Source organism: Alicycliphilus denitrificans (genome assembly GCF_044792555.1).
GTDB classification, from domain to species: Bacteria; Pseudomonadota; Gammaproteobacteria; order Burkholderiales; family Burkholderiaceae_C; genus Alicycliphilus; species Alicycliphilus denitrificans_A.
Window position 1 is genome coordinate 614,081 of sequence record NZ_CP126238.1, and the last position, 230,686, is coordinate 844,766.

Sequence of the window (230,686 nt, forward strand, 5' to 3'; positions counted from 1 at the left end):
TGCGGCGCGATGACCTCGTTGCTGATGAGCAGGTTGCGTACGCCGCCGGTGGCAAGGGCCTCGGCCTCGGAGGTTTTCTGCACGCAGTGGCCGCAGGCGCCGGCCTGTTCCAGCAGCAGGGCGATGGCGGCGCTCTTGTGCATCTTGGCGTGCGGGCGCCAGCGCATCTGGTGCCGGCGTGCGAAGTCGGCCATGCGGGCGATGTTGCGCTCCATGGCGTCCAGGTCGATGCAGGCGGCAGGGGTGTCTATGCACGCCACGCCCTGCCCGATGAGTGCATCAGGAGTGGATCTCATCGCGGCTGCTGTGCTCCAGGTGCTGCGTATCGGCCCAGCCCACCAGCGTCAGGCCGTTGTCGCCCGTCCACAGCAGGCGGTTGATGGCGGCGTTGGTCAGCTGCCAGGTGCGCGGCGCCTGCAGGTCCAGGCGCGTGGCCAGGCGGTAGAGCACGTCCATCACGCCGCCATGGGCCACCAGCACGATCTGCTGGCCGCGGTGGCGTGCGGCGATCTCGTCGACGGTGCAGGCGATGCGCTCGCGCAGCATGACGAGCGACTCGCCGCCGCCGTCGGGCACGAAGTGCGGGTCGCGCTTGCGCCAGCGCAGGGCCTGCTCGGGCGACTCGTCTTCGATCTGGCGGAAGGTGCGGCCCTGGAAGCTGCCGAAGCTGCGCTCGCGCAGGCCGCGCGCCGGGCTCAGGGGCGCGCCCGTGGTGCTGGACACGGCCTGGGCCGTGGCATAGGCGCGCTGCAGGTCGCTGCTGTAGATCGCGGCCACGGGCTCGTCGGCCAGGGCCTGGCCCAGCCGGCGCGCCTGCCACAGGCCGGTGTCGTTGAGCGGTATGTCCAGATGGCCCTGGATACGCGTGTCCACGTTCCAGGCGGTCTCGCCGTGGCGCACGGCGATGATGCGGGTGGCTTGCATGGTTAGAGTAGGGACTTGGCGTTGTCGAGCACGTAGTCGCAGGCCTTTTCCTTGAGGTCGCCCTTGACCTTGTCGAGGTTGAAGCTCTTGCCGCCCGAGCCCGTCACCATGCCCGACAGGCCGCTCAAGTAGCCTTCGTCCTTGGGCTCTTCCTTCTGGCCCAGGCCCATCTTGCCGAGCAGCTGGCTCTTGACCTGTGCTGCCTTGTCGGCGTTCAGGTAGTTGTTCTTCATGCAGTAGGTGATCACGCCGGCGGCGTTGCTGGGCGTGGCCGAGCCGGTCAGGCCCATGGCGGACAGGGCGGACATGTCGGCGCCGCCGCCCAGCGCGCCGCCCAGGGCCGACGCACCACCGCCCGTGCCCAGCTTGCCGCTCAGGGCGTCGCCCAGGCCGGCCGCCTGCGCGCTCAGGCCTAGACCGCACAGGCCGGCCAGCAATAGGGCCGAGAGGGGGAGGTTCTTCATGGTGATTCCTTCCAGCAGGGTGTTGTGCGCCCCGCAAGGGGGGGCAGAAAAACACCTTATCACGGCATGGCGCACGTGACTGTTCAGGTTTGCAAACTACCGGGTGGGCGCTGCCGCGGGCTGCGGCTGCGCCGTGGCGGGCAGCATTTCCGTGCGCACGGTGCGCTGGCCCCGCGGCGGCTGCGGAAAGCCGGTGAGCGCCTGATCGAACAGCACGCCGTAGATGGCAGGGTCGCGCGTCCATACGTCCTCGTACACGGCCGAGGTTTCATACACCACCTGTCCGCTGGCGGCGTCGCGCAGCATCAGGCTGACTTTGCGGTGGTAGAGCGTGGGCGGGGCGTCCATCATCCAGCTCGCGCTCATGCCCCAGCGCCCGCCGTAGCCCAGGCCCCAGCCCCAGCGGCCGTAGAACGGGTCGGGCCCGTAGTAGGGCCAGTTGCGCGGCGCGGCATAGCCGCCCTCGGCGCCCAGCAGTGCGATCAGGCGCGGCTGGGTGTCGTCGCGGCGCAGGCCGACGCGGGCCAGCGCGGCCTCGGCCTGCGCCTCGATGGCGGCATAGGCGGCCGCATGGGCCTGTTGCGAGGGCAGGCGCTCGAAGCGGTAGGTGGGCGGGCTGGGCAGCGCGGTGAGGCTGGAGTAGCTGCTGACATCGCTCTCCACCAGGCGCGGGCCGGCGCAGCCTGCCAGCAGTGCGGCCGCGGCGCACAGAATCAGGGCATGAACGTGGCGCATGGATGCCATGGCGGAGTCTCCTTGAAGCCTAGTGCAGTGTTCGACGCTATCTGGAACATAAAACCGCGTCTTTTCGGCCTGAGCGGCGTTGCAAATCCTCGCGATAGCTACGGTTATCGCTGTGGTTTGCGCCTTGCTCAGACCAAAAATCCATCGGTTTTATTTGTTCCATCAAGCATCAAACACTGCACTAGTGCCCGCAATGGTACGGCGTGGCTCAGCCGATCTGCACCACCTGCATGCCTGGCAGTGACGGCGCCATGGGGAATTCCTCATGGTCGAAGGCCGTGTCGCCGTCGGGGTCGGCAATGCCCGTGGCCCGGGCGTTCCTGAAGTCGTGCAGTCTGGGGTCCATCAGGTGCGTGGTGACGACATGGCCCATGGCGCGCAGCATGCTCTCGATGCGGCCGGGGAATTTCTTGTCCCACTCGCGCATCATTTCATTCACGGCGACGCGCTGCAGGCCGTCCTGGCTGCCGCACAGGTTGCAGGGAATGATGGGGAACTGCTGGTACTGCGCCCAGCGCGCCGTGTCCTTCTCGGGCACGTAGCACAGTGGGCGGATCACCACATGCTTGCCGTCGTCGCTGACCAGCTTCGGGGGCATGCCCTTCATGCGGCCGCCGTAGAACAGGTTCAGCAGCAGCGTGGCGACGATGTCGTCGCGGTGGTGGCCCAGGGCCAGCTTGGTGCACTTGAGTTCATCGGCCACCTTGTAGAGGATGGCGCGGCGCAGGCGGCTGCACAGGCTGCAGGTGGTCTTGCCCTCGGGCACGACGCGCTTGACGACGCTGTAGGTGTCCTGGTTCTCGATGTGGTATTCGATGCCTATGCTCTTGAAGTAGTCGGGCAGCACATGCTCGGGAAAGCCGGGCTGCTTCTGGTCCAGGTTCACGGCGACGATGTCGAACTTGACCGGGGCGCGCTTTTGCAGCTTGCGCAAGATGTCCAGCAGCGTGTAGCTGTCCTTGCCGCCGGACATGCAGACCATGATGCGGTCGCCCTCCTCGATCATGTTGAAGTCGGTGATGGCGCGGCCGACCTCGCGGCACAGGCGCTTTTCCAGCTTGACCTGCTCGCGCTCGATCTTGCGGTTGTCGGTGGCGGATTCTTCGACTGTCCAGTCGGGGGCATTCAAGGTTGCGTTCATGGGTTTGTTACCACTGTCCGGTTTCGACGCGAATGGCGACTTCGCAGTCATCAAAAATTTCCAGCTTGGCGATCTTCACGCGCACGCCCTGCACGCCGGGCAGCTGCAGCAGCCGCTGCGCCAGCTTGCCGATCAGGCTTTCCAGCAGGTTCACATGCTCGGCCGTGCACTCGTCGATGATGATCTGGCGCACCTTGCGGTAGTCCAGCACATGGCGGATGTCGTCGTCGCGTGGCGCCAGGGGCTGGGGGCCGAGGTTGAGCTCGGCGTCCACCTGGATCGGCTGCGGCGCGGCCTTCTCGTGGTCGAGGATGCCCAGGTTGGCGTCAAAGCGCAGGCCGGTGAGCGTGAGCGCCTGTTGGCCTTCGCCGGGTCGCGAATGATAAGAAGTTTCGGTCACGGCTTCACCAGGGCTTGATGCATACCCGCTCCACGCCAATGGATGCGCTGTCGGGGTAGATGTCGGGCTTGCGCGTGGCCACGCGCACGGCGTGCACCGCATCGCGCTGCAGCAGGGCCGCGGCAATGGCGTCGCACAGGGACTCCTGCAGCTCGTGGTGCTGGCTGCCGACTTCGCGCGCTATGGTGTCGCGGACGAAGTCGTAGTCCAGCGTCTCCGAGATATGGTCGCGGGCCGCGGGCGCTTGGATTAGCTTGACGCACAGATCCACGTCGAACCACATGCGCTGCGCCGCCTGGCGCTCGTGCGCGTGCACACCTATGCGTACGGGCACCTCGTGGCGGCGCAGGCTGAGTGCCCGGCAGTGCGTGGCCAGGCGCGCGTCCAGGGCGCCGAAGGCAAGCAAGATGGAGTTCATGGGCGCGGATTGTCCGCTATGGCAAACATCACATCCCGCTCCAACGGCACCAGATGCTGGCCGTTGTCGGCGCGCAGCGTGCAGCCGTTCAGGCTGGCGTTGCCGGCGATGAACAGGGCGCAGCGCGCCACGTCGGCCGGCGCTATCGGCTGGCGCAGCAGGTTCACTTGGGCCGCGCGCTCGAAGTTGTCCTGGGTCTGCGGGCCGCTCAGGTAGATCAGCCCCGGCGACAGTCCGCACACGCGCACATGGGGCGCCAGAGCCTGGGCCTGCAGCTGCACGCTGCGCTCCAGCGCCAGCTTGCTCACGGTGTAGGAGAAGTAATCGGGGTTCAGGTTGTGCACCTTCTGGTCCAGCACATGCACCACGCTGTAGGCGCCCGTGGAGGGGCGCCCCTGGGCGCACAGCCAGGCGTGCAGCGCGTTGGCCAGCAGCAGGGGGGTGGCGGTGTTGGTCAGGAAATGGCGCAGCAGCGCCTGGGCGCTGGCCGTGCGCGCGTCGTCGGCCTCGAAGATCGAGGCGTTGTTGACGATGCAGCGCGGTGCTGTGCCCGTGAGCGCCACGCATTGCGCGAGCAGCTGCGTGCCGGCCTCGGGCTGGGCCAGGTCGGCCTGCACCAGCAGGCAGTCGCGCCCCAGAGCCTGCACGTCCGCCTGGGTGGCCTGGGCGCCGGCCAGCGAGGCGCGGTAGTGGCACAGCACGTTCCAGCCCGCCGCGGCAAAGGCCAGGCAGATCTCGCGCCCCAGGCGGTGGGCTGCGCCGGTGACCAGCACCCAGTCCGTGTTGTTCATGCGGTGGTTCCTCAAGTGGCTGAGAAATACAATGCCCGCCACTTTGGCGCGCAAAGCCACGAATTATGACCACCCCCACCGACGCGCTTTCCCCCCATATCCACGCGCAGATCGCCGCCGCCGGCGGCTGGATCGGCTTTGACCGCTTCATGCAGCTGGCGCTGTATACGCCCGGCCTGGGCTACTACGCGGGCGGGCTGCGCAAGCTTGGCAGCATGCCGGCGGACGGCAGCGACTTCGTCACCGCGCCCGAGCTCTCGCCCGTGTTCGGTCAGGTGCTAGCCGCCCAGGTGCGCGAGGCGCTCGATGCCACGGACACCGATGAGGTCTGGGAGTTCGGCGCCGGCAGCGGCTCCCTGGCCGAGCAGCTGCTCGGCGCCCTGGGCGAGCGCGTGCGCCGCTACACCATCGTGGACTTGTCGGGCGACCTGCGCGCGCGCCAGCAGCAGCGTCTGGCCGCGTATGGCGCGCGCGTGGCCTGGGTCGACAGCCTGCCCGAGTCCATCGAGGGCGTGGTCGTGGGCAATGAGCTGCTCGACGCCATGCCGGTGCAGCTGCTGCACCGCGTGCAGGGCGTCTGGCACGAGCGCGGCGTGACCGCGGGCCAGGACGGCGCTTTTGCCTGGAGCGACCGGCCCACTGACCTGCGCCCGCCCGTGGAGATCGCCGGAGAGCACGACTACCTGACCGAGATCCACGCCCAGGGCGAGGCCTTCATGCGCACCTTGGCGGCGCACCTCAGGCGCGGCGCGGCCCTGCTCATCGACTACGGCTTTGGCGAGGACGAGTACTACCACCCACAGCGCCACATGGGCACGGTGATGTGCCACCGCGCCCACCGCGCCGACGACGACCCGCTGGCCGACGTAGGCGCCAAGGACATCACCGCCCACGTGAACTTCACCGCCATGGCCCTGGCGGCGCAGGACGCGGGCCTGAACGTGCTCGGCTACACCAGCCAGGCGCGCTTTCTGCTGAACTGTGGTTTGCTCCAAAAAGTGGAGCTGCTGACGCTTACCCAGAGGGCGCCAGCGGCCAAATTGATGCTGGAACACGAAATGGGCGAACTGTTCAAGGTGCTGGCCGTAGGGCCGGGCCAGCCGTGGATGCCCATGGGCTTTGCGCAGGGCGACCGCACGCACCGGCTGTGACCGGGCTGCAGCGCAGCACAATGGGCAGCGTTTTTTTGTTACGGAGCCCGCCATGAGCCTGAAGATCGACCGTTTCGACCATATCGTCCTCAACGTTGCGGATGTGGAGGCCAGCGCCGCCTGGTATGCGCGCGTGCTGGGCATGGAGCGCGAGGAGTTCGCCGCGCGCACCGGCACGCGCGTGGCGCTCAAGTTCGGCCGCCAGAAGATCAACCTGCGCCCCATGGGCACCGACACGGTGGCCTGGTTTACCGGCGTGCACCCCACGCCCGGCAGTGACGACCTGTGCTTCGTCACCGGGCAGTCCGTGCACGAGGTGCTGGCGCATTTCAAGGCCGTGGGCGTCGTGCCCGAGGTGGGGCCGGTGGAGCGCAGCGGGGCGCTCGGCCCCATGACCTCGGTCTATTGCCGCGACCCGGACGGCAACCTGATCGAAGTCGCCAGCTACGGCGATTGACCCATGCTGCGCTGGCTCGTCGTCGTCTTTCTGGCCCTGGTGCTCATCAACGGGCTCACGCCCTGGCTCAAGCGCCTGGGGCTGGGCCGGCTGCCGGGGGATTTTCAGTTTCGCCTGTTCGGGCGCGACTGGTTCATTCCGCTGGCCAGCACGCTGCTGCTGAGCTTTCTGCTCAGCCTGGCGGTGAAGTGGCTGTGACTTGAGGCTATGAGTTGAAATCGGCGCCCGCGGCCGCAGCTACGGTCGGTCAACACGCTACAAGACCCCGCCGCCATGACCAGCACCGAAGCGCCGCACATCGTCTGCCCCCACTGCCATACCACCAACCGCGTGCAGGCCGCGCAGCTGGCCAGCGCGCCCGACTGCGGCAGCTGCCACCGGCCGCTGTTCACCGGCGCGCCCCTGGCGCTGGACGGGAGCAGTTTCGACAAGCACCTGGCGCGCAACCATATCCCCGTGGTGGTCGACTTCTGGGCGCCCTGGTGCGGGCCGTGCCGGCAGATGGCGCCGGCCTTCGCCCAGGCGGCGCGCCAGCTTGAGCCCCAGGTGCGCCTGGCCAAGCTCGATACCGAGGCGTACCCGCAGATCGCCGGGCGCTACGCCATCCGCAGCATTCCGACGATGATCCTGTTCAAGGGCGGGCAGGAGGCGGCGCGCATCTCGGGCGCGCTCGGCGCGGCCGACATCGCGCGCTGGGTGCAGTCGGTGCGCGCCTGATGCAAGGTCAGCGCCAGCCCAGCACGCGGTCCAGCGATAGCGGCCCCGCGCCGCGCCCCGCCAGATAGGCCAGCAGCGCGACCCATGACAGGTGCGTGGGCCAGGCATCGGGGTAGACGAAGACCTGGATCACCAGCGTCATGCCCAGCAGCGCCAGCGCCGACAGCCGGGTTGCCAGGCCCAGCACCAGCAGCAGCGGGAACAGGTGCTCGGCCGTGGCCGCCAGCGGCGCCGCGATCTCGGGCGCAATCAGCGGCAGCCGGTATTCCTCGCGGAACAGCGCCACGGCGCCGTCCGTGACCGAGAACCAGCCCTCGACCTTGGTGCGGCCCGACAGGAAAAAAATGGCGGCAATGGCCAGGCGCGCCGCGAGCGCCAGCAGCGCATGCGGCGTGAGCGCTTCGAGTCGCTCGGCCAGGCGGGCCAGGACGCTGTGCAGCCAGGATGCGTGCGCCTCCTTTGAGGCTTGGGGCAGGGCGGACATGGTGATCTCCTCAGGCGGATGTGAAATCGGGTGACAGCGCGCCCGCCTGCAGCAGCCGCGCCAGCAGGGTGCCAAGTTCGGCGCCGGGGTGGGCCTGCAGCGCGGCGGCGGCGGCCTCGCCCAGCGGCAGGCCGAGTGCGCAGTACTCAAGCAGCGTGCAGCCCGCGGCGTCGAGCGCGCACCAGCGCACGGTGGCCGCAGGCCGCGTGAGCAGCGCGCCCTCGCCCTGCCAGGACAGCGGCGCATCCAGTGGCAGCGCCTCGCGGTGGCGCTGCCAGAGCGTGTAGGCGGGATGTGCGCTGCACCAGAGCCAGCGCGCCGCGGGGTGGGGACGCAGATGCAGCGCGCCCAGCATTTCGGGCGCGAGCGCGGCGAGCCGGGTCGGATCGGCCCGGGGAGCGTCGGCGGCGGTGTGGCTCTCGCTCCAGAGCCGATCCAGCCGCGCCACGTCCGCCAGATAAGGCAGCTCGGCGGCGGGCTGCCAGTGGGTCAGGTAATCGGCCAAGCCGGCGCCATAGAGCATCAGGCGCCCGTCCACGGGCGGGTCGTGGCGCACGAAGTCCAGCGCCATGGCGTCGAAGCAATCGGCCCCCAGGAGCTGGCACACCGTGGGGTAGTTGGCGCGCAGCGCGTCCAGGCAGCCCTGGGCCACGGTGTTGCGGTAGACGGCAAAGCCCGGCTGGGCTACCAGGGCGGCAAGCCAGGCAGGCGGCTCCCCGCCCTGGCCCCCGGGGCGCAGCGCGGCGGCTAGGCCGTCCTGGAAGAGGGTCAGGCGCGGGTACATGGCGTGGCCTCGGGTGTCTGCGTGGCCGCGAGCAGGGCGTGGGCGCGCGCGCGCTCGGCCATGAGATCGGCCAGCGGCGGGATTTCGGCGTCACGCTCAATCAGCGTGGGAATGGCGCGGCCCGCGTGCGCGAGCACGCGTTCGTACAACGCCCACACGGGCTCGGCCACGGGGGCGTCGTGGCTGTCGATGAGCAGCATCTCTCCCCAGTGCGGGTCGGCATGGTGGCCGGCGAGGTGGATCTCGGCCACGGCGTGCAGGGGAAAGGCGTCGAGGTAGTTCTCGGCGTAGTCCTCGGTGCTGGTGCCGAGATTGCGCGCGCTCACGTAGACGTTGTTCACGTCCAGCAGCAGCGCGCAGCCCGTGCGGCGCACGAGTTCGGCGAGGAAATCGGGCTCGCCCCAGTCGTGGCCCGCCAGGTGCAGGTAATGCGCGGGGTTCTCTATGGCGAGGCGGCGCGCGAGCCGCTCCTGCACGCGGGCGATGTTGTTCGCGATGCGCGCCAGCGCCTCGCTGCTGCGCGCAAACGGCAGCAGGTCGGGCAGGTAGTGGCCACGCCAGGAGGACCAGGCCAGGTGCTCGGAAACCAGCGCCGGTTGCAGGCGTTCCGTGAGCCGTGCCAGCCGCTCCAGCGCCACCGGATCGGGCGGGGCATCGGCCGCGAGCGAGAGCGATACGCCGTGCAGCGACAGCGGGTGGCGCGCGCGCATGGCCTCCAGCCAGGCCAGGCGCGGGCCGCCGTCCACGGCGTAGTTCTCGGGATGCACCTCCCACCACAGGCCGCTGGCCTGCTGCGCGAGGGCGTCCTCGAAGTGCTGGGGCTTGAGCCCCAGGCCGGCGCCGAGCGGTGGTGCGGTGGTCATGCTGCGCGGACTCTCAGGACTTGATAGCCGTGAGCGAGCCCATGCCCTTGGGCGTCTTGATGCTGGTGCAGGTGCCGGCGGGAACGTATTTCCAGGCGTTGCCCTGGTAGTCCACCTTGGCAGTGCCCGCGCAGGTGGTGCCGGGGCCGGCGGCGCAGTCGTTCTTGCCGGCCATGGAGACGCCGTAGCACTTCTCCATGGCGGGCTTGTCCATGGGGGCGGGCTTCTTCATGTCGTCGGCCTGTGCCAGGGCGGCGCCGGAGGCCAGGGCAGCGAGCGCGAGGGCGCCGAGGGAGAGGGAGGCGTTCATGGTGGACTCCAATCGTTGAACACGGTGTGTGGCCGGCGGATATCGCGCGGCCCGAACGTTATTTCGCGCCGGGCGCGGAGCGGGTTACAGCGCGGGCGCATGTTTATTTCTGCGCGCCGCTGTAACCTTTTGGTTTGTCGCGACGAATGATTGATGGAAATCTATGGAGACCGAGGAACGGCTGCGAACCTGGTTGCTTCAGGGCCTGGCGGGCGATGCCGAGGCCTATCAGTGCTTTCTCAAGGCGCTGGGCGCCCATGTGCGTGGCTTTCTGCGCCGACGTCTCGCGCAGCGCCCCGACGATGTGGAGGATCTTGTGCAAGAAACCCTGCTGGCCGTGCACCACCAGCGCCATACCTACCGCCCCGAGCTGCCGCTGACGGCCTGGGTGCATGCGATCGCGCGCTACAAGCTCGTGGACTGGCTGCGTGCGCGGGCTTCCAAGGAGGCGCTCACGGAGCCGTTCGAGGACGGGGCCGATGAGTTCTTCGCGGGCGCAGACGACGAGGCCGCCACTGCCCGGCGCGACCTGGGCCAGCTGCTGCAGGCGCTGCCCGAGCGCCAGCGCCTGCCCATCGTGCACATGAAGCTCGAGGGCCTGTCCGTGGTCGAAACCGCGCGGCTCACGGGCATGTCGGAATCGGCGGTCAAGGTCGGCGTGCACCGGGGCCTCAAGGCCCTGGCGGCGCTGGTCAGAAGGAGTGCACCATGAACACCGAGGAACTCATACGCCTGCTGGCGGCCGACGCGCGGCCCGTGCCCGCGCATGGCCTGGAGCGGCGCTTTGCTCTGGCCGTGGCGCTGGGGCTGGCGGGGGCGGCGCTGCTCATGCTCGGCGTCTTCGGCCTGCGCCAGGATTGGGGCGCGGTGCTGGTGCTGCCCATGTTCTGGGGCAAGTTCGCCCTGGGTGGGGCGCTGGCCGTGCTGGGGCTGACCGTGGTGCTGCGCCTGGCACGGCCGGGCATGCCATGGGGGCGCGCCGCGTTGTGGCTGGCCCTGCCGCCCGCCGTGATGTGGCTGCTGGCGGGCATGGTGCTGGCCGACGCGGAGCCGCCCGAGCGGCTGGCGCTGCTGCTGGGCAGCACCTGGCGCGACTGCCCGTTCAACATCGCGCTGCTGTCGCTGCCCGCGCTTGCGACGCTGCTGTGGGCGCTGCGCGGCGCGGCGCCCACGCGCCCGGCCTGGGCCGGCGCCGGCGCGGGCCTGCTCGCGGGCGCCTTGGGCGTGCTCGCGTATGCGCTGCATTGCCCCGAGATGGCGGCACCGTTTGTCGCGCTGTGGTACCTGGCGGGCATGGCGCTGCCCACGGCGCTTGGCGCTGCACTGGGGCCGCGCCTGCTGCGCTGGTGAGCGTTCAGGGGGCCAGGGTCTCGGCCACGGCCCGTACGCGTGCCTGGTGGATTAGCTCGCCGATCTTTGGCCCCATGAGCCCGCGCGCCGCCGCCTGTGTGGCGATGGGGGCCGTGGCCACACCCAGGGCCGCATCCAGGGCCGCCAGCAGGCGCGGGCGTTGCGGATAGGGCGATTCTTCAAACCCCAGCCGCCCGCGTGCATCGCATTCGCAGGCCAGCAGGATGTCGTCCAGCCGCGCCGGCTTGCGGATGGCGTCGCAGCGCTCCAGCAGCCGCACCAACGCGGCGGCGCCCAGTTCGCTGCTGCGGTGGATGTTGCCGTGCTCGCGCGCCACCACCTCGGCCAGCTCGCGGCAGTCCACGGGCACGCGCAGGCGTTCGCACAAATTCTGGAGCAGCCTGGCGCTGCGCTGCTCGTGGCCGATATGGCGCGGCAGCATGTCGGCCGGCGTCGTGCCCTTGCCCAGGTCATGCACCAGGCAGGCAAAGCGCACGGCCAGCGGGGCCGCGAGGCGTGCGGCCATGCCCAGCACCATCATCACATGCACGCCGGTGTCCACCTCGGGGTGGTATTCGGCGCGCTGGGGCACGCCCCACAGCCGGTCGAGCTCGGGCAGCACCACGGCCAGCGCACCGCAGTCACGCAGCACCTCGAACATGCGCGCGGGCGCGGGCTCCATCAGGCCGCGCGCCAGCTCTTGCCAGACGCGTTCGGCCACCAGGTGGTCGGCCTCGCCGTGCGCCACCATCTCGCGCATCAGCGCCATGGTTTCGGGTGCCACCGAGAAGTCGGCAAAGCGCGCCGCGAAGCGCGCCACGCGCAGGATGCGCACCGGGTCCTCGCGGAAGGCTTCGGTCACATGGCGCAGCACGCGCCGCTGCAGGTCACGCGCGCCGTGATAGGGGTCAAAAATGGCTTCAGCGCCCGCATCATCTGCGCTGATAGCTATTGCATTGATAGTGAGATCGCGGCGTGACAGGTCTTCCTCCAGCGTCACGTCCGGCGAGGTCTGCACGACGAAGCCGCGGTAGCCGCGTCCGCTCTTGCGCTCGGTGCGCGCCAGCGCGTATTCCTCCCGCGTCTCGGGGTGCAGGAAAACGGGAAAGTCGCGCCCCACGGGCAGAAAGCCGCGCGCCACCATGTCCCCGGGCGTGGCGCCCACGACGACCCAGTCGTGGTCATTGACCGGGCGGCCCAACAGCCGGTCGCGCACCGCGCCGCCCACCATGTAGATTTGCATGGCGGCGAGTGTAAATTCACGGCCCTTGCCCCGGAGTGAAGTCCATGCCGTCCAGCCTCATCACCATCGCCCAGCCCAACCCTGATGGCAGCCTGCCCATCCCCGCGCCCCCCGAGTCCAGCGCCACTGAGCAGGTGCAGGCACAGCTGCAGCAGCAGACCCAGGCCTTGCAGCAGCGGCTGCAGGACTTGCAGGCGCTGCTCGACAAGCCCCTGAGCGCCATCCTGGCCGAGCACGACAAGGCGCTGGAGGCGGCCGCTGCCTGGGATGCCTTTGGCGCCCAATGGCTGCTGGCCCAGCGCGCCATGCGCCGCGTGGCGCTGGACCTGGCGGCCGCGCAGGGCCTGGACGAGGCCACGGTGGTGGCTCGTGCCATGGCGCACGCCAACGCGGTCTTGAACAGCGAGGACGAAGACCTGGGCGGCTCCATCGCTCCTGCGCAGTTGGCGCACATCGCGCGCCACAAGGCCTATTTGCGCAAGCAGTTCCGCCAGGGTTGACGGGCGGGTGCTTGCAGCCCGCTTCGCGCTGGCTGCGGGACTACGGAATTTCCACCACCAGCCGCGCATCGAACAGCGGGTTCTCGTTCACCCCCTCCTTGGCGTAGCCGCGCGGGTTGCACAGCACGCGCGTGGCGTTCACCTGGTAGTCGAAGCTGTCGTGCGTGTGGCCGTGGATCCAGAGGCGGGCGCCGCTGGCGGCGACCAGGGCTTCGGCGTCGGAGACGAAGATGGCGTTCAGCGGCGAGCCGGCAAAGCGCGGGTGGATGCTGCGCGGCGAGGGCGCGTGGTGCGTGATGACCACCGTGGGCCCGTCGAAGGGCTGGGCCAGCATGCGGGCGAGCCACTGCACGTTGGTGTCGTACAGCGCGGCCGCATCCTGGGGGCTGAACAGCGGGGCGTCGGCCTGTTCCGTGGTGCGTATGCGCTGGAAGTCGCGCACGAGGCGCTGCGCCTCTTGCATGGCATCGGTGCGTGCCTGGCCCGCGCCGGCGATGCGAAAGTCGCTCCACAGCGTGCTGCCGATGAAGCGCACGCCCTGCAGCACCAGGCTGCGGTTGTCCAGCAGCTGCACCGGGCCGTCCGCGCACAGCGCCTGCAGCGTGCGCGGCGTCTGCTGCAGGCTGGCGCCATAGAACTCGTGGTTGCCCGGCACGTACAGCACCGGCTTGGCAAAGCCCCGGGCCCAGGCGACGGCCTGCTCGGGCCGGGCGATGTCGCCGGCCAGCACGACCAGGTCGGCGTCGGTGTCAGGGTGTTCCATGCCCTGCACGCCCAGGTGCAGGTCAGACAGGATGTGCAGCTTCATGGTGGTATGTCCCGAGGGCAGTGTAGGCCGCTCAATCGAGTGTCTGGCGGTAGCGCGCCAGCGCCAGGCCGCCGGCCACGGCCAGAAAGGCCAGCATGGGCCAGAGCTCGGGCGCCAGCTCGGCAAAGCCGCTGCCCTTGAGCAGGATGCCGCGCACGATGCGCAGGAAATGCGTCAGCGGCAGCAGCTCGCCGAGCAGCTGCGCCCAGTGCGGCATGCCTCGGAACGGGAACATGAAGCCCGACAGCAGCAGCGATGGCAGGAAGAAGAAGAACGTCATCTGCATGGCCTGCAGCTGGTTGCGTGCCAGCGTGGAGAAGGTGAAGCCCACCGCCAGGTTGGCCAGGATGAACACGCCGATCATGGCCATGAGCAGCGCGAAGCTGCCGGCCATGGGCACCTCGAACAGCACCCAGGCCGCCGCGAGGATCACGCCCAGCTGCAGGTAGCCGATGAGCACATAGGGCAGGATCTTGCCGGCCATGACCTCCAGCGGGCGCACGGGCGTGGCCAGCAGGTTCTCCATGGTGCCGCGCTCGCGCTCGCGCGTCATGGCCAGCGCGGTCAGCATGACCATGGTCATCGTGAGGATGGTGCCCACCAGCCCCGGCACGATGTTGTAGCGCGACAGCCCCTCGGGGTTGTAGCGCCGGTGGATGCGCAGCTCGTAGGGCGGCGCGCGCGGCTGCAGCGCGGCGAGCGGACCCGTGAGGTCATGCGCCAGCGCCTGGCTTGCCACCAGGTTCAGTGCCGCCAGCGCATTGCCCGAGGCCGCGGGATCGGTCGCGTCCACGGCCACGTACAGCGCGGGCTGCTCGCCGCGCATGAGGCGCCGCTCGAACTGCGGCGGCACCACCACCATGAACTGCACGCGGCCCTGCGCCATGAGCGCGTCGCCCTCGGCCTCGCTCGCGGGCTGGGCCGTGATGTGGAAGTAGCCCGTGTTCTGCAGCGCCGCGAGCAGGCTGCGCGTGAGCGGCCCGCTCTCGGCGGCGACCACGGCTGTGGGCAGGCCCTTGGGGTCGGTGTTGATGGCGTAGCCGAACAGAATGAGCTGTAGCACCGGAATGCCCACGGCCATGGCGAAGGTGAGCCGGTCGCGCAGCATCTGCTGGAATTCCTTGAGGAACACGGCGGCCATGCGTGTGGCCGAAAAGCCTGTCATGACGCGGACTCCGTGGCGAAGTTGTCCTGCGCATCGTGGATCAGGTGGATGAACACATCCTCCAGCGTCGGCGCCACGCCCCGCACGCGCAGGCCGGCGCGCGCCTGCAGCGGCGCCACGGCCCGGGCCAGCAGCGCGGCGTCGGTGCCGGCCACGTGCACGGCGTTGCCGAAGGCGGCGACGCTCTGCACGCCGGGCGCATCTTCGAGCGGCGCGATCAGCGCGGCCGCCCCCTCGCCCTCGATGCGCCACACGGTCAGCTGCGCTGCGGCGATGATGGCCTGCTGCGTGCCGCGCGCCAGCACGCGGCCGTAGGCCAGGTAGATGAGCTCGTGGCAGCGCTCGGCCTCGTCCATGTAATGCGTGGACACCAGCACCGTGATGCCCTCGGCCGCCAGGCGATGGATCTCGTCCCAGAAGTCGCGCCGCGCCTTGGGGTCCACGCCGGCCGTGGGCTCGTCGAGCAGCAGCAGGCGCGGCCGGTGGATCAGGCAGGCGGCCAGCGCCAGGCGCTGCTTCCAGCCGCCCGAGAGCGCGCCGGCCAGCTGGTGCTGGCGGTCCACCAGGCCCAGGCGCGCCAGCGCCGCGTCCACGGCCGCGCGGCGCTCGGGCAGCGCGAACAGGCGCGCGACGAAGTCCAGGTTCTGGCGGATCGACAGGTCCTCGTACCAGCCGAAGCGCTGCGTCATATAGCCCACCTGGCATTTGATGGCGGCGGCCTCGCGCCGGATGTCCAGCCCCAGGCAGTGGCCCTGGCCCGCGTCGGGCCTGAGCAGGCCGCAGAGCATGCGGATGGTGGTGGTCTTGCCGCTGCCGTTGGGCCCGAGAAAGCCGCAGATGCGCCCCGGCGCCACCTGCAGCGACACGCCATCGACCACGGCGCGGCCGCCGTAGCGCTTGGTCAGGCCCTGCACGTCTATGGCCCAGCCCGTCGGGTCGGCGCTCATGGCGTGGGTGCGCGCCGCACGTCCAGCGGCTGGCCCGGGCGCAGGCGCGGCGCGTCCTGGGGGGCGGGGCGCGCCTCGACGAGGAAGACGAGTTTGGCGCGCTGCGCGTTCGAATAGATCACGGGCGGCGTGTACTCGGCCTGGGTGGCGATGCGGCTGATGCGCGCGGCAATCGGCGCGCCGCAGCCGTCGCAGGCCAGCCGCACGGCGTCGCCCGGTGCCAGCGTGGCGACCTGGTCCTCGGGCACGAAGAAGCGCGCCTTGATGTTGGCGGGCGGCAGCAAGGCCAGCACGGGCTGGCCCGCGTTCACGTACTCGCCGGCGCGAAAGTAGGTGTCGGCCACCTGGGCGGCGGCGGGCGCGCTCTGCTGCTTCTGGCGCCGGCTCCAGTCCGAATGGCGCAGCGCCTCGCTCGCGGCCAGGGCCTGGGCCCGGGCGGCCGCGCGTTCCTCGGGGCGGCCCGGCAGGCGCGCCACGCGCAGCGCGGCCTCCAGTTCGCTCATGCGGCCCTGGGCCTGGCGTGCGCTGCTCTCCAGGCCGTCGAGCGTGGCGGCCGAGATGAAGCCCTGGTCCACGAGCCGGCGCTGGCGCGCCAGGTTGCTCTGCGCCAGCTGCGCGGCGGCGCGCGCCTGGGCCAGCTGGGCCTGGATCTGGGCGATCTCGTCGGGGCGCCTGCCGCTGGCCAGGTTCGCGGCCTGGGCCTGGGCGGCGGCCAGGCTGGCCCGGGCCTGGCCCTCCTGCGCGCGCTCGGGCTCGCTGTCCAGCGTGAACAGCGGCGCGCCCAGGTCCACCTGCTGGCCGGCCTGCACGGCCAGCGTCGTTATCCGGCCCGGCAGGGTGGGCGCGATGTAGAGGTAGTCGCCCTCGGCATAGCCCGACCAGCCGGGCGCGGCGCGTTCCTGGCAACCGGCCAGCGCCAGGGCCAGTGCGACGACAGTGCGGCGGAGGATCGGTGCGGCCATGGCGGATGGCGTAGGGGGTCAGCGCGTGGGGGCGAGCCGGTAGGGTTCCTCGAACTCGCGGAAGTCGTGCTCGGCCAGCGCGCCGTCTATCCAGGCCTTGACGCCCGGCAGCTGCTGCACGCGCTGCACATAGGCGGCGATGGCCTCGGGCACGGGCAGGCCGTAGGTGGACAGGCGCATGCACACCGGGGCGTAGAACGCGTCGGCGATGCTGAACTGGCCGAACAGCATCGGGCCGCCGTACTTGGCGAGCAGCTCGCCCCACATCTCCACCAGGCGCTGCACGTCGGCGCGCACGCCGGCCTGGTCGCGCCAAAGGATGGCGCCGACCTCGGGCAGGCGCGCCTCGATGTTCATGCTGCAGTGGCTGCGCAGCGCGCTGAAGCCGCTGTGCATCTCGGCCGTCACGCAGCGGGCATGGGCGCGCGCGGCGCGGTCCTCGGGCCACAGCCGCTTGTCGGGGTGTGTCTCGGCCAGGTACTCGGCGATGGCCAGGCTGTCCCAGATGGTGAGGCTGCCATCCACCAGCACCGGCACCTTGCCCGCGGGGCTCACGGCCTTCAGCCGGCGCTTGAACTGCGAGTTGGCGTCGAAGCCGTCGAAACGCACCGGCACCTCCTCGAAGGCGATGCCGGCCTGGCGCAGCAGCACCCAGGGGCGCATGGACCAGGAGGAGTAGTTCTTGTTGCCGATGTAGAGCTGGAGCATGGCGTTATTCCTTTCAGTTTGCTGCAGAAATATGAGCTGCTTGCGCTTTACCGCATTGCGTTTGAGCCGGTTTTTGCTTAAACAGGCCAGACGACGCCGTTGTCGTTGAGGATGGCGTCCAGCGGCATGTCGTGCGCCTCGGGCTCGAAGTCGTCCAGGTAGCCCTGGGTGAAGCCCAGGCCCACCGTGGCGGGCCGCGGCCGCAGCGTGGCCAGGGTGCGGTCGTAGAAGCCGCCGCCATAGCCCAGGCGGTAGCCGCCCGGGCCGTAGCCCACGCAGGGCACGAACAGCAGCGTGGGGTGGATGGGCTCGGTGTCCTTGGGCTTGGGGATGCCGTAGGCGTCCTCCTCCATGGGGCAGCCGGGGTACCAGGCATGGAAGCTGAGGGTCTTGTGCGCCTTGTCCACCACCGGCAGGCCGATGCGCCGCAGCTGCGGCTGGTCCAGCAGTTCGCCGTCCTCCTTCCAGCGGTGCAGCGCGGGCAGGGGATCGAACTCGCCTTTGATGGGCCAGTAGGCGCCGATGACGGTGTCGGGCCGGTCCACCAGCCAGATACGCATCACGCGCTGCAGCTGGTCTGCGCGCTGCAGGCGGTTGGGAAGATTCAGGCGTTGTTCTATCAGGGCGCGGCGCAGGGCTGCTTTGTCCATTACATAATCCCCCAATGCATTGGCTCAAGATTTTGACACCGCTGGTCGCGGGGGCCGCATTGGCCACTGCCGCGCCGTGGGCCGCGGCCCAGAATCGTGGCGACGATACCCTGCTGGAGATGCAGCAGGCCTTTCGCAAGGGCGACAAGTCAAGACTGACCGCGCTGCTGCCGGCGGCGCGCGGCCACCTGCTGGAGCCCTGGGCCGCCTACTGGGAGCTGCGCGCGCGCCTGGACCAGGCTCAGCCCGATGAAGTGAAGGCCTTCCTGCAGCGTTATGCCGGCAGCTACCAGGAGGACCGCCTGCGTAACGACTGGCTGCTGCTGCTGGGCCAGCGCCGCAACTGGGACCAGTTTGCCGAGCTGCACCCGCACTACCGCATGGGCGACGACCGCGAGGTGCGCTGCTACGCGCTGGCCATCGACCAGATCAAGGGCCAGGCCGGCGAGGATGCCGGCGCCGAGGTGCTGCGCCACTGGTACGCGCAGCGCGAGCTGGACGACGGCTGCGCCAACGCCGCCGCCGAGATGCTGGCGGCCAAGCGCATCAAACCCCTGGACCTGTGGCGCAAGGCGCGCCTGGCCGCCGAGGCGGGCCGCCTGCGCGTGGCGCGCAAGGCGGTGGAGATCGTCGCGCCCGAGGCCCTGGGGCAGCTGCGCGAGGCGCTGGACGCCCCCGCCAAATACCTCAAGGGCCAGGCCACTGCGCGTGGCAAGGAGCGGCAGGAACTCGTGGTGCTGGCCCTGGTGCGCATGGCCATGAGCGATGCCGGCGCCGCCGCCGGCCTGCTGGAGAACAAATGGGGCGTGCACCTCTCGGCGGAGGAGCGCAATTGGCTCTGGGGCCTGATCGGCAAGCAGGCGGCGCTGTCGCTGTCGCCCGATGCGCTCGCCTACTTCGGCAACGTGGGCCGCGACGCCGACCTGAGCGACGACATGCTGGCCTGGAAGGTGCGCGCCGCGCTGCGCGCCGGCCAGTGGAAGCAGGCGGGCCGCGCCATCGACGCCATGAGCCCCGGCGCGCGCCAGGACAGCACCTGGGTGTACTGGAAGGCCCGCTCCCTCACCGCCGGGCGCGCCAGCGAAGATGACCGCGCCCAGGCGCGCCAGCTGTACGAGCGCATTGCCGGCAGCTCGGGCTTCTATGAGCAGCTGGCGCTGGAGGAGCTGGGCACGCGCGTCACGGCGCCGCCCGCGCCTGAGCCCCTGACCGACGCCGAAAAGGCCGCGGCGCGCGCCAACCCGGGCCTGAACCGGGCGCTGCATGCCATCGCCATCGGCCTGCGCAGCGAGGGCGTGCGCGAGTGGAACTACAGCACCAACCTGCATCAGAGCGGTGGCATGCCCGAGCGCGAGCTGCTGGCCGCGGCCGACCTGGCCTGCGAACGCCATGTGTGGGACCGCTGCATCAACACCAGCGAGCGCACCAAGACCGTGATCGACGCCGGCCAGCGCTTCCCCATGCCGTTTCAAGGCGCCGTGGTGCAGCGCGCCCAGGGAATTGGCCTGGACCCGGCCTATGTCTACGGCCTGATCCGCCAGGAAAGCCGCTTCATCATGGACGCGCGCTCGGGCGTGGGCGCCTCGGGCCTGATGCAGGTCATGCCGGCTACGGCGCGCTGGACGGCGAAGAAGATCGGCCTGACCGGCTTCACGCCCCAGCAGATCAACGACCGCGACACCAACATCACCATAGGCACGGCCTACCTCAAGCTGGCGCTGGACGATTTCGACGGCTCCATGGCCCTGGCCGCCGCCGCCTACAACGCCGGCCCGGGCCGCCCGCGCAACTGGCGCAACGGCCCGGTGCTGGACGCCGCCATCTGGGCCGAGAACGTGCCCTTCAGCGAGACGCGCGACTATGTCAAGAAGGTGCTGGCCAACACCGTGAACTACGCCGCCATCCTGACCGGCCAGCCGCAGTCGCTCAAGAGCCGCTTGGGGCAAGTGGGCCCGCGCGGGGCGGGTGAGCCGGAGCCGAACAAGGACCTGCCCTGATACGTTGACGCTTATGCAGGAAGCGCTGGCCGCCGATCGGCTGCCAGCCTCAGCGCCTGGCTGGCACCACGGGCAGCACCACCTGCGAAGAATGCTGCGCAGACATGTGGATACGGTTGTGTGCCACCTGCCGTGGCCCCGCGCTGCCCTCGGCTGCTCCAGTATTCGGGTTGACATCGAAGCGCGGGAAGTTGCTGCTGGAGATGTCCAACCGGATACGGTGTCCCTTGCGGAACAAGTTGGAAGTAGGCATGGGCTCGATCGTTATCTCTGCTATCTCGCCTGGCGCCATCAACTGCGGCGCCTCCCAGGAGCGCCGGTAGCGGCAGCGAAGGATGCCGTCCGTGAGATTCATGGCATAGCCCTGCGGGTAGTCTGCACTGGGTGGATATTGGTCGATGAGCTTGGCCGTGAAGTCGGTGTCGGTTGCGCTCGACGAGACCCATAGCCGGATGGTCACCGGTCCGGTGATTTCCAGGTCTTCCTGCAGTTCGGGGGATTGGAACACCAGCACATCGCCGCGCGCGGCCAGCGGGCCGTATGGAGCCTGTGCGCCGAAGATGCCCTCATGCGTGCGCTGGTCGTAGGCCCCCGCCATCATGAGCGGCTCGCCCGATGTGATGGACCCGCCGATGGTCGGCACCGGCTGGGTCGGATCAAAGCGGTAGGCCAGCGCTGCCTCGCCATCGGCCGGTTGTGGTGCCAAGCTGCCGTTGGCGTGGAGATACCAGGGCGTGAACTGCGTGCCGGGCAGTGGCCAGTCGGCGGCGCTGTGCCAGCCCCCGCCGTGCTCCAAGCGACCGGCCGACGTGCGCCGGCCCGAGCCGCCGCCCATGCGGAAATAGCGGACGGTGCCGTCCTGCCCCTGAGGCAGGGGGCGGCCCTTGAGCCAATGGTCAAACCAGGCCAGGCGCATGTGCACATAGTCCTCGGCGAGCGCGCCATCGAGCGTGGCTGTGGGGCCGAAGTCCACGTCGCCCGCGTGGCAGACACTGCGTTCGCCATGCGTCCACGGACCCAGCACCATGCGTACCTGGCCGCTTGCTCGCTTGGAGAGGCCCAGGTAGTTGTCGGTGCTGGTCTGGGCATAAGGATCCCACCAGCCGCACAGCAGCATCACGGCCACGCCGTTGAAGGCCTCGTAGTGCCCGGCCGCATAGAGTTCGGGTTGGCGCCAGTAGTCGTCGAAGGTGCCGCGCTCCCACTGCTCGAACAGGTAGTCCTCGTACTCGGGCGCCCACTGCAGCGGCGAGTCGCCGCGCGTCCAGGGTAGTCGCAGGAACCAGGCTCCAATGTCGGCCTGCGCCAGTGCCTGCTGTGCGGCGGGGTCGTCGCGGTTGATGCCATTCTGGGCATTGCGAAATGCCCAGGTCGCCTGTTTGAGTTCGAACGCACCGCCATGGCGGATGCCGCCGCGATAGGCGTTTGCAAAGCCGCCGCATTCCAGGAACATGGCCTTCAGCCCTCGGGGGCGCTGGCTGGCCAGTGCGGTCTGGGTATGCGCGGCATAAGACAGTCCATAGGTGCCTACGCTGCCATTGCACCAGGATTGGCTGGTAATCCATGCCATGGTGTCGGCACCATCATTCGCCTCGCCCAGGTATTTTGTGAACTGGCCTTCGGAGTCGAACCGTCCACGGCAGTCCTGCACCACCACGGCATAGCCTTCGCTAGCGAAACGCGCGGCTACCTTGCCGCGTCGCATGGGCCGTGGGTCGGCGGCACTGCGCTCGCGCCGGGTTTCTGCGTCCTTGCCATAGGGGGTGCGTTCCAGCAGTACCGGCCAAGGGCCCGGAGTGCCCACCGGCAGATACAGATCCGTGGCGAGGCGCACGCCGTCACGCATGGCCACCCGATGGGTGGATCGGACGACGGTGTCGTCCTGGTTGATCGCTCCTTCGTTCATGGTGCCTCGCTCAGTCCAGCTTGAGGTTGCGTTCCTTGACGAGCTTGGACCAGCGCGCCGTATCGTTCTGCATAAAGCGCGCGAGCTCTTGCGAGGTGGTGGGCGCAGGCTCCGCTCCCTGGACGAAGAGCTGTTGAGCCACCTCGGGATCGGCCAGCGCGCGGCGCAGCGTGGCGCTGGCGTTTTCCACGATCTCGGCCGGCGTGCCTGTGGGGGCGAAGAGTGCGTACCAGATGTCGTACTCGAAGTCCTTCACCCCCGCCTCGGCCATGGTGGGCACATTGGGCAGCGCGCGCGAGCGCTTGGCGCTGGCCACGGCCAGCGGAATGAGCTGGCCGGCCTTGATTTGACTCAGTACGCTGGGCACGGCGTTGATGCCCAGTTGCACATGGCCGCCCACCAGCTCGTTCACGGCGGGTGCTCCGCCCTTGTAAGGAATCTGCAGCATCTGCGTGCCGGTGGCCGCCTGGAACATTTCCATCGACAGATGGCCCGGGCTGCCGTTGCCGCTGGTGCTGTAGTTGAGCGTGCCGGGGTTCTTGCGCGCCAGCGCTATCAGCTCCTGCAGCGTGCTGGTGTGCAGGCCGGGGTGTGTGGTCAGGACGGGCACATTGATCAGCACACGCCCCACGGGCACGAAGTCGCGCGATGGGTTGTAGGTGAGCTTGCTGGACAGCAGCGGTGCCGTGACCATGAGCGAGCCAGCGCCCACCATGAGCGTGTAGCCGTCGGCCCGCGCGCTGGCACCGGACTGCATGCCGGCCGCACCGGCGCGGTTTTCGATCACGACGGGCTGGCGCCAGATCTCCGACATCTTGCGACCGACCACGCGCATGGCCGTGTCGGCGGCAGCGCCCGCGGGGAAGGGCACGATGATGCGCACGGGTTTCTCGGGATAGCCTGCTGCGTGAGCGATGGGCAGGGCCGCAGCCAGCAGCAGGGCGAAAAGGTTTTTGCGACGATTCATTGCACAGTCCTATTAAAAATCATGGCGAATACCCGCGCCTACGGCGCGCACGCTCACGTTGCTGCGGCTGGAGTCGATGCCGTCGTGATCCACAAAGGCTTGTAGTTGGGTGCGCTTGGACAGCGCGTAGGTGTATGCCAGCTGCTGGCGCTTGCGCGCTGCAAGCAGATTGGTCTGCACATCGCGCCGCATCACGTTGAGCACCACGGCATGCGGCCCGGCCGTGAATTTGGCGCCGACCAGCCAGTAGTCCACATCGGCGCGCGTAGCGCCGGGGGTGTTTTTGTAGCGGTCACGACCCCACAGCACATAGGGCTCGATGGCCCCGAAGTCGTAGCGTACGCCGGCCTGCCATTTGCTTGAAAACTCATTGGCCAGCAAACCGCCGGGGCGCGTGTCCTTGGCGAAGCCTATGCCTGTCTTCCAGGGGCCGTTGGTGTAGTTCAGCCCCAGGTCGAGCGACTTGGCGCCGTTTTCCTGATCGGGTGTCTTGGGATCTCCGCGCAGGTAGTAGCGGGCGCGCAGGTTGACGCCGCTCCAGGTGGGGCTTTGGTAGCCGATGGAGTTGGAGGTGCGGTTGCGTGCATTGAGCATGGTCGTGCCGATGGCCGTGGCACCCGCATCGTTGGCGGCGAACGAGGTGATGCCTGTCACCTGCGAATACAACGGCGAGCCGGTTGGGTTGGCCGAATCGAGGCGGCCCAGCGCCAGCGTGCCGTAGTCGCCGCGCAGCGCCACATAGCTGTTGCGAAACGCAGGTGTGGTGAGCGTGCCGGTGTCGGCGTTGCTGCCCATCTCCAGCCCGAACATCGCCGAGCGCCCCTCGCCCAGATCCTCCTGGCCCCGAAAGCCCAGGCGCGATGCGTTGTCGCGCTCCTCCATGACGGAGCCGGCGTTGCCGGTTTTGACGTTGTTCACCGTGAGTCGGATCTGTCCATAGACCTGTACGTTTTGTGCTGCTGACGGTGATGACGCCAGGACGAGCAGGCCGCTGAATAAGGCTGCGGCGGGAAGCATGGCTTTCATGAAGGCTATCTCCTTGTGTAGTCGGTGCTTTGAGGCAGCGGATTCTCTGGAGCGGCCGAATTCCCGGCAACGGTATGACGGACTCGTATGACCCTATGTGATTTGTGGTGCGCTTGCGCAGGCGCGGTGCGGCTGTGAAGATCAGCCGTTACATCGCACCATCACCGTTGGCCCTCCTATGAATTTCAAGCAGCTAGAAGCGTTCCAGGCCATCATGGCCAGCGGCTCTGCCACCGGCGCAGCCGAGCGCCTGGGGCTGTCGCAGCCGGCCATCAGCCGGCTGCTGGCCCAGTTCGAGGAAGACCTGGGTTTGCGCCTGTTCGTGCGCGAGAAGGGCAGATTGCTGCCCACGCGTGAGGCGGAGGCCCTGCTGCAGGATGCCCAAGGCTTGGTGGACTCGGTTCAGTGCTTTCGCAGGCATTCCGAACAACTGCGCCTGGGCGGTTTCAAGCGGCGCCTGCTCAAAGTGGCGGTGCCCAGCACGCTCGCGACGGCGCTCATGCCTGCGATCGCGCAGCGCTTCATGCAGGCGCATCCTGACGTGGTGCTCGAGGTGCTTTCAGGCTCCTACAGCGATGCGGAGCGTGCCCTGTTGGGCCGCGCCGCGGACATTGCCCTGGTGCGCCTGCCGACCGAGATGCAGGGCTTGCACGCCAGTGCTGGCCTTGAGTCGGATGCCGTGTGCATCATGCCCAAGGGCCATGTGCTGGAGCAGCAGAGCGAGGTGCACCCCATCGACTTGGCGGAAACCCCGCTGATCCTGCTGGGGCGCCAACGCCAGATCCGCCACGAGATCGACATGGCGTTTCGCCAGGCGCGTGTGCTGCCGCGCGTGATCATGGAGGTGCATTCCGTCAGTGTGGCTTGCAGCCATGTGGCGCAGGGACTGGGGGTGTCGATCGTGAATGCACTGCTGGCAAGTTACTGCCAACCGGAGACTTTCTCCATCCGATCGTTCCGCCCACGCATTAGCTACCAACTCGGCGTGGCCACGCTTGAAGGCGCGGCACAGTCGCCACTGAACGTCGGATTCGCACAGATGCTTATGGATGCGATCCTCGCGGCTGCGGGGCCGGCCACGCACACACGCCTTGTTTGAGGCTGCGGCATGCTCGATCCATGCATCGGTGTGCAGCAGGTAGGTACCTCAACTGGGTGGATCGGCTTGGTGCGAGGGCTTGGGTTGCATGAAAAATCTTTCATGCCACATCGTCGCCCACAGGCGGAGCCTTCTCGCCCGTGACCATGGCGCGCACCAGGTTCTCGCGGTGCTGGCGACTGGTCCACAGCATGCCGCCTACATGCAGGGCCACCATGGCCAGCAGCGCCCAGGCCAGCGCCTGGTGCAGCCGGGCCAGCCAGCCATAGCCCCAGAACAGGTCGGTGGTATAGAGCCAGCCGGTGGCGCACAGCAGGCCCAGGTTGGCCAGCAGCGCCAGCACCATGGCGCCGCCCAGCGGGTTGTGGCCGACATGGCGCGGTGCGCGGCCGGCCAGTGCCGCGCGGGCATAGGCCAGCGTGGCGCGCGGGCCGCGCACGAACTGGGCAAAGCGCGCGTAGCGGCCGCCGCAGAAGCCCCAGGCCAGGCGCGTGAGCAGCAGGGCGATGACTACGTAGCCTGTGTACTCATGAAGCGACCCTGTGTCGTGCTTGCTCCACCATAGCAGGGCCACGGCTGCCGCCTGGCCCCAGTGCAGCAGGCGCACCGGCAGGTCCCAGACTCGCATCAGTCCTCGACGCGTTCCAGCGTCTTGGGGTCGAAAAAGGCCTCCACGCGCTTGCCGTCGGGGGTCTTGGCGTAGACCTCGTAGCAGGTCTCGGTCTTTTCCATGCGGCGGATGGTCCAGCCCTCCTTGACGAGCTTTTGCTCCAGCTCGGTATGCGGGCGCCATTCGGCCTTGGGATATTCCTTGCATTGCACCTTGCCGTGGGCGAAGGCGGCGCCCGCGCTGGCGGCGAGGGCGAGGGCGGCAATGCGGGTGATGATCCAGTGCATGGTGTTTCCTTTCCTCAGGGCTTGGCCCAGCGGCGCAGCAGGTTGTGATAGACGCTGGTGAGCTGCACCAAGCGCATGTCGTCGGGCGCTACCAGCGGCGTGAGCTGCTGGATCGACTGGTCCAGGTCGAACAGCAGCGTGCGCTCGCCCTCGTCCTGCACCAGGCTTTCGATCCAGAAGAACGAGGCCACGCGCGCGCCGCGCGTGACGGGTGTCACGCGGTGCAGGCTGCTGGAGGGGTAGAGCACCATGTCGCCCGCTGCCAGCTTCACGGTCTGCACGCCGAACGGGCCTTCCACCTCCAGCTCGCCGCCCTCGTATTCCTCGGGCTCGGCCAGGAACAGCGTGGCCGACAGGTCGGTGCGCATCTGCTGGCTGCTGCCGGGCAGGTACATCAGGGCGCTGTCCACATGCGCGCCGTACGTGCCCCCGCCGGCGTAGCGGTTGAACTTCGGCGGGTAGATGGTGCGCGGCAGCGCGGCGCTGACGAACAGCGGCGTGGCCGCCAGGCGGCGCAGGATCTGCTGGCCCAGGCGCACGGCCAGGTCGCTGCCGTCGGCGATCTGCTGGTTGCGCTTGACGGCCTTGGCCAGCGTGCCGGCGGTGGCGGCGCCGTCGTCCCATGGGGCGGCATCGAGCTCGGCGCGGAACTGGTGCACCTGCTCCTTGGTGAGAACCTGGTCTATGGAGATCAGCATGATGGTGTCAGTGTGTCGTGGGTGATGTCGGATAGCTGGGCGCAGCCGGCCTGCGCCATGCAGGCGTGCAGCTCCTCGGTGAGCAGCTGCAGCATGTGCGCCACGCCCAGGGCGCCGGCCACGGCCAGGGCGTAGACCTGGAGACGGCCGATGAGCACCGCGTCGGCGCCCAGGGCCAGGGCCTTGAAGGCGTCGCTGCCGCTCCTCACGCCGCCGTCGAGCAGCACGGGGTAGCCCGCGCCCACTGCGGCGCGCAGGGCGGGCAGCATCTGCAGGCTGGCGGGGGCGCCGTCCAGGCTGCGCCCGCCGTGGTTGGAGACGATGAGGCCGGCGCAGCCGGCGGCCTGGAGCTGGCGCGCATCCTCGGGGTGCAGCACGCCCTTGACCCAGACCGGCAGGCGCGTGTGGGCCAGCAGCCAGTGCAGATCGTCCCACAGCGGGGCGTGGCGCATGGCGCCCTGGAAGATGCGGCTTTCGCCTGCGGACAGCGGCGCGGCGGGCGCTGGCGCGTAGTCCCGCAGATTGGCGGCCACGCAGTCGGGCGGCAGGCTGAAGCCCGCCTGCAGCGCGCTGCGGCTGGCCAGCTGGATGCTGGCGTCCAGCGTGAGCACGATGGCGCGGTAGCCGGCGGCCTCGGCACGACGCAGGAGGTGCAGGCTGTGCGCGCGATCGGGCTGCAGGTAGAGCTGGAACCAGCGTGCCGGGCCGCTGGCCGCGGCTATTGTTTCAAGCGTGCAGGACGACAGCGTGCTTGCCACCAGGCAGCTGCCCGTGGCCTGGGCGGCGCGGGCGGTGGCGACTTCCGCATCCGGGTGCGCCAGCCTCTGGTACGCCACCGGCGCCAGCAGCAGCGGGTGGGGTAGTTCCATGCCGGCCAGTTGCAGGCGCGTGTGACCCGCGCGCACGTCGCGCAGCAGGCGCGGCAGCACGGCCCAGCCGGCGAAGGCGGCGCGGTTGGCGGCCACCGTCGCATCCCAGCCGCAGCCGCCGGCCACGTAGGCGTGGTGGCCCGCATCCATGGCCTGGGAGGCCAGGCGCTCGTAGTCGATGGCGTTCCAGACGCCGGGGGGGATGCGGTTGGCAGAGTTCATTAAAAATAATAGCTGCTGACGCCCATCCGGTAAGCGTCAGCGGCCATTTTGCTTCACAAGTCCAGGTTCAGCGTCAGGCGCACTGCGCGGCCGTCGCCCTTGTACAGGAAGGCGCCCGAGCGGTACACGGCCGTGTAGTAGTCCTTGTCGGTCACGTTCAGCACGTTCAGGCGCAGGTCGGCATGCTTGTTGATGCGGTAGCTGGCGAACAGGTCGTACACGCTGAACGAGGGCACGGGCTGCGAGCACATGCCGTTGGCGTAGCCGGCGCCCGTGTCGGGCTGGCCGCCGCAGCGGTCGCTCTCGTAGCGTGCGGTGGCGCCGAACGAGAAGTTGCGCGTGAGCTGGTACTTGCCCTGCACGGCGAAGGCGCGGTCGGCGAAGTTGGACAGCGGGTTGCCGATGTTGGCGGGGTTCACCGAGCCCAGCACCTTGGACTTCATGAAGGCCATGCCGGCCTGCACCTGCAGTTGCTTGGTCACGTTGCCGGCCAGCCCGAACTCGATGCCCTGCACGCGGTTCTTGCCGGTGTTGAACATGCCGACGGAGTCATAGCCGGTGTTGCCCGGTGCGGCTTCCATCACGTCCTTCTTGGTCGTGCGGAAGGCGGCGGCCGTAAGCAGCAGTTTGTCGTCCAGCAGGTTCCACTTGGTGCCGATCTCGAAGTTCTGCGAGGTTTCCGGCTTGGCGTTGGCGTTGCCGAACCTGTCCACCACCAGGCCGCCGTAGCCTGCGCTGGTGCCCACGTCGGACTCACCGCCGTTGATGTCCTGCGCGGTGCCGTAGCTGGCGTAGACCATGCCCATGGGGTTGATCTTGTAGCTCACGCCCAGGTGGCCGTTGAGCAGCGTGTCGTTATAGCCGTAGTCGGCGGTCTGCGCGCCGGTGCCGGCGTTGTAGGTGGACAGGCTCAGGTCGCTGTGGTCGGCGCGCAGGCCGCCGAACAGCGTCCACTTGTCCGTCAGGTCCACCGTGTCCATGACCGACAGCGCGAGGGTCTTCACATGCCAGTCGCGGCTTATGGCGTTGCGGTCGTAGCTGCGGCCGGCCAGGTCGCCCAGGTTGGGCAGGAAGTTGCCGTTCGCGTCGGTCATGCAGAAGCCGTTGTTGCTGGTGGCCGTGGCGTTGGTGCGGCAGTTGGGCGTGCCGGCGGAGGTGACGCGGTAGTTGCCGGACTTGACGCGGTGATTGGTGTACTCGAAGCCAAAGATGAACTCGTGCTTCAGGCCGCCGATCTCCTTGTCCCAGCGCAGGTTGTCCTGGTGGGCGAAGTACTTCACGTCCTGCCAGCCGGTGTGGCCGTTGTCGATGGCAGGGCGCTGCGCGGTGGCGTTGAACGAGGCGCCGGTGGTGGCGTAGCCGTTGTCCGACTGGCCGTAGCGCGTCAGACTGGTGAGCCTCACGTTGGGCGCGAAGCGGTAGTTGATGCGCGCGGTGGCCGTGTCCACGTCGGACTGCAGGAAGTCGTTGCCCTGCGCGTAGACCGGCACGCCCGTGGCCGGGCGGCGGTTGGGCACCGTGCCCATCAGGAAGCCGCCCAGGTCGGGGTGCTTGTCCTTGGCGCGCAGGCCGTAGTAGTCCAGCGTGACCGACAGGTCGCTGTTCACCTCCCACAGGCCCGACAGCGCCAGGCCGTCGCGGCGGCGGCGCGAGGGGCTGCGGTCCGGCACGTCCTCGCCCGCGGTCAGGGCATTGGCGCGCAGCGCGAACGTGTCGCCAAAGGCCTTGTTCATGTCCATGGTCAGGCGGTGGTGGCTGTCCGTGCCCACACCGGCGGAGACGCGCGTGAAGTCATAGTCCAGCGTGGCCTGCTTGGTGATGGCATTGATGGCGCCGCCAGCGCTGCCGCGGCCAGCGAAGCTGGAGTTGGGGCCCTTGGTGATTTCGAGCTGCTCGACGGCGAAGCTCTCGCGCGTGGTCATGCCGGGGTCGCGCAGGCCGTCCACGAACACGTCGGAGCGCGCCTCCTGGCCGCGGATGATGTAGCGGTCGCCGAAGGCATTGCCGTTCTCGCCCGTACCCAGCGTGATGCCGGGCTGGGCCGCCAGGATCTGCTTCAGGTCGGTGGCGCCGGAGTCGTCAATGGCCGCCTTGGTCACCACCTGGATGGTCTGGGGCGTCTCGGCCAGCGGGCGCGTGTGGCGCGTGTCGGCCGAGGTCTTGGCCTTGTAGGGCGCGCCGACCTCGGCGTTGGGGTTGGGGTCGATGGCCTGTTCCTGCACGGTCACGGCGGGCAGGGTGTGAGGCGCAGGCGTGGACGGCACCTGGGCCATGGCGCTGAGCGGCAGCAGGGCGGCGGCCATGCGCAGGCTCTTGGGCTTTTTGATGGATGAAAAGGACGGCATCTTGCTCTCGACGGTAGTTGGATTTCGCGAGCAATTATTGTTGCAAATCAATCGCATTTAAAAAAATGAATGCGAAAAATTTGCATTTGCATGTCGAGGGCGTGGCAGGGAGGCCGGTTTGTTGCCATATGGCAACGGATACGCCGCGCGGCCGCGGATTTCAGGCGTTGTGCAGCACCTCGCCCTCGCGCCGGGCGGCGCCGCCGTCCACGAGTTCCTGGATCAGCTCGGCCATCCATTGGCCGGCGCTGCGGTCGGCGAAGTAGCGGCCGTGCAGCCGCGCGTAGTACGGCGTGGCCGCCAGCCAGGCCTGCACCTGCGCCAGCGGCGCCTGCTGCCATTCGAGCAGCTTGTACTTGAGCAGCACCTTGGCCGCGTGGCGCGCGTGCTTGACCGGGTCGGCCTCGAAACCGCCTAAGCGCCGGCGCGCGCGCGCCAGGGCTTGCGGCAGGTCGCCAAACACGCTGCCGTGGCCGGGAATGACGGTGAGCGGGGACAGCCGCTCGATCAGGTCCAGCGTGGCGCCCACCTCGGCAAAGGCCTGCGCGCCGTCGAGCTCGGGGAAGACCACGCCAAAGCCGTTCTCCCACAGCGCGTCGCCCGAGATCAAGAGGCGCGAGCGCGGCTCGAACAGCAGCACGGCATGGTTGTCGTGTCCCGGCGCGGCATGCACCTGCCAGGCGCGCCCGCCCAGCTCCACCTCGCTGCCGGGCATGAGACGCGCATCGGCGCGAAAGCGCGGGCAGTCCTGGCCCGTGGGCGCATAGCTCAGCGCCACCGGGTCCCAGTCCTGCACCTGGGCCCATTGGCCTGGGGGGATGTGCGTGGCAAGGCGTGGCCAGCGCGCCTGCAGCGCCGCGTTGCCGCCGCAGTGGTCGCTGTGCAAATGGGTGTTGAGCAGCAGGTCCAGCGGCCGCCCATGCAGGCCCGACTCCACCAGCGCCACGGTCTGGGCCGCATTGCTGCAATAGCCGCTGTCCACCAGCGCCGTGGCATCGCGCCCCAGGAACAGCACGTTGTTGGCCGAGAGCCAGCCGCGTTCAAGAACCGTGATTTCGGGCGGAAGGGCAGGTGTGGTGTGCGGCATCAGCTATCAAAAAGTAATTGCGACTAGGCGTGGGCGCGCAACTCGCGCCGCAGTATCTTGCCCACATTGGTCTTGGGCAGCTCGTCGCGGAACTCGATGTATTTTGGCCGCTTGTAGCCCGTCAACTGTGCGTGGCAGTGGCGCGCCACATCGTCCTCGGTGAGCGCGGGGTCGCTGCGCACCACGAAGACCTTGATGGCCTCGCCCTGGTGCTCGTCGGTCACGCCCACGGCCGCGCATTCGAGCACGCCGGGGCATTGTGCGATCACTTGCTCCAGCTCGTTCGGATAGACATTGAAGCCGCTCGCCAGGATCATGTCCTTCTTGCGGTCCACGATGCGCGTGTAGCCCTGGTCGTCCATGATGCCGATGTCGCCCGTGCGCATGAAGCCGTCCGGCGTGAAGCTGCGCGCGTTCTCCTCGGGCTGGTTCCAGTAGCCGGGCATGACGTTGGGGCCGCGGATGCAGATCTCACCCGGCTCGCCCGGCGCCAGGCTGGCGCCCGCATCGTCCTTGATGGCGATGTCTATGCCCGGCAGCGGCAGGCCGATGCTGCCGCTGAAGCTGTCGGCGTTGACCGGGTTGTTGGTGCCTATGGCGCAGGTCTCGCTCATGCCCCAGCCCTCGATCATGGTGCTGCCGGTGAGCCTCTGCCACTGCCGTGCCGTGGCCTCGCTGGCGGCCATGCCGCCGGCCTGGGACACGCACAGCGGCGCAAAATCAAGCGTGCGGAACTGCGCGTTCTGCAAGAGCGCATTGAACAGCGTGTTCACCGCCGGCAGCAGGTGGAAGGGGCGTTTCTTCAGCACCTGCACGAACTTAGGTATGTCGCGCGGGTTGGGAATCAGCGTCAGGCGCGAGCCCTGGCGGATCGCCAGCAGACACAGCGTGAGCGCGAAGATGTGGTACAGCGGCAGGGCCGCAATGCTGTTGATGCGGCTGGCGTCGCCCAGCCGGGCCAGCGCGGGGGCGAACCAGGCCTCGGCCTGCAGCGTGGCGGCGACGATGTTGCGCTGCGTCAGCACCGCGCCCTTGGACAGCCCCGTGGTGCCGCCCGTGTACTGCAAAAAGGCCGGCTGGTCGGGCGTCACCTGCGGCGGGTTCAGGCGCCGGCGCGCGCCCAGCGCCAGCGCGCGCTTGAACGGCAGCACCTGGCGCCCGCCGGCCAGCGGCAGCGCGTAGGCCGGCACCATCTTCGCCAGGTGGCGCACGGCAAAGCTGAGCCAGCGCCCGCGCCAGGGCCCAAGCAGGTCGCCCAGTGAGGCGATCACCACATGCTGCACGGCCGTGCCGTCGATCACCTCGGCCAGCGTGTGGGCGAAGTTCTCCAGGATCACGATGGCCGAGGCGCCCGAGTCCCTGAGCTGGTGCGCGAGCTCGCGCGCCGTGTACAGCGGGTTCACGTTCACGCAGGTGTAGCCGGCGCGCAGCACGGCCGCCATGCTCACCGCGAACTGCGGCACATTCGGTAGCATGATGGCCACGCGCGCACCGGGCGCCAGCCCCTGGCCCTGCAGCCAGGCGCCGAGCTGGGCCGACAGCCGGTCGAGCTCGCCATAGTGCATCCAGTGGTCCATGCACACGGAGAACGGCTTGTCGGCATGGCGGCGAAACGACTCCTCCAGCATCTGCGCCACGGATGGGTAGGCGTCGGCATCCACGTCATGGGGCACGCCCGGGGGGTAGTTCTTGAGCCAGATTCTGTCCATGGGGGAGGCCTTGTGAAGATCGCCCAGATTGTGAAAGCCGCCCCGCGCGGGCCGCACCGGGGTTGTCCCGGGGCCGTGCGCCGCCGTGGTCACGCAGGGGACAGTGCATGACGAATGCGCGCTGGCAGCGCTGGCTGGTGGCCCTGCACGGGCTGTGCATCGCGGCCTGGGTGCTGGGTTTCTGGCCGCGCTCGCCGGCCCTGGCGCTGGCCGGCCTGGTGGTGGTGCCGCTGCTGTCGCGCCTGGCCATGCTGCCGCAGTTCCTGCTCATGGCCTGGGTCTGCCGCCATGGCGATCCGCCGCGTCCCTCACCCATGCGGCTTTTGCGCGCCTGGTGGGCCGAGTCGCGCTGGGCCGCCCTGGTGTTCGGCTGGTGGCAGCCGTTTCGCGCGCGCGCCGTGCCCGACTGGCTGCCGCCGCGCCCGCCCGATCGGCCCGCGCCGCGCGGCGTGGTGCTGGTGCATGGTTTTCTGTGCAACCGCGCCTTCTGGACACCGTGGTTCGCGCCGCTGCGCGCGCGCGGCCATGCCTTCGCGGCCGTGACGCTGGAGCCGGCCTTCGGCTCCATCGACGACTATTGCGACACCATAGACGCCGCCGTGCGCCGCGTCACCGAGGCCACGGGCCGCGCGCCGCTCATCGTGGGCCACAGCATGGGCGGCCTGGCCATACGCGCCTGGCTGCGCGCCCGGCCGGACGCAGAGACGCGCGTGCAGCGCGTCGTCACCGTAGGCGCCCCGCACGACGGCACCTGGCCGGCGCGGCATGCGCGCAGCGTTGCCGGGCAGCAGATGCGGCTGCATGGCTCCTGGGTGCGGCAGCTGCGTGCCCAGGAGCCTGCGGGCCGTGCGGCCCTGTTCCGGTGTTGGTATTCGAATGGCGACAACGTGGTCTACCCGCCCGCTGCCGCCATGCTTCATGGGGCGGACAACCGGTTTCTTGACGGCCTGGCGCATGTGGAGATGGCGTTTGATCCGCGGGTGGTGCGGGATTGCCTGGGGTTGCTGGAGGGGGCTTGAGGTCTTTGTGTTGTGGGGTGGTTATGTGTGGCTGGCCGGGATATGCGCCCGGCGGCGCACTCACTTTCTTTGCTTCGCTGAAGCAAAGAAAAGTGCCTCGCCCGCCGGGGCGAGACCCGGCCAGCCACCCTCAAAAAAAATAGCTACAAGCGCATGCTAGACAAAGGAAATTTCAAACTACGCGCTCATCTGCCGCATATTCAGGCAGGCCGCGCAGCCGCGCATACAGCGGCTCGAAGTCCTGCGCCGTGAGCTGGAACAGCTGCTCGAAGCTGTCGATGACGAAGTAGGTCTGCTGGTAGCTGTCGATCTTGTAGCGCGTGCGCATGGTGCGCTCCAGCTGCAGCGGCAGGCGCTGCGGCACGGGGCTTTGCACGCTGTAGGGCAGCTCGCCGTGCGAGCTCAGGATGCCGGCGCCGTAGGCGCGCAGGCCGGCAGGCTCGCGGATCAGGCCGAATTCGATGGTGTACCAGTACAGGCGCGCCAGCATCTCGCAGGCGCCCAGGCGCGCCGCCTTCAGGCCGCCCTCGCCGTAGCGCTGCATGTAGTCGGCCAGCACCGGGTTGAACAAGAGCGGCACATGGCCGAACAGGTCGTGGAACACGTCGGGCTCGACGATGTACTCGAACTCCTCGGGTCGGCGTATCCAGTCCGTCACCGGGAACTTGCGGTGCGCCAGCAGGGTGAAGAACGGCACCTCGGGGATCAGCCCCGGCACCGCCACCAGTTGCCAGCGCGTGGCACGGTACAGGCGTTCGTTGACGTCGTCAAAGCGCGGTATGCGCTCCTTGGCGCCCAGATGGGGCAGGGCGTCAATGAAGGCCTCGCTCGCCAGGCCCGGCAGCTGCTCGCATTGGCGCAGGTACAGGCGGTGGTAGGTGTCGTGATCCTGTGCGCTGTAGCCGGCCCAGTCCTGCGCGCAGGTGTAGTCATCCTGGGCGCGCGTGTAGTCGCCGCGCGGGGGGCGCTCGCTGGCGCCGTAGACGGCGGGCTGCACGGCCATGTCAGCCTCCCTTGGCCTGGGTGTCGATGACGCCGCGCTGGATCTGGTCGCGCTCCAGCGACTCGAACAAGGCCTTGAAGTTGCCCTCGCCAAAGCCCTCGCGGTAGTCGCCGCGGCGCTCGATGAATTCGAAGAACACCGGCCCCAGCATGGGCGTGGAGAAGATCTGCAGCAGCAGGCGCGGCGTGCCGCCCTCGGTGCTGCCGTCCAGCAGGATGCCGCGCGCCTGCAGGTCGGCCACGTTCTGGCCGTGGCCGGGCAGGCGGCGCTCCAGCATCTGGTAATAGACATCGTTGGGCGCGGGCGCCAGCGGCACGCCGGCCAGGCCCAGCCTGTCCACCACCTCGACCAGGCTGTCGCAGATCAGCGCGATGTGCTGGATGCCCTCGCCGTTGAACTGCATCAGGAATTCCTCGATCTGGCCGCCGCCCTGGCGCGCCTCCTCGTTCAGCGGGATACGGATCTTGCCGTCGGGCGCCGTCATGGCCTTGGAGGTCAGGCCGGTGTACTCGCCCTGGATGTCGAAATAGCGCAGCTCGCGGAAGTTGAACAGCCTCTCGTAGAAGCCGGACCAGAACTCCATGCGCCCGCGGTAGACGTTGTGCGTCAGGTGGTCGATCTCGTTCAGGCCATGGCCCGCCGGGCGCTGGTCCACGCCGGGCAGCCACTCGAAGTCGATGTCGTAGATGGACTTGCCGTCCTCGAAGCGGTCGATCAGGTACAGCGGCGCGCCGCCAATGCCCTTGATGGCCGGCAGGCGCAGCTCCATCGGGCCGGTGGGAATCTCGATCGGCTGGGCGCCCAGCTCCAGCGCGCGCCGGTAGGCCCGGTGCGCGTCCTGCACGCGGAACGCCAGGCCACAGGCCGAGGGGCCGTGCTCGGCGCCGAAGTAGGCGGCCTGGCTGTGCGGCTCGCGGTTCAGGATGAAGTTGATCTGGTTCTGGCGGTACAGCAGCACGTCCTTGGAGCGGTGCCTGGCCACCAGCGTGAAGCCGAGCTTGTCGAACACCGCCTCGACCACGCCGGGGGTGGGCGAGGTGAATTCGACGAATTCGAAGCCCATCAGGCCCATGGGGTTCTCCCAGGCGGTGGTGTCGCGGGTGGTCTGGGCGGGCAGGGCGGCGGTCATGTCGGTTGTCTCCAGTGTTGTATGGACTTTGCACTGTAGGGTGTGGGCGACACATGTTTCTGGCGAATGCATACCGCTTTGACTTCCGGTGCGCAGGAATGTTGCGCAACGTCAATGCAATGTGCAGCCATTTGGCGTTAGCTGATTAGAATTTGCCGTCATGAGCGAACGCCTTGCTGCCCTGGACAAACTCGACCGCGCCATCCTGCGCCGCCTGCAGGACAACGGCCGCGAGACCTACGACCTGATCGGCGAGCAGGTGGGCCTGTCGCCCAGCGCCGTGCTGCGCCGCGCCAAGCGGCTGGAGGAAGAGGGTGTGATCGACCGCTACGTGGCCCTGGTACGGCCCGAGCGCGTGGGCCTGGGGCTGACCGCCTACCTGAACGTGCGCCTGGAAAAGCACACCGAGAACCACAAGCGCAATCCCATGGACCTGTTCCGTGCCAGCGTGCAGACCTGGCCCGAGGTGGTGGAATGCGCGGCGCTGACCGGCGAGATGGACTACCTGCTGCGCGTGGTGGTGGCCGACATGGCGCACTACAGCCGCTTCATCATGGACACGCTGCTCAAGCACCCCAGCGTGCAGGACTGCAAGACCAGCTTCGTGCTGGACCGGGTCAAGGCCACCACGGCGCTGCCGGTGTGACTTTCATAATGAGAGCTTCAGCCGCTTATTTGACGGGCCTTATGGCCTTTTTCTATCCAAAAACCAAAAGCCCTGATTTTTTTGTTGCATTGCAGCAAATGTGCAGCGGAAACCTAGGGAAAACCCTAGAATCCACTGCATCATGCTTCCAACCAACAACTGGCTCCGCGCCTGCCTGGATTCCGGGCGGCATATGCTGCGCCCCGCCGCGCGGCCTGTTCACCGAGGTTTTGCCATGAGCACCGTGATGGTTCCCGTACGCGCGCTGGGCGCGCAACACCGCGAGCGCATTGCCACGCATCTGCTGGCCCTGGGCGAGCGCGACCGTTACCTGCGCTTTGGCTACACCGCCAGCGACGAGCAGGTGCGCCGCTACGTGGAGCTGCTGGACTTCGAGCGCGACGAGGTGTTCGGCATCTTCAACCGCCGCCTGCAGCTCATCGCCATGGCCCATGTGGCCTTTGCCCCGACCGATGACTACCACAGCTGCGCCGAGTTCGGCGTCTCGGTGCTGGCGAGCGCGCGCGGGCGCGGCTATGGCGGACGGCTGTTCGAGCGCGCCGTGATGCTGGCGCGCAACCGCGGCGTGCGCATGATGTTCATCCACGCGCTGACCGAGAACACGGCCATGCTCAGGATCGCGCGCAGCGCTGGTGCCAGGGTGCGCCAGGAGGGCTCGGAGTCCGAAGCCTATCTGCAGCTGCCGCCCGCCGGCCTGGACACGCGCGTGTCCGAGATCGTGGCCGAGCAGTTCGCCGAGGTGGACTACCAGCTCAAGAAGCAGGCACGCCAGTTCTGGAGCCTGCTGGCCGACATGCAGGAGATCCGCCAGGGCGTGCGCGACGGGCGCCACCAGGCGGCCGAGTAGGCGGCGCCCAGCGCCGGCGCGGATCTCGGCCGGGGCGATCCGCTATCCTTGGGGCCTGCTCAACCACCGCAAGTCCTGCAACCGCCCCGTGTCCGACCCCTATCCTGCGCGCCCGCCTGCCAGGCAAGACAAGCGTACGCTGTTGCAGCGCCTTGTCGAGTTCATCAACCCGGGGCCGGACTCCACCGCCGAGCTCATCGCCACGCTGGCCGAGGCCGAGGACAACCAGGTCATCAACAACGACGCGCGCGTGATGCTCGAGCGCGTGCTGCGCATGGCCGAGATGACGGCGGCCGACGTGCTGGTGCCCGCGCCGCGCATGGACATGCTGGACATCGACGCGCCGCTGGACGCCCTCATGCACCAGGTGCTGCGCACGGCGCACTCGCGCTTTCCGGTGTACCAGGGCGAGCGCGAGCACATCATCGGCATCCTGCTGGCCAAGGACCTGCTCAAGCTCTGGCGCTCGCCCGAGCTGAGCATACGCACCCTGGTGCGCCCCGCGCTGTTCGTGCCCGAGAGCAAGGGCCTGCACGCGCTCGAGCGCGAGTTCCGCAGCACGCGCAACCACATGGCCATCGTCATCGACGAGTTCGGCCGCATCGCCGGCCTGGTGACCTTCGAGGACGTGATCGAGCAGATCGTGGGCGAGATCGAGGACGAATTCGACATTCATGAGGACGAGGGCGACATCTTCGGCCTGGCCGACCACAGCTACCGCGTGAGCGGCGACACCCCCTTGGAGCGCGTGGCCGAGGCCTTCGAGGTGCAGCTGCACGCCAGCGACCCGGATGAGCATTTCGACACCATAGGCGGCCTGATCACGCACGAGTTGGGCCGCATGCCGCGCAAGGGCGAGGCCGTGGTGCTGGGCGGCCTCAGGTTCGTGGTGCTGCACACCAAGGGCGGTACGGTGCGCTGGTTCAAGGTCACGCCGGCAGAGGCGGACGCGGCGCCAGCCGAATCTTGATGAGCGCCTTTTTTTCTGAGGCCCCGGCGCCAAGCCACGGGCCGCGGCCCTGGCTGCTGGCCCTGGCGGCGGGACTGGCGCAGGCCGCGTCCCTGGCCTGGCCCTGGGGCGGGCAGCCGCTGTGGTGGCTGCAGATCCTGTCGTTGGCGCTGCTGGGGCATGTGCTGCTGGGCGCGGGCGGCGCGCGCCGCGCGGCCGCCCTGGGCTGGTTGTTTGCCACGGCCTGGCTGGCCGGCACCTTCTGGTGGCTGTTCATCTCCATGCATACCTACGGCGGCCTGGCAGCGCCGCTGGCGGTGCTGGCGGTGCTGGCGCTGGCCGCCTTCCTGGGCAGTTACTATGCAGCTGTTTCAGCATATTTCTGGCTTGTAAGGCCCTCCGGTAAAGCGTTAACAGCTATTCTTTTTGCATTTTTGTGGCTGCTGGCGGAGCTGGCGCGCGGGCAATGGTGGACGGGCTTTCCCTGGGGCGCGGGCGGCTACGCCCATGTCGAAGGGCCGCTGGCCGTGCTGGCGCGCAGCGTGGGCGTGTATGGCGTGGGCTGTGTGGCGGCGGCTCTGGCCATGGGCCTGGCGCAGTGGCGCGCCCGTGACCTGCGCCGCCGCAGCTGCTGGGCGCTGCTGGCGCTGCTGGCGGCGGCGTGGGCCGGCCTGGCGGTGCAGCGCCACTGCGCCATCGAGGGTTGCGGGGCGCCCGCGCCCGCGCCCGTGCACGCGCCGCTGTCCCTGGCCCTGCTGCAGGGCAACATCCCGCAGGACGAAAAATTCCAGCCCGGCAGCGGCGTACCCATGGCGCTGCAGTGGTACCACGACCAGCTGCGCTCGGCCGAGGCCGCGCTGGTCGTGGCGCCCGAGACGGCCATACCGCTCTTGCCCCAGCAGCTCTCGCCCGGCTACCTGGACGCCGTTGCCGAGCGCTATACCAGGGCCAAAGGCACGCAGGCGCTGCTGCTGGGCATGCCGCTGGGCAGCCTGGAGCTGGGCTACACCAACTCGGTGCTGGGTTTTGCGCCGGCTGAGCAGCAGCCCTACCGCTACGACAAGCACCACCTGGTGCCGTTCGGCGAATTCATACCGCCGCTGTTCCGCTGGTTCACCGAGATGATGAACATTCCCCTGGGCGACTTCAACCGCGGTGCGGTGGGCCAGCCCTCGCTGGTTTGGGGCGGCGAGCGCATCGCCCCCAACATCTGCTACGAGGACTTGTTCGGCGAGGAGCTGGGTGCGCGCTTTCGCGACGCGGCAAGCAGCCCGACCATCATGGTCAACCTGAGCAACATCGGCTGGTTTGGCGACACCGTGGCCATCGACCAGCACCTGGCCATCAGCCGCCTGCGCGCGCTGGAGTTCGAGCGCCCCATGCTGCGCGCCACCAACACCGGCGCCACGGCCGTCATCGACCACCGCGGCCGGGTCACGCACCGCCTGCCCGCCTACCAGCGCGGCGTGCTGCGCGCCCAGGTGCAGGGGCGGGGCGGCGCCGTCACGCCCTATGCCTGGTGGGTGGCGCGCCTGGGGCTGGCGCCGCTGTGGGCGCTGGGCCTGGCCGTGGCCGCCGCCGCCTGGCTCTTGCGCCGCAGGCGGTAAAGGGCGATCCCTTGACCCGGGTTCTGCGGCCGGGCGCGCAGGACACTGGATAATGAGCGCTTTCGCGGCGGCGGCGATGTCCGGCCGATTTACAACCAGCAAACTAGACAATGGCTGATTCCTTTTCCTACGAACAACTGATAGCTTCCGGCGAGGGCCGGTTGTTCACCCCCGACAGCGGGCGCCTGCCCCTGCCGCCCATGCTGATGTTCGACCGCATTACGCATATCGACGCCGACGGCGGCGCGCATGGGCTCGGAAAGATCGTGGCCGAGCTGGATGTCAGGCCCGACCTATGGTTCTTCGCCTGCCATTTCCAGGGCGACCCGGTCATGCCCGGCTGCCTGGGGCTCGATGCCATGTGGCAGCTGATCGGCTTCTACCTGACCTGGCTGCGCCTGCCGGGCCGGGGCCGCGCTCTTGGAGCCGGCGAGGTCAAGTTCACCGGCGAGGTCGGCCCGGATGTCAAGCTGGTGCGCTACGAGATCGACATTAAGCGCGTCATCAAGCGCAAGCTGAACATGGCCATCGGCGATGCGCGCCTCTTGGCCGACGGCAAGGAAATCTACGTGGCCAACGACCTGCGCGTGGGGCTGTTCCTGCGCGAGGAAGGGGCAAAGGAAGCAGCATGAGCAAGAAGCGCGTCGTCATCACGGGCGCAGGCATCGTGTCCTGCATCGGCAACGACCTGGATGCGGTCGAGGCCTCGCTGCGCCAGGGCAAGAGCGGCATCCGCGCGGTGGAAAAATTCACCGAGCTGGGCCTGCGCAGCCAGGTCGGCGGCTGGCCCGAGATCGACATCGAGGCGCGCATCGACCGCAAGCAGCTGCGCTTCATGGGCGACGCCGCGGCCTATGCGCAGATCGCGCTGGAAGATGCCATCCGGCAGGCCGGCCTCACGCCAAGCCAAGTCAGCCATCCGCGCACCGGCCTGATCATGGGTTCGGGCGGCGGCTCGCCGGCGAACCAGATCGAGGCCGCCGACACCCTGCGCGAGAAGGGCATCCGCCGCGTCGGCCCGTACCAGGTCACACGCTGCATGAGCAGCACGGTGTCGGCCTGCCTGGCGACCAACTTCAAGGTCAAGGGCATCAACTACTCCATCACCTCGGCCTGCTCCACCTCCGCGCACTGCATAGGCGCGGCGGCGCAGCAGATCGCCTGGGGCCTGCAGGACGTGATGTTCGCCGGCGGCGGCGAAGAGCTGTCCTGGGGCATGGCCCTGCTGTTCGACGGCATGGGGGCGATGTCCAGCAAGTACAACGCCACGCCCGAGAAGGCCTCGCGCGCCTACGACGCCAACCGCGACGGCTTCGTCATCGGCGGCGGCGGCGGCGCCGTGGTGCTGGAGAGCCTGGAGCACGCTTTGGGACGAGGCGCGACCATCCTGGCCGAGGTGGTCGGCTTTGGCGCCACCAGCGACGGCGAGGACATGGTCGCACCCTCGGGCGACGGCGCCATTGCCTGCATGCGGCAGGCCATGGAAGGCTTGGCCGGCCCCATCGACTACATCAACACCCACGGCACCTCCACCCCCGTGGGCGACATGCAGGAAGTGCGCGCCATGCAGGCGGTGTTCGGCGACCAGGTGCCACCGTTCTCCAGCACCAAGTCGCTCACCGGCCACTCGCTGGGCGCCACCGGCGTGCAGGAGGCGATCTACTGCCTGATCATGCTGCAAAAGGGCTTCATCGCCGGCTCGGTGAACGTCGAGACGCCGGACCCGCTGCTGGGCGACATGCCCCTGGTCACCACGAGCCGCGACGCCGAGCTGACCCAGGTGCTGTCCAACAGCTTCGGCTTTGGCGGCACCAATGCTTCGCTGGTGCTGCGCCGCTGGCAGGGCCATTGATCCCCGGGTTATCCCGGTAAAAAGCAGGGGCCCTCGCGGCCCCTCTGCGTTTTAGAATCCACGGCAGCGCCTCGGCGCTCCAGGGACAGGGCGCCATGATCTGGCGCCCTGTCCTGTTCCTAACTATGCGTCCGACACAATCTGGCGCAAGGAGATCGTGGATGACCCCGCACACAGCCTTACGGCTGCATGTGCCCGAGCCTACTGGCAGGCCGGGCTGCAGCACCGACTTCTCGTACCTCAGCATCTCCCCTGCAGGCAGCGTACGCAAACCCCCCACCGACACCGCTCCCGGCGACACCGCAGACCTGGCGACCAGCCTGGTGCGCGTGCTCGACGATGAGGGCAGGGCCTGCGGCCCCTGGGCCCCGGCCATGCATCCCGAGCGCCTGCGCCGCGGCCTGCGCGCGATGATGAAGACGCGCATCTTCGATGCCCGCATGCTGCTCGCGCAGCGCCAGAAAAAGCTGTCGTTCTACATGCAATGCCTGGGTGAGGAGGCGATCGCCGTGGCCCATTCCATGGCGCTGCAGGACGGCGACATGTGCTTTCCCACCTACCGCCAGCAGGGCCTGCTGCTGGCGCGCGACGACATCTCGCTGGTGGAGATGATCTGCCAGCTCATGAGCAACCAGCGCGACCCGATCAAGGGGCGCCAGCTGCCGGTGATGTACTCGTACAAGCGCGCCGGCTTCTTCTCCATCTCCGGCAACCTGGCCACCCAGGTGCCCCAGGCCGTGGGCTGGGCCATGGCCTCCGCCATCAAGGGCGATACGAAGATCGCCTCCGCCTGGATCGGCGACGGCTCCACGGCCGAGAGCGACTTCCATACCGCGCTGACCTTCGCCCATGTGTACCGCGCGCCGGTGATCATCAACGTGGTCAACAACCAGTGGGCCATCTCCACCTTCCAGGCCATTGCCGGCGGCGAGGGCACGACCTTTGCCCAGCGCGGCGTGGGCGTGGGCATTGCGTCGCTGCGCGTCGATGGCAACGACTTCCTGGCCGTCTATGCCGCCTCGCAATGGGCGGCCGAGCGCGCGCGCAGCAACTGCGGCCCCACGCTGATCGAGTGGGAGACCTACCGCGCCGGGCCGCACTCCACCTCGGACGACCCCTCCAAATACCGCCCGGCCGACGATTGGCAGCGCTTCCCTCTGGGCGACCCGATAGAGCGCCTGAAGAAGCACCTGATCGCCATCGGCGAGTGGAGCGAGGCGCAGCACGAGGCCGCCCAGAGGGAGCTGGAGGCCGAGGTCGTCGCCGCGCAGAAGGAGGCCGAGCGCCACGGCTCGCTGCTCGATGGCCGCGTGCCCAGCGCCGCGACCATGTTCGACGATGTGTACAAGGACATGCCGGAGCACCTGCGCCGGCAGCGTCAGCAGATGGGGGTGTAAGCCATGGCAGAACAGAGCAAAGACCAGGGCAGCGTCCCCATGACCATGATCGCCGCGCTGCGTTCGGGCCTGGATGTGATGATGGGCCGCGACGACAACGTCATCGTCTACGGCGAGGACGTGGGCTACTTCGGCGGCGTGTTCCGTGTCACCGAAGGGCTGCAGGCCAAGTACGGCAAGACGCGCTGCTTCGACGCGCCGATCAGCGAATCGGGCATCGTCGGCACGGCCATCGGCATGGCGGCCTATGGCTTGAAGCCCGTGGTGGAGATCCAGTTCGCCGACTACTTCTACCCCGCCACCGACCAGATCGTCTCCGAGGCGGCGCGCCTGCGCCACCGCTCGGCCGGGGATTTTTCCGCCCCGATGGTGATCCGCATGCCCTGCGGCGGCGGCATCTACGGCGGGCAGACGCACAGCCAGAGCCCCGAGGCCTTCTTCACCCATGTCTGTGGCCTGCGCACCGTCATGCCCAGCAACCCGTATGACGCCAAGGGCCTGCTGATCTCGTCTATCGAGTGCGAGGACCCGGTGATCTTCCTGGAGCCCAAGCGCCTGTACAACGGCCCGTTCGACGGCCACCACGACAAGCCGGTCGTGCCCTGGTCCAAGCACGACATGGGCCGCGTGCCCGAGGGCTACTACCGGGTGCCGCTGGACAAGGCGGCCATCTTCCGCACCGGCAAGGCGGTGACGGTGCTGACCTACGGCACCATGGTCTGGGTCAGCGATGCGGCCGCGCGCGAGGCCGGCGTGGACGCCGAGATCATCGACCTGCGCAGCCTCTGGCCGCTGGACCTGGACACCATTCTCGAGTCGGTGAAGAAAACCGGCCGCTGCGTGGTGGTGCACGAGGCCACGCGCACCAGCGGCTTCGGTGCCGAGCTCGCCGCGCTGGTGCAGGAGCATTGCTTCTACCACCTGGAGGCCCCCATCGAACGCGTGACGGGCTGGGACACCCCCTATCCGCACGCCCAGGAATGGGCCTATTTCCCCGGGCCGGCGCGTGTTGCCGAAGCCCTGAAACGCGCAGTGGAGGGCTGAAGCCATGGGTATTTATGTGATCCGCGTGCCCGACATTGGCGAGGGCATTGCCGAAGTGGAACTGGTGACCTGGAACGTGCAGCCGGGCGACAGCGTGGCCGAAGACCAGCACCTGGCCGACGTCATGACCGACAAGGCCACGGTCGAGGTGCCTTCGCCCATCGCGGGCAAGGTGATCGCGCTGGGCGGCGCCGTGGGCCAGGTCATGGCCGTGGGTGCCGAGCTGGTGCGCCTGGAGGTCGAGGGCGAAGGAAATTTGAAAGAAAATTCGGCTCCAGCGCCCGCCAGCCAAGCGGTAAAAGCTACTGTTTCAATAGCTGTAACGGCGCCTGCCCCGGTGGCGCCCGCACCCAAGGCCGCCCCCGCGCCCGTGCACAGCAGCGCCGCAGCCCCGCGCGCGGCCGCCGCCCTGCGCAAGGAGGGCGAGCGCCCGCTGGCCTCGCCGTCGGTGCGCCGGCGTGCGCTGGACTTAGGGCTAGACCTGCGCCTGGTCCACGGCAGCGGCCCGGCCGGCCGCATCGCGCACCACGACCTGGACGCCTTTGCCGCCGGCGGTGGCCAGGCCCAGGCCGCGGGCGGCGCGCAGTATGTCGAGCGCCATGGCGAGGAGCAGATCCCCGTCATCGGCCTGCGCCGCAAGATCGCGCAGAAGATGCAGGAGGCCAAGCGCCGCATTCCGCATTTCAGCTACGTGGAAGAGGTGGACGTGACCGAGCTGGAGGCCCTGCGCCAGCGCCTCAACCAGATCCACGGCGTGACGCGCGGCAAGCTCACGCTGCTGCCCTTCCTGGCGCGCGCCATGGTGCTGGCCCTGCGCGATTTCCCGCAGATCAACGCCCGCTACGACGACGAGGCGGGCCATGTCACGCGCTACGAGGCCGTGCACCTGGGCGTGGCCACGCAGACCGACGCCGGCCTGATGGTGCCCGTGCTGCGCCACGCCGAAAGCCTGGACCTGTGGGCCTGCGCCGCCGGCATCGCGCGCGTGGCCGAGGGCGCGCGCACGGGCAAGGCCCCGCGCGAGGAGCTGACGGGCTCGACCATCACCCTGACCAGCCTGGGCCCCCTGGGCGGCATCGTCAGCACCCCGGTGATCAACCACCCCGAGGTGGCCATCGTGGGCGTGAACCGCATGGTCGAGCGCCCCATGCTGCGGGGTGGCCAGGTGGTGGCGCGCCAGCTCATGAACCTGTCGTCCTCGTTCGACCACCGCGTGGTCGACGGCATGGACGCGGCGCGGTTCATCCAGGCCATGCGCGCCCTGCTGGAAACCCCGGCGCTGCTGTTTGTCGAGTGAGGTGGGAGAACTGAACATGAAAGAAGTGACAACCAAGCTGCTGGTCATAGGCGGCGGCCCCGGCGGCTATGTGGCGGCGATACGCGCCGGCCAGCTGGGCGTTCCCACCATGCTGGTCGAGGGCGCGAGCCTGGGCGGCACCTGCCTGAACATTGGCTGCATCCCGTCCAAGGCCCTCATCCACGCGGCCGAGGCGTTCGAGCGCGCGCGCCACCAGGCGGCGGGCTCGCCGCTGGGCATACGCGTCGCCGACCCGCAGATCGACATCGCGCAGACCGTGCGCTGGAAGGACGGCATCGTCACGCGCCTCACCGGCGGCGTGGGTGCGCTCTTGCGCAAGGCGGGCGTGCAGGTCGTCAAGGGCTGGGCGCAGGTCGAGGACGGCAAGACCGTCACCGTCAAGCCGCATGAGGGCGAGCCGCTGCGCATACGCTGCGAGCATCTGCTGCTGGCCACGGGCTCCACGCCCGTGGAGCTGCCCAGCATGCCGTTCGGCGGCGCGATCTGGTCCTCCACCGATGCGCTCTCGCCCGACCTGCTGCCCAAACGCCTGGTGGTCGTCGGCGCAGGCTACATCGGCCTGGAGCTGGGCATCGCCTACCGCAAGCTGGGCGTGGAGGTGACGGTGGTCGAGGCCGCGCAGCGCGTGCTGCCCAGCTACGACGAAGAGCTGACCCAGCCCGTGCTCGAAGCCCTGCGCAAGAGCGGCATCGTGCTGCACCTGGGCTGCAGCGTGCAGGGCTGGGACGCCGAGCATGGCGTGCATGTGCGCAACGACGCCCGCGCCGAGGACTTCGCGCTGCCGGCCGAGCGCGTGCTCGTCGCCGTGGGCCGCAGGCCGCACACCGCGGGCTTCGGGCTCGAATCACTGCAGCTGGACATGGCCGGGCGCCATGTGGCCATCGATATGCATTGCCGCACCTCCATGCGCAATGTCTGGGCCATTGGCGACGTGACCGGCGAGCCCATGCTAGCGCACCGCGCCATGGCGCAGGGCGAATGCGTGGCCGAGCAGATCGCGGGCCGGAACCGGCGCTTCGAGCCCATGGCCATTCCCGCCGTGTGCTTCACCGACCCCGAGGTGGTGGTGGTGGGCAAGACGCCGGGCGAGGCGCGCGCCGCGGGCATCGACTGCATAGACGCCGCCTTCCCCTTCGCCGCCAACGGCCGCGCCATGACGCTGGAGGCCACCGGCGGCTTCGTGCGCGTGGTGGCGCGCAAGGATAACCACCTGATCCTCGGCTGGCAGGCCGTGGGCCAGGGCGTGGCCGAGCTGGCCGCGGCCTTCGGCCAGTCCATGGAAATGGGCGCGCGGCTCGAAGACGTGGGCCATACCATCCACGCCCACCCCACGTTGGGCGAGGCGGTGCAGGAGGCAGCGCTCAAGGCGCTGGGGCAGGCGCTGCACATCTGAGCTGAGTGCCTGGGGCCGCAACCGCAGCACCCGGATGCGGCCCTTTCTGTCCGGCCTTCGCCGGCGCCGGCGGGAACGCGAAAACCTGCGGCTCCATCCAATGCAGGCCAGGGCGGTGCCATGCCGCAGCGCCCTGGCTTTTGCACTGGCCTATGCATCAAGGAGCCAACATGCGCCAACCTCATCTCACCGGAAAACTTCGTGCCCGGCGTGCCATCTGCGCACCCTTGCTCTCGGGAACTCTTGTGGCTACGGCCGTCGGGCTGGCGGCCTGTGGTGGCGGTGGCGGACATCCCGACGACACGCTGGTCAGCGTGCCGCAAGATCCGGCACTGGTCGCCAAGGGCCAGGAAATCTTTCGCTACGAGACCTTTGGCGATGAGGCCAAGTGGACCGACCAGCTGCAGATGCACAAGGTCGTCGCCACGATAGACCCGCTGACGGCCGCCGGCGTGGGGCTGAAGATCGACGCCGACGCACTGCCGGCGCAGGTCGTCCAGGGCGTTGTGGACGGCAGCATCCGGCTCGACGATCCGCAGACCACGCTGGCGCTGCTCAGCCTCAATGCCGTCGTTGGCGCCAAGGGCGAGGTCGTCAAGAACGCCGAGGGCAGGCTGGAGCTCAAGCGCTTCGGCATCACCTGCGCGCTGTGCCACTCCACGGTCTCCAAGGACGTGCATGTGCTGGCGGGTGGCAAGACCGATCTGGCGGGCATCGTCGGCCGCCGGCTCGACGGCTGGCCCAACCGCGAGCTGAACCCGGGGGCCATCATTGCGCTGTCTCCCGTGCTGGACGAGGCCAGCGTCAAGCTGCTCAACAGCTGGGGGCCGGGCAAATACGACGCGCGCTGGAACTTTGACGGCAAGAGCAACCCCACGGTGATCCCGCCCGCCTATGGCCTGTCCGCGCTCAAGAAGGCCATCTTCACGGGCGACGGCGATGTGGAGCATGAACCCGCGGGCCCCGTGGCCTACTGGAACCGCTACGTGAGCGTGACGCAGATGGGGGGCCAGGGCATGTTCTCCGACGCGCGCCTGCCCTGGGCCGTGGACAACACCCACGGCGGCAAGCTGCCCGACCTGGTGAGCGACAAGCTGCCCGCGCTGCAGGCCTACCAATACTCGCTGCAGGCGCCCGCCGCGCCCGCCGGGTCTTTTGATGTGGCGATGGCGCAACGCGGCAAGGCCTTGTTCAACGGCGCGGCCCGCTGCGCGAGCTGCCACACGGGCGCGCTGTTCACCGACGCCACGCGGGGCACGCTGCACGACAGAAGCGCGTCGGCGGCGCGGGACCTGGCGTATCTGGAACGCTCGGCCACCAAGCAGTGGCGCGTTTCGCCGCTGCGCGGCATCTGGCAGCACGCACCCTACTTTCACGATGGTTCGGCGGCGACGCTGGCCGATGTGGTCAACGCCTACGACAGCAAGGACGGGCTGGGCCTGTCGCAGGCCCAGAAGGTCGATCTGGTGGAATACTTGAAATCGCTCTGATCCTCCTTTGCGCGGGCAGCCATCGGCCCCGTCGGCCGGTGGCCAAGAGCCGCATGCAAGGCGGCGCCCTGTGGGCGCCTAAAATGCCCGGTTCGTGTGCGCCCCGCGGGCGCCACCTACCGGACATCCCCCGCCATGCTGACATTCCAACAAATCATCCTCACCCTGCAGAACTACTGGGCCGACCAGGGTTGCGCGCTCTTGCAACCCTATGACATGGAAGTGGGCGCAGGCACGTCGCATACAGCTACTTTTTTAAGAGCGATTGGCCCGGAACCCTGGAAGGCCGCCTACGTGCAGCCCAGCCGCCGCCCCAAGGATGGGCGCTACGGCGACAACCCCAACCGCCTGCAGCACTACTACCAGTACCAGGTGGTCCTGAAGCCCGCGCCGGCCAACATCCTGGAGCTGTACCTGGGCAGCCTCCAAGCGCTGGGCTTCGACCTGAAGAAGAACGACATCCGCTTTGTCGAGGACGATTGGGAGAACCCCACGCTGGGTGCCTGGGGTCTGGGCTGGGAGGTGTGGTTGAACGGCATGGAGGTGACCCAGTTCACCTACTTCCAGCAGGTCGCCGGCATCGACTGCAAGCCCGCCACGGGCGAGATCACCTACGGCCTGGAGCGCCTGGCCATGTACCTGCAGGGCGTGGACAACGTCTACAACCTGACCTGGACGGATGGTTTGAGCTACGGCGACGTGTACCACCAGAACGAGGTCGAGCAGTCCACCTACAACTTCGAGCATGCGGACGCCGAGTTCCTGTTCACCGCCTTTGGCGCGCACGAGAAACAGGCCCAGCACCTGATGGGCGAACGGCTGGCGCTGCCGGCCTACGAGCAGGTGCTCAAGGCCGCCCACACCTTCAACCTGCTGGATGCGCGCGGCGCCATCAGCGTGACCGAGCGCGCCGCCTACATCGCCCGCATCCGCAACCTGGCGCGCGCCGTGGGCAAGAGCTACCTGGACAGCCGCGCGCGCTTAGGGTTCCCCATGGCACCCCGGGCGCATGCCGACGAGGTGCTGGCCGAGCTGGCCAAGGCCGCCGAGCAGCAGCAGAAAAAGGCGGCGTGAGCCAGACTGCGCCCCGGTATTGCTCCCTCCCCCGCTGGGGGAGGGTAGGGGTGGGGGCCAGCGTCGCGTACCCTGCCCGCCAGCCCCCATCCCTGCCTTCCCCCAGAGGGGGAAGGAGGAAAACCAATAAAAAGGCCGCTAGCTAGTATCAGTCAAGCGCCAAAAGCTATCAAAGTTGCTATGAACACCGCCCCCCTGCTCGTTGAACTCTTCGTCGAAGAACTCCCCCCGAAGGCCCTGCAAAAACTCGGCGACGCCTTTGCCGGCGTGCTGCGCGAGCAGCTCGTCGCCCAGGGCCTGGCCGCACCCGATGCGCCGCTCACCGCCTACGCCTCGCCGCGCCGCCTGGCCGCGCATATCGGCGCCGTGCTGGCCCAGGCACCCGACAAGGCCCAGTCGCAAAAGCTCATGCCCGTGGCCGTGGGCCTGGCGGCCGACGGCCAGGCCACGCCCGCGCTGCTGAAAAAACTCGCCGCCCTCGGTGCCGATGCCGGCGCCGTGGCCGGCTTGAAGCGCGTGCATGACGGCAAGGCCGAGTTGCTGTACTACGAGAGCATCGCCCAGGGCGCGACGCTGGCCCAGGGCCTGCAGAAGGCGCTGGACGAGGCTATTCGCCTGCTGCCCATCCCCAAGGTCATGCGCTACCAGCTCGAAGACGGCTGGAGCAGCGTTAACTTCGTGCGCCCGGCGCATGGCCTGGTGGCGCTGCATGGCAGCCGCGTGGTGCCGGTGACGGCGCTCGGCCTCACCGCAGGCAACGCCACCCAGGGCCACCGCTTCGAGGCCGCCGTGCAGCCCGTGGTGATCCGCGATGCCGACGGCTACGCCGCGCAGCTGCGCGCAGAGGGCGCCGTGATCGCCGGCTTTGGCGAGCGCCGCGCCGAGATCGCGCGCCAGCTGCAGGCGGCGGCCGAAAAGATCGGCGGCGGCGTGCGCCCCATTGACGACGCGGCGCTGCTGGACGAGGTGACGGCCCTGGTGGAGCGCCCCAATGTGCTGGTCTGCGAGTTTGAAAAGGAGTTCCTGGCCGTGCCGCAGGAATGCCTGATCCTGACCATGAAGGCCAACCAGAAGTACTTTCCGCTGCTCGATGCCGACGGCAAGCTGACCCACCAGTTCCTCATCGTCAGCAACATCACGCCGCAGGACGCCGGCGCCGTGATCCAGGGCAACGAGCGCGTGGTGCGCCCGCGTCTGGCCGATGCCAAGTTCTTCTTCGACCAGGACCGCAAGAAAACCCTGGCCAGCCGCGTGCCCCAGCTGGCCAAGGTGGTCTATCACAACCAGCTCGGCACCCAGGGCGAGCGCGTGGAGCGCGTGCGCGCCATCGCCCAGGCCATCGGCGCGCAGCTGTTCGCCGCCCTGGCCGAGCGCCACGCCATCGACGGCACGCAGGACGCCGAGGTGGCGCAGGACTATCTGATGACCTGCGTGGACAACGCCGCCCTGCTGGCCAAGACCGACCTGGTGACCGACATGGTGGGCGAGTTCCCCGAGCTGCAGGGCATCATGGGCGGCTATTACGCCGTCAACGACGGCCTGCCCGACGATGTGGCCCAAGCCATCGAGGACCACTACAAGCCGCGCTTTGCCGGCGACAGCCTGCCGCGCCAGAACGTGGGCCTGGTGGTGGCCCTGGCGGACAAGCTGGAGACCCTGGTGGGCATGTTCGGCATCGGCAACCTGCCCACCGGCGACCGTGACCCGTTTGCGCTGCGCCGCCACGCGCTGGGCGTGATCCGCATGCTGGCCGAGCGCGACCTGCCGCTGTCCCTGCCGGCCCTGCTGGCTGCCGCCGTGCCGGCCTTTGGCGGCAAGATCGAGGACGCCAGCGCCCAGCTGCAGGACTTCCTCTACGAGCGCCTGGCCGGCTCCCTGCGCGAGCAGGGCTACAGCGCCCAGGAGGTCGATGCCGTGCTGGCCCTGCGCCCGCAGCGGCTGGGCCTGGTCGGCAGGCAGCTGGAGGCCGTGCGCGCCTTTGCCCGGCTGCCCGAGGCCCCGGCCCTGGCGGCGGCGAACAAGCGCGTCACGAATATCCTGAAAAAAGCCGACGCGGTGGACGCCCATGTCAACGCAGGCCTGCTGCAGGAGCAGGCCGAGCAGGATCTGTACGCCGCACTGCAGCGCTTCGTGCCCGAGGCGAATGCGCAGTTTGACGCGGGTGACTACACCGCCAGCCTGCAGACCCTGGCCGTGCTGCGTGCGCCGGTGGACGCCTTCTTTGACGACGTCATGGTCAACGCCGAGCAGCTGGACCTGCGCCTGAACCGCCATGGCCTGCTCAAGAGCCTGCACGAGGCCATGAACCGCGTGGCCGACCTGTCGCGCCTGGCGGTCTGAGTATGTGCCGGCGATGAGCACGCCCCCACCCCAGCCGCAGCGCGCGGCCTGGCTGGGATTCGCGCCCGTGGCCGCCTGGGTCGCCCTGCGCTGGGTGCTGTCCTGGCTGGACGAGCGCCAGCCCCCGCCAGCCGCCTGGGCGCTGGCGCCCTTTACCGGCACGCAAGACCCCTGGGCCTGGTTGCGCCCGCTGGGCGGCGTCATGGCCGCGCTGCTGGTGCTGGCGCTGCTGGCGCGCCGGCTGCAGCGGCGCCATGGCGCGGGGCTGCTCGGCCGCATGCTGGCCGTGGCCTGGGTGGCGCTGTGGCTCGTGGCCTGCGCGGCCCAGCTCATGGCCTGGCAGAACCGGCGCCAGCTTGCGCCGCAGCCGCCGCTGCTCGCCGAGCCCATCGGCCGGCACGCACAGCCGCCCTCGCTGCGCTCGCTGGGCGGCACGCTGTGGGTGCTGCGCGTGGCCGGCCAGGCCGATCTGCAGCAGGTGCTGGTGCCCGATGGCACGGGCGCCACGCCGCTGCAGCTGCACCAGCCACTGCGCCTGCACTGGGCGCGCGGGCGCTGGCATGGGCGCTACGTCACCGGCTGGGATATGCTGCAGCCAGCTCCTTGAGAGGCTGAGAAAAAATCCCCCATGCCCGCTTTGCACGCCATAACACCCCCACTCATCGTTGCAAATACTCGCCATAGCCCGAGCCATGGCTGCGTTTTGCGCCTCGATTGGGTGCGTTTTGGCGCGCCTCTCGGGCACGGTCAATTTATTCTCAGCCTCTGACCGCACCATGAAACTCGCCATCCTCGACCGCGACGGAACCCTCAACGCCCTGGGCGACGGCTTCATCGCCTCGCCCGACGACTGGACGCCGCTGCCCGGCGCGCTGGAGGCCGTGGCACGCCTGAACCATGCCGGCTGGCATGTGGTGCTGGCCACCAACCAGCCCGGCCTGGGCCGCGGCCTGTTCGACGCCCAGACCCTGGTGGCCATCCACGCCAAGATGCACCGCCAGCTCGCCGCCCTGGGCGGGCGCATTGACGCGGTGTTCTACTGCCCGCACGCCGAGGGCGATGCCTGCAGCTGCCGCAAGCCCGCGCCCGGCCTGATGCAGCAGATCAGCGAGCGCTACGGCGTGGAGGGCGACGAGATCCTGGCGGTCGGCAGCTGCCCGGCCCATCTGCAGGCCGCCGCCGCCCTGGGCGCGCAGCTGCACATGGTGTGCACCGGCCGCTCGGCCGATCTGGACCCGCGCCAGAGCCTGCCGCCGGGCTGGCCTGCCGGCACCCGCGCCCATGCCAGCCTGGGGGCGCTGGTGGACTCCATTGCACCGCAGGAGGGCACCGGTGCGCCGGCTGCCGTTTGAACCAACCGCGGGAATCAACCCCTGAATTGATAGCTGCCTGCGCTTGTACTATGGGCGCCAGAGGCGAAAAACACTGAAATATCCTGCACATGGCACTGATACGCTCCCTGGTCCACCTGCTGGTGATGATCGTCACCGTCATTCCCTACACCAGCGTCATCCTGCTGGTGCGCCTGCTCGGCGGCAGCCCCGCGGCGCGCTATCGCGTGGCGCGCGCCTGGCTGGCGCTGTGCGTGGACTCGGCGCGCTGGATCCTGGGCATGCGCACGCGCATCACCGGCATGGAGCATCTGCCGCAGGGCGCCGGACAGGGCGCGGTGCTGCTGGTCAAGCACCAGTCCGCGTTCGAGACCTTCCTCATGCCGGCCATCATGCCCCACCCCCTGGCCTATGTGTTCAAGAAGGAGCTGCTGCGCATCCCGTTCTTCGGCTGGTCCATCGGCAGCCTGGACATGATCCACATCGACCGCAGCCAGCGCTCGCGCGCCCTGGTGCATGTCATGAAGCGCGGCCGGCAGCTGCTCTCCCGGGGCACCTGGGTCATCATGTTCCCCGAGGGCACGCGCATGGCGCGCGGTGAAAAGGGCACTTACCAGGCCAGCGGCGCGCGCCTGGCCATCGAGGCCGGCGTGCCCGTCGTGCCCGTGGCCGTGACCTCGGCCAAATGCTGGCCGCGCAAGGCCTTCGTCAAGACGCCCGGCGTGGTCGATGTCTCCATTGGCCGGCCCATACCCACCCAGGGGCGCAAGTCCGACGAGCTGATGCGCGAGGTCGAGGACTGGATCGAGGCCGAGATGCGCCGCCTCGACCCCGAGGCCTATCGCTGAACATGGCTGGCTGGATGCAGCAGGTGCTGGACTGGCTGGATGCGCCCCAGCCCGACACGGTCGCGCCCGCCACCGTGCCGCGCAGCCGCCGCTTGGCGCCGCCGGCCGGCGAGTCACCACAGGCGGGCGCCTTCAGCCATCCCCAGGCCAGCCGCGAACTGCTGCTGGACGGCGTGCGCGTGGCCTATCGCCTGCAGCGCGCCCGGCGGCGCAGCATAGGCTTTATCGTGGGCCAGGACGGCCTGGCGGTGCGCGCGCCTGCCTGGGTCACGCTGGCGGCGGTGGATGCGGCGCTGCGGGACAAATCCGGCTGGATCCTGCGCAAGCTCGGCGAGGCCCAGGCGCGCCAGCGCCAGCAGCAAGACGCGCGCATCGCCTGGGGCGACGGCGCGCTGCTGCCTTATCTGGGCGACACGCTGGCGCTGCGCATCGACCCCTCGCAGCGGCGCAGCGGCCAGTGCCTGGCCGACGCCCAGGGCCGGGTGCAGCTGTACCTGGGCCTGCCCCGGGACGCGCAGGCGGCGCAGGTGCGCGATGCCGCCCAGGCCTGGTTCATGCGCCAGGCGCGCGCGCATTTCACCGAACGGCTGGACCACTTTGCGCCCCGGCTGGGCGTGCAGTACCGCAGCCTGCGCCTGTCCAGCGCCGCCACGCGCTGGGGCAGCGCCCGCAGCGACGGCTCCATCCGCCTGAACTGGCGTCTGCTGCACTACCGCGAATCCGTCATCGACTACGTGGTGGCGCACGAACTGGCGCACCTGCGCGTCATGGACCACAGTCCGCGCTTCTGGGACGTGGTGCACAGCGTGGTGCCCGACTACGCCGCGCTGCGCCAGCAACTGCGCGCCCAGCCCGCACCTCCATGGGATTAGCATGAACCAGACCCCAACGCTCCCCTCGCCCGACCAGCCCCGCCCCGCCGAGGGCTATGCCGGCGACATCAGTCCGCGGCTCGCCTGGCAATGGGTGAGCGCCGGCCAGGCCGTCCTGGTGGACGTGCGCAGCGATGCCGAGCGCGACTGGGTGGGCTATGTGCCCGGCGCCCTGGCCGTCGCCTGGAAGCAGTGGCCCGGCATGCGGCTCAACCCTGACTTTGACGCGCAGATATGCGCCGCCGTGCCGCCCGGCAGCACGGCCTTGCTGCTGTGCCGCAGCGGCGTGCGCTCGATAGCGGCCGCGCGGCGCGCCACCGAGCTGGGCCTGACGGCCTACAACATCCTGGAAGGCTTCGAGGGCGACCCCGACGAGAACGGCCAGCGCAACCGCAGGGGCGGCTGGCGCTTCCATGGCCTGCCCTGGCAGCAGGGCTAGGAGGCTGTCGGACTTGGAGCGTCGAAAGCGAAAATCGGCCCCAGCAAGTACAGTTTTTGCCGGATTTGCAGCCCCATAGCCCAGCTATGGGGCAAAAAGACGGTGAAAAATGGACTGCTGCGGCCGATTTGCAGCCGACGATTTCCAAGTCCGACAGCCTCCTGGATCAACAATTTCTTGCAATTGCCCGGGCGCAGCGGCACAGGTGGCAAAACTTTTGGATAATCCGGCCCCATGACTTTTCTGGCCATCGACGTGGGTAACTCCCGCCTGAAGTGGGCGCTGTACGACGCGGCGCGGCCCGGTGCCGTGATGCACGCCCATGGCGTGGAGTTCCTGGACCATATCGAACGACTGGCCGAAGGTGCCTGGGCAAACCTGCCCGCGCCCACGCACATGCTCGGTTGCGTGGTGGCGGGCGATCCGGTCAAGCGCCGCGTGGCCGAGCAGATGGAGCTGTGGGACGTGCCGGCGCGCTGGGTCGTGCCTTCGCAGGAGGAGGCCGGCGTGGTCAATGGCTACGACCATCCGACGCGCCTGGGCTCCGACCGCTGGGTGGCCATGATTGGCGCGCGCCACCGCCTGCTGGCCCAGGGCCCCGCGCGGCCCTTGATTCTGGCCATGGTGGGTACGGCCGTGACGGTGGAGGCGCTGGACGCCGACGGCCGCTTTCTCGGCGGCCTGATCGTGCCGGGCCACGGCATCATGTTGCGCGCGCTGGAGGCCGGCACCGCCGGCCTGCATGTGCCCACGGGCGAGGTGCGCCTGTTCCCCACCAACACCAGCGACGCGCTCACCAGTGGCGGCACCTACGCCATTGCCGGAGCCGTGGAGCGCCTGTACCAGCACCTGCAGCAGCACTGCGGCCAGGAGCCCTTGTGCATGATGACCGGCGGCGCAGGCTGGAAGATGGCGCCCAGCATGGCGCGCCCCTTCGAGCTGGTGGAAAACCTGATCTTCGACGGCCTGCTGGAGATCGCCTCGCGCCGCTTCGCCTGAGCGACGCCCTTCCTTGGGCTATGCCCATGCCCATGCACATGGCGCACGGCGTGCGCCTCGGCCAGCAGCCGCAGGGCCTCATATCCGGGCCAGGGGCCACGGCGGGCCTGGCGCGCAGGGGCAATGGGATAATCCCCGGCTTTGCCCCAGTGGCATCCCCTGCGAGAACCACCCATGATCCTGGTCACCGGCGGCGCCGGCTTCATAGGCGCCAACTTCGTGCTCGACTGGCTGGCCCACGGCGACGAGCCGGTGGTCAACCTGGACAAGCTCACCTATGCGGGCAACCTGCACAACCTGCAGAGCGTACAGGGCGACACGCGCCATCTCTTCGTGCAGGGCGACATCGGTGACACCGCCCTGGTCGAGCGCCTGCTGGCCGAGCACCGCCCGCGCGCCATCGTCAACTTCGCCGCCGAATCCCATGTGGACCGCTCCATTCACGGCCCCGAGGACTTCATCCAGACGAACGTGGTCGGCACCTTCAGGCTTTTGGAGGCTGCAAGGCACTACTGGCAAGCGCTGCCAGCTACAGATAAAGAAGCATTCCGTTTCCTGCACGTGAGCACTGACGAGGTTTATGGCACGCTCGCGCCCAGCGACCCTGCCTTCACCGAAGCCCACAACTACGAGCCCAACAGCCCGTACAGCGCCAGCAAGGCCGCCAGCGACCACCTGGTGCGCGCCTGGCACCACACCTACGGCCTGCCCGTGCTGACGACGAACTGCAGCAACAACTACGGCCCGCTGCATTTCCCCGAAAAGCTCATTCCGCTGATGATCGTCAACGCCCTGGCCGGCAAGAGCCTGCCCGTCTACGGCGACGGCATGCAGGTGCGCGACTGGCTCTACGTCAAGGACCATTGCAGCGCCATCCGCCGCGTGCTGCAGGCCGGCAGGGTGGGCCAGACCTACAACGTCGGCGGCTGGAACGAGAAGCCCAACATCGACATCGTCAAGACCGTCTGCGCGCTGCTCGACGAACTGCGCCCGCGCAGCGACGGCCACAGCTACGCCCAGCAAATCACCTACGTGCAAGACCGCCCCGGCCATGACCGGCGCTACGCCATCGACGCACGCAAGATCGAGCGCGAACTGGGCTGGACGCCGGCGGAAACCTTCGACACCGGCATCCGCAAGACCGTGCAGTGGTACCTGGACAACCCCGGCTGGGTCGCCAACGTGCAGACCGGCGCCTACCGCGACTGGGTGGCCAAGCAATACGAGGCCGCATGAACATCCTGCTTCTGGGCAAGAACGGCCAGGTCGGCTGGGAGCTGCAGCGCAGCCTGAGCGTGCTCGGCCGGGTCACGGCGCTGGGCCATGACGAGGCCGATTTCACCAACCCCCAGGCCGTGGCCGACACCGTGCGCGCCCTGCGCCCCGAGGTCATCGTCAACGCCGCCGCCCACACCGGCGTCGACAAGGCCGAGAGCGAGCCCGGCCACGCCCGCCTGCTCAACGCCACCACGCCCGGCCTGCTGGCAGAAGAGGCCGCCCAATTGGGCGCCTGGCTGGTGCACTACAGCACCGACTACGTTTTTGACGGCAGCGGCAGCCGCCCCTGGCTGGAAACGGACATGCCCGCGCCCTTGTCCGTCTATGGCGCCACCAAGCTCGAAGGCGAGCGGCTCATCCAGCAATCGGGCTGCCAGCACCTGATCTTGCGCACCAGCTGGGTCTACGCGGCGCGCGGCGGCAACTTTGCCAAGACCATGCTGCGCTTGGCCCAGGAGCGCGAGCGCCTCACGGTCATCGACGACCAATGGGGCGCCCCCACCGGCGCCGAACTGCTGGCCGACGTGACCGCCCACGCCATCCGCCACCTGCAAAAACAACCCCAGGACGGCGGCCTGTACCACTGCGTGGCGGGCGGTGAGACCACCTGGCATTCCTATGCAAAATACGTCCTAGCCCATGCTGGAAAAGCGCGTGAAGCTATCAAAATAAAAGCAACTGAGGTCGCGCCCGTGCCCACCAGCGCCTTTCCCACCCCGGCGGCGCGCCCGCTCAACTCGCGCCTGGACACCCGCAAGCTGCAAACCACCTTCGGTCTGGCGCTGCCCGACTGGCAGCAGGGCGTGGCGCGCATGCTCACCGAAATCCTCTGAACCGCACCACCATGACTACAGCACGCAAGGGCATCATCCTCGCCGGCGGCTCCGGCACGCGCCTGCACCCGGCCACGCTGGCCATCAGCAAGCAACTGCTGCCGGTGTACGACAAGCCCATGATCTATTACCCGCTCAGCACCTTGATGCTGGCGGGCATACGCGAGATCCTCGTCATCAGCACGCCGCAGGACACGCCGCGCTTCGCGCAGCTGCTGGGTGACGGCAGCCAGTGGGGCCTCAGCCTGCAATACGCGGTGCAGGAGAGCCCGGACGGCCTGGCCCAGGCGTTCCTGATCGGCGAGCAGTTCCTGGCTGGCAGCCCCAGCGCCCTGGTGCTGGGCGACAACATCTTCTACGGCCACGACTTCCATGAGCTGCTGGAGAGTGCCGGTGCACGCGACGCGGGCGCCAGCGTCTTCGCCTATCACGTGCACGACCCCGAGCGCTATGGCGTGGCCGAGTTCGACGCCCAGGGCAGGGTGCTGTCGCTGGAGGAAAAGCCCAAGGCGCCCAAGTCCAACTACGCCGTCACCGGCCTGTACTTCTACGACCCGCAGGTGGTGGAGCTGGCGAAAGGCCTCAAGCCCTCGGCGCGCGGCGAGCTGGAGATCACCGACCTCAATCGCCTGTACCTGCAGCAGGGGCGCCTGAATGTGGAAATCATGGGGCGCGGCTACGCCTGGCTCGATACCGGCACGCACGAGAGCCTGCTCGAGGCCGGCCAGTTCATCGCCACGCTGGAGCACCGCCAGGGCCTGAAGATCGCCTGCCCCGAGGAAATCGCCTGGCGCCGTGGCTGGATAGCCGCCGCCCAGCTGGAAAAGCTGGCCCAGCCCCTGGCCAAGAACGGCTACGGCCAGTACCTGCAGCGGCTGCTCAAGGAAAAGGTGTACTGATGAAGGCCACCCGCCTGTCCATCCCCGATGTCGTGCTGATCGAGCCCAAGGTGTTCGGTGACGCGCGCGGCTTCTTCTTCGAGAGCTTCAACCAGCAGGCCTTCGACGAGGCCACCGGCACCCGGCACCAGTTCGTGCAGGACAACCACAGCCGCTCGACCAAGGGCGTGCTGCGCGGACTGCACTACCAGCTGCCGCCCCACGCCCAGGGCAAGCTGGTGCGCGTGGTGCGCGGCGCGGTGTGGGATGTGGCCGTGGACATCCGCAAAAGCTCGCCCACCTTCGGCCAATGGGTGGGGGCGGAGCTGTCCGAGGACAACCAGCACCAGCTCTGGGTGCCGCCGGGCTTCGCGCATGGCTTCGTGGTGCTGAGCGAGACGGCGGATTTTCTCTACAAGACCACCGACTACTATGCGCCGCAGCATGAGCGCTGCATATTGTGGTGCGATCGTGATTTGGATATTCGCTGGCCGGGCAGCGTAGAAAATTATATGCTGTCTGAAAAGGATGGATTGGGAGTGGTGTTGGCAGCGGCAGATGTTTTTCTATGATATTGATGTCAGATGTTATTTTGACAGCATTGTCCCCCATCCGGGTTGGTGAGTATATGGTGGTTTATTTTATTGCGGCAATGGAACTGCTTTGAAGTATCTTGATATTTCTGTTGTTACCTATAATTCAGAAAAATGGGTGAAACCTTTTTTTGAAAGTCTTCTTCGGCAAAATTTCCCTTGTAGCTGCATAAGGTTGTATTTCCGTGATAACGGCTCGGTCGATGGGACGTTGTCCTTGTTGAAGGAGCTTGCGAATAAATTTTCCAGTCAATTCTTATTGATCCATATAGATTGTGGAGGTAATGTTGGATTTGGAGAAGGACATAATTCCAATCTGCGCCGTGTCGAAAGCGATTTCTTTCTCGTCAGCAATATAGATCTTGAATTTGAAGCCTCTTCGTTGGAAGTATTGCTTAAGACCGCTGAAGAGGATGCCCCGGAAGTCGCAGCTTGGGAGTGCCGGCAAAAACCATTTGAGCATCCCAAACACTATGACCCGGTGACGAGTGAGACGCTGTGGTGTTCTAGTGCATGTGTGCTTTTCCGTACGGCTGCAATTCGCAAGATCGGGGGCTATGAAAAACGCATCTTCATGTACGGAGAAGATGTCGAGCTTTCATACCGGTTGCGTGATCATGGGTACCAATTACGGTATGTGCCAAAGTCTGTAGTGTGGCACCATAGCTATGAAGAACCGAATCAAATAAAGCCGCTCCAATTTTTGGGCAGCACGCAGGCGAACGTCCTTCTCAGGTGCCGCTATGGGCGTTGGGATGAGGTGTTTCTGGGTTTCTGCATGTATTTGGGATTATTTTTGGTTCCCAGTCAATTCCCTCGGCAAAGGCGGCAATTATTTTTTGGATTTTTCCATATTATCCGGAGGGCACCGTTTTTCTTGCTGACAAGAAAAAAAAGCCGTCGAAAGTTTGGGTTCAGGCTTTGGGATTATGAAATGACGCGCGAAGGGGCGTTTTATGAGCATTCGCCATATAAACAAGATGCCCCACTTGTCTCTATTATTGTTAGAACAACGCCTGGTCGCTCAGGGAGATTGCGCGAAGCGTTGACCTCAGTAGATGCGCAAACATATCGTCGCATTGAGTTGGTTGTTGCGGAGGATGGTGGGGATTCGGCACGTCAAATGGTCATGAATCATGCGGGCTGCGGAAGATTTGAGGGTGTCATTTATTTGCCGCAGGCTAAAGTGGGGCGTTGTATTGCAGGAAATGCAGCGTTGGCAGTGGCTACGGGTGAATTGATTTGTTTTTTGGATGACGATGATCTTTTTTATGCAGATCATGTCGAAATTCTGGTTGGTGAATGGCTCAAGAATAAAAAATTGGGCGCTGTATATGGTTTGGCTTTTGAGGTAAAGACAAAAATAAAAACTTACGAGCCATGGGTTTATAGCAACGAAGTTTATAGCGTTGTTTATAGGCAAAAATTCAATCGCGCCTTGATTTGGCATCATAATTATCTTCCAATACAAACCGTTCTTTTTCGTCGCGATTTGTATTTGAAGCACGGTGGTTTTGATGCGCAGTTGGATAATCTGGAGGATTGGAATCTTTGGGTTAGATACTCACTGCACGATGATTTTTTGATGGTGCCAAAGGTGACATCCTTGTATCGGGTTCCATGTGCCAGCACGCAAGCAGTTGAGCGCCAGAAGGTGCTTGATGACTATTACTCAAAAGCACAAGAAAAACATTCTGAATTGCGAGTGGAGCTCAGTCCAACCGATGTTCTGAAAATGGCGGAAGATCTTTCGCGAGAGCTGTATCTGGTCAACGTCCCAGCGCATCCCCTGCGGGCATTGGCACTGCGAACACCGGGCATACGCAGCCTTTATCATCCTCTGCGCCATATGTACCACCTGTTGCGCAAGGCCAGAGGTCGGTCGAGGAGCTGATCATGGAGCAATGGTTCGCACCGGTAAATCCCTCCACGCTTCCTGATGTTTCGAGGGTGCTGGTGGTGGCGCCACATCCAGATGATGAAGTATTTGGATGTGGTGGATTATTGGCCTTGTACCGTAAGGCCGGTGCGATGATTCAGGTGCAAATACTGACCGATGGTGCCGGGTATCATCAGCTTCCTGATCGAGAGGCAATATATAAAACCAGAATGGCCGAATCGAACAAGGCCTTGGAGACGTTGGGCGTTGCTCCCGCTGATTTCTCAGGTTTTGCTGATCGTAGCCTCGTGGCTCGCCCTGATCTCTCCCGGTTGATACGCAGCCGTATCATTTCTCATCAATCAGAGTTGGTTCTTGTCCCATCATTGTGGGAAGTTCATCCCGATCACCTTGCTGCGGCTCGCGCGGCCCTGGATGCCGTAGCGGAATTGGTGAGAGCTGGAGAAAATGCCCCCATCTTGATGTTCTATGAGATTGGTGCGCCTCAGAGGGTTGACTTCTTTCTGGATATAACCAGTGTATGGTCATTGAAATTGCAGGCTATGCAGGTTTTTGTTTCGCAAAACTCCATGCAAGACTACCCCAGGCTTATCGAGGCATTGAATGCCTATAGAACATACACTCTTCCATCAACAGTACGTTATGCAGAGGGTTATGCGCTGGTCTCGCCACAGATGATAGCCAATATCATGGCATGCGGCGGGGATTTGCCTGTCCAAATACTTGACCGATGGAAAGAGAGCGCGCTTTCCGCGGCAACTGCCTGCGTAGAGCAACTGCAAATGAACGTTGCGGCAACTCAAAGAAGTATTGGCGAATTACAACAGCATGCTGCATTCCTGGAGCAGCAGGTTGCTGCCATGGGCTTGGAGATTGGATGGCTGCAGCGTGAAAGGAAGGAAATACTTGAATCCACATCTTGGCGCATAACGGCACCCTTACGCAGGCTTCGGGGTTTCCTTCGTTCCAAAATAAGGAATTAGGAGAATTCGTGTTTTTTGGTGCAAGAAGGTTGAGGTATGCGTGAATTTCTACGAGAGTACATGAGTGGTTGCCCCTTCGCATGAGCCATTTATAGGTCCTAGGCGGGCATAAATCGGCCCCGTGCCAAGACGCTGCATCAGGATAGATGGAAGCTGTGCCCGAGGGCCCTTTCCGATGTGGCCAATGGCTGGTATTAATAATGGAGAAGGGCTTACCTCCAGCAGCCACTGTGATTGCAAAGAAATTGGGACTTCAAGTTCCATTGTTCCAGGCTCCAGGGTAGTCGCATTCAGTGGGTTGCTAAATGGTGGGCGTGCGGCAATAATTGCATTCATTCGGGCTTCCCATTGTGTGGATTTTCTGAAATGCTTGTCGAGATAAGATTTTTTTGATTTTTCCATCAGTATGGATTTATTTTGTGAATTAATCCATTCGTGGACTATCGCTGCATCGGTCGCCAAGCCTAACGCCCATCCTGCCTGTTTCAGCCGTAAACAGAGGTCTGAGTCTTCATAATACATAAAAAAAGCAGGATCGAACAACTCCTCGGCGGGCGGAAGGGCTGCTCTACGCAGCATTAAAGCTCCGCCAGATAATGCGCGTTGCCTAATATGGCCTGTGCCATTCGTCCATGCCTGAATGGCAAGTTTGCGAAAAGCCATGGACAAATCCCAAGCCCTGCGTCCACTTCTATAGGCCGCCTCCATTGTCGACATACCAGGGCCTGTGGGCAACCAGGCGGGGGGCAGTAGCCATTGTCCTTCTGAGTCCCACCACTGCATCGGACTGACTGCTGCCAGCTCACTGCTGCCTTCCAGGCATGCGTGCAACCGAGCCAAACAACCGGGTACAACATAAGCATCCGGGTTGAGTAGGAAGACATAGTCCGTCTGACTCCTTTGCACTCCCAGATTGCAGGCTGCACCAAAGCCTATATTTCTGGAACTTTCTAAAATTTTAACTCCAGGGTGGGGTAGGCGCGCGCGTAATACCGCCAACTCTCTGCTGTCAATGCTGTTATCCACCACAATAATGGCAGCGTCCGGCATGTCACGCAGGAGACTTTCCACTGCCCTGATCGTCATGCTTGCGCAATGGAAATTTACGATAATAGAGGTGATCATTTTTCTAGTAGCGAGCATTCAAGCTTGATACCAAGATGAAAAAACACATGGCTGCAAAGAGGGTGACGAGCAGATACTGTATGCCCAAGAGGGCGGATCTTGTTGTTGTCAAATGCGTACGGCCTTGGGCGGGATTTTTTTTGCTATTAATGCCATGGAGCGCGATGCAAAATAAGATTGCTGGGATGATAAAATATCGTCCCTGTACTCCTGCAATGGTTTCTGTCGGATGAGGAGTCCATGTGATAAGCAGGGCAAAAAAAATCAGGAGTGTGGATGCTATTGAAATAAATAGCATTGTGGATCGGAAGGCCATATCCTTCATCGAGCGTGGCGGGGATATTGTAAAGAGTATGCAGAGCAGCAGGCCACCGCTAATCCAGATATAGTGGGTTTTCAATAGTGGGGCATCCAGCCACCCGAGTATCCCGATGAATGAGTGCCAGTAAAATTCTCGCATATCAGTGCTGGACAATGTTTTCCAAAGCACAATAAAAAATTCCCAGGGGGCGATGGAATAATGTTTCAAAAGCTCCGAGGTGGTATGCATCCGGGGAATGCGGGTGTCAACGGTCTGGGTCAGGGCAAGGATCATCCATGCCGCTGCAATCACCGCCACTCCAGTACCCCAAACTGCATCGCTGAATTTGCGGCGCCGCCAGCTGGATACAAAGGGAAGCAATAGCATGGGCAAAAGATGAATCCGGCTTGTCACCACCAGCAGAAGACATGCACTTGCAAAAAAGCTCGAAATAATTGTGTCGTCCGAGTCGGTCGCGTTTTGGAAGCCTCGAGCAAAAAGTGCCACGACCATGAGGCTGAGTGCTGTAGTGAAGCCGTCGATGGTTGGGAGCAGCATCTGAAATAGTGTCATCGGAAGCAATAGCATCGCCAAAACACCAGGGCCAGGGTTGAATATGGAAAGTGCCCAGAGTATCAGCCCCATGGAGGCTCCAAGAACAAGGAGGCGAGTAACCTGGTATGAATGATGAATGGATAGATCCAGTGCCTCGCTGACGCGCAGGCCTAGTGCATGGGGCAGATAGACCAGGGGAAGATAGTATCCCGTGCCTGGCATTTCAAAATACTTTTTCGAAGATGCGCTTTGCCATGCAATTTGGTGAATATACGCTCTTTCTGGTTCTGTGAATTTGAATCCTGGCTTGCCTGCCAAGAACATGTTCAGCTGAATATATTCTTCCAGGCCTGCGTCTATCATGCCGCCTGACATTTTCCCTGGGGCTGTCTGGAGGCCCCACCCGCCTTGTCCCAGCAGGTATGCCCGGGCGATATGATGATTTTCATCGGGCGACTGCATGGGTGGAACCCATTGTGAAAGGTACCAACCGCTTGCGGTCAATAGCAGCCATAGCACAATGCGATTCCATAATGAGCCATGCCAGATTTCTCGTAATTGCGATTTGATTTTCACTTTGACTCAATACTTGGGTGCTGAAGGCATTGCCGTTTCCGAGGCAGGTGAATCTGGCAGATCGGGGTGAATCGCTCGGCGTGGTACGTTTGCCACATCAAATGAAATGAAGGACAGCAATAGCTGCAAGCCTACCAGCGCTGGCAGCGCTGCCAGCATGACTGTGCCTGTCGAAGCGGGAACGCCCGTTACCGCTGACTGTATCCAGTGGATTGAACCAAATATGACTCCAAAGCAGAAAAGCACTGTGCCTGCAACGAGCTCCAATGAGGCCACCGTCATGTCGCGCAAGAAATAATTGTAGAAAATACGTTTTGCAAAATTGCGCAAGTGCTTGATTCCAAATTCCAGAAGAATCCTGTCAATTTTGAGATTGCTACGCTCATCACCGTAAACGGCATCCATCGGAATATCCACGGTGACGGCGCGGATGGTATTCAGCCGAAACAGCATGTCGGTTTCAAAAAAATACCGGTTGCTGATTTTTTCCAAAGGCAGGCGCTGAAGCACTTTTGCGTGGCAGGCGGTGTATCCATTGGTCACATCAAAGATATTCCAATAGCCCGAAGAAAGCTTGGCAGCCAGCGACAGCATGGCATTGCCGATCAGGCGCAGGCCGGGCATGCGCCGGATATGCTCCAGGTTATAAAACCGATTCCCCTTGGTGTAGTCTGCCTGGCCGTCCAGGATCGGGTGGATGAAGTGGGGAATAAGGCGCGGATCCATCTGTCCGTCACCATCCACCTTCACCACGACGTCTGCGCCGTCGCGCAATGCTTGCAGGTAGCCAGTCTTGACGGCCCCGCCCACGCCTCGGTTTTCTGCATGGCGCAGCACCGTCACCCGCGCATCGTGGCAATGGGTCTGTACTACATGCCCTGAATCTTCAGGGCAGGCGTCGTCCACCACATACACCTGCGTCACCTCGGGGCCCAGGCTTGCAATCACCCCCAGAATATGCGCCTTCACCCGATAGCACGGGATGACAACGGCAACTTTGCAACTCATGCACCCCCCGCTTGCACGGGCATGGCGGGGAGCAAATCGCTGGCCCACCAGCCGCCCGGATGCGCAGCAATCTGCGCACTGAAAAAATGGTAAATACGCGCTATCGTTGCCGGATCCTGCGATGGACCGGGCTCGCACATTACAAGCCGATAGCGCCCAGTGCCATCGGGCACGCAGACAAATCCGCCTATGTCGCTGCCCGTGCGCTGGGCCATGCGCAGACCACCACCCGCCATCCTGCGTGGGCCTCCCAGAAAATCCACTGTCATTGATGCCCCCTGGGGCAGCACGGGGGCATCGCCGAGCACCACCAGGGTTTCGCGCCGGTTCAGCATGGCATAGAACGGGCGCAGGCCCATTTCCATATCGAGCACCTGGCCGCCGTTCAGGTAGTGCTCCAGGCCCCGGTACTTCCGCTCAAAGTGCGTCCGCACCGCCGGATCCACGCGCGGGTCATGGGTCACTGCGGACGACATCAGGTTGATCACCGCGCCACATCGCCCCAAAAAACCCACACCGGCAAAAAAGCTCTCGAAATGCAGGGTCAACAAAACCAGGCCACGCTCTCGTTGCTGGCAATGCCTCAGGGCGTCGCCGGGAAGAAATTCACAACCGAGCTCCTGCAGCCGGCCCGCAGCGATCAGCCGGGCTTCGTACTCATCGTGTGCCTCCGAGATGAATCGACCGCGCCTCCAGGCGTTCAACTGGGCCGTACTCGCGGACGGCTGCAACAGCGCATACCCAGCCAGGCTCTGGCGATGAATATGCCGAAACCCCAGGCCCATGGAGCGCCAGTCTCGGCCCGTCAGGGCGTTGATGCGGCCACGCACTCTGGCCAGGGCGTAACCCAGCGGAAGCGGCAGCCGCGCAAGGCGCGGCAAGAACAGCGCAAAGTCCAGGTGATGCAGCCGTGCGGCGCAACGCCAAAGCCACCGCCTCAAGCGGCCATTCATGGTTTTTCCTCCGTGGCAATGCGGTCCACAAAGGCCGACACATCCCCGGGGCGATGAATGGCGAAGCACGGCGTTTGCACAGGCAAGCGATGCGCCCATTTAGCCTCAAAGGCCTGCCCATTGGACTTCACGCGGCTGATGAGTTGGGCGGGCATGGCCCCGCTTGCCGGCGTGTCCGACCAGTGCTCGCAGTACGCATCCAGGGCCGCGGCACAGAGCCCGGCCTGCTGGGCCTGCAATACCAGATCGGTGGCATAGAAATCAAAGCCCATGGCTTCATCCATCCGCAGCCCCGACGACACGCGCACGGCAACAAGCAACTCATCCAGGCTGTCCACCAGGCAGGGCAGGGGGGCGGGTTCGCGCAGCAGTTGGCCGCGATCGAGCACATGCCCTGCACGCCTTGCCTGTGCCCCTGCGCCTTGCACGCCATACACCCCCGCCACCGCGAGGTGAGGCCAGCGGGCCACGGCCTGCGACAGGGCATGCCGAAATTGTCGGTCCCAGCCTTCCGGCAGAAAAACATCCTGGTGGACCCACACCAGCCAGTCCACCGAGTCGCAGGCGCGCAGTTCCTGATTGAAAGCCTGTGCCGCGCTGGAACAGTTGAAATGCGCCGTCCAGGGCAGCCCGCCCTTTTGCAGGCAGGGCGACAGCGCCAGGCGCTGAGTCAGCACATCCAGCCGGCTGACGCAGGTGACGAGTCCAAGACGAAGCCCATTGGGCGATGAAAGCTGCATCAAGAGCCCCTTATTTCCAGCGCATGGCAGGCTTCTCGATCGCATGCCACGAAAGACCTGCCAACACCAGCGTCAGGAGCGTGCTGAGCGCCACAAACCATCCAACCCCCCACTGATGGCCACCCGCATAGGCCAGCGCTTGCTGCACCGGAAACCCATAAAGATACATACCATAAGACCAATCACCCCATCGCTGCGCAATGACGGGCAGCCACTTGCCATACAAGGCCAGCCACAGAACCGACACACTCAAGCCCACAACCCACAAGGCAACTTGAAGAGGGGCATGGGGTGCAAAGGGCGCGCAAAGCACCAGCGCCAACCCCGCCCACAAGGACGGGCGCAGAGTGTCTTTCCACGCAGCAAACACCGCGCCCACGGCAAACGACAGGCCCAGCTTGCTGTCGTAAAAATCCAATCCGGCAAAGGAATCAAACAGCCCCAGGCCCGGTGCCGCGGGCCTGAAAAGCAGCGACAGCAGCAGTATGCCGAATGCCGCCAGGCTCTTGAACCTGAGGGAGCCCGGCAGCAAACCCAGCACGGCCAATGCCACATAGCATTTGATTTCGTAGGGCAGCGACCACAAGGATCCGTTGATGGCATTGGCAAGAGGGTTGCCGGCGAACACCCCCGGCAACGTGAACTTGATACTGAATGCCGTAGCCGTCTTCAGGTAATTCCAGGTTTCCCGCTCACGAAAATAGACATCCAGCGGCAACTGGGTCACCACAGGCCCCAGCACCAGCACGCACAACAGGCAGGTTACCGCCAGGGCCGGATAAATCCGCACTACGCGGCGCCGCGCAAAAACCCACAGGCTTGGACTGCGCAAGAGCGAGAGGCTGACAAGATAACCGCTCAAGACAAAAAAAATCGTGACCCCCACGCCGCCCAGCGTATCCAGCCCCAGCGTGCTTGCCAGCGGCTCGCGCGCGGGCTGTCCGCCCAGCGGAAAGCCGTGACTCAGCAGCACCAGCCAGGCGGCGAACAGGCGCAAAAAATCAAAACGGTTGTCATGCTGCGCCGCCAGCGGCGCAACCGGGGAAGCAGTCATAGAAAATCCGTATCTCCGCCCGACCACCAGCAGCCGAGCGCGGCAACGTCCGAAATGGCAAGCGTCGAGGCCGTAGGCACGCCGACACTTGCCACGGGGCCCATTGGCACGGGCCGGGTGGGCGCCAGCGCTGCGGCAACGGCCGCACTGGCCCAGCAGCTCAGGCCGGTAGCGCCATCGCGGCGCGCCTGCCACATGGCCATGGCCCAGGCCGCCGGAAGCAAGTCCCGCGGCCCCACCCAGTCCAGCCAAGGCAGGTGCTCTGCGGCGCCCACGGGTTGGGCCAGCACGGCAATGCCCAGTGGCTCCGATTGCCAGCGGCGGCGCAGCGCCATGAATCGGTAACCCTTGTCCGGCCGCTCCACAAACCGCCAGCGCACATAGCTGGCGTCACGCACACCGATCGCGCCTTGATGCCCGCCGGCGCGCATCCGCTCCCAGCAGCGATCCACGGCGGTATCGAAGGTGCTCGATCCGGGGTCCAAGGATTCGAAGCGCCATTGCCAGCGCGACCAGAACGGCGGAGCCCCCCTGTCACCCTGCCATTGCAGGCCGCCCACCTCGCCCGCGTCATGGCTCAGCCCCGACTTCACCGCCAGGCGCAAATGCCGCGGGTTGGGAAAGCCAAACCCGGCCGAAAAATCCCTGCCGCACCCCAGCCGGCTGCGATAAAAGCGCTCGCTCACACGAAAAAACGGACTCTTGCGCGTGAACAGGCCGCGCCATGCGGGAGAGACCATGACATCGCCAATCTGCAGCCAGCGCGCAGGCACACCCCTGTGCAGCACCTGCCGGGGCGTGCCGCCGCAAAAGGCAATCAGCTGCGCATCACGCCACAGCCCCACCCCCTCGCCTTGCCCGGCCACATATTTCCAGTGAAACCACCGTGCATCCACGCAGGAGCCGAAGACCTCCCGGTGCAGCTCCAGAACATCCGCCATGTCCTCTGGCGCCAGATCGCGCAAGCTAAAGCGCTGGCCCGCAATGTCCAGCGACTCAGGTGCAAGAACCATCTTCATGGGGCTGAGCGGCTGACGCGCCACTCATGCGGCAGGCTCACCACACCCTGCTCCAGGCCCGTCTGCGTCACATTGAGCCGCAGGCAATGGGTAACCTGGTCGTAGGGGTGGACGCCATCCTCGGTACTCAGAAAGCAGGTCACCCAATACGAGCCCTTGAGCAGCGGCAGCCTCTTGAACACGATGCTGACCTGCCCCCGCCCCTGGGCATCGGTGGACAGCAGCACGCCGTCGTTCACCGATGTGGCGCTGGCAATCGTCATGCCATTGGCATCCGAAAGCCCCACGGCCACCCCCGGGGTGGGCAAGGCGGGATCGATCTCGAACGCCAGTTCCAACTCCACATCGGTGCTGCCCGACAACACCTGCACCTCGCTGCCCACCTCGGTGGGTGTGCGTGCCACGGCCCGCACGATGCGGCCCGTGCCAGAGCCTGGGCGCACGGCGCCTGAAGCCGTTGCCAACGCGTTCATCCTGGGCTGCGTAGCGCCCTCGTGCAGGCTGGCGGCATACGCCGTCGTCACATCGGCGGCCGGGCCATCCATGCGCATGCGCCCATGCTCCAGCCAGATGGCGCGCGTGCACAGCGCCTCCACCTGGTACATCGAGTGCGAGCAAAACAAAATAGTCTTTCCCGCCTCCTTGAGCTGCATGATGCGATCGAACGATTTACGGGCAAACGCCCCATCGCCTACCGATAGCGCCTCATCAATAATCAATATGTCGGGCTCGATACTGGTGGCCACCGCAAATGCCAGGCGCACAAACATGCCGCTGGAGTAGGTCTTGACCGGCCTGTGGACAAAATCTCCAATATCGGCAAAAGCCAGAATACTATCGAGCCGCTCTTCAATCTCCTGGCGTTTCATTCCCAGAATGGCGCCATTCATGAATACATTTTCTACGCCAGTGAAATCAGGGTTGAAGCCAGCCCCCAGCTCCAGCAAGGCCGCCACACGGCCATGCACCTGCAGCCGGCCCGAAGAAGGCGGCAAGGTGCCGCACAGCAATTGCAGCAAGGTGGACTTGCCCGCGCCGTTGCGCCCCACCAGGCCCACCACCTGCCCGCGGGGCACCTGCAGGTCGATATCCCGCAAGGCCCAAAACGACTGCTCCTCGCCCGACCTGCGCCCCCACAGCAACTGCATCAGCCGCTGCGAGGGGCGGCCGTACGCCGCATAGCGCTTGCACAGCGCCTGTGCATCAATGGCCAGGTCAGAGGACATCGGCAAACCCCTGGCGCAAACGGTGAAACACGGCTGCCCCCAGCAAAGCCAGCGCAGAGCAGCCAAGCAGACTCAGCCCCCACTGCGACCAGTCGGGCCACACGCCCTGCAGCAGCACGGCACGCGTCTGCGTCATGATCGGCGCCAGCGGATTCAGCCACATCCACTGCTGCACCTTGCCCGGCAGGGCCTCGATGGGAAAAAAAACCGGGCTGATGAACACCAGCGCGCCCACCACCATGCCCACGACATGGCCGATATCGCGGATATACACCCCGACGGCCGCCAGCAGCCATCCCCCACCCAGGCACAACGGCAGCAAGGGCAGCCACACCAAGGGCAAGGCTAGTGCGCTGACCGGCGGCGCCCCCAGGCCCAGCACATGCAGCACCAGCAAAATGGCGCCGCCCAGCAGGAGTTGCACGCCGGCTGCCAGCACGCAGGACCAGGGCAATATCTGCAGCGGAAACACCACCTTCTTGATCAGGTGCGGCTGCTCCAGCATCAGATGCGGCGCCCGGTTCATGCACTCGGCAAAAAAATTGAACACCACCAGGCCCGTATAAAGGCGCAGGGCAAACGCAATATTGCCCTCATCGGGGGGCGCCCATCGCACCTGGAACACATGCCTGAAGACCAGGGTGTAAATCACCAGCATGAACAGCGGGGCCAGCACCAGCCACGCCATGCCTAGCCAGGACTGGCGAAATCTTGCCTGAATATCACGGCTGGCAAATTGCCGGATCAAACCCGCCTGGGACCAGGGAAGCAGATAGGAAGAAAAAAAATTCAAAATAGCAACGGGTGAATGTATTCAAGCCTTGGGGGCGGCAATGCGGCCTTGGGCAATATCCTGGATATACGGCAAATTCATGATGTGCAGAGAATCGCCATCGCGTACCAGCACACGTTGGGCAAACAGCTGTTGAAAGGCGCGAGTCACCGTCTCACGGCTGGCATTGATCATCATGGCCAGCTCCTGGTGTGTGGGCACCGGCTCAATCGTCGTCAGGTTGTCGAGCGGTTGCGCCGGCAATTGTAAAAGCAGGCCGCACAGGCGCTGGAAAGGCGTTGGCAGGCTCAGCAAGGTGCGCTGTGCCGTGATCAGGCGAATGCGCCGTGCCAGACGCATCATGACCGCCCGCGCCAGTTCCTGATGCCCCAGGATCACCTGGCGGGCAATCGAGGTGTCCACAAACGCCACCGTGGACTTCATGGTCGCCATGATGAATTCCGCGGGCGCCTGCCCATCCACCATGGTCAACTCTCCGAAGTAATCGCCCGGATCGACAAAGTACAGGCCGACGCTGCGGCCATCCACCGTAAAATCCAGCCCCTGCAGCCGGCCCTCCACGAGAAAACCCAGCTCATGCAGCGAATCATTTTTGGACAGCACCATGGCCTTGCGTGCAAAAGAGCGCAGATGCATATGGCCCGACAGATTTTCCAGCTCCCCTCGCGCCAGTGATTGCAGCAAGGGAAATTCCTCCAGAAGATGAACCGAAACGGACATGGAGCGCGAGTGTATCTGGCAAACTGCGGCCCCTTGGTGCCAGGCGGTCGCCTCAATTGGTGCCGGATGTGACGGGGGGCACAGCGTTGTAGACAGATACCGTGCCACACTGATCAGGTTAATCAATGCCTCTTCGGCAAACTCGTGTGGTTCTGTGCAAGCGCCACCGGATCACGCCCGCAGTGCGCTGTAACCGTCTGGGATAAAGGTGAAGAAACATGTTGCCCAAAACAATACGCACAATAAGTGAGCGGATCGCCATCGCCGCCCTGCTGGCAGCCGTCCCCGGGGTGCAGGCATCTCCTTCGGACGCCGTGGTCGCCCAGGCCACGCTGGTCATAGGGCAGGCGCGCATCGTGCATGCCGACGGGCGCAGCTCCTGGGTCGAGCGCGGCAGCACCATCCGGGTGGGCGATGCCATCCACACCGAACTCGGCGGGCATGTGCACCTGCGCTTTGTCGACGGTGCGCTCGTCAGCGTGCGACCCTCTAGCCGCATGCAGATACAAAGCTACGCCTATTCTGCCGATCAGCCCCAGGCTGGCGCCATCAAGTTCAAGCTTGAAGAAGGCGTGATGCGTTCCATCACCGGGCAATGGGGCGGGGCGGCGCGCGAGCGCTTCCGCCTGAACACCCCCCTGGCCGCCATCGGCGTCAAGGGAACCGACTTCGTGGTCAAGGCCAACGACCACAGCACCGCCGCCGCCGTGTTCACCGGCGCCATCACCGTCGCTTCCCTGCAGGGCGAATGTGGCCGCGGCCTGGGCTCCTGCCAGGACGGGCGCCTGCTCTCCGCCGACATGAAAGGGCAGATGATCGAAATGCTGCGGCTGCAAGGCATGCCGCAACTGGCGCCGGCAGAGGACTTCATGGTCGCCTCGCTGCCCCAGGCTGTCGCGCGGACCGGGGTTGACCACCGGGCTCGGCCGCTGGGCGATGCCGCCACGCTGGCCGCCGCCGCCGACAAGCCGCTGCTGAGCGAATCGCGCCTGGCCGGCGCCGTCACCAGCGCCCTGGCCGAAACACAGGCCTCCGATGCCGGCACCCTGCACTGGGGGCGGTATGCCTGGGCCCAGCCGCTGAGCGGCGACAGCTTCAGCCAGCAGGTGGACGCCGCCATGCTCAGCGCCCACGAACGCCTGGCCGGCAACGGCGCTTACACCTTGCTGCGCAAGATGGAAGGCAGCCAGCCAATCGCCTACGCTCCGGGGGCGGGCGTGGCGCAATTCCAGCTCACCGGCGCCGCCGCCAGCGTGGTGCGCCCCGCAGACCAGCCGCTGGAGCCCGTCAGCATCAGCGCAGCCACCCTGAAGGTCGATTTCGACAAAAGCCGCTTCGACACCCGCCTGCAGGTCCAAGGGCCACAGCTGGGCCAGGACGTGGTGCAGGCCGCGGGCAGTATCGACGCCCTGGGGCAAATGCGTGCCGCCAGCGGCAACGTCAGCGTGCAAGGCGGCCTGAGCGGCAACGGGCGCGAAGCCGGCTACCTGTTCCAGAAGGCCGTGCCGTCAGGAATGCTCCAAGGCATGACCCTGTGGGGGCGCTGATTGCCGCCTCGCAAACCCCTCCTGTGGCAGACGCTACGACACCACTGGATCCCCGCGACCGCCTGGCTGGCCGGGGGGGTGCTCTGGGCCGTGCTGGCTCTGCTCATCCCTGGCACCGTCCAGCCCTTGCAAGAGCGCGTCTCCGACTGGATCTGGCGCGCCGGTAGCACGCAGGCGCCAGAGCGCCGGCTCATCCTGCTCGACATCGACGAGCGCAGCCTCCAGGAGCTCGGCCCCTGGCCCTGGGAGCGCACACGCACCGCCCAGCTGATGCAGCAGCTCGCGGCCCACGGCGTGGCCCTGCAAATCTGGGACGTCGTGTTCCCCGACGCGCGCCCCGGCGACGACGCCATGCGCAGCCAGATCGCCCAGCGCTCGCCCGTGCTCTCCCAGGTCTTCGCACTGCCTGGCCAGGGCGACGACGTCCAGGCTGGCCAACTCGCCGGCGCCTGGGACTGGAGCGTCTGCCCCGTGCCCTTCGCCAACGCCAGCGGATATTTGGGCAACGATGGGGCACTCCTGCCGCAGGGCGCCCACGTCGGCCACATCACCCCCCGGCTCTCCGGCGACGGCGTCGTGCGTGGGCAACCCGCCGTGCTGTGCTACCAGGACCGCGCCTATGGCGCCCTCGCCCTGGTCGCGCTCATGCAGGCCAGCGGCGAAAGCCACGTCAGCCTCGCGCGCGGCAACGGCTGGCTGCAACCCAGCTGGCAGCTGCGCAGTGCCAACAATGGCTTTGCCGCCGTACCCCTGCAAAGCAACGGCGACATCCTGCTGCCCTGGCGCCTGCAACCCGAAAGCTTCGTCAGCATCTCCGCCGCCGACCTCCTGGCCGGCCGCGTGCCCGCCGCACTGCTGCACAACGCCTGGGTACTCGTGGGCAGCAGCGCATTCGGCATGAACGACCGCATCGCCACTCCGCTGAGCAGTGCCGCAGCCGGCATGCAGGCCCACGCCCAGCTGCTCACCGCCGCCATGGACGGGCGGCTGCCCTACACCCCCCAGGGCCACCTGCTGTTGCAAGGCGGCGCCGTGCTTGCCGGGCTCGCCCTCATGACCCTGCTGCAGCGGCGCCGGATCGCCGCGCCCGGGGCCGCCGGGCAACCGCAAGCCTGGCCCGTATTCCCCGTGCAATGGCTTCCCCTGGTGGCGCTGGGCTGGCTGCTGCTGCTGCTGCTCGCCCATGCCTGGCTGCTGCTGCGCCAAGACCTGTGGGTCGGCTGGCTCGCGCCCGCGGTCGCCCTGGCCGGCGCCGCGCTGCTGTGGGCCGCGCTGGAGCACGCGCGCAGCCGCCGCGACCGCGACCGCCTCTACACCCACCTGTCCAGCTACCTGCCCCGGCCCGTCGCCGCGGCACTGGCGCTGCAGCCGCCCTCCAGCGCCATCAAGGCCAGCGTGCAGCAGGTCTGCGTCATGTTCGCCGACATCCGCAACTTCTCCGCCTACTGCGAAGAACGCCCGCCACAAGAGGCCGCCGCCGTGCTGCACGCCTTCTTCTCCACCGCCACCGACATCGTCGCCGCCGAAGGCGGGGTGCTCGAAGCCTTCCAGGGCGACGCCATCCTCGCCGTCTGGTACGGCGGCAACCCCGCCGAAGCCAGCGGCGACAACGCACGCAGCGCCCTGCGCGCCGCCGTGCGCCTGAACACCGCCATGCAGGCCGTGCTGCCCGACCCCGCCCCCGCAGGGCTCGAACCCCTGGCCCTGGGCATAGGCCTCGAAAGCGGCCCCGCCATGGCCGGCTCCTTCGGGCAGGCCAGCCGGCGCACCCACATGGTCATGGGGCGCACCGTCACCATCGCCAGCCGCCTGGTCCACATGACCGCCGACCTGTCCCACCCCATCCTGGTAGGCGAAGGCCTGGCCGCTCAGATCGAAACCTCCGAACTCGAATCCCTGGGCATGTTCTTCCTGGACGGCCTGCGCGTGCCGCACCACATCTATGCCTACCCGCTGAGCGCCGGCCCTGCAGACGAGCGTGGGCATGGCTGAGCATGTCCATGATGCAGCGGCCACTCACCCCCCGCTGGTGGATGCGTCTCTTGCCTTCTCCCCCTTTTCGGGGCGCGCCTTTGGTTCCCTCCCCCTTTGGGGGAGGGTGGGGGAGGGGGCCAGCGGCGGTTGCTCCATCAGCCTGTGCGCCCACCGCCAGCCGGCCCCCATCCCCGCCTTCCCCCAGAGGGGGAAGGAGCAAGAGCCGCTGCATGGCAGGCTATTGGCTGCCATCAAAGCCACCGCCTCCCTGGCGCTGCTGCTGTGCGCGGGCGTTGCCCAGGGCGCCGGCAACACCCCCAAGCCCGCCGCCTGCGAACCCGGCCCCCAGGCGCGCGCCGCCACTACCCCCGCGCAACTGCAGGCCGCGCTGCCGGACGAACTGGCGCGCCTGCCGCAATGCCAGGACGACAGCGCCTGGCTCGCCTGGGCCGGCTGGGCGCTGAACCAGCTCGGCCGCTACACCGAAGCCGCCCAGTACCTGGAGCGCGCCCTGCTGCTCGAACCCAGCCCCTGGGCCACCCAGATGGAATACGCCATCGCCCTGGCTGGCAGCGGCGACGGGCTGGCCGCCGTCGAACTCATGCACAGCCTGCACCAGCAGGCCCAGCTGCCGCCGCAGCTGCGCCAAGCCATCAGCCAGCAGCTGGCGCGCTGGAGCGCCGCGCCGGTGCAGGCCGGCTGGCGCCAGCACTGGCAGCTGAGCGCCCGGGCCGGCTACGACAGCAACCTGCTGGGCGCACCCGACATCGCCAGCCTCACCCTCACCCTGCCCGGCTACAGCGTGCAGCTGCCGCTCGATGCCAGCTACGCGCGCCAGGGTGGCAGCTACGGGCGCACCGAACTGGGCTGGAGCGCCGAGCGCGGCCCCTGGCAGCTTGCCGCCAGCGTGGGCGGCCGTGCCGGCGCCAACCACCAGGCGGGACTGGCCCACGCCCAGTGGTCCGTGCAGTACCAGGGCGAAAGCCACTACGCCGGCGCCAGCATCGGGCGGCTGCACAGCAACGCCGGCACCCGCTTTGGCGTTGCCGGCCTGAGCGCCGGCTGGCAGCTGCCGCGCTGGCGCGCGGGCTGCGCTAGCCGCCTCGGGGGCGAATGGCAGCAGCGCCGGCTCTACAGCAACCCCGCACTCTCGGGCCACTACGGCGGCCTGCTGCTGCAGCACACCTGCGAAGCCAGCCCGGCCCAAGGCCCGCAGCCCCTGGGCCTGCAGGCCTGGCAGGCCGGCCTGCGCTGGGGCGTGGACCAGCCTGAAGACCCCGGCCGCGCCGGCGGGCGCCAGCAGCAGGCCTCGGTGCGGCTGATCGCCGTCGGCCAGGGCGCTGGCGCGCGCCAGCAATGGCTGCTGGACGCCGAGGCCTACGCCCAGGCCGACGCCAGCGGCTACAACAGCCTGCTGCAGAACAACGCCCGGCGCCACATCCAGCGCCTGGCCCTGCGCGCCGAATACAGCTGGCCCCTGGCCTCCCTGGCAGAGGGCTGGCACATCGCCCTGGGGCTGGAGTGGCAGCGCCAGCACGCCAGCCTGGTGTTGTTCCAGCAAAAAAGCCAGGGCGCCTACCTGGCCCTGCGCAGCGCCTGGTGAGGGGCGCCGGTTTTTCACTCCCTCCCCCTCTGGGGGAGGGTGGGGGTGGAGGCCAGCGGCGGTTGTTCCATCAGCCTGTGCGCCCACCGCCAGCCGGCCCCCATCCCTGCCTTCCCCCAGCGGGGGAAGGAGCAAAACCCGCCCCTTGGCCAAGGGCTGGGGACTGCCAAAAGCTGTGTCCCTGCACAAGCGCCAGTAGTAAAGGGAAAACACCTGATTAGGCGCATGCCTCAGATCACCGTCATTCCGGCGAAAGCCGGAATCCAGGAGCCTCGCAGCACTCGAACCGCTGGATTCCGGCTTTCGCCGGAATGACGTGGCGTTTGTTGACCGAGTGCTGTCTGAGATATGTCGCTAATCAGGGAAAACAGCCGCCAAGCAGCGCCAACGCTGCGGAGATTGCTATATAAAATGCGAACCAAGTAGCGAATTCTGTTGAAGAGTAAACCGCCGTCATCCCCGCGAAGGCGGGGATCCCAGAGCCACCCGAGCCGTTGCTTCGTCACCGCTGCTGTGGATCCCCGCTGTCGCGGGGATGACGGGTGGGTAGACATTGCACGTCGTGCCCCGGCAACTCAATAGCTGCCGCAACTTGCGCTGTTGCAAAAAAGCACCAAGCTGCGGCAAAGCGCCAAAAGCTGTGATCCCCGTCACCAGCCTCTGCGCACAAGGCCGCTAGACTGGCGCTCAAGTTTGATCGGAGGGCTTGCCCGGCTGGTTGCCTCGCGCACCCGTCATGCATAATCGCCGGCGAACTTGTCAAGCCGGGTGGGTACTGCCTGCTCTGTGATCAACGAGTTTCAATTTTTCAACATCCCGATAAGGAAGACTCACATGCCTCAACAAGTATTTGGCGCAGACGCAGTGGTTAGCATGGTCAACCGTGCCCTGGCCAACACCTCGCCCTCGCACAGCGTGTACGTGAACCAGGTCGCCACCGCCGGCACCACCGCCGCATCGCAGCTGGCCTTTGCCCAGACCGTGGGCGCACAGTACGCCGTGGGCAAGACCGCGGCCGACCTGTCGGCCCTGCTGCTGGGCAACATGGGCGTGTCCAACGCCATCCTGGAATCGGCCCTGACCGACTACATCGCCGCCAACGGCCCCAAGAACATCGGCATCATCGCCCTGCAGCTGGGCCAGATCCTGTCCGGCCTGGAAGGCGACGTCACCTTCGGCGCTGCGGCCGCCAAGTGGAACCAGGAAGTCACCAACGCCTACCAGTATTCCAGCAGCCCGAACAACAACACGCCCCAGCAGGGTGACGACGCTTCGGGCGTCACCAGCCTGACGCGCTTCACCGACGTGGTGAGCGGCCATGAAATCCGCGGTTACCTGGACTACAACCAGTTCACCGGCCTCGATGAGCAGACCCTGACCACCTCCGATCGCCTGACCGGCACTGCCGCTGCCGACGACATCCTGTTCGCGCAGCAGGTTGGTGGCTCGCGCCCCACGCTGAACGGTATCGAAATCGTTTCCATCGATGCCAAGGGCGCAGCTCCTGTGCTGGATATGAGCGATGCCAACGGCGTCAAGACCGTGATCAACGCCGGCTCCGCCGAAGCCGCTGTCCTGCGCTTCTCCAATCTGAAGAACCTGGTGGACGTGGTGGTGCGCAACACCAATGCCGATACCCGCGTGGACTTCAACGCCACTGTCGTGGCTGGTGCCGCCGACGCGCTGAACCTGACCGTGGACGGCGCCGGCGTGCGTGCCGACCGTGCCACCTTTACGGCCAATGGCATCGAAACCCTGAACATCACCGCCTCGGGCGCTGCCAGCGTGCTGGGCAACGTGGTGTCGGCCAACGTTTCCAAGGTCACGGTTTCCGGCGATCAGAACCTGAGCGTGGGTACCAAGGGCAACGGTGATGGCAACCCCGGCCAAGGCTTTAACAGCAACTTGATCACCACCGTTGATGCCTCGGCCGCCACTGGCAACCTGTTCCTGGGCGTGGCAGCCGCCGGCGGCCGCGACCAGACTATCACCACCGGCTCCGGCAACGACACCGTGGTCATGTCCGGCCTGACCGCTGCCGATACCGTGGATCTGGGCGCGGGCACCAACCGCGTCGTGCTGACGGACGCCGGCAGCAACCAGGCTGCTAAGTTGACCAACGTGCAGCAGGTCGAGGCGCGCGTGGCTGCCACCAACCTGAATCTGGTCAACGCCCCCAGCGTGAACCTGATCGCCGTCGCCGAGACATTGAATGCGGGCGTTGCTGCTTCCATCGCCAACGTGACCTCGGTGAAGTCCGGCACCACCTTCGCCTTCGAGGGCGAGGGCGCGGCCAACGTCATCGGCAACCCCGAGCAGGCCACCTTCGGCAACGTGCAGTTCAACCTGTCTAACGCCACCGGTTCCACCGACGTGATCAACGTCACCTACGGCAACGCCGGCTCCATGCTGGGTGCCAATGGCGTGGTGACCATCGGTGTGCTGAATAACAGCGGCAACAACGTCGAAACCATGAACCTGACGTTCTCGGACGTGGGCGCGGACGACGCCGTGAACGTTCAGGACATTATGGTGGGGAACGCACTGCGCACTCTGAACGTGACTTCCGACAGCCGCGTGGCTCTGGGTACGCTGGGTGCTGACCTGACCGATCTGACGGGCCTGACTTCGGTGGATGCCTCGGGTGTCAAGGGTGCCTTCACGGCTACGTTCGGTCTGTTGGCCGACGCCGCCAGCGCTACGGTGAAGACCGGTGGCGCCGGCAACAACAACGTGACCGTGGCCAAGGGCGATGGTGACGGCGCTACCGGCACGACGCTGACGGTGGATGCCTCGGCTGGCACCGGCGCTCAGACCTTCACGGTCAACAACACCGATACTGACATTACCGGCACCACGCCCAGCTTCGTGTTCGTGGGCGGCGCGGGTAATGACACGCTGACGCTGACTTCTGCTGCTGCTCTTGCGCTGAACAACATCAGTGGCGGCAAGGGTGCTGACACCATCAACCTGGCCGGATCCAATGGGGTGGATCGCTTGGTGTTCAACGTGGGCGATTCCCAGCAAGGCGCCATGGACGTGATCACCGGCTTCAAGGCTGCTGGCGCTGACGTGATCGACCTGCGCAGCTTCGGCTTTGACACGCAGCTGCAAAACGTCACGGCCGCTGCTGCTGCGCTGAATGGTGGGGCCGGCCAGTTCGGTGGCAACGCTGTTGCAGCCTTCTCGGCTGGCGGCAATACCACGTTGTATGTGGACGTGAACGGCGACGACAGGCTGGACGCTAACGACTTGGTCGTGAGCTTCGTGGGCACGGCTGCCATCGTGGGTGGTGACATCCTGTGGGCCTAATCGCCGCGGGCCGGGTGGTCTGACCGCCCGGTGACCGGTGAATGCCAAGCCGCCGCGCCGCAAGGCCCGGCGGCTTTTCCACGTCTGTGTATGGACTCACATGTAATGAATAAAAGGAGAATAAATGCCTAAACCATAAAAAGGACACCCACTTCTCATATAAAAAGGACACCCACTTTAATTGCCTAAATAATCAGCACTCCCTAAACTCGCGCCCATGACCCGTCCCCGCTCATCCCTGAATAAAAAGGACACCCACTTTAGTTGCCTAAATAATCAGCGCCCCCTAAACTCGCGCCCATGACCCGTCCCCGCTCATCCCTCATTTCGCTGGCCGACACGCCCTGGTACCACGTCGTCAACCGCTGCGTGCGCCGGGCTTTCCTGTGCGGTCACGATGCCCATTCCGGCCAGTGTTTTGACCACCGCCGGGGCTGGATTGAAACGCGCATTCGTGGGAATAAAAAGGACACCCACTTTCTTTAATAAAAGGACACCCACTTTAATTGCCTAAATAATCAGCACCCCCTAAACTCGCGCCCATGACCCGTCCCCGCTCATCCCTCATTTCGCTGGCCGACACGCCCTGGTACCACGTCGTCAACCGCTGCGTGCGCCGCGCTTTTTTGTGCGGCTACGATGCCACCACTGGCTGCGACTTTGAGCACCGCCGGGGCTGGATCGAAACCCGCATCCGTGAGCTGGCCTCGGTCTTCACCATCGACGTGGCGGCCTATGCCGTCATGAGCAACCACTATCACGCAGTGCTACGCGTGGACGCGGCGCGTGCCGAGACGCTGAGCGACGATGAAGTACTGCGCCGCTGGACGCAGCTGTTTGCCGGCCCGGTGCTGGTGCGGCGTTACTTGGGTGGCGCTACCGATTCGCTGGGCCAGGCCGAGTTGGACAAGGTGGGCGAGTTTGCCGCGCAGTACCGGCAACGGCTGGCCGATGTGTCGTGGTTCATGCGGGTGCTGAACGAGACCATTGCCCGCCAGGCCAATGCCGAGGATGGTTGCACTGGGCGTTTTTGGGAAGGGCGCTTCAAGAGCCAAGCATTGCTGGATGAGCCAGCCCTGCTGGCCGCCATGGCCTATGTGGATTTGAACCCCATCCGTGCCGGCATCGCAGAGAGCTTGCCGGACAGTGCCCACACTTCGATTGCCGCACGCCTGGCCGAGTTGCAGGGCCAGGGTTTTGTGCCGGTACTGGCGCCTGTGGTGTTGGCTGACAACCCGCCCAGTTTTTCTGATAAAAGCCCGCAAGCCCCAGGGGCACTGCCTAGTCTGCTACCAGAAGCAGAGCTTGCCGCGCTGCCAGAAGCGCCGCTGATGCCCTTTGATGCGACCGGTCGCTTTGAGCAGTCCATTCCTTTTGGTTTGCAAGAGTACATTGAGTTGGTGGACTCCATGGGCCGCGCTGTAAACCCGGCTAAGCGCGGCGCCATCCCCGCTACGACCCCACCCATCCTGGCCCGTTTGGGCATGGATTCTGAAGGCTTCATCCACGCCGCCGACCATTTCTTCAAAGACTTTGCCAGCGCCGTAGGCACGCCGGCCAAGCTGATAGAAATCGCTGCCCGGCGACAGCAGCGCGCACTGCGCGGCCTGGCTGCTGCCCGGCGGGTGTTTGAAGCCCGCGCGGCATGATGGCGTGATGGAGCTTAATTCCCGTTGACCTGCTCGGCCAGGGCATTTGGGTAGCAGTCGTAGCCGTCGGTCATGGAGCATTTCATGCCGTGCTGGCGGCGCAGCTCTTGGTACGCATGGGCGCAATACTGGGCCTCGGTCGCAGTGATGCACCAGCACCTGCTGCGTTGCACGGCCCCGTAGCGCCATCTTCAGCGCTTGCGCCACCGCCTCGGTTTGCAGGCTCGCATGCCCAAGCCAGCCGACGATCTTGCGCGAGTGCGCGTCGGTGACCAGGCTCAGGTACACGCATTGCCCTGTCGTGGGCAGGTAGGTGATGTCGGCCACCCACAACTGCTCGCTGCCCGTCACCTGGTGCTTGTCCGGCCCCATTTTGACCAGGTTGGGGTGGCGCCAGAAGCGGTGGTGGCTGTCGGTGGTTTTGTGGTAAGTCCGCTGTCGCGGCACCAGCAGCCGTGCGTTGCGCAGCCCTCGGGGGCGTCGCGATCTTGACACGGTCTCCACGCAGTGCAGGAGTTCGCTGACCGTGTCGTGACTGGCCAAAGCCACGAAGCGCTTGCCCTGCCAAGCCTCACGCAGTCAAGCGAACCTGCCTCGCGAGAACATCAAAGCCGAGACGATGGCGTACGAGCGCGATGAGTAATTTTTTTGTTACTTTTAGTGATCTAAAGTTAGAATTATTACTGGTGTTAATTTTTATCGGTCTAATGCAATTTTAGGATTTGTCTATGAACTGGTCTGGCAGCAGCTCTGCAAACGCTCGTGAAATCGCCTTCGTGCTCGACAACATCGGTGACCCGCAAGGCTTGGCCGTGGGCCTGCCCAGCCATGTGCGCGTGCACGTGCTGGACGCCGCGGGCGACGTGCTGGGCCAGATCATCAATCTGCTGGAAGGCCAGGCCGGCCTGGATGCAATCCACCTGTTCAGCCATGGCAGTGCCGGTAGTCTGAACCTGGGCAAGACGAGCCTGAACGCCAGCACCCTGCCGGGTTTCCAGGACGCGCTGGCGCGCATTGGCGCGGCGCTGTCGAACGACGGCGACATCCTGCTCTACGGCTGCGACGTGGCCCAGGGCACGGCGGGCGCCGACCTGATCGGCCGCCTGGCCCAGGCCACGGGCGCCGACATCGCCGCCTCCACCGACACCACGGGCGCCAGCGCCCTGGGCGGCAACTGGGTGCTGGAAGCCGCCAGCGGCACGGTGGACGTGGCCACGCTGCAGGTGGCGGGCTACGCGGGCACTCTGGCCGCACCAGCCCTGTCGGGCCTCGATCCGGTGACCTTCGTCGAGGGTTCGTCCTCGCCCGTGCTGATCGACTCCAACATCAACTTCACCGGTGGCGACAACTACGGCGGCGGCTACATTCGTTATGCGATCAGCGATCCCAGCACGGGCGATCAATTGACGCTGAGCAGCTCTGCCACTCCCAATGCGCTGGGCGCGATCTCGTTCGACGCCGGTGTCGTCTACCGGGGCGCGGGTGGCAGCAAGATACCACTGGGCGTGATCGACGCTGTGGATAATGGCCAGAACGGCAAGCCACTCAAAATCAACTTCGTGGCCAATTTCCAGAACCCGGGCTTCGAATCGGTGACGGGTGGCGGAGCCGTCACGGGCTGGACCATCGGCACCGAGCGCGTCATCCTGGGGACTACGGTCATCAATGGCAAAACCGCACCGGCCGATACCACCTGGCCCGCCAACTCTGGCAACTCGGACGCCGATCCCGCCACGATGACCTTCAGCAGCGAGTTGTCGACTGCCGAAAAAACCGAAGGCAATGCCTCACTGCGCCTGTACAACAACGGCACTACACAAAACGGCTTTGACGTGGTGCACGGACCGTATGCCTACTCGAACACCTTTGCGGCCAATGCCAATGACGTGTTGTTTTTCGACTGGCAGGCCAAAGCAGGCAGTGACGCCTACGATGCCTTCGGCTATCTGATGAATGCCGACACCGGCGCCTACCAGATCGTGCTGAACGAAACCGGTGCCAGTTACACCGGCGTCAAGCCCTGGACCACGACCAGCGTCACCGTGCCCTCGACCGGCAACTGGTTCTTCGTCTTCGTTTCCGGCACCTATGACTTCACAGGCGGCAGGGCCGTTGGCGGCTCGCTGTTCATCGACAATTTCAAGGTCTCCAGCAACAGCGTCACCACGGCCGACCTGCAGGCCATCGCGCAGCAAATCGATTTCCAGAACACAGCGAAGGATACGAAAGAGGTTCGCGACCTGACGCTGACCGTTGCGGACGGCAGCAACAACCAGGCCAGCACGCAAACCACGCTCACCATCACCCAGGCCAATAACGCGCCGGAACTGAGCGGCCCTTCCACCACGCTTTCGTTCGCGGAAGACGCCAACCCCGCAGTAACGGGGAAGTCCGTCGCCAGCCTGTTCAACCCCCTGTATGCCGATCCGGACAATGTCATCGGTAATCCTGACCCTCTGAGCGGCATCATCGTGGTCGGCGACACCAGCGATGCCTCGGGCGCCTGGCAGTACTCCCTGGACAACGGTACCACCTGGCAAGCCATCGGCACCGTGAGTGATGCCGCGGGCTTGTGGCTGCCCAGCACGGCTCTGCTGAACTTCGTACTGGCCAGCCCGGAAAACTGGCGTGGCACGGCTGCGCCCGAACTGTCCGTGCACCTGGTGGACAGCAGCACCGGCGCCCCCACCGCGGGCCCCGTCGATGTCACCAGCTACAAGGGCGTGGCGGACTCGCGTCACCCCGTTTCTGCCGGGACCTATACCGTGAAGGCGGTCGTGACTGCCTCCAATGACGCACCGGTCTATGTGGCCGGCGGCACCTCCGCTCTGCCCACCGTGTCCGAAGATGTCACCACGGCAGATAACACGGGCGCGCTGGTCAGCACGCTGGTGACAGGCACCGTCACCGATGTCGACACCGCGGCAGGGGGGCCGCTGGCAGGTGAATTTGCCGATGGCGGTATCGCCATCTACGCGACTTCGTCCACCGCCGGTGCGGGCAAGTTCCAGTACTCGACCAATGGCGGCACCACCTGGGTGGATGCGCCGGCGCTCTCCACCACCTCGGCCCTGTTGCTGCGCAGTACCGACAAGCTGCGCTTCCAGCCCGATGCGGCCAAGGGCGGTACGGGCAGCTTCAGCTTCTACATCTGGGACGGCGCCACCGGCACGGCGGGCAGCACGGCCGACGTGACCGCGCGCGGCGGCCAGACGGCGTTTTCACAAGCGGGTGAAACCGGCTCCTTCACCGTGACGGATGTCCCAGACGCACCGGTGGCCTTGGGCATCAGCAACACCACCACCACCGGCAAGGGCGTGCACAGCTATGCCACGGGCAGCCGTTTCACCGACCTCGATGGAGACGCCTTCACGTACAGCTATACGGCCACCGATGGCGGCAACCCGGTCACGCTCGACTGGCTGAGCATCGACCCGGCCACCGGCACCCTGTCGGGCAACCCGCCCACGCCAGCCGGCGGCAAGACCTATGCCATCACCGTCACGGCCAAGGACCCCAGCAACCTGTCGGTTTCCAGTACCTTCAACTGGACCTTCACCAATACCACGGACCCGCTTCCGGTCGCCAACTCGCTCGGCATGACGCCGGCTACCGACAGTGGCACCAATACCAGCGACAACATCACGAACAACGGCTTGCCTGTGCTGACCTTCACGGGTGAGCCAGGCCTGGCGCCTACCCTGAAGGGGCCCGATGGCACCACGCTGACGCTGGGCCAGCACTACCGCATCGACTACAACGCCGGAACCCAGACCCATACCGTGGTGCTGCTGGATGCCCAGCCGGGTGGAAGCGCCAACCCCTTTGGTTCGTTCCATGGCTCCATCGCCTCCGGCAACCCTGCGTCCACGGCGGACGGTCAATACGAGCTGACCGTGAGCAATAGCGACGGCAGCGTGGTCGTGGGCCGGTTCGAGATCGACACCACGGCTCCCGCACTACCCGCCATCACCCTGCAAACGGTCGACACCGACCAACCGGTCATCACCGGCACGGTGGGTGCAGGCGCACTGCCTGCGGGCGGAACCCTGGCCGTGACCATCAACGGCGCCATCTACGACAACGTGACGGTGGCTGGCGACGGAAGCTGGAGCGTGAACACCGCCACAGCCATACCCAAGGCTGGTACTGCGCTGGGCGCCTTTGTCGCAGGCCAGGCCTACGACGTGACCGCCGTGGTCACCGACGCGGCAGGCAACACCAGCACCGACAACACCGGTGGCGAATTCCGCAAAACAGCCCCTCCCACCAAAGCTGGCGAAGGCCTCTTCACCTACACCGTTCCGGACGGCACCTTTGGTGGTGGCGGAGGCCTCACCTATACCGCGGCTCTTCCGCCGGCGGTTGGCGGCACGCCGGCTCCGCTGCCCGGCTGGCTGACGTTTGACCCCACCACGCAGACCTTGAGCGGCAACCCGCCCGCCAACGCCACATCGCCTCTGGTGGTGCGCGTGACGGCGGACGATGGTAACGGCAATATCCGTCACACCGACCTGACGCTTACCTTCTCGAACACCAACGATATACCCACCATCACGGGCATGCCCTCCGAACCTGGGACGGCAACATATGGTTTAGTCAGTGCCTTGCCAGACTACAAAGTCTTTGATGGAGACAGTGATTCCCTGACCGTGACCATTGCCACGACCAATGTCTTTTTCACCAACGTGGTGGATGCAGACCCGCTGACTCCCGGTGTACAGATCACGGGCCGCGCAGACGACATCAATGCGGCACTGGCCGCCATGCAATTCGTCCCCAGCGCGCTGGGCCTCACCACCATTCAGTTGTCCGTGACCGATGGTGTCATCGTCAGCCCCATAGCAGCAACCCATCAATTCAACGTCGTGCAGGGATTTGTCGGGGGCGGTGGCAGCGGCAATGGCGGTGGCAACGGTGGTGGAGCTACACCACCTGCCGACCAAGACAACGATGGCATTCCTCCTGCGACCGAGGCCGAAGCCCCAGCACTGGTGGTGGACGGCAAGCCCGCGCAAAAGGGCGATGGCAACGGCGATGGCATCGCGGACAACATGCAGTCCAGCGTCTCGTCCGCGCCCTTCTTCAAGACCGACAAGGCCGTTAGCAATCCGGGCAATGCACCGCAAACCTTCATTACGCTGGTCGCCAACTCGGATCAGGGGCGTGTGGGCAACGAGGGGACGGCACAGATCACCTCGCTCACCCAGCAAGACCACAATCCCCAGCTCCCGAGCTCCATGGTGTCGTCCCTCGGCAGCATTGTCTCCACCATCGCCATCACCGGCCATCCGACGGAGACCTTCAGCATCTATGTGGACGGCTCGCTGCCCGCCAACGGCTTCTGGGTCCAGGATAACCAAGGGGGCTGGGCCAACCTGGCCAGCGCTGCCTACGGCGGCCGCGTGGTCGCGGAAGGCAACAAGCTGCGCCTGGATTTCCAGATTGCCGACGGCGGCGCCTTCGACCGCGACGGCAAAGCCGATGGCGTCATCACCCTGCAGGGCGAGATCGGCCAAATGCCTCTCACCATCGTGGGCTACATCCCCGAGACGACACAAGGCGGCTTCTGGTTCTGAGCCCCTTGACAACACCGCTGGACGACATTTGCATAAACACACTATGAAGACACCTTACATCCTGAGCGCATCAGTCCTGGCCCTGGCCCTTGCGGCTTGCGGCGGCGGCAGTGGCAGTGCCGATAACGGCCCCGGCAACGGCAACGGCAACGGCAACGGCAACGGCAACAACAATGGCGGTGGCGGCAGCGCCACACTGCCCACATCCCTGCTCCAGGGCTTGTGGCAAAGCCCTGCCGGCGCGAGTCCCGCTGTCTCTGCCATCGTGCTGCCGGACGGCAAGATGTGGGCCGCTGTCACGACTGGAAGCAGCGTACGCGTGCTCAAGGCTGGCCTGAGTGGCCAAGCCGCCAGCTTCTCGGGCCGGGGCAAGAGCTACCTGCTCGGTACCAGCACCGTGACGGACGGCAGCATCACGGCCAGTGTGGTGGCAAAGAGCAGCCTGACCGGCACGATCATCCCTGATGGTGGCACAGGGGAGCCCTTCAGCCTCGCCTATCAGGCGCGCTATGACACTGCTGCGACGCTGGCTCAGTTCGCAGGCGCCTGGCGCGACGTGCAAGGTCCGGGCGCGCAGAACTGGAACATCACCGCCAGCGGTGCCCTCACTGGTACGCGCACCACTGGCTGTACCTATGTCGGCCAGTTGACGGAGCGCCCGGAACGCACGGCGGTGGTGGACGTGAGCATGACCGAGGACTGCGCGGGCACCCGCGTGAACCTGCAAGGGGTGGCCACGCTGAACGCGGCCAACGGGATCAGCATGGTGATGACCACGGCCAATGACTCCGCTGCGGTAGCTCTGACCCTTTCGCGCTGAGCCCCTGTCGCGATTCCACTCATGGATTGATACAAGAAAATAGCCGGAATCCCCTCCGGGACGCGATAAATTCACTCGCACCTGGGCTGCATGGGCAGCCCATGGCTTTTTTGAGTGAATGAGGGCTATGCGTATTCTTTTCGTGCACCCGGGGGTCCCGGCACAGTTTCGCCATTTGGCACAGGCGTTGGTTCAGCAGGGGCACGAGGTGCGGGCGCTGTGCCAGCAGTCCCCGGAAGGCACAGTCCCCGAATTCGACGTGCCCGGCGTGCAGGTGCTGGCCTATGGCCTGCCGCGCGGCGCCACGCCGGGGGCGCAGGGCTGGGTGGCCGACCTGGAAATGCGGGCGATCCGCGGCGAGGCGGCGCTGCAGGCCGCGCTGGCGCTGCGCGATGAGCATGGGTTTGCGCCCGACGTGGTCCTGGCCCAGGTCGGCATGGGCGACAGCCTGTTTGTGAAGGCCGTGTGGCCCGGTGCCCGGCTGGGCCTGTGGGGCGATCACTACCACGACGCGGCCAGCGCGCGGCATGCGGACCATGACCCGGGCTTGAGCGCGTTGACTGCCTTGGACGATACCGCCCGCGCGCGTGCCCAGGCGCTGCTGCAGGCCCAGTTGCGCATGCGCAATGCCCCGCTGGACCTGCACCTGCGCGAGGCGGATGGGCTGCTGGTGCCCACCGACTGGCAGGCGGCGCGGTTCCCCGCGCCGTGGCGCGAGCGGCTGTGGGTGGCGCATGACGGCATCGACTGCGAGGCGCTGGCGCCGAACGACCAGGTGCGCGCGACGCTGCCCGGCGATGTGGCGCTGGCGCATGGCGACGAGATCGTGAGCTTCGTGGCCCGCAGCCTGGAGCCGCGGCGCGGCCTGCAGGTGCTGCTGCGTGCCTTGCCGCGGCTGCTGGCCCGGCGCCCTGCGGCGCGGGTGCTGATCGTGGGGGCGCAAGGCCCGGTGCCGGCGGACGGGCCCGGCTGGAAGCAGCGCCTCATCGACGAGCTGCGCCCGCAGATGCCGGAGGCTGACTGGCAGCGCGTGCATTTCCTGGGGCCTTTGCCCCATGCCCATGTGGTGGCGGTGCTGCAGTTGTCGGCGGTGCATGTGCATTGGGCCTACCCGCTGGCGCTGTCGCGCAGCCTGCTGGAGGCCATGGGCATCGGCTGCGCCGTGGTGGCCAGCGACACCGAGCCGGTGCGCGAGGTGCTGGTGCATGGCGAGACCGGCCGGCTGCTGGATTTCTTCGATGCCGAGGGCCTGGCGGACGAGGTGGCGCGCCTGCTGCAGGAGCCGGCCGAACGGCAGCGCCTGGGCGCGCAGGCGCGGCGCTTCGTGCAGGAGCGGTTCGACCTGCGCGCCGTCTGCCTGCCGCGCCAGCTGCAATGGCTGCAGGCGCTGGCCGACGGCACCGGGGTGCAGGACGCGGCCCAGGCCCTGCGTGCCGAGCTGGCCCAGGCCGAGCTGGCGCGCGACCAGGCGCAGCAGGCCGCGCAGTTGGCCCAGGCCCAGCTGGAACAGGCGGGCCGCGCCCGCGAGAGCGCCGAGGCCGGGCGGCTGGCTGCCGATGCGCTGCTGCAGGAGGCGGTGCAGGCGCTGGCGGGCGTGCGGCAGCTGCTGGAGTCGGAGGCGGGGGCGATGGAGGCCGCGCCGCCTCTGGATTGAAGCCAAATTGGCCTGATGAGCGACATATCTCAGACAGCACTCGGTCAACAAACGCCACGTCATTCCGGCGAAAGCCGGAATCCAGCGGTTTGAGTGCTGCGAGGCTCCTGGATTCCGGCTTTCGCCGGAATGACGGTGATCTGAGGTATGTACCTAATCAGGCAAATCGGTTGATTGCGCCTACCAGGTAAGCGCAGGTAGCTATCGTTTTTGAATTGCAAGCCCGGCCTGCGAGACGCTGAGGTGTTCAGCCCCGGCGTATGGCTTTCACGCTCCCCAGAGCGTCGACAGCGGCGCCGCCCAGATGCCGTCTCCCAGCGGCATCGTCTCGGTGCCGTCGTACAGCAACACGCCCATCTTGAATGGGCTGCCTGCCAGGCTGGCCAGCTTCCTCAAGCCACGCAGGTCGCTTTCCTTGACGGTGGCTGCGGCTTTCACCTCGACGCCCACCAGTTGTCCTGCGGCATTCTCGATCACGAAATCGACCTCGAATTTGTCGGCATCCCGGTAATACATCGGGCGATAGTCGCCATCTGCCGTGCTCATGTGCTTGAGCAGTTCTCCGAAAACGAAGCTCTCCAGTACGTTGCCGAACCGTGTGCGATCCTGCTGTACTTCCTCGGCGCTCAGGTCAAGCAGCGCAGCCAACAGGCCGGAATCGATGAACTGCAGCTTCGGCGTCTTGACCACGCGGTTGAGGCGGTTGCGGGCCCAGACGTCGATGCGCTTGAGCAGGTACATCTGCTCGAAGACGGCGACGTAGCGCGAGGCCGTCTTGCCATCCAGCCCCACCTGGCTGCCGAGCTGGGTGTAGTTGCACATCTGGCCCGCCGTCTGCGCCAGGGCGCGCAGGAACCGCGGCAACTGGTCGAGCTTCTCGATGCCTGCCACATCCCGCACATCTCGCTGGATGATGGCGTCGATGTACTGCCGCGCCCAGGTCACACGGCGCCTGGGCGTGGCACGCGCAATCGCCTCGGGGTAGCCGCCGCGCAGCACGCGCTCGACCAGTTCGCTGCCCAGTGAGGGCTGGTCCGCCATGAGAATCCGGCCCGAGAAAGCGCTGTCGATCCAGTTGGCCGAACGCGCCTGCATTTCGCCCTGCGACAAGGGCAGCAACGACAGCGTTTCCATCCGGCCCGCCAGCGAGTCGGCCACGGTCGGCAGCGCCATCAGATTGGCCGAGCCGGTGAGCAGAAAGCGTCCGGGCCGCCGGTCTTCGTCCACGCTTTTCTTGATGGCCAGCAGCAACTGCGGTGCGCGCTGGATTTCGTCGATCACGACCCGGTCCAGGCTGCGAATCATCCCGATGGGGTCTTCCCTGGCCGAGAGCAGCGTCAGCTCATCGTCCATGGTCAGATAGCGCAGCCCCTGCCGGTCTGCGATCTGCTTCACCAGGGTTGTCTTACCGGCCTGGCGCGGGCCTGCGAGCAACACGACCGGCGTGTCCAGCAAGGCTTCAGCGATGCGCGGCTCGATCCGGCGCGGGTAAAGAGAGGTCGTGCTCATGCGCCCATGGTGTCGTAAATTCCGGAATCAAGCAACGTAAATTACGGAATGTAGAGTCGATTTTTCCGGAATGTGGTCGCGTGAATTTCGGAGCGAAGATGGCACGGATGGGCAATTTGCCACCTGGGCGAGACGGCCCTGGCTTCGGGTGGATTGATGCAAAATAGGCCGATAACGCTTTCCAGGTAAGCGTTAGCAGCTCTTTTTTTGAGAGCTAAGGCGGCTATTCCTAATGCAGCATGGCCCGGGCCGCGGGTACGGCCGGGCCGGCGGCTTCCGCCAGCCATCGCGGCCAGTCCTGCATGGGCCATTCAGCCTCGTGGTACTGCTGCTGCAGTATTGACAGCCATTGGCGCAGGGGCTGGGCGGCCAGCGTCAGGCCGACCGGGGCGGTGGCGTCGGCGCCCGGGGCGCCGCTGAAGCGCAGCTCCACGCCCGATGCGCTGGCCGAGAGCTGGATGCCGTGCACCAGCCATTGCGGGCTGCGCTCGTGCGGGGTGACTGGCGGCTGCGGCGGGAGCTGCGCGCGCGCGGCCTGCTGGGCAAAGCCCTGCAGGGCGTCGCTGCGGTGGCTGGGAAGGTGGGCGGACTGCACCAGCGTGCCCGTGGCGTCGTGCCGCTCCAGCCATTGCCACAGCGCCGGCAGCAGGCGTGCGAGCAGGCGCTGGGTGAGCCACAGCGTCAGCGTGCTGCCGTCGGCGCGTTCGCCGGCCAGGCGCATGCGGTCCTGCTCGGGGTCGTAGGCCGTGGTGATGCGCTGCAGCATCGGGCTTGCCGGCGGCGCGGCCTCGGGCAGGGCGGTCACAGCGCGCCGAGTTGCAGCGTGCCGCCCTGGTTCAGGAACTCCAGGTCGAGGTCACGCGCCGGCGCGGGGGTGGGCGCCTGCCTGGCCTTGGCATGCAGGGCCGCGAGCTGGCCCAGGCTGGCCAGGTGCTGCATGGACAGCAGCTGGCAGTAGGCCAGCTGCAGGGCGCCGCTGCGCTGCAGGGCCTCGAGCGTTGCGCCGGAGAGCTGGTTCAGCGCGGCTTCGTCGATGCGCAGCAGGCCGCCCAGCTCCTGCGCGCCGGCATCGGTTTGCAGGCGCACCGGCCAGGGCTGGATCAACCCGTGCTGCTGCAGCAGGGTGCAGGCGGCAGAGGTGTGCTGGCGGTTGCCTTCGAGCTGCTGGAAGAACTGCAGCACCTGGGCGGTGGCCGGGGCCAGTTGGCCCTGGTCGTCGAAGAAGGGTTGGCCTTCGCTGGCGCTCACGAGTCCGCTGTCTGAGTGGATGCACAGCACCTGCTGGCCGCTCTCGGTGCGGGCCAGGCGGAAGGGGTGGCTGCGGTAGGGCGCGGGGATGTAGCCGGCCAGCCAGCGGCCGTCCGGCGCCACATAGAGGTTGCTGCCGGCTTGCAGGCCCTGGATGGCGACGAGCAGGAACTGATCTTGCTGAGCGATGAAGCCTATGGGCAGGGCCATGACGGCCTTGGGCAGCTCCTGCAGCACCAGGGGGCAGAGGTTGTCGTGGCCGGCAAAGCCGTAGTCGGCCGGGCTGCGCCAGCGCAGCTGGCCGTGCTGCTGGAGCGACAGTGGCGTCACATGGGGGGTGGTCGGGGTGGAGGTGGTGTCGGTCATGTCTTGTGGGGGCAGGGATGTGCGGCGCAGCATAACGCCGCGTCGGCTGTGCCCGGGTCTGTGTCCGGTATTGTGCGCATGGCGCGCAGGGCGGCCTTGCTTCACATGGGGTGGCGGGGAGGGCGGGTTATGCAGCCGTCCCCGCGGCATGCGGTGCCGCATGCGTTGTTTTTTGGCTTTTGCGGTCTCTTATATGAAGTTCATATAAGAGTTTTGTTAGACTCCGCAGTCTGCCATGGACGCCATTCTCCGCATTCCCCTGAACGCTTCGCCCGAGCAGGCCCAGCGCCTGCAGGCTCTGCAGCAGGGCTTTGCGCGGCTGTGCAATGCGCTGGCGCCGCTGGTGCAGTCCACGCGGGTGTGGAACCGGGTGGCGCTGCACCACCTGGCCTACCGCCAGCTGCGCGAGCAGTTCCCCGACATGGGCTCGCAGATGGTGTGCAATGCGATTTATTCGGTGTCGCGTACCTGCCGGCTCGTGTTCCAGCATCCGGGCAGCCCCTTGCATCTAGAGCGCCTGGGTGCTGGGCCCCTGCCCTTGCTGCGTTTTTCCGAGCGCTGCCCGGTGTATTTCGACCGGCATACGCTGAGTGTGAAGGCAGGGCAGCTATCGATGTTCACGCTGGATGGGCGCATGCGCTTTCAGCTGTCGCTGGACAGCGAGGTGGAGGCGCGTTTTCAGTCGCAGAAGCTGCGCGAGGTGGTGCTGTCGCGCCGTGCCGATGGTGTGTTTGTGTTGTCTTTCCTGCTGCTCGACCAGGTTCAGCCTGCGGCTGGCGCGCCCGATGGGGTGTTGCCCGTGCCCGAAACCGGCGAGCTGCCCGAGTATGTGATGGTTGAAGAGGTGGTATGAGTTCCAACCCGGTTCCCTCGGAGTTACGCAAGGCGGTGGCCGATCTGCGTCCTTTCTATGTGCGCGCCGCCTGGTTCAGCCTGTGCGCCAGCCTGCTGGTGCTGGCGCCTTCGGGCTATATGCTGGAGGTGTATGAGCGGGTAGTGAACAGCCGCAGCCATGCCACGCTTTTTTGGCTGACGGTGCTGGTGCTGGGCGCGTTCGTGCTCATGGAGGTGCTGGAGTGGGCGCGCAGCGAGGTGATGCGCGGCGCGGCCGAGGTGCTTGATGAGCGGCTGCACATGCGCGTGTTCCGCGCCATGTTCGAGGCCAATGTGCGCCGCGTACCGGGCGGGCATGTGCAGACGCTGCAGGATTTCAGGAAAGTGTGCGAATTCCTGTATTCGCCGGCGCTGCTGGCCATCATGGAGGCGCCGGTGGCGCTGGTGATGATGGTGCTGCTGTTCCTGATCAGCCCGGCGCTGGGCTGGTCGGCGGTGGCGTTTGGCTTGCTGCAGGTGGGCATCACCTGGCTCAATGAGCGGCGCACCAAGCCGCCGCTGATGGAGGCCAACCGCTGCGCGATTGCGGCGCAGCGCTATGCTGACGATACGCTGCGCAATGCCGAGGTGATCGAGGCCATGGGCATGCTGAAGAACACGCATCGCCGCTGGGTGGCCAAGCAGCGCGAGTTTCTGGGCCTGCAGGCACTGGCTTCGGATGCGGCGGGGGGCTTTCAGGCCTTGAGCAAGCTGGTGCAGAACGTGCTGAGTTCCCTGCTGTTGGGCCTGTCGTGCTGGCTGCTGCTGCACGATGAGCTGCGCGGGGGCGGCGGCATGCTGGTGGTGAGTTCGATTCTGGGCGGGCGCATGCTGGCGCCGCTGGTGCAGGTGGTGGGGCAGTGGCAGTCGGTGGTGAATGTGCGCGATGCCTGGACGCGTCTGGAGGCCTTGCTGTCGGCGGTGCCCGCCGAGTCTGCGGCGATGGAGTTGCCGGCCCCGCGTGGCGTGGTGCAGGTGGAGCAACTGGTGGCGGGCGCACCGGGCAGCAGCAGTTCCATTTTGCGCGGCATTTCATTTGTGTTGCAGCCGGGCGATGTGCTGGCGGTGGTGGGGCCTTCGGCTTCGGGCAAGACGACGCTGGCGCGCCTGTTGGTGGGGCTGTGGCCGGCGGCGATGGGCAAGGTGCGCCTGGACGGCGCGGATGTGCAGGCCTGGAGCAAGCGGGAGCTGGGGCCGCATGTGGGCTATTTGCCCCAGGGGGTGGCGTTGTTCGAGGGCTCGCTGGCCGAGAACATGGCGCGTTTTGGGCCGGTGGATATGCCGCAAGTGGAGGCAGTGGCGCGCGCCGTGGGCCTGCATGAGTGGATCATGTCGCTGCCGCAGGGTTATGAGACGCAGGTGGGGCCGGGGGCCATGCGGCTGTCTGGCGGGCAGCGCCAGCGTGTGGGGCTGGCGCGCGCGCTGTATGGCGACCCGGTGTATGTGGTGCTCGACGAGCCCAATTCGAGCCTGGATGAGCAGGGCGATGCAGCCTTGGCCGCGGCCTTGGCGCAGGCAAGTGCGCGCGGGGCGGTGGTGGTGGTGATCACGCACCGCACCAGCGTGCTGGGCGTGGCCAACAAGATGCTGGTGCTGCGCGATGGGCAGCAGCAGGCGTTCGGCGCGCGCGATGAGGTGCTGGCGGCATTGAACCAGGCGGCGCGTCAGGCGGCTGCACAGGCGGCGCCCGCACAGGCGCCCATGGCGTTGGGCCAGGCAGTGGCCTGAGCAGGTCGAAGCGATTGAGATGTCACAGGTCGAATGATGGCGATTTCTGGTTTTTGGGGGCGCAGCGAGTTGACGCGGGCGCTGTGGGCCTTCCGGCGCGAGTTTCTGGTGGTGGCGGTGTTCAGCGTGGTGGCCAATGTGCTGTTGCTGGTGCCCACGCTGTATATGCTGCAGGTCTATGACCGGGTCATGGTGAGCCGCAGCGAGCTGACGCTGCTGGTGGTGTCGCTGATTGCGCTGTTCTTGTTTCTGGTGGCGGCGTTTTCGGAGTGGATGCGCTCGCGTGTGCTGGTGCGTGCGGGAGCGCGCCTGGATGCGGTGTTGAGCACCCGGGTGTTCAATGCCAGTTTCGAGTCGAACCTGAAGCAGTTCGGCACCAGCACGGCCAAGGCCTTTGGTGACCTGGTCCAGTTGCGCCAGTTCTTGACCGGCAATGGCATTTTTGCGCTGTTCGATGCGCCCTGGGCGCTGGTGTATCTGGCGGTGGTGTTTTTCCTACACCCCATGCTGGGGTATCTGGCGCTGTTTTTCGCGGCCTTGCAGGCGGCCTTGATGTGGTGGGGGCATTGGCAGACGAGCGCGCTGGCGCAGCAGGCGCAGCAGGCGGCAGCAGCCGAGACCCAGGATTTGCAGGGCAAGCTGCTGCAGTTGGAAACCCTGGAGCCCATGGGTATGGTGCATCACCTGGCACGGCGCTGGCAGGCGGTGCACAGGCGGGTGGCGGATGTACAGGGCCGTTCGCAGGCGCGCAGCCACAGGGTGGCTGCGTGGAGCAAGTTTTTGCGTTATTCGCAGCAGTCCCTGGCACTGGGGGCCGGCGGCTTGCTGGTGATCGATGGGCAGTTGTCCGCCGGGGCGATGATTGCCGCGAATGTGCTGATGACGCGCACCTTGACGCCCATTGACGTGCTGGCCGGGACCTGGCGCAGTTTTGCGGTGGCGCATGCGGCGTTCGGCCGCCTGGAGGCCTTGCTGGCGGAAAACCCCGAGCGTGATTCGGCCTTGACCCGTGTGTCTCCAACCGGGGCCTTGCAGTTGCGCGATGTGGTGGCGGTGGCACCGGGGCGTGCCGAACCCATCCTCAAGGGGGTGAGCCTGCAGGCGCTGCCGGGTTCGGTGACCGTGGTGCTGGGGCCTTCGGGCTCGGGAAAGTCCACGCTGGCGCGCTGCATGATTGGCATTTGGCCGCACATGACGGGCGAGGTGCTGCTCGATGAGCGGCCTTTGGCCGGCTGGAGCCGTGAGGAACTGGGGCCTTGCCTGGGCTATCTGCCCCAGGATATCGAGCTGTTCGAGGGCTCGATTGCCGAGAACATTGCACGTTTTGGCGAGGTGGATGCGCAGAAGGTGATCGAGGCGGCGCGCAGTGCCGGCCTGCACGAGATGATCCTGCGCTTCCCCAAGGGGTATGACACGTCGATTGGCGAGGCGGGCGGGTTGCTGTCGGGCGGGCAGCGTCAGCGTATCGGCTTGGCTCGTGCGGTGTATGGCAATCCCAGGCTGGTGGTGCTCGACGAGCCGAATGCCAATCTGGACGATGTGGGCGAGGCCGCCCTGGTGCGGGCGGTGCAGATTCTCAAGGCCCAGGGCAGCACGGTGGTGCTGGTGACGCACAGGCCTGGCATTTTGGCGGTGGCCGACCGGGTGATGGTGCTGAGCAATGGCGTACTGCAGGCGGATGGGCCGCGCGATGCGGTGCTGACCGCGTTGCGTGCGGCGCAGGCACCGGTGGCGCTGTCCTGATAGCGGTGGCTTGCTCTTTTGATCAAGGGGTGCCAACGGGCACGCCTGTTGTTTTTGTCGGGTTTTGACATGGCTGAATCCTTTTCTTCTATTTCTGACAACGCTTTGCCTGCGGGGGCGATGCAGGCGCTTGTGTCGGCCGCCGGCGCCAAGGCTGCGCCCAATGATCTGGGGCGCGCGGGGCGCTGGGGCCTGTGGGCCCTGGGTCTGGGTTTTGGCGGTTTTTTGCTGTGGGCGGCGCTGGCGCCATTGGATGAGGGGGTGCCGGGCCAGGGGGTGGTGGCGCTGGATACCAAGCGCAAGGCGGTGCAGCATCTGACGGGCGGGATCGTGGAGCAGGTGCTGGTTGGCGAGGGCGAAGAGGTGCGCCAGGGGCAGTTGCTGATCAAGCTGGACCCCGCCATGGTGCGCGCCAATTACCAGTCGGCACGGCAGAATTACCTGGGTTTGCTGGCGATGCAGGGGCGGCTCGAGGCCGAGAAGCTGGGAAAGACCGGCATTGCCTGGCCCGCCGATTTGCAGGCGGCGGCAAAGGATCCGCAGATTCAGCAGCACATGTTTAATCAGGAGCAGCTGTTCCAGACGCGGCGCATTCTTTTGCGCTCGGACCTGCAGTCGATCGAGGAGAACATCCGCGGCCAGGAGGGTTTGCTGGCATCGTATGCGGGGATGTCGGCTAACCGGAAGAATCAGCTGGGCCTGCTCAATGACGAGCTGGGCCATCTGCGGGGCCTGGTGCAGGAGGGCTACGCACCGCGCAATCGCCAGCTGGAGCTGGAGCGCATGGTGGCGGATGTGCATACGTCAATGGCCGATCTGCAGGGCAATATCTTGCGTGCGCGCGCCGCCGTTGCCGACTTCCGCCAGCGCGCCATTTCGCGCCAGCAGGAGTACCGCAAGGAGGTGGAGACGCAGCTGGCAGACGTGGGGCGCCAGGTGCTGGTGGAGGGCGAGAAATACCGCGCCCTGAGCGAGGAGCTGGGGCGCACGGAGATCCGCTCGCCCGCCGAGGGCCAGGTCGTGGGCCTGATGGCGCAGACGGTGGGCGGTGTGATCCAGCCGGGGCAGAAGCTGATGGATGTCGTGCCCAAGGGGGCGCCATTGATGCTGGAGGCCAGGGTGGCGCCGCACATGATAGACCGCGTGAAGTCGGGTATGCCGGTGGACGTGCGCTTCTCTTCGTTTGCCAATACGCCGCAGCTGGTGGTGCAGGGCGAGGTCGACTCGGTGTCTGGCGATTTGCTGACGGAGCCCCAGTCGAGCATGAGTTACTACCTTGCGCGCGTGAAGGTGACGGCCGATGGCATGAAGACATTGGGGCGGCGCCAGCTGCACCCGGGGATGCCGGTGGAAGTGATTTTCAGGGGCGGCGAGCGCAGCATGCTGACCTATTTGCTGCATCCGCTGACCAAGCGTCTGGCGGCCTCGATGACGGAGGAGTGACGTTATGCAGCAGTGGCAGGATGGGCAGGGCGCCGTAGCCCATGGGTGGGCACGCATGCGGGGTGCCCGGATATGTACGGTCTTGGCGGCTTGCATGGTGCTGGCGCCGGCCTGGGCTCTGGATTTGCGCCAGGCTTATGAGGCAGCGGAGAAGAATGATGCGAACATCCGCGCGTCGCGCGCGGCCGCAGAGGCTGTGCGCGAGCGATTGCCGCAGGCGCAGGCGCAGCGTTTGCCGAATGTCTCTTTCAGCGCGGGGGCCAACCGCAACCATCTGAAAAGCAGTGCGCAGACGGCTCTGGGGCCACGGTCTGCCACCAGCAGCTATGACAGCAGCAATCAGGCATTGCAACTGCGCCAGCCGATTTATCGACCCTATATCGGCGCCCTGGTGGAGCAGGCGCGGGCGCAGGTCAAGGATGCCGATGCTTCGCTGGAACGCGATGAGCAGGCCTTGGTGGTGCGGCTGTCGGAGGCGTATTTTGATGCGCTGCTGGCCCGTGTTCACCACGATTTGATTGCGGCGCAGAGTGCAGCGTATGCGGCGCAGCTGGATGCCGCGCACAAGCGCTTCAAGGCCGGGGCCGCAGTGCTGACGGATATCGATGAGGCCCAGGCGCGCGTGGATATGTCGAGCGCCCAGGAGCTGGAGGCGATGCAGAACCTGGAGTTCACGCGCCGGCGCCTGCAGGTGCTGGTGGGCCAGCCGATCGACGCCCTGGCGGATCTGGATGTGGCGGGCTTCAAGCCCGTACCTCCTGAGCCGGCGCGGCTCGAGGATTGGATGGCTCTGGCCGAGGAGGTCAGCCCGCAGTTGCGTTCGCTGCGCGCGCAGCTTGAAACGTCGCAGATGGAGATCGAGAAGGCCAAGGCCGGCCACAAGCCCACGCTGGACGCGGTGGCGGGCTGGTCGCGCCAGGACAGCGATTCGGTGACCAGCGTCAACAATGTTTACAACCAGAAGTTTGTTGGTTTGCAGTTGACCGTACCTTTGTACGCGGGCGGCTATGTCAGCTCCACGGTGCGCCAGGCGGTTGCCGACAGCGAGCGTGCGCGTGAGGCGCTGGAGGCCGCGCGGCTGGACCTGGGCACCAAGGTGCATGAGCAGTACCGCGCCATGACCGAGGGGGTGCTGCGCATCGCCGCGCTGGAGCAGGCAGTGCGGTCGGCCGAGCAGGCGCTGCAGTCCAGCCGCAAGTCTTTCCTCGCGGGCGTACGCACATCGGTAGACGTGCTCAATGCCGAGCAGCAGCGCACGATGGCCATGCGGGATCTGGCGCAGGCACGCTACATGTATTTGCTGTCGCGCATCCGCCTGCAGGCCTTGGCCGGCCAGGACCGCTGGGCCAGCGTGGATCAGGCCAATGCCAGCCTGATGCGGTAAGACGGTGAACACGCTCTAAACGGCCATGCATGCGGGCATGGTGGTGTCTATCGTGAGCCATGGCCATGGGGCCCTGGTGCAGCGGTTGTTGCATCAGTTGGCTGGCGCAAGTGCCGCCAGCATCACCCGCGTGGTGGTGACGCACAACGTGCCCGAGCCCGAGCTGCAGGTGCCGGCCGGGGGCTGGCCCTTCGTATTGGAAATAGTCTGTAATGCCGCGCCGCGCGGCTTTGGTGCCAACCATAATCACGCCCTGCGCGGGGCCGTCGAGCCGTTCGTGTGCGTGCTCAACCCCGATGTCGAGTTGCTGGCGGTGCAGGAGCCTTTTGCGGCCCTGGTGCGGACGGCGTCGGAGCCGGGCGTGGGTTGCGCCTATCCGCTGCAGCTCGATGCCGCGGGGCGGGTGCAGGATTGCGAGCGTGAGACGCCATCGCCGCTGGCCCTGTGGCGCCGCCGCGTGCTGCGTCGGCACGAGCAGGAGGTGGACTGGGTGAATGCGGCATGTTTGGTGCTGCCCCTGGCGGCCTGGCAGGCCGTGCGGGGGTTCGATGAGTCCTACTTCATGTATTGCGAGGACGTCGATCTGTGCCTGCGCCTGCGCCTTGGCGGGCTGCGGCTGCAGCGGGCGCCGGCGCGCGTGGTGCATGCGGGCCAGCGGGCCAGCGGCAGGCATTGGCGCCATCTGATATGGCATGTGCGCAGCCTGCTGCGGCTTTGGTGCTCGGATGTCTATCGCCGGGCCCGGAGCTTGCCCGCTGCATCCCGAGGCGGGGTTCGTCTGGACTAGGAGTTGCATGATCTGGCTGTCGGTGGTGGCGTTCTTGGTGGCACTGGCCATGGGTGCGGCGGTGTTGCGCTGGGCGCGCCGCCATGGAGTGGTGTACGGCGAGGACATGCCGCAGCGCATCCATGTGGGCGAGGTGCCGCGGCTGGGCGGGGTGGCTCTGCTGGCCGGGCTGCTGGCGAGCTGGGGCGCGGGTGTCTTCAGCAGCAGCCTGTTGGGTGATCCGTCGGCGCTGCGCCTGGGCGTCTGGTCGCTGTGGTGGGCCGTGGCCCTGCTGCCGGCGACGCTGGGTGGCGTGGCCGAGGACCTGACCCAGCGCCTGGCGGTGCGCTATCGCCTGGCCTTGACGCTGCTGTCCGGCTTGTTGGCTACGGCACTGCTGGGGCTGGCAGTGCCGCGCCTGGGCCTGCCCTGGGTGGATGGCTGGATGCTCCTGAACCCCTGGATGGGCGTGGCCTTGGCCCTGTTGGCAATCACGGGCCTGCCCCATGCATTCAACATCATCGATGGCTGCAATGGCCTGGCCGGCATGGTGGCGCTGATCGTCTGCCTGGCGCTGGCCCATGTGGCGTTGCAGGTGGGCGACCGCGCCCTGGCGGCCATGTTGGTGACTTCGGCAGCGGCCACGGCCGGGTTCCTGGCGTGGAACTATCCACGCGGCATGTTGTTCGCGGGTGACGGTGGTGCCTATCTGTGGGGGGCGGTGATCGCCTTCGGCAGCATTGCGCTGGTGCAGCGCCACGCCGAGGTGTCGCCCTGGTTTCCGATGCTGCTGCTGATCTACCCGGTGTGGGAAACGGTGTTTTCCATGTATCGCAAGTGGGTGCGCGGCGTGTCACCGGGCATGGCCGATGCGCTGCACCTGCACCAGCTGGTGTACCGGCGCATTGTGTGGGGGGTGTTCCACGACGATGAGTCGCGGCAGATGCTGATGCGCAACAATCGCACCTCGCCCTATCTGTGGGCCTTCACCATGCTGTCGGTGGTTCCCGCGGTGCTGTTCTGGCGCAATTCCTGGGTCTTGGTGGCTTTTTGCCTGCTGTTCATCGTGTGCTACGTGGGTGCTTATCTGGCCATCGTGCGCTTCAAGGTGCCAGGGTGGCTGCAGAACTGATTAAATTATTCTTGTCCAGGGATCCATGTCGTTGCCTTTGATGCTGCTCACGGTTGTATGCGTTGTCGGTATTGCCCTGGGGCAATTGCTGTTCAAGAAGGCCGCCATGGCCTTGCCCCCGAATGCAGGCTGGATGGACTGGGCTTTCAACGGCTGGCTGCTGGCGGCGCTGGTGCTTTACGGCGTGACCACGCTGCTGTGGGTTTGGGTCCTTCGGAGTGCATCATTGCATCTTGCCTATCCCTTTATGGGGCTGGCCTTTGTGCTGGTGCCTGCGCTTGGCTGGCTGCTGCTGGGCGAGCCGTTGCACTGGCAGACCTTGGTGGGTGGAGTGCTGATTCTTGCGGGCGTCGCCTTGGCCGCGCAGGTGCCGTCATGAATGCCCGGCACGTGCAGGGGGTGCGACGCGCGGCACAATCCGGGTTTTGATTTTTCAACCAAGTACACCACGCCTCACGGCTTAGCCCACATGACCGATCTTTCCTCCATTGCCCCGCGCGACAAGGCCGAAATCCTGGCCCAGGCGCTGCCCTACATCCGCAAGTTCCATGGCAAGACCATGGTCATCAAGTACGGCGGCAACGCCATGACCGACCCGGAGCTGCAGCAGGACTTTGCCGAGGACGTGGTGCTGCTGAAGCTGGTGGGCATCAACCCGGTGGTGGTGCATGGCGGCGGTCCGCAGATCGAGCAGGCGCTGAACCGCCTGGGCAAGAAGGGCGAGTTCATCCAGGGCATGCGCGTCACCGATGCCGAGACCATGGAGGTGGTTGAGTGGGTGCTGGCCGGCGAGGTGCAGCAGGACATCGTGGGCCTGATCCATCATGCGGGCGGCAAGGCCGTGGGCCTGACGGGGCGCGACGGCGGCATGATCCGCGCCAAGAAGCTGAAGATGCTGGACCACAAGGACCCGAGCATCGAGTACGACGTGGGCCAGGTGGGCGACATCGTGGCCATCGACCCGAGCGTGGTGAAGGCGCTGCAGGACGATGCCTTCATTCCCGTCATCAGCCCGATCGGCTTTGGCGAGGAGAACGAGAGCTACAACATCAACGCCGATGTGGTGGCCAGCCGGCTGGCGACGGTGCTGCAGGCGGAGAAGCTGGTGATGCTGACGAACATCCCGGGCGTGCTGGACAAGCAGGGCCAGCTGTTGCCTGAGCTCACGCCGCAGCAGATCGACGCGCTGATTGCCGACGGTACCATCTCCGGCGGCATGCTGCCCAAGCTCGCCGGCGCTATCGATGCGGCCAAGGCGGGCGTGCAGGCGGTGCATGTGGTCGACGGCCGGGTGCCGCATTCCATGCTGCTGGAGATACTGACGGACCAGGCCTACGGCACCATGATCCGCAGCCATTGAATTAATTCAAATAGTGCCTTGAGGTCCATCTGGCAAGCGCAAACAGCTATCTTTTTTGAGTTTGACTGTGCCTCTGCCACGGGTGTCGGTTCCCCTATAGGCGTAATGTTTTGCTGTGCGAGAATCAATTGCACACATTTGTTACGCCATGTCTGAACCCACGCCCCATATCCCCGACGATTTTTTGCCTGGCGACGTGCCGGCGCGGCGTACCCGCCTGCGGCCCGGTGAGCGGCGCGAGCAGATCCTGCGCGCGCTGGCCGCCATGCTGGAGCGGCCGGGCGCCGAGCGCATCACCACGGCGGCGCTGGCGCGCCAGCTCTCGGTGAGCGAGGCGGCGCTGTACCGCCATTTCGCCAGCAAGGCGCAGATGTTCGAGGGGCTGATCGACTTCATTGAACACAGTGTCTTCACGCTGGTGCGCCAGGTCGTGGAGCATCCGGGCGAGGCGAGCGATGTCCAGCGTGCGGCGCATATCGCGGCCATGGTGCTGCAGTTTGGCGAGCGCAACCCGGGCATGGTGCGCGTGATGGTGGGCGATGCCCTGGTGTTCGAGAACGAGCGCCTGCAGCAGCGCATGAACCTGTTTTTCGACAAGCTGGAAGCCGCCCTGCGCCAATGCCTGCGGCCCGCCGCCGAGGCCGAGGGGGCCGCAGCCCCCACGGTGCAGGCGCAGGTGCGCGCCGCCGCGCTGTGCGACCTGATGCGCGGGCGCCTGCAGCGCTATGCCCGCTCGGGCTTTCGCCGCCTGCCCACCGAGCACCTGGACGCCACCCTGGCGTTGCTCTCTAAGCTCCTCAACGCGCCGTTTTGGGGCGCATCTGGATCCCCGCATGCGCGGGGATGACGGAAGAGGGCGCGTCATTCCCGCGCAAGCGGGAATCCATGTCTTCCCAGGATATAGGGGTTTACCCGCGCGTGCCTCCCGTGCCCGTGCAAATGCTGGCATTGCCGGTCCGTCTGGTGCAAAATAGAACGATCGTTCGTTTTATTGCATTCCATGACGGCATCCACTTCTTCCCCCAAGACCGCTCGTGCGCCGCGCCGTGAGGGCCGGGCGCTGCACAAGGGGCAGCAGACCAAGGCCGCCATCGTGGAGGCGGCGCTGGGCCTGGCCACGCACATCGGGCTGGAGGGCTTGTCCATAGGCGCGCTGGCCGATGTCACGGGCATGAGCAAGTCGGGCGTGTTTGCGCATTTCGGCTCGCGCGAGGAGCTGCAGATCTCGGTGATCCGCGAATACCACCAGCGCTTCGAGCAGGAGGTGTTCTACCCCGCCATGGAGGCGCCGCGCGGTATTGCACGGCTGCGCGCGCTGTTCACCAACTGGATGAAGCGCACCTCGATCGAGCTCGACTCGGGCTGCATCTACATCAGCGGCGCGGTGGAGTTTGACGAGCGTGCGGGCCCGGTGCGCGACGCGCTGGCGAATTCGGTGCTGACCTGGCAGGCGGCCATGAAGCGCGCCATCACGCAGTGCAAGGAATGCGGCGACATCCGTCCGGACGTGGAGGAAGGCCAGATGCTGTTCGAGATCCACGGCCTGATCCTGGCGCTGCACTACGAGGCGCGCTTTCTGCGCACGCCCGGGTCCATTGCTCGCGCCAATACCGCTTTTGACAACATCCTGGCGCGCTACGGCGCCTGAACCCATCCCCCTTCTTTTGACAACTATTCCGGAGGTCAACCATGCCCAGCTACACCCCGCCCCTGCGCGACATGCAATTCGTTCTGCATGAAGTCTTCCAGGTTGCCGACGAATTCAAGGCCATGCCGCGCCACGCCGAGGTGGATGCGGGCACCATCAACGCGGTGCTGGAGGAGGCGGGCAAGTTTGCCGCCGAGGTGGCCTTTCCGCTGAACATCAGCGGCGATGCCGAGGGTTGCCGGCTCGACCCGCAGACACACGAGGTCACCACGCCCAAGGGCTTCAAGGAGGCCTATGCGCAATACGTGGAGGGCGGCTGGGCGGCGCTGTCGTGCGAGCCCGAATACGGCGGCCAGGGCCTGCCGCATGTGGTGAACCAGTGCCTGTACGAGATGCTCAACAGCGCCAACCAGGCCTGGACCATGTACCCCGGCCTGTCGCACGGCGCCTACGAGGCCCTGCTGGCCCACGGCACCGACGAGCAGAAGAAAACCTACCTGCCCAAGCTGGTCAGCGGCGAGTGGACCGGCACCATGTGCCTGACGGAGCCGCACTGCGGCACCGACCTGGGGCTGCTGCGTACCAAGGCCGAGCCCCAGGCCGACGGCACTTACAAGCTCACCGGCAACAAGATCTTCATCAGTGCCGGCGAGCACGGCATGGCCGCCAACATCATCCACCTGGTGCTGGCGCGCCTGCCCGATGCGCCCAAGGGCTCCAAGGGCATCAGCCTGTTCGTGGTGCCGAAGTTCCTGGTGAACGCCGATGGCAGTCCGGGGGCGCGCAACCCGATCTTCTGCACCGGCCTGGAGCACAAGATGGGCATCCACGGCAACGCCACGGCGCAGATCAGCATAGACGGCGCCGTCGGCACCCTGGTGGGCCAGCCGCACAAGGGCCTGGCCGCCATGTTCGTGATGATGAACGCCGCGCGCCTGGGGGTGGGCAACCAGTCGCTGGGCCTGACGGAAGTTGCTTTTCAGAACGCGCTGGCCTATGCCAAGGACCGGCTGCAGATGCGTTCGATCTCCGGACCGAAGGCCAGGGACAAGGAGGCCGACCCCATCATCGTGCACCCCGACGTGCGCAAGATGCTGCTCACCGCCAAGGCCTATGCCGAGGGCGCGCGCGCGCTGCAGATCTACTGCACGCTGCTGCTGGACAAGAGCCACCACCACCCGGACGAGAAGGTGCGCAAGGATTGCGACGAGCTGGTGGCCCTGCTGACTCCCATCGTCAAGGCCTTCATCACCGACAACGGCCACATCAGCACCAACGCCTGCATGCAGGTCTTCGGCGGCCATGGCTTCATCAAGGAATGGGGCATGGAACAGTTCGTGCGCGACAACCGCATCAACATGATCTACGAGGGCACGAACACCGTGCAGTCGCTGGACCTGCTGGGCCGCAAGGTGCTGGGCAACCAGGGCGCGACGCTGAAGAAACTCGGCAAGCTCATCGGCGCCCTGGTGCAGGAGGAGGGCGTGAACGAGAAGATGGCCGAGTTCATCAACCCGATCGCCGTGCTGGGCGAGCAGATGACGAAGTTCACCACCGAGATCGGTTTCAAGGGCATGCAGAACCCCGACGAGGTGGGCGCCGCCGCCGTGGACTACCTGCGCGTGGCCGGCCACCTGGTGTTCGGCTACCTGTTCGCACGCATGGCCCAGGTGGCGCTGCGCGCCATTGCGGCGGGCAACCAGGACCCGTTCTACGTCGCCAAGCTGCAGACGGCGCGCTTCTACTTCGCCAAGCTGTTCCCCGAGACGGCCACGCTGATGCGCACGGCGCGCGCGGGCAGCAAGGTGCTGATGGATACGGACGCGGCGCTGGCTTGAAGCACGACGACTCCCTCCCCTCTGGGGGAGGGCTGGGGTGGGGCCAGCGACGCTTGAGTCGTGATGCCGGCGCTCCAGGCCCCCATCCCCGCCTTCCCCCAGAGGGGGAAGGAGTTAAAGATAATTTGCCATGGAGACCTTATGAGACAAGCGCTAGCAGCTATCGTTTTGATGGCAATCACCGCTCCCGCCCTGGCCCAGATGAGCCCCCTGGGCCTGTGGCGCAGCGTGGACGACAAGAGCGGCGAGCCCAAGGCCGAGATCCGCATCGTGGACCAGGCGGGGGCGCTCAGCGGCCGCATCGAGAAAACCCTGCGCAAGGACGCCAAGCCCACCTGCACCGAATGCCAGGATGACCGCAAGGATCAGCCCATGGTGGGCCTGGAGGTCATCCGCGGCGGCAAGAAGGACGAGGGCAAGGATGTCTGGGAGGGCGGCAGGATCCTCGACCCCGAGAACGGCAAGGACTACCGCGCCAGCCTCACGCCCATAGACGGCGGCAAGAAGCTGCAGGTGCGTGGCTACCTCGGCCCCTTCTGGCGCACCCAGACCTGGCAGCGCGTGGAATAACCCAGGAGCCCCATCACCCTCCCCCTTTGGGGGAGGGCAGGGGTGGGGGCCAGCGACGCGAGTCCTGCCGGCCGGCCCCCATCCCAACCTTCCCCCAAGGGGGGAAGGAGCTTGGAAGAATTAAGGAGTGCATACGACCATGACCCGATTCAATGTGAAGAAAGTCGCCGTGCTCGGCGCGGGCGTGATGGGCGCGCAGATCGCCGCCCATCTCGTCAACGTGAAGGTGCCCGTGGTGCTGTTCGACCTGCCCACAAAAGATGAGGCCCCCACGCTCCCCGCTGCGCGTGGTTCGCTGCCCCCCGAGGGGGCCGGCTCCACCTTGGGGCGGCCCGGCGGTGGAGCAGGTTCGAAGAGCGCCATCGCCGAAAAGGCCATCGCCAACCTGAAGAAGCTCAAGCCCTCGCCCATCGGTGTGGCCGAGGATGCCGACCTCATCCAGCCGGCCAACTACGAGGAGCACATGGGCCTGCTCAAGGACTGCGACCTGGTGATCGAGGCGATCGCAGAGCGCATGGACTGGAAGCTGGACCTCTACACAAAAATAGCGCCCCATGTGGCCAAGCACGCGCTGCTGGCAAGCAACACCTCGGGCCTGTCGATCACGAAACTGAGCGAGGCGCTGCCCGAGGCCTTGCGCCACCGCTTCTGCGGCATCCACTTCTTCAACCCGCCGCGCTACATGCCGCTGGTGGAGCTGATCGCCACGCCCGCCACCGAGGCGCGCGTGATCGACCAGCTCGAAGCCTTCGTCACCAGCGGCTTAGGAAAAGGCGTGGTGCGTGCCAAGGACACGCCCAACTTCATCGCCAACCGCATCGGCATCGCCGGCATGCTGTCCACGATGAAGGAGGTGGAGAACTTCGGCCTGACCTACGACGTGGTCGATGACCTGACGGGCAAGAAGCTGGGCCGCGCCTCCAGCGGGACGTTCCGCACCGCCGACGTGGTGGGGCTGGACACCATGGCCCATGTCATCAAGACGCTGCAGGACAACCTGAGCCTCGCGACCGACCCCTTCTACGGCAGCTTTGAAACGCCCGCCGTGCTCAAGAAATTGCTTGAACTGGGCAACCTGGGGCAGAAAACCAAGGCTGGCTTCTACAAAAAGGCGGGGCGTGACATCCTGCGCTTCGAGCTGGAAAGCGAAGACTACGTGCCCGCCGGCCAGAAGGCCGACGACGTGTATGGCCGCATGCTCAAGAAACCCGCCGCCGAGCGCCTGAAGCTCTTGCGCAATGCCGAGGGCGCGCCGGGCCGGTTCCTCTGGGCCATCCTGCGCAACAGTTTCCACTACGCCGCCATCCACCTGGAAACCATCGCCGACAGCGCGCGCGACCTGGATCAGGCCATGCGCTGGGGCTTTGGCATGAAGCAGGGCCCGTTCGAGCTGTGGCAGGAGGCAGGCTGGCTGGAGGTGGCCAAGATGGTGCAGGAGGACATTGACGCGGGCAAGGCGCTGTGCAGCGCGCCGCTGCCGCAGTGGGTGTTCGAAGGCCCGGTGGCCGAGGCCGGCGGCGTGCACACGGCCGAGGGCTCGTGGAGCCCGGCGCAGCAAAAATTCATAGCGCGTCGCGTACTGCCCGTCTACGAAAAACAGCTTTTCCCTGAAAAACTGCTGGGCGAGGCCAGCCTGCCCGACTGGCAGACGGCCGGCACCACCGTTGCCGAGTCCAAGGCGCTGCGCACCTGGACGCTGGACGGCCAGGTGCTGATTGCGAGCATCAAGAACAAGATGCACGCCATCAGCCCCGAGGTCATGGAGGGCCTGCTGGAGGCCGTGGACCTGGCCGAGCAGGAATACCAGGCCATGGTGATCTGGTCGGGCGACGCGCCGTTCTCGGTGGGCGCCGACCTGGAGGCCACCATGCCGGCCTTCGTGGTCGGCGGCGCCGACGCCATCGACAGCATCGAGGCCGAGCTGCAAAACCTGATGTTGCGCATCCGCTACGCGCAGGTGCCGGTGGTCTCGGCCATCCACGGCATGGCGCTGGGCGGGGGCTGCGAGCTGGCCGTGTACTCGGCGCGCCGCGTGGCGCACATGGAAAGCTACATGGGCCTGGTGGAAGTCGGCGTGGGCCTGGTGCCTGGCGCCGGCGGCCTGACCTACATCGCGCGCCGCGCCGCGGAAAACATGGCCAAGAGCACCGGCAAGGACATCCTGCCCTTCCTGAGCGAAGGCTTCACCGCCGCGGCCATGGCCAAGGTGGGCATGAGCGCCATCGAGTCGAGGAAGCTCGGCTATCTGCTGGACAGCGACATCATCGTGCCGCACAAGGACGAGCTGCTGTTCGTTGCCATCAACGAGGCCAGGGCCATGGCCGCCGGCGGCTGGCGCGCACCCCTGAAGCGCCTGTTCCCCGTGGCGGGCCGCAGCGCCATCGCCACCATCAAGGCGCAGTTGGTGAACATGCGCGATGGCGGCTTCATCAGCGCCTACGACTTCAAGATCGCCGGCATGATCGCCGAGGTGGTCTGCGGCGGCGAGGTGGACGCGGGCGCGCTGGTGAGCGAGGAATACCTGATGCAGCTGGAGCGCAAGGTGTTCTGCCACCTGATCGGCCAGCCCAAGACGCATGAGCGGATTCTGGGCATGCTGAATACGGGCAAGCCGGTGAGGAATTGATGCTGCAGCACCCGCTTGTATTGCTCCCTCCCCCTTTGGGGGAGGGCGGGGGTGGGGGCCGGCGACGTAGGCAATTCTCAGCCGCGTGCATCGTGCCGGCAGCCCCCATCCCCGCCTTCCCCCAAAGGGGGAAGGAGCCTCAGGGGGTGCGCTGAACATGCAGTACCAGGCCGAATCCAATGCCCGAACGAATGCCCGTGCGCTGCGCCGCGACATGACCGATTCGGAGCGCAGGCTCTGGAGCGGCCTGCGCAGCGAGCAATTGGGCGTGAAGTTCCGCCGCCAGCATCCGCTGGGCAGCTATGTGGCCGACTTCGCCTGTCTGGCCCCCAGACTGATTGTCGAGCTTGACGGTTCGCAGCATCTGCAGCAGCCAGGCTACGACGCGCGGCGCGATGCTTTTTTCCGGGCGCAGGGTTTCGAGGTGATGCGCTTTGCCTCCAATGCGCCATTCGTTCAACTGGAAGGGATCCTGCAGGCCATAGCCCACCGGCTTGGCGAGTTGGGCGGGCCCCCATCCCTGCCTTCCCCCAGAGGGGGAAGGAGACAAACATCCGAGGAGCAATCTCCATGAAACAAGTACAAGATGCCTACATCGTTGCCGCCACGCGCACGCCCATCGGGCGCTCGGGCCGCGGCTACTTCAAGAACACGCGCCCCGACGACCTGCTGGTCGCCGCCATCCGCGGTGCCATGGCCCAGGTGCCCACGCTGGACCCCAAGGCCATCGAGGACTCGATCATCGGCTGCTCCTTCCCCGAGGGCGAGCAGGGCATGAACATGGCGCGCATCGCCATGGGCCTGGCCTTCGACCACCCGGTGGGCGGCGTGACGGTGAACCGCTTCTGCGCCTCGGGCGTGACGGCCATCCAGATGGCGGCGGACCGCATCCGCGTGGGCGAGGCCGACGTGCTGATCGCCGGCGGCGCCGAGTCCATGAGCCTGGTGCCCATGGGCGGCAACAAGCCCTCGTTCAACCCCGAGATCTTTGGGCGCGACGAAAACGTCGGCATCGCCTACGGCATGGGCCTGACGGCCGAGAAGGTGGCGCAGCAGTGGAAGGTCTCGCGCGAGGCGCAGGACGCGTTTGCGCTGGAGTCGCACCTGCGTGCCGTGAAGGCCCAGCAGGCCGGTGAGTTCGGCGACGAGATCACGCCCTTCGAGGTCGTCGAGCGCAGTCCGGACCTGGCGACGGGCGAGGTCGTTACCAGGCGCCGCACCGTGAATCTCGACGAAGGACCGCGCCCGGACACCACGCTGGAGGCGCTGGGCAAATTGAAGCCCGTGTTCGCCGCGCGCGGCAGTGTCACGGCGGGCAACAGCTCGCAGACCAGCGATGGTGCGGGTGCGCTGATCCTGGCCAGCGAGAAGGCCGTGAAGCAGTTCGGCCTGACCCCGTTGGCGCGCTTCGTGAGCTACGCCGCGCGCGGCGTACCGCCCGAGATCATGGGCATTGGCCCGATCGAGGCCATTCCTGCCGCGCTGCGCTACGCCGGCCTGCAAAGCCAGGACATCGGCTGGTACGAGCTCAACGAGGCCTTCGCGGCGCAGTCGCTGGCGGTGATCAACACGCTGGGCCTGGAACCCACCAAGGTCAACCCCATGGGCGGCGCCATCGCCCTGGGGCATCCGCTGGGCGCCACCGGCGCGATCCGTGCCGCCACCGTAGTGCATGCGCTGCGCCGCCACAAGCTCAAATACGGCATGGTCACCATGTGCGTGGGCACGGGCCAGGGGGCGGCGGGTATTTTTGAATGCCTGTGAGCCAGCCCCCGCATGCATGAAACAGCATGTGGTGCAAACCGGGCACACTACACGCCGTTATGACTTCTCACCGCATACACCCTTTTGACGACGCGCTGGCGCTCACGCCCGGCGCGCCCGATCACTTCAGCGGCCGCACCACGCCGGGCTACTGGAACATGGTCGGGCCGTATGGCGGCATCACTGCGGCCACGCTCTTGCAGGCGGTGCTGCGCCATCCGCTGCTGCTGGGCGAGCCGCTGTCGCTCACCGTCAACTTCGCGGCGGCCGTGGGCGAGGGCCCGTTCACGCTACAGGCCACGCCGGTACGCACCAATCGCTCCACCCAGCATTGGCTGGTGATGGCCGAGCAGGTGGATGCCAGTGGTGCGCAGGTGGTGACCACCACGGCCACCGTGGTCACGGCCGCGCGGCGCGAGACCTGGAGTGCCGCGGATACCCCCATGCCCGCCGTGCCGGTGCCCGCGCAGTGCCAGCCAGTGCGGCTGGCATTTCGCTCCGAATGGTTGCACCGCTATGAGATGCGGCCGGTGACGGGCGCATTGCCCACGCAATGGGACGACAGCGGCCACACCAGCCTGACCCAGCTGTGGCTGCGCGATGCACCCGCGCGGCAGCTCGACTTCCCGGCGCTGGCCTCCATGTGCGACGTGTTCTTCCCGCGCGTGTGGCTGCGCCGCGCGCGCCGGGTGCCGGCGGGCACGGTGTCCATCACCGTGTACTTTCATGCCGGCAGCGCGCTGCTGGCGCAGACTGGCAGCGGCTACCTGCTGGGCCAGGCGCGCGCGCAGGAGTTTCGCAACGGTTTCTTCGACCAGTCCGCCCAGCTGTGGAACGAAGCGGGCCAGCTGCTCGCCACCAGCCACCAGATCGTCTACTACAAAGAATAAACCCCGGAGCAACCGACATGAGCACGAATGCCGACATCCTGATCCACGCCGAAGAGGGCGTGACCACCATCACCTTCAACCGCGTGGAGAAGAAGAACTCCCTCACCGCCGCCATGTATGCGCAGCTGGCCGACGCCTTCGAGACCGCGGCCCAGGACGCCGCCGTGCGCGTGGTGGTACTCCAGGGCGACGTGGCCATCTTCAGCGCCGGTAACGACATCGGTGACTTCCTGAACCAGCCGCCCTCTACGCCGGACGCGCCCGTGTTCCGCTTCCTGCGCGCCATCGCCGGCTTTCCCAAGCCCGTGGTGGCCGCCGTGTGCGGCCCGGCGGTGGGCATAGGCACCACCATGCTGCTGCACTGCGACCTGGTGTATGCGGGCGACAACGCGGCGTTCTCCATGCCGTTCGTGAACCTGGGGTTGTGTCCCGAGGCGGCGTCGAGCCTGCTCGCGCCGCAGCTGATGGGCTACCACCGCGCGGCCGAGGCGCTGCTGCTGGGCGAACCCTTCATGGCCGAGGCGGCGCTGGAGGTGGGCTTCGTCAACCGGGTGGTGCCGCCCACCGAGTGCAACCTGGTGGCCCAGGCCCAGGCGCGCAAGCTCGCGGCCAAGCCGCTGTCGGCACTCATAGAGACCAAGCGCCTGCTCAAGAAGGGCCAGACCACCGTCGTGGTGGAGCGCATGGCCGAGGAGGGCCGCAGCTTCGGGCGCATGCTGCGCGAACCCGCCGCCCGCGAAGCCTTCACCGCGTTCATGGAGAAACGCCGGCCAGACTTCAGCCGCTGCTGAAATCTGGTCTGCCTTCGAAGGATGCAGCCATGCAGTAGATGTTTTTCGGATTTTAATGAAAAGTGCCTCAAACACCCATCCATCAAGCGTGAGTAGCTCCTAATAAAAAGAGCATTACATCTTCCATGAGCAAGCCTGCAACGCCCCCCGCCGCCTTCGAGCCCGAGTTCATCGCCGGCCTGCGGCAGATCTTCGAGGAGAGGATCCCCTTCAACCACCTGCTGGGCCTGAAGATCGCGCGGCTGGAGCCCACCCAGGTGGTCGGGCGCATCGACATGCGGCCCGAGCTCGTGGGCCACTTCGCCTACAACCGCCTGCACGGCGGCGTGATCAGCGCGGGGCTGGACGCCATGGGCGGGCTGGCGGTGATGGCGGCGATCGGTGCAAGGCACATGGACGAGGCGCCCATGGCGCGCCTGCACCGCTTCACCAGGCTGGGCACCATCGACCTGCGCATCGACTACCTGCGCCCCGGCATCGGCAGCCACTTCGAGCTGCGCGCCGAGGTGCTGCGCCTGGGCTCGCGCGTGGCCACCACGCGCATGGAGTTCCTGGGGTCGGACGGCGGCCTGCTGTCCACGGGCACGGCCGCCTACATCGTTTCCTAAGATCATGAACACGCTCTAAGACCTTGAACACGCTCTGAGCACTCAGCCCCAGCGCGCGCGCCACACGGCCCAGGCCGTACCCGCGCCATAGATGGCCATGGCCGCGGCGACCAGGCCGAACAGTGACTGGGCACTGCCCTGGCCGCTGCCCATGAGCCAGGCGCCGCCGCCGGCCACCAGCAGCAGGCGCACCGTGCCTGCCAGCAGGGGGGCCCAGACATGGCCCGCGCCCAGCGAGGCGAAATACAGCACCAGCCCGAGCCCGAACAGTCCGAAGGCCGGGCCGACCATGCGCAGGTAGAGATCGGCATGGGCGCGCACGGCCGCGTCGTGGGTGAAGAGGCCCGACCACAGCTGAGGCCAGGCGATCACCAGCAGACCCAGCGCGCCCAGCAGGGCCGCCGCGATGGTGCCGCCCGACCAGGCGATGCGGCGCGCGCGCGCCACCTGGCCGGCGCCCATGGCCATGCCGACCATGGGCACGGCCGCCATGCCCACGCCGAAGGCCATGGGAATCAGCAGGAACTCCAGGCGCTGCCCGATGCCGTAGCCGGCCAGCGCCTGCGGCCCCAGGCGCGCCACCATGCCGGTCAGCAGCAATGCGGTCAGCGCCGTCTGCACGGGCGACAGGCAGGCCAGCGCACCCACGCGCAGGATGTCGCGGAACATGGGCCAGGCCAGGCGTGGCGTGCGCCAGGCCAGCCGCAGCCGCTGCTGGCCCCATTGCAGATAGGCCAGGAAGGCCGCCACGGCCAGCGCCATGGCCACGATGTTGCCCACGGCCACGCCCGGCATGCCCCAGCGCGGCATGGGCCCCAGGCCCAGGCCCAGTGCGCCGCCCAGCACGATCTGCACCAGCGAGGCCGCGAAGATCACGGTCGAGGGCAGGCGCATGTTGCCCGTGCCGCGCACCACCGAGGCCAGCGTATTGCACAGCCAGACCAGCACGGCGCCGCTGAACAGCACGCTGCCATAGCCCGTGGCCGCGGCCAGCACCTCACCGTGCCCGCCGAGCCAGCCATAGAAGAGCGCGCCGCAGAGCACGAACAGCAGCGAATACAGCAGGCCCGCGACGGCGCCGATCACCAGCGCATGCAGGGCCAGGGCCGAGGCGCGCTCGCCGTCGCCCGCGCCCAGCGCGCGGCTGATGACCGAGGACACGCCGCTGCCCATGGCGCCGTTGCTCATCATCTGCGTGAGCATGGCGAACGGAAAGACCAGGGCCATGGCGGCCAGCGCAACCGTGCCCAGCTGTCCCACGTAGTAGGTCTCGGCCACGGCGACCAGCACCGCCATGCTCAGCGCCACCATGTTGGGAACGGCCAGGCTCAGCAGCGTGGGCACGATGGCACCCTGCAGCAGAGGGTGGGGCGGCGCGGGCGGCTGGCCCTTGACCAGGGAGGGCAGGGCGGCGCTCATTCGGCGTCTGCGGCCGAGGCCGGCTCCAGGGATTCGGCCAGGCGCGGCAGCATGCCCAGCACCAGCTGCTCTAGCGCGCCGATCTGCTCGGTCCCGCAGAGCTCGCGCACGCGCTGCTGCGCCTGGCGCCACAGGGCCGCGGCCTCGCGGATCTTGGCCTGGCCCTCGGGCGTGACGACCACGCAGCGGCTGCGGGCGTCCGGGCCGGGGGCCAACTCGATGCAGCCCGACTGCTGCAGCGTGCGCAGGTTGCGCGTCAGCGTCGTGCGGTCGGTGTGCAGTTGCTCGGCCAGGGCCGAGACCGTGGGTGGGCCGTCCGGCGCGCGCCGCGCCTGCACCAGCAGGCTGAACTGCGTGCCGCGCAGGCCGCTGGGCGCCAGCGTGTCGTCGTAGAGTTGCGAGATCTTGCGCGAAAGGCTGCGCACCATGAAGCAGGTGCAGACCGGGTCGGCGCTGCGGGGCGTGCGCCCGCGCGCCGTGGATGTGGGGGTGGAGGAGTGCATGGTGTGTGGGAGTGGGATTAGGTGAGTGTATATGCACCTATTTGGTTGCGCCTGTCCGCTGCGCGACGTGGCCGCAGCGCTGGGGGCTGGATGTGTGATCCGGCAAGGCTTGCAAGCGCGTGAAACGCAGGAGTCATTTGGTTACCGTTCTTTCGAGATGCCGGAAATTGTTGTGAGTTGTGCTGCATAGCATCGGGTTTTTCCGAAGGAGATCTCCCCATGGCTGTGCAAAACCCGTTCTTTGGCAAGCGCGACAACGACGCATTCACCTCCCGCAACACTCTTGGCGGCGGCCTGGGTTCCGCCAGCGCGGCCGGCAGCGCCGCGGTATCGGGCGCGGGCGTGAGCAGTCCTGTCGCCCGCCAGGCGACGGCGTCGGCAGCGGAAGCCTCGGGCGGCAGCAAGCTCACCGTGGGCCCCAACATCAAGCTCAAGGGCGTGGAGATCACCGACTGCGACACGCTGGTGGTAGAGGGCACGGTGGAGGCCACCATGGATTCGCGCGTGATCCAGATCGCCGAGCAGGGCGCGTTCCACGGTACGGCCGAGATCGACATCGCCGAAATCCACGGCCTGTTCGACGGCACGCTCACCGTGCGCGAGAAGCTGGTGATCTTCGGCACCGGCAAGGTCAGCGGCAAGATCCGCTATGGCAAGGTGGTGATCGAGGAGGGCGGCCAGCTCTCGGGCGAGATCTCCGTCGGCGTGGGCAGTGCGCGCGCGCAGGCCGCGTCATCGCCGGCATCCTCGGCTGCGTCGCCGTCGCCTGCGTTCGCCGCGGCCTGACGGACTGCCCCGCCGCTGCCACCGGGAGGCCGCGAGGCGCTCCCGGGTTTTTTTATGCCGCGCCCTGGCCGTCGGCTTGCGGCTTCTGGATGGGGCGCGGGCGGCCGTTCTCGTCGATGGCCACATAGGTCAGCGAGGCCTCGGTCACCTTCACATAGCTGCCCTGGGTGCGGATGCTCTCGGCATAGACCTCGACGCGCACCGTCATCGAGGTGTTGCCCACGCGCGTGACCTCGGCAAAGAACGACAGCAGGTCGCCCACGCGCACCGGCTGCTTGAAGATGAATTCGTTCACCGCCACCGTGGCCATGCGCCCGCGGATCAGCCGCGCCGGCAGCACGGAGCCGGCCAGGTCCACCTGCGCCATGACCCAGCCGCCGAAGATGTCGCCATTGCCGTTGGTGTCGGCGGGCATGGGTATCACCTTGAGCACCAGCTCCTTGTCGGTGGGTAGCTCGGTGTGGGAGCAGGGGCGGTCCTGGGACATGGGCACAATCTCTGGTTTTTGACTGTACGGATTGTCCATCATGCGCCGCTACGGCGAAGCCATCGTCCCCGACAGCCCACGCATCCGCTCCGACGGTGCCACCCTGCGGCGCCTGCTGCCCTACCTGTGGCAGTACAAGTGGCGCGTGATGGCGGCCCTGGCCTTCATGGTGGGTGCCAAGCTGGCCAATGTAGGCGTGCCGCTGCTGCTCAAGCAGCTGGTCGATGCCATGACCCTGCCCCCCGGCGGCACCACGGCGCTGCTGGTCGTGCCCGTGGCCTTGTTGCTGGCCTATGGCGCACTGCGCCTGGCGAATTCGGTCTTCAACGAGCTGCGCGAGCTGGTGTTCGCCAAGGCCACGCATGGCGCGGCGCGCGCCATCGCGCTCAGGACCTTCGAGCACCTGCATGCGCTCTCGCTGCGCTTTCACCTGGAGCGCCAGACCGGCGGCATGACGCGCGACATCGAGCGCGGCGTGCGCGGCATCGAGTCGCTGGTGTCGTTCGCCCTGTTCAACCTGGCGGCCACGCTGCTCGAGGTGCTGCTGGTGCTGTTCATCCTGGCGCGCCAGTTCGACGCCTGGTTTGCCGTCATCACGCTGTCGGCGCTGTTGCTCTACATCGCCTTCACCGTGGGCGTGACGCAGTGGCGCATCCAGTTCCGGCGCCAGGCGAACCAGTTCGACTCGGCCGCGCACAGCAAGGCCATCGACTCGCTCTTGAACTACGAGACCGTCAAGTACTTCAACAACGAGCAGTTCGAGGCGCGGCGCTACGACGAGAGCCTGGAGCAGCTGCGCCGTGCCCAGCTCAAGAGCCGCAGCACCCTGGGCCTGCTCAACAGCGGCCAGCAGTTCATCATCGCCGTCGGCCTGGTGGCCATGCTCTGGCGTGCCACCGAGGGTGTGGCCGCGGGGCGCATGACGCTGGGCGACCTGGTGATGGTCAACGCCTTCATGCTGCAGATCTACATTCCGCTCAACTTCCTGGGCGTGATCTACCGCGAGATCAAGCAGAACCTGACCGACCTGGACAAGATGTTCACGCTGATGGACAAGGAGCAGGAGGTGGCCGACGCGCTCGGCGCCACCGACCTGGCCGGGCTGGAGGCGCCCACGGTGCGCTTCGAGGACGTGCACTTCGCCTACGACCCGGCGCGGCCCATCCTGCGGGGCGTGAGCTTCGAGATTCCCGCCGGCAAGACGGTGGCCGTGGTCGGCCCCTCGGGCGCGGGCAAGAGCACGCTGAGCCGCCTGCTCTACAGGTTCTATGACCTGCAGGGCGGGCGCATCACCATCGCCGGCCAGGACATCCGCGCCGTGACCCAGCAGTCCCTGCGCCGGGCCATCGGCATCGTGCCGCAGGACACGGTGCTGTTCAACGACACGGTGGCCTACAACATCGCCTATGGCCGCACCGGCGCCAGCCAGGCCGAGGTCGAGCAGGCCGCGCGCGCCGCGCATATCCACGGCTTCATCGCCGCCCAGCCCAGGGGCTACGAGACGACGGTGGGCGAGCGCGGCCTGAAGCTCAGCGGCGGCGAAAAGCAGCGCGTGGCGATCGCGCGCACGCTGCTGAAGAACCCGCCCATCCTGATCTTCGACGAGGCCACCAGCGCCCTCGACTCGGCCAACGAGCGCGCCATCCAGGCCGAGCTGCGCCAGGTGGCCCAGGGCAAGACCACGCTGGTGATCGCGCACCGCCTGTCCACCGTGGTCGATGCGCACGAGATCCTGGTGATGGAGGCCGGCACCATCGTCGAGCGCGGCACGCACGCCGCGCTGCTGGCCGCGGGCGGGCGCTATGCCGCCATGTGGGCGTTGCAGCAAAATTCGAGCGAAGTGGGTGTTTAACGCTTATGTACAAAGCGCAAGCAGCTATCAAAAAGATGTGAATCCACTATGGATGTGAACGCCTTGCAGCGCCAGCTGCGCGAATTCGCCGCGGCGCGCGACTGGCAGCCCTACCACGCGCCGAAGAACCTGGCCATGGCGCTGATGGTGGAGGCGGCGGAACTGCTGGAGCTGTTCCAGTGGCACACCCTGACCGAGTCACGCGGTTTCACGCGTGATCCCGCCCACAAGGAGCGCGTGGCCGATGAGGTCGCGGACGTGCTGCTGTACCTGCTGCAACTGGCCGACCACACCGGCGTGGATGTGGAGCAGGCCGTGCAGCACAAGCTGCGCAAGAACGCCGGGAAGCACCCCCCCAGGCATCCCGAGAAATCGCCGCAGCCACCGGCCCCAGGCCTGAGGGGGCATTTGCTGATCGATTGGGAGAACGTGCAACCCAAGGGCGAGGAGTTGCGTGCATTGGTTCCCGAGGGCACGGACCTGTGGCTGTTCCACGGTCCGCAGCAAAAGGTGGACGTGGCGAGCTACCAAAGGGTCTACGGTGAAGGCAATGTCACCCTGGTGCCCCGCTCGGGCGCAGGTCGCAACGCGCTTGACTTCCAGCTCAGCTACTACATTGGCTACGTCTCTGCGCGCCAACCGCAGGGTCGGTTCGTGGTGGTGTCGAATGACACGGGCTACGATCCGATGCTGTCGCACGCACGCGAACTGGGGTTCCATGCGCGGCGGTGCGAGTTCCGCAAGCCGGCGCCTGTGTCACAGCCCGCCGTGGCGGAGCCGGCCGTTCCCGCCAAGGAAAAGGCAGCGCTCAAGACGCCTGCAAAACCCGCCGATTCCAGCGCCAAGGCCACGCGCCAGGATGTGCAGCGGCTTGCTCAACTGCTTCAGGGAATGGAGCCTTGGGAGCGCCCTGGACGCTGCGATGCCCTTCGGGTTCTTCTTCAAACCCACTTGAGCGAGCCAAGCCCGCAGTCACCTCGCGTTGCCCATGCGCTGTCGCAACTTCAGGCGCAAAAGCGCGTCGCGCTCAAGAGCGATGCTGTGAGTTATCCGAGCGGGACGGCAATACCAGCCCCGGGGCTGCCTCCAGCAACTGCGACAAAGAAAAAGACCGCAGTCCCTACCGCGGCGCAGATTGCACAGGCTGTTCTTGCCAGCCTGGAAAAGATGCCCAAGAACAAGCCTGCGCGCCGGGAGGGCCTGCTCAAGCTCATCGAAACGCATGCCGTCAAGGCCGCCGATCCCAAGGCCATGGCGCAGCAGGTCTGCGCTCTGCTGGAAGCGCGCAAGGAGGTGACGCGGTCTCCAGATGGCAAAGGTGTCGCTTATCCAAAGATACAAAAAAAATAGCCGTCAACCGATGCTTTATAAGCGGAAGCAGCTATTTTTTAAGGAGCGTTTATTTACTTTTTGCGCGCTGTGATTGCATTTGCGACTGAGTTGACCAAGCCGCTGTACTAGTGCTTCCAAGTGTCGAACTACGGGCGCTGGGCCATCACGCAGGCCTTGCTCTCGGACGAAGTCGCCAGCCAATATGCGCACGAAGGCAGCATTGCCCGCTACCGGTTGCGCAGCTCGGAGTACCAGGCCTGGCAAGCGGCCCAGGCGCGCGGCTGGGAGCTATCGTGCACGCTCTGCAGGATTGGTAAAAACCCGAATCATTGATGTATCTTGAGCATCAATCCAATGTGTTTTGACCGTCTTCCTGGCGTGCAATCCTCCTGAAACAATCGGCATCAACAGCAATCGATGCTCGCCGTGCACCAGAAAGCACGCTGGCGAGGTTGCTCACCAAAGCCCGTTAGTCCCTGGAGGAGAGCAGACTGTGTCTGATTTACGTTTTTCTGCGCTGCTGCAGGCCCGCCTGGCGGTCGACCCGCAGGCGCCGGCCTTTGTGCATGGCGAGGGCGTCACCACGGTGGCGGCGCTGGCGCAGCAGGTGCAGTGCATGACAGCCTGGTTGCGTTCGGCGGGTATTGGGCCGGGCGACCGGGTGGCCGTGTGGCTGGTGAACCGGGTCGAATGGCTGGCGCTGCTGATCGCGGCGGGGCGCATCGGCGCCACGGTGGCGGCTGTCAACACCCGCTATCGCCGGGAAGAGGTGGCCCACATTCTGCGCACCAGCGGCGCCCGTGTGCTGGTGACGCAGCAGCCCCACCAGCGGCTGGACTTTCTCGCCATCCTGGCAGGCCTGGACCCCGCGCAAGTGCCCGATTTGCAGCAAGTGGCCGTGCTGGGCAGCGGCAGCGCCGCGCCTGCTGGCGTGGCGGATCTTGCCGCCGGGCTGCTCTGGCCGCTGGTTGCGTTGGACTGGCAGCAATGCACGCCCGATGCCGGGCCGGACGAATCAAACCCCGAAGCCACGGTGGTGCTGTTCTCCACCTCGGGCACCACCAAGGCGCCCAAGCTGGTCATGCACCCGCAGCGCACCCTGGTGGACCATGCCTTGCGCTGTGCCACTGCCTACCGCCTGGATGCGCCCGGTGCCTGCCTGCTGACCCTGCTGCCGCTGTGCGGCGCCTTTGGGTTGAACAGCACCCTGGCTGCGTTCGCCGCGGGCGCGCCAGTGATTTTGCCAGCCTTGTTTGAAGCCGAAGAGGCCGCCGCCTTGCTGGTGCGCCATGCGGTGACACATTGTTTTGGCAGCGACGAGATGGTGCGCCGCCTGGCGGACAGCTCGCAGGCGGCGCAGCCTTTTCCGTCGCTGCGCTTCTTTGGCTTTGGCGCCTTCACGTCGAACTTCACCGAAATTGCCCAGGCCTGCTGTGCGCGCGGCATTCCGCTGCATGGCCTGTACGGCTCCAGCGAGGTGCTGGCCGTTTTCTCGGCCCAGGCTGGCGACGCGCCGCTGGCGCAGCGGTTGGAGGGCGGCGGCGTGCCGGTGGCCGGGGGCCAGGCGCATATCCGCATCCGCGACGAAGCCACGGGCCAGTTGTTGCCGGCAGGGCAGTCGGGGCAGATTGAGATTCAGGCGCCCAGCCTGTTCCAGGGCTACTTCCGCAACCCGGAGGCCACGGCAGAGGCCATGTGTGAAGGCTATTTCCAGACCGGCGACCTGGGCCACCTGCGCCCCGATGGCAGCCTGGTGTTCGAGACCCGCCTGGGCGATGCCGTGCGCCTGGGCGGCAACCTGGTCAACCCGGCGGAAATTGAAGAGCTTTTGCAGCGCGACCCTGGCGTGCGAGAGGCGCAGGTGGTGGCGGTGCCCATCCAGGGCCAGGACCGCCCCGTGGCCTTCATCGTCCCTGAGGCGGGCGCGGGGCCCGACACGGCGGCCCTGCTGGCCCCGCTGCGCCAGTCCATTGCTAGCTACAAGGTGCCGCAGCGGGTGTGGATGCTCTCTGCCTTTCCTCTGACCCAGGGCGCCAACGGCAACAAGATTTCCCGTGCGCAATTGCGCCAGATGGCGCAGCAACGCTTGGCTGCCGAAGCCAACGAGCCCCAGGAGGCCGCATGACCCCGCGTTACTTTGAAGACTTCACCGTCGGCGAGCATTTCACCAGCTCGGGCCGCACAGTGACCGAAGCCGACCTCACCCTGTTCAACATGATCTCGGGCGACTGGAACCCCATCCATGCCGACGCCGAGTTTGCCGCCGGCACCCGCTTTGGCCAGCGCATCGTCCACGGCGCCTTTGGCGTGGCCTTGCTGACGGGTTTCATGCACCAGATGGGAATTTTTGACGGCACGGCGGTGGCCATGCTCTCGCTCAAGGAATGGGTTTTCAAGGCACCCATCCTGATTGGACAAACCCTGCGCCTGCAACTCACCGTGACCGAGCTTCATCCGGGCAGCAGTCCCCGCGTGGGCCGCCTGGACCGGCATTTGCAACTGGTGGATCAGCACGGCCAGGTGGTGCAAGAAGGCAGCAGTGATTTACTCATCCTCAAGCGCCTGCCCGCGCAACCCGCTTGATCTCTTAGCTTTACCCAATGCCCTTTTCCATCCTCAGGAGACAACATGAAACAACAGCTTTCCAACCTTGCCGCCGTGACCCTGGCCCTGTGCACCGCGACGGCGGCGACCCAGGCCCAGGCCTACCCCAGCAAGCCCGTGACCATCGTGGTGCCGTATTCCGCAGGCGGGCCGGTGGACAACTTCATTCGCGCGCTGGGCCAGCAGCTGTCGGACACCTGGAAGCAGCCGGTGGTGGTGCTCAACAAGCCGGGCGCCAACGAAATCATTGGCGCCGACCAGGTCGCCAAGAGCGCACCCGACGGCTACACCCTGTTTGCTGGCACCGAGGCCTCGCTCACCATGAGCCCGCATCTCTACAAGAAGCTGCCCTACAACGTGGAGGCTGACTTCGTGCCCATCAGCCAGCTGATCAGCCTGCCGCTGATGCTGTTCACGCACAAGAACGCACCGGCCAACACCGTGCCCGAGTTTGTCGAGCTGGCCCGCAAGGCCAAGGCCCAGGGCAAGCCGCTGAGCTATGGCTCGTCTGGCGCGGGCGGCATTGCCCACCTGCCCATGGTGACCTTTGAAAAGCAGGAGGGCATCTCCATGACCCATGTGCCCTACCGGGGCGCGGCCAACCTGATTCCCGACGTGATTGCCGGCCAGGTGGATGCCGCAGTGCTGGCCGTGTCGGTGATCGAGCAGCATGTGAAGACCGGTGTGCTCAAGCCTCTGGCAGTGTCGTCCGAAACCCGCAGCGCGGCCTTGCCCCAGGTGCCCACCTTCAAGGAGGCGGGTGTCAAGGACATTCACGCCATCTTCAGCATCGGCCTGCTGGCGCCCAAGGGCACCCCCGCGGCGGTGGTGGACAAGGTGGCGGCCAGCGCCAAGGCCATCATCGCCACGCCGGACTTCCGCCAGAAAAACATCGATGCCTTCAGCTACGTGCCCGTGGCATCGACGCCGGTGGAGTTCAAGAACTACCTGATCAGCAACAGCAAGCTGCAGGCCGAGCGGGTCAAGGCCTCGGGCGTGACGCTGGACTGAGTCCTATCTGCCCTCTCTTCGTTTCCTGACCTTCTAAGCGAGCGAGCATGAACGCCATTACGTCCCGAATCCCCGCCGCGCTGCAAAACCTGGCGCTGCCCATCATCGCCTCGCCGATGTTCACCGTCAGTTACCCCGAGCTGGTGCTGGCGCAGTGCAAGGCTGGCATCGTGGGCTCGTTCCCGGCGCTCAACGCCCGCCAGCCCGAGCTGCTGGGCGAGTGGTTGCACCAGATGAAGGCCGACCTGGACGCCTACCGGGCGGCCCACCCTGGCCAGCCGGTGGGGCCGATTGCGGTCAACCAGATTGCGCACAGCTCCAACGGGCGCCTGATGCAGGACGTGGAAACCTGCATACAGCACCAGGTGCCGGTCATCATCACCTCGCTGCGCGCGCCTGCGCGCGAAGTCGTAGATGCCGTGCACGGCTACGGCGGCGTGATCTTTCATGACGTGGTCAATGTGCGCCACGCCCACAAGGCGCTGGAGGCGGGGGTGGACGGCCTGATCGTCGTGGCGGCGGGTGCGGGCGGCCATGCGGGCACCCAGTCGCCGTTTGCGCTGGTGGGCGAGGTGCGGCGCATTTTTGACGGGCCCCTGGCCCTGTCCGGTGCCATGGCCACCGGCGCTGCCGTGCTGGCCGCACGCGCCATGGGCGCGGACTTTGCCTACATGGGCACGCGCTTTATTGCCAGCAAGGAAGCCAATGCCAGTGAGGACTACAAGCAGGCCATCGTGAAGGCGGGCGCGTCGGACATCATCTACAGCAACTGGTTCTCGGGCGTGCACGGCAACTACCTGCGCGAAAGCATCGAACGCGTGGGCCTGGACCCGGAAAATCTGCCGGTGGGCGACAAGGCGAACATGAGCTTTGCCAATGGCCGATCCAAGGCCAAGGCCTGGAAGGACATCTGGGGCGCAGGCCAGGGCGTGGGCCAGATCCACGACCTGCCCGAAGTGCGCGAGATCGTGGCCCGGCTGCGCGCCGAATACGACCTGGCCCGCGCCCGCATTTGCGCCGGTTGAGCGCGCCCGTGTTGTCCACCGTCGCGCCGGACAGGGGAGGGCGCAGGCCTTATGCTCGCCCACCGGAGGTCTTGCCGGTGGAACAGTCGCCCTATTTATTTTTTGCCGAGGTCGTGGAAGCAGGCAGTTTTGCCACGGCCGCGCGGCGCCTGGGCATGGACCGCTCCAACGTCAGCCGCCGCATCAAGGAGCTGGAGCACACCGCGGGCGTGCAGCTGCTGCGCCGCACCACCCGCAAGATGGTGCTGACCGACCTGGGCGCTGCGTTCTACGAGCAGTGCCTGGCCGTGCGCGCCGAGGTAGAGCAGGCCAAGAGCCTGCTGCTGTCGCACGGCGGCGTGGTGCGCGGGGCGCTGCATGTCAGCTGTCCGCCAGCGATTGGCAGGCAGTACCTGGTGCCCCTGTTCGAGGCTTTTTGCCGCCGCTACCCGGCGGTGTCCTTGCAGATCACCTTGAAATCGGGTGCGCTGGACTTGATCGAAGAGCGTATCGACGTGGCGATTCACTTCACCAACGAGCCGTCACCGCAGCATGTGGCCCGCGTGCTGGGGCATACGCAATGGATTTTTTGCGCCAGCCCGACCTATCTGGCCGAGCACGGAACGCCCCAGTTGCCCGAGGATCTGGCGCAGCTGGCCTGGCTGGGCATGCGTGCCCGGATGGAGCTGCAGTTGCGCAAAGAGTCGGCCCTGCACCGCGTGGTGCTGCGCTCGCGGGTGGCCTGCCCTGATTACGGCCTGCTGGGCCAGCTGGCCCGCGACGGACTGGGCGTGTGCCTGCTGCCGGTCTATGTCGCGTCCCGCGATTTGGCCCAGGGAGAGCTGGTGCAGGTGCTGGCCGACTACCAGATCGAGCCCACGCCCGGCAGCACGCTGTATGCCATCACCCCGCCAGGTATCCATTCATCACCGCAGGTCAAGGCCTTTGTCCAATTTCTTGCGGAAACCGTGCAGGCTGAATTTCCCCGATAGATTTAAAGAAAAATAGCTGCTAGCCCTTGATGTGAAAGCGCCGGCAGCTACTATTTTCTGATCTATTGGCTTGCTTGCTGGCTACTGCTTGCGCCCCGCAATCGCCTTCTCTGCCGCGCCCACCAGGTCGGCGCCGATCTGGCCCTTCCACTTGTCGTACACCGGGCGCGTGGCCTTCACGAAGGCCTCGCGCTCGGCGGGGGTGAGCTGCGTCACGGTCACGCCCAGGCCCTCGATCTGCTTCAGGAGCGGCTTGTCGGCCTCGACCACGCCCTTGCGCGCGATGGCGATTTCTTCCTTGCCGGCCTCGATGGCGGCCTGGCGCACGGCCTCGCGGTCGGCAGGCGTCCAGCTGTTCCACACGTCCTTGTTCACCACGAAGACCAGCGGGTCGTTCATGTAGCCCCACATCGTCAGGTACTTCTGCGCCACGTTGTGCAGCTTGGCGGCGGTGAAGATGGTCAGCGGGTTTTCCTGCCCGTCCACGGCGCCGCTGGCGAAGGCGGGCTGGGCGTCGGCCCAGCTCATCTGCGTGGGGTTGGCGCCCAGGGCGGTGAAGGTGTCGAGGAACAGCGGCGAGCCGACGACGCGGATCTTCAGGCCCTTCAGGTCCGCCGGGCTCTTGATGGCGTGCTTGCTGTTGCTGATCTCGCGGTAGCCGTTCTCGCCCCAGGCGAGCGGCACCACGCCGGCTTTCTCCAGCGTCTTGAAGAGGCTCTGGCCCACTGCTCCCTGGGTCACGGCATCCACGGCGGCGTAGTCGGGCAGCAGGAAGGGCAGCGAGAACAGGTTCAGCTGCTTGACCTGGGGCGACCAGTTGATGGTCGAGCCGATGGCCATGTCGATCACGCCCTGGCGCAGCGCGCTGAATTCACGCGTCTGGTCGCCCTGGATCAGCGACACGCCGGGGTAGAGCTTGATGTTGATGCGGCCCTGGGTCTTTTCCTTGACCTTGGCGGCCCACAGCTCGCCGCCCTTGCCCCAGGGGAAGGCCGGGCCCAGCACCAGCGACATGCGGTATTCGCTCTTGTAGTTGGCCTGCGCCAGCGCGGGCGCGGAAAAAGCCAGCGCAGCGGCGGCGGCGACGGCGGTGGTCAGAAAGGTACGCAGTTTCATCGTCAAAGTCTCCTTGGGAAAAAATCAATACCCCAGCTTGGCGGGCAGCCAGAGCGCGATCTGCGGCCAGGCCACCACGGCCAGCATGGCCAGGCACATGGCCAGCACCAGCCACAGCACCCAGCGCGTGGTGGCTTCCATGCGCACCTGGGCGATTTTCGAGGCCACCATCAGGTTCACGGCCATGGGCGGGGTGAACTGGCCGATGGCGATGGTGAGCACCAGCACGGTGCCGAACCACACCACGTCCCACTGGAAATGCTGCACCAGCGGCAGCACCAGCGGCACGAAGATGAGCATGATGGAGATGCCATCAAGGAACATGCCCATGATGAGCAGCAGCACGATGAGCGCGGCCATGACGCCGGTCTCGCCCATGCCGGATTCGACGATGAAGCGTGTCACCGGGTCGATCACGCCCAGGGTGGACAGCGAGAACGCAAAGATGCCTGCCAGCGACACCACGATCAGGATCACCGCCGACAACTCGCCCGCCTCGCGCAGGATGGAAAACAGGTCGCGCACGCCAATCGTGCGGTGCACCGCCATGCCCACGAACAGGCCGTAGAACACGGCCACCACGGCGGCCTCGGTGGGTGTGAACCAGCCCATGCGCATGCCGCCCAGGATCACCACCGGCGCGGCCAGGCCCCAGGCGGCCTCGCGCAGGCTGCGCCAGAACGGCGGGCGCGGCAGGTCGGCCTCCAGCTGGCCCATCTTGTGGCGCCGCGCCAGCCACACGGAGGGGATGATGAGCGCCAGCCCCGCCAGGATGCCGGGGAACATGCCGGCGGCGAACAGCGCCGGCACCGATGCGCCCGGCACCAGCACCGAGTACACGATGAAGGCCACCGAGGGCGGTATCAGGATGTCGGTGGCTGCGGCGGCCGCCACCACGCTGGCGGAAAACGCACCGGGGTAGCCCGCGCGCGCCATGGCGGCGATCATCACCGCGCCCACGGCGGCGGCCGTGGCCGGGCCCGAGCCGGAGATGCCGCCCATGAACATGGCCACGCTGATGGCCACCAGCGGCAGCATGCCCGGGCCGCGCCCGACGATGGCGACGGCAAAGTTCACCAGGCGCAGCGCCACGCCGGAGCGGTCGAAGATGGAGCCCACGAGCACGAACATCGGGATGGCCAGCAGCGGGTACTTGCCCAGCCCGGCGTAGAAGTTCTGCGGCACGGCCAGCAGGCCGAACCACTGCGTCTCGGCATTGGCCAGCGCAATCGCCGCCGCCCCCGCCAGGCCCAGGGCCGCGCCTATGGGCACGCCCAGCAGCATCAGTGTCAGGAAGGCTGCGAACAGCAGCGTGGCGATCATGGCTGCTCCTCCTGCGCCGGCGCACTGTCCTGCAGGTACTGCGCATCGCTCTGGCGCGTGCGCCGGCGCAGCAGGCCGATGGCGCGCGCGGCAATCAGGGTCGCGCACACCGGCAGCCAGATCGAATACCACCACTGCGGCACGCCGATGCCGGGCGAGGTTTCCTCGAAGCGCCAGTCATCCCAGACCACGCGCACGCTCAAGCACGCGATCAGGCCAAACAGCAGCGCCACGCAGGCCGCGCCCAGCTGGGCCAGGCGCCTGCGGCGCGCGGCCGAGCCGCTCTGGCAGAAAAATTCGATGCGGATGTGCTGGTCGCGCGCCACCGCCGAGGAGCCGCCCACCAGGGCCAGCACGATCATCAGGAAGATGGAAATTTCCTCCGTCCAGGCGAAGGAGGAGCTGGTGAAGTAGCGCACCAGCACATTGGCAAAGGTGATCAATGCCAGCAGCGCCATGGCGCTGACGGTGAGCCAGTCTTCGATGCGCAGGGAGCGCGGCTCCCCGGTGGGGGAGGCGGGTGGCGTGGGTGTGCCGGAGGGCGTGGAATCCATGGGCAGATGGGGGCTGAGACGAAACGGACCGGCAGATGTGGCAACTGCCTTCACCCAGGCACGGATACCGGCCAGGAACGGGTCGCGCGATTATGCGCGCTGCTATGGAAACTATGTCTTTCGCGCAGGCCGGGGCCGCACGGGCGGATAATGCCGCGCCATGGAAACCAAATGGCTCGAAGATTTCGTCAGCCTGGCCGAGACGCGCAGCTTCAGCCGTTCGGCCCAGTTGCGCCACGTGACGCAGCCGGCGTTCTCGCGCCGCATCCAGGCGCTGGAGGCCTGGGCGGGTACCGACCTGGTGGACCGCAGCTCCTACCCCACGCGGCTCACGCCCGCCGGCACCACGCTGTATGACCAGGCCCTGGAGGTGCTGCAGGCGCTGCAGAACACCCGCGCCATGCTGCGCGGGCATTCCAGCAGCAGCTCCGACATGATCGAGTTCGCCGTCCCGCATACGCTGGCGTTCACCTTCTTTCCGGCCTGGGTGTCGGCCGTGCGCGCGGATTTCGGGCCGCTCAAGAGCCGCCTGATCGCCCTGAACGTGCACGACGCGGTGATGCGCCTGGTGGAGGGCGGCTGCGACCTGCTGATCTCCTACCACCACCCGTCCCAGCCCTTGCAGCTGGACCCCGAACGCTATGACATGGTGACCCTGGGCCAGGAGGTGCTGGCGCCCTATGCCAAGGCCGGCCCCGATGGCCAGCCGCTGTTTTGCCTGCCCGGGCGCGCAGGCGAGCCCCTGCCCTACCTGGGCTATGCGCCGGGCGCCTACCTGGGCCGGGTGACGGAGCTCATCCTCAAGCAGTCGAGTACCGCCATCCACCTGGAGCGGGTGTATGAGACCGACATGGCCGAGGGCCTGAAGGCCATGGCGCTGGAAGGCCATGGCGTGGCCTTCCTGCCTTACAGCGCCGTGAAGAAAGAACTGCGCGCACACAAGCTGGTCAGCGCCGCGCCGCCCGGCGTGGAGGATTTGCAGATGGTCATGGAAGTGCGCGCCTACCGCGAAAAGCCCTCGCGCAAGGAATCGGCGAAGAGCCTGGCGCAGGCGCTATGGGCCTATCTGCAGGCGCAAGGCGGGCAGAACCCGATTTGAACCTTTGTCTCCGGGGTTGTCCTGGAAATACCCTAGGAATCCAGCGCCCTGGGGGCTTCTGGAGCACGCACAATACGAGGCCTGCTCCCCAACCGGGGAGAGGGTTGCACATCGGTGGCGCCTCATCGGCCGTATCCATCGCCTGCAACCCAGTCCACACATGTTCCCATCGTTTCACCCACAAGGAGATTTCATATGAAGAAGCATTTGCTGGCCGCCGCGATCACCGTCCTGGCCGCAGGTAGCGCCATGGCGCAGGCCAACGACACCCTGGCCAAGATCAAGTCGTCTGGCGCCGTGACCCTGGGCGTGCGCGAGTCCTCGGGCCTGGGCTACACGCTGGGCAGTGGCAAGTACGTGGGCTTTCACACCGAGATGGGCGAGCGCATCCTGGCCGACATCCAGAAGCAGCTGGGCCTGGCCAAGATGGAGATCAAGTACCAGCCCGTGACCTCGCAGAACCGCATTCCGCTGGTGGTGAACGGCACCGTGGACATCGAGTGCGGCTCCACCACCAACAATACCGCGCGCCAGAAGGACGTGGCCTTTGCCTACACCACCTATGTGGAGGAGGTGCGCATCGCGGTGAACGCCAAGTCCGGCATCACCGGCATCAAGGACCTGAACGGCAAGACCATCGTCACCACCACGGGCACCACCTCGGTGCAGACGCTGCGCAAGAACAAGCGCGCCGAGGGCCTGACCTTCAAGGAGATTATGGGCAAGGACCATGCCGACAGCTTCCTGATGCTGGAGACGGGCCGCGCCGATGCCTTCATCATGGACGGCTCCATCCTGGCGGCCAACATCTCCAAGTCCAAGAACCCGCAGGACTACAAGGTCGTCGGCGAGGTGCTGTCGGTCGAGCCCATCGCCTGCATGCTGCGCAAGGACGACCCGGCCTTCAAGAAGGCCGTGGACGACTCCATCGTGCGCCAGATCAAGGACGGCTCCCTGGCCAAGCTCTACGACCGCTGGTTCATGCAGCCCATTCCGCCCAACAACGTGAAGGTCGGCCTGCCGCTGTCCGAGGCCACCAAGGAAGCCTGGGCGAATCCGAACGACAAGCCGATGGAGTCCTACGAAGTCAAGTAAGCGGCGCCACGGCGTCCGGCCCCTTCTGGCCTGATGGACGGAAGGGGCTTTTTTGCTGCGCACCACGAGCTGGTTGCGTGTGTCCGAGTTTGAAAATCAAGAGGTGTTCTTATGAGTTGGGATTGGCAGGTGTTCTGCCAGGACACCATTACCCAAGAGGTGGGCGCGAGCTGCTTTGGCAAGGGCGGCGACATTACCTACCTCGACTGGATGCTATCGGCCTGGGGCTGGACGGTGTCGGTGTCTCTGCTGTCGCTGGTGGTGGCGCTGGTCGTGGGCTCGCTGATCGGTACCTTGCGTACCCTGGAGGGCAGCCCGTGGATCGTGCGCCTGGGCAATGCCTGGGTGGAGTTCTTTCGCAATATTCCGCTGCTGGTGCACATTTTCTTGTGGTACCACGTGATCCCCTCCATCTTCCCGGCCATGAAGTCGCTGCCGGGCTTCGTGCTGGTGGTGTTTGCGCTGGGCTTCTTCACCTCGGCGCGCATTGCCGAGCAGCTGCGCTCGGGGATCCTGGCGTTGCCGCGCGGCCAGCGCTACGCTGGCATGGCCATGGGTTTCACCACCTTCCAGTACTACCGCTATGTGCTGCTGCCCATGGCGTTTCGCATCATCATCCCGCCGCTGACCAGCGAGACCATGAACATCTTCAAGAACTCGTCGGTGGCCTTCGCCGTGTCGGTGGCCGAGCTGACCATGTTCGCCATGCAGGCGCAGGAGGAGACCTCGCGCGGCATCGAGGTCTACCTGGCGGTGACGGGCCTGTATGTGGTCTCGGCCTTCGCCATCAACCGCATCATGGCCTTCATCGAGCAGCGCGCGCGCGTGCCCGGCATGATCGCCGCGGGCGGGGGAGGGCATTGAGATGAATCTGAACATCGACTGGTCCTTCTTCACCTGGGAGCTGTTCTCCAACTTCGTCCTCAAGGGCCTGTACTTCAGCGTCATCCTCACGGCGATTGCCACGCTGGGCGGCATCCTGCTGGGCACCTTGCTGGCGCTCATGCGCCTGTCGGGCCGGCGCTGGCTGATGGCCCCCGCCACGGTCTACGTCAACGGCATGCGCTCGATTCCGCTGGTGATGGTGATCCTGTGGTTCTTCCTGCTGGTGCCGCTGATCATCGGGCGGCCCATAGGGGCTGAGATCTCGGCCATCATCACCTTCGTGGCCTTCGAGGCCGCCTACTTCAGCGAGATCATGCGCGCGGGCATACAGTCCATCCCGCGTGGCCAGGTCTTTGCCGGCCAGGCCGTGGGCATGACCTATGGCCAGAACATGCGGCTGGTGATCCTGCCCCAGGCGTTCCGCAACATGCTGCCGGTGCTGCTGACGCAGACCATCATCCTGTTCCAGGACACCTCGCTGGTCTATGCCATCGGCGCCTACGACATGCTCAAGGGCTTCGAGATCGCGGGCAAGAACTACGGCCGTCCGATCGAGGCCTACATGGCCGCAGCCGTGGTCTATTTCGTCATCTGCTACGCGCTGTCGTGGAGCGTCAAGCGCCTGCACCAGAAGATCGCCATCATCCGCTGAGGCGTTTTTTTGCAAGGAATTTCACATGATCGAACTCAAGAACGTCTCCAAGTGGTACGGGAGCTTCCAGGTGCTGAGCGACTGCTCCACGAGCATCAAGAAGGGCGAGGTGGTGGTGGTCTGCGGGCCCTCGGGCTCGGGCAAGTCCACGCTGATCAAGACCATCAACGCGCTGGAACCGATACAGAAGGGCGAAATCTGGGTCGACGGCACGGCCGTGCACGACCCCAAGACCAACCTGCCCAAGCTGCGCTCGCGCGTGGGCATGGTGTTCCAGCACTTCGAGCTGTTCCCGCACCTGTCGGTGACCGAGAACCTGACCATCGCCCAGATCAAGGTGCTGGGGCGCAGCCCCGATGACGCCAAGGTGCGCGGCCTGAAGATGCTTGACCGCGTGGGCCTGATGGCGCACAAGGACAAGTTCCCCGGCCAGCTCTCGGGCGGCCAGCAGCAGCGCGTGGCGATTGCGCGCGCCCTGTCCATGGACCCCATAGTGATGCTGTTCGACGAACCCACCTCGGCGCTCGACCCCGAGATGGTGGGCGAGGTGCTGGACGTGATGATGGGCCTGGCCCATGAGGGCATGACCATGATGTGCGTGACGCACGAAATGGGCTTCGCCAAGAAGGTCAGCGACCGCGTGATCTTCATGGACGTGGGCGGCAAGATCCTGGAGGACTGCAGCAAGGACGATTTCTTCGGCCACCCCGAGGCGCGCCAGCCGCGCACCAAGGACTTCCTCAACAAAATTCTGCAGCACTGAGTTTGCACATCGGACCGTCAAGCCAAAGGTGCTCCCGGCACCTTTGGCTTTTTTGATAGCTGCATGCGCTTACTGTACGGGCGTTTTCGCCCGTTTCGGCTACACAACCCTGCGCAGCCGGCTGCGCGTGTGCCCGAACAAATCCCTGGGGTCGCCGTCCGTGGGCGCCAGCGCCACGTCCACCCCCAGCCCCCGCGCCAGTGCCAGCCGGTGGATGAGGCGCAAGGTGGCGTGGTCCTCCAGCGCAAAGCCCACGGAATCGAAGCAGGTGACCTGGTCGGCATGTTCGCGCCCCGGCGCCAATCCGGCCAGAACCTGCCACAGCTCGGTCACCGGGTGGTCCGCGGCCAGTTGCTGGATCTCGCCCTCCACGCGGCTTTGCGGTGCGTATTCGACGACGATGCGCGCGCGCCGCAGCACCCCGGGATGCAGCTCGGTCTTGCCGGGGCAGTCGCCGCCCACCGCGTTCAGGTGCATGCCCGGCTCCAGCATGGCCGGCGTGATGATGCGTGCGTGGCGCTTGGCGGCCGTGGTCGTGGTCACGATGTCGGCGCCGCGCACCGCCTCGGCGACGGAGGCCGCGCGTATCAGCTTCAGCCCCGGCGTGCGCGCCAGGTTGCGCTGCAACTTGTCGCTGGCGGCGGGGGCGATGTCGAACACGCGCAGCTCCTCGACGCCCAGCAGCGCATGGAACGCCAGGGCCTGGAACTCGGCCTGCGCGCCGTTGCCGATCAGCGCCATGCTGCGGCTGCCCGTGCGCGCCAGCGCCTGCGCCGCCAGGGCCGAGGTGGCGGCGGTACGCAGCGCCGTGGCCAGGGTCATCTCCGACAGCAGCAGCGGCAGGCCCGTGGCCACCTCGGCCAGCACGCCGAAGGCCATCACCGTGGGCAGGCCCCGGGCCGGGTTGCCGGGGTGGCCGTTGACATACTTGAAGCTGTAGAGCCGCCCGTCGGACACGGGCATGAGCTCGATCACGCCTTGCGGGCTGTGGCTGGCCGCGCGTGCCGTCTTGTCGAACGCGTTCCAGCGCAGGAAGTCGGCGTGGATCTCGTCGGCCAGCTCGCAGATGAAATGCTCGGGGCCCATGTCGTGCACCAGGGCGGCGAGCGTGGGCAGGTCTATGAGTCGGGTCATGGCAGCGGTGCTTGGCGTGCAGGAGTCTGCGTGCCATTGTGTGCGCCTTGGGGCCCGAGGGCAATTTAGATTGCGTTGCCCACGTCCATGAAACTGGCGCGCCCCATGCGCGGGACGCCGCGCAAGGGCCGCCCCGCCGCGCTGGCGTCGTCCCCCTTCCCGAATTGCGCAGCAATTCGAGAGAAGGGGGAAGCCGCGTAGCGGCTCAGCGGGATGTTGTCAGAAGAGCGCGCGCCAGCTCGGCAAAGCCCGCGCCGCGCTCGCCGCGCGTGACGTAGCGCGGCAGATGCTGCAGCTGGGGCACGAAGCGCGCGATGTTGGCCACGCCCACGCTGTGCGGGAAATGCTCGAACATGCGCTGGTCATTGGTGGAGTCGCCCACATACACCCATTGGTCGATCTCGGCGTCCAGGTCGCGCCCGAGCAGCGCGCGCACGATCCAGCGCGCGCCTTCGAGCTTGTCGTGCGCGCCAAACCAGCCGTTGATGTGGATGCTGCTCACGGTGGCGTTCATGCCTGCGGCCTGCATGATGGCGACGCATGCGTCGATCGCCGCCTGCGGCAGCTGCGTGAACTCGCTGTGATCGATGGCGATGTCGCACTCGCGCCCGGGCGAGTCCGTGGCGCGCCGCGCGCCGGGCACGCGCGCCTCGATGTCGGCCAGCACCTGCTGCATGCGTGCGTAGTTCGCGGTGCGTGTGGCCGTATCTTGCTGGTATATTTTTGATAGCTGCTCGCGCTTTGCTGGTGAACCTTGCAGCCTAATTTTCTGCAAATCACCGGGCAGCAGGGCGCAGGCCCCGTTCTCGGCCACGATGGCGTCCACCGGCCAGGCGAGCGCAAACGGCTCGCTCCAGCCCACGGGCCGCCCGGTGATGGGGATGACATGCAGGCCCGCGGCCTTCAGGTCGGCCAGCGCGGCCAGCGCGTCGGGCGTGATGGCGCCGTCGGTGGTCAGGGTGTCGTCGATATCGGTGAGCAGGCCGGCGATGCGCGGCGGCTGCCAGAGCGAGAGCGGCCGCATGCTCAGCTCGTACCCAGCGCCAGCCCCGCATGCTCGCGCAGCGGATGGAAGTGGATCTTCGGAAAGCGCTCCTGCGCCAGGCGCACGTCGTACGGGCTGGTGCACAGGTAGGCCAGCGTGTCGGCCGCGTCATGCGCCATGCGCAGCGGGTAGGCGTTCTCGAATTCGCGCAGCTCTTGCGGCGTGTCGGCGGTGATCCAGCGGGCGCCGGTGTACTGGCAGCCCTCCAGGCGCACGTCGCAGTCGTACTCGGTCTTCAGGCGGTGCTGCACCACCTCGAACTGCAGCTGGCCCACGGCGCCCAGCAGCATGTTGCCGCCGGCGTCGGGCTTGAAGACCTGGATCGCGCCTTCCTCGCCCAGCTGCATCAGGCCCTGCTGCAGCTGCTTGGTGCGCAGCGGGTTCTTCAGCACCACGGTCATGAACAGCTCGGGCGCGAAGAAGGGCAGGCCGGTGAACTGCAGGCTGGGGCCGTCGGTGATGCTGTCGCCCAGCTGCACGCCGCCGTGGATGGTGAAGCCGATGATGTCGCCGGCGTAGGCCTCGTCGACGGCCTCGCGGCGCTGGCTCATGAAGGTGACGACGCTGGTCGGTCGCAGCTCCTTGCCCGTGCGCTGCACCTTCATCTTCATGCCCGGTGTGTACTTGCCCGAGGCCACGCGCACGAAGGCAATGCGGTCGCGGTGGTTGGCGTCCATGTTCGCCTGCACCTTGAAGACCACGCCGGAGAAGCCGGGGTCCTCGGGGCGCACGGTGCGCTCCTCGCGCTGGCGGTTCACCTCGGTGAAGGCCATGCGCGGGCCGGGCGGGGGCGACATGTCGACCACGGCGTTCAAGACCTCCATGACGCCGAAGTTGTTCACGCCCGAGCCGAAGAACACGGGCGTGAGGCGCGCGGCCAGGAACTCCTGGTGGTCCCAGGCGATGGAGGCGCCCACGGCCAGTTCCATGCTCTCGATGGCGTCGTCGTAGGCCTGGCCGAAGCGCGCGCGCAGTTTTTCCACGTCGGAGAGCGGAATGATCTCGAAGTCCTCCGGCCGCTTTTCGCTGCCGGCCTGGAACACCGTCATGCTCTGCGTGCGCAGGTCGATGATGCCGCCGAAGTTCTTGCCCTGGCCCACGGGCCAGGTCATGGGGCAGCAGGGCATGCCCAGTTCGCGCTCCACTTCGTCCAGGATGTCCAGCGGGTCGCGCACCTCGCGGTCCATCTTGTTGACGAAGGTGATGATGGGCGTGTCTCTCTGGCGGCAGACCTCGATCAGGCGGCGCGTCTGCGCCTCCACGCCGTTGGCGGCGTCGATGACCATCAGGGCCGAATCGACGGCGGTGAGCACGCGGTAGGTGTCCTCGCTGAAGTCCTTGTGGCCGGGGGTGTCGAGCAGGTTGATGACATGCTCGCGGTAGCTCATCTGCATCACGCTGGACGCCACCGAGATGCCGCGCTGCTTCTCGATCTCCATCCAGTCGGAGGTGGCGTGGCGGCTGGCCTTGCGGCCCTTGACGGCGCCGGCGATCTGGATCGCGCCCGAGAACAGCAGCAGCTTTTCCGTCAGCGTGGTCTTGCCGGCGTCGGGGTGGGAGATGATGGCAAAGGTGCGGCGGCGCCGGGTTTCGGAGGCGTAGGACACTGTGGGCTCTAGGGACTGTGCCGGGGCGCGCGGCTGCGCCTGGCAATAAAGAGAAGCGGGGCGGCAGCCCCGGCGGTTGGGCGTGATTTTACGGCGGCGGGCCTGGTGCGGGGGGCGTCGGTATAATCCGCCGTTTTCCGAGGAGCGTTGCAGCGTCCCCTACCTGCGGGGCGTGAGGCTCGGAACCCATTCTTGCAACGACGCTCACCCACGCCAATCCTGTGCGGTGAACGGTTCCCCATCCCCCCAGGCGCGTGGTTTCCCAACGACCGTGAAGGAATCCGCCATGAGCGCAGTTCTCAAATCCCCCCTGGACTCGGCCATCGCCGACATCACCCTGGCCGCCTGGGGCCGCAAGGAAATCAAGATCGCCGAGACCGAGATGCCCGGCCTGATGGCCGTGCGCGAGGAGTTCGCCGCGCGCCAGCCCCTGAAGGGCGCGCGCATCACCGGCAGCCTGCACATGACCATCCAGACCGCCGTGCTGATCGAGACGCTGAAAGCGCTGGGCGCCGACGTGCGCTGGGCCTCGTGCAACATCTTCTCCACCCAGGACCACGCGGCCGCCGCGATTGCCGCCACCGGCGTGCCGGTGTTCGCCATCAAGGGCGAGTCGCTGGAAGACTACTGGGACTACACGCACCGCATCTTCGAATTCGGCCCCAAGGGTGCGGCCGATGAAGGCCCGAACATGATCCTGGACGATGGCGGCGACGCCACCATGCTCATGCACCTGGGCCAGCGTGCCGAGAAGGACCTGTCGGTGCTGGCGAATCCGGGCAGCGAGGAAGAAAAAATCGTCTTCGCCGCCATCCGCGCCAAGCTGGCCGAGGACGCCACCTGGTACAGCAGGAAGAGCGCGCAGATCATCGGCGTGACCGAGGAAACCACCACCGGCGTGCACCGCCTGAACGAGATGTCGGCCAAGGGTACGCTCAAGTTCCGCGCCATCAACGTCAACGACTCGGTGACCAAGTCCAAGTTCGACAACCTTTACGGCTGCCGCGAGTCGCTGGTGGACGGCATCAAGCGCGCCACCGACGTGATGATCGCCGGCAAGGTGGCCTGCGTGGCGGGCTATGGCGACGTGGGCAAGGGCAGCGCCCAGGCCCTGCGCGCCCTCTCGGCCCAGGTCTGGGTGACCGAGATCGACCCCATCAACGCGCTGCAGGCGGCGATGGAAGGCTACCGCGTGGTGACCATGGAATATGCCGCCGACAAGTGCGACATCTTCGTGACGACGACGGGCAACCGCGATGTCATCACCTTCGCGCACATGCAGGCCATGAAGAACGAAGCCATCGTCTGCAACATCGGCCACTTCGACAACGAGATCCAGGTCGCGCAGCTGGAAGAGCACTGCCAGTGGGAAGAGATCAAGCCCCAGGTCGATCACGTCATCTTCCCCGATGGCAAGCGCATCATCCTGCTGGCCAAGGGCCGCCTGGTGAACCTGGGCTGCGCCACCGGCCATCCCAGCTTCGTCATGAGCAACTCGTTCGCCAACCAGACCCTGGCGCAGATCGAGCTGTTCACGCGCCCGGATGCCTACGAGGTCGGCAAGGTCTACGTGCTGCCCAAGGTCCTGGACGAAAAGGTGGCGCGCCTGCACCTGAAGAAGGTCGGTGCCCAGCTCACCGAGCTGACCGACGCCCAGGCGGCCTATATCGGCGTAGGCAAGAACGGCCCGTACAAGCCGGACAGCTACCGCTATTGATGCCGCTTTACTTCCTCCCCCTTGGGGGGAGGGATGGGGTGGGGGCTGGCGCCGTCACCATGGCTGGCTTCCATCCCGGCCTTCCCCCAAAGAGGGAAGGAGCAAATGCAAAAATCATAGCTGTTAACGCTTGTCCAATAAGCGCTGCAGCCATATTTGACTCATAAAGGACCCGCGCCATGCGCGCAGATGTATTCCTGGTGGAAGGCGGCTATGCCACCACCCGCTCCCAGGCCCAGCGCCTGATCGCCGCCGGCGTGCAGTGGCGCCTGGCGCCGACGCTGCCCTGGAACAAGGTGGCCAAGAACGGCGATGACATTCCCGACTGTGCCGAGCTGCAGCTGCTTGACGCCGCCGAGGCCAAGTACCTCTCGCGCGGCGGCCTGAAATTGGAAGGCGCCCTGGCCGCCAGCGGCCTGCAGGTTGCCGGCCTGCGCTGCCTGGACGTGGGCCAGAGCACCGGCGGCTTCACCGACTGCCTGCTGCAGCAGGGCGCGGCCCAGGTGATTGGCGTGGACGTGGGCCAGGGCCAGCTGCATGAGCGCCTGCGCGTCGACCCGCGGGTGATTGGCGTGGAGGGCCTGAACGCGCGCCACCTCACGCCCCAGGCGCTGGTCGAAGCCTGCGAGGAGGCGCTGTCCGAGCGCATCGAGGCCGAGCCCGAGGACAACGACACCGCGCCCGAGGCGCCCTACGCCTGGATGCGCAATGGCGGCATGGTCGATGACGACTACGACGACAGCCAGGACGCCAAGGAGCACGAGATCGAGGCCTTCAAGGCCGAGCGCATGGCCAAGGCCCGCGCGCGGGCTGCGGGCGAGATCGCGACCGTGCGCCAGCGCCGCGCCGGGCGCGAGGACGACGATCTGACGCCGTCCTTCCCCTTCATCACCGGCGACCTGTCCTTCATCTCGCTGACCCTGGTGCTGCCGGCGCTGGCGCCGCTGCTGGCGCCGGGGGGCAACTTGCTGATGCTGGTCAAGCCGCAGTTCGAGCTGCAGCCCGGCCAGGTGGGCAAGGGCGGCATCGTGCGCGATGCGTCGCTGTACGCCGAGGTCGAGCAGCGCATCCGCGCCTGTTGCGCCGGGCTGGGCCTGCAGGTGGTCGGCTGGTGGGGCAGCGCCATCGATGGCGGTGACGGCAACCGCGAATTTTTCATTCACGCAAGGAGGGCGGCATGAGCCTGCCGGTGAGTTTCGAGTTCTTCCCGCCCAAGACGCCCGAGGGGGCCGAGAAGCTGCGCGCCGTGCGCCAGCAGCTGTATGCGCAACAACCGCAGTTTTGCTCCGTCACCTACGGCGCGGGCGGCTCGACGCAGGAGGGCACTTTCGCCGCCGTGCGCGAGATCCTGGCCGAAGGCGTGGATGCTGCCTCGCATTTCTCCTGCATCGGCGCGACCAGGGCCAGCGTGCGCCAGCAGCTGGCCGAGTTGAAAGCCATGGGCGTCAAGCGCCTGGTGGCGCTGCGCGGCGACCTGCCCAGCGGCTACGGCCTGGGCGGCGAATTCCACTACGCCAGCGACCTGGTGGCCTTCATCCGCGCCGAGACCGGCGACGATTTCCACATCGAAGTGGCGGCCTACCCGGAAATGCACCCCCAGGCGCGCTCCATGGATGCTGACCTGCAGGCCTTCGCCGCCAAGGCGCGCGCCGGGGCGGACTCGGCCATCACCCAGTATTTCTTCAACGCCGACGCCTACAGCCGCTTTGTCGATGAGGCGCGCGGCCTCGGGCTCGACATCCCCATCGTGCCGGGCATCATGCCCATCACCGGCTCCACCCAGCTGATGCGCTTCTCCGACGCCTGCGGCGCCGAGATTCCGCGCTGGATCCGCCTGCGCCTGCAAGGTTTTGGCGACGACGCGGCCAGCATCCGCGCCTTTGGCCTGGACGTGGTGGCCGCCTTGTGCGAGCAGCTGGTGCGTGCGGGCGCGCCCGGCCTGCACTTCTACACCATGAACCAGAGCGCGGCGACCTTGGCGATCTGCCAGCGCCTGGGGTGGTAGCTTGGCATAGCGGCGACAGGGTGGCTGCGGTGCCTGGCGGCATGTCCATCGTCCGGCCCTGGCGCGGGTGGTTGGCCGCCTGCGCTGCGGCCTGGCTGGCAGGCTGCGCCGCGCCGCCGCCGTCGGCGCCCGAGCCCGAACCCGTTGCGCCGGTTGCCGCCGCGCCTGAGCCTGCCGCCACCGCGGCGGTGCCGGCAGCGCGCCAGCCGGCGCTGCGCATCCGGCCCGAGCGCCGCCCCGGCGAAGGCTCGGGTGCCCCCGCCCTGCGTGCGCCGGAGCCCGAGGCGCCGGTGTTGCTGGCCAGCGGCCAGGCCTCCTGGTATGCCGACAGCCTGCACGGACGGCGCACGGCCAGCGGCGAGCGCTACGACCGCGAGGAGTTCACGGCCGCGCACCGCAGCCTGCCCTTTGGCGCGCGCCTGTGCGTGCGCAGCCTGGTCAATGGCCGCACGGTCATCGTGCGCGTGAACGACCGCGGGCCGTTCACGCCCGGGCGCATCATCGACCTGAGCCGCGCCGCAGCCGAGGAGCTTGGGATGCTGGGGCTGGGCATCAAGTCGGTGGAGCTGTGGCGGCTGGGGGCCGACGAAGAGGTTTGCCCCGAAAGCCAGGAGCCGGCGGCTGTCGAGGGCGCCGGCCTGGGGCTGGACGCGGCGGCAGCCGCCAGGGCGCTGCAACGGCCCGCGCCGAGTAAAGCCGCCGGCGTGCCCAAGCCGCGGCGCAAACGGCGCTGAATGGTGCCGGCCTAGGACCCGCCGCTCTCCAGCGTCCAGGTCGCATGCCTGTCCTGGGCCAGCAGCTCGGCCATCTGCGGCAAGGTCTCGCGCAGCGCCGCCTGCAGGGTGTAGGGCGGATTGATCAGGAACATGCCGCTGGCCGGCAGGCCAGGCCTGCGCTGGTTCTCGCCACTGGCCGCAGGGGCCAGCTTGCTGGACTTCACCGTCAGCGTGGCGTGCAGCCAGGGCTTGCCGGCCTTGTTGGCCATGGTCTTGAGCCGGCGCGGCAGGTCATGCGCCTCGGGCCGCGGGATGATGGGGTACCAAACGGCGTACACGCCCGTGGCAAAGCGCTTCAGCCCATCCTGCACCAGATCCAGAACACGCCCGTAGTCGCTCTTTATTTCATAGCTTGGGTCGCATAGTACAAGGGCGCGGCGGGCCGGCGGGGGTAAAAATTTCTTGATGCCCTCAAAGCCGTCCTCGGCCAGCGCCGCCACTTGCCTGCCGGCTTCCAGCTGGGCCACGTTGCCCGCCAGGGCGCGGGCGTCCGAGGGGTGCAGCTCGAACAGCTTGAGCCGGTCCTGCTCGCGCAGCAGGCGCTGGGCAATGAAGGGCGATCCGGGGTAGACGCGCGTGGCCGGGCCCTGGTTGAAGGCGCGCACCATGTCCACATAGGCTTGCAGGGCCGCGGCCAGCGTTGCCGGCGCCGCGGGCGGTACCAGGCGCCCGATGCCGTCGGCCGATTCGGCGCTGGTTGCAGCATAGTCGCCGTCCAGCCGGTACAGGCCGGCACCGGCATGTGTGTCCAGTACGGTCAAGGCCGTGTCTTTGTGTAGAAGGTGTTGCAAGGTGGCGATCAACACCGTGTGCTTGAGCACGTCGGCGTGATTGCCTGCATGGAAGGCGTGGCGATAACTGAACATATGCGCAATGGTAGCGGCGCGCATGCCCGGCGCAATCCGGAGCGCCGTGATGTTGCGGGTCGGCAGGATGCGCTTTGTTGCCAGCCGGTGGTGCGGCCTGGGCCATGATCGCGGCCCTTCCCTGTGGTGGATGTGGCTTGGCCGGCCTGGGGCCGCAAGCCGTGCATGCCGCTGCTCGTATCCACTTTTGCTTGCCTGCGGCTGTCCGCGTTCCGTCCTCCTCCTATGCCTGCAGTCTTGCGCCGCGTCACATCGGCGCGCATCGAGCACCATGTCGACGCCTTGCCGCCGGGTGCGCGCCTGGGTGAGTTCGAGGTGGTGTCCCTGCTGGGGGTGGGTGGTTTTGGCCTGGTGTACCAGGCGTTCGACCATACGCTGCGACGCTGCGTGGCCATCAAGGAATACATGCCGGCGGCCCTGGCCGGGCGCGCTGACGGGCATTCGCTGTGGGTGCGCTCCTCCTCGGACGAGCAATCATTCCAGGCCGGCCTGGCCTCGTTCGTGGACGAGGCACGGCTGTTGGCGCGCTTCGATCACCCCAGCCTGGTCAAGGTATACCGCTTCTGGGAGGCCAATCAAACGGCCTACATGGTCATGCCGCTGTACCGCGGCATGACGCTCAAGCAGGCGCGCGCCCATATGCGCACGCCACCGCCCGAGGCCTGGCTGCGCCAGCTGCTGTGGTCGGTCACGAGCGCGCTACGCGTGCTGCATGACGGGCACACGCTGCACCGTGACATCTCGCCCGACAACATTTTTTTGCAGGATCGCGGGCCGCCGGTGCTGCTGGATCTGGGGGCCGCGCGCCATGCCATCGGCGGCAGTCGCCAGAAGCATGCCGCCGTGCTCAAGGTCAATTACGCGCCGCTAGAACAGTACGGCGATGCGGCCGGCCATCTGCGCCAGGGGCCCTGGAGCGACCTGTACGCGCTGGGCGCCATGGTGCATGGCTGCCTGTGCAACGACACGCCACTGCCCGCCACGCAGCGCGCCGTGCGTGACCGCATGGCGCCGCTGCAGCGTGTGGCGCGCACGGTGCGCAGGCAGTTTGGCGTCGAGTATTCGCGTCCCTTCGTCGAGGCCATTGCGCAGTGCCTGGCGCTGCAGCCGCGGGAGCGGCCCCAGTCCGTCGCCGCATTGCTGCAGACCATGGACATGGAGGATGCGCCTGCGGGGCTGGAGGCCTTCGATTTCCGGGCCGGGTTGGGCGACATCTGGGTCGAGCCGCAGGCCAGGGATGCCCAGGGCGTGGCCGTGCCCATGATGGCCGCCCTGACGCTGTCGCAGCCGCAGTCCGCCCCCCAGGCGCCAGCGGCCGCTGCCCCGGCATTCCCGGCGGCGGCGATGGATGGCGGCGACGCGCCTGCCGGCGGGCAGGCGCGCATGATGTGGGCCATGGCCGGGTCCGCGGCCGCCATGGTGCTTGCCGGCGGCCTGTGGTGGGGGCAGCGCGCACACCCGCCGCGCCATACCCCCGAGAGCGAGATCATCACCGAACTGGCCGAGCCGGCGCCGCCCCCGGGCTTGATGCGCGCGACGCACGAGGCCGGCGCCGCGCGACGGCCGGTCGCCGAGGCGGACCGGCCCACGCCTTACCTCCACGCTGGCGCACTCCCTGCCGCGCCGCCCGTACCGGCGCCGCGCACGGCCTTGCCGGCGCATGCGCCGGGGCCGGACGAGGCCTGCGCATCCGTGGGTTTTTTCGCGCGGTCGATGTGCGTCCACCGGGAATGCCAGAAGGCGGGCATGGCGCGCTATCCCGTGTGCGTGGAAAGCCGCCTCAGGCAGGAGGCGCTGGAGCTTCGGCAGCTATACGCGCAATAGCCTGGCCGGCGCGGCGCATATTTGTATAATGGCGGGCTTCGCAGCGATTTATTGGTCCCGCGGCGAGGCATGCAACCCACCTAAGAGGCTCTCATCAGAGGAGCACCGACCGTGGAAAAGGACCGCCAAACCCTCTTTAGAAGAGAAACTCATGACTACTTTCAGCGCCAAGCCCGCTGAGGTCGTGCACGAGTGGTTTGTGATTGACGCCACCGACAAGGTGCTCGGACGGGTCGCCAGCGAAGTGGCCCTCCGTCTGCGCGGCAAGCACAAAGCCATTTACACGCCTCACGTCGATACCGGTGACTTCATCGTCATCGTCAACGCCTCCAAGCTCAAGGTCACCGGCACCAAGAACCTGGACAAGATCTACTACCGTCACTCGGGCTATCCCGGCGGTATCACGGCCACCAATTTCCGCGACCTGCAGGCCAAGCATCCTGGCCGCGCGCTGGAAAAGGCTGTCAAGGGCATGCTGCCCAAGGGCCCCCTGGGCTACGCCATGATCAAGAAGCTGAAGGTCTACGGTGGCGCGGAGCATCCGCACAGCGCCCAGCAGCCCAAGCCCCTGGCAATCTAAGGAGCCGAGATGATTGGTGAATGGAACAATGGCACCGGCCGTCGCAAGTCCAGCGTCGCCCGCGTGTTTCTGAAGAAGGGTTCCGGCAAGATCACTGTGAATGGCAAGGACATTCAGCAGTATTTCGGCCGCGAGACCTCGATCATGATTACCAAGCAGCCCTTGGTGCTGACGGGTAACGTCGAAGCCTTCGACATCCAGATCAACGTGCACGGCGGTGGCGAGTCCGGCCAGGCCGGCGCCGCCCGCCACGGCATCACGCGCGCCCTGATCGACTACGACGCAGCGCTCAAGCCCCAGCTGAGCGCCGCCGGCTTCGTGACGCGCGACGCCCGCGAGGTCGAGCGCAAGAAGGTCGGCCTGCACTCCGCACGCCGCGCCAAGCAGTTCTCCAAGCGTTAATACGCTCCGGGTTCTGTCTGTTCACAAAGCCACCCTCGGGTGGCTTTGTGCGTTCCTGGGCCGGCAATGGCCCCAGGGACTCTGGCGGCAAAGCCATGGTCGGCCGCAGCCTGCCAGTGGTTTGCAGTAGCATTCAAAGAGTTTTGAACATTGGAGCAATCCATGAGCGCAGTAGCACAGACCGCCGACACCGAGATGCCCGTCCCCATTCTTTTCACCGACAGCGCGGCGGCCAAGGTGGCCGAGTTGATCGCCGAGGAGGGCAACCCCGACCTCAAGCTGCGCGTGTTCGTGCAGGGCGGCGGTTGCTCGGGCTTCCAGTACGGCTTCACCTTCGACGAGATCACCAACGAGGACGACACCACCATGACCAAGAACGGTGTGTCGCTGCTCATCGACGCCATGAGCTACCAGTACCTGGTCGGTGCCGAGATCGACTACAAGGAAGACCTGCAGGGCGCGCAGTTCGTCATCAAGAACCCCAACGCCGAGACTACCTGCGGCTGCGGCTCCAGCTTCTCGGTGCAGGATCAGTGATCACTGGGCTGGCCCGATGAAAAAACCGCCTTTGGGCGGTTTTTTCATGCCGGGTAGATGGCGCCGAGGATGCGTGCGCCGCGTGCGCCGGTGACGCCGGGCAGGCTGGCCGTATCCCCCGCCAGGCACTGGCGCGCCAGCCAGGCGAAGGCTGCGGCCTCCACCTGCAGCGGGGACAGGCCATGGCGGCCCGAGTCTTGCACGCCAACACCCGGCAGCAGCGCCTGCAGGCGCTCCATCAGATAGGCGTTGAGCGCACCGCCGCCGCAGACGATGAGCAGATCGCAGCCGGGGGCGTGGCGCAGCAGCTCCCGGGCGCAGCTTGCGGCGGTGAACTCGGCCAGCGTGGCCTGCACATCCTGCGGCCGCGCATCGTTGCCCGCGGCGGCCAGGTGCCCGGCCAGCCAGTCGGGGTTGAACAGGTCGCGCCCCGTGCTCTTGGGTGGGGCTAAGGCCAGGAAGGGCTCGGCCAGCAGGGCCTGGAGTAGGGCGGCTATGGGCCGGCCGCCGCGCGCCCAGGCGCCTTGGTCGTCATAGGGCCGGCCCGTATGGCGCTCGCACCAGTGGTCCATCAGGGCGTTGGCGGGGCCGCAGTCGAAGCCCAGCACGCCGCCATCGGGGCGCAGGAGACTCAGGTTGGAGATGCCGCCCAGGTTCAGCACCGCGACCGTGCGCCCGGCCTGGCCGAATATGCCCCGGTGGAAGGCGGGCACCAGCGGCGCCCCCTGGCCGCCGGCGGCGACGTCGCGGCTGCGGAAATCGGCCACCACGGTGATGCCCGTGTCTTCGGCCAGCAGGGCCGGGTTGTTGAGCTGCAGCGTGTAGCCCGTGCCGTCGAAGGTCTGGGGCCGGTGGCGCACGGTCTGGCCGTGGGCGCCTATGGCGTGGATCGCCTCGGGCGCCAGCCCGGCCTGCGCCAGCAGGCTCCGCACCACGCCCGCATAGGCGCGCGCCAGGGCATTGGCGGCGAGGGCGGCGCGGTGCAGCTCGTCGGCGCCGCTGCGGTTGAGGGCGAGTAGTTCCGCTCTTAGATCAGGAGCTAATGGCGCAGATGCATGCTGCGTTACAAGGCATTTTTGCCCTGAAAAATTGGCCAGCACGCCGTCGATGCCGTCGAGCGAGGTGCCCGACATCAGCCCGATATACCAGCGTGTCTGGACGTCCACGGAGCGTTTTATTCGGCGCTGGCCTGCAGGATCTGTGCGGCCGAGGACAGCTGCACGCGCATGTTGGATGCCAGGCGGTTGAAGTCAGGGCGCGCGGCGGCCGGCACGGGCTGGGCGGCCGCGCTTGCGCGGGCGATGCTCATCGGGTCGCGGTGCTCGCCGCCCACGCGGAATTCGAAATGCAGGTGCGGGCCCGTGGCCCAGCCGGTGGCGCCCACGGCGCCGATCTTCTGTCCCTGCTCCACGGCCTGGCCCTTGCGCACGTCGATGCGGCTCAGGTGGGCGTAGACGGTGACATGCTGGTTCTGGTGCTTCACGTAGACCACGTTGCCGTAGCCGTTCTGCACGCCGGCAAAGTCCACCACGCCGTCGCCCACGGTGCGCACGGCCGTGCCGGTGGGGGCGGCGAAGTCGGTGCCCAGGTGGGCGCGCCAGGTCTTGTGGATGGGGTGCAGGCGCATCGCAAAGCCGCTGGAGACGCGCGAGAACTCGACCGGCGAGGTCAGGTAGGCGCGGCGCATGCTTTGCCCGTCCAGCGTGTAGTACGCGCCCTTGGCCGCGCCGGGGGGCTGGAACCAGAGGGCGCTGTAGGTCTTGCCGCCATTCTGGAATTCGGCGCTCAGCACGCGGCCGCTGCGCAGCGGCTCGCCGTCGGCTTCCAGGGTTTCGTAGACCACCGAGAAGCGGTCCTCCTTGCGCAGCGCGCGGCGGAAGTCGATGTCGCCCGAGAACACCTCGGCCAGCTGCACGGCCACGGCGTCCGGGATGCTGGCCGCATCGGTGGCGGCGAACAGCGAGCTGCGGATGATGCCGCCCGCGAGCCGGCTGCCCACGGTGAGCGGCGCCGATTCGATGCGCGAGGTGAAGCCGCCATCGTCCTTGCGCTCGAGCACCAGGCGCTGGAACTGGCTGCCCTCATCCGGCGCCCAGCGCGCCGTCAGGCGCACCAGGCGGTGGTCGTCGGTGGTCTCGGCCGTGATCGAGCGGCCTGTGCGGCCCAGCAGTTGCTGGCGCACGGTGTTGTCGGCGCGCATGAAGGCCGCGGCCGCCGGATCGGCGACGCCCAGGCGCTGCAGCATGCTTTCGGCCGTGTCCGAGCCGCGCGTGGTGTCGGAGCGGTACAGCGAATAGGGCGGCGCGTCCACCAGCGCGGACAGCGTGGCATCGCCGGCCAGCGACGCAACGGTCTGGGTGACGGTGGTCAAGGGCAGTTCGGCCGGGTCCGGCGCGAGCGAGGCCACGGCAAAGGCTCCACCGCCGGCGGTGAGCAGCAGGGTGGCGAGGGCGGCGGTGATGCGTTTCGGATGGTTTTGAACGGTCTGCTTGAGCTGGTTGAGCAATAGCAGGCCGGCGGTGGTCAGGCCGTTGTTCAAGAGTCTTACCCCAGGCATAGGTGCTTCGCTGCCCCCGGTCAGGGGTCTCAGGGTTGGCCAAGCACAAGGAATGTGGAAGCGCTGCGGAATGGTCCCGGGCCGGTTGGATGGGCGGGGCCACTAGAATCCGCTGCTTGAAAGTGGCCGAGAGTATAGTCCCTGGGCCCTCGGTGACACCCTGAAAACCCTTATGAATCAATCTGCTGTTACGACATTCCCGGTCACCGATGGCGTAGCGCGGGCGCTCGAAGCGTCCCTGCGCGGCGTCGAGGAATTGCTGCCCAAGGAGGAGTGGATCCAGAAGCTGGCCCGCTCCGAGGCCCAGGGGCAGCCGCTGCGCATCAAGCTGGGGCTGGACCCCACGGCGCCGGACATCCACCTGGGCCACACGGTGGTGCTCAACAAGATGCGCCAGCTGCAGGACCTGGGCCACCAGGTGATTTTCCTGATCGGCGACTTCACCACCTTGATCGGCGACCCCTCGGGGCGCAACAGTACGCGCCCGCCGCTCACGGCCGAGCAGATCAAGGCCAACGCCGAGACCTACTACACCCAGGCCGCCAAGGTGCTCGATCCGGCGCGCACCGAGATCCGCTACAACAGCGAGTGGTGCGACGCGCTGGGCGCGCGCGGCATGATCGAGCTGTCGGCCAGGTACACGGTGGCGCGCATGATGGAGCGCAACGACTTCCACCAGCGCTTCTCCGACGGCAGCTCCATCAGCCTGCACGAATTCCTCTACCCGCTGCTGCAGGGCTACGACTCGGTGGCGCTCAAGAGCGACCTGGAACTGGGCGGCACGGATCAGAAGTTCAACCTGCTCATGGGCCGCCACCTGCAGCAGGAATACGGCCAGGAGCCGCAGTGCGTACTCACCATGCCGCTGCTTGTGGGGCTCGACGGCGTGGAGAAGATGTCCAAGTCCAAGAACAACTACATCGGTATCACCGAGGACGCCAACACCATGTTCGCCAAGGTGCTGTCGATCTCGGACGCGCTGATGTGGGACTGGTACACCCTGCTGTCGTTCCAGAGCCTGGCCTCGATCGCCCAGCTGAAGAAGGAAGTAGCCGAGGGGCGCAACCCCAAGGACGCCAAGGTCATGCTGGCCAAGGAGATCACGGCGCGCTTTCACAGCGCCGCGCTGGCCGACGCGGCCGAGGCGGATTTCATCAACCGGGCCAAGGGCGGCATTCCCGACGACATTCCCGAGGTCGCGCTGTCCGGCGCGCCGCTGGGCATAGGCGCCCTGCTCAAGCAGGCGAACCTGGCCCCCTCGACCAGCGAGGCGAATCGCCTGATCGACGGCGGCGGCGTGCGCGTGGACGGCGGCGTGGTTGGCGACAAGGGCCTGAAGCTGGCCGCCGGCAGCTATGTGGTGCAGGTGGGCAAGCGCAAGTTCGCGCGCGTGGCGCTCAGCTGATCGCGGCAGGTGCCTCGCCGATGGCGCGGCGCGTGGCCTCGGCCTGCAGCAGCAGCCAGGCGCAGAAGGCCTGGATCTCGGGGCGCTGGCCGCTGCGCGGGCCGACGATGAGCCAGTAGGCCAGCGGTGAATCGAGCCGGTGGCCGGGCAGCACCTCCAGCAGGTCGCCCGATGCCAGGCTTTGCGCAATGAGTGGCATGCGCGCCAGCGCCAGGCCCTGGCCCGCCAGGGCCGCCTGGGCGATCTGCTGGGCATAGTTGAAATACAGCCAGCGCCGCGGCTGCAGCCGCTCCAGGCCATGTACCTCGAACCAGCGGCGCCAGGTGATCAGCTCGAAGTAGGGCAGGCGGTGCGCGTCGCCGGCCTCGATCAGCGTGAACTGCGCCACGTCGGCCGGCTCGCGTATCGGCGGCATGCTTTTCAGCAGCCAGGGGCTGGCCACCACCGCCAACTGCTCGCCGAACAGGCGCTGCGCGCCTGGCGCCATGTGGGCCGAGACGCTGGAGCGCAGCGCCAGGTCCACGTCGGCGGTCTCCAGGTCCACTATGGCGTCGCTGGCGTCGATGCGGATGTCGATGTCCGGGTTGTCGCGCTGGAACTCCTCCATGCGCGGGATCAGCCACATCGAGGCAAAGCTGGCCCAGGTGGTGATGGCCACGCTCCTGCGCCCCGCCGTCTGGCGCACCAGGCGCACGGCCGCGTCCATGCGCTCCAGCGCCGGCGCCACGGCGCGCTGCAGCTGGCCGCCGGCGCCGGTCAGCTCCACGGCGCGCGTGTGGCGCAGGAACAGGGGCACGCCCACTTCGTCTTCCAGCGCCTGGATCTGGCGGCTCACGGCCGACTGGGTCAGGGCCAGCTCCTCGGCTGCGGCGCGGAAGTTCAGGTGCCGGGCCACGGCCAGGAAGGCGCGCCAATGGCCCACGGCCACGGGCCGGGTGCGCAGGTGGGTGACGGGAGGCGGGGGCGGTTTCATGACCGTGGATGATGCCCCAATTGATGCAGTTTGGGAATTTATCAGGCCGCATGATTGCATTGGACGCCGGCCAGCTCAAAGGCGCAAACTGGCGCCGTTCCAATGTTTTCAGGAGCCCATCATGAGTGCCTCGCATGTTCTGAACTCGCAACAATGGGGCGCCTGCGGCGCTGGCCCCGAGCACGACCTGTGCGGGCTGGCCGGCGGCGCTGCGCGCAGCCTGCGGCCGACGGCCGCCATGCAGCTGCGCGTGGTCTGCGGCCAGGCCTGGCTGACGTTGGACGATGGCCCCCACGGCTGGCGCGAGGCGTCGGGCGATCTGCTGCTGCGGGCCGGCCAGAGCGTGCGCATTGGCGCCGGCCAGCATGCCGTGATTGAACCCCTGGGCGGCCGGCCGCTGCAATTCCAGTGGCGCAGGGCCGGATAATGGCGCGTTCGCCCGCGGGCACCGCTCCTGCCGGGCATTGTTTGCCATACCCATTCATCTCATGACAGCACTGGACATCATCATCATGGCCGCGGGCAAGGGCACGCGCATGAAAAGCCGTATTCCCAAGGTTTTGCAGCGCCTGGCCGGGCGCCCGCTGCTGCAGCATGTGCTGGACCAGGCGGCCAGCCTGCAGGCCCGGCGTGTGGTGGTGGTGACGGGGCATGGTGCTACAGAAGTAGAAGCTTCTTGCGCAGATGGGGCGAGCGCCAAAGGCCAATTTGACCTCAAATGCGTGCGCCAGGAACCGCAGCTGGGCACGGGCCATGCCGTGCAGCAGGCCGTGCCCCGGCTGGCCGGCGACGGCATGGTGCTGGTGCTCTCGGGCGATGTCCCGCTGACCCAGGCCGCCACGCTGCGCGCGCTGCTCGATGCCTCGGTCGGCGAACGGTTGGCGCTGCTCACCGTCACCTTGCCCGACCCTACGGGCTACGGCCGCATCGTGCGCGCGGCCGATGATACGGTGCGGCGCATCGTCGAGCACAAGGACGCCAGCATGGAGCAGCGCGCCATTGATGAGATCTACAGCGGCATCATGGCCGTGCCCGCGCGCCTGCTGGCCGGCTGGCTCGCGCGGCTCACTAACGACAACGCCCAGGGCGAGTACTACCTGACCGACATCGTCGCCATGGCCGTGGCCGACGGCGTGCCCGTGGTGGCGCACCGTATCTCCGACGCGCTGCAGGTGGCCGGCGTGAACAGCCCGGTGCAGTTGGCCGAGCTGGAGCGCGCACACCAAATGCGCCAGGCCGAGGCCCTGATGGAGCAGGGCGTGCGCCTGGCGGACCCGGCGCGCTTTGACCTGCGCGACGATGTCCGCAGCGGCGCGCGCGGCGAGCTCCTCTGCGCGCAGGACGTGGAGATCGACGTCGGCTGCATCTTCACCGGCCGCGTGGAGATAGGCGAGGGCGCGCAGATCGGTGCCTACTGCTGCATCGCCAACGCCACCATTGCCGCCGGTGCGCAACTGCTGCCCTTCACCCATATCGACGGCGAGAAGACCGGGGCTGTCGTGGGCGAAGGCGCGCAGGTGGGCCCGTTTGCGCGCCTGCGCCCGGGCGCACAGCTGGGGCGCCAGGTGCATATCGGCAACTTCGTGGAGATCAAGAACTCCCAGCTCGCCGACGGCGCCAAGGCCAACCACCTGGCCTACCTGGGCGACGCCAGCGTGGGCGAGCGCGTGAACTATGGCGCCGGCTGCATCACCGCCAACTACGACGGCGCCAACAAGCACCGCACGGTGATCGAGGCCGACGTGCATGTGGGCAGCAACTGCGTGCTGGTGGCGCCCGTGACGATTGGCGCGGGCGGCACGGTGGGCGCTGGCTCCACCATCACCAAGGACACGCCGCCGGGTGCCTTGAGCGTGGCGCGCGGCAAGCAGGTCAGCATTGCCGGGTGGAAGCGCCCGGTGAAGCAGGCCAAGTGACGCGATGCTAAGCGAGATGCCCACGGCCGATACGCAGGACCGGCTGCAGGCCGAGCTGGATGAGGCGCGGCGCCAGATCGCTGCCATGGCCGCCGCGCACGAGGCCTTTCTGCGCGGCGTGTCGCACGACCTGCGCGCGCCGCTGCGCCATGTGACCTCCTACGGCGCCCTGGTGCGCGAGCTGCTGCAGGAGCTGCCGGGCCAGTCGCCGCAGGTGGATGAGGCGCTGGATTTCCTGGCCACCATGGAGGCCTCCGCGCGCCGCATGGGCCTGATGATTGACGGCCTGCAGGCCATCGCCCGCGCCGGCCGCGCACCGCTGCGCCTGCAGGCGCTGGACCTGGGCGCCACCGTGCAACAGGCGCGCGCCGCACTGGGGGGCGCCGGCGAGGGCGTGCAATGGCACATCGCCCCTGCCATGCCGGCCGTGCTGGCCGACGCCGAGCAGCTGGCCCAGCTGCTGGGCCAGCTGCTCTCCAACGCGCTCAAGTTCACGCGCGGCGTGGCGCTGCCGTCCATCCAGGTGCGCGCCGAGCCGGCGCCGGGAGGCCGCGTGCAGATCACCGTGCAGGACAACGGCGTGGGCTTTGACGGCACGCGTGCCCGGCAGCTGTTCGAGGTGTTCCAGCGCATGCACCGCGAGGCCGACTTCGAGGGCGTGGGTGCCGGTCTGGCCCTGTGCCAGGCGATAGCGCAGCGCCATGACGCCGCCATCAGCGCGACGGCCGCGCCCGGTGCGGGCTGCAGCATCCGGCTCGACTGGCCCGCTGCCACCTAACCGTCAGCGCAGGCTCATGGTGTGAAGGGCGGCAGGCCCAGCCGGCTTTCGAGTTGATGCAGGCGCTGGCGCAGCGCGGTCACCTCCTCGATCAGGTCGGCCGTGAGTGCGGCCAGCTCCGGGTCGGCGTCGAAGGTGGCTTCGAGCCGCGCCAGGCGCCGCGCGCGCAGCACGGTGGTGCTGGCGAACAACCAGCGGCCGCCCGCTTGTTCGCCCTGCAGCAGTCCGGCCTGAAGCCGCTCGACCACCCAGTCGGGCGCCATGCAGCATGAGCGGGCCAGGTCGTCCAGCGTGAGGGGGGTCTGTTCGTCGAGCAGCTCGGCCAGGGCGTTGTCCAGAAAGTTCGGCGAGACCATTTCAGGCTCCTTGCGTGCCGGAGGCATGGCGCGGATTGAATTGCGGGAAGGCCTGGGCCAGGGCGCGGTAGGCCTGCTGCTGCGCCGGCGTGGTGGCGGCGGGCAGGGCCACGTGCAGTTCCAGGTACAGGTCGCCGGGCGTGGCGGCGGGTATGCCGCGTTCCTTCAGGCGCAGCTTGCGGCCGGGGCGCCAGCGCGGGGGCACGGTGACCTGCACGGTGCTGCCGTCGGGTGTCTGCACTTCGATGGCGCCGCCGAGCTCGGCCTCCCAGGGCGCCAGGGTGACGGACTGGTACACGTCGCGGTCCTCGGCGCGCCAGCGCGCATCGGGCTTGAAGCGCACCTCCAGGAACAGGTCGCCGGCCGGCGCGCCGCCCAGGCCGGGGCCGCCCTGGCCGCTCAGGCGGATCAGCTGGCCGGCGCGCACGCCCTTGGGGATGGTCGCCTGCAGCTGGCGCTCTTCGTTGATCAGACGCCCGGCATGGTCCAGCCGCGCGCCGTGCAGGGTCAGGGTGCGCTGGGCGCCGTGGTAAGCGTCGCGCAGGTCCAGTTCGATGCCGGCGTGGTGGTCGCGGCCGCGCTGCTGTGCGGGCCCGGCGCCGCGCGCCTGCGCGCCGCCGCCGCGTTGGGCGCGCTGGGCATGGGCGGCGCGGCCGAAGAGCTGCTCGAAGAAGTCGCTGAATTCGGCGCTGTCCATGCCCTCGGCCCCGGGGCCGTCGCTGAACTCGAAGCCGGCGTCCCAGTTGGGTGGCGGGCGGAAGTCCTGGCCGGGGCGGTGCGGCGCCTCGCGGCCCAGAGAGTCGTAGGCGGCGCGCTTTTCGGGGTCCGACAGCACGGTGTGGGCCTCGTTCACCTCGGCCATGCGCGCGGCGGCGTCGGCCTCCTTGCTCACGTCCGGGTGGTACTTGCGCGCGAGCTTGCGGTAGGCCTTCTTGATGTCGGCGGCGCCGGCGTCGCGCGCCACGCCGAGGATTTTGTAGTAGTCCTTGAACTCCATGCGTCCTCCATGCAGGGCTTCAGCGTGCAAGAGTGGGGGCGATGGGGTCTGCGGTCAAGTGCCAGGTCCTGGCGGGAGTGCTGGCATCTTGCCGGGGGGATGGAGGTGCTGCTGTTTTCGGTCTGATTTTGATAGCTGTAATCGCTTGTCACGCATGGGTTATTGGCAGTTTTGTCTCAAATTTTGCACGCCGCGTGGCGAAGAAGGTCTTGACGTTGCGCACGTTCGCATCCTGGGTGAACAGGCGCTGCGACAGCGCCAGGTAGTCGGGCATGTCACGCGCTTGGATGACGAGCACGAAGTCCGGCCCCGGCGACACGCGCCAGCATTGCTGCACCGCGGCATCCTGCACGGCGCGGGCTTCGAACGCGGTCAGGTGCTCGGCGCCCTGGCGGTCCAGCGCGACTTCGACGATGGCCGTGAGCCCGTGGCCTTGCAGCGCCGCCAGCCTGTCGGGCTGCAGCAGGGCCACCTGGCGCTCGATCAGGCCCGAGGCCTGCAGTCTGCGCACGCGGCGCAGGCAGGTCGGGGGCGAGACATGCACGCGCTCGGCCAGGGCCTGGTTGCTCAGCGATGCATCGGTTTGCAGCAGGTCCAGCAGTTGCAGGTCTATGGCATCCGGGGTGAAATCTAGTTCCATTTCAAATGTAAATTTGAATTATTGTTACGTTGATTATCTTTGATGAAATTATTATCCAAAAATATAAAAAATTAGATTGAAAATTTCTTTTCTTGCTGCCTAGCATCATGCCCATTCATTGGCTGGAGTATTTTTTATGTGCGGCATCGTCGGCGCGGTTTCCACGCGCAACATCGTTCCCATCCTGGTGCAGGGCCTGCAGCGGCTGGAATACCGTGGCTATGACTCCTGCGGCGTGGCCGTGCACGAGGCCAGCCTGGGCCGCCAGCCCACGGGCGGCCTGAGGCGCGCGCGCAGCACGGCACGCGTGGCCGAGCTGCTGGAGCAGGTGGCCCACGATGAGCTGCAGGGCGCCACCGGCATCGCCCACACGCGCTGGGCCACGCATGGTGCGCCGGCGGTGCATAACGCGCATCCGCATTTCAGCCACGGCTGTGGCGCGGCGCCGGCAGACACGGCGCGCGCCGGCCGCGTGGCGCTGGTGCACAACGGCATCATCGAGAATCATGAGGAGCTGCGCGCGCAGCTGCAGGCGCGCGGCTATGTGTTTTCCAGCCAGACCGATACCGAGGTCATCGCCCACCTGGTGGACAGCCTGTACGACGGTGACCTGTTCCAGGCCGTGCGCGCCGCCACCACCGAGCTGCGCGGCGCGTTTGCCATTGCCGTGATCCACAAGGACGAGCCGCACCGCGTGGTGGGCGCGCGCGCCGGCTCGCCGCTGGTCTTGGGCGTGGGCGAGGGCGAGAACTTCCTGGCCAGCGACGCCATGGCCCTGGCCGGTGTCACGGACCAGATCGTGTACCTGGAGGAGGGCGACCTGGTGGACCTGCAGCTGGGCCGCTACTGGATCACCGGGCCCGATGGCCAGCCCCTGGCCGCAGGCAGCCGCCCGGTGCGCACCGTGCATGCGCACAGCGGCGCGGCCGAGCTCGGGCCTTACCGCCACTACATGCAAAAGGAAATTTTTGAGCAGCCGCGCGCCATTGCCGACACCCTGGAGGGCTTGCGGAGCATTGCCCCGGAACTGTTCGACGGCGCGGGCCAGCACGGCCAGCCGGGCACCGCGGCCTGGCGCGTGTTCAAGGAGATCGATACGGTGCTCATCCTGGCCTGCGGCACCAGCTACTACAGCGGTTGCACGGCCAAGTACTGGCTCGAAGCCATCGCCGGCATCCCCACCCAGGTGGAGGTGGCGAGCGAATACCGCTACCGCACCAGCGTGCCCAACCCGCGCACGCTGGTGGTGACCATCAGCCAGTCCGGCGAGACGGCCGACACGCTGGCCGCGCTGCGCCACGCGCAAGGCCTGGGCATGCGGCACACGCTCACCATCTGCAACGTGGCCACCAGCGCCATGGTGCGCGAGTGCCAACTGGCCTACGTCACGCGCGCGGGCGTGGAGATCGGCGTGGCCTCTACCAAGGCCTTCACCACGCAGCTGGCGGGCCTGTTCCTGCTGACGCTGACGCTGGCGCAGATCAAGGGCCGCCTCAGTGAGGAAAGCGAGGAGCAATACCTCAAGGCCATGCGCCACCTGCCAGCCGCCCTGCAGGCCGTGCTGGCACTGGAGCCGCAGGTCATCAGCTGGGCCGAGGACTTCGCGAAGAAGGAAAACGCACTCTTCCTGGGCCGCGGCATCCACTACCCGATTGCGCTCGAAGGCGCACTCAAGCTCAAGGAAATCAGCTATATCCACGCCGAGGCCTACCCCGCCGGCGAGCTCAAGCACGGCCCGCTGGCGCTGGTCACCAGCAGCATGCCCGTGGTCACCGTGGCGCCCAATGACGAGCTGCTGGAAAAGCTCAAGAGCAACATGCAGGAAGTGCGCGCGCGCGGCGGCGTGCTCTACGTGCTGGCCGACGCACGCACCAATATCGAAAGCAGCGAAGGCATGCACGTGATCCGCATGCCCGAGCACTATGGCCCGCTGTCACCGCTGCTGCACGTTGTGCCGCTGCAGTTGCTGGCCTACCACACCGCCTGCGCACGCGGCACGGATGTGGACAAGCCCAGAAACCTTGCCAAGAGTGTGACGGTCGAATGACCGTCGCACTCTTGGGGGCGCAAAGCGCCCCGCCGTAGGCGCAAGGTTTCTGGGCTTGCGGCGCAGGCTCATGTCGGCGTAGCCGACGTGAAGCTGCGCAGCAGCGGGCCGCAGCCACAAACCGCGCCGCTTACTTCGCGCAGCGAAGTTATGCGGCGGCACAAGCTCCCCAAAGCCTGGCCAAGAGCGTGACGGTCGAATGACCGGCTCCGCTCCTGGGCGGAGCCGTTTCATGCAGGGATCGTCAACCGTTTATTGCCAGGTGCATAGGATTTGCCCGGATGCGTTGAACGGGCAGATCCGTAACCCTGGAGGCTCGGCCGGGTCAAGCCAAGCTTGTTTCTGTACCGATCAATGAACGGAATACAGACGAACCATGCTAATTCAACCAGTTGTGCTGTCGGGTGGATCGGGCACGCGCCTGTGGCCGCTCTCGCGTGAAAAATATCCCAAACAATTACTCGTCTTCATGGGCCAGGACTCGCTTCTGCAGAGCACGCTGCGGCGGCTGGAAGGCATAGGCGATGCGGGCAGTGCGCCCGCGCTGGTGGTGTGCAACGATGAGTACCGCTTTGTCGTCGCAGAGCAACTGCGCCTGATTGGAAAGCAGGGGCTCATCGTGCTGGAGCCCATGGGGCGCAACACTGCGCCAGCTTTGACGCTGGCGGCACTGGCGGCACGCGCTGGTGGGGACGACCCGGTGCTGCTGGTCATGCCTGCCGATCACGTCGTGACCGAGGTCCAGGCGTTCCAGGATGGCGTGCGCCATGCCGCCCGTCTGGCCCAGGCGGGGGCCATTGTCACTTTTGGCATTACCCCGGATCGGCCTGAGACCGGCTATGGCTACATACAGGCCGGCGCTGCCGTGGATGAAGGCGGAGCCTGTGCCATTGCCCGGTTTGTTGAAAAGCCCGACCGCGCCACTGCCGAGGGCTATCTGCAGGAGGGCAACTATCTATGGAACAGCGGTTTGTTTGTGTTGCGGGCCTCGGTGTGGCTCAAGGCGCTGCAGCTGTCCCGTCCCGACATTCTGTCCGCATGTCAGACGGCATGGGACAAGGGGGTGGCTGATCTGTCGTTTCAGCGTGTTGATGCCGAGGCGTTTGCCGCATGTCCCAGTGACTCCATCGACTACGCTGTGATGGAGCGCCTGGCGGGTGCGCAAGCGGTGGCAGGCTTGCCGCAGGGGGTGGTGCTCCCGCTGTCTGCAGGGTGGTCCGATGTGGGGGCCTGGGACGCCCTGTGGCAAATTTTGCCCAAGGATGAGGCTGGCAATGTGACCCAGGGGCGGGTCTTGATGCAGGGTTGCAGCGATACCCTGGCATTGTCCTGCGGGCGCTTGCTGGCATGTGTCGGCGTGCAGGGCCTGGTCGTGGTAGAGACGGCGGACGCGGTGCTCGTCGTCGATCAGCATCACACCCAGGAGGTCAAGAAAATCGTCGACCGCCTGAAGCGTGACGGCTGCTCCGAGGGACTGCTGCACCGCAAGGTGTATCGCCCCTGGGGCTGGTACGACGGTGTGGATGCCGGTGAACGGTTCCAGGTGAAGCGCATCATGGTCAAGCCAGGGGGCAAGCTATCGCTGCAAATGCACCACCACCGGGCAGAGCATTGGGTGGTGGTGCGCGGCACGGCCCGCGTAACCAAGGGCGATGAGGTTTTTTTGCTGACAGAGAATCAGTCAACCTATATACCTTTGGGTGTCACACACCGGCTGGAGAACCCAGGTCATGTGGACCTGGAGATGATTGAGGTGCAGTCCGGTGCCTACCTGGGGGAGGACGATATCGTGCGCCTGGGGGATATGTATGGGCGTTGATCTGTGCCGGGTATCACGCCCAAAAGATTCAGCATTTCAGCGCACGCCGAGTCCCCTCTAACCAGTATTTACGCACCACAGCCATTCACGTATGCTGGAATGCACTTGATTGGATTTGCTCTTAATTTGTATAGGAGTTGCGCCATGCATGAATATGTTTCGAGGCTCTTGGGCTTGGGGGCTCGCATCGCGGCAATGGTGGGTGCTGCGGTAGTCGTCGTTGGTTGTGCGAGCACAGGCAATTACCCTGTGGCGCCTGCCAAAGCGGCCACGCCCGATTACAACTACATCGTGGGGCCTGGAGATACGCTCAACATCATCGTCTGGCGCAATCCTGACCTGTCACAGGTGGTGCCCGTGCGCCCAGACGGCCAGGTATCAACCCCCTTGATCGATGGCCTGCTTGCCCAAGGCAAGACTTCCTCGCAGATAGCAAGGGATGTGGAAAAGGAATTGTCGAAGTATGTGCGCGATCCGGTGGTGACCGTGATCGTGACGAACTTCGTCGGTCCCTACAGCGAGCAGATCCGCGTGGTCGGCGAGGCGGCAAAGCCCCAGTTCTTGCCTTATAAGCAAAAAATGACGGTGCTGGACGTGATGATTGCAGTCGGGGGCTTGACCGACTTTGCGGATGGCAACAGCGCCACGCTGGTGCGCTCGGCAGAGGGCAGCAAACGCTACAAGGTCCGCTTGGACGATCTCATCAAGCGTGGCGACATTGGCGCCAACGTGGAGGTGCTCCCCGGCGATATTCTCATCATTCCTCAAGGGTGGTTCTGACCGGATTTGCAGGTTCTTAAGCGTTTAGTGCGCTTATCTGGGAGGAGTGATGGATGAGCTTTTAGGTCAGATCACTACTATCTTGCGTGGCATGTGGATCTATCGCCGGGCAGGCATGCTGACTGCTTGGCTGGTGGGCGCGATAGGGGCGGTGGTCGTGCTTTTGATGCCCGACTATTACCAGGCATCGGCCCGGGTATTTGTAGATACCCAGTCCATTCTGCGGCCGCTCATGACAGGTATCGCCGTGCAGCCCAATATTGAGCAGCAGGTGTCCATGCTCAGCCGCACGCTGATCAATCGACCTACGGTGGAGCGGTTGGTGCGTATTGCCGATCTCGATTTAGGCTCACACTCCAAGGCTTCGACAGATGCCGTGGTCGATACCGTAACCAAGTCCATCAATATCCAGTCCACGGGGCGTGACAACCTCTACACCCTGTCTTACCGCGACAAGAACTCGGAAAAGGCGCAGCGTGTGGTGCAGGCGTTGCTGACCATTTTCGTCGAATCCAGCCTGGGGGCTACGCGTCAGGATTCGGATAGCGCGCGCCGCTTCCTGGATGAGCAGATCAAGACCTACGAGGCCAAGTTGTCAGAAGCAGAGGGCAAGCTCAAGGCCTTCAAGCTGCGCAACATCGAGATGCAGTCGCAAAGTGGCCTGGACTCTGCCGGGCGGGCGGCAGAAGTCGACAATCTGCTGAGCCAGGCCAGGCTCGATCTGCGCGAAGCAGAAAGTGCACGTGCTGCGGCAGCCCGTCAATTGGAAGCGCTGCGCATGGAAACATCACAGCCACAAGACGCGGGACTGCCGGATGTGCAAACTCCTGAACTGGATGCGCGTATCTATGCGCAAAAGCGCAATCTCGACATGCTGCTGCAGCGCTATACCGATGTGCATCCTGATGTTGTCAGGGTACGGGCCTTGATTGCGGATCTGGAGACGCAAAAGCACCGTGAAATCGAGGAGTTGCGCCGCAAGGCTCAGCGGACAGGCTCCGCACCTGTGCAGCAAGCCAATCCAGCGATTATGGAGATGAGCCGCGTTTATTCTGCGGCTGAAGTGCAGGTGGCGTCGCTGCGCGCGCGCGTGGTTGAATTTGAGGGCCGTGCACGCCGTATGCATGAGCAGCTCAAGGTTGCGCCGCAACTGGAAGCGGAGCTGGCGCAACTCAATCGGGATTACCAAGTCAACCAGAAGAACTATGCCGATCTGGTGGCTCGCCGTGAGTCGGCACTGATGTCGGGGAAATTGGAAAACACCTCCAACGTCGCAGAGTTCCGGGTCATCGACCCGCCGCGCGTAGCACCCAAGCCCGTTTCGCCTAACCGCTTGCTGTTGGTGCCGGTGTCACTACTGGCCGCCATAGCAGCGGGTTTTGGCATGGCATTTGTGATGAGCCAGGTCAGGCCAGTGTTCTTCGATGGCACTACCTTGCGCCAGGTGACCCAGTTGCCGTTGTTGGGTGTGGTGGGGCTGATCCCCAGCGATGAACAACTTCGACGCGAATCGCGCAGCTTGAAGCGTTTCATCATGGCCTGCATTGCCTTCTTGTTGCTCTACGCGGGCAGCATGGCTGCGCTGTCTTTTCATACTCGCGTTCTGGGGTGATAAGCAATCATGACCAGCTCTATTGAAAAAGCGGCCCAGCGGCTGGAGCAACTGCGCAAGGCCGGAGCGGTATTGCCTGGCGACAAGGTGCAGTCGGCTGGGACAAATGCATCCGAAACGGTGCAGCCTTCAGGGTATGTGGCGCTGCCTGCAGCAGTGTCCCCCGATGCTCTAACCGAAACACACCTGAAGGCAGGCCAGAAAACCGTGCAAATCGACTTGACTGCACTAGGCGCAAGTGGGTTTGTGACTCCCAATGCGCCACGCTCGGCCATGACAGATCAGTATCGTGTGATCAAGCGGCCGTTGCTGGACAACGCCACGGGCAAGGGATCTTCTTTGGTGGCGAATGGCAACTTAATTATGGTCACCAGCGCCTTGCCCGGTGAGGGTAAGAGCTTCACAGCCATTAACCTGGCAATGAGCATGGCAATGGAGCTGGATCACACAGTGATGCTCGTAGATGCTGACGTGACCCGCCCTTCGGTCATGGCCAAACTGGGCTTGCCACCGGCAGCGGGGCTATTGGATGTGTTGCGGGACGAAAAGATCAAGCTGCAGGATGTGCTTTTGCGCACCAATATTGAAAAGCTCACCCTGCTGCCCGCAGGGCTGCCCCATGAGCGCGCTACAGAATTGCTTGCCAGTGATGCCATGACTGCCTTGCTCAATGAGATGAGCAGGCGCTATGGCGACCGAATCATCATCTTTGACTCTCCGCCACTGCTGCTCACCACGGAGGCGCGCGTGTTGGCCAATCACATGGGGCAGGTTGTGGTTGTGGTGCAAGCGGAGAAAACACTCCAATCTGAAGTCGAACATGCGCTCTCCACCATTGAGTCTTGCCCGATCAAGCTCATGATACTCAACCAGGTACGTAACCGTGGTTTGGGCGCTTATGGCTATGGCTATGGCTACGGACGAATGGCAGGAGAGCATAGGCCAGTCACTGCCGCAGTATGAAATAGAAGAGAGGGCGCATGTATGCATCTGTCGCACCATCGAATGGCAAATGTTTCTGTTATTGGTTGCGTTGTATGGGTGCTGGCCGCCATGCCCGCTTTGCTGCCTGGATTTGCTGCGGCGCAGGTTCCTGGCCGTATCGGCGTGCAGCTGCCTAGCTCTGCGCCAGGTCAGTTGCCAGGCATAACTGCCGAGCCAATGCCCGGAGCTGTTGTCGCGCGGCAGAATCTGGCACTGGATCAACCGCATCAATCCGGCATATGGCTGGAGCCGAAAATCACCATACAGCACACGGTCACCAACAATGTGCGGCTCGACGCCACGCAGCTGAGTGATCAGGTGACAGAGGTGATCCCAGGATTCCGCTTGGTCAGCGATACGGCGCGTATCCAGGGTTTCGTTGATTATTCTTTACGGACGGCACACTATGCGCGAGGCACGGTTTCCGATCAGGTGTGGCACAACCTGAATGCCCGAGGAACCGTGGAGGCAGTTGAGAAGCTGTTTTTTGTGGATGTAGATGGCATTGTTGCTCTGCAGCCCATATCTGCTTTTGGTGCGCCTGGCGATGCTTCTCCGGCTAATCCGAACATGGCTCAAACTTCCGTATTTCGTATTTCCCCCTATCTGAGAGGGAGTCTGAGTGGTGGGGCGGATTATGAAGTGCGCTATGGTGTGCAGGATGTCCGTTCCGATGCTGTCAATCGAACCAATGTGACAGTGCAGGACTGGTTGCTGCATTTGGGGAGGCAGCCAATGGGTCAGGTTTGGACCTGGGGATTGGACGCTACACAGCAAAATTTGGATTATTCCAATGGCCGGAATATAGATACGACAGCCTTACGCGCGCGTGTGGGTTATTTTCCAGTCTCGCAGTTATTTTTGACAGGGATAGTCGGTGTCGAATTGACTAATCACCTGACTCCTGTGCGAGAGTCGCATAACATAGTCGGATTTGGCATTGATTGGCGGCCATCGGAGCGCACGCGGCTGTTTTTTGAGCGTGAAAGCCGTTATTTTGGCGAATCGCATAATGCTATATTTGAATATAAAACACCCCGTACTGTTTGGCGCTATACCGATAAAAAAGCTGTCGTGACTGGCCTGGGGGGCGCGTCGTCATCAATGGGCTCGCTGTTTGATCTGCTTGATGGTTTCTATGCGCGAACCGAGCCCAATGCAATTCGACGCACGCAACTTGTCCGCTCAGAAATTGAGCGCATGGGTTTGCCTGCGAGTATGCAAGTATTTCAGGATTTTTTGACCTCTTCAAGCACGTTGCAAAGGCTGCAACAAATGTCTCTGGCATTGTTAGGTCAACGCAGCACCTTGGCACTGGCGTATACACGTACGGATACCCGGCTGCTCGATGGCGCGCTCCAATTGGGGGATGATTTTGATACCAATCAACGGATTCTTCAGCGTGGCTGGAGCCTGGTGCTTGGCCATCGCCTCACACAGAATTCGTCCATCAATGCAAGCCTGGGCCAGACGCGCAGTGTGGGTACCGTGCCTGGATTGGAAACCAAGGTGCGTCCATTAATATTTGGCTGGAATACTCGCGTGGCGCCACGCACAAATATCGGCATTCAGCTGCGCCGTGTATTGTCCGATGGGAGCGCAGGTCGATACGGCGAGTCGGCCATCATGGGATTCATCACACATCGGTTCTGAGCCATGTATGAAGCGTTTTATGGGTTAAGCACCAAACCCTTTCAACTCAACCCGGATCCTGGCTTCTACTTCAGTAGTAAGCAGCATCAACGCGCACGTGCATACCTTGAATATGGTGTCATGTGCTGTGAAGGCTTCATTGTGATCACGGGGGAGGTGGGGGCTGGCAAAACCACGATCGTGCGTGGTCTGCTCGATAGCCTGGATTCGGACAGAGTGGTCGCCGCGCATCTGGTCAGCACGCAGTTGGGCGCTGAGGATACTCTGCGCCTGGTGGGTGCAGCGTTTGGTGTCCACGTCCACGGGCTTCCCAAGGGCGATCTTCTGCTGGCGTTAGAGGCGTTCTTCGTGACCCAGACACTGCAGGGAAAACGTTGCCTTCTTGTCGTCGATGAAGCACAGAACCTGCAGCCGCAGGCGGTGGAAGAGCTGCGCATGTTGTCCAACTTCCAGAATGGTCAGGAGGCGTTGCTGCAGACTTTTCTTGTTGGTCAGCCCGAATTCCGTGAAATTCTGCAAAGTCCCGACATGCTGCAATTACGACAGCGCGTGATTGCTACTTGCCACCTGGGGCCACTCGACGCGGAGGAAACGCACGAGTACATCCTGCATCGGTTGAAGTGCGCGGGAGCTGGTGAAAAGCCAACATTCGACGCGGAAATATTCGGTGGCATATATCGTTTCACAGGAGGAATTCCACGACGTATCAATACCCTGATGGATAGAGTTCTTCTGCAGAGTTTTCTAGCGGACAGGACACACATTGACCTTGAATTGGTCAATGAAGTCATCCACGAGATTCAATCTGAGATGCAGGTGACTTCCAAGAGTTTTCCCTCGTGGGAAACGTCGCTGAGAGCGGCAGTGCGTGAATCCGCGCACGAGGAGGTGGGGCAGGAAGGGGAGGGGATAGGGTTGTTGAATCTAGATGCCGATTTGGCAGATGGCATCTCGAGCCACTTGGCACATATGACTGTAGAGCAGCTGCGTGCGCATTTGCTGCGTATTGAGCGTAGCGTTCTGCGTCAGGAGCGTGTGAGTCTGGAGATTTTAATGAACCTGCAAAAACTGGTGGCTGCGAATCGGCGGCCGCATTCGGATAGCGCGGCGTTATAGAGTGTGGAATCGACTGTCATGCGCAATAAATTACTGATTACAAATGCGTTAACCATAGACGTCGAGGATTATTTTCAGGTGTCGGCATTCGCTCCTTACATTGAGCGCAGCAAATGGGATTTGCATGAATGCCGGGTGGAGCGTAATGTTGAGCGCATTCTTGAATTGCTGGCTGATTGTAATACTCAGGCTACTTTTTTCACGTTGGGATGGGTTGCTGAAAGATATCCGGATTTGGTGCGGCGCATAGTCGAGGGTGGACATGAGCTTGCCAGCCACGGATATGGCCATGAGCGTGTAAGCGATTTATCGGAGCTGGAATTTTTCAATGATATCTACCGGGCAAAGGCCTTGCTTGAAGATATTTCTGGCATGCGAGTTCAAGGATACCGCGCCCCTAGTTTTTCCATAGGATATGGAAACCTATGGGCTCTCGATACACTGCAGCGTGCCGGCTATCGCTACAGTTCCAGTATTTATCCTATCCGGCATGATCATTATGGTATGCCGGATGCTCCGCGGTTTGCTCATCAAATACGAGATGGACTCATGGAGGTGCCGCCAACAACGGTGCGCGTATTTAATCGTAATTTGCCATCCAGTGGAGGGGGGTATTTCCGTTTGTTCCCCTATTTTTTATCGCGTTGGATGTTGCGCCAAGTGAATGGTCGGGATAAATCGCCCGCGGTATTTTATTTTCATCCTTGGGAAATTGACGTTGGGCAACCGCGGGTGCAAGGAATTGGGTTTAAAACTAGATTTAGACACTACGTGAATATAGGCGGCATGGAGAAACGGCTTGGGTGCCTGCTGCGGGATTTTTGCTGGGGCCGTATGGATCATATTTTTTTAGGCCAGAAGACGCAAAAGGTGCCACTTGTCTGAAGTTGCTGAAGCGCTATCTATTCAAAGGCTCGATCGGCACAATACCATTGATGCAGAGCGATGGGATGCATTTGTGCTGGCTTGCCCGCAGGCTACTTTCTTCCATCGTTCTGGATGGCAGACACTGCTTGAGGAGGTTTTTCTTCATGACACCTATTTTCTTTATGCCGAGGCGTGTGGTGTTATCCGGGGTGTCTTGCCATTGGGTCATGTCAAGAGTCGCCTGTTTGGCAACGCACTTAGTAGCCTGCCTTTTTCAGTGTATGGAGGTGTGGCAGCAGTTGATGAGGAGGCGGCCGTAGTTCTGGAGCGGGAGGCGCAGTATCTGGCACAGCGTTTGGGTGTAGATCATTTGGAATTGCGCAATGTGCAGCGTCGCCATGCTGACTGGCCTTTGCAAGATCTCTACGTGACTTTTCGCAAGCCTATCGAGCCCACAGAGGAAGGCAACCTGCAGGCCATTCCTCGCAAACAGCGCGCCATGGTGCGCAAGGGTCTCAAGAATGGTCTGACGTCGCATATCGACGATACGCCTGACCGTTTTTTTGCGTTATATGCAGACAATGTGCATCGTCATGGCACTCCTGCACTTTCCAAGGTCTATTTTAATAGTTTGCGCCGCATTTTTGGGTCTGACTGCGAAATACTTACTGTTTGCACTCAGGATGGTCGCTCTGTCAGCAGTGTCTTGAGTTTTTATTTTCGCGATGAAGTGTTGCCCTATTACGCAGGTGACGCCGAAGAAGCGCGAGAGCTCGCGGCCAATGATTTCAAGTATTGGGAACTCATGCGCCGAGCCTGCGTGCGTGGCCTGAAAGTATTTGACTATGGACGAAGCAAGCAGAACACGGGTTCATATGCCTTCAAGAAAAATTGGGGATTCGAGCCTACGCCGCTGCACTATGAGTACCAGTTGTACGGTGCCAGCGGCGTCCCACAAAACAACCCCGCAAATGCCAAGTACCGCCTATTAATCGCCGCTTGGCGGCGCATGCCAATCCAGTTGGCCAATTGGCTGGGGCCCAAGATCGTGCGCAACCTTGGATGAGTCTCTTCTAAATCATGGCCGCCGTGAGCAATATCCTCTATCTGGTGCACAGACTGCCGTATCCACCTAACAAGGGTGACAAGGTGCGCTCATACCATTTGCTGCGTCACCTGCAAAAAAACCATCGTGTGTTTCTTGGCACCTTTATCGATGACCCTGATGATGAGCAGCATCTGTCGGCACTACAAGCCCTGTGTGGTGACCTGCATGTGGAGCGTATCGACGTGCGTAGCGCCAAACTCAAGAGTCTGAGTGGTCTTCTGACGGGGGAAGCACTCACACTCGCCTACTATCGCAATGCCGGTATGCAGCGATGGGTGGCGCAGATCGCAGCGACGCACAGCTTGCAGGCGTGCGTGGTCTTTTCCTCGGCCATGGCGCAGTATGCACAACCGCTCCTGCGTCGGGTTCCGATGTTGGTGGATTTCGTCGATGTGGACTCGGCCAAATGGACGCAATATGCCTCCGTGCATCGCTGGCCCCTGTCCATGCTTTACCGTCGTGAGGGCCTGCGCCTGCTTGCTTATGAGCGTGCCATGGCAGCGCAGGCGCGATGTTCGTATTTCGTCACGCCGAACGAGACAGCCTTGTTTGTATCGCAGGCTCCTGAGTGTGAGGGGCGTGTCCAAGCCATGGGTAATGGTGTGGATTCTGATTTCTTTAAGCCAGACTTCGAGTTGTCGCGCCCCTTCGAGACGGTTGAACAGGCCATAGTGTTCACCGGTGCGATGGATTATTGGCCCAATATTGATGGGGTGAGTTGGTTTGTGGTGGAGATGCTGCCGCGTTTGATTGCACGTTTTCCCCGGGCGCGGTTCTACATCGTGGGCCGCAGCCCTTCGCCACAAGTTCGAGCCATGGCGGGAGCGCATGTGGTTGTCACCGGAACCGTACCCGATGTGCGTCCCTACTTGCAGCACGCGAGTGCTGTGGTTGCGCCGCTGCGCGTGGCGCGTGGCATTCAGAACAAGATTTTAGAGGCCATGGCGATGCAACAACCAGTGGTCACCGTTAGCAGCTGTGCCGATGCGATTGGCGCTACGGCGGAGCAGGGGTTGTTGCGCGCAGATACGCCTGACGAATTCGTCCAAGCTTTGCAGCCACTACTAGAGTCGTCACACAACGCAGCCGCGCTTGGCCGACAGGCTCGTCGCTACGTGGAGCAGGAATGCAGTTGGCAGGCACATCTTAGCGGTATCGATAGTTGCCTGAATAGAGCGCGAGCCATGCATCGGCAAGAGGCCGGCCATGTATGACACCGCACGAGCCCCTGTTAACTGGCGCATGCCGCTGGCCTTTTTGGGGTTTCTGCTGCTGGCCATCCTGGTGCTCTACGCGCAGACTGCCTCCGACATGGTGGCAATTTGGTCGCGCTCCAACGCGTACTCTCACGGCTTTGTGGTGCCGTTCATCACGCTGTGGTTGATCTGGCGCATTCGCCATACGCTGGCTGCGCTGCAGCCCCGACCATCAAGCTCGGTTTGGCTACTAATGCTCGGGGCGGCGAGCCTGTGGTTAGCAGGCGATCTGGTCGCTGTCAATGCAGCGACTCAGTTTGCGTTGGTGACGCTACTCGTGCTATCGGTACCCGCATTGCTGGGCTGGCAGGTTGCGGCGACCATGGCATTTCCGCTCGGATTCCTGTTTTTTTCTGTTCCCATCGGCGACTTCATGACTCCGCATTTGATGGAGTGGACTGCTGACTTTACTGTTATGGCTCTACGTTTGAGCGGTATTCCGGTGTACCGCGAGGGTCAGCAGTTCGTCATTCCATCGGGCTCTTGGTCAGTGGTGGAGGCTTGCAGCGGTATACGTTACATGATGGCCTCTGTCACTGTGGGCGCTCTGTTTGCTTACCTGAGCTATCGTAGTTTCATACGGCGATTGCTCTTCATCTGCGTGGCCATCCTTGTGCCTTTGGTGGCTAACTGGCTGCGTGCTTACCTTGTCGTCATGATCGCCCATATCTCTGGCAATGAGATAGGTATCGGCTTCGACCACATCGTTGCGGGGTGGGTGTTTTTTGGGTTGGTCATTTTTGCGATGCTTTTCATCGGTGCACGATGGTCTGAAGAATGGATGCCTGAACCAGCTCCTGCGGAGGCGAGTTCAAGTAGCGATGGAAAGTCATTGAAACTCGATGGGGGGTATTCCAGCCTCCTGGCTACTGCAGTGGCGCTGGTCATCGTCATCTCTCCATATCCGGTTTTGCATGTGCTTGCGATGGGCGGCAACACCGTACCTGTGAATCTTGCCGTGCCCCAATTGCAACCAGGGTGGCAAATAGCAGCCTTGTTGCCTGGAAACTGGGAACCGGTAGTTCAATTTCCCTCTGCCGTCGCTCATACCGGCTATCTTGGTCCACAAGGGCAGGTGGTTGGGATGCACCTGAGCTACTATCGCCAGCAGGATTACCAGCGTAAGCTAGTAAGCTCTGGAAACAGGTTGATCAAAAGCGATGACGAGCATTGGGCTCAGTTACCGGGCAACCGAGAGGGCGTCACCGTGGCCGGACAGCCGTTGAGCGTGGCTACCGTCACGTTGCGCCAGCAAGGAGCGGGTCTGTCATCCATCAGTCAACGTTTGCAGGTTTGGCGATGGTATTGGGTCAACGACCGCTTCACTTCCAGCGATGCGATGGCGAAAATCTTGGGGGCTCTGAGCCGGCTCACCGGACGAGGCGATGACGGCGCCATTGTGGTTCTCTACACTCCGCTCAACTCTCAGTTGCTCGAAGCTGAAGCGCGAGCGTCAGCCACAGCGGTGTTGCGTGACTTTTTGCAGGCCCATGGCGGTGCGCTGGAAGCCGCGCTGCGGCAAACGCGCGGGCGCGACTGATCATGTGTGGCATCTCCGGCATTTTCGATACGCAGGGCACAAGAGCCATTTCACGTGAGCTGATTTCACGCATCAACGACGCCCAGGCTCACCGTGGCCCCGATGAGAACGATGTGCACCTGGAGCCCGGCCTGGCGCTGGGTCATAGACGCCTGTCCGTGATCGACCTGGCAGCAGGCCAGCAGCCCTTGTTCAACGACAAGGGTGCGGTGGGTATAGTTTTCAATGGTGAGATCTACAACTACCGCGACCTGACGGTCGAACTCCAGGAGTTGGGCTACCACTTCAGGACGCGCAGCGACACCGAAGTCATCGTGCATGCTTGGTCGGCCTGGGGTGAGGCCTGTGTGCATCGGTTGCGAGGTATGTTCGCCTTCGCGCTGTGGGATCGCAATCGTCAAACCCTGTTTCTTGCTCGCGATCGTATGGGTGTCAAGCCTATGCACTACGCCTGGCTGCCGGACCGCAGTTTTATATTTGGCTCCGAGCTCAAGGTTTTGACTGCGCATCCAGGCTTTAAGCGTGACATTGATCCGCTGGCGGTGGAAGAGTATTTCACGTTGGGCTATGTCGCAGATCCGCGCTGCATCTATCGCAATGCCCATAAGCTGCCTGCGGGCCACACGCTCACGCTGCGCCGCGGCGCAGCGGGCCAGCCGGCGCCGCGGCGCTACTGGGATGTGCGCTTCACTAATGACAATACCATCACACTGCAAGATGCGCAGGCCGAGCTGCGTGACCGCGTGCGCGAGTCGGTACGCCTGCGCATGATTGCCGACGTGCCGTTGGGCGCCTTTCTGTCTGGCGGTGTGGACTCTAGTGCCGTGGTGGCCACCATGGCGTGCCTGTCTAGCACGCCGGTGCACACCTGCTCGATAGGCTTTGACGATCCTCGATTCGACGAATCAAACTATGCTCTGCTGGTGGCCGACCGCTATCGTACGGACCATAGGCTTGATGTTGTCAACAGTGATGACTTTGATCTGATCGATACGCTGGCCTGGCTCTATGACGAGCCCTTTGCCGACAGCTCGGCCATTCCCACCTACCGTGTCTGTCAGATGGCGAGAAAGTACGTCACCGTGGCTCTGTCTGGTGATGGAGGGGATGAGAGTCTCGGCGGTTATCGGCGTTACCGCATGCATCTCGGCGAGGAGGCTGTGCGTGGGCGCCTGCCGCTGGCCCTGCGTCGAGGCATGTTTGGTCCGCTGGGGCGATGGTATCCCAAAGCCGATTGGGCGCCGCGTTCGCTACGTGCCAAGACAACCCTCCAGGCCCTGGCCATGGACAGCGTACAGGCTTATTGCCACAGCATGTCCCAGTTGCGTGACGACGAACGCCGGATGCTGTTCTCGCACGCTTTCCAAAGCAGTCTGGGGGGCTATGTTGCGCTCGAGGTGTTTCGCCAGCATGGCGCGCAGGCCCAGACCGAGGATCCCTTGGCCCTGATCCAGTACCTGGACTACAAGACCTGGCTGGTGAGCGACATCAACACCAAGGTCGATCGTGCCAGTATGGCCCACTCCCTGGAGGTGCGCGAGCCGCTCATGGATCACCTACTGGTGGAGTGGCTGGCTACGCTGCCGAGCGACTTCAAGATCCGCGCAGGCCAGTCCAAGGCCATCTTCAAGCAGGCCTATGAACCTCTGCTGCCGCACGACGTGCTGTATCGATCGAAGATGGGCTTCTCGGTACCGCTGGCGACTTGGCTGCGCGGCCCCCTGAAAGATCGTGTGCGCTTGGCCCTGCTGGGAGAGCGTATGCGTGATTGCGGGTACTTCAACCCCATGGCCGTGCAGCGTTTGATTGACGAGCACAACAGTGGTTTGCGCGACCATGCTACTGTGCTGTGGATGTTGCTCATGTTTGAGGCCTTCCTGCGCCTGAACGATGGGGTAGCCTCCTATGGCTGAGTTGGGCCGCGTGCGCGTCATGCATGTGGTGCACAGCTTCGGCGTGGGCGGGCTGGAGAACGTCATCGTGCAACTCATCAATCGCCTGCCACCCACTCGCTTCGAGCACGTGGTGCTGGCACTGACGACCGTTAGCGATTTCCACCGGCGTATCGTTCGCCCCGACGTGCGCTTCATCGAACTGCACAAGTCACCAGGCCATGCCGTGCCCTTGTATCCGCGACTATATCGTTTGTTGCGCGAACTGCGGCCGGACGTGCTGCACACCTGCAACCTCGCCGCGCTGGAGATAGTGCCCCTGGCGTGGTTGGCATGCGTACCGCTGCGTGTGCATGCTGAGCATGGCTGGGATGCACATGACCCTCAGGGCCGCAACCCGCGCTACCAGCGCCTGCGCCGCCTGTACAGGCCCTTCGTGAGTCACTACGTGGCCGTTTCGCGCGATCTGGATGACTACCTTGGCCGTGCCGTGGGTGTGCCAGCCCGGCGGCGAAGCCTCGTCGCTAACGGCGTGGACACCGATACTTTCGCGCCGGTGCATGGCGTGCCTGGCACGGTGCCAGGCTGCCCCTTTGAACCTGGAAAGCATTGGTTGGTGGGCACGGTGGGCCGCATGCAGACCGTGAAAAACCAACCCCTGCTGGCGCATGCCTTCGTGTGCGCCTTGCAGAGCTATCCTGCCATGCGCGATACCGCGCGCCTGGTCATCGTGGGCGAAGGCCCACTGCGCGTCGATGTTGAGCGCGTGCTGGCCGATGCTGGCATGACCGAACTGGCCTGGTTGCCAGGCGTACGCGATGACGTGGCCGATGTGCTGCGCTTGCTCAACCTGTTCGTCCTGCCTTCGCAGGCCGAGGGCACGTCGTGCACGCTGCAGGAGGCTATGGCCAGCGGTCTACCCGTGGTGGCCACAGCCGTAGGTGGCACGCCTGACCTTGTGCAGGAGGGTATTACCGGACACCTAGTGCCGCAGGACGACGCGCAGGCATTGGTCGATGCCATGGTGCGCGCCTTCAATGAGCGCGACGTTTGCGCTAGCCAGGGCCAGGCGGGGCGGGAGCACGCCTTGCGCCACTTTGCCATCAGCACCATGGTGCGGCAGTATCAACAACTGTTCGATCCGCTGGCGGGCCGGGGTTCCTCCTGATATGCGCATTCTTTACCACCACCGTACCGCCTCGAAAGACGGCCAAGCTGTGCACATCGAAGAAATGATTGATGCCATGCGCGCCCTGGGGCATGAGGTGAAGGTGGTCGCACCACTGGTGAACCAGGGGGCGGGCCGCATGGGCGGGGGCGTGGACTGGGTACACCGCCTCAAGGCCATGCTGCCCAAGGCCGTCTACGAACTCATGGAACTGGCTTACAGCGTGGTGGCCTACCGCAATCTCATGGCCGCTGCGCATGACTTCAAGCCCGACGTGATCTATGAGCGCTACAACCTGTTCCTGCTGGCTGGCCTCATGGCCAAGCGTAGCCTGGGGGTGCCCCTGTTGCTGGAGGTCAACGCACCGTTGGTTTTCGAACGATCGCAGCACAGTGGCGGCCTGGCTTTGACATCCTTGGCGCGGTGGGCCGAAGGCCGGGCCTGGCAGGGGGCCGACGCAGTACTTCCGGTCACGGTCGTGCTGGCCGGATATGTTCGGGCCTATGGCGTGCCGCCTGAGCGCATCCACGTCATTCCTAACGGCATCAACCGCGCACACTTTGCCAATGCCCCCAGCACCGCCAAAGCAAAGGCCGCTTTAGGTTTGCAGGGCCGGGTGGTGCTCGGCTTCACCGGTTTTGTACGTGACTGGCACGGCGTGGATCGCATCGTCGACTGGATGGGCAGCCCTGGGGCTCCCAAGAATACTCATCTGCTGGTGGTGGGCGACGGCCCGGTGCGCGCCGAGCTCGAAGCACAGGCGCGCCATCTTGGGCTGGCAGAGCGCGTTACCTTTACCGGTGTGATTCACCGCGACCGAGTGCCAGCCCAAGTGGCCGCCTTCGATATCGCCCTGCAGCCTGCGGTCACACCCTACGCCTCCCCTCTCAAGCTTATGGAGTACCTGGTGCTGGGCAAGGCTGTGATCGCCCCGGCTACCCCCAACCTGCAGGAAGTGCTCTGCGACGGGGTCAATGCCCTGCTATTTGATGAAACCCAGGCGGGCTCCCTGGAAGACGCGCTGAGTCGCCTGTGCAGTGACGGTGCTTTGCGCGAGCGCTTGGCCCAGGGTGCGACCGACACCATCGACCGCCTAGAGCTGACCTGGCTGGGCAATGCGCGCAAGGTACTTCGTTTGATGGGAGTGTCGGCATGAAGGTCTTGCTTTTTTCCAGCCTTTACCCCAGCGCGGCACGGCCCATCCACGGTATCTTCGTGGAAACACGGCTGCGTGAACTGCTTAAGACGGGCGAGGTGCAGGCCAAGGTGGTGGCGCCCGTGCCGTGGTTTCCTTTCAAGGCCACGCGCTTTGGTGAATACGCGTTGTTCGCGGCCACGCCATATGTGGAACAGCGCAACGGTGTGGAGGTGCATCATCCACGCTACCTGCTGTTGCCGAAGGTGGGCATGCATCTGGCCCCTTATGCCATGGCGCTGGGTGCCTTGCCCGCCATTCGTCGGCTGCAGCGCCAGGGTTTCGACTTCGATCTCATTGACGCCCACTACTATTACCCCGACGGGGTGGCTGCCGCGTTGCTCGCCAAGTGGCTGGGTAGACCCTTTGTGGTGACTGCGCGCGGAACCGACCTCAATCTCATCCCGCAGTACCCGTTTCCGCGCAGGCTGATCCTGCAGGCTGCTGAACAGGCCAGTGCCTCGATTGGCGTGTGCCAGGCGCTCATGGATACCTTGGGCGATCTGGGTGCTGACCGCACCAAGCTCAACACCTTACGCAACGGCGTGGATCTGGAGCGATTTGAGCCTGAAGACCGCTCTGAAGCGCGTCAGCGCCTGGGTTTGCCTGTGCAGGGGCACTACTTGTTGTCGGTCGGGCACTTGATTGAGCGCAAGGGCCACCACATTGCTATCGAAGCCCTGCCTTACTTGCCTGGCGTGACACTGCTGATTGCTGGTGCTGGCCCGGATGAGGGTACCCTGAAAAATCTGGCCAGGCGTCTGGGGGTGGCCGAGCGCGTGCGCTGGGCGGGCGTGGTTTCCCAAGCCGAACTCAAGTGGTGGTACAGCGCGGCTGACGCGCTGACCTTGTGCAGCAGCCGTGAGGGCTGGGCCAATGTGCTGTTGGAGGCCATGGCCTGCGGCACACCAGTGGTAGCGACCGACATCTGGGGCACGCCCGAGGTCGTGAGTACCCCCGCAGCCGGTGTGCTCATGGCCCGCCGCGACGCCCAGGCCCTGGCCGCGGCCTGGGGGCGGCTGCACAGCCAACTGCCTGTGCGAGAGGCAACACGAGCTCATGCCGAGGTGTTCTCCTGGGACGCGACTACCCAGGGGCAGTTGCAGCTGTTCAAGAAGGTTGTCGATGCTTGGGCATGCAAGCGGTGTGTATTTCGTGGCGATACGACTTGACTCATGAGTCGGCCTTGATGGCATGCAGCGCTTTGAGCGGGTGATGGCCAGTGGGCAATTCGAGGATGTGGCGTGCAAAGCGACCGGGTCAACCACAAGATGCAAGAGACAGAATTGATGATCTACTGGCATAGGACGAGGCGGTGTCTCGCCTGTCCGCAACCGATATCGATTTGAAGATTGCCAATAGTTGTATTTCGGCCTATTGAGCATGAACGTAGGGAGGCGGAATTGGAAGCGTTGATTTTGCTGATCGACATGGGCGTTATGTTCTATCTATGCTGGCGACTATTTCGTAGCAAGGACAGTCAGGATGTCGACCTGGGCTTTCTGCGCTATGAAAAAACGGATCCTCCGCGCTGATTTGCTGCTCTACCCCACTACGCACACACCGATATGCGTGATCTGGCTTTTGCGCTGATGTTGCTCGCTGTGTTCCCCTTGGCGTTAGCGCGGCCTTTTAATGCCTACCTTTTGTGGGGCTGGACCGGAATGCTGGCGCCCACCACATATTTCTATGGTTTCATGGTGGGGGCTCGGGTCAATTTCGTGTGCGCCATACTCACCTTGGCGTTGCTCTTGCTGGGGCGTGTGCCATGGCGCAATTACCAATACAACACCGTGACCTGGCTCTATCTGTTGTTGGCGATCCATGCCACGTTGGCGTTCTGGTTTGGATATGCCGGCAACCCTGACAACGCACAGTACTACGAGATTCTGCTAAAGGGCCTGCTGTTCTCCATGATCATGCCCTTCTTCGTGCGCGAGCGTGTGCATTTTCACGCCATGTTTATCGTTATTGCTCTAGGGCTGGGGGTTCATGGCGTGCTCAATGGAGCCAAAACTTTGCTGTCCTTGGGTGGGCATCGCATGCTGGGGCCCGAGGGGACGATGCTGACCGACCGTAACCATCTCTCTACCGTTTTGGCCTTGATTCTGCCAATACTCCTGTATTTGCATACCTATGCCGCTCACCGCGTGATCCGTCTTGGCTACCTAGGTGCCTTCTGCGTAGTGGTGCTAGCTATTCTTGGCGGTGGCTCGCGTGCAGGCTTCATTGCGGTTTCGGTGGTTGGCTTATGGCTCATCTTGACCACCCGACGCAAAGGGCTGGCGTTTCTTCTCGTGACAGCAGCAGTGTTGAGTTTTTTGGCTTTCGCGCCTGCAGATATTACCGAGCGTATGTCCACCATCAAAGAGGCGGAAGAAGATAGATCCTTTATGGGGCGGGTATATGCCTGGAGGGTCAGTTCAGCCATCGCCTTGGCCAATCCGGTCTTTGGCGGGGGGTTTCATGCGGTGCAGGTTCAGGATATCTGGGATAGCTTCAAATCCTCCCCGGGGCTGCTAGGTTTCATGAACTTGCCTGTTCCTGAGTTTGCGGCCAAGGCTGCACACAGCATCTATTTTGAAGTGATGGGTGATCTGGGTTTTGTAGGTCTTGGGATTTTTTTATTCATTCTTCTGCGGTCACTGAGGAGCCGGCAGGTGATTAAGCGCGCTACGGCCCAGCTTGGCTTGCCATACCAATGGGCGAGTGATATGGCCGACATGCTCATGCTGGCGGTGTTGGCTTATATGGTGGGTGGCGCGTCGGTCAGTGTGGGCTACCTTGAAGTGATCTATATGGTCGTCATGCTTATGGAGCTGCTGCGTCAGCATGTGGCGCGAGCCCTGGATGGCCCCATACGCAAAATATCGGCATCAGATGTTGGAGGGAAGGCGTGATCTCGAGGCTGGTGCTGCAATTTTTACCCAAAGACAAGCTGTTTCACATAAGGTTGCGCAGCAATGCGACCTGACGCCTCCCGCACTTCACATCATGGGCCAAGCGTGATTGGCACAAGTGCTATCAATTGATGCGCAATTTACTGACCGAGCCGTTGCAGATGCCGGAGACGGCACTGTGAGTGGGGGTGGGTGCAAAAAATGATCCCAGGCAGTTCTACTTTGCGATGCTACTGGTGGTTGAGTTGAGTGAGTGGCTTGACCATCAGAGTTCCATTGATCGAGTTCGGAGCGCGTGTTCAAACGAGTGGACTCGTCTCTTTTGAAGTGACTGCCTGAGACCTTTGGTACTGCCTTGGGATATTGGGAGGTCAAGGGTGCCGCTGATGGCGAGTAGGGATGAAGTGGCTCAGATAGTCAGAGAAGGAATCCATTCGATGAAAGTGATGCTTGTTTTTGGCACACGCCCCGAAGCGATAAAACTCGCGCCGTTAGTGAAGTCGCTGCAGGCGTGCGCACCTGCCTTGGAAACCGTAGTGTGCGTGACTGCTCAGCACAGGGAGATGCTTGACCAAGTGCTCCAATTGTTCGATATCGTTCCTGAACACGATTTGAACATCATGAAGCCGGGGCAAGATCTGTTCGACATCACATGCGGGATTCTTGCCGGGCTCAAGCCTGTACTGCAGGCCGAGAGACCGGATCTGGTTTTGGTTCATGGTGATACGACAACGACATTGGCGGCCAGCTTAGCGGCTTACTATGCGGGGGTTCCGGTGGGACATGTGGAAGCCGGTCTTCGTACCGGCAACAAACATGCACCGTTCCCCGAAGAGATCAATCGTCAGCTTACGGGCGCTATCGCCGACTTGCACTTTGCACCCACCGACGCAGCACGTGCCAATTTGCTGCGCGAAGGGGTCAGTCAGGAATGTATCCACGTCACCGGAAATACGGTTATCGATGCGCTACTGTCTGTGGTGGAGCAGCTGCAGCATAACGAATCCTTGCGTACTGAACTTGAGCAAAGGTTCGCGTTTCTTGATGCAGGCAAGCGCCTGATCCTGGTGACTGGTCATCGTCGAGAGAGCTTTGGCGAAGGGTTTGAGCAAATCTGCCAGGCATTGGTCGACATTGCAGCCAGTGAGCCCAGTGTTGAAGTGCTTTATCCAGTACACCTGAACCCTAATGTGCGCGAGCCGGTTACCAAGATTCTGGCAGCTCGGCACTTGAGCAATGTGCATTTGATCGACCCGGTGGACTACTTGCCATTTGTCTATCTTATGCACCGCTCCTTCCTCATCATCACCGACAGCGGAGGGGTGCAGGAGGAGGCCCCCTCACTGGGAAAGCCTGTTTTGGTGATGCGCGACATCACCGAACGTCCCGAGGCTGTAGCCGCTGGTACGGTGATGCTGGTAGGCACTTTGCGTGACCGTATCGTCAAGCAAACATTGCACTTGCTACACGATTCATTGGCGTACGCAACCATGTCGCAGGCGTACAACCCCTATGGCGATGGCAAGGCCGTCGGGCGTATCGTTAAGGCCATATTGGAATATGAGAAAAAGTGAGGGGATTCATGGCACGTATCACGCAGAAAATCATTGTCATCGGTCTGGGATACATTGGCCTGCCGACTGCGTCCATGCTTGCCACCAAAGGGCATCAGGTGCTTGGTGTGGATGTCAACGAGAGGTCTGTGCAAACCATCAACTCGGGCCACATTCCGATTGTTGAGCCAGACCTGGATATCCTCGTACGTTCGGCCGTCAACAGTGGGAACTTGAAGGCCTCATTGGAGCCGGAGGAGGGCGATACCTTCATCATCGCTGTTCCGACGCCGTTCATGGCGGTGGATGGCGACACCAAGGTGCCAGATCTGTCGTATGTTGAGGCAGCAACCCGGGCCATCGGGCCTTACCTGCGACAAGGCAACCTGGTGATCCTTGAGTCTACGTCGCCGGTTGGTACCACCGAGCGGGTTTACCGCATCATTGTCGAAATCCGGCCTGAGCTTGAGGGCCAGATCCATGTGGCGCACTGTCCGGAGCGCGTTTTGCCGGGACACACTCTGCGCGAGTTGGTGGACAACGATCGAATCATAGGAGGTCTTACCAAGACAGCCAACGAGCAGGCTAGTGCACTTTACAAAAGTTTTTGCAATGGTGCCATCCTGCTGACGGATAGCAGAACGGCAGAACTTTCCAAACTGGTAGAAAACTCATACCGGGACGTCAACATTGCCTTTGCGAATGAGATTTCCGTGATCTGTGATCACTTGGACATCAATGTTTGGGAGACCATCGCGCTGGCTAACTGCCATCCACGTGTGAATATTCTGCAGCCTGGACCCGGCGTGGGTGGCCATTGCATCGCTGTGGATCCGTGGTTCATTGTGTCCTCTGCGCCACAACACGCGCGCTTGATTCGTACCGCTCGTCAAGTTAATGATGATAAGCCGCATTGGGTTATTGAGAAGGTCAAGGCCAAGGCAGCACGCTTTAAGTTGCCAGTCATAGGCTGCCTGGGCTTAACCTTCAAGTCCAATATCGATGATCTCAGAGAGTCTCCAGCACTGGACATTGTGCGTGAGCTTCGGCGCCAGGACGTTGGGAAGATCCTCGCGTGCGACCCCAATGTGCAATCAAGCAAATTGGAGTTTGCATTGAATCCGCTCAAGCAGGTGCTCAAGGAAGCTGACATCCTGGTGCTTCTGGTAGATCACCGGGAGTTTAAGGAAATCGATCTGGACTTGATCCGTGAAAAAGTTGTCATTGATACGCGAGGCGCTTTGCGCTGAAATTCCAATGAATACTTTTCACCATTACAGCTCATCTGACTGCGATGGTCAGAATATTCATATCGACAAAATGTACGCCGCCTTGCGGGTATTGGTGTATGAGATGCGAGTCCTGGCAGCTGCACTCTGGCTGCCATCCTGCGCGCAATGGCAGATGGCTGCTAAAAGTGGATGGGTAGACCGATCATCCGGCCGGGAGCGGCGCAGTTCGGCGGATTGGCGCGTAGCTCGCTACATGGCAATTTTCACTTTTTTGATTTTGTGTCCGGCAGATGGGGGTTGACACATCTTGGCGGATGAAATTCTCATCTTTGGTATTGGTTTGTTTTTTATGGAGTGATATTGGCATATTTTTGTCTGCCGGTGTGTGATGAATTATTCATGAGAATAGTAGTCGTAAGATGACTCCTAGTCGTTACGTTCGAAGCGCCGTGCACTGGCAATCGGGGGCTTGACATAGTTCAATGGAACTGAAAGAAGATAATGTGGCATCCCTGCTTAAAATTACTATCAAATGGAAAGTTGACTGTACTTTCATTTGATAAGGTGCCAGTTCAGGCGAGCCCGTTTGTACGCGCAGAGTTCGATCTGCATGAGTTTGAGAAAACCCTGAAAAAAATCACGGATTTTTTTTGCATCATGCCGTTGATCGAGGCAGTTCGTTCACTTCGATCTGGTAATTTGCCAGCAAGGGTGGCCTGCTTCACTTTTGATGGAGGGTATGCAGACTGGCGGTGCGGGGTGATACCGGTGCTAGAAAAAAAAGCAATCCATGCTACATTTTTTGTTGCAACTGGACAATTTTCTGGACGACCGATGTGGAGTGAACGGATTTTGCATGTTGTCAAAAATGCACCTGCTGAACTGCAGGATGTCGTTCTGTCTGATCCTTCTGCTCCCCGTTTTGGTTTCGGCGACCTCAATGCAAGAAGGAGGGCATTGACTCTTTTAAGCCACTTTTTTAAACACCAGGGACTGGAGCATCGGGAGGCTCTTCTGGAGGAGCTTGAAGGGTTGGCGGGAGTTTTTATAAATGATGTCCCTTGCATGTCTATTGACGACTTGCGCGCCATTCATGCCAAGGGATTTGATATCGGAGCGAACTCGGTGAATTTGCCCATTCTTAGGTGTTGCTCCCTTGATCAGGCACGACGTGAGATTGGAGAATGCAGAGAGCATCTCGAATCACTGATTGGGCATCGTATTGCAGCCTTTTCCTATCCGAACGGCATACCCGGTGAAGATTTTGAAGCGAAGCACGTGCAGCTTGTCCAGCAGTGTGGATATGAGTTGGCATTAACTCGTGGTGGTGGGGCTGCGAACGGCAGGAGTTCATTATTTCAGATGCCGAGATTTACTCCGCATAAATCGAATTTGTTTTCATCAGGTATTCAATTTGGGTTGAACTTGGTGAAGAAAATAAGTCAAGTGATTGAGCCAGTAGGCGGAGAGCGCCGGGTACTCATGGTGGCGTTCCATTTCCCGCCTCAGTCGGGCAGCAGTGGCATTCTGCGCACGCTGAATTTCGTGAAGCATCTGCCGTCGCATCAATGGCATCCAGTGGTTTTAACGGCATCATCCTGTGCATACGAAGAGCAGCGAAATGATTTGATCGCTTCCGTACCGTCGAGTACTCCCATATTGCGTGCCTTTGCGCTGGATGCTGCGCGGCACTTGTCCATTGCCAAGAGGTACCTCGGAGTGTTTGCGCTCCCTGATCGCTGGTCGACATGGTGGTTTATGGCGGTGTTTGCTGGTATGAAGGCTGTCAAAGAGTATCGACCTGCAGCGATTTGGAGCACATATCCGATACCTAGTGCCCACATGATTGCCGCGACGATCAGCAGTTTTGCTGGTTTGCCGTGGGTAGCTGATTTTCGTGATCCCATGGTATCAGCCAATGTCCCACCGGCCGGTATGCGTCGCAAAGTTTGGCGCAGACTGGAGGCGCATGTCTTGCGTAGCGCAGCAGCCTGCATTTTTACGACACAACGTGCTGCCCAGGAATATGCTGAACGCTATCCAGAAGAGGCGCACAAGTGTCAGGTAATTGCGAATGGATACGACGAAGCGGTCTTCTCTGGGGTGAAGCCTGCACGCTCTGGAATTGATAGACAAACTCTCTTCATGCTGCATAGTGGTTTGATTTATCCGAGGGATCGCGATCCATCCACTTTTTTTGCTGCAATACAAAGCCTCATCAATGATGGAAGCTTAGATCGGGACCATTTGCATATCCGTTTCAGGGCACCCAAGCATGGGGAAGAGGTCGCCGATTCAGCTGCTAGGTATGGTCTGAGCGACGTGGTTGATATTGCTCCCCCTATCTCTTATGAAGAGGCAATTGCCGAAATGTTGGGTGCAAATCTGTTAATAGTATTCCAGGGGCCCAACTTCAATGCGCAGATTCCCGCAAAGATTTACGAATATCTCCGTGCTCAATCCCCGTTGTTGGCTGTGCTCGACCCCGCCGGGGATACTGCTGCGCAGCTGAGATCATTTGACGGTGTATTCATGGGGGATATTAGGAGTAGCCAGGATGTGAGGCGTGCTTTATTAGAATGGCTGATGGAACTAAAGATGCATGGAAACCATATAACACCTCGATCCCTTGAGGGAGTTCGGTCTTTTTCTAGGGAGGCACAGGCAGAACGCTTGTGTCAACTACTTGAGGCGTATACGCAACCCATATGCGGCGAAGATTGCAAATACGGTGCCTAGATATGATGGCTGTAGTCTAAAGCTCAGGCCGCCAATTTGAATTAATCATGGGTTGCATTCAATCGTGTAGGGGTGCTACGGCTGATTTTAATTTAGAGATTTTATCAAAGATTTAAATTGATCGGGGAGCTTTCATGAATAGCATTAATGCGTTTCGTGTTCCATCGTTTGCTTGCCGCCATTGCGGTGCAGTGGTTACTCAGCTATTTGCGGATTTGGGGATGACGCCACTTTGCCAAACTCAGATTTCTCCGCAGCACTTTGATAAGCCTGAGCGATATTTCCCGCTGCAGGCTTATGTGTGCACACAGTGCTGGTTGGTGCAGTTACGTGACTGTATTAGTTCGACCGACGTATTCACCGACGATTACCCTTACTTTTCTTCTTACTCGCCAAGCTGGGTTCAGCATGCGAAGTCCTACGTGGATCAGATGGTACGTCAACTCAGTTTGTCGGCCGCCAGCTTGGTTGTGGAGTTGGCGAGTAACGATGGCTACCTACTCCAATATTTCTCTCCACATGGAGTTTCAGTATTGGGCGTTGAGCCATCACGCAGCGTTGCAGAGGCCGCCCAGCGCAAGGGCATTCGTACGGAAATCTGCTTTTTTGGACAGAATACGGCTCGTCATTTGCGTGAGCGCTACGGTATTGCGGATTTAGTAGTGGGAAACAACGTGCTGGCCCATGTTCCCGATATCAATGACTTTCTGGCTGGTGTGAAGGAGATGCTGAAGCCTAACGGGACGGTGACCTTCGAATTTCCTCATCTGCTCAATCTGATTCGACTCAATCAGTTCGATACTATTTATCACGAACATTTTTCTTATCTTTCACTGCATGCTGTTAATTCACTCTTTCGCACTGCGGGACTAGAACTGTATGACGTTCAAGAACTCAGTACGCATGGTGGATCATTGCGGGTGTTTGGTCAGCATGCAGGAGGGGTATGCAGAATTCGCCCGGCAGTGAATGAATTAATTGAGAAAGAGCGTGTCACAGGCATGCTCGATATAGCCGTTTACGCAAATTTTGCCGAACAAGCGCGAGCAAGCAAGCGAGATATTCTGAGTTTTCTGATTGATGCGCGTCGTCGCGGTAAGCGTGTTGCAGGTTATGGAGCGCCGGGTAAGGGTAATACGTTATTAAATTTTTGCGGCATTGGTGTCGATCTGATGGATTTTACGGTCGATGCTAACCCAGTTAAGCAGCATACATTTACGCCGGGCAGCCGTATACCAATATTTCCGCCAGAACACATACGCGCCATGAAGCCAGACTATGTCTTTATATTGCCATGGAATCTCAAGGAGGAAATTATGCTGCAGACGGCATACATACGGGACTGGGGTGGGCAATGGGTTACTCCTATACCTCGGCCACAGGTTTGGGATAAGGTGGCATCATCCAGTCAAGGTAGGTGAGTCATGAAAGTCGTATTATTTTGTGGTGGTATGGGAACTCGGATGCGGGAGTTTTCCGAGACTATTCCAAAGCCATTGGTGCATGTTGGGCATCGTCCTATCATCTGGCACCTCATGCGGCATTTTGCATATTTTGGACATAAGGATTTCATCTTGTGCTTGGGATACAAGGGTGAAATGATTCAGGATTTTTTTGTTAATTACAAGCCACATGTGGGCGAAGATTTCCGGTTAGAGCATGGTGTTCCAAAGCTTCGCTTAAATGTAACCGATGTTCATGATTGGAATATTGATTTCGTTGATACGGGGTTGAGGCGTAACATAGGTGAAAGATTGGTTGCCGTGCGGCATCTTCTCCAGGATGATGAAATGTTCTTGGCGAATTATTCTGATCAGTTATGTGATATTGATCTTGATGAGTATATAAAACTGGCAAAGGAACGGGGGAAAATTGCAAGTTTCGTCTCGGTGCGTCCCGCTGGAAGCTACCACACTGTTGAGACAGAGCAGGATGGCACGGTCCGGTATATTGGCCCATGGGGCAATGCGGAATTGTGGATCAATGGCGGTTATATGGTGTTTCGGCGGCAAATTTTTGATTATATCAAGCCAGGTGATGAATTGGTTGAGGCTCCTTTTCAGCGCCTCATTGAACAAAGGCAGTTATTTTCATATCATTATAATGGTTTCTGGAAGGCGATGGATACCTACAAGGACAAACTTTCCTTTGACGAGGCGTATGAAAGTGGTCGTAGGCCTTGGGAGTTATGGGTTTAAGCGTGATATTTTGATTGTTTCACGAGGGTAGTTTGTTTTAGCTAAACTTGAAAATGGCAGATAGTCCCATGGCGCCTATGGACAGGGCGCTCAGAAGAAGTACTTTCCAGCCTATTTTGCTAATGCGCCAGACAAGGTCGGTTCCAAGAATTAGTAAGGTCAAAAAAATCAATGCATAAATACTGGTCCAGGCCAGTCGATTGTTATCTATGAAAAATTGCATCATAATTTTTTCTTTGGATTTTTCAGGATAATTGTTTCACCCGCAACGACGCGTTGACCCTCCTTGGCTTCAAAAGCGTAGTCCTCATCGACTTCGATCACGCAGGTGCTTCCGAAAAGCATGCGACCTATCCGTTGTCCTTTTTCTAGGTGACTGCCGACTGGGTGGAAGAACTCAATACGTCGTGATAGGTAGCTTGTGATAAAGCGGATACGTGCTAATCCATAGTCGGTTTGCACTTCCATGTAGCGTTGCTTTGGCGAACGTTTGCCACGAAGAAAATAATATGGCTCATCGCGCAGCGGATCAGATCGATCGCTGTCGATGATGTCGCCGTGCTCAATGTAGCCTGTAATGATTCCGGGGAATGGTATGCGCCCCACATGGACATCCCAGACATTAAGTGAAATGACTAGAAAATTACGCCTGTCGCGAGTGAGCTTGGCCAGCACGGTTCCGTCGACCGCTGCAATCCAGTCATCACCTGGTGGTATGCGGCGTTCTGGGTCACGCATGAAAAATCGTAAAAATCCTGGGTCTGGTGATCCATCCTCTACCCATTTCCAGAGTTGCTCTACAGGCCAGCGTTTCATCGGAGGTAGAAATGGGGCCACCGCCCGTGATGGAAATGGGAAGCGAAGTGCATAGTCGATCAGGAAAAAAAGGCAAACTACAATAATTGTCAATTGGATCAGTAGCACCCAATCAAAACTCATGGTTTGTCTCCTTAATTATTAATAACCAACAGCTGTAGAAATATTTTATTTTTTGGCATATGAGCCATATATGAGCCATATATGAGCCATATGAGGGGTGAGCGCTTTTCTTAATTGGCTATGGGTGAGCGCTAATCCTGGTCCACAGTAAACGTCCATAATGCATCAGCCCTGGGAGTGGGTCGCTTATTCGAAAATAAGCATCCGTTGGGATGCAGTTTCTTGTGTGATCGATGTTGGGCGGGGCCATTTGCCGTGAATAGCGGGCGGCTGGATAATCAATCCAACTGCGAGATCTGGAGTAAGGTTTTTCGGAGGGGACGTCGTACTGCATCATGTCCAAGTAGGCCGCATACAGCCAATCCGAGCCATTGAGTGCCGCAATTTCGTGCTGGTAGTCAGTACGATACACCGTAGGTTCGATCAGATAGAAAGCGCCGTCACGTGCATCGCGCTTGTACTCGATGCCAATTAGCCCGCGGAAATCCATGCTGCCCAGAAAGCGCTGGCTGATGAGTGTTAGTTCGGCATGATGCTCTGGCGCTGCAATGCAGGCTGCTGTGCCGCCAACAGCAGGCGGCCAGCACAAAGTTTTACGGCCCACGAAACTGCGTAATAGCTTTCCCGACCTGCCGATATAAAGAAGATTGAAATAAATATCAGAATCTTCGCCCTCAATCCATTCTTGGATGATCATCGGCACGGGAATTTCTCGCATTTGCTCGAGTAGCTTCCGAAGCTCTGAATGGCTGTCGATCCGGTAGGCTTTACTGAAGCGCAGCGAGTAGGCGTCGTTGCGCAGCGCGGGCTTGAGCACGCAAGGCAGCCTCAGGGTATTCAGGCGTTCGTGGTCCGTGTCTGCCGTGACAGTGATCGTCTTAGGTGCGGGAGCACCATGTTTTGTGGCCAGTTGATCGCACTCGGTCTTGCTGAGCAAACGATGCGCCAGATCGGGACGGAAGAGATAGGTGCGGAAGCAGGTATTCCATCGGTCAGCTTGTACGGTGATTGCGGACACATCGTTTTCTTCTGTTAGGAAAAGTGCGCACTGGCCGTTTCGCACCCCAAGCTTGGATACAAGATGCGATGGCTCGGGCAGGCCGCCAGACTTGAGTGTTTGGAGCGCATGTCGGGAGTGCAGGGCGGGCCCATGACCCTCATGTGACACTACGGCACAGCGAACGCCGTGGGCGGCAAGCGCACGAACGACGCCCAGTGCGTTGAGCCCACCGCCCAGAATGATCGCGTTAAGCTCAGCCATCGAGTACCACCTTGCGTGCCAGAAAGGCTTCCGCGCAACCCGACTCGGCACGGCATTCGATGCCCCTCATGTGCATCAATCCCGAGAACACCGCTTCACGAAACCAGCCCTTGGATCGCTGAGATTCGAAATGGAACATCAGGTGCTGCAGTTTGTGATCGGCATTTTTTCGGGATAGCGGGACATAAATATTTGGGCGCCCCAAATCTCCCTCATACTTTGGAATTTCATATTCAAGGAGCAATTGGTCACGCCAGATCTGCCACGTCATTTCGGCAATCAGCCGGTGGTCCTGATGACGGTCATCCAGCGTGTGCGTGAGAACAATGTCCGGAGTGAACCGCTCCCGAATCGACGTGAGGAAGAACTTGATCTCGCTGAACTGTGCCGGGAAATACCCGTCTTTGAAATTTCCCAAAATGACATATGAGAGTGCATCGCCCAGCAAGGCGTGGGCGCTATTTTTGGCCTCGGTGGCACGCAATTCATCGGTACTCACCACCACCCAGCAGACCTGCAGCGCAGGATGGCGCTCGCGCCATTGCAGCAGGGTGGCGGCGCAACCTATCTCTATGTCGTCGCTGTGGGCGCCTATGCAGAGAACGCGGGGCGCCGATGGTGCAAAGAGGGAAATCATGGGATCGGAGCTTGTTTGCTTGATGTACGCCAGCGCCCAAGTTGGAGCGACTGTAAAACAGAGGCTATGCAGGCAGGAATATCGCTGAGCAGACGACGGCGCTCCCAAAAACACATTTTTGCGATATAGCGATACGCCTGACGCTTGTCGGCTGCGGCGACTGGTGTTTGGTGGATGGCCCTCAACCATCCCAGGAACAGGTGCCATGCTGGCAGCAGGGCGCGCATGTCCGGGGATGGGTAGTGATGCCTGAGATCGTCTTCCTTGGTCATCAGGATCGTTGCGGTTCGGGGGTCCATCCTGCGCAGGAACACCGCTTCCGGCACCTGGGCCATCTTGCCTTGCAGGCAAAGGCAACTCATCATCACGATGTCGGCTTGCATGTAATGCTCTATGACTGGACGGCGAGTCCGGAGTGCCTTCAACCGAATCAGGCCATTCATAGCATTGTTCAGTTTGATAGTTTCGATCATTTGCTGGAAACGTCGCCCTGGCGAGTCGTTCAGGACTGCAAAGTCTTGTGTGTAAAGCTGGGATTCATCTGGATGAGTTTCAAACAGGCGGGTGCTGGGTGCGGCCAGAACCACATCCGGATGCGTGTCGAGGAAAATGACGCAGTGCGTAAGAAAATCTGGTGAGCACAGATCGCTGCACGTGGACCACTTGAAATATTCCCCACGTGCAGCATCGACCACGGCGCTGAAGTTGCCGTTGGCGCCGATATTGCAGCTCTGCTCTATCAGTCGGATGCGGGTGTCTCGCTGACAGTAGGATTTGATGATGCGAACGCTGTCGTCGGTGGAGGCGTTGTCGGAAATCACCAGTTCAAAGTCGCCAAAGCTTTGTTCGAGCAGGCTATCCAGCGACTGGGCAATCGTCTGCGCACCGTTATATACCGGCATACCAATGGTGACGCGTGGGTTAGCGGCTTGATTGGTCATAGCATCTCTCCGGCGGTTAGATCCAGAACAGGTCTTCATTGACCTGATGCGTGCGTTGCAGGTACTGCAATTGCTTGAGCCGGGTGAAGGAGCGCCATGCATATATTTCTTTTGAAAAATCAATGCGCTTGAAAAGGTGAGCCAGTTCCACAGCTCCGTTGCGCGCCGTCCAGCGGGCCTTGAAGCCCGGAAGGTGCCCAGCAATTTTGTCGAACGACACACGATAGCTGCGGTTATCCGCACTCGGTGGCCCAGATGACACTTCGCAGCCTGGAAAGGCATCGGCCACTATGGCAGCGATTTCACGGACACGGTAGTTTTCGCTGTTGGCACCGACGTTGAATACCTCACCGTTGACCGCATCAGCAGGTGCCTCCACGGCGCAGATCATGGCCTGGCAAATGTCCTCAATGTGGACGATGGGCCGCCAGGGGCTGCCATCACTGGTCATGGCAATTCGTCCTTGGGTGCAGGCAAGGGCGCAAAGGTCATTAAGCACAATGTCAAAGCGCATACGCGGCGAGGGGCCATAGGCCGTGGCGTTGCGCAGGAACACTACAGAGAAATCGGCGCTGGCCATCGGACGTACATCGCGCTCCACGTTGACCTTGCAATGCGCATACGCCGTTTGCGGATTGACCGCCGCGTTTTCATCCAGAAACTCACCACTGCCTGCCCCATAGACACTGCAGGACGAGGCATATACAAAACGCCGTACGCCGGCCGCACGGGCCGCACGTGCGATATTGACCGAGCCTTCATGGTTGATCTTGTAGGTAATCTCGGGACGGTTCTGGCCCAAAGGGTCGTTTGACAACTCTGCCAGGTGGATCACCGCGTCAAATCCCTGCAGGTCACTCTCCGATACCTGTCGCAGATCCTTGTACACCGTCCGCGGTGCCTGCGGCATGTCTATGGTGTCTATGTAGAGCGTGCCGTCCTTGTAGAAACCAGTGTCGAGGCCCACCACCTCATGTCCGCGTGCCATGAGGATTGGCGCCAGGCGCGCACCAATATAGCCCTCGGTTCCAGTGAGCAGAATTTTCATGTTTGTTTCCTCCAGGGTTTCAGGCGTTTAGCTCGTGTGTTGATGGAGGGGCAGATTGCGTTCGGGAATGGCGCAATGCTCCAGGCTCAGCGGCTGCGGCGACAGTAGGCCAGATTTTTCGGCCAGCTCTGCCGCATGCTGCAAGGTCGGAAAATCGAGTCCGGACATTTCGGAAATGTCCAGCAGGCTGTGCAATCCGTCCGAGTAATTCAGGACCCAAAGCAGGGCATGCTGCAATGCGCCGATGTTGGTATAGCCGCCCATCATCCGATAGAGGCCGCGCCGGCCCAGCTGGGGCTCGCCAAATGGCGCCAGGTTTTGATAGCGGCGATCGGACTCCAGCACGTGGAGGATTTGCATGATCCGGTGCAGAGAGTCCTGCAGATGCCCGGCTTGCACCAGATCGAGGTTGTCGGCCGAGGTGTGGTACTCGGCATAGGCGCCGTTGGGCGAGCGGGTGATGCGCCCGATGGGCAGGTTGATGCCCGGTGAACAGAACTGCCGCTCGTCGTAGCCCCAGGGGGAGAAGGGCAGGATGGTTCCGGGTTTCTCACCCTGACGCACGATATGCGCGGCCGCACGGTCGATGAGGGCAGAGCCGTGGCGTGAGCGCTTGTAGGTGATGCTGCCCGGGTCTCCGGCGACGGAGACAATGAGGCCAGCCTTGATCCTATCCAGACCTTCCTGATTTCGACTGAGCCAGGTGATGGACCCGATGGTGGCCGGTGCGAACACGAGGCGATAAGTCCAATTCAGGTGGCAGCGTCTGAGGTACTGGCCTAGGCTCGCCAGGAGCACTACCCCCGAGAGGTTGTCATTGCACAGAGAAGGGTGGCAAGTATGGGCGAACAGCAATACCTCGGTCGGACTGTTTCCTTGAATGACGCACTCTGCATAGCTCAGGCTACCTGGAAGCAGATCGGCATCAATGCAGACTTCGTATTCGCCTTCTTGCAGCGAGAGCAATTGCCGGTGTGTCAGGCAGAAGCCCCAGGACTCCTGGTAGTAACTGGTGCGGTACGGAATCCAATCGGGATGCTCGGGATCGCTGTGTAGGTGCTTTTTCAGTTCGGCCAGGCTCATTTGGCCATGTACGGGAGTGCTGTAACTGACTACATGCAGGTTGCAGCGTTTGAAGTCCACGATGCAGGCTCCCGCAGGATCCTTGATCCAGGCGCTGCGGATGGTCCATTCGTTGGGCACGGTCCAGTCGAAAACCTGCGTGCCGGTGGGCACTTCGTTGCGCTGGAGGGGTAGGAACTCCTGCAGGATGTCCAATGTCTGACGCACGCCAGGCCCAGTGATGCTGCGACAGATCGGGTAGAGGCGCTCCATCAGCGCATACATCCGGGCGCCGGCCTCGTCGGCCCCCAGTTGTTGTAGAAAATTCTGTAGCCGCTTCATGGTGCTTTGCTCAATAAGCCGCCTGGGTCCAGAGCATCGGGCGCTCGGGTCCCACCCACTCGGGGTGGTTTCCGCGGCCCGAGCGGTCCGCGATATCGTTCGGCGTCGGTCCTGTGTTCAGGTACCAGAGGCTTTGCCGGCCGTTTCTGGTGCTGCCAGGCAGGCGTGCCTCCTGCATCATTTCGTCCACCGAGAGGCAGGTTTCATAGACCTGGATGCAACCGAGAACGCCATGCCATACCTCCTTGCCGGGTGCCCAGGGTGCATCCCCCCAGGTCAGGGCTGGCCTAGGTGGTAGGGCATCGCCCCAATGCTCAGGGGCCGTGACGGTGATGCGATGCGGTGCGCTGGTCAGGGGCAGGTCCCAGTAGAACTCATGGTGCTTGCCAAGCGGGCTTGGCCACGCGCGAAAGCCCTGCACATGCCAGCGGCCATAGTCGACAGGCGCTCCCAGCAGATCGTCTTGCAGGATCGAAATCTCCCAGCGATGTTTGCTACCGGAAGGGGGCGGCTGAGGGTAGGGGTGTGCGCCATAGTAGGCATCTGCCGTACCCTGGTGCGTCCACACGAAGGTTCGCAGGTCATCTAGGCCATCATCATTGCCCCAGAAAAATGCGGTGTAGTAGCCGCTCTGGCGCCTGGGGAGAGCACGCCAGATATAGGTCGCCGGATAGATGGCCAGTGGCCGGGTGAAGCGAAACCGCATGGTCCCTCGTACCCCGGCGGACCCGGGAAAGTCCAGGCCTACCCTTGGCGGTGCGAATGTAGGAAAGGCATCGCTGCTGCAAGCGGCGCTGGCCAGCGAAGCAGTCGCCGCCGATGCGGCCAGGAAGTCGCGACGGCGCCAATGCATCTGTTTATCCTCCAGGGCCGTCCACGCGCCGCAGCCAGATTTCGCGCCAGTAGGTGTTCGAGGCGCGGGGGCAGCCGATGCGTTTGGATGTGCATTCAGCCCGGCAATACACGTCTTCAAGCTGGATGCAGGGATTTTTCATCTGCATCATTTCGCCCGTTTGTTCATTGATGAGTTTGTCCACGCGCATTTGCACGCGGTGGCGCTCACCGCAGTACTTGGACATCTCCATGTCGTAGCGCATGCCGCGATTCAAGCCTCCATGTGTGATGGTCTGGAGAATCTCGGCCATGGACTTGATCTCAACCCATTCGCCAGGTTGAAGATTGAGTGACGCGGTGGGCGTGGGGTGTCCTTCGGGGATCACGCCGCTGCCCAGGGGGTAGGGCTTTCCGCCGCGCCAACGCTGGAAATGATTAAAGCCGGAAATTAGTAGGCGGTATCCGAAACCGGCGTTCACCAGGTGGCGATAGCCTGCGAACAGGAGTAGCTTGGTCATGTGCCATGCACCATGGTTGCCGCTTACGACATCCCGGAGGTATTGGCGGACGTCCCACCAATGCAGCAATGTCGTGGCCTCATGAAGCGCCGTGGTTTGGCATATGTAAATGGGGGGCGACGATATGTCAGCGACGGGAGCCTTGGTATGGTGCTGCACGTCGGCTCGGGTGAGGCTCGCCGGTGGGGGGGGGGCAAGGGTATTGTCACCGGGGCGCTTGAGCCAAGCCTCCTTCCAGAAGAAGATGCAGTCTGCCATGCAGCCGCCGTGTTCTGCACCATTGCATCGCGCGTTCTCTAGATGCACCGCATTGCGCATGCGACGGCCGCCTGTTTTATGGATGTTGTCGCAGGTCTTATGGGCGGCCTTGAAAACACGTAAGCGCTGACCGCAGAAGGCGAACATTTCCGGCTGAAAGGGCAGATTGTCGAGGCGTGCTTTTTCGTCGAGTGTGCTTAGTATCTCGTCCGCCGATCGAACGACAACCCATTCACCCGCCCGCAGGCCTAATTTTTGTGGCCAACTGAATCCGGATTTGCTCACTGCCTCTGCCTCCCCTTCGTTCGGAACTCAGACCTGATTGGAGCTGGTGCGAAGCTTAAAACGCTGTGACCATTCTTTGATCATGCGTTGTCGCAGTATTTGCTCGGCGCCCGCAGGGCGCCCTGCAACATGCCACATCAGCAATATCGCAACGAGATAAGTACAAAGCGCCACGATGCTGCCCGCCACGAACCAGATGAGAATCGATGCGAAGCTCATGCCGACATAATATGAGGGAGTGATCCATTGCACCATCAGGATCAAACAGGCTGATGCGACCACGGGACGTGCTGCAATCTTGACAAAAAGAAGGGGGTGCAGCCCAAGACAGCGATGGAGTTGATGCAGATAAATTGGTGTGGACAGTAGCGAGGTCAGCAGCGCCGCGTAAGCGGCACCAATCACGCCAACGCTTCGGTCATGCAGAAAAATTCCTGCCAATAGCAACAGCAGCATCACCGTATATACGAGGTTGGCATACATCGCCCGTGCGGGAAATCCCCGGCCGATCAGCACGGCGCAAATTGACGAATGGAGCAGCACCAAGACTCCGTTGAAAGCCAGCAGCTGCATCAGCGGCACGGCACCCAGCCATTTGTTGCCCAACATGAGCGGCACCAGATAAGGGGCGAGGGCGTGAATGCTGGCGGCGATAGGCAGTGTCACGAGCGCGAGAATGCCGACCGCATTGGAGTAGGCGTCGGAAACAGCGACTTGGCTGCTCATGCGGGCAAAACCTGGTAGCAGTGCGCGATTGATCGGGGCTCCGATTTCCGTGGTGGGAAGATTGGCGAGCTCATAGGCGATGTTGTACGTGCCCAGCGAGGTGGCACCGGTCATGCGCCCGACGAAAAAATCGGCTCCCCGCTCCTTCAAAAATCCGGCAACGTTGTTGATCAGCAGCCAGCGAGAAAAAAACAGTAGTTCGCGTGCCTTGGAAAAATCGAGGCGGGGGCGGTACGGATGCATGAGGTAGCTGATAAGGGTGCCGCCGAGCTTGGAGACCAGGATGCCAACGACCAAGGCCCAGTAGCTGCGCAGCAGAAAGGCCAATGGGACGACGACGGAGAAACTGATGAGCTTGCGAAAGACCTGGAACTTGAACTCGCGTCGGAAGTTCAACTCCTTCAGAAAAGCCACGACGCCAATATTCTGTGCGCCCGTGAAAAGTGGACCAAATGCCAGTGCGACGACGACCCATGTCAGTTCCGGTCTTCTGTAGAACGTGGCAATGGGTACCGCCAGTGCAATCATGAGCAGCGTGATACATAGCCCCAACAATAGGCTGCAGGTCCATGCACTGTTGTAGTGATCGTGGGTGGCCGACTGGTTCTGAATGATGGCGGTATCGAAATTGAAGGCGCTCAGAAGCTCCGCCATGGCAATGAAGGACATTGCCATGGCCACCACGCCGAAGTCCTCGGGCATGAGGAGGCGGGCCAAGATCAATGTGCTGATCAAACCGAGGCCTCGCTCAATCAGCCTGAACAAAATCATCCAGATAGCCCCTTTGGCAATCTTGGTCTGAGTGCTGTGAGGCATGGCGCAGTGGTTTGGTATGGGGCTGGAAAGGCTCTGGGCCGCGTCAGGTGCGTAGGGTGATGATCTCAAAAATCATCGGACACTCCTTCCGCCGCTTAAGGGGCAGAATCCGGTCGAACGGCTTGCACAGACCTTGCCTGGATGCCATTTTTCCTCCTTTGTACGGCCGAATCTCTAGTACAGCAACCCGGAAGTGTCGAAACATGAAATCACGCCTTCGCCCGCATGACTGCGTTGCTCATCCTCGTAATAGCTACGGCTATTGCTGCGGTATGCGCCTTGTCCTGCGGACGAATCCATTGATTTCATTCTGTTCCTCTACTCCCTGGTGGCTGTACTAGCCAATGGGTTCTAAGCGTCTTTATGATCAACTGTTCAGCAACTATTTGCAACGGTAGTGTTACGCTAAATTGCTTGTGGGGCAGCTCCTTGCCAGGAGCATGACGTGGCAGGGTGCTCAGGGTGAAATTGCTTTCCAATGAGCCCTGAGCGCGAATTGATGTGCCACCACCGGCTCGAGGCAGCTTTGCGATGGTTGGAGCAAGTAGCATGCTCATCCCGACAGGTGCTGCCTGCCAAGGATGCCAACTGATAGTGGAGGGAGGTCAACTTGAAGACGTTCACCATTGCACGCATTCTTCGTGCCACATTGCACAGCCAGAGTTCGCGTGCCGCGTATTGGCGCGCGGCGACATTGGTGCGGGAAATTGGCGCATTGTTCAGGCCATGCAACCAGGCGTTCCGCAGGCAGGTCGTCAAAGAAATGAGTGCATATCTGATCTTGGGCACCAGACCGATTGAGGGTGAGGTGCAGATCCGCATGCGGTCCGCTGTGGACTGGATACTGCGAGCCCAAGCGGCGGCGGGCGACGGTGGGGTTGCACTCGGGTACTTCCCCTGTGACGACGGGGCTGCGGGATGGCGTGCGTCCTATCCCGAGACGACGGGCTACATCATCACGTCCCTGCTGGCTTATGCGAGCCGATTTGGCGATGCTGGGGTTGCCGAAGCGGCAATGCGCATGGCCTATTGGGAAGTGTCGGTTCAGATGGCCTCGGGGGCCGTGCAGGGTGGTGCCCTGTGCCCGCCGGAGCGTCAGACGGCTGCAGCTTTCAATACGGGCATGGTGCTCGACGGCTGGTGTTCCGCCTACGTGCATTCCGGGGATTCAAGAATCCTGGAGGCGGCTCGCAGTGCGGCGGATTTTCTGGTCCAGGATCTGGACGATCAGGGTTTTTTCAGGACCAATGGCTCTTTTGTCAGCACAGGGGAAGTCAAGACCTATACCTGCTTGTGCGCATGGGCGATCTATAGGTTTGGGGATATCACCAATGAAGAGCGCTATCACTACGCCGCAGTGCGCATCATAGAGGCGGCCGTGCGACAACAGCAGCCTAATGGCTGGTTTGCGCACAACTGCCTGAACCGGTCCGATGCACCGCTGACGCACACGATCGGATATACGTTGCAAGGGATTCTGGAGGTAGGCATGCTCGCGGGCAGGTCCGATTTCATCTCGGCAGTGGAACGTACGCTCGTGCAACTCCTGCCCAGGAGGTCTGTCGTTGGCTATCTGCCGGGACGGTTTTTTGCTGATTGGGAGCCAGCCTGCTTTTCTTCGTGTCTTACAGGCGCGGCGCAAATCGCTATCGTCTGCTACCGGTTCGCCGATCACACTGGCAAACTGGTGTACCGTGAGCATGCAGATCAGTTGGTGAACTATCTCAAGGCGCACCAGCAGATGCAATCGGACAATCCGGCAATGGAGGGTGCGCTTGCCGGCTCTTACCCCTTGTTTGGAGGCTATATGCGCGCAGGCTATCCCAACTGGGCCACAAAATACCTGCTGGATGCGTTGATGCTGCAAGGAGCCTGAGGTCTGCTCCGCAGAAAAGGCTCCCGAAGGATAATGCCAGTCAGTTAAGACAGCAGATCGCCACAGGCGGGTAAAAAGGGAGCATGTTCGTCATGCTCCCTTTTTCGTTTGACTTCCGTACTGCAAAACTCCTTGGATGAGAGCTGGGCAGGGTTGCCCGCTCACGCGATGACTGAGTTGGGCGCGCTGATTGATCCACTGTGGATCGAGCAAGCACTGCATGCCAGCGGCAAGGCATCCATACGTCGGCGCAAGCTGCCTGCAGATCACGCCATCTGGCTGGTCATTGGACTGGCCTTGTTTCGCCACATGCCCATGTGGCAGGTGGTGCAGGAGATGGCCTTGACCCTTGAGGGGCAAGAGTTACCAGCTCCCAGCAGCAGCGTGCAGGTTCGCCAGCGGCTGGGCTCGCAACCCTTGGAGCACTTGTTTGCGCTGCTCACGCAGGCCTGGGGCAGATCGCATCCCGTGCACGAAGAGCGCTTGCGCTTGCGCGTGCTGGCCGTCGATGGCGTTGTCTGGTCTGCGCCCAACAGCGCAGACAACCGCCAAGTGCTGGGAAGTGGTCAGACGCAGTACGGTCCCCAGCCCTGGCCCATGGTGCGGGCTGTGTGCCTGCTGGACACCGATAGCCACGAACTACTCGATGCACAACTGGGTGACTACACCCAAGGGGAGCTGACGCTTGCTGCTGGGCTGCGTGGCCTGGATCACTCCATCACTTTGTTTGACCGGGCGTACTTCTCTGCGGCATTCCTGCTCGACTGGCAGGGCGCAGGCGAGCAACGCCACTGGCTCATGCGGGCCAGAGACAACTTGCGCCATGAAGTCGTGCAATGTCTGGGCGCGGGTGACTGGTTGATCCGCATGCCCATCTCGCAGCGTGCCAGGAAACTTTGCCCCGAACTGCCAAGCCACTGGCAAGCGCGCCTGATCCAGACCGAGGTGCAAGGCAAGAGCAGGCGCTTCATCACCTCGATGCTCGACTCCGAACGCTTTGGCGCATCGCAACTGGCACAGATGTATTGCCAGCGCTGGGAGATTGAACTTGGCTTTCGTGAGATCAAGCAGTCGCTGCAACAGGGCGCAGGCGTGCTGCGCAGCAAGCAGCCGGAGTTGGTCAAACAGGAGGTCTGGGGCGTATTGATTGCGCATACCTTGCTCAGGCGCTGGATGCGCTTGATGGCCCAGCATGTGAAGGTTGAGCCGGTACGCATCAGCTTCCACACAGCCAAGCATGCCATCATTGGCGCACTCAACACCGTGCATCTGGCTCGCGCGGGAGCATTGCCGAGACACCTGCAACTGCTGCTTGAACAGGCACGCTACTTCGTACTTCCTGCACGCCGTAGCGGGCGAAGCTTCCCGCGTGAGGTCAAGCGATCTCGCAGCAAGTTCCCCACAAAGAAAATGCCAGCAAGCTCTTAACTGACTGGCATTATCCCGAAGGAGCCTTTGGCTGGAAGGGTGAGTTCAGGGCTGGCTCATCGCGGGATGATGGCCCAGGTGGGATCGGTAGTGAACGCAGCATCCATCTTGGGTGTCATGGTCTTCCACTTGGCATAGGCGGACGCTGCATTGGCCACGCCGGCGTTGGCGGCGGCGCCCAGCATGGCGCGGATGTAGGCTGCGTAACCTGCAGCATCGTCGGGATAGCCCTCGACGCCCATGCTGGAGCAGGCGGCGCTGTTTATGTCAGGGTAATTCACGCTGAACAATGCGCTCCAGCTGGTGATGAATTTGCCACTGCTATCGCGGATCATCCAGTAGTAGCCGGGGGCCTGCGCGGCGCAGAAGCCGTTGGCCTCGTTGGTCAAGCGGCCCACGTTGAACTTGCTGAACCAGTCCAGCACCTCCTTGGCCTTGGGCTCGCCGGCTTCGGCCAGGCGGCTGAAGACAATGCCGACGAAGTCGTTCTGCCAAGGCCCGGTCTTACCGAATTCATCGGGTTTCTCGATGGCGCCCAGGGGCGAATTGCTGGAGTTGTTGACATAGTTTGCGGCGAACCAGTCGATGTTCTTGGCCAGCACATTGCGGAACAGGCCCTTCATGGCGTGGTTGTCGGGCAAGGCGTGGGCCGCCTCGCTGATGGAACGCAGTATCCAGGCCTGGCCACGGATCTGCTCCCACTTGACCAAGCCGTCACCGCGATTGCGGTATTCGGGATTGCCGTAGGCCATGTTCCAGCTGCCCCAGAACATGATCTCGTCCTGGTAGAAGGCATCGCCCGTGATCAGATACGGGATATAGGCCAGGGACGGCTGGTGGGACTGATCGGGATCCCAAATGGTGGAGCCGGTGGCGGCTGGAATGGTAGGAGTCGAGCTGCCGTAGCCGACAGAGACGCTGGGATACTTCTCGATGCTCAGAGGCTGATCGGTGCTCTCATCGCGGTAATGCACCGGAATGCCGCCTGCAGCGTCGGCATTGGCCAAGAGGCTGGCGCGGGTGCGATCGTCCTGGGTCACCAGATACAGGGCGGCCCAGCGTGGCAGCGGGCCGATGTCGGCGCGCCCCCCCGTGCTAGGGAAGTACGGCGCGATGTATGCGGGGCCCATCGGCTTGGTATCGGCCTTGGCCAGCGAGGCGGCATCGGCCGCTAGCACGGTCTCGGGCACCTTCAGGCTCAGGTCATAGTTCCAGGTGATGCGGCTGGCCATGAAATAGGGCATGTGGTGGCGCAGGCGGTTGGTGGGTTGTGCGCCGCCGGTCCACAACACCTTGTGCCAGCGGGCGTGGTGGTTGTGGGTGAACTTGGGTTGGGTGTGCAGCACCGTGCCATTGCGCTTGATGCTCAGGTCATAGGTGATGTTGCCTGGGCCGGAAGTGAATGTGCGCGTGTTTTCCAGCACCACATCGGTGCGGATGCGGTTGCCGCTATCGTACAGGCCGGTATGCAGGCGAGCCGTCAGGTGCGGGTGTACGGCGCCGGTGGCCTTGTTTTTGAACTGTGCGACCACGGTGTACTCGGAGGCTACGGGGCCACTCAGGCGGCGGCCGGTGCCATTGGCGATCTGGTTCTGCAGCTGAGCCTGGGGCTGAGCCACGAAGGTGCCGGTCACGTTGCCGCTGCCGTCATACACCTTGGCCTCCAGTTCCAGGTTCCAGTCCGGGTTGGCTGGCACGTTGGGCGTGTTGCTGGTTTTGGAGCCGCGGTAGAGGTTGATGATGCGCGTCTCGCCGGGCTGTACGTTGGCTAGCTGAGCGCTGAGTACGGCAAAGCGGGCGGAGCCATCGCGGTGCGAAGAGATCTCGTCGGTTTGCAGAGGGATGGTCGTGCTGCCTACCTTGGCCACGAGGCCCTGGGTTGCGGGAAGCCAATCGCCGGCCTTGAAGGGCTGGCCGAACGTGACGGGCAGGCTGGCCTGAGCCTGCGAGGCGGATGCGGTGATCTCGACGCAGGTGAGGGCATCGGATGCGCAGCTGAAGGGACCGGCCGCTGGTGTGGAGGGGAGTACGGGGATGGGGGCTACCGGCAATTCTGCGGAGTTGGAGTCGGAGCCGGCAGTTGCGCTGCTGCCGCCGCCTCCGCAAGCCGATAAGGCAGCTGCGAAAAGCAAGTTCGTAAAACCACTGCGACAACTGTTCCTATGGATGTACTTTTGAAGTTCGGCAATGCTCATAAAAATCCTATTTATGCGTTGATGGGGCAGGGTATGTGCAGGTAAAAGCCATACGCCATCGGAGGGCAACATCCTGGCATCAGGGCGGCTTGAGTGATGTTGAGGGGCGCCAAGCTGTGCAAAGCGCCGGGCACATGACATTGGCGGCCATTAAAGAGGCAAGGCCGTTGCGCCCCAAGATTTGTGCAATTGTCCGGGGGAGGGAAAACCCAGGCGCAACTGCTTGTTAGCGTCTCATCTTCGCGTTGGATGCCGTTTGCAATATCCGGGATCGCATGGCTGCACGCAAAATCCTATAGCACATAGCCCAGTCAGGTTGGTTGCTGCAAGGAACTGTCGCCGGATCGGGTGGGGTATGGGAGCATGCCTACATCCTGGATGCGCAGACAGGTGGGCATGCCGTCATAGACTGCAGAAAATACGCACCACTGCGTTTTTTGCAACGCCTTAATACAAATTGGCGTGTCGGCCGGGGTGAGCGTGGCCGCAGTCTCAAGGCTGGCCACGCACCAAACAGCTCAGGCGGATGTTTTCCACCCCGCCACAAAAAAAGGCTCCCGAAGGATAATGCCAGTCAGTTAAGAGCTTGCTGGCATTTTCTTTGTGGGGAACTTGCTGCGAGATCGCTTGACCTCACGCGGGAAGCTTCGCCCGCTACGGCGTGCAGGAAGTACGAAGTAGCGGGCCTGTTCAAGCAGCAGTTGCAGGTGTCTCGGCAATGCTCCCGCGCGAGCCAGATGCACGGTGTTGAGTGCGCCAATGATGGCATGCTTGGCTGTGTGGAAGCTGATGCGTACCGGCTCAACCTTCACATGCTGGGCCATCAAGCGCATCCAGCGCCTGAGCAAGGTATGCGCAATCAATACGCCCCAGACCTCCTGTTTGACCAACTCCGGCTGCTTGCTGCGCAGCACGCCTGCGCCCTGTTGCAGCGACTGCTTGATCTCACGAAAGCCAAGTTCAATCTCCCAGCGCTGGCAATACATCTGTGCCAGTTGCGATGCGCCAAAGCGTTCGGAGTCGAGCATCGAGGTGATGAAGCGCCTGCTCTTGCCTTGCACCTCGGTCTGGATCAGGCGCGCTTGCCAGTGGCTTGGCAGTTCGGGGCAAAGTTTCCTGGCACGCTGCGAGATGGGCATGCGGATCAACCAGTCGCCCGCGCCCAGACATTGCACGACTTCATGGCGCAAGTTGTCTCTGGCCCGCATGAGCCAGTGGCGTTGCTCGCCTGCGCCCTGCCAGTCGAGCAGGAATGCCGCAGAGAAGTACGCCCGGTCAAACAAAGTGATGGAGTGATCCAGGCCACGCAGCCCAGCAGCAAGCGTCAGCTCCCCTTGGGTGTAGTCACCCAGTTGTGCATCGAGTAGTTCGTGGCTATCGGTGTCCAGCAGGCACACAGCCCGCACCATGGGCCAGGGCTGGGGACCGTACTGCGTCTGACCACTTCCCAGCACTTGGCGGTTGTCTGCGCTGTTGGGCGCAGACCAGACAACGCCATCGACGGCCAGCACGCGCAAGCGCTCTTCGTGCACGGGATGCGATCTGCCCCAGGCCTGCGTGAGCAGCGCAAACAAGTGCTCCAAGGGTTGCGAGCCCAGCCGCTGGCGAACCTGCACGCTGCTGCTGGGAGCTGGTAACTCTTGCCCCTCAAGGGTCAAGGCCATCTCCTGCACCACCTGCCACATGGGCATGTGGCGAAACAAGGCCAGTCCAATGACCAGCCAGATGGCGTGATCTGCAGGCAGCTTGCGCCGACGTATGGATGCCTTGCCGCTGGCATGCAGTGCTTGCTCGATCCACAGTGGATCAATCAGCGCGCCCAACTCAGTCATCGCGTGAGCGGGCAACCCTGCCCAGCTCTCATCCAAGGAGTTTTGCAGTACGGAAGTCAAACGAAAAAGGGAGCATGACGAACATGCTCCCTTTTTACCCGCCTGTGGCGATCTGCTATCTTAACTGACTGGCATTATCCCGAAGGAGCCTTTGGCTGGAAGGATGGGCTCAGGGTTGGCTCATCGTGGGGTGATGGCCCAGGTGGGATCGGTAGTGAACGCAGCATCCATCTTGGGTGTCATGGTCTTCCACTTGGCATAGGCGGACGCTGCATTGGCCACGCCGGCGTTGGCGGCGGCGCCCAGCATGGCGCGGATGTAGGCTGCGTAACCCGCGGCATCGTCGGGGTATCCGCCATCGGCCAGGCTCGAGCACGATGTGCTGCTCATGCCGGAATAGTTCTGGCTGAACAATGCGCTCCAGCTGGTGATGAATTTGCCACTGCTATCGCGGATCATCCAGTAGTAGCCGGGGGCCTGCGCGGCGCAGAAGCCGTTGGCCTCGTTGGTCAAGCGGCCCACGTTGAACTTGCTGAACCAGTCCAGCACCTCCTTGGCCTTGGGCTCGCCGGCTTCGGCCAGGCGGCTGAAGACAATGCCGACGAAGTCGTTCTGCCAAGGCCCGGTCTTACCGAATTCATCGGGTTTCTCGATGGCGCCCAGGGGCGAATTGCTGGAGTTGTTGACATAGTTTGCGGCGAACCAGTCGATGTTCTTGGCCAGCACATTGCGGAACAGGCCCTTCATGGCGTGGTTGTCGGGCAAGGCGTGGGCCGCCTCGCTGATGGAGCGCAGTATCCAGGCCTGGCCACGGATCTGCTCCCACTTGACCAAGCCGTCACCGCGATTGCGGTATTCGGGATTGCCGTAGGCCATGTTCCAGCTGCCCCAGAACATGATCTCGTCCTGGTAGAAGGCATCGCCCGTGATCAGATACGGGATATAGGCCAGGGACGGCTGGTGGGACTGATCGGGATCCCAAATGGTGGAGCCGGTGGCGGCTGGAATGGTAGGAGTCGAGCTGCCGTAGCCGACAGAGACGCTGGGATACTTCTCGATGCTCAGAGGCTGATCGGTGCTCTCATCGCGGTAATGCACCGGAATGCCGCCTGCAGCGTCGGCATTGGCCAAGAGGCTGGCGCGGGTGCGATCGTCCTGGGTCACCAGATACAGGGCGGCCCAGCGTGGCAGCGGGCCGATGTCGGCGCGCCCCCCCGTGCTAGGGAAGTACGGCGCGATGTATGCGGGGCCCATCGGCTTGGTATCGGCCTTGGCCAGCGAGGCGGCATCGGCCGCTAGCACGGTCTCGGGCACCTTCAGGCTCAGGTCATAGTTCCAGGTGATGCGGCTGGCCATGAAATAGGGCATGTGGTGGCGCAGGCGGTTGGTGGGTTGTGCGCCGCCGGTCCACAACACCTTGTGCCAGCGGGCGTGGTGGTTGTGGGTGAACTTGGGTTGGGTGTGCAGCACCGTGCCATTGCGCTTGATGCTCAGGTCATAGGTGATGTTGCCTGGGCCGGAAGTGAATGTGCGCGTGTTTTCCAGCACCACATCGGTGCGGATGCGGTTGCCGCTATCGTACAGGCCGGTATGCAGGCGAGCCGTCAGGTGCGGGTGTACGGCGCCGGTGGCCTTGTTTTTGAACTGTGCGACCACGGTGTACTCGGAGGCTACGGGGCCACTCAGGCGGCGGCCGGTGCCATTGGCGATCTGGTTCTGCAGCTGAGCCTGGGGCTGGGCCACGAAGGTGCCGGTCACGTTGCCGCTGCCGTCATACACCTTGGCCTCCAGTTCCAGGTTCCAGTCCGGGTTGGCTGGCACGTTGGGCGTGTTGCTGGTTTTGGAGCCGCGGTAGAGGTTGATGATGCGCGTCTCGCCGGGCTGTACGTTGGCTAGCTGAGCGCTGAGTACGGCAAAGCGGGCGGAGCCATCGCGGTGCGAAGAGATCTCGTCGGTTTGCAGAGGGATGGTCGTGCTGCCTACCTTGGCCACGAGACCCTGGGTTGCGGGAAGCCAATCGCCGGCCTTGAAGGGCTGGCCGAACGTGACGGGCAGGCTGGCCTGAGCCTGCGAGGCGGATGCGGTGATCTCGACGCAGGTGAGGGCATCGGATGCGCAGCTGAAGGGACCGGCTATCGGAGCTGGTGCAGGAGCTGGTGCGGGAGCAGGAGCTGGTGCAGGTGCGGGTGCGGGTGCAGGTGCAGGTGCGGGTGCGGGTGCGGGTGCGGGTGCGGGTGCGGGTGCGGGTGCGGGTGCAGGTGCGGGTGCGGGTGCAGGTGCAGGTGCAGGTGCAGGTGCAGGTGCAGGTGCAGGTGCTGGTGCTGGTGCTGGTGCTGGTGCTGGTGCTGGTGCTGGTGCTGGTGCTGGTGCTGGTGCTGGTGCTGGTGCTGGTGCTGGTGCTGGTGCTGGTGCAGGTGCAGGTGCAGGTGCAGGTGCAGGTGCAGGTGCAGGTGCAGGTGCAGGAGTCGGAGTCGGAGTCGGAGTCGGAGTCGGAGTCGGAGTCGGAGTCGGGTTTGATGGCCTCGACGGGCGCCAGCGGTCAAGCTCAATGTCGGTCATCGACCCATCGCTGTTGCTGCCGCCGCCGCAAGCGGAGAGGGTAGCCAAAACAAGCAGAGCTGTAAGACTTTTGCTGTAATTATTTCTAAATGTGCGCTTCTGGGGTGGTGTAGGACTCATGAAGGCTTTCGCTGTTTGATTTGAAGGCTGTGTTTGCAGGCATGCAATGGCGCGCGGCCATAGGAAGCACCCTGGTTCAGGCGAATTCGGGGTGGCCCATATCGTTTGGTGTCCTTGTCGGAAGGTATTAGCTACCGATTAGGAAGGGGGCTATCTCGAATGGGGTGAATTATCAGAACGCAAGCTGCGATTTATGTAGCAAAATGTGTTAAATGTTTTTTTATATTATTTTAAATAGTGTGTTAGGGCATCATGTTTTGCAGAGAAAGAGCAGCTGAGGCATATCCAGGTGGAGAAGATCCTCAATTCAGATGTGCTGAACAAGGCCGTTGTCTCAAGGGCTGGCGCATGCAGTCATCTTTTGTGTAGCATCCTATTTAATGTAGATGCTGGGTTTCTGATGTTTATCCCTTTATTTTCAGGCGAGGTTCGAGATGAGGTCAGGACCTTGGTTTTGCTGCTTTCCCCAAACATGGGGCAGAAGATCCCCATCACCACCCTATCTAGCGAGAGGAAGAGCTGAAACGCCTTGCCTAATAAGCGTTTTCTACTATCAAAAAAGTGTGCTTATGTCAGACATTGGGGATGATTGCTGAGCGTGCGAGTTTGTCGGGGAGTTGGGTGGTGAAGGAGGGTTATCCCTTGATGTTTCGAAGTGTATGGTAAAAAAAGATACAATTATTTTCATTTGATGGTGTCTTGGACTCGGTTTTGATTCCAGCTGCGCGAGATAGACCTGCACGAGGATTGAGTCTTGCAGCAAAATCCGTCAATCACGCGGTCGCACACCTGTCCACCATGTGTCCGGTCCATACATGGCCAACAAAAAAAGGTGGCCAAAGCCACCTTTGATGCGTCAGCAAGGTGCCGGGCTTAGCCGATAGTCTTTTGCTTGCGGCGTGCGACAGCCACCAAGCCGGCCAGCCCAAGGCCCAGCAGTGCCAGCGAGCCGGGCTCCGGTACCTGTGTCACCGACTCCACGTAGACGACCATGTCGTTGTAGTCCTTGTCCGATCCGTTAGACAAGGAGGTGTCCTCCCAAGCCAGGATATAGCTGGATGGGCCCCAAACGCCTGATGCGTTGTCCGGCAGCTGGATGGTGTCGCCATCGCCACGGTAGCTCACCATTTGCGTGTTCCCGTTGTTTTGGCTGCTCAGTGAATAGAACGTGCCATTGGGGCCGTCCAGGTAGTAGCCAAAGGTGGCAGAAGAGAACTGTACCCACGTATTGGTGCCCAACAGCCTGAACCGGTTCAAGCTGTTTGACTTAACACCGACGGTGTCACCCTGGAGGGTGCCGCCGGAAAACAGTTGCAGTTTGGTTGCTGTGTTGCCGGAGTCGTAAATGCCAAAGGAGTTGAAGCCTGCATTTCCGGCGAACTGAATGATCATGGTGGCAATAGAACCGCCAGAGGCTTCGATCTGGAACAGTTCCGCTCCGGATTGGTCGGTGTTGACCTTGGGCGCTGCCGAGACAGGCGAGCAAGCCGGGCTGGAGCCCACGGCGGTGCAGCCATACAGGCTATCGATGATGGTTTGCAGTGGCGTCTCGGGGCCGGGTAAAACAGGTGCGGCAAGGGTGTTGGCAGACACTGCAAGGACTGCAGAGGCGGCCAGGGTTTGAAGTGATTTCATGATGGCTCTCTCCAAATAAATGTTTTGAGTTGTTTGCTTCGAAAGAAAGCATGATGCGTGCCACTTATTGAAATCAATGACTTGTGCAGCAGTGGTTGTCGTCGTGTAAAAAAAACTGACGGGTTCTAGGCGTGCCATCAATCAATTCCGCCACGCGAAAAGTGGCCGGGCGGTGCAGTGCTAGGCGCGGTGAGTGTCGCGTCGTGCTCCAGTCTCGCGCCTATGGCGCCACGGCCAGTCCGCGGGCCTTTCTGAGGCATCCTGGATGCGTGGAGATGCTGGTGTAAGCGCAAGCCGCGCACTATGCTGCGGCTGTTGCTTGATGTATGACCTTCAATCGGAGGGGTGGCGGGACAGATGGAAATAATTCGCCACGTTGCAATGAATAGCACTCAAGACGCTGTCTTCTATTGGGGCTGGGCCTGGGCCGCGGGTGCGTATGCCCTGATGTTCCTGCGCTTGATCAGCCAGCAGCATTTGAGGACGGAGGACGCACGCATTGCCGCGGTGATGCTGGCAGCCTCGGTATTCACCATCGTCTGGAGTGGGTGCAGTTTGCTGGCGTTGACTGTCAACCCGGCGTGGTGGCTTGCCGCACAGGCGGCCGACATTTTGCGTTACCTGTGCTGGGGGGGCTTTGTCGCCTTGTTTTTCAGGCCCAACGCTGGTGGGGGCGATGGCCGTTGGCGCCGCAGGTGGTTGGGGGGGGCTGCGGTGGGCTTGCTGGGCGCGCCGGCGCTGGTCATCAGCGTGCACCTACTTGCTGGCGCCAAGGGGCACGCTTTTCTGATGGTTTTGCTAGCAATCGCGGAACTGGTGCTGCTGGAACAATTGATTCGCAATTTGCCCGAGGATTCGCTGTGGAGTGCCAAGCCCGTGTGCCTGGGGCTCGCGGGCACCTTCCTGTTTGACCTGTACCTCTTCTCACAAGGGGTGCTGTTCCAGGTCATTGATCCTGACGCACTCAGCGTGAGGCCTTTTGTGCATGCCTTGATGGTGCCGCTGTTGTTGTGGGCCACGACACGACATCGCAACTGGATCGCCAAGATCCATGTGTCACGCAAGGTCATATTCCATTCCGCGACCCTGGTGCTCGTGGGCCTGTATTTGCTCTTCATGGCCGGTGTTGGCTACTACGTGCGCTATTTCGGTGGCGCTTGGGGAGGGGCCTTGCAGCTGGGGCTGGTTTTTGTGGCCTTGGTGCTGGCAATGGCGGTGGCGCTTTCGGGTTCCTTGCGGGCCACACTGCGGGTGTTCCTGGGAAAGCATTTTTTTCGCTATCGCTTTGACTACCGTGAAGAATGGTTGAAATTCACCGCTACGTTGTCGAGCCAGGATCATTCTCAGGATGCAGGCAAAAATGTGATCCGTGGCCTTGCGGACATGCTTGAAAGCCCGGCTGGTGCGTTGTGGCTGCTGCGTCCGGACGATGATCGGTATCGACAGATGGCGCGGTGGAATCTGGCGGCGGCCACCCAGACCCTGGACCGGGATGCCGAGCTGCCGAGATTCATGCGATCCACGGGCTGGGTGGTCAACTTGGACGAATGGCATGCCTCGCCATCGCTCTACCAGAACATGCGCGTGCCCGACTGGCTGGCCGAATACCCCCAGGCCTGGCTGCTGGTGCCGTTGTGGCAGGGCAAGGAATTACTCGGATTTGTCTTGCTGGCCAGTCCGCGCACGCGGGTGGATGTGAATTGGGAGGTGATTGATCTTTTGAAGACGGCGGGACGACAGGCGGCGAGCATCCTGGCACAAATGCAGGTCACCGAGGCGTTGCTTGAATCGCGCAAGTTCGAGGCATTCAGCCGCATGTCGGCCTTTGTGGTGCATGACCTGAAGAATATCGTTGCCCAGTTGTCTCTCATGGTCAAAAACGCCAAGCGGCTACAGAACAATCCAGAGTTTCAGGCCGACATGCTGATGACCGTGGAGAACTCGCTGGAGCGCATGCGTCAATTGATGCTGCAGCTGCGCGAGGGGGCAGCATCCGGCGCCACGGCCGTGGGCGTGGATTTGGGCAAGATCGCCGAGCGGCTGGCAGCCAACGCATCGCACAGGGGGCGCAGCGTTCATGTGGACGTTTCGTCACAGGTTTTTACCCGTGGACATGCCGATCGTTTGGAGCGCATCATTGGCCATCTGGTGCACAACGCTCTGGATGCGACCGATGGCACTGAGCGCGTGTGGGTGAAGGTGGATCGTTACGGCAGCCATGCCCGTGTCGAAGTGGGTGATGAGGGCCAGGGGATGACCGAAGAATTTATCCAGACGCGTTTGTTCAAACCTTTTCAGACGACCAAAGAATCAGGCATGGGTATCGGCACTTACGAGAGTTTTCAGTATGTGCAGGAGTTGGGGGGGAAGGTTTCTGTGGACAGCCAGGTGGGGAGGGGCACCGTAGTGGGTCTTTTGCTCCCCTTGATTGACATCAGTCGCGACTCCGATTTGCAGCTGTAGGAGAAGGAAGGCATGAGCGCGGACAAGTCGCAACCCTTATTGATCGTCGAGGATGACCTGGCGTTGCAAAAGCAGATCAAGTGGACGCTTGATCGGTTCGAGTCCGTGACTGCGCATGACCGCGAAAGCGCGATGACGCAGCTGCGCCGGCATGCTCCGGCAGTGGTGACCATGGATCTGGGCTTGCCTCCTGACGCAGATGCGGTGTCCGAGGGCTTCAAGCTCCTGGAGCAAATTCTGGCATCCAGCCCTGACACCAAGGTCATTGTGCTGACCGGGCAAAACGACCAATCCAATGCACTCAAGGCCGTCGCCATGGGGGCTTACGATTTTCTGGCCAAGCCGTTTGAACCCGAAGTGCTCAACCTTTGTGTGGAGCGTGCGTTCAGGATGTACGAGCTGCAGGCCGAGAACAAGCGGCTGCAGGCGATGCAGACGCCTGACGGGCTCTCGGGTTTGATCACGCGTGACCCGCAGATGCTGCGCATCTGCCGCACCATTGAAAAAGTCGCCAACACCAATGCCTCGGTCATGCTGCTGGGTGAAAGCGGTACGGGCAAGGAGGTTCTGGCGCGTGGACTGCACCAGCAATCGAATCGCAAGGGAGGCAAGTTCGTTGCCATCAACTGTGCGGCCATTCCCGAAAACCTGCTGGAAAGCGAGCTTTTTGGCTACGAAAAAGGGGCTTTCACAGGCGCGGTAAAGACCACACCCGGAAAAATTGAGACAGCCCATGCCGGCACGCTCATGCTTGATGAAATTGGGGATATGCCCTTGCCACTGCAGGCCAAGCTGCTACGGTTCTTGCAGGAACGCGTGGTTGAGCGCGTGGGTGGCCGTGAGGGTATTGCGGTGGATGTGCGTGTCGTCTGCGCAACCCACCAGAACCTCTCGCAATGCATCAAGGATGGACGTTTTCGCGAAGACCTCTACTATCGCCTGGCTGAAATTGTGGTGGAGATTCCGCCCTTGCGTGCACGTGTGGGAGACGTAGCGCTGCTCGCGCATGCATTTGTGCGCCGATTCGGCCAGGAGCATGGCCGTAGTCTGTGCCTGGCCGATGATGCGCTGCGTGCGATGGAGGCATATCCCTGGCCCGGCAATATTCGGGAGCTCGAAAATTGCATCAAGCGCGCGACCATCATGGCCGATGGAAATCAGATCACTGCGGCCGATGTCGCCCTCTCAGGCATTGATGGCGCGGAGGACGACCGATCACTGGACTTGCGTGTGACGCGCGAGGCGGCCGAGCAGCGTGCAGTGCTGGCGGCGCTGGCGCGGGCGGATGGCACGATTGCCAAAGCGGCCGATCTGCTGGGTGTCAGCCGCCCAACGCTGTATGACCTGATGCACCGCCTGGGCCTCAAGCCTTGAAGCATCATTGCGGAGGATTGATATGAAGGTTCCTGTTGTCCGCGCTCGGGTACGCGTTGCCTCTCTGGCAATGGTGTGGCTGATGTCTGCCTGCAGTGGCGACAACCCGGACGCGCTCGTGGCGTCGGCGCAGGATTATTTGAGCCGCAACGATGCGCAGGCGGCCATCATTCAGCTGAAAAATGCCTTGAAGGCCCGTCCGGATTCCGCCAAGGCGCGCCTCATGTTGGGGCAGGCGCTACTAATCTCTGGCGATGCAGCGGGGGCTGAAACCGAGCTCAGAAAGGCGCAGACTCTGGGAGCAGCGCCCGATGAGGTAGTACCGCAACTGGTCCAGGCCTTGCTGCAGACCAGGCAGTACAGCAAGATCACGGCTGACTATGCAGACCTGCAACTGGGGCGTGACCAGGAACGGGCCGATTTGAAGACCGGCGTGGCTATTGCCTGGCAGCGCCAGGGTCAGCAGGACAAGGCCCGCGAAAGCCTCAAGGAGGCGCTCAATGCCAAGTCGGACCATGCCCCCGCGCTCATTGAGCTGGCCCGTACCAACGCCCTGAGCGGCGACATCGACCGTGCTCTCGCCGACCTGGACAAGATTCCGCGGCAGTCCACGGTGGCGCATGAGGCATTCAAACTGCGCGGTGATCTGTTGTTTTATGGCAAGCAGGACGCTGATGCGGCTCTGGCCGCGTACCGGGAGGCGCTGCAGATCAACCCATCCTACAAAGAGGGCCAGGCCGGTGTCATCGAACTATTGCTGTCTCAGGGGCAGATCGATGCCGCCGAACAGGCCTTGCAGGAGTTGGTGAAAACAGCGCCCGGTAGACCGCAGACCTTGCATTTGCAGGCGATGCTGGCTTACGCCAAGAAGGAATTCAAGGCCGCGCAAGAGCATGTGCAAAAGCTGCTGAGCCTGACGCCCGAGAGTTATCGTGCGCTGGAACTGGCAGGTATCACGGAGCTGCAACTGGGTGCCAACGTGAAGGCGGAGGTGCTGCTCAGCAAGGCCTTGCAATTGAATGACGGGTTGTCCATGGCACGGCGGGGCCTGGTGGCGATCTATGCGCGCATGGGCCGGCTCGACAAGGCCATGGCGCTGCTGCCAGAAGATGTGGAGCGCAACGACCGCGACCCCGGCATGCTCGCGCTGGCGGGGCAGGTCTACATGCTCCATGGTGATATCGAACGTGCCCAGCGTTACTTCGCGCGTGCCTCCAAGCTCGATCCCAAGGATCCGGTCAAGCGCACAAGCCTGGCGCTGGCCCACCTGGCTGCGGGGCAAGGTGATGCCGCCCTGGGCGAGTTGCAAAGCATTGCTGCCGCTGATGAGGGCGTGGTGGCTGATATGGCCTTGGTCAATGCGCTGCTGCAGCAAGGCAAAGTGGACGAGGCCTTGAAAGCCATTGCCAGGCTGGAGAAGAAGCGCCCTTCAGAGCTTGTGCCGGTGTATTTGCGTGGCCGTGCCTTATTGCAAAAACGCGATACAGCCGGTGCGCGCCAGGCCATGGAGCAGGTGCTGGCGCTAGACCCCGACTATTTTCCTGCGGTGGGCGTGCTGGCAGTGCTCGACAGCAGCGAAAAACGGCCAGAAGAGGCACGCGCACGCCTTGAGGCCGCCATCAAGCGTCAACCGAGCAATGTGCAGGCGTACCAGGTGCTGCTGGAGTTGCGCGCCGCCAATGGTGCCGACAAGACGGAACAGGCCAGCATTCTGCGCCGGGCGGCCGATGGTGCGCCCAACAGTCCGATACCGCCCCAGTTGCTGACGGAGCATTTCTTGCGCAACGCTGAACCCAAGGAGGCTCTGGCGGTGGCGCAAAAGGCAGTCGCTGCATTTGCGGACAATGTGCCCTTGCTCGACGTCCTGGGGCGTGCGCAATCAGCCAATGGCGAGCACAACCAGGCGCTGGCGAGCTTCAACCGCATGCAGGCGCTGCAGCCGCAATCACCCCTGCCGTACTTGCGCATGGCCAGTGCGAACCTGGTGGCGGGCGAGCGTGCTGCCGCCGGTGAAAATTTGCGCAAGGCGCTGGAGATGGACCCCAGATCCCTCGAGGCCCAGCAAGGGCTGGTGCGCCTGGCAATAGCAGACAGGCGCAATGACGAAGCCTTGTCCATCAGCCGCTTGGTGCAGAAACAGCGCCCGAAGGAGGCTGCCGGCTACGTGCTGGAGGGCGAGATTCATGTGGCCGACAGAGCATGGGACAAGGCCGTGGATATTTTTCGCACGGGGCTCAAGCAGGTAAACAGCGCAGATTTGTCAATACGGCTGCATGAGGCGCTGCTATCGGCAGGAAGGAAACCCGATGCCGATCGCTGGGCCGCGCAATGGCAGCGAACCCAGCCCCAAGACGCAACCTTTGCGTTTTACCTGGGGAGCAAGGCTCTCGCCCTCAAGGACCTGCCAACGGGCCTACGCCAGTTTGAGCATGTACTGGTGCTCCAGCCCGGCAACGCCATTGCCCTGAACAATGTGGCCTGGATCAAAGGTCAGTTGGGGCGTGAAGGGGCATTGGCCGATGCCGAACGTGCCAATACCCTGGTTCCGAATCAGCCAGCGTTCATGGATACATGGGCGATGCTGCTATCTGCAGCGAATCAACATGAGCGGGCCGTGGAGCTGCAGAAAAAGGCGGTGCAACTGCAGCCAAAGGTATTGGAGTACCAATTGAACCTGGTCAAAATTTATATCAGGGCGGGGCAGAAAGATGCGGCCAGGGCCTTGCTTGACGAGCTTGCCGCCGCGGGAGCGGGTTTTTCTGGGCAGGCCGAGGTCGAGCAACTTCGAAAGGCCTTGTGAACCTTCAGCCAACGTCTATGGCCTGCAAGGATGCGCCATGAGCTGCCAGCGCCGGGAGCTGTCTTGGTTGGCGGCATTCCTGCTTCAGTGGGCATGGGGTGGCATTGCGTTGGCGCAACTTCCCGATACCGTGGAGCGGGTCAAGCCAGCGGTGGTGCTGGTGGGCACCTACAGCGCCACGGACAGCCCGCGCTTTCGTTTCGTCGGGACGGGTTTTGTGGTGGGAGATGGTTTGCGTGTGGTGACCAACGCCCATGTGACCTACCGCATCAGCAGCCAGGGCGCCGATGCGCCGGCGCTGGCCGTACAGGTGCGCTCGGGCGGGGATGCATGGGTCATGCGCCAGGCCAGGGTGCTGGAAGCCAACCAGGAGCAAGACCTGGCGCTTCTGCAGATTGACGGACCTGCGGTGGCGGCGTTGAGCATCGCCGCGTCCGACGAGGTGCGTGAAGGCGGGGATTTCGCCTTCATGGGTTTTCCGGTGGGGGGGGTGTTGGGTTATTCCTCGGTAACCCATAGGGCCACCGTGTCTTCGATCACCAGCATGGTATTGCCCAGCCCGACGGGGCAGCAATTGAGTGAGCGCGCCATCCGCAGCATGCGCGCCGGACCCCTGCAGGTGTTCCAGCTGGACGCCACGGCCTATCCCGGCAACAGCGGAGGCCCCTTGTTCGATGCCCGTAGCGGTGCGGTGCTCGGTGTCATCAGCATGGTGTTGGTCAAGAGCACCCGAGAATCCGCGCTGAGCCAGCCCTCGGGCATTACCTACGCGATCCCGAGCCGCTATGTGCTGGAAATGCTGGCACGGCATCCATGAACGCGGTCGCTGTCTGCGCAACGAGGCCGTGCCTTGCCACGGTGATGGCGCAATGGGCTCCTGCCCGCCAGGAGGAGCAACGTCGCATGGCACGGCGAGCGCGCTGGCGGTGCTCTTCGTCGAAGCCGCCAAGGCCGGCATTCATGCGCGGTGCACGGCTCTCCCTGGGCTTTCTGACTGCGTCAATATTCCTCGAATTGTGCGCGCAGCAATTCTATGAAGTACCCGGCCCGCTCCGACGGCGCATATTGAGGCGGAAGGGCCAGCACCACCTCTACCGCGCAATGCGGCAGCAAGGGCAGTATGCGTAGCTCGCGTTCGAACACCGAGGCCACATAGGGGTTGACCACGCCCAGGCCCAGTCCCTGGGCTGCCAGGCAGCAAATGGTGGAGGAATATGTGGTTTCGATGGTGGAGCCCACCTCGATGCCGTGGGCCTGCATGGTGTGCTGCAACTGCAGGAAGATGTTGTCGTCGGCATTGAGTGTCAGCAGCGATTGATGCCGCAGGTCACGCACGTGGAGCTCGCTGCGCGCGGCCAGAGGGTGTTGCGGGTGCATGACGCAGACGGCATGACTGTGGTGCAGCACGGTGGCATCCAGCTCCGGCGTAACGATGGCCTTGGTGCTGACCACCAGGTCGAAATGGCCATGCAGCAGCCCCTCGCGCAGGGCCGTGGTGCCCAGGGTCTGAAGGCTGAGATGGGTGCTGGGATAGCACTCGGCAAAGCGGCGGACTGCCGCGGGGATGACGCTCAGGCCCAGGGCGGGGGTGCAGCCAATGCGCAGGGCGCCGGTACCCGACTGGCGCAGTACAGCCAGCTCGCGCTCGATGCGCTCACGTCCCAGGAAATGCTGCTGCACCGTCGCATACAGGTCCATGGCCTCGGCGGTGGGCCGCAGGCGGCCCTTGTGCATGTCGAACAACTTGAGCCCGGCGGCGGCCTGCATCTGGGCCAGCAGGCGGCTGACCGAGGGCTGGGTGGTGTGCAGCAGCTGGGCCGCGGCCGTGGTGGTGCCGGTTTGGATGACGGCGCGAAAGGCCTCGATTTCGCGGGAGTTCAGGGGCCGGGGCATGGAGAGAGTGATGCAGGGGGAGGGTGGCGGGGTATATCACTTTTGAATAAATACCGCAGGAAAAAGCATTTTTCTGCAGGCGGTGTGCTTTCTACACTGCCGCCATCGCATCCACAACACGTCGCGCGGGGCGGCGTCAAGGAACTAGGAGATTCGGCAATGGACAAGCATTCTGGAGCATGGGGTCGGCGTGGCGCCGGTCTGGGTATGGCGGCCGTGGCGGCAGCCCTGATGGGCGGCACGGCGCTGGCGCAGGAGGGCTACCCCAACCCGGCGCGGCAGATGCGCATCGTGGTGCCCTTCACGGCAGGCGGCAGCTCGGACGTGCAGGCCCGCATGCTGGCGGACAGGCTGAGCCGCCTGTGGGGCCAGGCGGTGGTGGTGGAAAACAAGCCCGGTGCCGGCGGTCATCTGGGGGGCAAGTATGTGGTGGACCAGCCCGCCGACGGCTACACGCTGATGGTGGGCTCTATCGGCCTGCATGCCACCTATGGGGTGTATGGCAAGCTGACCTATAACCCCGGCAAGGACCTGCGTGTGGTGACCGTGTTGGCCGAAATGCCCCATGTAGTCGTGGCCACGCCGTCCTTGCCGGCCAATAACCTGTCCGAGTTGACGGCCCTGACCAAGGGCCAGCCGAATGCGGTGCATTTCGGCTCGGCGGGCGTGGGTTCGTCGGTGCACATGATGGGCGAGTTGTACAAGCTGCAGTCGGGCGCGCCCATCGTCCATGTGCCCTACCGCGGCAGCTCGGCGGCGCTCAATGACCTGCTGGGCGGGCAGATCCAGCTGATGTTCGAGAACCCGCCCACGGTGCTGGCGCATATCAAGGGCGGCAAGCTCAAGGGGTTGGCCGTGACGGGCAAGGAGCGGCTGGCAGCCCTGCCCGACGTGCCCACGGCGGCCGAATCCGGCATGAAGGACTATGTGGCGACTTCCTGGACCACGGTGGCGGTCTCGTCCAAGGTGCCCGATGCCCTGGTCAAAAAGCTCAGCGAGGACATCCGCAAGGTGGTGAACATGCCCGAGTTCCGCAAGGGACTGCAAGAGCAGGGCATGAATGCCGTGGCCAACACCCTGCCCGAGGCCGAGGCCTTCGTGCTTCGTGAAAAGCAGCGCTGGGACCAAGTGATTGCCGCGGGCAAGATATCCGCCAACTGAGAGGCTGAGAAAAAATTCCCCATGCCCGCTTTGCACGCCAAAACACCCCCACTCATCGTTGCAAATTCTCGCCATAGCCCGAGCTATGGTTGCGTTTTGCGCCTCGATTGGGCGCGTTTTGACGCGCCTCTCGGGTACGGCCAATTTGTTCTCAACCTCTGAGCGCAACCTGACATCCGAGTCCTATGAATTCCACAAGCACCGACCCGTTCGTACCCTGCCGCCGCGTGGGCGATGGCAGCCAGCACCATTTCTTCGGCTACTACAACAAGTCCAACTGGGACAAGAGCAACCGCCTGCTGCTGGCCCAGCGCACGCCGTGGATGGATCAATACCTGACGCCCGCGGTCAAGGCCACGATTGGCTACTTCGACACGCAGGACGGCGACCGTTTCCATGCCGTCGGCGAAACCGGCGCCTGGAACTGGCAGATGGGCAGCCAGCTGCAGTGGCTGGACGGCGCGCCGGGCCGCCAGCTCATCTACAACGACCGCACGGGCGACATGTCCGCGCGCTACCCGGGCTTTGGCGCGGTGATCGTCGATGTGGACAGCGGCGCGCGCCGCCAGCTGCCGATGCCGGTGTACGTGGTCGCGCCCAGCAGCGAATGGGCGCTGTCGGTCAACTACCGGCGCCTGTACATCACCCATGAAACCATCGGCTATAGCGAGCCGGGCCAGCCGTTCGAGCTGCCGCTGGCCCCCGAGGACGACGGCATCTGGCGCATGGACATCGCCACCGGCGCCGCGCAGCTGCTGGTCAGCTATGCCCGGCTCAAGGCCTTTCACCACAGGGCGTCGATGGACAAGGCCATCCATTGGGTGAGCCATATCGAGGTGAATCCGGCCTCCTCGCGCATCCTGTTCCTGCACCGCTGGACCGAGCGCGTCAAGGACGAGACCTGCTTCCTGCACCGCCTGATCACCATGAACCCCGACGGCTCGGACCTGCGCCTGCTCGAATGCTCGGACCATCCGCTGCCGCAGCTGGCCGAGGATTTCTACCCCGGCGCCGTGGGCACCTTCGACTATGAGAAGTCCGAATACCAGATCTCGCACCCGCTGTGGCAGGACGACGCGCACATCATCGTCTGGGGCCCGCATGCCGGCGAGATCCACTACCACCTCTACCACGATGCCGAGGGCGGCGAGGTGCAGGTCGTCGGCCGCGACGTGCTGGTGGAGAACGGCCACATGACCTTCTCGCCGGTGAGCACGCGCTGGATGCTCAGCGACACCTACCCCGACGACCGGACGCACGAACGCTTCCTGTTTCTGTTCGACATGCAGACCGGCGAGCGCCGCAACCTCGGCAGCTTCTACGCCACGCCCGATCTGTCCAAGGAGAATCGCTGCGACCTGCATCCGCGCTGGAGCCGCGACGGCCGCCTGGTGTGCATCGACTCGGTGCACGAGCACCAGCGCCAGATGTACGTGCTGGATGTGTCGTCCATCGTGGCGGCCTGAGGCACTGTTTTAGCGGCGCGGGCGCGCCGGAGCGCGCGGCGCGCCGCCCGCGCGCGGCGGCAGGTGGCGGAAGGTGATGCGGCCCTTGCTCAGGTCATAGGGCGACATCTCCACCGACACCGAGTCGCCCGCCAGCACGCGGATGCGGTGCTTGCGCATCTTGCCGCCCGAGTAGGCGATGAGCGCGTGGCCGTTGTCGAGGGTGACGCGAAAGCGCGCGTCGGGCAGCACCTCATCGACCTTGCCTTGCATCTCGATCAGTTCTTCTTTGTTGGACATGGGATTCCTTTTCGTCAAGGGTGAGTGATGGCAGGCATGGCCGATGATCGGCGGCTGCCCGTGCTCGCTCGGAGTCTGTGTGCAATGCACAAAAAAACGGATGCGCCGGCAACCCCGGCGCAGGATGGGCGATGGAGCATCGCCCGCGCAGGACACCGGCATGCAACGCTGGCATCTGCTGGAAAAGGCCGCTGCGGCCGGGCGGGGCGCCTTGGGCTGCGGTTGGGGCGTGACGCCCCGTGCGGCGGTGGTGTGGTGCCGGGCAGGCCGGCACGCTGCGGACCGCCAGCGCGTCTGCGCGGCGGCAAGCGGAGTAGTGTAGTGCGTATCCGGTTTGTGTGTCGCTCGCCGTGCCATTGGCCCTGCTGCGGGCTGCAGCATGTGCCGCCGCATCAAGGCCGCTCCATCAAAGCGCCTTGCGCAGCGTGAGGTTGATGCGGCAATCGCCCGTGTCCGGGTGCGTGCCCGGCGCCACGGGCAGCACGCCATGAAAGCGCAGCCGGTCCACGCCGCCCCAGACCAGCACGTCGCCATGGCCGAGCGGCACGCGCAGCGCACGCTCGCCGCGCGTGGCGCCGCCCCACAGGAAGACGGCCGGCAGGCCCAGCGATATGGAGACTATGGGAGCCGTGAGGTCGCGCTCGTCGCGGTCCTGGTGCAGCGACATGCGCGCGCCCGGCGCGTAGCGGTTGATCAGGCAGGCATCGGGCGCAAACGCTGCAAACCCAGCCTGCTGCGCGGCGGCCTGCGCCAGTTGTGCCAGGCTTGCCGGCAGCGCGGGCCAGGGCTGGCCGGTGAGCGGGTCGCGGTCGGCATAGCGGTAGCCCCGCCGGTCGCTGACCCAGGACAGCGGACCGCAACCCGTCATGGCCACCGACATGGCCTGGCCGCCGGGCGTGAGCATGTGGCGCCATGGCGCCCGCTGGGCGATTTGCTCTATGTCCTGCAGCAATGCCTGCGCCTGCGCCAGTGCCAGGCCGCGCAACAGCAGCGCCTGGGGCCCCAGGGGCAGCACCTTGGGCTCGGCGGGATCGTTGGCAAACAGGTCGTCCATGGCATGCTTGGGTATGGCCGGAGTTTGAGCCAAAATGGTCGCTGGCGCTTATCCATAAAGCGCAAACAGCTATTTTTATAAGAGCTAAATAACACGGAGGCACCGATGAACATTGCCCATCTGCTGCAGCGCAGCGCCCTGGTCCATGGCGAGCGCCCGGCCGTGCTGGCTGGTGTGCGAGTGCTGCATGACTACCGCCAGCTTGCCGCGCGCGTGGCGGCGCTGGCCGGGCATTTGCGCACGCGCTGCGGCGTGCAGCCGGGCGAGCGCGTGGCCATCTTCTCGGCCAACTGCCCGGAGTACCTGGAGGCGCTGCACGCCATCCACTGGGCCGGCGCCGTGTCCGTGCCCGTCAACTACAAGCTGCACGCACGTGAACTGGCCTATGTGCTCGCCGACAGCGGCGCGCGCGTGGCCTGCGTGTCCGCTGCGCTGCGCGATGCTGCGCTGGTGGCGGGCGTTGATGCCGGGGCACTGCAGGTGCTGGGTGATGCCGCATGGGAAGAGGCGGCGCGGGGCCAGCCTATGGAGCTGCAGGAGCGCGCGCCCGAGGACGTGGCCTCGCTGTTCTACACCTCGGGCACCACGGGCCGGCCCAAGGGCGTGATGCAGACGCAGCGCAACCTGCTGGCCATGACCATGGCCTACTTCACCGACGTGGACGAGGTGCAGCCCGGGGACGCCATGGTCTACGCCGCGCCCATGTCGCATGGCGCGGGCCTGTACAACTACGCCCACATGCTGCGCGGCGCGCGCCATGTGGTGCCCGAGTCCGGCGGCTTCGATCCAGCCGAGCTGGTGCGCCTGGCTGAGGATGTCGGGCGGTTGTCGCTGTTCGCCGCACCCACCATGGTGCACCGGCTGGTGGAGCATGTGCGCAGTACGGGTGCCAGCACGGGCGGCTTCAAGACCATCGTCTACGGCGGCGGCCCCATGTACGTGGACGACCTGCGCCGTGCCATCGCCACCATGGGCCCGAAGTTCGTGCAGATCTATGGCCAGGGCGAAAGCCCTATGACCATCACCGCCCTGGCACGCGAGCACCTGGCCGACACGGCGCACCCGCGCTGGGAGCAGCGCATCGCCTCCGTGGGCGTGGCGCACGCCTGCGTCGAGGTGCGCGTGGTCGATGGGCAGGACCGCAGCCTGCCCACGGGCGAACTGGGCGAGGTGCTGGTGCGCGGCGACACGGTGATGGCCGGCTACTGGAACAACCCCGAGGCCACGGCCCAGACGCTGCGTGGCGGCTGGCTGCACACGGGCGATGTGGGGCAACTGGACGCGGACGGCTTTCTCACGCTGCAGGGCCGCAGCAAGGACGTGATCATCTGCGGCGGCTCCAACATCTACCCGCGCGAGGTGGAGGAGGTACTGCTGCTGCACCCGCGCGTGCGCGAGGCGGCCGTGGTGGGCCAGCCGGACGCCGGCTGGGGCGAGGTGGTGGTGGCCTTCCTGGTGGCCGATGGCGACGAGGTGCCTCATGCCGAGCTGGATGCGCTGTGCCTGGATCACATCGCGCGCTTCAAGCGTCCCAAGGCCTACCGCTGGGTGAGCGCCTTGCCGAAGAACAGCTACGGCAAGGTGCTCAAGACCGAGCTGCGCGCCTGGCTGTAACCACGGCGCGCGCAGGTGCATGGGGGCAGGCATGGCGCCTTCCTGCCCAATGCGGGAATATCGGGCCCACGCACCGCATCCAATGCGGCATGAGTACCAATGAGAGGACGCATCATGGCTACCTACACCGTCAGGCTGCTTGCCAAAGAACCCGTGGCCCAGGGCACCATGGCCTTTCACCTGGAAAAGCCCGCGGGCTTTGAATTCCGCGCCGGCCAGGCGTTCGAGGTGATCCTGCCCGGGGGGGCCGAGGGCGAGGACGGGCGCCATGCGTTTTCCATCGTCAGCGCGCCGCACGAGGGCGAGCTGGTGTTCGCCACGCGCATGCGCGACAGCAAGTTCAAGCGTGCCCTGGGCGCCCTGCCTCTGGGCGCCAGCCTGGACATCGACGGGCCCTTTGGCTCGCTCATCCTGCACAAGAAGGCCGAGCGCCCGGGCGTGCTGATCGCTGGCGGCATAGGCATCACGCCCTTCATGAGCATGCTGCGCAGCGCGGCCGAGCAGCGCCGCGAACAGATCCTGGTGCTGCTGTACTCCAACCGCCGGCCCGAGGACACGGCCTTCCTGGCCGAGCTGCAGGCGCTGGCGCGACGCCACCCCGGGTTGCGCCTGATGGCGACCATGACCGACATGGCGCATTCCACGCAGGCATGGGACGGCGCCACGGGCTATATCGACAGCGCCTTCGTGCGGCGCGCCCTGCAGGGGCTGGCCGCGCCCATCTTCTACGTGTCGGGCCCGCCGGCCCTGGTCGAGGCCATGCGCAATGCCTTGGAGCAGGCGGGCGTGGACGAGGACGACGTGCGCAGCGAAGAGTTCTTCGGGTATTGAGCCTCTATGCATTCCACGCCGAAACCACGAAGCGCAGCCGGCCGGCAATGCCGGGCGCGCTGCTGCCGCCAAAGGCTACCGTCATCACCCGCTTGCCAGTCTTGAGCGTCTTGTAGGCCAGGGACTCGGTGGCGCGGCCGGCGCTGCTGCTTTGCCAGCCGAAGCTCGCCGTCCAGTCCTCGCCCGGCGTCTGGGGCGGCACCATTTCGACGACCACGGTGTCGTGGAAAAGATAGCCGCCCTCGTAGTGCGTGTCGGGCCAGAATTTGCGCTCCACCTCGTAGTCGGGTACGCGCACACCCAGCGTCACGCCATAGGCCAGCGAGGGCCGCGCGGGGTTCACGCGCGCACGATTGGCCAGAAATGCGGTGGACAGGTAGATGCTGCGTGCATCCTTGTTGGATGGGTCCACCAGCTCCTGGTGGCTGCGGCAGGCGACCGAGTCCTCCTCGGCCATGCGGCGCGTCAGGTACCAGCGCTTGCCGCGCGGCGAGGCCAGCAGCTCGAACTGGTAGAGCGCGTTCACGGCCTTGCCCTGGATCTCGGGCGGCAGCTGCACCGAGTCGATGTCCAGCCAGATGTCCACGCGCACGTCGCCGAACAAAAAGCGTGTCAGGTTCTGGTAGGCCTCCTCGCTGTTGACGATGCCAAAGTAGCCCGAGTGCGCGCGGTAGGTGTAGGCCGTGGCGCAGGGGCTGGAGAGCTTGCCCCTGGCATTCACGCCCCAGACCGAGGCGTTTTCTATGCGCACCAGGCCGTCGCTGCCATGCCCGGCGAAGGCGCGCGACAGGCCCAGGGCCGCGTCGTAGTCGCTGCGGTTGCTGCCGATCATGCAAAAGAAGCGTTCGGACGGGAAGGCTTCTTCGGGCAGCCAGTCCACGCGCCGGGTCTTCTGGTACAGGGCCTCCAGCTTCAGGTACCGGGCCATGTTCTCGCGGTTGAAGTTGTTCATGTCCGCGGCACTCAGCCATTGCGGCACGTTCATGCCGGCAACCTCGATGCCGTTGTGCGGCGTGGCGTAGGTGAAGACCTTGTCCACGCTGGCGCGGGCCTGCTCGTCGCCCAGCTCCGGGTTCTGCAGGAAGGCCCGGCACACCAGGCCGCCCATGGAGTGCGCGACCAGAACGCAGCGAAAGTCCTCGGGCGCCAGCTGATTGGCGGCGTTGGCACAGACCAGCTCGCGCACGCGCAGGATCAGCTCGCTCAGGCCGCGGGCGAAATGCGAGATATCCGGCGTCTGGCCGCTGCCCAGCAGTGCCGAGGCCTGTTCGTAGTAGCGGTAGATGACGATGGAGCGGCAGGCGATGCTGCCCTCCCATTCGCTGTCCATGATGTCCAGTCCGTTCTCGTAGACATCGCCATAGCCAAAGTCGGTCATGAGCCGCAGCACGGGGGACTCGAAGACGAACTTCTTGGCCGGCTTGGCCTTGTCCGGCGTGGCGCGGTACACCGTGGAGCCGAGGTTGAAGCCGCAGAACGGATCGGCCGTGGTTTCGTCCTGCTCGCGCGTGGTCATGGCGTAGCCGCGGACGTAGATGATGGGGTGAAAGGGTGCATTTGAGTCGGCCATGGCGAACCCCCTGTTGGCTGCCTACGCGAAGATCGGGCTGCCCGACGCGGTGCGGGCGCGCATTTCGGCGAGCATCTGGCGCTCGCTCAGATCGGTGGCCCAGCCGGGACGCAGCTGGTAGTGGGGCTGGTCGACGATGGTTTTCCAGTTGCCGCCCCACTCCAGGCCCAGATCCACGCCCAGCACGCCGACGGCCTTGTACTTGGGAGAGTCCGCCAGGTAGCGGTTGCCCTCGAACACGCCAATGTCGAAGGCAATGCCGAAGTTGTGGTTGGAATAGCCGCCCCTGGCATTGGTGACCACCTTGCCCGGTGCGGTGCGGCCCTGGGCGTAGAGCGCGTCCTGCTCCGCGTAGGTTCTCAGGCCGCTGATGATGCGGATGGTGATGCCCGAGGCTGCCGCCTTCTGCACCAAGGCGCGGGCCATGGGCTGCACCTGGGGCAGCAGCGTGGCGATGGTCTTCTCGCTGCGCGCGTCCACCGGGTCTATGGCCTGCGCCGGGGGCTGGCCGTCGATCTTCTTGCCGACCAGGCGCTCGTAGATCGCGCCCCAGGTCTGCGGGCCGGCCCGCCCGTCCACGTCGATGCCCAGTTTGGCCTGGATGGCGGCAATCATCTCTTCGATGCGCATGGTGTCCTCCTGTGGGCGGCTCGCGTGGCTGCGTCAATATACGTGCACCCTCTGCGCCGCGCAATGGATGCATGGGCCGGGAACGCAGGCCGCGCGGCACGCATCGAATCCACGGGAGAACCTATGCACCAGCACCTGCACCACCCACCCATTGCCGGCGCCACGCCCGATGCCGAGCTTGCCGGCCGAGCGGCAGGGGGCGACGCCGCCGCGTTCGAGGCCATCATGCGCCGCCACAACCGCCTGCTGTTCCGTACCGCGCGCGCCATCCTGAAAAGCGACCAGGAGGCCGAGGATGCGCTGCAGGACGCCTACCTGCGTGCCTGGCGCGCGCTCGAAGGCTTTCGCGCCGAGGCCAGGCTGTCCACCTGGCTGGTGCGTATCGTCGTCAACGAGGCGCTGGGCCGCCTGCGCCGCAAGGGCGCCGAGATCGTTCCATTGGATGCCGCCATGACCTCCTCCGAACCCGCCATCCAGGCCGCACTCGCCGATGCGCCGGACGACCGGCCCGAATCTTCCGCCATGCGCGCGCAGCTGCGCCAGCTGCTGGAGGCGCGCATCGACCTGCTGCCCGACGCGTTTCGCACCGTGTTCATGCTGCGCGCCGTCGAGGAGATGAGCGTGGAGGAGGTGGCCGAGGTCCTGCAGATTCCCGAGGCCACCGTGCGCACGCGTTATTTCCGCGCCCGCAGCCTGCTGCGCGAGGGCCTGGCCAGCGCCATCGACATGACGCTCGCCGACGCCTTTGCCTTCGACGGCGCGCGCTGCGACCGCATTGTGGCCGGGGTGCTGGCACGCAGGCGCGCACAGGACACGGCGCCATCCTGACGGCGGCGCGGCGGGAACGCGCGCCAGAGGCACTCCATCGAATGGGCAAGACGCTGCGGCAGCGTCGTTTTTCAACCTTCACCGATGAGCGCGCACCATGACCGCACCTGCAGCCAGGTTCACGCAGCAACCAAGGCTGTCAGCGCCTGCATTCCAAGGACTTATCCATGACGACGACCCTTGCCCCCATGGCCACACAAGACATGGCCACGCGCATGAGCGCCTCCGACCGCATCCGCTACCGCCTGCAGCAGGCCGGGCGGCGCTACCACGCCAACGACAACATTGCCGAGTTCATTCGCGCAGGTGAGCTGCAGGAGCTGCGCGACGAAGTGCAGGCGCGCCTGCAGGAGGTGCTGCACGCCCTGGTCATCGACAGCGCCAATGACCACAACACGGCGGACACCGCCAGGCGCGTGGCCAAGATGTTCGTGAGCGAGGTGTTTCGCGGCCGCTACGAGGCCGCGCCCGCCGCCACGGCGTTTCCCAATGTGTCGCAGCTCAATGAGCTGATGGTGGTCGGGCCCATACGCGTGCGCAGCGCCTGCTCGCACCACCTGTGCCCCATCCTGGGCCAGGTGTGGATAGGCATTCTGCCGAGCGTGCACTCGGACCTGATCGGCCTGTCCAAGTACGCACGGCTGTGCGAATGGATCATGAACCGGCCGCAGATCCAGGAGGAGGCCATCGTCATGCTGGCCGACGCGCTGCAGCAGCGCGTGCAACCCGATGGTCTGGCCGTCGTCATGCAGGCCAGCCACATGTGCATGCACTGGCGCGGCGTGAAGGACGATGGCGCGCGGATGAAGAACTCCGTCATGCGCGGCGCCTTCCTGGGTAACGACGCCCTGCGGCGCGAGTTCCTGAGCCTGCTGGGCGACAATGGCCGGCCATAGCCACAGGAGAGCAGATGCCAGCCGCCACCCCCATCACCCTGAAGATCGACTTTGTCTCCGATGTGGTCTGCCCCTGGTGCGCCATCGGCCTGGCGGCGCTGACGCAGGCGGCTGGGCGGCTGGCGGGCCAGGTGCAGCTCGACTGGCATTTCCAGCCCTTCGAGCTCAACCCCGGCATGGGGCCGGGCGGCGAGGATTTGATCGAGCATCTGGCCGGTAAATACGGTGCCACGCCCGAGCAGCTGCAGCAGACGCAAGCGCAGATTGCGTCACGCGGTGCGTCGCTGGGCTTCGTCTTCGGCCCGCAGCGCACGCGCATCTACAACACCTTCGACGCGCACCGTCTGCTGCACTGGCTGGGCGAGGAGGGCGGCGCCGGCCAGCAGCTGGCATTCAAGCGGGCGCTGCTCACAAGCTATTTCACCGATGGCGAGAACCCCGCTGACCCTGGCGTGCTGCTGAAGCTGGTGGGTGCGTTGGGGCTGGACGAGGCGCGCGCCCGCGCGGTGCTCGAATCAGCCGAATATGCCGACGCCGTGCGCGAACGCGAGGACTTCTACCGGGGCCAGGGCATCCACTCGGTGCCGGCGGTGATCGTCAACGACCGGCACCTGATCCAGGGCGGCCAGCCGGTCGAGGTGTTCGAGCAGGCGCTGCGCCAGATCGCAGCGCAGCAGCCGTGATGCTATTTATTAAATAGCTGTCAGCGCTTACCCAGTAAGCGCTGCAGACGGTTTTTGCTTGTATTGCGTTATTTCAGCGGAATCGGCGTCGCCCGGTCCACCGGCACGGCCGTGATGCTGTTTTGCGGCGAGCCGTCGATGAGCTTGTCGGAATAGGTCAGGTAGACCAGGGTGTTGCGCTTGGCGTCCACCATGCGCACCACGCGCAGGCGCTTGAACAGCAGGGACATGCGTTCGCTGAACACCTCCTGCTGGGCCTTGAGCGGTTGGGTGAAGGCGATCGGCCCCACCTGGCGGCAGGCGATGGAGGCTTCGGCGCGGTCCTCGGCTAGGCCCAGCGTGCCCTTGATGCCGCCGATGCGCGCGCGCGAGACATAGCAGCTCACGCCGCTGACCAGCGGGTCGTCATAGGCCTCGACGATAATGTCGTGGTCGCGGCCAATCCACTGGAAGGCCGTGTCCACCGTGCCGATCTTGTCGGGCTGGGCCGCGCACAGGCCGGCCGCGAGCAGGCTTGTCGCCGCCAGGCAGGCAGTGCGCAGCGCCCTCATGCCGCACCCGCCGTGGCATCGGCGGCCTCGGCGCAGCGGCGCTGCAGGTGTGCCAGCGCCTCCTGCACCTGGTCCACCAGCACCAGGCACAGGTCGCCCGGCGAGAGGCGCGCGAGCGCATGGTCTATGGCGCTGAATTCGCCGTGGATCTCGGTCACGTAGCTGGTGCGCGGCGCGCCCTGCAGGCCCTGCTGCAGCAGGGCCAGCACCTCGCCGTCCTCGCGGCCGCGCTGGCAGGCGTCCTGGTACAGCACCACGTCGTCGAAGGCCGCGCCCAGGATGCGCGTCTGCTCGATGATGTCCTGGTCGCGCCGGTCGCCCGCGCCGCTGATGACCACGCTGCGCCGCTGGCCCGGCATGGCCTGCACGGCCTGCACCAGGGCGCGCATGGCGTCGGGGTTGTGGCCATAGTCGGCGATCAGCGTGGCGCCGCGGTAGTCCATGACGTTGAAGCGCCCCGGTGCGTTGTCGCCGTCGTTCACAAAGCCGGCCAGGCCCCGGCGTATGGTCTGCCAGGGCAGGCCCACGCCCCAGGCCGCGCCAACGGCGGCCATCACGTTCTCGACCTGAAAGCCAATGCTGCCGCCGCGCGTGATGGGGATGTCGCGCAGCGCAATCGATTCGCGCCACGAGCCCTCGGCGGCGACGATATGGCCTTCGTCCACGTAGACTACGCGCGCTCCTTGAGCGCGGTGCGTGGCCATCACCGGGTGGTGCCGGTCCTGGGCAAAGAAGATCACCTTGCCGGGGCATGTGCCCGCCATGGCCGCCACATGCGGGTCGGCGGCGTTGAGCACGGCGTAGCCGTCCTGCGCCACGTTCTGCACGATGACGCGCTTGATGACCGCCACATCCTCCACGGTGGTGATGTAGTTCAGCCCCAGGTGGTCGCCCTCGCCGACGTTGGTGACCACGGCCACCTGGCAGCGGTCGAAACCCAGGCCCTCGCGCAGCACGCCGCCGCGCGCGCATTCGAGCACGGCGGCGTCGGTTTCGGGGTGGGCCAGCGCGTTGCGCGCGCTCCGGGGGCCCGAGCAGTCGCCGCTGTCGATCTGGCGGCCGTTGACATAGACGCCATCGGTGTTCGTCATGGCCGTGCGCCAGCCGTGCGCCGTGAACAAATGAGCGAGAAGTCGCGTGGTGGTGGTCTTGCCATTGGTGCCGGTCACGGCCACCAGCGGGATGCGCCCGTCCTGGCCCGGTGCAAACAGCTCATCGACCATGGGCGCGCCCACGTTGCGCGGCTTGCCGAACGAGGGTGCCAGGTGCATGCGCAGGCCGGGCGCGGCGTTCACCTCGACGATGCCGCCGCCTTGTTCCTCCAGAGGCCTCTGCATGGTCTCGCAGATCACGTCCACGCCGCAGATGTGCAGGCCAATGGTCTGCGCGGCCTCGATGGCGCGCGCGGCGATCTCGGGGTGCACATCGTCGGTCACGTCGGTGGCGCTGCCGCCGGTGGACAGGTTGGCGTTGTTGCGCAGCACCACGCGCTGGCCCTGGGCCGGCACGGATTCGGGCGTCAGGCCCTCGCTGGCGATGCGTGCGATGGCGATGTCGTCCAGGCGTATCTTGGTCAGCGCCGTGCCGTGGCCCGAGCCGCGGCGCGGGTCCTGGTTCACGATCTCCACCAGCTCGCGAATCGTGTGCGACCCGTCGCCCAGCACCTGGGGCGGGTCGCGCCGTGCGGCGGCTACGAGCTGGTGGCCCACGATCAGCAGGCGGAAATCGTTGCCGGGCAGAAAGCGCTCGACCATGACCTCGTCGCTGAAAGACCGCGCGGTGGCATAGGCGGCGTCGAGTTGCGCGCGCGTGCTGATGTTCACCGTCACGCCCTTGCCCTGGTTGCCGTCCTGGGGCTTCACGACCACCGGCAGGCCCACTTCTTCGGCAACCTTCCAGGCGTCTTCCACATCGGCGACGGGCCGGCCCAGCGGCACGGGCACGCCGGCGGCGTGCAGCAGGCGCTTGGTCAGGTCCTTGTCCTGGGCGATGGATTCGGCCACGGCGCTGGTCACGTCCAGCTCCGCCGCCTGGATGCGCCGGGCCTTCGAGCCCCAGCCCAGCTGCACCAGACTGCCGCTGGTCAGGCGCCTAAACGGTATGCCGCGCGCCACGGCGGCGTCCACGATGGAGCCGGTGGAGGGGCCGATGCGCTCGTCCTCGTCGAGCTCGCGCAGCTCGGCGATCACGGCCTGCGCGTCAAACGGCTGGTCGGCCAGGGCCGCCCGTATCAGCGCCTCGGCCTGGCTCATGGCCAGGCGGCCCACCGACTCCTCGGTGTATTCGACCACCACCTGGTAGGTGCCCTCCTCGACGGTCTCATGCGTGCGGCTGAAGGTCACGGGGCAGCCGGCCTGGGCCTGCAGGGCCAGGGCCGCGGTCTCCAGCACGTCGGCCAGCGACAGCGGCCGGTCGGCGCCCTGGGGCTGCAAGGCGCCGATCTGCGGAAAGCGCGCGCGCAGCCGGTCCTCGAAACCAGGCAGCCGGTGGATGTCGTGCTTGTCGTGCGAGCAATGCACTATGGCCTCGATGGCGGTGCTGCGGGTCCAGAGATTGGGGCCGCGCAGGGCGCGGATGCGGGTGATCTGCATGGTGTTCTTTCAACCAGTTTTCAGGTCAAATGGGCTGTAACGCTTTATGGATATGCGC

Annotated in this window: 205 protein-coding genes, 2 pseudogenes and 1 riboswitch (1 of these 208 only partly in view); of the genes and pseudogenes, 126 read left to right on the forward strand and 81 right to left on the reverse strand. The window is 64.5% G+C overall.

What is annotated here, in order from left to right:
• The 8 genes from P7644_RS02885 to P7644_RS02920 all read right to left on the reverse strand — a co-directional run.
• Positions 1-296, reverse strand: the beginning of a protein-coding gene (locus tag P7644_RS02885) for a DSD1 family PLP-dependent enzyme (RefSeq protein WP_404301498.1). 865 nt of this gene lie to the left of the window's left edge; 296 of the gene's 1,161 nt are visible here — the first part of the coding sequence; it begins with the start codon at positions 294-296; its stop codon lies beyond the left edge, outside the window.
• Positions 280-924, reverse strand: a complete 645-nt coding sequence (locus P7644_RS02890; RefSeq protein ID WP_404301499.1) for a histidine phosphatase family protein — start codon at positions 922-924, stop codon at positions 280-282. The genes P7644_RS02885 and P7644_RS02890 overlap by 17 nt, the downstream gene beginning before the upstream one ends.
• 2 nt (positions 925-926) lie before the next feature.
• A complete protein-coding gene (locus tag P7644_RS02895; protein ID WP_404301500.1) occupies positions 927-1,388 on the reverse strand; it encodes a DUF2501 domain-containing protein in 462 nt (153 codons plus the stop codon).
• Positions 1,389-1,484: 96 nt separating this feature from the next.
• On the reverse strand, positions 1,485-2,132 hold the full coding sequence (locus P7644_RS02900; RefSeq protein WP_404301501.1) for a DUF4136 domain-containing protein: 648 nt from the start codon (positions 2,130-2,132) through the stop codon (positions 1,485-1,487).
• Positions 2,133-2,340: 208 nt separating this feature from the next.
• Positions 2,341-3,273, reverse strand: a complete 933-nt coding sequence (ttcA, locus tag P7644_RS02905) for a tRNA 2-thiocytidine(32) synthetase TtcA (RefSeq protein ID WP_404301502.1) — start codon at positions 3,271-3,273, stop codon at positions 2,341-2,343.
• Positions 3,274-3,280: 7 nt separating this feature from the next.
• Positions 3,281-3,673: a dihydroneopterin aldolase gene (locus P7644_RS02910; protein WP_404301503.1), complete on the reverse strand. Its 393-nt coding sequence runs from the start codon at positions 3,671-3,673 to the stop codon at positions 3,281-3,283.
• A gap of 4 nt (positions 3,674-3,677) precedes the next feature.
• Entirely contained in the window at positions 3,678-4,091 is a 414-nt protein-coding gene (locus P7644_RS02915; RefSeq protein ID WP_404301504.1) for a dihydroneopterin aldolase, read from the reverse strand.
• A complete protein-coding gene (locus P7644_RS02920) occupies positions 4,088-4,882 on the reverse strand; it encodes an SDR family oxidoreductase (RefSeq protein WP_404301505.1) in 795 nt (264 codons plus the stop codon). The genes P7644_RS02915 and P7644_RS02920 overlap by 4 nt, the downstream gene beginning before the upstream one ends.
• A gap of 65 nt (positions 4,883-4,947) precedes the next feature.
• Here P7644_RS02920 and P7644_RS02925 point away from each other — a divergent pair, with 65 nt between their 5' ends.
• The 4 genes from P7644_RS02925 (at position 4,948) to trxC (ending at position 7,207) form a co-directional block, all read left to right on the forward strand.
• On the forward strand, positions 4,948-6,033 hold the full coding sequence (locus P7644_RS02925) for a class I SAM-dependent methyltransferase (protein ID WP_404301506.1): 1,086 nt from the start codon (positions 4,948-4,950) through the stop codon (positions 6,031-6,033).
• Positions 6,034-6,085: 52 nt separating this feature from the next.
• A complete protein-coding gene (locus P7644_RS02930; protein WP_404301507.1) occupies positions 6,086-6,490 on the forward strand; it encodes a VOC family protein in 405 nt (134 codons plus the stop codon).
• Positions 6,491-6,493: 3 nt separating this feature from the next.
• Entirely contained in the window at positions 6,494-6,688 is a 195-nt protein-coding gene (locus tag P7644_RS02935) for a DUF2905 family protein (RefSeq protein ID WP_404301508.1), read from the forward strand.
• 75 nt (positions 6,689-6,763) lie between these two features.
• A complete protein-coding gene (gene trxC, locus P7644_RS02940; protein ID WP_404301509.1) occupies positions 6,764-7,207 on the forward strand; it encodes a thioredoxin TrxC in 444 nt (147 codons plus the stop codon).
• A 7-nt stretch (positions 7,208-7,214) separates the two neighbouring features.
• On the opposite strand, the gene P7644_RS02945 is transcribed toward trxC, so the two are convergent.
• The 4 genes from P7644_RS02945 to P7644_RS02960 are packed head-to-tail and all read right to left on the reverse strand — an operon-like array spanning position 7,215 to position 9,648.
• Entirely contained in the window at positions 7,215-7,691 is a 477-nt protein-coding gene (locus tag P7644_RS02945) for a DoxX family protein (RefSeq protein ID WP_404301510.1), read from the reverse strand.
• 10 nt (positions 7,692-7,701) lie between these two features.
• Positions 7,702-8,475, reverse strand: a complete 774-nt coding sequence (locus tag P7644_RS02950) for a putative DNA-binding domain-containing protein (protein WP_404301511.1) — start codon at positions 8,473-8,475, stop codon at positions 7,702-7,704.
• Positions 8,460-9,338 (reverse strand): DUF692 domain-containing protein, encoded by an 879-nt coding sequence (locus tag P7644_RS02955; RefSeq protein WP_404301512.1) that lies wholly within the window; start codon positions 9,336-9,338, stop codon positions 8,460-8,462. Before P7644_RS02955 ends, P7644_RS02950 begins: the two co-directional genes overlap by 16 nt.
• Positions 9,339-9,351: 13 nt before the next feature.
• Positions 9,352-9,648: a DUF2282 domain-containing protein gene (locus tag P7644_RS02960; protein ID WP_404301513.1), complete on the reverse strand. Its 297-nt coding sequence runs from the start codon at positions 9,646-9,648 to the stop codon at positions 9,352-9,354.
• Between the two features lie 163 nt (positions 9,649-9,811).
• Here P7644_RS02960 and P7644_RS02965 point away from each other — a divergent pair, with 163 nt between their 5' ends.
• Positions 9,812-10,360 (forward strand): sigma-70 family RNA polymerase sigma factor, encoded by a 549-nt coding sequence (locus tag P7644_RS02965; protein ID WP_404301514.1) that lies wholly within the window; start codon positions 9,812-9,814, stop codon positions 10,358-10,360.
• Complete coding sequence (locus tag P7644_RS02970; RefSeq protein WP_404301515.1) at positions 10,357-10,998, forward strand: DUF1109 domain-containing protein; 642 nt, start codon at positions 10,357-10,359, stop codon at positions 10,996-10,998. Before P7644_RS02965 ends, P7644_RS02970 begins: the two co-directional genes overlap by 4 nt.
• 4 nt (positions 10,999-11,002) lie before the next feature.
• On the opposite strand, the gene P7644_RS02975 is transcribed toward P7644_RS02970, so the two are convergent.
• On the reverse strand, positions 11,003-12,241 hold the full coding sequence (locus P7644_RS02975) for a multifunctional CCA addition/repair protein (protein ID WP_404301516.1): 1,239 nt from the start codon (positions 12,239-12,241) through the stop codon (positions 11,003-11,005).
• 44 nt (positions 12,242-12,285) lie between these two features.
• On the opposite strand from P7644_RS02975, the gene P7644_RS02980 reads away from it, so the two are divergent.
• Positions 12,286-12,741 carry a hypothetical protein gene (locus tag P7644_RS02980; protein ID WP_404301517.1) on the forward strand — a complete coding sequence of 152 codons (456 nt, stop codon included), beginning with the start codon at positions 12,286-12,288 and terminating at the stop codon, positions 12,739-12,741.
• 40 nt (positions 12,742-12,781) lie between these two features.
• Here P7644_RS02980 and P7644_RS02985 read toward each other — a convergent pair whose 3' ends face one another.
• The 6 genes from P7644_RS02985 to P7644_RS03010 all read right to left on the reverse strand — a co-directional run bounded on the left by P7644_RS02985 (position 12,782) and on the right by P7644_RS03010 (position 17,981).
• The gene (locus tag P7644_RS02985) at positions 12,782-13,549 is read right to left on the reverse strand and encodes a metallophosphoesterase (RefSeq protein ID WP_404301518.1); all 768 of its coding nucleotides are present in this window, start codon (positions 13,547-13,549) and stop codon (positions 12,782-12,784) included.
• A 31-nt stretch (positions 13,550-13,580) separates the two neighbouring features.
• A complete protein-coding gene (locus P7644_RS02990) occupies positions 13,581-14,714 on the reverse strand; it encodes an ABC transporter permease (protein ID WP_404301519.1) in 1,134 nt (377 codons plus the stop codon).
• The gene (locus P7644_RS02995; RefSeq protein ID WP_404301520.1) at positions 14,711-15,661 is read right to left on the reverse strand and encodes an ATP-binding cassette domain-containing protein; all 951 of its coding nucleotides are present in this window, start codon (positions 15,659-15,661) and stop codon (positions 14,711-14,713) included. The genes P7644_RS02990 and P7644_RS02995 overlap by 4 nt, the downstream gene beginning before the upstream one ends.
• The gene (locus P7644_RS03000) at positions 15,658-16,623 is read right to left on the reverse strand and encodes an HlyD family secretion protein (protein ID WP_404301522.1); all 966 of its coding nucleotides are present in this window, start codon (positions 16,621-16,623) and stop codon (positions 15,658-15,660) included. Before P7644_RS03000 ends, P7644_RS02995 begins: the two co-directional genes overlap by 4 nt.
• Positions 16,624-16,641: 18 nt before the next feature.
• Positions 16,642-17,331 (reverse strand): glutathione S-transferase family protein, encoded by a 690-nt coding sequence (locus P7644_RS03005; protein WP_404301523.1) that lies wholly within the window; start codon positions 17,329-17,331, stop codon positions 16,642-16,644.
• Between the two features lie 77 nt (positions 17,332-17,408).
• Complete coding sequence (locus tag P7644_RS03010; protein WP_404301524.1) at positions 17,409-17,981, reverse strand: 5-formyltetrahydrofolate cyclo-ligase; 573 nt, start codon at positions 17,979-17,981, stop codon at positions 17,409-17,411.
• Positions 17,982-17,995: 14 nt separating this feature from the next.
• Between P7644_RS03010 and P7644_RS03015 the strand changes: the two genes are divergently transcribed.
• Positions 17,996-19,978: a transglycosylase SLT domain-containing protein gene (locus P7644_RS03015; protein WP_404301525.1), complete on the forward strand. Its 1,983-nt coding sequence runs from the start codon at positions 17,996-17,998 to the stop codon at positions 19,976-19,978.
• 49 nt (positions 19,979-20,027) lie between these two features.
• On the opposite strand, the gene P7644_RS03020 is transcribed toward P7644_RS03015, so the two are convergent.
• Genes P7644_RS03020 through P7644_RS03030 form a run of 3 tightly spaced genes read right to left on the reverse strand, consistent with a single transcriptional unit; the run spans position 20,028 to position 23,877 of the window.
• Positions 20,028-21,884, reverse strand: coding sequence for a CocE/NonD family hydrolase (locus P7644_RS03020; protein ID WP_404301526.1), 1,857 nt, complete (start codon positions 21,882-21,884; stop codon positions 20,028-20,030).
• A 10-nt stretch (positions 21,885-21,894) separates the two neighbouring features.
• Positions 21,895-22,851 (reverse strand): Bug family tripartite tricarboxylate transporter substrate binding protein, encoded by a 957-nt coding sequence (locus tag P7644_RS03025; RefSeq protein ID WP_404301527.1) that lies wholly within the window; start codon positions 22,849-22,851, stop codon positions 21,895-21,897.
• A gap of 12 nt (positions 22,852-22,863) precedes the next feature.
• Entirely contained in the window at positions 22,864-23,877 is a 1,014-nt protein-coding gene (locus P7644_RS03030; protein ID WP_404301528.1) for a porin, read from the reverse strand.
• A gap of 178 nt (positions 23,878-24,055) precedes the next feature.
• Between P7644_RS03030 and P7644_RS03035 the strand changes: the two genes are divergently transcribed.
• On the forward strand, positions 24,056-24,976 hold the full coding sequence (locus tag P7644_RS03035) for a LysR family transcriptional regulator (RefSeq protein WP_404301529.1): 921 nt from the start codon (positions 24,056-24,058) through the stop codon (positions 24,974-24,976).
• Between the two features lie 100 nt (positions 24,977-25,076).
• Here P7644_RS03035 and P7644_RS03040 read toward each other — a convergent pair whose 3' ends face one another.
• The 7 genes from P7644_RS03040 to P7644_RS03070 form a co-directional block, all read right to left on the reverse strand.
• Positions 25,077-25,604 (reverse strand): cytochrome b/b6 domain-containing protein, encoded by a 528-nt coding sequence (locus P7644_RS03040; protein WP_404301530.1) that lies wholly within the window; start codon positions 25,602-25,604, stop codon positions 25,077-25,079.
• A complete protein-coding gene (locus tag P7644_RS03045) occupies positions 25,604-25,873 on the reverse strand; it encodes a PepSY domain-containing protein (RefSeq protein WP_404301531.1) in 270 nt (89 codons plus the stop codon). Before P7644_RS03045 ends, P7644_RS03040 begins: the two co-directional genes overlap by 1 nt.
• Positions 25,874-25,887: 14 nt before the next feature.
• Positions 25,888-26,571, reverse strand: coding sequence for a Fe2+-dependent dioxygenase (locus P7644_RS03050; RefSeq protein ID WP_404301532.1), 684 nt, complete (start codon positions 26,569-26,571; stop codon positions 25,888-25,890).
• On the reverse strand, positions 26,565-27,662 hold the full coding sequence (locus tag P7644_RS03055) for an alpha-hydroxy-acid oxidizing protein (RefSeq protein WP_404301533.1): 1,098 nt from the start codon (positions 27,660-27,662) through the stop codon (positions 26,565-26,567). The genes P7644_RS03050 and P7644_RS03055 overlap by 7 nt, the downstream gene beginning before the upstream one ends.
• 53 nt (positions 27,663-27,715) lie before the next feature.
• Complete coding sequence (locus P7644_RS03060; RefSeq protein ID WP_404301534.1) at positions 27,716-30,007, reverse strand: TonB-dependent receptor; 2,292 nt, start codon at positions 30,005-30,007, stop codon at positions 27,716-27,718.
• Positions 30,008-30,167: 160 nt separating this feature from the next.
• Entirely contained in the window at positions 30,168-31,094 is a 927-nt protein-coding gene (locus tag P7644_RS03065) for an MBL fold metallo-hydrolase (protein ID WP_404301535.1), read from the reverse strand.
• Positions 31,095-31,117: 23 nt separating this feature from the next.
• Positions 31,118-32,803 (reverse strand): AMP-binding protein, encoded by a 1,686-nt coding sequence (locus tag P7644_RS03070; RefSeq protein WP_404301536.1) that lies wholly within the window; start codon positions 32,801-32,803, stop codon positions 31,118-31,120.
• A 107-nt stretch (positions 32,804-32,910) separates the two neighbouring features.
• Between P7644_RS03070 and P7644_RS03075 the strand changes: the two genes are divergently transcribed.
• On the forward strand, positions 32,911-33,822 hold the full coding sequence (locus tag P7644_RS03075) for an esterase/lipase family protein (RefSeq protein WP_404301537.1): 912 nt from the start codon (positions 32,911-32,913) through the stop codon (positions 33,820-33,822).
• Positions 33,823-33,994: 172 nt separating this feature from the next.
• Here P7644_RS03075 and phhA read toward each other — a convergent pair whose 3' ends face one another.
• Together phhA and hppD are read right to left on the reverse strand one after the other, a co-directional pair.
• Positions 33,995-34,825, reverse strand: a complete 831-nt coding sequence (gene phhA / locus P7644_RS03080) for a phenylalanine 4-monooxygenase (protein ID WP_404301538.1) — start codon at positions 34,823-34,825, stop codon at positions 33,995-33,997.
• 1 nt (position 34,826) lies between these two features.
• The gene (hppD, locus tag P7644_RS03085) at positions 34,827-35,954 is read right to left on the reverse strand and encodes a 4-hydroxyphenylpyruvate dioxygenase (RefSeq protein WP_404301539.1); all 1,128 of its coding nucleotides are present in this window, start codon (positions 35,952-35,954) and stop codon (positions 34,827-34,829) included.
• A 160-nt stretch (positions 35,955-36,114) separates the two neighbouring features.
• On the opposite strand from hppD, the gene P7644_RS03090 reads away from it, so the two are divergent.
• From P7644_RS03090 to P7644_RS03210, 25 genes are all read left to right on the forward strand, one after another.
• Entirely contained in the window at positions 36,115-36,600 is a 486-nt protein-coding gene (locus P7644_RS03090) for an Lrp/AsnC family transcriptional regulator (protein WP_404301540.1), read from the forward strand.
• A gap of 142 nt (positions 36,601-36,742) precedes the next feature.
• Positions 36,743-37,468 carry a GNAT family N-acetyltransferase gene (locus tag P7644_RS03095; RefSeq protein ID WP_404301541.1) on the forward strand — a complete coding sequence of 242 codons (726 nt, stop codon included), beginning with the start codon at positions 36,743-36,745 and terminating at the stop codon, positions 37,466-37,468.
• An 88-nt stretch (positions 37,469-37,556) separates the two neighbouring features.
• Positions 37,557-38,438, forward strand: a complete 882-nt coding sequence (locus P7644_RS03100) for an HlyC/CorC family transporter (protein ID WP_404301542.1) — start codon at positions 37,557-37,559, stop codon at positions 38,436-38,438.
• Positions 38,438-40,024, forward strand: a complete 1,587-nt coding sequence (gene lnt, locus P7644_RS03105) for an apolipoprotein N-acyltransferase (RefSeq protein ID WP_404301543.1) — start codon at positions 38,438-38,440, stop codon at positions 40,022-40,024. Before P7644_RS03100 ends, lnt begins: the two co-directional genes overlap by 1 nt.
• Positions 40,025-40,134: 110 nt before the next feature.
• The gene (gene fabA / locus P7644_RS03110) at positions 40,135-40,656 is read left to right on the forward strand and encodes a bifunctional 3-hydroxydecanoyl-ACP dehydratase/trans-2-decenoyl-ACP isomerase (protein ID WP_404301544.1); all 522 of its coding nucleotides are present in this window, start codon (positions 40,135-40,137) and stop codon (positions 40,654-40,656) included.
• Positions 40,653-41,876, forward strand: a complete 1,224-nt coding sequence (fabB, locus tag P7644_RS03115; protein ID WP_404301545.1) for a beta-ketoacyl-ACP synthase I — start codon at positions 40,653-40,655, stop codon at positions 41,874-41,876. The genes fabA and fabB overlap by 4 nt, the downstream gene beginning before the upstream one ends.
• A gap of 161 nt (positions 41,877-42,037) precedes the next feature.
• Positions 42,038-43,273, forward strand: a complete 1,236-nt coding sequence (locus tag P7644_RS03120; protein WP_404301546.1) for a 3-methyl-2-oxobutanoate dehydrogenase (2-methylpropanoyl-transferring) subunit alpha — start codon at positions 42,038-42,040, stop codon at positions 43,271-43,273.
• Between the two features lie 3 nt (positions 43,274-43,276).
• Entirely contained in the window at positions 43,277-44,317 is a 1,041-nt protein-coding gene (locus tag P7644_RS03125; protein WP_404301547.1) for an alpha-ketoacid dehydrogenase subunit beta, read from the forward strand.
• Between the two features lie 4 nt (positions 44,318-44,321).
• Positions 44,322-45,614, forward strand: coding sequence for a dihydrolipoamide acetyltransferase family protein (locus P7644_RS03130; protein WP_404301548.1), 1,293 nt, complete (start codon positions 44,322-44,324; stop codon positions 45,612-45,614).
• A gap of 16 nt (positions 45,615-45,630) precedes the next feature.
• Positions 45,631-47,028, forward strand: a complete 1,398-nt coding sequence (gene lpdA, locus P7644_RS03135; RefSeq protein ID WP_404301549.1) for a dihydrolipoyl dehydrogenase — start codon at positions 45,631-45,633, stop codon at positions 47,026-47,028.
• 170 nt (positions 47,029-47,198) lie between these two features.
• Positions 47,199-48,518 (forward strand): c-type cytochrome, encoded by a 1,320-nt coding sequence (locus P7644_RS03140; RefSeq protein ID WP_404301550.1) that lies wholly within the window; start codon positions 47,199-47,201, stop codon positions 48,516-48,518.
• A 135-nt stretch (positions 48,519-48,653) separates the two neighbouring features.
• Positions 48,654-49,592, forward strand: a complete 939-nt coding sequence (gene glyQ, locus P7644_RS03145) for a glycine--tRNA ligase subunit alpha (protein WP_404301551.1) — start codon at positions 48,654-48,656, stop codon at positions 49,590-49,592.
• 180 nt (positions 49,593-49,772) lie between these two features.
• Positions 49,773-51,932, forward strand: a complete 2,160-nt coding sequence (gene glyS, locus P7644_RS03150) for a glycine--tRNA ligase subunit beta (RefSeq protein WP_404301552.1) — start codon at positions 49,773-49,775, stop codon at positions 51,930-51,932.
• 13 nt (positions 51,933-51,945) lie between these two features.
• Complete coding sequence (locus P7644_RS03155) at positions 51,946-52,539, forward strand: hypothetical protein (protein WP_404301553.1); 594 nt, start codon at positions 51,946-51,948, stop codon at positions 52,537-52,539.
• A 169-nt stretch (positions 52,540-52,708) separates the two neighbouring features.
• Positions 52,709-53,284, forward strand: a complete 576-nt coding sequence (gene gmhB, locus P7644_RS03160; RefSeq protein WP_404301554.1) for a D-glycero-beta-D-manno-heptose 1,7-bisphosphate 7-phosphatase — start codon at positions 52,709-52,711, stop codon at positions 53,282-53,284.
• Between the two features lie 89 nt (positions 53,285-53,373).
• Positions 53,374-54,111 carry a lysophospholipid acyltransferase family protein gene (locus tag P7644_RS03165; protein WP_404301555.1) on the forward strand — a complete coding sequence of 246 codons (738 nt, stop codon included), beginning with the start codon at positions 53,374-53,376 and terminating at the stop codon, positions 54,109-54,111.
• A gap of 2 nt (positions 54,112-54,113) precedes the next feature.
• On the forward strand, positions 54,114-54,983 hold the full coding sequence (locus P7644_RS03170) for a M48 family metallopeptidase (RefSeq protein WP_404301556.1): 870 nt from the start codon (positions 54,114-54,116) through the stop codon (positions 54,981-54,983).
• Position 54,984: 1 nt separating this feature from the next.
• Positions 54,985-55,422, forward strand: coding sequence for a rhodanese-like domain-containing protein (locus P7644_RS03175; protein WP_404301557.1), 438 nt, complete (start codon positions 54,985-54,987; stop codon positions 55,420-55,422).
• Between the two features lie 234 nt (positions 55,423-55,656).
• The gene (locus P7644_RS03180) at positions 55,657-56,421 is read left to right on the forward strand and encodes a type III pantothenate kinase (RefSeq protein ID WP_404301558.1); all 765 of its coding nucleotides are present in this window, start codon (positions 55,657-55,659) and stop codon (positions 56,419-56,421) included.
• Between the two features lie 174 nt (positions 56,422-56,595).
• Complete coding sequence (rfbB, locus tag P7644_RS03185) at positions 56,596-57,657, forward strand: dTDP-glucose 4,6-dehydratase (RefSeq protein ID WP_404301559.1); 1,062 nt, start codon at positions 56,596-56,598, stop codon at positions 57,655-57,657.
• The gene (gene rfbD / locus P7644_RS03190) at positions 57,654-58,532 is read left to right on the forward strand and encodes a dTDP-4-dehydrorhamnose reductase (protein ID WP_404301560.1); all 879 of its coding nucleotides are present in this window, start codon (positions 57,654-57,656) and stop codon (positions 58,530-58,532) included. Before rfbB ends, rfbD begins: the two co-directional genes overlap by 4 nt.
• A gap of 11 nt (positions 58,533-58,543) precedes the next feature.
• Entirely contained in the window at positions 58,544-59,431 is an 888-nt protein-coding gene (gene rfbA, locus P7644_RS03195) for a glucose-1-phosphate thymidylyltransferase RfbA (RefSeq protein ID WP_404301561.1), read from the forward strand.
• On the forward strand, positions 59,431-59,982 hold the full coding sequence (gene rfbC, locus P7644_RS03200; RefSeq protein ID WP_404301562.1) for a dTDP-4-dehydrorhamnose 3,5-epimerase: 552 nt from the start codon (positions 59,431-59,433) through the stop codon (positions 59,980-59,982). The genes rfbA and rfbC overlap by 1 nt, the downstream gene beginning before the upstream one ends.
• Before the next feature lie 91 nt (positions 59,983-60,073).
• Complete coding sequence (locus P7644_RS03205) at positions 60,074-61,897, forward strand: glycosyltransferase family 2 protein (protein WP_404301563.1); 1,824 nt, start codon at positions 60,074-60,076, stop codon at positions 61,895-61,897.
• A gap of 2 nt (positions 61,898-61,899) precedes the next feature.
• Positions 61,900-62,886 (forward strand): PIG-L deacetylase family protein, encoded by a 987-nt coding sequence (locus P7644_RS03210; protein WP_404301564.1) that lies wholly within the window; start codon positions 61,900-61,902, stop codon positions 62,884-62,886.
• A 48-nt stretch (positions 62,887-62,934) separates the two neighbouring features.
• On the opposite strand, the gene P7644_RS03215 is transcribed toward P7644_RS03210, so the two are convergent.
• The 10 genes from P7644_RS03215 to P7644_RS03260 form a co-directional block, all read right to left on the reverse strand.
• Positions 62,935-64,011, reverse strand: coding sequence for a glycosyltransferase family 2 protein (locus P7644_RS03215; RefSeq protein ID WP_404301565.1), 1,077 nt, complete (start codon positions 64,009-64,011; stop codon positions 62,935-62,937).
• A 4-nt stretch (positions 64,012-64,015) separates the two neighbouring features.
• Positions 64,016-65,443 carry a DUF2142 domain-containing protein gene (locus tag P7644_RS03220; protein ID WP_404301566.1) on the reverse strand — a complete coding sequence of 476 codons (1,428 nt, stop codon included), beginning with the start codon at positions 65,441-65,443 and terminating at the stop codon, positions 64,016-64,018.
• A gap of 6 nt (positions 65,444-65,449) precedes the next feature.
• Positions 65,450-66,451: a glycosyltransferase family 2 protein gene (locus P7644_RS03225; protein WP_404301567.1), complete on the reverse strand. Its 1,002-nt coding sequence runs from the start codon at positions 66,449-66,451 to the stop codon at positions 65,450-65,452.
• Positions 66,448-67,236, reverse strand: a complete 789-nt coding sequence (locus P7644_RS03230) for a hypothetical protein (RefSeq protein WP_404301568.1) — start codon at positions 67,234-67,236, stop codon at positions 66,448-66,450. The genes P7644_RS03225 and P7644_RS03230 overlap by 4 nt, the downstream gene beginning before the upstream one ends.
• Positions 67,237-67,400: 164 nt before the next feature.
• Positions 67,401-68,144, reverse strand: a complete 744-nt coding sequence (locus P7644_RS03235; protein ID WP_404301569.1) for a hypothetical protein — start codon at positions 68,142-68,144, stop codon at positions 67,401-67,403.
• A 10-nt stretch (positions 68,145-68,154) separates the two neighbouring features.
• Entirely contained in the window at positions 68,155-69,198 is a 1,044-nt protein-coding gene (locus tag P7644_RS03240) for an acyltransferase family protein (protein ID WP_404301570.1), read from the reverse strand.
• Positions 69,195-70,217, reverse strand: coding sequence for a GNAT family N-acetyltransferase (locus P7644_RS03245; protein ID WP_404301571.1), 1,023 nt, complete (start codon positions 70,215-70,217; stop codon positions 69,195-69,197). Before P7644_RS03245 ends, P7644_RS03240 begins: the two co-directional genes overlap by 4 nt.
• Positions 70,214-71,443 carry an ABC transporter ATP-binding protein gene (locus P7644_RS03250; protein ID WP_404301572.1) on the reverse strand — a complete coding sequence of 410 codons (1,230 nt, stop codon included), beginning with the start codon at positions 71,441-71,443 and terminating at the stop codon, positions 70,214-70,216. Before P7644_RS03250 ends, P7644_RS03245 begins: the two co-directional genes overlap by 4 nt.
• Entirely contained in the window at positions 71,433-72,131 is a 699-nt protein-coding gene (locus tag P7644_RS03255) for an ABC transporter permease (RefSeq protein ID WP_404301573.1), read from the reverse strand. The genes P7644_RS03250 and P7644_RS03255 overlap by 11 nt, the downstream gene beginning before the upstream one ends.
• 126 nt (positions 72,132-72,257) lie before the next feature.
• Positions 72,258-72,956 (reverse strand): Crp/Fnr family transcriptional regulator, encoded by a 699-nt coding sequence (locus tag P7644_RS03260; RefSeq protein WP_404301574.1) that lies wholly within the window; start codon positions 72,954-72,956, stop codon positions 72,258-72,260.
• A gap of 218 nt (positions 72,957-73,174) precedes the next feature.
• On the opposite strand from P7644_RS03260, the gene P7644_RS03265 reads away from it, so the two are divergent.
• The 6 genes from P7644_RS03265 to P7644_RS03290 all read left to right on the forward strand — a co-directional run bounded on the left by P7644_RS03265 (position 73,175) and on the right by P7644_RS03290 (position 83,041).
• Positions 73,175-74,503 (forward strand): FecR domain-containing protein, encoded by a 1,329-nt coding sequence (locus tag P7644_RS03265; RefSeq protein ID WP_404301575.1) that lies wholly within the window; start codon positions 73,175-73,177, stop codon positions 74,501-74,503.
• Positions 74,504-76,495: a CHASE2 domain-containing protein gene (locus tag P7644_RS03270; protein WP_404301576.1), complete on the forward strand. Its 1,992-nt coding sequence runs from the start codon at positions 74,504-74,506 to the stop codon at positions 76,493-76,495.
• Between the two features lie 223 nt (positions 76,496-76,718).
• Entirely contained in the window at positions 76,719-78,080 is a 1,362-nt protein-coding gene (locus tag P7644_RS03275) for a hypothetical protein (protein ID WP_404301577.1), read from the forward strand.
• An 834-nt stretch (positions 78,081-78,914) separates the two neighbouring features.
• Positions 78,915-81,392 carry a beta strand repeat-containing protein gene (locus P7644_RS03280; protein ID WP_404301578.1) on the forward strand — a complete coding sequence of 826 codons (2,478 nt, stop codon included), beginning with the start codon at positions 78,915-78,917 and terminating at the stop codon, positions 81,390-81,392.
• A 300-nt stretch (positions 81,393-81,692) separates the two neighbouring features.
• Positions 81,693-81,878 (forward strand): hypothetical protein, encoded by a 186-nt coding sequence (locus P7644_RS03285; protein WP_404301579.1) that lies wholly within the window; start codon positions 81,693-81,695, stop codon positions 81,876-81,878.
• Between the two features lie 56 nt (positions 81,879-81,934).
• The gene (locus P7644_RS03290) at positions 81,935-83,041 is read left to right on the forward strand and encodes a transposase (protein ID WP_404301580.1); all 1,107 of its coding nucleotides are present in this window, start codon (positions 81,935-81,937) and stop codon (positions 83,039-83,041) included.
• A gap of 20 nt (positions 83,042-83,061) precedes the next feature.
• Here the strand turns inward: P7644_RS03290 and P7644_RS03295 are convergent.
• Positions 83,062-83,536: pseudogene (locus tag P7644_RS03295) on the reverse strand (DDE-type integrase/transposase/recombinase); the annotation flags it as partial.
• Positions 83,537-83,769: 233 nt separating this feature from the next.
• Between P7644_RS03295 and P7644_RS03300 the strand changes: the two are divergent.
• From P7644_RS03300 to P7644_RS03310, 3 genes are all read left to right on the forward strand, one after another.
• The gene (locus tag P7644_RS03300) at positions 83,770-88,620 is read left to right on the forward strand and encodes a DUF4347 domain-containing protein (protein WP_404301581.1); all 4,851 of its coding nucleotides are present in this window, start codon (positions 83,770-83,772) and stop codon (positions 88,618-88,620) included.
• A gap of 43 nt (positions 88,621-88,663) precedes the next feature.
• Entirely contained in the window at positions 88,664-89,440 is a 777-nt protein-coding gene (locus P7644_RS03305) for a hypothetical protein (protein ID WP_404301582.1), read from the forward strand.
• 127 nt (positions 89,441-89,567) lie between these two features.
• A complete protein-coding gene (locus P7644_RS03310; protein WP_404301583.1) occupies positions 89,568-91,094 on the forward strand; it encodes a glycosyltransferase in 1,527 nt (508 codons plus the stop codon).
• A gap of 267 nt (positions 91,095-91,361) precedes the next feature.
• On the opposite strand, the gene P7644_RS03315 is transcribed toward P7644_RS03310, so the two are convergent.
• From P7644_RS03315 to P7644_RS03325, 3 genes are all read right to left on the reverse strand, one after another.
• A complete protein-coding gene (locus P7644_RS03315; RefSeq protein ID WP_404301584.1) occupies positions 91,362-92,603 on the reverse strand; it encodes an ATP-binding protein in 1,242 nt (413 codons plus the stop codon).
• A gap of 229 nt (positions 92,604-92,832) precedes the next feature.
• On the reverse strand, positions 92,833-93,408 hold the full coding sequence (locus P7644_RS03320) for a hypothetical protein (RefSeq protein ID WP_404301585.1): 576 nt from the start codon (positions 93,406-93,408) through the stop codon (positions 92,833-92,835).
• Entirely contained in the window at positions 93,405-94,217 is an 813-nt protein-coding gene (locus tag P7644_RS03325; protein WP_404301586.1) for a SapC family protein, read from the reverse strand. The genes P7644_RS03320 and P7644_RS03325 overlap by 4 nt, the downstream gene beginning before the upstream one ends.
• A gap of 235 nt (positions 94,218-94,452) precedes the next feature.
• On the opposite strand from P7644_RS03325, the gene P7644_RS03330 reads away from it, so the two are divergent.
• The 19 genes from P7644_RS03330 to P7644_RS03420 all read left to right on the forward strand — a co-directional run bounded on the left by P7644_RS03330 (position 94,453) and on the right by P7644_RS03420 (position 115,381).
• On the forward strand, positions 94,453-95,070 hold the full coding sequence (locus tag P7644_RS03330) for a hypothetical protein (protein ID WP_404301587.1): 618 nt from the start codon (positions 94,453-94,455) through the stop codon (positions 95,068-95,070).
• A complete protein-coding gene (locus P7644_RS03335; protein ID WP_404301588.1) occupies positions 95,067-96,818 on the forward strand; it encodes a type I secretion system permease/ATPase in 1,752 nt (583 codons plus the stop codon). Before P7644_RS03330 ends, P7644_RS03335 begins: the two co-directional genes overlap by 4 nt.
• Before the next feature lie 36 nt (positions 96,819-96,854).
• Positions 96,855-98,561: a type I secretion system permease/ATPase gene (locus P7644_RS03340; protein ID WP_404303106.1), complete on the forward strand. Its 1,707-nt coding sequence runs from the start codon at positions 96,855-96,857 to the stop codon at positions 98,559-98,561.
• 69 nt (positions 98,562-98,630) lie between these two features.
• A complete protein-coding gene (locus P7644_RS03345) occupies positions 98,631-100,004 on the forward strand; it encodes an HlyD family type I secretion periplasmic adaptor subunit (RefSeq protein WP_404301589.1) in 1,374 nt (457 codons plus the stop codon).
• Between the two features lie 4 nt (positions 100,005-100,008).
• Positions 100,009-101,388, forward strand: a complete 1,380-nt coding sequence (locus P7644_RS03350; protein ID WP_404301590.1) for a TolC family outer membrane protein — start codon at positions 100,009-100,011, stop codon at positions 101,386-101,388.
• A gap of 37 nt (positions 101,389-101,425) precedes the next feature.
• Positions 101,426-102,175 carry a glycosyl transferase gene (locus tag P7644_RS03355; RefSeq protein ID WP_404301591.1) on the forward strand — a complete coding sequence of 250 codons (750 nt, stop codon included), beginning with the start codon at positions 101,426-101,428 and terminating at the stop codon, positions 102,173-102,175.
• A 7-nt stretch (positions 102,176-102,182) separates the two neighbouring features.
• A complete protein-coding gene (locus P7644_RS03360; protein WP_404301592.1) occupies positions 102,183-103,286 on the forward strand; it encodes a glycosyltransferase family 4 protein in 1,104 nt (367 codons plus the stop codon).
• A 25-nt stretch (positions 103,287-103,311) separates the two neighbouring features.
• Complete coding sequence (locus P7644_RS03365) at positions 103,312-103,665, forward strand: EamA family transporter (protein WP_404301593.1); 354 nt, start codon at positions 103,312-103,314, stop codon at positions 103,663-103,665.
• A 90-nt stretch (positions 103,666-103,755) separates the two neighbouring features.
• Positions 103,756-104,646 (forward strand): acetylglutamate kinase, encoded by an 891-nt coding sequence (gene argB, locus P7644_RS03370; protein WP_404301594.1) that lies wholly within the window; start codon positions 103,756-103,758, stop codon positions 104,644-104,646.
• A 148-nt stretch (positions 104,647-104,794) separates the two neighbouring features.
• On the forward strand, positions 104,795-105,493 hold the full coding sequence (gene slmA / locus P7644_RS03375) for a nucleoid occlusion factor SlmA (RefSeq protein ID WP_404301595.1): 699 nt from the start codon (positions 104,795-104,797) through the stop codon (positions 105,491-105,493).
• A gap of 153 nt (positions 105,494-105,646) precedes the next feature.
• A complete protein-coding gene (locus P7644_RS03380; RefSeq protein WP_404301596.1) occupies positions 105,647-106,294 on the forward strand; it encodes a TetR/AcrR family transcriptional regulator in 648 nt (215 codons plus the stop codon).
• Positions 106,295-106,335: 41 nt separating this feature from the next.
• Positions 106,336-108,132: an acyl-CoA dehydrogenase C-terminal domain-containing protein gene (locus P7644_RS03385; protein ID WP_404301597.1), complete on the forward strand. Its 1,797-nt coding sequence runs from the start codon at positions 106,336-106,338 to the stop codon at positions 108,130-108,132.
• Between the two features lie 141 nt (positions 108,133-108,273).
• Positions 108,274-108,702: a DUF2147 domain-containing protein gene (locus tag P7644_RS03390; RefSeq protein WP_404301598.1), complete on the forward strand. Its 429-nt coding sequence runs from the start codon at positions 108,274-108,276 to the stop codon at positions 108,700-108,702.
• 139 nt (positions 108,703-108,841) lie between these two features.
• On the forward strand, positions 108,842-111,328 hold the full coding sequence (locus tag P7644_RS03395; protein ID WP_404301599.1) for a 3-hydroxyacyl-CoA dehydrogenase/enoyl-CoA hydratase family protein: 2,487 nt from the start codon (positions 108,842-108,844) through the stop codon (positions 111,326-111,328).
• Between the two features lie 157 nt (positions 111,329-111,485).
• On the forward strand, positions 111,486-111,902 hold the full coding sequence (locus P7644_RS03400; protein ID WP_404301600.1) for an endonuclease domain-containing protein: 417 nt from the start codon (positions 111,486-111,488) through the stop codon (positions 111,900-111,902).
• Positions 111,899-113,092 carry an acetyl-CoA C-acyltransferase gene (locus P7644_RS03405; RefSeq protein WP_404301601.1) on the forward strand — a complete coding sequence of 398 codons (1,194 nt, stop codon included), beginning with the start codon at positions 111,899-111,901 and terminating at the stop codon, positions 113,090-113,092. Before P7644_RS03400 ends, P7644_RS03405 begins: the two co-directional genes overlap by 4 nt.
• Before the next feature lie 59 nt (positions 113,093-113,151).
• The gene (locus P7644_RS03410) at positions 113,152-113,982 is read left to right on the forward strand and encodes an acyl-CoA thioesterase (protein ID WP_404301602.1); all 831 of its coding nucleotides are present in this window, start codon (positions 113,152-113,154) and stop codon (positions 113,980-113,982) included.
• 17 nt (positions 113,983-113,999) lie between these two features.
• Positions 114,000-114,773: an enoyl-CoA hydratase gene (locus P7644_RS03415; protein WP_404301603.1), complete on the forward strand. Its 774-nt coding sequence runs from the start codon at positions 114,000-114,002 to the stop codon at positions 114,771-114,773.
• A gap of 125 nt (positions 114,774-114,898) precedes the next feature.
• Positions 114,899-115,381: a thioesterase family protein gene (locus tag P7644_RS03420; RefSeq protein WP_404301604.1), complete on the forward strand. Its 483-nt coding sequence runs from the start codon at positions 114,899-114,901 to the stop codon at positions 115,379-115,381.
• Positions 115,382-115,423: 42 nt separating this feature from the next.
• On the opposite strand, the gene P7644_RS03425 is transcribed toward P7644_RS03420, so the two are convergent.
• Together P7644_RS03425 and P7644_RS03430 are read right to left on the reverse strand one after the other, a co-directional pair.
• On the reverse strand, positions 115,424-116,800 hold the full coding sequence (locus P7644_RS03425; RefSeq protein WP_404301605.1) for an MATE family efflux transporter: 1,377 nt from the start codon (positions 116,798-116,800) through the stop codon (positions 115,424-115,426).
• A complete protein-coding gene (locus P7644_RS03430; protein ID WP_404301606.1) occupies positions 116,797-117,303 on the reverse strand; it encodes a MarR family winged helix-turn-helix transcriptional regulator in 507 nt (168 codons plus the stop codon). Before P7644_RS03430 ends, P7644_RS03425 begins: the two co-directional genes overlap by 4 nt.
• Positions 117,304-117,522: 219 nt before the next feature.
• Between P7644_RS03430 and P7644_RS03435 the strand changes: the two genes are divergently transcribed.
• A complete protein-coding gene (locus tag P7644_RS03435) occupies positions 117,523-118,089 on the forward strand; it encodes a polymer-forming cytoskeletal protein (protein WP_404301607.1) in 567 nt (188 codons plus the stop codon).
• Between the two features lie 52 nt (positions 118,090-118,141).
• Here P7644_RS03435 and P7644_RS03440 read toward each other — a convergent pair whose 3' ends face one another.
• Positions 118,142-118,576: an acyl-CoA thioesterase gene (locus P7644_RS03440; RefSeq protein ID WP_404301608.1), complete on the reverse strand. Its 435-nt coding sequence runs from the start codon at positions 118,574-118,576 to the stop codon at positions 118,142-118,144.
• 40 nt (positions 118,577-118,616) lie between these two features.
• Here P7644_RS03440 and P7644_RS03445 point away from each other — a divergent pair, with 40 nt between their 5' ends.
• From P7644_RS03445 to P7644_RS03485, 9 genes and pseudogenes are all read left to right on the forward strand, one after another.
• The gene (locus tag P7644_RS03445; RefSeq protein ID WP_404301609.1) at positions 118,617-120,428 is read left to right on the forward strand and encodes an ABCB family ABC transporter ATP-binding protein/permease; all 1,812 of its coding nucleotides are present in this window, start codon (positions 118,617-118,619) and stop codon (positions 120,426-120,428) included.
• 48 nt (positions 120,429-120,476) lie between these two features.
• Positions 120,477-120,782: pseudogene (locus P7644_RS03450) on the forward strand (nucleotide pyrophosphohydrolase); the annotation flags it as partial.
• Positions 120,756-121,778 carry a PIN domain-containing protein gene (locus P7644_RS03455; RefSeq protein WP_404303108.1) on the forward strand — a complete coding sequence of 341 codons (1,023 nt, stop codon included), beginning with the start codon at positions 120,756-120,758 and terminating at the stop codon, positions 121,776-121,778. The pseudogene P7644_RS03450 and the gene P7644_RS03455, both read left to right, overlap by 27 nt.
• A 120-nt stretch (positions 121,779-121,898) precedes the next feature.
• A complete protein-coding gene (locus P7644_RS03460) occupies positions 121,899-122,093 on the forward strand; it encodes a hypothetical protein (RefSeq protein WP_404301610.1) in 195 nt (64 codons plus the stop codon).
• Positions 122,094-122,253: 160 nt separating this feature from the next.
• Positions 122,254-123,885 carry an AMP-binding protein gene (locus tag P7644_RS03465; RefSeq protein ID WP_404301611.1) on the forward strand — a complete coding sequence of 544 codons (1,632 nt, stop codon included), beginning with the start codon at positions 122,254-122,256 and terminating at the stop codon, positions 123,883-123,885.
• Positions 123,882-124,343 carry a MaoC/PaaZ C-terminal domain-containing protein gene (locus tag P7644_RS03470; RefSeq protein WP_404301612.1) on the forward strand — a complete coding sequence of 154 codons (462 nt, stop codon included), beginning with the start codon at positions 123,882-123,884 and terminating at the stop codon, positions 124,341-124,343. The genes P7644_RS03465 and P7644_RS03470 overlap by 4 nt, the downstream gene beginning before the upstream one ends.
• Before the next feature lie 45 nt (positions 124,344-124,388).
• Entirely contained in the window at positions 124,389-125,375 is a 987-nt protein-coding gene (locus P7644_RS03475) for a Bug family tripartite tricarboxylate transporter substrate binding protein (protein WP_404301613.1), read from the forward strand.
• A gap of 47 nt (positions 125,376-125,422) precedes the next feature.
• The gene (locus tag P7644_RS03480) at positions 125,423-126,400 is read left to right on the forward strand and encodes an NAD(P)H-dependent flavin oxidoreductase (RefSeq protein ID WP_404301614.1); all 978 of its coding nucleotides are present in this window, start codon (positions 125,423-125,425) and stop codon (positions 126,398-126,400) included.
• A gap of 77 nt (positions 126,401-126,477) precedes the next feature.
• Complete coding sequence (locus tag P7644_RS03485) at positions 126,478-127,371, forward strand: LysR family transcriptional regulator (protein WP_404301615.1); 894 nt, start codon at positions 126,478-126,480, stop codon at positions 127,369-127,371.
• An 81-nt stretch (positions 127,372-127,452) separates the two neighbouring features.
• Here the strand turns inward: P7644_RS03485 and P7644_RS03490 are convergent, their stop codons facing one another.
• From P7644_RS03490 to P7644_RS03500, 3 genes are read right to left on the reverse strand one after another with little or no spacing between them, the layout of a single operon-like run.
• On the reverse strand, positions 127,453-128,487 hold the full coding sequence (locus P7644_RS03490; protein WP_404301616.1) for a DctP family TRAP transporter solute-binding subunit: 1,035 nt from the start codon (positions 128,485-128,487) through the stop codon (positions 127,453-127,455).
• A 24-nt stretch (positions 128,488-128,511) separates the two neighbouring features.
• Positions 128,512-129,810 (reverse strand): TRAP transporter large permease, encoded by a 1,299-nt coding sequence (locus P7644_RS03495; protein ID WP_404301617.1) that lies wholly within the window; start codon positions 129,808-129,810, stop codon positions 128,512-128,514.
• A complete protein-coding gene (locus P7644_RS03500; RefSeq protein WP_404301618.1) occupies positions 129,807-130,364 on the reverse strand; it encodes a TRAP transporter small permease in 558 nt (185 codons plus the stop codon). Before P7644_RS03500 ends, P7644_RS03495 begins: the two co-directional genes overlap by 4 nt.
• Before the next feature lie 160 nt (positions 130,365-130,524).
• On the opposite strand from P7644_RS03500, the gene P7644_RS03505 reads away from it, so the two are divergent.
• The 5 genes from P7644_RS03505 (at position 130,525) to P7644_RS03525 (ending at position 134,858) form a co-directional block, all read left to right on the forward strand.
• On the forward strand, positions 130,525-131,463 hold the full coding sequence (locus P7644_RS03505; RefSeq protein ID WP_404301619.1) for a LysR family transcriptional regulator: 939 nt from the start codon (positions 130,525-130,527) through the stop codon (positions 131,461-131,463).
• Positions 131,464-131,658: 195 nt separating this feature from the next.
• Positions 131,659-132,558, forward strand: coding sequence for a transporter substrate-binding domain-containing protein (locus tag P7644_RS03510; protein ID WP_404301620.1), 900 nt, complete (start codon positions 131,659-131,661; stop codon positions 132,556-132,558).
• Positions 132,559-132,669: 111 nt separating this feature from the next.
• Positions 132,670-133,422, forward strand: a complete 753-nt coding sequence (locus tag P7644_RS03515; RefSeq protein ID WP_404301621.1) for an amino acid ABC transporter permease — start codon at positions 132,670-132,672, stop codon at positions 133,420-133,422.
• Position 133,423: 1 nt separating this feature from the next.
• Positions 133,424-134,095, forward strand: coding sequence for an amino acid ABC transporter permease (locus tag P7644_RS03520; protein ID WP_404301622.1), 672 nt, complete (start codon positions 133,424-133,426; stop codon positions 134,093-134,095).
• 25 nt (positions 134,096-134,120) lie between these two features.
• Positions 134,121-134,858 (forward strand): amino acid ABC transporter ATP-binding protein, encoded by a 738-nt coding sequence (locus P7644_RS03525; RefSeq protein ID WP_404301623.1) that lies wholly within the window; start codon positions 134,121-134,123, stop codon positions 134,856-134,858.
• 99 nt (positions 134,859-134,957) lie between these two features.
• Here P7644_RS03525 and P7644_RS03530 read toward each other — a convergent pair whose 3' ends face one another.
• The 3 genes from P7644_RS03530 to P7644_RS03540 all read right to left on the reverse strand — a co-directional run bounded on the left by P7644_RS03530 (position 134,958) and on the right by P7644_RS03540 (position 138,644).
• Positions 134,958-135,992 (reverse strand): ornithine cyclodeaminase, encoded by a 1,035-nt coding sequence (locus tag P7644_RS03530; RefSeq protein ID WP_404301624.1) that lies wholly within the window; start codon positions 135,990-135,992, stop codon positions 134,958-134,960.
• Between the two features lie 205 nt (positions 135,993-136,197).
• Positions 136,198-137,016, reverse strand: coding sequence for an HAD-IIB family hydrolase (locus P7644_RS03535; protein WP_404301625.1), 819 nt, complete (start codon positions 137,014-137,016; stop codon positions 136,198-136,200).
• A gap of 2 nt (positions 137,017-137,018) precedes the next feature.
• A complete protein-coding gene (locus tag P7644_RS03540; protein WP_404301626.1) occupies positions 137,019-138,644 on the reverse strand; it encodes a peptide chain release factor 3 in 1,626 nt (541 codons plus the stop codon).
• Between the two features lie 133 nt (positions 138,645-138,777).
• Positions 138,778-138,857: riboswitch (S-adenosyl-L-homocysteine riboswitch) on the forward strand.
• A gap of 73 nt (positions 138,858-138,930) precedes the next feature.
• Here P7644_RS03540 and ahcY point away from each other — a divergent pair.
• From ahcY to P7644_RS03560, 4 genes are all read left to right on the forward strand, one after another.
• Positions 138,931-140,361 carry an adenosylhomocysteinase gene (gene ahcY, locus P7644_RS03545; RefSeq protein ID WP_404301627.1) on the forward strand — a complete coding sequence of 477 codons (1,431 nt, stop codon included), beginning with the start codon at positions 138,931-138,933 and terminating at the stop codon, positions 140,359-140,361.
• 179 nt (positions 140,362-140,540) lie between these two features.
• Positions 140,541-141,542, forward strand: coding sequence for a TlyA family RNA methyltransferase (locus P7644_RS03550; RefSeq protein ID WP_404301628.1), 1,002 nt, complete (start codon positions 140,541-140,543; stop codon positions 141,540-141,542).
• Positions 141,539-142,366, forward strand: coding sequence for a methylenetetrahydrofolate reductase [NAD(P)H] (metF, locus tag P7644_RS03555; protein WP_404301629.1), 828 nt, complete (start codon positions 141,539-141,541; stop codon positions 142,364-142,366). Before P7644_RS03550 ends, metF begins: the two co-directional genes overlap by 4 nt.
• Before the next feature lie 41 nt (positions 142,367-142,407).
• On the forward strand, positions 142,408-143,100 hold the full coding sequence (locus tag P7644_RS03560) for a septal ring lytic transglycosylase RlpA family protein (RefSeq protein WP_404301631.1): 693 nt from the start codon (positions 142,408-142,410) through the stop codon (positions 143,098-143,100).
• 11 nt (positions 143,101-143,111) lie between these two features.
• Here the strand turns inward: P7644_RS03560 and P7644_RS03565 are convergent, their stop codons facing one another.
• Positions 143,112-144,008 carry a 23S rRNA (adenine(2030)-N(6))-methyltransferase RlmJ gene (locus tag P7644_RS03565; RefSeq protein WP_404301632.1) on the reverse strand — a complete coding sequence of 299 codons (897 nt, stop codon included), beginning with the start codon at positions 144,006-144,008 and terminating at the stop codon, positions 143,112-143,114.
• Between the two features lie 225 nt (positions 144,009-144,233).
• Between P7644_RS03565 and P7644_RS03570 the strand changes: the two genes are divergently transcribed.
• The 4 genes from P7644_RS03570 (at position 144,234) to erpA (ending at position 147,351) form a co-directional block, all read left to right on the forward strand.
• On the forward strand, positions 144,234-145,832 hold the full coding sequence (locus tag P7644_RS03570) for a serine/threonine protein kinase (RefSeq protein WP_404301633.1): 1,599 nt from the start codon (positions 144,234-144,236) through the stop codon (positions 145,830-145,832).
• A gap of 151 nt (positions 145,833-145,983) precedes the next feature.
• Positions 145,984-146,412, forward strand: coding sequence for a 50S ribosomal protein L13 (gene rplM, locus P7644_RS03575; RefSeq protein ID WP_404301634.1), 429 nt, complete (start codon positions 145,984-145,986; stop codon positions 146,410-146,412).
• A gap of 9 nt (positions 146,413-146,421) precedes the next feature.
• The gene (gene rpsI, locus P7644_RS03580) at positions 146,422-146,814 is read left to right on the forward strand and encodes a 30S ribosomal protein S9 (protein ID WP_013517605.1); all 393 of its coding nucleotides are present in this window, start codon (positions 146,422-146,424) and stop codon (positions 146,812-146,814) included.
• 162 nt (positions 146,815-146,976) lie between these two features.
• Complete coding sequence (erpA, locus tag P7644_RS03585) at positions 146,977-147,351, forward strand: iron-sulfur cluster insertion protein ErpA (RefSeq protein ID WP_404301635.1); 375 nt, start codon at positions 146,977-146,979, stop codon at positions 147,349-147,351.
• Positions 147,352-147,395: 44 nt separating this feature from the next.
• Here the strand turns inward: erpA and P7644_RS03590 are convergent, their stop codons facing one another.
• Positions 147,396-148,517 carry an anhydro-N-acetylmuramic acid kinase gene (locus P7644_RS03590; RefSeq protein WP_404301636.1) on the reverse strand — a complete coding sequence of 374 codons (1,122 nt, stop codon included), beginning with the start codon at positions 148,515-148,517 and terminating at the stop codon, positions 147,396-147,398.
• A gap of 8 nt (positions 148,518-148,525) precedes the next feature.
• Positions 148,526-149,890 (reverse strand): peptidoglycan DD-metalloendopeptidase family protein, encoded by a 1,365-nt coding sequence (locus tag P7644_RS03595; protein ID WP_404301637.1) that lies wholly within the window; start codon positions 149,888-149,890, stop codon positions 148,526-148,528.
• Between the two features lie 190 nt (positions 149,891-150,080).
• Here P7644_RS03595 and tyrS point away from each other — a divergent pair, with 190 nt between their 5' ends.
• Positions 150,081-151,313, forward strand: coding sequence for a tyrosine--tRNA ligase (gene tyrS, locus P7644_RS03600; protein ID WP_404301638.1), 1,233 nt, complete (start codon positions 150,081-150,083; stop codon positions 151,311-151,313).
• Here the strand turns inward: tyrS and P7644_RS03605 are convergent.
• The gene (locus P7644_RS03605; RefSeq protein WP_404301639.1) at positions 151,306-152,286 is read right to left on the reverse strand and encodes a LysR substrate-binding domain-containing protein; all 981 of its coding nucleotides are present in this window, start codon (positions 152,284-152,286) and stop codon (positions 151,306-151,308) included. The two genes, tyrS and P7644_RS03605, sit on opposite strands and share 8 nt — an antisense overlap.
• A gap of 121 nt (positions 152,287-152,407) precedes the next feature.
• On the opposite strand from P7644_RS03605, the gene P7644_RS03610 reads away from it, so the two are divergent.
• The 3 genes from P7644_RS03610 (at position 152,408) to P7644_RS03620 (ending at position 154,980) form a co-directional block, all read left to right on the forward strand.
• Positions 152,408-152,713, forward strand: a complete 306-nt coding sequence (locus tag P7644_RS03610; protein ID WP_404301640.1) for a DUF2917 domain-containing protein — start codon at positions 152,408-152,410, stop codon at positions 152,711-152,713.
• 61 nt (positions 152,714-152,774) lie between these two features.
• Positions 152,775-154,202, forward strand: a complete 1,428-nt coding sequence (glmU, locus tag P7644_RS03615; protein WP_404301641.1) for a bifunctional UDP-N-acetylglucosamine diphosphorylase/glucosamine-1-phosphate N-acetyltransferase GlmU — start codon at positions 152,775-152,777, stop codon at positions 154,200-154,202.
• A 4-nt stretch (positions 154,203-154,206) separates the two neighbouring features.
• Positions 154,207-154,980 (forward strand): ATP-binding protein, encoded by a 774-nt coding sequence (locus tag P7644_RS03620; RefSeq protein WP_404301642.1) that lies wholly within the window; start codon positions 154,207-154,209, stop codon positions 154,978-154,980.
• Between the two features lie 14 nt (positions 154,981-154,994).
• Here P7644_RS03620 and P7644_RS03625 read toward each other — a convergent pair whose 3' ends face one another.
• The 3 genes from P7644_RS03625 to P7644_RS03635 all read right to left on the reverse strand — a co-directional run bounded on the left by P7644_RS03625 (position 154,995) and on the right by P7644_RS03635 (position 156,973).
• On the reverse strand, positions 154,995-155,336 hold the full coding sequence (locus tag P7644_RS03625) for a chaperone modulator CbpM (RefSeq protein ID WP_404301643.1): 342 nt from the start codon (positions 155,334-155,336) through the stop codon (positions 154,995-154,997).
• 1 nt (position 155,337) lies between these two features.
• Positions 155,338-156,333: a DnaJ C-terminal domain-containing protein gene (locus P7644_RS03630; protein ID WP_404303109.1), complete on the reverse strand. Its 996-nt coding sequence runs from the start codon at positions 156,331-156,333 to the stop codon at positions 155,338-155,340.
• 148 nt (positions 156,334-156,481) lie between these two features.
• On the reverse strand, positions 156,482-156,973 hold the full coding sequence (locus P7644_RS03635; RefSeq protein WP_404301644.1) for an Lrp/AsnC family transcriptional regulator: 492 nt from the start codon (positions 156,971-156,973) through the stop codon (positions 156,482-156,484).
• Positions 156,974-157,109: 136 nt separating this feature from the next.
• On the opposite strand from P7644_RS03635, the gene glmS reads away from it, so the two are divergent.
• The 22 genes from glmS to P7644_RS03745 all read left to right on the forward strand — a co-directional run bounded on the left by glmS (position 157,110) and on the right by P7644_RS03745 (position 186,632).
• On the forward strand, positions 157,110-159,020 hold the full coding sequence (gene glmS, locus P7644_RS03640) for a glutamine--fructose-6-phosphate transaminase (isomerizing) (protein WP_404301645.1): 1,911 nt from the start codon (positions 157,110-157,112) through the stop codon (positions 159,018-159,020).
• Between the two features lie 376 nt (positions 159,021-159,396).
• Positions 159,397-160,839, forward strand: coding sequence for a mannose-1-phosphate guanylyltransferase/mannose-6-phosphate isomerase (locus tag P7644_RS03645; RefSeq protein WP_404301646.1), 1,443 nt, complete (start codon positions 159,397-159,399; stop codon positions 160,837-160,839).
• 144 nt (positions 160,840-160,983) lie between these two features.
• Positions 160,984-161,619 (forward strand): XrtA/PEP-CTERM system exopolysaccharide export protein, encoded by a 636-nt coding sequence (locus tag P7644_RS03650; RefSeq protein ID WP_404301647.1) that lies wholly within the window; start codon positions 160,984-160,986, stop codon positions 161,617-161,619.
• Between the two features lie 49 nt (positions 161,620-161,668).
• Complete coding sequence (locus tag P7644_RS03655) at positions 161,669-163,231, forward strand: XrtA system polysaccharide chain length determinant (protein ID WP_404301648.1); 1,563 nt, start codon at positions 161,669-161,671, stop codon at positions 163,229-163,231.
• Positions 163,232-163,240: 9 nt separating this feature from the next.
• A complete protein-coding gene (locus P7644_RS03660) occupies positions 163,241-164,194 on the forward strand; it encodes an XrtA-associated tyrosine autokinase (RefSeq protein WP_404301649.1) in 954 nt (317 codons plus the stop codon).
• 21 nt (positions 164,195-164,215) lie between these two features.
• Positions 164,216-165,868, forward strand: coding sequence for a TIGR03016 family PEP-CTERM system-associated outer membrane protein (locus P7644_RS03665; RefSeq protein ID WP_404301650.1), 1,653 nt, complete (start codon positions 164,216-164,218; stop codon positions 165,866-165,868).
• A gap of 3 nt (positions 165,869-165,871) precedes the next feature.
• The gene (locus P7644_RS03670; protein ID WP_404301651.1) at positions 165,872-166,984 is read left to right on the forward strand and encodes an XrtA/PEP-CTERM system-associated ATPase; all 1,113 of its coding nucleotides are present in this window, start codon (positions 165,872-165,874) and stop codon (positions 166,982-166,984) included.
• 18 nt (positions 166,985-167,002) lie between these two features.
• Complete coding sequence (locus P7644_RS03675; protein WP_404301652.1) at positions 167,003-167,869, forward strand: XrtA system polysaccharide deacetylase; 867 nt, start codon at positions 167,003-167,005, stop codon at positions 167,867-167,869.
• Positions 167,862-168,917, forward strand: a complete 1,056-nt coding sequence (locus P7644_RS03680; protein ID WP_404301653.1) for a FemAB family XrtA/PEP-CTERM system-associated protein — start codon at positions 167,862-167,864, stop codon at positions 168,915-168,917. The genes P7644_RS03675 and P7644_RS03680 overlap by 8 nt, the downstream gene beginning before the upstream one ends.
• A 14-nt stretch (positions 168,918-168,931) precedes the next feature.
• Complete coding sequence (locus P7644_RS03685) at positions 168,932-170,173, forward strand: TIGR03087 family PEP-CTERM/XrtA system glycosyltransferase (protein ID WP_404301654.1); 1,242 nt, start codon at positions 168,932-168,934, stop codon at positions 170,171-170,173.
• Positions 170,166-171,755, forward strand: coding sequence for an exosortase A (gene xrtA / locus P7644_RS03690; RefSeq protein WP_404301655.1), 1,590 nt, complete (start codon positions 170,166-170,168; stop codon positions 171,753-171,755). Before P7644_RS03685 ends, xrtA begins: the two co-directional genes overlap by 8 nt.
• Positions 171,756-171,757: 2 nt before the next feature.
• Entirely contained in the window at positions 171,758-173,668 is a 1,911-nt protein-coding gene (locus P7644_RS03695; RefSeq protein ID WP_404301656.1) for an XrtA/PEP-CTERM system amidotransferase, read from the forward strand.
• Positions 173,661-174,815, forward strand: coding sequence for a TIGR03088 family PEP-CTERM/XrtA system glycosyltransferase (locus P7644_RS03700; protein ID WP_404301657.1), 1,155 nt, complete (start codon positions 173,661-173,663; stop codon positions 174,813-174,815). The genes P7644_RS03695 and P7644_RS03700 overlap by 8 nt, the downstream gene beginning before the upstream one ends.
• A gap of 49 nt (positions 174,816-174,864) precedes the next feature.
• Positions 174,865-175,971, forward strand: a complete 1,107-nt coding sequence (locus P7644_RS03705) for a glycosyltransferase family 4 protein (protein ID WP_404301658.1) — start codon at positions 174,865-174,867, stop codon at positions 175,969-175,971.
• Entirely contained in the window at positions 175,968-177,182 is a 1,215-nt protein-coding gene (locus P7644_RS03710; RefSeq protein WP_404301659.1) for a glycosyltransferase family 4 protein, read from the forward strand. Before P7644_RS03705 ends, P7644_RS03710 begins: the two co-directional genes overlap by 4 nt.
• A 396-nt stretch (positions 177,183-177,578) precedes the next feature.
• Positions 177,579-178,910 carry a putative O-glycosylation ligase, exosortase A system-associated gene (locus P7644_RS03715; protein ID WP_404301660.1) on the forward strand — a complete coding sequence of 444 codons (1,332 nt, stop codon included), beginning with the start codon at positions 177,579-177,581 and terminating at the stop codon, positions 178,908-178,910.
• 437 nt (positions 178,911-179,347) lie between these two features.
• Complete coding sequence (gene wecB, locus P7644_RS03720; RefSeq protein WP_404301661.1) at positions 179,348-180,484, forward strand: non-hydrolyzing UDP-N-acetylglucosamine 2-epimerase; 1,137 nt, start codon at positions 179,348-179,350, stop codon at positions 180,482-180,484.
• A gap of 8 nt (positions 180,485-180,492) precedes the next feature.
• On the forward strand, positions 180,493-181,713 hold the full coding sequence (gene wecC, locus P7644_RS03725) for a UDP-N-acetyl-D-mannosamine dehydrogenase (RefSeq protein WP_404301662.1): 1,221 nt from the start codon (positions 180,493-180,495) through the stop codon (positions 181,711-181,713).
• Positions 181,673-181,996, forward strand: coding sequence for a hypothetical protein (locus tag P7644_RS03730; RefSeq protein ID WP_404301663.1), 324 nt, complete (start codon positions 181,673-181,675; stop codon positions 181,994-181,996). The genes wecC and P7644_RS03730 overlap by 41 nt, the downstream gene beginning before the upstream one ends.
• A gap of 200 nt (positions 181,997-182,196) precedes the next feature.
• A complete protein-coding gene (locus tag P7644_RS03735; protein WP_404301664.1) occupies positions 182,197-184,434 on the forward strand; it encodes a polysaccharide deacetylase family protein in 2,238 nt (745 codons plus the stop codon).
• 134 nt (positions 184,435-184,568) lie between these two features.
• Entirely contained in the window at positions 184,569-185,855 is a 1,287-nt protein-coding gene (locus P7644_RS03740) for a methyltransferase domain-containing protein (RefSeq protein WP_404301665.1), read from the forward strand.
• A 3-nt stretch (positions 185,856-185,858) separates the two neighbouring features.
• A complete protein-coding gene (locus P7644_RS03745) occupies positions 185,859-186,632 on the forward strand; it encodes a sugar phosphate nucleotidyltransferase (RefSeq protein ID WP_404301666.1) in 774 nt (257 codons plus the stop codon).
• A 222-nt stretch (positions 186,633-186,854) separates the two neighbouring features.
• Here the strand turns inward: P7644_RS03745 and P7644_RS03750 are convergent, their stop codons facing one another.
• From P7644_RS03750 to P7644_RS03790, 9 genes are all read right to left on the reverse strand, one after another.
• Positions 186,855-187,571: a phosphatidylserine decarboxylase gene (locus P7644_RS03750; RefSeq protein ID WP_404301667.1), complete on the reverse strand. Its 717-nt coding sequence runs from the start codon at positions 187,569-187,571 to the stop codon at positions 186,855-186,857.
• A 118-nt stretch (positions 187,572-187,689) separates the two neighbouring features.
• The gene (locus P7644_RS03755; RefSeq protein ID WP_404301668.1) at positions 187,690-188,832 is read right to left on the reverse strand and encodes a hypothetical protein; all 1,143 of its coding nucleotides are present in this window, start codon (positions 188,830-188,832) and stop codon (positions 187,690-187,692) included.
• A complete protein-coding gene (locus tag P7644_RS03760) occupies positions 188,825-189,469 on the reverse strand; it encodes a PIG-L deacetylase family protein (protein WP_404301669.1) in 645 nt (214 codons plus the stop codon). Before P7644_RS03760 ends, P7644_RS03755 begins: the two co-directional genes overlap by 8 nt.
• A complete protein-coding gene (locus P7644_RS03765) occupies positions 189,466-190,410 on the reverse strand; it encodes a glycosyltransferase family 2 protein (protein ID WP_404301670.1) in 945 nt (314 codons plus the stop codon). Before P7644_RS03765 ends, P7644_RS03760 begins: the two co-directional genes overlap by 4 nt.
• A gap of 16 nt (positions 190,411-190,426) precedes the next feature.
• Positions 190,427-191,458: an NAD-dependent epimerase/dehydratase family protein gene (locus P7644_RS03770; protein ID WP_404301671.1), complete on the reverse strand. Its 1,032-nt coding sequence runs from the start codon at positions 191,456-191,458 to the stop codon at positions 190,427-190,429.
• Between the two features lie 27 nt (positions 191,459-191,485).
• Complete coding sequence (locus P7644_RS03775; protein ID WP_404301672.1) at positions 191,486-192,862, reverse strand: DUF4910 domain-containing protein; 1,377 nt, start codon at positions 192,860-192,862, stop codon at positions 191,486-191,488.
• A gap of 10 nt (positions 192,863-192,872) precedes the next feature.
• Positions 192,873-193,568: a hypothetical protein gene (locus P7644_RS03780; RefSeq protein WP_404301673.1), complete on the reverse strand. Its 696-nt coding sequence runs from the start codon at positions 193,566-193,568 to the stop codon at positions 192,873-192,875.
• Positions 193,569-193,719: 151 nt separating this feature from the next.
• On the reverse strand, positions 193,720-194,757 hold the full coding sequence (locus P7644_RS03785) for a hypothetical protein (RefSeq protein ID WP_404301674.1): 1,038 nt from the start codon (positions 194,755-194,757) through the stop codon (positions 193,720-193,722).
• 27 nt (positions 194,758-194,784) lie between these two features.
• Positions 194,785-196,299, reverse strand: coding sequence for a lipopolysaccharide biosynthesis protein (locus P7644_RS03790; protein ID WP_404301675.1), 1,515 nt, complete (start codon positions 196,297-196,299; stop codon positions 194,785-194,787).
• 610 nt (positions 196,300-196,909) lie between these two features.
• Here P7644_RS03790 and P7644_RS03795 point away from each other — a divergent pair.
• Both P7644_RS03795 and P7644_RS03800 read left to right on the forward strand, forming a co-directional pair.
• Positions 196,910-198,175, forward strand: a complete 1,266-nt coding sequence (locus P7644_RS03795) for a hypothetical protein (RefSeq protein ID WP_404301676.1) — start codon at positions 196,910-196,912, stop codon at positions 198,173-198,175.
• Between the two features lie 168 nt (positions 198,176-198,343).
• Positions 198,344-199,603 carry an IS4 family transposase gene (locus P7644_RS03800; protein WP_404301677.1) on the forward strand — a complete coding sequence of 420 codons (1,260 nt, stop codon included), beginning with the start codon at positions 198,344-198,346 and terminating at the stop codon, positions 199,601-199,603.
• Positions 199,604-199,659: 56 nt separating this feature from the next.
• Here the strand turns inward: P7644_RS03800 and P7644_RS03805 are convergent, their stop codons facing one another.
• The 3 genes from P7644_RS03805 to P7644_RS03815 all read right to left on the reverse strand — a co-directional run bounded on the left by P7644_RS03805 (position 199,660) and on the right by P7644_RS03815 (position 205,622).
• Positions 199,660-201,654, reverse strand: coding sequence for a hypothetical protein (locus P7644_RS03805; protein ID WP_404301678.1), 1,995 nt, complete (start codon positions 201,652-201,654; stop codon positions 199,660-199,662).
• Positions 201,655-202,376: 722 nt separating this feature from the next.
• A complete protein-coding gene (locus tag P7644_RS03810) occupies positions 202,377-203,630 on the reverse strand; it encodes an IS4 family transposase (RefSeq protein WP_404299644.1) in 1,254 nt (417 codons plus the stop codon).
• A 180-nt stretch (positions 203,631-203,810) separates the two neighbouring features.
• On the reverse strand, positions 203,811-205,622 hold the full coding sequence (locus tag P7644_RS03815; RefSeq protein WP_404301679.1) for a hypothetical protein: 1,812 nt from the start codon (positions 205,620-205,622) through the stop codon (positions 203,811-203,813).
• Between the two features lie 152 nt (positions 205,623-205,774).
• Between P7644_RS03815 and P7644_RS03820 the strand changes: the two genes are divergently transcribed.
• Positions 205,775-206,233: a hypothetical protein gene (locus P7644_RS03820; protein ID WP_404301680.1), complete on the forward strand. Its 459-nt coding sequence runs from the start codon at positions 205,775-205,777 to the stop codon at positions 206,231-206,233.
• 949 nt (positions 206,234-207,182) lie between these two features.
• On the opposite strand, the gene P7644_RS03825 is transcribed toward P7644_RS03820, so the two are convergent.
• The gene (locus P7644_RS03825) at positions 207,183-207,944 is read right to left on the reverse strand and encodes a DUF4114 domain-containing protein (protein WP_404301681.1); all 762 of its coding nucleotides are present in this window, start codon (positions 207,942-207,944) and stop codon (positions 207,183-207,185) included.
• Positions 207,945-208,301: 357 nt separating this feature from the next.
• Here P7644_RS03825 and prsK point away from each other — a divergent pair, with 357 nt between their 5' ends.
• The 4 genes from prsK (at position 208,302) to P7644_RS03845 (ending at position 215,398) form a co-directional block, all read left to right on the forward strand.
• A complete protein-coding gene (gene prsK / locus P7644_RS03830) occupies positions 208,302-210,407 on the forward strand; it encodes an XrtA/PEP-CTERM system histidine kinase PrsK (protein WP_404301682.1) in 2,106 nt (701 codons plus the stop codon).
• Positions 210,408-210,419: 12 nt separating this feature from the next.
• Entirely contained in the window at positions 210,420-211,781 is a 1,362-nt protein-coding gene (gene prsR / locus P7644_RS03835) for a PEP-CTERM-box response regulator transcription factor (RefSeq protein ID WP_404301683.1), read from the forward strand.
• Positions 211,782-211,863: 82 nt separating this feature from the next.
• Complete coding sequence (prsT, locus tag P7644_RS03840) at positions 211,864-214,581, forward strand: XrtA/PEP-CTERM system TPR-repeat protein PrsT (RefSeq protein WP_404301684.1); 2,718 nt, start codon at positions 211,864-211,866, stop codon at positions 214,579-214,581.
• Between the two features lie 37 nt (positions 214,582-214,618).
• A complete protein-coding gene (locus P7644_RS03845; RefSeq protein WP_404301685.1) occupies positions 214,619-215,398 on the forward strand; it encodes a S1C family serine protease in 780 nt (259 codons plus the stop codon).
• A 182-nt stretch (positions 215,399-215,580) separates the two neighbouring features.
• On the opposite strand, the gene P7644_RS03850 is transcribed toward P7644_RS03845, so the two are convergent.
• Positions 215,581-216,474: a LysR family transcriptional regulator gene (locus P7644_RS03850; RefSeq protein WP_404301686.1), complete on the reverse strand. Its 894-nt coding sequence runs from the start codon at positions 216,472-216,474 to the stop codon at positions 215,581-215,583.
• Between the two features lie 159 nt (positions 216,475-216,633).
• Between P7644_RS03850 and P7644_RS03855 the strand changes: the two genes are divergently transcribed.
• Both P7644_RS03855 and P7644_RS03860 read left to right on the forward strand, forming a co-directional pair.
• Positions 216,634-217,635, forward strand: coding sequence for a Bug family tripartite tricarboxylate transporter substrate binding protein (locus P7644_RS03855; protein WP_404301687.1), 1,002 nt, complete (start codon positions 216,634-216,636; stop codon positions 217,633-217,635).
• Positions 217,636-217,820: 185 nt separating this feature from the next.
• Positions 217,821-219,101, forward strand: a complete 1,281-nt coding sequence (locus P7644_RS03860; RefSeq protein ID WP_404301688.1) for a hypothetical protein — start codon at positions 217,821-217,823, stop codon at positions 219,099-219,101.
• A 9-nt stretch (positions 219,102-219,110) separates the two neighbouring features.
• Here P7644_RS03860 and infA read toward each other — a convergent pair whose 3' ends face one another.
• Entirely contained in the window at positions 219,111-219,380 is a 270-nt protein-coding gene (gene infA / locus P7644_RS03865) for a translation initiation factor IF-1 (RefSeq protein ID WP_404301689.1), read from the reverse strand.
• A gap of 406 nt (positions 219,381-219,786) precedes the next feature.
• A complete protein-coding gene (gene alkB, locus P7644_RS03870) occupies positions 219,787-220,434 on the reverse strand; it encodes a DNA oxidative demethylase AlkB (RefSeq protein WP_404301691.1) in 648 nt (215 codons plus the stop codon).
• 105 nt (positions 220,435-220,539) lie between these two features.
• On the opposite strand from alkB, the gene P7644_RS03875 reads away from it, so the two are divergent.
• Positions 220,540-222,048, forward strand: a complete 1,509-nt coding sequence (locus tag P7644_RS03875) for a class I adenylate-forming enzyme family protein (RefSeq protein WP_404301692.1) — start codon at positions 220,540-220,542, stop codon at positions 222,046-222,048.
• Positions 222,049-222,162: 114 nt separating this feature from the next.
• On the forward strand, positions 222,163-222,879 hold the full coding sequence (locus tag P7644_RS03880) for a ferredoxin--NADP reductase (RefSeq protein WP_404301693.1): 717 nt from the start codon (positions 222,163-222,165) through the stop codon (positions 222,877-222,879).
• 4 nt (positions 222,880-222,883) lie between these two features.
• Here the strand turns inward: P7644_RS03880 and P7644_RS03885 are convergent, their stop codons facing one another.
• Positions 222,884-224,449, reverse strand: a complete 1,566-nt coding sequence (locus P7644_RS03885) for an esterase/lipase family protein (RefSeq protein ID WP_404301694.1) — start codon at positions 224,447-224,449, stop codon at positions 222,884-222,886.
• Positions 224,450-224,470: 21 nt separating this feature from the next.
• The gene (locus tag P7644_RS03890) at positions 224,471-225,079 is read right to left on the reverse strand and encodes a M15 family metallopeptidase (RefSeq protein WP_404301695.1); all 609 of its coding nucleotides are present in this window, start codon (positions 225,077-225,079) and stop codon (positions 224,471-224,473) included.
• Between the two features lie 123 nt (positions 225,080-225,202).
• On the opposite strand from P7644_RS03890, the gene P7644_RS03895 reads away from it, so the two are divergent.
• From P7644_RS03895 to P7644_RS03905, 3 genes are all read left to right on the forward strand, one after another.
• Positions 225,203-225,907 (forward strand): RNA polymerase sigma factor, encoded by a 705-nt coding sequence (locus tag P7644_RS03895; RefSeq protein ID WP_404301697.1) that lies wholly within the window; start codon positions 225,203-225,205, stop codon positions 225,905-225,907.
• 167 nt (positions 225,908-226,074) lie between these two features.
• Positions 226,075-226,803, forward strand: coding sequence for a GTP cyclohydrolase I (gene folE / locus P7644_RS03900; RefSeq protein ID WP_404301699.1), 729 nt, complete (start codon positions 226,075-226,077; stop codon positions 226,801-226,803).
• Positions 226,804-226,817: 14 nt separating this feature from the next.
• Positions 226,818-227,486, forward strand: coding sequence for a DsbA family protein (locus P7644_RS03905; RefSeq protein WP_404301700.1), 669 nt, complete (start codon positions 226,818-226,820; stop codon positions 227,484-227,486).
• 68 nt (positions 227,487-227,554) lie between these two features.
• On the opposite strand, the gene P7644_RS03910 is transcribed toward P7644_RS03905, so the two are convergent.
• Positions 227,555-228,037, reverse strand: a complete 483-nt coding sequence (locus P7644_RS03910) for a CreA family protein (protein ID WP_404301702.1) — start codon at positions 228,035-228,037, stop codon at positions 227,555-227,557.
• Positions 228,034-230,628 carry a cyanophycin synthetase gene (gene cphA, locus P7644_RS03915; protein ID WP_404301703.1) on the reverse strand — a complete coding sequence of 865 codons (2,595 nt, stop codon included), beginning with the start codon at positions 230,626-230,628 and terminating at the stop codon, positions 228,034-228,036. The genes P7644_RS03910 and cphA overlap by 4 nt, the downstream gene beginning before the upstream one ends.
• Between the last annotated feature and the right edge of the window lie 58 nt (positions 230,629-230,686).

Coding starts and splice junctions, on each gene's coding strand:
- P7644_RS03495 (WP_404301617.1), bottom strand. CDS start 129,810: ATGATCGCCACGCTGCTGTTCGCAGCCTTCCTGACACTGATGCTGCTG.
- P7644_RS03310 (WP_404301583.1), top strand. CDS start 89,568: ATGCGTATTCTTTTCGTGCACCCGGGGGTCCCGGCACAGTTTCGCCAT.
- ttcA (WP_404301502.1), bottom strand. CDS start 3,273: ATGAACGCAACCTTGAATGCCCCCGACTGGACAGTCGAAGAATCCGCC.
- wecC (WP_404301662.1), top strand. CDS start 180,493: ATGGCACGTATCACGCAGAAAATCATTGTCATCGGTCTGGGATACATT.
- P7644_RS03660 (WP_404301649.1), top strand. CDS start 163,241: ATGACCAGCTCTATTGAAAAAGCGGCCCAGCGGCTGGAGCAACTGCGC.
- P7644_RS03125 (WP_404301547.1), top strand. CDS start 43,277: ATGGCAGAACAGAGCAAAGACCAGGGCAGCGTCCCCATGACCATGATC.
- P7644_RS03400 (WP_404301600.1), top strand. CDS start 111,486: ATGCAGTACCAGGCCGAATCCAATGCCCGAACGAATGCCCGTGCGCTG.
- rpsI (WP_013517605.1), top strand. CDS start 146,422: ATGATTGGTGAATGGAACAATGGCACCGGCCGTCGCAAGTCCAGCGTC.
- P7644_RS03610 (WP_404301640.1), top strand. CDS start 152,408: ATGAGTGCCTCGCATGTTCTGAACTCGCAACAATGGGGCGCCTGCGGC.
- P7644_RS03670 (WP_404301651.1), top strand. CDS start 165,872: ATGTATGAAGCGTTTTATGGGTTAAGCACCAAACCCTTTCAACTCAAC.
- prsR (WP_404301683.1), top strand. CDS start 210,420: ATGAGCGCGGACAAGTCGCAACCCTTATTGATCGTCGAGGATGACCTG.
- P7644_RS03635 (WP_404301644.1), bottom strand. CDS start 156,973: ATGGAACTAGATTTCACCCCGGATGCCATAGACCTGCAACTGCTGGAC.
- P7644_RS03075 (WP_404301537.1), top strand. CDS start 32,911: ATGACGAATGCGCGCTGGCAGCGCTGGCTGGTGGCCCTGCACGGGCTG.
- P7644_RS03570 (WP_404301633.1), top strand. CDS start 144,234: ATGCCTGCAGTCTTGCGCCGCGTCACATCGGCGCGCATCGAGCACCAT.
- P7644_RS03520 (WP_404301622.1), top strand. CDS start 133,424: ATGAATCTGAACATCGACTGGTCCTTCTTCACCTGGGAGCTGTTCTCC.
- P7644_RS03880 (WP_404301693.1), top strand. CDS start 222,163: ATGGCTACCTACACCGTCAGGCTGCTTGCCAAAGAACCCGTGGCCCAG.
- P7644_RS03030 (WP_404301528.1), bottom strand. CDS start 23,877: ATGAAAGCCATGCTTCCCGCCGCAGCCTTATTCAGCGGCCTGCTCGTC.
- P7644_RS03490 (WP_404301616.1), bottom strand. CDS start 128,487: ATGAAACTGCGTACCTTTCTGACCACCGCCGTCGCCGCCGCCGCTGCG.
- P7644_RS03895 (WP_404301697.1), top strand. CDS start 225,203: ATGCACCAGCACCTGCACCACCCACCCATTGCCGGCGCCACGCCCGAT.
- P7644_RS03175 (WP_404301557.1), top strand. CDS start 54,985: ATGAACCAGACCCCAACGCTCCCCTCGCCCGACCAGCCCCGCCCCGCC.
- P7644_RS03130 (WP_404301548.1), top strand. CDS start 44,322: ATGGGTATTTATGTGATCCGCGTGCCCGACATTGGCGAGGGCATTGCC.
- P7644_RS03300 (WP_404301581.1), top strand. CDS start 83,770: ATGAACTGGTCTGGCAGCAGCTCTGCAAACGCTCGTGAAATCGCCTTC.
- P7644_RS03170 (WP_404301556.1), top strand. CDS start 54,114: ATGGCTGGCTGGATGCAGCAGGTGCTGGACTGGCTGGATGCGCCCCAG.
- P7644_RS02990 (WP_404301519.1), bottom strand. CDS start 14,714: ATGACAGGCTTTTCGGCCACACGCATGGCCGCCGTGTTCCTCAAGGAA.
- P7644_RS02960 (WP_404301513.1), bottom strand. CDS start 9,648: ATGAACGCCTCCCTCTCCCTCGGCGCCCTCGCGCTCGCTGCCCTGGCC.
- P7644_RS03530 (WP_404301624.1), bottom strand. CDS start 135,992: ATGACCCGACTCATAGACCTGCCCACGCTCGCCGCCCTGGTGCACGAC.
- P7644_RS03335 (WP_404301588.1), top strand. CDS start 95,067: ATGAGTTCCAACCCGGTTCCCTCGGAGTTACGCAAGGCGGTGGCCGAT.
- phhA (WP_404301538.1), bottom strand. CDS start 34,825: ATGGCCGTGCAGCCCGCCGTCTACGGCGCCAGCGAGCGCCCCCCGCGC.
- tyrS (WP_404301638.1), top strand. CDS start 150,081: ATGAATCAATCTGCTGTTACGACATTCCCGGTCACCGATGGCGTAGCG.
- P7644_RS03810 (WP_404299644.1), bottom strand. CDS start 203,630: ATGACTGAGTTGGGCGCGCTGATTGATCCACTGTGGATCGAGCAAGCA.
- P7644_RS03355 (WP_404301591.1), top strand. CDS start 101,426: ATGGTGGTGTCTATCGTGAGCCATGGCCATGGGGCCCTGGTGCAGCGG.
- P7644_RS02950 (WP_404301511.1), bottom strand. CDS start 8,475: ATGTACCCGCGCCTGACCCTCTTCCAGGACGGCCTAGCCGCCGCGCTG.
- P7644_RS03045 (WP_404301531.1), bottom strand. CDS start 25,873: ATGCACTGGATCATCACCCGCATTGCCGCCCTCGCCCTCGCCGCCAGC.
- P7644_RS03165 (WP_404301555.1), top strand. CDS start 53,374: ATGGCACTGATACGCTCCCTGGTCCACCTGCTGGTGATGATCGTCACC.
- P7644_RS03395 (WP_404301599.1), top strand. CDS start 108,842: ATGACCCGATTCAATGTGAAGAAAGTCGCCGTGCTCGGCGCGGGCGTG.
- P7644_RS02965 (WP_404301514.1), top strand. CDS start 9,812: ATGGAGACCGAGGAACGGCTGCGAACCTGGTTGCTTCAGGGCCTGGCG.
- P7644_RS03825 (WP_404301681.1), bottom strand. CDS start 207,944: ATGAAATCACTTCAAACCCTGGCCGCCTCTGCAGTCCTTGCAGTGTCT.
- P7644_RS02895 (WP_404301500.1), bottom strand. CDS start 1,388: ATGAAGAACCTCCCCCTCTCGGCCCTATTGCTGGCCGGCCTGTGCGGT.
- P7644_RS03515 (WP_404301621.1), top strand. CDS start 132,670: ATGAGTTGGGATTGGCAGGTGTTCTGCCAGGACACCATTACCCAAGAG.
- P7644_RS02980 (WP_404301517.1), top strand. CDS start 12,286: ATGCCGTCCAGCCTCATCACCATCGCCCAGCCCAACCCTGATGGCAGC.
- P7644_RS03890 (WP_404301695.1), bottom strand. CDS start 225,079: ATGCGCATCGAAGAGATGATTGCCGCCATCCAGGCCAAACTGGGCATC.
- P7644_RS03155 (WP_404301553.1), top strand. CDS start 51,946: ATGAGCACGCCCCCACCCCAGCCGCAGCGCGCGGCCTGGCTGGGATTC.
- P7644_RS03860 (WP_404301688.1), top strand. CDS start 217,821: ATGAATTCCACAAGCACCGACCCGTTCGTACCCTGCCGCCGCGTGGGC.
- P7644_RS03510 (WP_404301620.1), top strand. CDS start 131,659: ATGAAGAAGCATTTGCTGGCCGCCGCGATCACCGTCCTGGCCGCAGGT.
- P7644_RS03090 (WP_404301540.1), top strand. CDS start 36,115: ATGAGCGAACGCCTTGCTGCCCTGGACAAACTCGACCGCGCCATCCTG.
- P7644_RS02995 (WP_404301520.1), bottom strand. CDS start 15,661: ATGAGCGCCGACCCGACGGGCTGGGCCATAGACGTGCAGGGCCTGACC.
- P7644_RS03210 (WP_404301564.1), top strand. CDS start 61,900: ATGGAGCAATGGTTCGCACCGGTAAATCCCTCCACGCTTCCTGATGTT.
- P7644_RS03350 (WP_404301590.1), top strand. CDS start 100,009: ATGCAGCAGTGGCAGGATGGGCAGGGCGCCGTAGCCCATGGGTGGGCA.
- P7644_RS03405 (WP_404301601.1), top strand. CDS start 111,899: ATGAAACAAGTACAAGATGCCTACATCGTTGCCGCCACGCGCACGCCC.
- P7644_RS03550 (WP_404301628.1), top strand. CDS start 140,541: ATGCGCGCAGATGTATTCCTGGTGGAAGGCGGCTATGCCACCACCCGC.
- P7644_RS03345 (WP_404301589.1), top strand. CDS start 98,631: ATGGCTGAATCCTTTTCTTCTATTTCTGACAACGCTTTGCCTGCGGGG.
- P7644_RS03410 (WP_404301602.1), top strand. CDS start 113,152: ATGACTTCTCACCGCATACACCCTTTTGACGACGCGCTGGCGCTCACG.
- P7644_RS03420 (WP_404301604.1), top strand. CDS start 114,899: ATGAGCAAGCCTGCAACGCCCCCCGCCGCCTTCGAGCCCGAGTTCATC.
- P7644_RS03020 (WP_404301526.1), bottom strand. CDS start 21,884: ATGAACGAAGGAGCGATCAACCAGGACGACACCGTCGTCCGATCCACC.
- P7644_RS03230 (WP_404301568.1), bottom strand. CDS start 67,236: ATGGGCCTGGGGTTTCGGCATATTCATCGCCAGAGCCTGGCTGGGTAT.
- P7644_RS03645 (WP_404301646.1), top strand. CDS start 159,397: ATGCTAATTCAACCAGTTGTGCTGTCGGGTGGATCGGGCACGCGCCTG.
- P7644_RS03095 (WP_404301541.1), top strand. CDS start 36,743: ATGCTTCCAACCAACAACTGGCTCCGCGCCTGCCTGGATTCCGGGCGG.
- P7644_RS03240 (WP_404301570.1), bottom strand. CDS start 69,198: ATGACTGCTTCCCCGGTTGCGCCGCTGGCGGCGCAGCATGACAACCGT.
- P7644_RS03435 (WP_404301607.1), top strand. CDS start 117,523: ATGGCTGTGCAAAACCCGTTCTTTGGCAAGCGCGACAACGACGCATTC.
- P7644_RS03845 (WP_404301685.1), top strand. CDS start 214,619: ATGAGCTGCCAGCGCCGGGAGCTGTCTTGGTTGGCGGCATTCCTGCTT.
- rfbB (WP_404301559.1), top strand. CDS start 56,596: ATGATCCTGGTCACCGGCGGCGCCGGCTTCATAGGCGCCAACTTCGTG.
- P7644_RS03715 (WP_404301660.1), top strand. CDS start 177,579: ATGCGTGATCTGGCTTTTGCGCTGATGTTGCTCGCTGTGTTCCCCTTG.
- P7644_RS02985 (WP_404301518.1), bottom strand. CDS start 13,549: ATGAAGCTGCACATCCTGTCTGACCTGCACCTGGGCGTGCAGGGCATG.
- P7644_RS03290 (WP_404301580.1), top strand. CDS start 81,935: ATGACCCGTCCCCGCTCATCCCTCATTTCGCTGGCCGACACGCCCTGG.
- P7644_RS02900 (WP_404301501.1), bottom strand. CDS start 2,132: ATGGCATCCATGCGCCACGTTCATGCCCTGATTCTGTGCGCCGCGGCC.
- P7644_RS03765 (WP_404301670.1), bottom strand. CDS start 190,410: ATGACCAATCAAGCCGCTAACCCACGCGTCACCATTGGTATGCCGGTA.
- P7644_RS03280 (WP_404301578.1), top strand. CDS start 78,915: ATGCCTCAACAAGTATTTGGCGCAGACGCAGTGGTTAGCATGGTCAAC.
- P7644_RS03650 (WP_404301647.1), top strand. CDS start 160,984: ATGCATGAATATGTTTCGAGGCTCTTGGGCTTGGGGGCTCGCATCGCG.
- P7644_RS02955 (WP_404301512.1), bottom strand. CDS start 9,338: ATGACCACCGCACCACCGCTCGGCGCCGGCCTGGGGCTCAAGCCCCAG.
- glyQ (WP_404301551.1), top strand. CDS start 48,654: ATGCTGACATTCCAACAAATCATCCTCACCCTGCAGAACTACTGGGCC.
- P7644_RS03365 (WP_404301593.1), top strand. CDS start 103,312: ATGTCGTTGCCTTTGATGCTGCTCACGGTTGTATGCGTTGTCGGTATT.
- P7644_RS03245 (WP_404301571.1), bottom strand. CDS start 70,217: ATGAAGATGGTTCTTGCACCTGAGTCGCTGGACATTGCGGGCCAGCGC.
- P7644_RS02945 (WP_404301510.1), bottom strand. CDS start 7,691: ATGTCCGCCCTGCCCCAAGCCTCAAAGGAGGCGCACGCATCCTGGCTG.
- P7644_RS03340 (WP_404303106.1), top strand. CDS start 96,855: ATGGCGATTTCTGGTTTTTGGGGGCGCAGCGAGTTGACGCGGGCGCTG.
- lpdA (WP_404301549.1), top strand. CDS start 45,631: ATGAAAGAAGTGACAACCAAGCTGCTGGTCATAGGCGGCGGCCCCGGC.
- P7644_RS03625 (WP_404301643.1), bottom strand. CDS start 155,336: ATGGTCTCGCCGAACTTTCTGGACAACGCCCTGGCCGAGCTGCTCGAC.
- P7644_RS03005 (WP_404301523.1), bottom strand. CDS start 17,331: ATGCTCCAGCTCTACATCGGCAACAAGAACTACTCCTCCTGGTCCATG.
- P7644_RS03675 (WP_404301652.1), top strand. CDS start 167,003: ATGCGCAATAAATTACTGATTACAAATGCGTTAACCATAGACGTCGAG.
- P7644_RS03380 (WP_404301596.1), top strand. CDS start 105,647: ATGACGGCATCCACTTCTTCCCCCAAGACCGCTCGTGCGCCGCGCCGT.
- prsT (WP_404301684.1), top strand. CDS start 211,864: ATGTCTGCCTGCAGTGGCGACAACCCGGACGCGCTCGTGGCGTCGGCG.
- P7644_RS03235 (WP_404301569.1), bottom strand. CDS start 68,144: ATGCAGCTTTCATCGCCCAATGGGCTTCGTCTTGGACTCGTCACCTGC.
- P7644_RS03260 (WP_404301574.1), bottom strand. CDS start 72,956: ATGTCCGTTTCGGTTCATCTTCTGGAGGAATTTCCCTTGCTGCAATCA.
- alkB (WP_404301691.1), bottom strand. CDS start 220,434: ATGGACGACCTGTTTGCCAACGATCCCGCCGAGCCCAAGGTGCTGCCC.
- P7644_RS03015 (WP_404301525.1), top strand. CDS start 17,996: ATGCATTGGCTCAAGATTTTGACACCGCTGGTCGCGGGGGCCGCATTG.
- fabA (WP_404301544.1), top strand. CDS start 40,135: ATGGCTGATTCCTTTTCCTACGAACAACTGATAGCTTCCGGCGAGGGC.
- P7644_RS03265 (WP_404301575.1), top strand. CDS start 73,175: ATGTTGCCCAAAACAATACGCACAATAAGTGAGCGGATCGCCATCGCC.
- P7644_RS03035 (WP_404301529.1), top strand. CDS start 24,056: ATGAATTTCAAGCAGCTAGAAGCGTTCCAGGCCATCATGGCCAGCGGC.
- P7644_RS03475 (WP_404301613.1), top strand. CDS start 124,389: ATGAAACAACAGCTTTCCAACCTTGCCGCCGTGACCCTGGCCCTGTGC.
- rfbD (WP_404301560.1), top strand. CDS start 57,654: ATGAACATCCTGCTTCTGGGCAAGAACGGCCAGGTCGGCTGGGAGCTG.
- rfbA (WP_404301561.1), top strand. CDS start 58,544: ATGACTACAGCACGCAAGGGCATCATCCTCGCCGGCGGCTCCGGCACG.
- P7644_RS03760 (WP_404301669.1), bottom strand. CDS start 189,469: ATGATTTCCCTCTTTGCACCATCGGCGCCCCGCGTTCTCTGCATAGGC.
- P7644_RS03755 (WP_404301668.1), bottom strand. CDS start 188,832: ATGGCTGAGCTTAACGCGATCATTCTGGGCGGTGGGCTCAACGCACTG.
- P7644_RS02970 (WP_404301515.1), top strand. CDS start 10,357: ATGAACACCGAGGAACTCATACGCCTGCTGGCGGCCGACGCGCGGCCC.
- P7644_RS03360 (WP_404301592.1), top strand. CDS start 102,183: ATGATCTGGCTGTCGGTGGTGGCGTTCTTGGTGGCACTGGCCATGGGT.
- infA (WP_404301689.1), bottom strand. CDS start 219,380: ATGTCCAACAAAGAAGAACTGATCGAGATGCAAGGCAAGGTCGATGAG.
- P7644_RS03665 (WP_404301650.1), top strand. CDS start 164,216: ATGCATCTGTCGCACCATCGAATGGCAAATGTTTCTGTTATTGGTTGC.
- P7644_RS03735 (WP_404301664.1), top strand. CDS start 182,197: ATGTGGCATCCCTGCTTAAAATTACTATCAAATGGAAAGTTGACTGTA.
- P7644_RS03910 (WP_404301702.1), bottom strand. CDS start 228,037: ATGAGGGCGCTGCGCACTGCCTGCCTGGCGGCGACAAGCCTGCTCGCG.
- P7644_RS03445 (WP_404301609.1), top strand. CDS start 118,617: ATGCGCCGCTACGGCGAAGCCATCGTCCCCGACAGCCCACGCATCCGC.
- P7644_RS03480 (WP_404301614.1), top strand. CDS start 125,423: ATGAACGCCATTACGTCCCGAATCCCCGCCGCGCTGCAAAACCTGGCG.
- P7644_RS03750 (WP_404301667.1), bottom strand. CDS start 187,571: ATGAGTTTTGATTGGGTGCTACTGATCCAATTGACAATTATTGTAGTT.
- P7644_RS02890 (WP_404301499.1), bottom strand. CDS start 924: ATGCAAGCCACCCGCATCATCGCCGTGCGCCACGGCGAGACCGCCTGG.
- P7644_RS03440 (WP_404301608.1), bottom strand. CDS start 118,576: ATGTCCCAGGACCGCCCCTGCTCCCACACCGAGCTACCCACCGACAAG.
- P7644_RS02925 (WP_404301506.1), top strand. CDS start 4,948: ATGACCACCCCCACCGACGCGCTTTCCCCCCATATCCACGCGCAGATC.
- P7644_RS03120 (WP_404301546.1), top strand. CDS start 42,038: ATGACCCCGCACACAGCCTTACGGCTGCATGTGCCCGAGCCTACTGGC.
- P7644_RS03010 (WP_404301524.1), bottom strand. CDS start 17,981: ATGGACAAAGCAGCCCTGCGCCGCGCCCTGATAGAACAACGCCTGAAT.
- P7644_RS03740 (WP_404301665.1), top strand. CDS start 184,569: ATGAATAGCATTAATGCGTTTCGTGTTCCATCGTTTGCTTGCCGCCAT.
- P7644_RS03225 (WP_404301567.1), bottom strand. CDS start 66,451: ATGAGTTGCAAAGTTGCCGTTGTCATCCCGTGCTATCGGGTGAAGGCG.
- P7644_RS02920 (WP_404301505.1), bottom strand. CDS start 4,882: ATGAACAACACGGACTGGGTGCTGGTCACCGGCGCAGCCCACCGCCTG.
- P7644_RS03775 (WP_404301672.1), bottom strand. CDS start 192,862: ATGAAGCGGCTACAGAATTTTCTACAACAACTGGGGGCCGACGAGGCC.
- glyS (WP_404301552.1), top strand. CDS start 49,773: ATGAACACCGCCCCCCTGCTCGTTGAACTCTTCGTCGAAGAACTCCCC.
- P7644_RS03040 (WP_404301530.1), bottom strand. CDS start 25,604: ATGCGAGTCTGGGACCTGCCGGTGCGCCTGCTGCACTGGGGCCAGGCG.
- P7644_RS03415 (WP_404301603.1), top strand. CDS start 114,000: ATGAGCACGAATGCCGACATCCTGATCCACGCCGAAGAGGGCGTGACC.
- glmS (WP_404301645.1), top strand. CDS start 157,110: ATGTGCGGCATCGTCGGCGCGGTTTCCACGCGCAACATCGTTCCCATC.
- glmU (WP_404301641.1), top strand. CDS start 152,775: ATGACAGCACTGGACATCATCATCATGGCCGCGGGCAAGGGCACGCGC.
- P7644_RS03565 (WP_404301632.1), bottom strand. CDS start 144,008: ATGTTCAGTTATCGCCACGCCTTCCATGCAGGCAATCACGCCGACGTG.
- P7644_RS03780 (WP_404301673.1), bottom strand. CDS start 193,568: ATGCGGTTTCGCTTCACCCGGCCACTGGCCATCTATCCGGCGACCTAT.
- cphA (WP_404301703.1), bottom strand. CDS start 230,628: ATGCAGATCACCCGCATCCGCGCCCTGCGCGGCCCCAATCTCTGGACC.
- P7644_RS03875 (WP_404301692.1), top strand. CDS start 220,540: ATGAACATTGCCCATCTGCTGCAGCGCAGCGCCCTGGTCCATGGCGAG.
- P7644_RS03525 (WP_404301623.1), top strand. CDS start 134,121: ATGATCGAACTCAAGAACGTCTCCAAGTGGTACGGGAGCTTCCAGGTG.
- fabB (WP_404301545.1), top strand. CDS start 40,653: ATGAGCAAGAAGCGCGTCGTCATCACGGGCGCAGGCATCGTGTCCTGC.
- P7644_RS03620 (WP_404301642.1), top strand. CDS start 154,207: ATGCTAAGCGAGATGCCCACGGCCGATACGCAGGACCGGCTGCAGGCC.
- P7644_RS02930 (WP_404301507.1), top strand. CDS start 6,086: ATGAGCCTGAAGATCGACCGTTTCGACCATATCGTCCTCAACGTTGCG.
- wecB (WP_404301661.1), top strand. CDS start 179,348: ATGAAAGTGATGCTTGTTTTTGGCACACGCCCCGAAGCGATAAAACTC.
- P7644_RS03790 (WP_404301675.1), bottom strand. CDS start 196,299: ATGCCTCACAGCACTCAGACCAAGATTGCCAAAGGGGCTATCTGGATG.
- P7644_RS02915 (WP_404301504.1), bottom strand. CDS start 4,091: ATGAACTCCATCTTGCTTGCCTTCGGCGCCCTGGACGCGCGCCTGGCC.
- rfbC (WP_404301562.1), top strand. CDS start 59,431: ATGAAGGCCACCCGCCTGTCCATCCCCGATGTCGTGCTGATCGAGCCC.
- P7644_RS03330 (WP_404301587.1), top strand. CDS start 94,453: ATGGACGCCATTCTCCGCATTCCCCTGAACGCTTCGCCCGAGCAGGCC.
- P7644_RS03325 (WP_404301586.1), bottom strand. CDS start 94,217: ATGACCGACACCACCTCCACCCCGACCACCCCCCATGTGACGCCACTG.
- P7644_RS03255 (WP_404301573.1), bottom strand. CDS start 72,131: ATGGCGTGGCTGGTGCTGGCCCCGCTGTTCATGCTGGTGATTTACACC.
- P7644_RS03605 (WP_404301639.1), bottom strand. CDS start 152,286: ATGAAACCGCCCCCGCCTCCCGTCACCCACCTGCGCACCCGGCCCGTG.
- P7644_RS03885 (WP_404301694.1), bottom strand. CDS start 224,449: ATGGCCGACTCAAATGCACCCTTTCACCCCATCATCTACGTCCGCGGC.
- slmA (WP_404301595.1), top strand. CDS start 104,795: ATGTCTGAACCCACGCCCCATATCCCCGACGATTTTTTGCCTGGCGAC.
- P7644_RS03060 (WP_404301534.1), bottom strand. CDS start 30,007: ATGCCGTCCTTTTCATCCATCAAAAAGCCCAAGAGCCTGCGCATGGCC.
- P7644_RS03505 (WP_404301619.1), top strand. CDS start 130,525: ATGGAAACCAAATGGCTCGAAGATTTCGTCAGCCTGGCCGAGACGCGC.
- P7644_RS03800 (WP_404301677.1), top strand. CDS start 198,344: ATGACTGAGTTGGGCGCGCTGATTGATCCACTGTGGATCGAGCAAGCA.
- P7644_RS03215 (WP_404301565.1), bottom strand. CDS start 64,011: ATGATCACCTCTATTATCGTAAATTTCCATTGCGCAAGCATGACGATC.
- P7644_RS02935 (WP_404301508.1), top strand. CDS start 6,494: ATGCTGCGCTGGCTCGTCGTCGTCTTTCTGGCCCTGGTGCTCATCAAC.
- rplM (WP_404301634.1), top strand. CDS start 145,984: ATGACTACTTTCAGCGCCAAGCCCGCTGAGGTCGTGCACGAGTGGTTT.
- P7644_RS03250 (WP_404301572.1), bottom strand. CDS start 71,443: ATGTCCTCTGACCTGGCCATTGATGCACAGGCGCTGTGCAAGCGCTAT.
- P7644_RS03070 (WP_404301536.1), bottom strand. CDS start 32,803: ATGGACAGAATCTGGCTCAAGAACTACCCCCCGGGCGTGCCCCATGAC.
- P7644_RS03385 (WP_404301597.1), top strand. CDS start 106,336: ATGCCCAGCTACACCCCGCCCCTGCGCGACATGCAATTCGTTCTGCAT.
- P7644_RS03470 (WP_404301612.1), top strand. CDS start 123,882: ATGACCCCGCGTTACTTTGAAGACTTCACCGTCGGCGAGCATTTCACC.
- trxC (WP_404301509.1), top strand. CDS start 6,764: ATGACCAGCACCGAAGCGCCGCACATCGTCTGCCCCCACTGCCATACC.
- P7644_RS03685 (WP_404301654.1), top strand. CDS start 168,932: ATGGCCGCCGTGAGCAATATCCTCTATCTGGTGCACAGACTGCCGTAT.
- metF (WP_404301629.1), top strand. CDS start 141,539: ATGAGCCTGCCGGTGAGTTTCGAGTTCTTCCCGCCCAAGACGCCCGAG.
- P7644_RS03065 (WP_404301535.1), bottom strand. CDS start 31,094: ATGCCGCACACCACACCTGCCCTTCCGCCCGAAATCACGGTTCTTGAA.
- P7644_RS03770 (WP_404301671.1), bottom strand. CDS start 191,458: ATGAAAATTCTGCTCACTGGAACCGAGGGCTATATTGGTGCGCGCCTG.
- P7644_RS03285 (WP_404301579.1), top strand. CDS start 81,693: ATGACCCGTCCCCGCTCATCCCTCATTTCGCTGGCCGACACGCCCTGG.
- P7644_RS03905 (WP_404301700.1), top strand. CDS start 226,818: ATGCCAGCCGCCACCCCCATCACCCTGAAGATCGACTTTGTCTCCGAT.
- P7644_RS03390 (WP_404301598.1), top strand. CDS start 108,274: ATGAGACAAGCGCTAGCAGCTATCGTTTTGATGGCAATCACCGCTCCC.
- gmhB (WP_404301554.1), top strand. CDS start 52,709: ATGAAACTCGCCATCCTCGACCGCGACGGAACCCTCAACGCCCTGGGC.
- P7644_RS03430 (WP_404301606.1), bottom strand. CDS start 117,303: ATGCACTCCTCCACCCCCACATCCACGGCGCGCGGGCGCACGCCCCGC.
- P7644_RS03315 (WP_404301584.1), bottom strand. CDS start 92,603: ATGAGCACGACCTCTCTTTACCCGCGCCGGATCGAGCCGCGCATCGCT.
- P7644_RS03855 (WP_404301687.1), top strand. CDS start 216,634: ATGGACAAGCATTCTGGAGCATGGGGTCGGCGTGGCGCCGGTCTGGGT.
- argB (WP_404301594.1), top strand. CDS start 103,756: ATGACCGATCTTTCCTCCATTGCCCCGCGCGACAAGGCCGAAATCCTG.
- P7644_RS03850 (WP_404301686.1), bottom strand. CDS start 216,474: ATGCCCCGGCCCCTGAACTCCCGCGAAATCGAGGCCTTTCGCGCCGTC.
- P7644_RS03700 (WP_404301657.1), top strand. CDS start 173,661: ATGGCTGAGTTGGGCCGCGTGCGCGTCATGCATGTGGTGCACAGCTTC.
- xrtA (WP_404301655.1), top strand. CDS start 170,166: ATGTATGACACCGCACGAGCCCCTGTTAACTGGCGCATGCCGCTGGCC.
- P7644_RS03655 (WP_404301648.1), top strand. CDS start 161,669: ATGGATGAGCTTTTAGGTCAGATCACTACTATCTTGCGTGGCATGTGG.
- P7644_RS02975 (WP_404301516.1), bottom strand. CDS start 12,241: ATGCAAATCTACATGGTGGGCGGCGCGGTGCGCGACCGGCTGTTGGGC.
- P7644_RS03745 (WP_404301666.1), top strand. CDS start 185,859: ATGAAAGTCGTATTATTTTGTGGTGGTATGGGAACTCGGATGCGGGAG.
- P7644_RS03425 (WP_404301605.1), bottom strand. CDS start 116,800: ATGAGCGCCGCCCTGCCCTCCCTGGTCAAGGGCCAGCCGCCCGCGCCG.
- P7644_RS03140 (WP_404301550.1), top strand. CDS start 47,199: ATGCGCCAACCTCATCTCACCGGAAAACTTCGTGCCCGGCGTGCCATC.
- erpA (WP_404301635.1), top strand. CDS start 146,977: ATGAGCGCAGTAGCACAGACCGCCGACACCGAGATGCCCGTCCCCATT.
- P7644_RS03535 (WP_404301625.1), bottom strand. CDS start 137,016: ATGCGGCCGCTCTCGCTCTGGCAGCCGCCGCGCATCGCCGGCCTGCTC.
- P7644_RS03050 (WP_404301532.1), bottom strand. CDS start 26,571: ATGCTGATCTCCATAGACCAGGTTCTCACCAAGGAGCAGGTGCACCAG.
- P7644_RS03025 (WP_404301527.1), bottom strand. CDS start 22,851: ATGAATCGTCGCAAAAACCTTTTCGCCCTGCTGCTGGCTGCGGCCCTG.
- P7644_RS03695 (WP_404301656.1), top strand. CDS start 171,758: ATGTGTGGCATCTCCGGCATTTTCGATACGCAGGGCACAAGAGCCATT.
- P7644_RS03630 (WP_404303109.1), bottom strand. CDS start 156,333: ATGGAGTTCAAGGACTACTACAAAATCCTCGGCGTGGCGCGCGACGCC.
- P7644_RS03500 (WP_404301618.1), bottom strand. CDS start 130,364: ATGGATTCCACGCCCTCCGGCACACCCACGCCACCCGCCTCCCCCACC.
- ahcY (WP_404301627.1), top strand. CDS start 138,931: ATGAGCGCAGTTCTCAAATCCCCCCTGGACTCGGCCATCGCCGACATC.
- P7644_RS03560 (WP_404301631.1), top strand. CDS start 142,408: ATGTCCATCGTCCGGCCCTGGCGCGGGTGGTTGGCCGCCTGCGCTGCG.
- P7644_RS03305 (WP_404301582.1), top strand. CDS start 88,664: ATGAAGACACCTTACATCCTGAGCGCATCAGTCCTGGCCCTGGCCCTT.
- folE (WP_404301699.1), top strand. CDS start 226,075: ATGACGACGACCCTTGCCCCCATGGCCACACAAGACATGGCCACGCGC.
- hppD (WP_404301539.1), bottom strand. CDS start 35,954: ATGACCGCCGCCCTGCCCGCCCAGACCACCCGCGACACCACCGCCTGG.
- prsK (WP_404301682.1), top strand. CDS start 208,302: ATGGAAATAATTCGCCACGTTGCAATGAATAGCACTCAAGACGCTGTC.
- lnt (WP_404301543.1), top strand. CDS start 38,438: ATGAGCGCCTTTTTTTCTGAGGCCCCGGCGCCAAGCCACGGGCCGCGG.
- P7644_RS03055 (WP_404301533.1), bottom strand. CDS start 27,662: ATGAACTCTGCCAACCGCATCCCCCCCGGCGTCTGGAACGCCATCGAC.
- P7644_RS03710 (WP_404301659.1), top strand. CDS start 175,968: ATGAAGGTCTTGCTTTTTTCCAGCCTTTACCCCAGCGCGGCACGGCCC.
- P7644_RS03180 (WP_404301558.1), top strand. CDS start 55,657: ATGACTTTTCTGGCCATCGACGTGGGTAACTCCCGCCTGAAGTGGGCG.
- P7644_RS03000 (WP_404301522.1), bottom strand. CDS start 16,623: ATGGCCGCACCGATCCTCCGCCGCACTGTCGTCGCACTGGCCCTGGCG.